Origin of the sequence: Rhodopila sp., from assembly GCF_965276935.1 — a bacterium.
Lineage (GTDB): Bacteria > Pseudomonadota > Alphaproteobacteria > Acetobacterales > Acetobacteraceae > Rhodopila.
This window is the reverse complement of sequence record NZ_CBDIBS010000002.1, coordinates 625,408-851,753: the sequence shown is the minus strand read 5'-3', so window position 1 is coordinate 851,753 and position 226,346 is coordinate 625,408. Positions and strand designations below refer to the sequence as shown.

The 226,346-nt window shown below is 65.4% G+C and carries 210 protein-coding genes, 1 tRNA gene and 1 pseudogene (2 of these 212 only partly in view); 103 read left to right on the top strand and 109 right to left on the bottom strand.

The features are described from left to right. Together ACQY4S_RS06955 and ACQY4S_RS06950 are read left to right on the top strand one after the other, a co-directional pair. Positions 1–237, top strand: the end of a protein-coding gene (locus ACQY4S_RS06955) for a TetR/AcrR family transcriptional regulator (RefSeq protein WP_428484457.1). Its footprint begins 396 nt before the window's first position; 237 of the gene's 633 nt are visible here — the last part of the coding sequence; the start codon falls outside the window, past its left edge; its stop codon occupies positions 235–237. 104 nt (positions 238–341) lie between these two features. Continuing rightward, entirely contained in the window at positions 342–2,063 is a 1,722-nt protein-coding gene (locus ACQY4S_RS06950) for an N-acyl-D-amino-acid deacylase family protein (RefSeq protein WP_428484456.1), read from the top strand. Positions 2,064–2,164: 101 nt separating this feature from the next. Here the strand turns inward: ACQY4S_RS06950 and ACQY4S_RS06945 are convergent, their stop codons facing one another. From ACQY4S_RS06945 to ACQY4S_RS06925, 5 genes are all read right to left on the bottom strand, one after another. Continuing rightward, complete coding sequence (locus ACQY4S_RS06945; RefSeq protein ID WP_428484455.1) at positions 2,165–3,010, bottom strand: endonuclease/exonuclease/phosphatase family protein; 846 nt, start codon at positions 3,008–3,010, stop codon at positions 2,165–2,167. Positions 3,011–3,220: 210 nt separating this feature from the next. Next, positions 3,221–5,158 (bottom strand): AI-2E family transporter, encoded by a 1,938-nt coding sequence (locus ACQY4S_RS06940; RefSeq protein WP_428484454.1) that lies wholly within the window; start codon positions 5,156–5,158, stop codon positions 3,221–3,223. Between the two features lie 57 nt (positions 5,159–5,215). Then, positions 5,216–6,121 (bottom strand): hypothetical protein, encoded by a 906-nt coding sequence (locus tag ACQY4S_RS06935; protein WP_428484453.1) that lies wholly within the window; start codon positions 6,119–6,121, stop codon positions 5,216–5,218. 3 nt (positions 6,122–6,124) lie between these two features. Next, positions 6,125–7,132: an aldo/keto reductase gene (locus ACQY4S_RS06930; RefSeq protein WP_428484452.1), complete on the bottom strand. Its 1,008-nt coding sequence runs from the start codon at positions 7,130–7,132 to the stop codon at positions 6,125–6,127. Between the two features lie 620 nt (positions 7,133–7,752). Continuing rightward, the gene (locus tag ACQY4S_RS06925) at positions 7,753–7,962 is read right to left on the bottom strand and encodes a DUF2283 domain-containing protein (RefSeq protein ID WP_428484451.1); all 210 of its coding nucleotides are present in this window, start codon (positions 7,960–7,962) and stop codon (positions 7,753–7,755) included. A 490-nt stretch (positions 7,963–8,452) separates the two neighbouring features. On the opposite strand from ACQY4S_RS06925, the gene ACQY4S_RS06920 reads away from it, so the two are divergent. Then, positions 8,453–8,989, top strand: coding sequence for a hypothetical protein (locus ACQY4S_RS06920; RefSeq protein ID WP_428484450.1), 537 nt, complete (start codon positions 8,453–8,455; stop codon positions 8,987–8,989). Positions 8,990–9,042: 53 nt separating this feature from the next. Here ACQY4S_RS06920 and ACQY4S_RS06915 read toward each other — a convergent pair whose 3' ends face one another. From ACQY4S_RS06915 to ACQY4S_RS06905, 3 genes are read right to left on the bottom strand one after another with little or no spacing between them, the layout of a single operon-like run. Beyond that, positions 9,043–9,522 (bottom strand): aromatic-ring-hydroxylating dioxygenase subunit beta, encoded by a 480-nt coding sequence (locus tag ACQY4S_RS06915; RefSeq protein WP_428484449.1) that lies wholly within the window; start codon positions 9,520–9,522, stop codon positions 9,043–9,045. 1 nt (position 9,523) lies between these two features. Further along, entirely contained in the window at positions 9,524–10,759 is a 1,236-nt protein-coding gene (locus ACQY4S_RS06910) for an aromatic ring-hydroxylating oxygenase subunit alpha (RefSeq protein ID WP_428484448.1), read from the bottom strand. Between the two features lie 38 nt (positions 10,760–10,797). Continuing rightward, positions 10,798–11,547, bottom strand: coding sequence for an SDR family NAD(P)-dependent oxidoreductase (locus ACQY4S_RS06905; protein WP_428484447.1), 750 nt, complete (start codon positions 11,545–11,547; stop codon positions 10,798–10,800). A gap of 83 nt (positions 11,548–11,630) precedes the next feature. Here ACQY4S_RS06905 and ACQY4S_RS06900 point away from each other — a divergent pair, with 83 nt between their 5' ends. After that, a complete protein-coding gene (locus ACQY4S_RS06900; RefSeq protein WP_428484446.1) occupies positions 11,631–12,683 on the top strand; it encodes a hydroxyacid dehydrogenase in 1,053 nt (350 codons plus the stop codon). A 28-nt stretch (positions 12,684–12,711) separates the two neighbouring features. On the opposite strand, the gene ACQY4S_RS06895 is transcribed toward ACQY4S_RS06900, so the two are convergent. Continuing rightward, positions 12,712–13,476, bottom strand: coding sequence for a competence/damage-inducible protein A (locus tag ACQY4S_RS06895; RefSeq protein ID WP_428484445.1), 765 nt, complete (start codon positions 13,474–13,476; stop codon positions 12,712–12,714). Positions 13,477–13,487: 11 nt separating this feature from the next. Further along, complete coding sequence (locus ACQY4S_RS06890) at positions 13,488–14,687, bottom strand: bifunctional GNAT family N-acetyltransferase/(deoxy)nucleoside triphosphate pyrophosphohydrolase (RefSeq protein WP_428484444.1); 1,200 nt, start codon at positions 14,685–14,687, stop codon at positions 13,488–13,490. A gap of 83 nt (positions 14,688–14,770) precedes the next feature. On the opposite strand from ACQY4S_RS06890, the gene ACQY4S_RS06885 reads away from it, so the two are divergent. Beyond that, complete coding sequence (locus ACQY4S_RS06885; RefSeq protein WP_428484443.1) at positions 14,771–15,595, top strand: LLM class F420-dependent oxidoreductase; 825 nt, start codon at positions 14,771–14,773, stop codon at positions 15,593–15,595. A 202-nt stretch (positions 15,596–15,797) separates the two neighbouring features. Here the strand turns inward: ACQY4S_RS06885 and ACQY4S_RS06880 are convergent. From ACQY4S_RS06880 to ACQY4S_RS06865, 4 genes are all read right to left on the bottom strand, one after another. Beyond that, positions 15,798–16,867 (bottom strand): IS630 family transposase gene (locus tag ACQY4S_RS06880; protein WP_428484442.1). Its coding sequence is split into 2 segments (ribosomal slippage): positions 15,798–16,381 and positions 16,381–16,867, totalling 1,071 coding nucleotides; the frame shifts between segments, so codons are not numbered across the junction. Positions 16,868–17,126: 259 nt separating this feature from the next. Beyond that, a complete protein-coding gene (locus ACQY4S_RS06875) occupies positions 17,127–17,459 on the bottom strand; it encodes a hypothetical protein (RefSeq protein WP_428484441.1) in 333 nt (110 codons plus the stop codon). A gap of 451 nt (positions 17,460–17,910) precedes the next feature. Next, complete coding sequence (locus ACQY4S_RS06870; RefSeq protein ID WP_428484440.1) at positions 17,911–18,450, bottom strand: hypothetical protein; 540 nt, start codon at positions 18,448–18,450, stop codon at positions 17,911–17,913. Beyond that, positions 18,447–19,454, bottom strand: a complete 1,008-nt coding sequence (locus ACQY4S_RS06865; protein ID WP_428484439.1) for a hypothetical protein — start codon at positions 19,452–19,454, stop codon at positions 18,447–18,449. Before ACQY4S_RS06865 ends, ACQY4S_RS06870 begins: the two co-directional genes overlap by 4 nt. Before the next feature lie 530 nt (positions 19,455–19,984). Here ACQY4S_RS06865 and ACQY4S_RS06860 point away from each other — a divergent pair. From ACQY4S_RS06860 to ACQY4S_RS06815, 10 genes are all read left to right on the top strand, one after another. Continuing rightward, on the top strand, positions 19,985–21,175 hold the full coding sequence (locus ACQY4S_RS06860; protein ID WP_428484438.1) for an OpgC family protein: 1,191 nt from the start codon (positions 19,985–19,987) through the stop codon (positions 21,173–21,175). Continuing rightward, a complete protein-coding gene (locus ACQY4S_RS06855) occupies positions 21,172–21,975 on the top strand; it encodes a hypothetical protein (RefSeq protein ID WP_428484437.1) in 804 nt (267 codons plus the stop codon). The genes ACQY4S_RS06860 and ACQY4S_RS06855 overlap by 4 nt, the downstream gene beginning before the upstream one ends. 100 nt (positions 21,976–22,075) lie before the next feature. Beyond that, on the top strand, positions 22,076–23,272 hold the full coding sequence (locus tag ACQY4S_RS06850) for a CaiB/BaiF CoA transferase family protein (protein ID WP_428484436.1): 1,197 nt from the start codon (positions 22,076–22,078) through the stop codon (positions 23,270–23,272). A 276-nt stretch (positions 23,273–23,548) separates the two neighbouring features. Beyond that, complete coding sequence (locus ACQY4S_RS06845; protein WP_428484435.1) at positions 23,549–24,220, top strand: hypothetical protein; 672 nt, start codon at positions 23,549–23,551, stop codon at positions 24,218–24,220. Positions 24,221–24,231: 11 nt separating this feature from the next. Further along, the gene (locus ACQY4S_RS06840; protein ID WP_428484434.1) at positions 24,232–24,627 is read left to right on the top strand and encodes a lipocalin-like domain-containing protein; all 396 of its coding nucleotides are present in this window, start codon (positions 24,232–24,234) and stop codon (positions 24,625–24,627) included. Positions 24,628–24,670: 43 nt separating this feature from the next. Further along, on the top strand, positions 24,671–25,222 hold the full coding sequence (locus tag ACQY4S_RS06835; protein WP_428484433.1) for a Uma2 family endonuclease: 552 nt from the start codon (positions 24,671–24,673) through the stop codon (positions 25,220–25,222). Between the two features lie 66 nt (positions 25,223–25,288). Continuing rightward, positions 25,289–26,614, top strand: coding sequence for a dihydroorotase (locus ACQY4S_RS06830; protein ID WP_428484432.1), 1,326 nt, complete (start codon positions 25,289–25,291; stop codon positions 26,612–26,614). Continuing rightward, positions 26,611–28,017 (top strand): FAD-dependent oxidoreductase, encoded by a 1,407-nt coding sequence (locus ACQY4S_RS06825; RefSeq protein ID WP_428484431.1) that lies wholly within the window; start codon positions 26,611–26,613, stop codon positions 28,015–28,017. Before ACQY4S_RS06830 ends, ACQY4S_RS06825 begins: the two co-directional genes overlap by 4 nt. Positions 28,018–28,096: 79 nt before the next feature. Then, positions 28,097–29,134 carry an amidohydrolase family protein gene (locus tag ACQY4S_RS06820; RefSeq protein ID WP_428484430.1) on the top strand — a complete coding sequence of 346 codons (1,038 nt, stop codon included), beginning with the start codon at positions 28,097–28,099 and terminating at the stop codon, positions 29,132–29,134. Between the two features lie 20 nt (positions 29,135–29,154). Then, entirely contained in the window at positions 29,155–30,021 is an 867-nt protein-coding gene (locus ACQY4S_RS06815; protein WP_428484429.1) for an MBL fold metallo-hydrolase, read from the top strand. 94 nt (positions 30,022–30,115) lie between these two features. Here ACQY4S_RS06815 and ACQY4S_RS06810 read toward each other — a convergent pair whose 3' ends face one another. After that, on the bottom strand, positions 30,116–30,955 hold the full coding sequence (locus ACQY4S_RS06810) for a transporter substrate-binding domain-containing protein (RefSeq protein WP_428484428.1): 840 nt from the start codon (positions 30,953–30,955) through the stop codon (positions 30,116–30,118). A 221-nt stretch (positions 30,956–31,176) separates the two neighbouring features. Here ACQY4S_RS06810 and ACQY4S_RS06805 point away from each other — a divergent pair, with 221 nt between their 5' ends. Together ACQY4S_RS06805 and queF are read left to right on the top strand one after the other, a co-directional pair. Further along, entirely contained in the window at positions 31,177–31,866 is a 690-nt protein-coding gene (locus ACQY4S_RS06805; RefSeq protein WP_428484427.1) for an SDR family NAD(P)-dependent oxidoreductase, read from the top strand. Positions 31,867–31,989: 123 nt separating this feature from the next. Further along, positions 31,990–32,451 carry a preQ(1) synthase gene (gene queF / locus ACQY4S_RS06800; RefSeq protein ID WP_428484426.1) on the top strand — a complete coding sequence of 154 codons (462 nt, stop codon included), beginning with the start codon at positions 31,990–31,992 and terminating at the stop codon, positions 32,449–32,451. Positions 32,452–32,577: 126 nt separating this feature from the next. Here the strand turns inward: queF and ACQY4S_RS06795 are convergent, their stop codons facing one another. The 3 genes from ACQY4S_RS06795 to ACQY4S_RS06785 form a co-directional block, all read right to left on the bottom strand. After that, a complete protein-coding gene (locus ACQY4S_RS06795) occupies positions 32,578–33,213 on the bottom strand; it encodes a nucleoside 2-deoxyribosyltransferase (RefSeq protein WP_428484425.1) in 636 nt (211 codons plus the stop codon). Then, the gene (locus tag ACQY4S_RS06790; protein ID WP_428484424.1) at positions 33,210–34,406 is read right to left on the bottom strand and encodes an LLM class flavin-dependent oxidoreductase; all 1,197 of its coding nucleotides are present in this window, start codon (positions 34,404–34,406) and stop codon (positions 33,210–33,212) included. Before ACQY4S_RS06790 ends, ACQY4S_RS06795 begins: the two co-directional genes overlap by 4 nt. Before the next feature lie 198 nt (positions 34,407–34,604). Beyond that, positions 34,605–35,120, bottom strand: coding sequence for a Uma2 family endonuclease (locus ACQY4S_RS06785; RefSeq protein WP_428484423.1), 516 nt, complete (start codon positions 35,118–35,120; stop codon positions 34,605–34,607). 95 nt (positions 35,121–35,215) lie between these two features. On the opposite strand from ACQY4S_RS06785, the gene ACQY4S_RS06780 reads away from it, so the two are divergent. The 3 genes from ACQY4S_RS06780 to ACQY4S_RS06770 are packed head-to-tail and all read left to right on the top strand — an operon-like array spanning position 35,216 to position 38,412. Beyond that, complete coding sequence (locus tag ACQY4S_RS06780; protein ID WP_428484422.1) at positions 35,216–36,139, top strand: phytanoyl-CoA dioxygenase family protein; 924 nt, start codon at positions 35,216–35,218, stop codon at positions 36,137–36,139. Next, a complete protein-coding gene (locus ACQY4S_RS06775) occupies positions 36,136–37,599 on the top strand; it encodes a serine hydrolase domain-containing protein (RefSeq protein ID WP_428484421.1) in 1,464 nt (487 codons plus the stop codon). The genes ACQY4S_RS06780 and ACQY4S_RS06775 overlap by 4 nt, the downstream gene beginning before the upstream one ends. A 24-nt stretch (positions 37,600–37,623) precedes the next feature. Beyond that, positions 37,624–38,412 carry an HpcH/HpaI aldolase family protein gene (locus ACQY4S_RS06770; protein WP_428484420.1) on the top strand — a complete coding sequence of 263 codons (789 nt, stop codon included), beginning with the start codon at positions 37,624–37,626 and terminating at the stop codon, positions 38,410–38,412. A 134-nt stretch (positions 38,413–38,546) separates the two neighbouring features. On the opposite strand, the gene ACQY4S_RS06765 is transcribed toward ACQY4S_RS06770, so the two are convergent. From ACQY4S_RS06765 to ACQY4S_RS06750, 4 genes are all read right to left on the bottom strand, one after another. Next, on the bottom strand, positions 38,547–38,843 hold the full coding sequence (locus ACQY4S_RS06765; protein ID WP_428484419.1) for a BrnA antitoxin family protein: 297 nt from the start codon (positions 38,841–38,843) through the stop codon (positions 38,547–38,549). Continuing rightward, entirely contained in the window at positions 38,824–39,111 is a 288-nt protein-coding gene (locus tag ACQY4S_RS06760; protein WP_428484418.1) for a BrnT family toxin, read from the bottom strand. The genes ACQY4S_RS06765 and ACQY4S_RS06760 overlap by 20 nt, the downstream gene beginning before the upstream one ends. A gap of 53 nt (positions 39,112–39,164) precedes the next feature. After that, a complete protein-coding gene (locus ACQY4S_RS06755; protein ID WP_428484417.1) occupies positions 39,165–40,322 on the bottom strand; it encodes a DUF2336 domain-containing protein in 1,158 nt (385 codons plus the stop codon). A gap of 178 nt (positions 40,323–40,500) precedes the next feature. Further along, positions 40,501–42,498: a protein-disulfide reductase DsbD family protein gene (locus tag ACQY4S_RS06750; RefSeq protein ID WP_428484416.1), complete on the bottom strand. Its 1,998-nt coding sequence runs from the start codon at positions 42,496–42,498 to the stop codon at positions 40,501–40,503. A 148-nt stretch (positions 42,499–42,646) separates the two neighbouring features. Between ACQY4S_RS06750 and ACQY4S_RS06745 the strand changes: the two genes are divergently transcribed. The 3 genes from ACQY4S_RS06745 to ACQY4S_RS06735 all read left to right on the top strand — a co-directional run bounded on the left by ACQY4S_RS06745 (position 42,647) and on the right by ACQY4S_RS06735 (position 46,394). Further along, positions 42,647–43,876: a CaiB/BaiF CoA transferase family protein gene (locus ACQY4S_RS06745; RefSeq protein ID WP_428484415.1), complete on the top strand. Its 1,230-nt coding sequence runs from the start codon at positions 42,647–42,649 to the stop codon at positions 43,874–43,876. A gap of 17 nt (positions 43,877–43,893) precedes the next feature. Further along, the gene (locus tag ACQY4S_RS06740; protein WP_428484414.1) at positions 43,894–45,546 is read left to right on the top strand and encodes a thiamine pyrophosphate-binding protein; all 1,653 of its coding nucleotides are present in this window, start codon (positions 43,894–43,896) and stop codon (positions 45,544–45,546) included. Positions 45,547–45,905: 359 nt separating this feature from the next. Further along, positions 45,906–46,394 carry a hypothetical protein gene (locus ACQY4S_RS06735; RefSeq protein WP_428484413.1) on the top strand — a complete coding sequence of 163 codons (489 nt, stop codon included), beginning with the start codon at positions 45,906–45,908 and terminating at the stop codon, positions 46,392–46,394. Positions 46,395–46,512: 118 nt separating this feature from the next. On the opposite strand, the gene ACQY4S_RS06730 is transcribed toward ACQY4S_RS06735, so the two are convergent. Continuing rightward, positions 46,513–48,054: a DHA2 family efflux MFS transporter permease subunit gene (locus tag ACQY4S_RS06730; RefSeq protein WP_428484412.1), complete on the bottom strand. Its 1,542-nt coding sequence runs from the start codon at positions 48,052–48,054 to the stop codon at positions 46,513–46,515. An 11-nt stretch (positions 48,055–48,065) separates the two neighbouring features. Continuing rightward, positions 48,066–49,157: an HlyD family secretion protein gene (locus ACQY4S_RS06725; RefSeq protein WP_428484411.1), complete on the bottom strand. Its 1,092-nt coding sequence runs from the start codon at positions 49,155–49,157 to the stop codon at positions 48,066–48,068. A 728-nt stretch (positions 49,158–49,885) separates the two neighbouring features. Between ACQY4S_RS06725 and ACQY4S_RS06720 the strand changes: the two genes are divergently transcribed. Beyond that, positions 49,886–50,536, top strand: coding sequence for a hypothetical protein (locus ACQY4S_RS06720; protein WP_428484410.1), 651 nt, complete (start codon positions 49,886–49,888; stop codon positions 50,534–50,536). Next, positions 50,536–52,428 (top strand): glycoside hydrolase family 66 protein, encoded by a 1,893-nt coding sequence (locus ACQY4S_RS06715; protein ID WP_428484409.1) that lies wholly within the window; start codon positions 50,536–50,538, stop codon positions 52,426–52,428. Before ACQY4S_RS06720 ends, ACQY4S_RS06715 begins: the two co-directional genes overlap by 1 nt. An 89-nt stretch (positions 52,429–52,517) precedes the next feature. Here the strand turns inward: ACQY4S_RS06715 and ACQY4S_RS06710 are convergent, their stop codons facing one another. Further along, the gene (locus ACQY4S_RS06710) at positions 52,518–54,380 is read right to left on the bottom strand and encodes a capsule biosynthesis protein (RefSeq protein WP_428484408.1); all 1,863 of its coding nucleotides are present in this window, start codon (positions 54,378–54,380) and stop codon (positions 52,518–52,520) included. A 285-nt stretch (positions 54,381–54,665) separates the two neighbouring features. Here ACQY4S_RS06710 and ACQY4S_RS06705 point away from each other — a divergent pair, with 285 nt between their 5' ends. The 6 genes from ACQY4S_RS06705 (at position 54,666) to ACQY4S_RS06680 (ending at position 67,143) form a co-directional block, all read left to right on the top strand. After that, complete coding sequence (locus ACQY4S_RS06705; protein WP_428484407.1) at positions 54,666–62,003, top strand: type I polyketide synthase; 7,338 nt, start codon at positions 54,666–54,668, stop codon at positions 62,001–62,003. Continuing rightward, positions 62,000–63,364 (top strand): aminotransferase class I/II-fold pyridoxal phosphate-dependent enzyme, encoded by a 1,365-nt coding sequence (locus tag ACQY4S_RS06700; protein WP_428484406.1) that lies wholly within the window; start codon positions 62,000–62,002, stop codon positions 63,362–63,364. The genes ACQY4S_RS06705 and ACQY4S_RS06700 overlap by 4 nt, the downstream gene beginning before the upstream one ends. Before the next feature lie 29 nt (positions 63,365–63,393). Continuing rightward, entirely contained in the window at positions 63,394–64,374 is a 981-nt protein-coding gene (locus ACQY4S_RS06695) for a phytanoyl-CoA dioxygenase family protein (RefSeq protein ID WP_428484405.1), read from the top strand. 243 nt (positions 64,375–64,617) lie between these two features. Further along, positions 64,618–66,300, top strand: a complete 1,683-nt coding sequence (locus ACQY4S_RS06690) for a GmrSD restriction endonuclease domain-containing protein (protein WP_428484404.1) — start codon at positions 64,618–64,620, stop codon at positions 66,298–66,300. Between the two features lie 208 nt (positions 66,301–66,508). Next, the gene (locus ACQY4S_RS06685; RefSeq protein ID WP_428484403.1) at positions 66,509–66,862 is read left to right on the top strand and encodes a type II toxin-antitoxin system RelE/ParE family toxin; all 354 of its coding nucleotides are present in this window, start codon (positions 66,509–66,511) and stop codon (positions 66,860–66,862) included. After that, entirely contained in the window at positions 66,859–67,143 is a 285-nt protein-coding gene (locus ACQY4S_RS06680; protein WP_428484402.1) for a helix-turn-helix domain-containing protein, read from the top strand. Before ACQY4S_RS06685 ends, ACQY4S_RS06680 begins: the two co-directional genes overlap by 4 nt. A gap of 195 nt (positions 67,144–67,338) precedes the next feature. Here ACQY4S_RS06680 and ACQY4S_RS06675 read toward each other — a convergent pair whose 3' ends face one another. From ACQY4S_RS06675 to ACQY4S_RS06625, 11 genes are all read right to left on the bottom strand, one after another. Next, entirely contained in the window at positions 67,339–68,913 is a 1,575-nt protein-coding gene (locus tag ACQY4S_RS06675) for an MDR family MFS transporter (RefSeq protein ID WP_428484401.1), read from the bottom strand. A 28-nt stretch (positions 68,914–68,941) separates the two neighbouring features. Then, on the bottom strand, positions 68,942–70,111 hold the full coding sequence (locus tag ACQY4S_RS06670; RefSeq protein ID WP_428484400.1) for an HlyD family secretion protein: 1,170 nt from the start codon (positions 70,109–70,111) through the stop codon (positions 68,942–68,944). Positions 70,112–70,416: 305 nt separating this feature from the next. Next, on the bottom strand, positions 70,417–71,916 hold the full coding sequence (gene glpK, locus ACQY4S_RS06665) for a glycerol kinase GlpK (RefSeq protein ID WP_428484399.1): 1,500 nt from the start codon (positions 71,914–71,916) through the stop codon (positions 70,417–70,419). Between the two features lie 119 nt (positions 71,917–72,035). After that, positions 72,036–73,577: a glycerol-3-phosphate dehydrogenase gene (glpD, locus tag ACQY4S_RS06660; RefSeq protein WP_428484650.1), complete on the bottom strand. Its 1,542-nt coding sequence runs from the start codon at positions 73,575–73,577 to the stop codon at positions 72,036–72,038. Positions 73,578–73,837: 260 nt separating this feature from the next. Next, positions 73,838–74,980 (bottom strand): molecular chaperone DnaJ, encoded by a 1,143-nt coding sequence (gene dnaJ / locus ACQY4S_RS06655; RefSeq protein ID WP_428484398.1) that lies wholly within the window; start codon positions 74,978–74,980, stop codon positions 73,838–73,840. Positions 74,981–75,095: 115 nt separating this feature from the next. Further along, positions 75,096–77,021, bottom strand: coding sequence for a molecular chaperone DnaK (gene dnaK, locus ACQY4S_RS06650; RefSeq protein ID WP_428484397.1), 1,926 nt, complete (start codon positions 77,019–77,021; stop codon positions 75,096–75,098). Between the two features lie 182 nt (positions 77,022–77,203). Further along, positions 77,204–77,791, bottom strand: a complete 588-nt coding sequence (locus ACQY4S_RS06645) for a nucleotide exchange factor GrpE (protein ID WP_428484396.1) — start codon at positions 77,789–77,791, stop codon at positions 77,204–77,206. 119 nt (positions 77,792–77,910) lie between these two features. Next, entirely contained in the window at positions 77,911–79,020 is a 1,110-nt protein-coding gene (gene hrcA / locus ACQY4S_RS06640) for a heat-inducible transcriptional repressor HrcA (RefSeq protein ID WP_428484649.1), read from the bottom strand. A 241-nt stretch (positions 79,021–79,261) separates the two neighbouring features. Further along, complete coding sequence (locus ACQY4S_RS06635) at positions 79,262–80,464, bottom strand: aldose epimerase family protein (protein ID WP_428484395.1); 1,203 nt, start codon at positions 80,462–80,464, stop codon at positions 79,262–79,264. A gap of 276 nt (positions 80,465–80,740) precedes the next feature. After that, entirely contained in the window at positions 80,741–81,847 is a 1,107-nt protein-coding gene (locus ACQY4S_RS06630) for an amidohydrolase family protein (protein WP_428484394.1), read from the bottom strand. Positions 81,848–82,075: 228 nt separating this feature from the next. Beyond that, positions 82,076–83,146, bottom strand: a complete 1,071-nt coding sequence (locus ACQY4S_RS06625; RefSeq protein ID WP_428484393.1) for an amidohydrolase family protein — start codon at positions 83,144–83,146, stop codon at positions 82,076–82,078. 183 nt (positions 83,147–83,329) lie between these two features. Here ACQY4S_RS06625 and rph point away from each other — a divergent pair, with 183 nt between their 5' ends. From rph to ACQY4S_RS06565, 12 genes are all read left to right on the top strand, one after another. Further along, positions 83,330–84,046 (top strand): ribonuclease PH, encoded by a 717-nt coding sequence (gene rph, locus ACQY4S_RS06620; protein WP_428484648.1) that lies wholly within the window; start codon positions 83,330–83,332, stop codon positions 84,044–84,046. Further along, positions 84,043–84,645: a non-canonical purine NTP pyrophosphatase gene (locus ACQY4S_RS06615; protein ID WP_428484647.1), complete on the top strand. Its 603-nt coding sequence runs from the start codon at positions 84,043–84,045 to the stop codon at positions 84,643–84,645. The genes rph and ACQY4S_RS06615 overlap by 4 nt, the downstream gene beginning before the upstream one ends. A 141-nt stretch (positions 84,646–84,786) precedes the next feature. Beyond that, positions 84,787–85,293, top strand: coding sequence for a phosphonopyruvate decarboxylase (locus ACQY4S_RS06610; RefSeq protein ID WP_428484392.1), 507 nt, complete (start codon positions 84,787–84,789; stop codon positions 85,291–85,293). Positions 85,294–85,304: 11 nt separating this feature from the next. Then, a complete protein-coding gene (locus ACQY4S_RS06605; RefSeq protein WP_428484391.1) occupies positions 85,305–85,916 on the top strand; it encodes a thiamine pyrophosphate-dependent enzyme in 612 nt (203 codons plus the stop codon). Further along, positions 85,909–86,679, top strand: coding sequence for a uracil-DNA glycosylase (locus ACQY4S_RS06600; RefSeq protein ID WP_428484390.1), 771 nt, complete (start codon positions 85,909–85,911; stop codon positions 86,677–86,679). Before ACQY4S_RS06605 ends, ACQY4S_RS06600 begins: the two co-directional genes overlap by 8 nt. Before the next feature lie 131 nt (positions 86,680–86,810). Then, a complete protein-coding gene (locus tag ACQY4S_RS06595; protein ID WP_428484389.1) occupies positions 86,811–88,700 on the top strand; it encodes a lytic transglycosylase domain-containing protein in 1,890 nt (629 codons plus the stop codon). A 203-nt stretch (positions 88,701–88,903) separates the two neighbouring features. After that, positions 88,904–89,452, top strand: coding sequence for a molybdenum cofactor biosynthesis protein B (gene moaB, locus ACQY4S_RS06590; protein ID WP_428484388.1), 549 nt, complete (start codon positions 88,904–88,906; stop codon positions 89,450–89,452). 60 nt (positions 89,453–89,512) lie between these two features. Next, positions 89,513–89,860 carry a DUF2946 family protein gene (locus ACQY4S_RS06585; protein WP_428484387.1) on the top strand — a complete coding sequence of 116 codons (348 nt, stop codon included), beginning with the start codon at positions 89,513–89,515 and terminating at the stop codon, positions 89,858–89,860. Positions 89,861–89,914: 54 nt separating this feature from the next. Further along, positions 89,915–90,871, top strand: coding sequence for a hypothetical protein (locus ACQY4S_RS06580; RefSeq protein WP_428484386.1), 957 nt, complete (start codon positions 89,915–89,917; stop codon positions 90,869–90,871). After that, positions 90,868–91,221 carry a copper resistance CopC family protein gene (locus tag ACQY4S_RS06575; RefSeq protein WP_428484385.1) on the top strand — a complete coding sequence of 118 codons (354 nt, stop codon included), beginning with the start codon at positions 90,868–90,870 and terminating at the stop codon, positions 91,219–91,221. Before ACQY4S_RS06580 ends, ACQY4S_RS06575 begins: the two co-directional genes overlap by 4 nt. A gap of 17 nt (positions 91,222–91,238) precedes the next feature. Beyond that, the gene (locus ACQY4S_RS06570; RefSeq protein ID WP_428484384.1) at positions 91,239–93,194 is read left to right on the top strand and encodes a CopD family protein; all 1,956 of its coding nucleotides are present in this window, start codon (positions 91,239–91,241) and stop codon (positions 93,192–93,194) included. Next, positions 93,178–93,834, top strand: coding sequence for an SCO family protein (locus ACQY4S_RS06565; RefSeq protein WP_428484383.1), 657 nt, complete (start codon positions 93,178–93,180; stop codon positions 93,832–93,834). Before ACQY4S_RS06570 ends, ACQY4S_RS06565 begins: the two co-directional genes overlap by 17 nt. 130 nt (positions 93,835–93,964) lie before the next feature. Here the strand turns inward: ACQY4S_RS06565 and ACQY4S_RS06560 are convergent, their stop codons facing one another. From ACQY4S_RS06560 to gorA, 14 genes are all read right to left on the bottom strand, one after another. Continuing rightward, positions 93,965–94,552 (bottom strand): hypothetical protein, encoded by a 588-nt coding sequence (locus ACQY4S_RS06560; RefSeq protein ID WP_428484382.1) that lies wholly within the window; start codon positions 94,550–94,552, stop codon positions 93,965–93,967. Positions 94,553–95,424: 872 nt separating this feature from the next. Further along, positions 95,425–95,628, bottom strand: a complete 204-nt coding sequence (locus ACQY4S_RS06555) for a cold-shock protein (protein ID WP_428484381.1) — start codon at positions 95,626–95,628, stop codon at positions 95,425–95,427. A gap of 69 nt (positions 95,629–95,697) precedes the next feature. Beyond that, on the bottom strand, positions 95,698–95,901 hold the full coding sequence (locus ACQY4S_RS06550) for a cold-shock protein (protein WP_428484380.1): 204 nt from the start codon (positions 95,899–95,901) through the stop codon (positions 95,698–95,700). A gap of 183 nt (positions 95,902–96,084) precedes the next feature. Continuing rightward, on the bottom strand, positions 96,085–97,047 hold the full coding sequence (locus ACQY4S_RS06545; RefSeq protein ID WP_428484379.1) for a glycosyltransferase family 2 protein: 963 nt from the start codon (positions 97,045–97,047) through the stop codon (positions 96,085–96,087). A gap of 431 nt (positions 97,048–97,478) precedes the next feature. After that, a complete protein-coding gene (grxD, locus tag ACQY4S_RS06540) occupies positions 97,479–97,817 on the bottom strand; it encodes a Grx4 family monothiol glutaredoxin (protein WP_428484378.1) in 339 nt (112 codons plus the stop codon). A gap of 19 nt (positions 97,818–97,836) precedes the next feature. Next, the gene (locus ACQY4S_RS06535) at positions 97,837–98,070 is read right to left on the bottom strand and encodes a BolA family protein (RefSeq protein WP_428484377.1); all 234 of its coding nucleotides are present in this window, start codon (positions 98,068–98,070) and stop codon (positions 97,837–97,839) included. Positions 98,071–98,084: 14 nt separating this feature from the next. Beyond that, the gene (gene purL, locus ACQY4S_RS06530; RefSeq protein ID WP_428484376.1) at positions 98,085–100,283 is read right to left on the bottom strand and encodes a phosphoribosylformylglycinamidine synthase subunit PurL; all 2,199 of its coding nucleotides are present in this window, start codon (positions 100,281–100,283) and stop codon (positions 98,085–98,087) included. A gap of 11 nt (positions 100,284–100,294) precedes the next feature. Continuing rightward, positions 100,295–100,978, bottom strand: coding sequence for a phosphoribosylformylglycinamidine synthase subunit PurQ (purQ, locus tag ACQY4S_RS06525; RefSeq protein WP_428484375.1), 684 nt, complete (start codon positions 100,976–100,978; stop codon positions 100,295–100,297). Positions 100,979–101,043: 65 nt separating this feature from the next. Next, positions 101,044–101,424, bottom strand: coding sequence for a type II toxin-antitoxin system VapC family toxin (locus ACQY4S_RS06520; RefSeq protein ID WP_428484374.1), 381 nt, complete (start codon positions 101,422–101,424; stop codon positions 101,044–101,046). After that, complete coding sequence (locus ACQY4S_RS06515; protein WP_428484373.1) at positions 101,424–101,642, bottom strand: AbrB/MazE/SpoVT family DNA-binding domain-containing protein; 219 nt, start codon at positions 101,640–101,642, stop codon at positions 101,424–101,426. Before ACQY4S_RS06515 ends, ACQY4S_RS06520 begins: the two co-directional genes overlap by 1 nt. A 237-nt stretch (positions 101,643–101,879) precedes the next feature. After that, complete coding sequence (gene purS / locus ACQY4S_RS06510) at positions 101,880–102,122, bottom strand: phosphoribosylformylglycinamidine synthase subunit PurS (protein ID WP_428484372.1); 243 nt, start codon at positions 102,120–102,122, stop codon at positions 101,880–101,882. Beyond that, the gene (gene purC, locus ACQY4S_RS06505) at positions 102,119–102,883 is read right to left on the bottom strand and encodes a phosphoribosylaminoimidazolesuccinocarboxamide synthase (protein ID WP_428484371.1); all 765 of its coding nucleotides are present in this window, start codon (positions 102,881–102,883) and stop codon (positions 102,119–102,121) included. The genes purS and purC overlap by 4 nt, the downstream gene beginning before the upstream one ends. 128 nt (positions 102,884–103,011) lie before the next feature. Then, on the bottom strand, positions 103,012–103,725 hold the full coding sequence (locus tag ACQY4S_RS06500; RefSeq protein WP_428484370.1) for an NRDE family protein: 714 nt from the start codon (positions 103,723–103,725) through the stop codon (positions 103,012–103,014). 128 nt (positions 103,726–103,853) lie between these two features. Further along, positions 103,854–105,236, bottom strand: coding sequence for a glutathione-disulfide reductase (gene gorA, locus ACQY4S_RS06495; protein ID WP_428484369.1), 1,383 nt, complete (start codon positions 105,234–105,236; stop codon positions 103,854–103,856). Positions 105,237–105,409: 173 nt separating this feature from the next. Between gorA and ACQY4S_RS06490 the strand changes: the two genes are divergently transcribed. Beyond that, entirely contained in the window at positions 105,410–106,702 is a 1,293-nt protein-coding gene (locus ACQY4S_RS06490; protein WP_428484368.1) for an MFS transporter, read from the top strand. 48 nt (positions 106,703–106,750) lie between these two features. Here the strand turns inward: ACQY4S_RS06490 and ACQY4S_RS06485 are convergent, their stop codons facing one another. The 4 genes from ACQY4S_RS06485 to ACQY4S_RS06470 all read right to left on the bottom strand — a co-directional run bounded on the left by ACQY4S_RS06485 (position 106,751) and on the right by ACQY4S_RS06470 (position 112,315). After that, positions 106,751–108,154, bottom strand: a complete 1,404-nt coding sequence (locus tag ACQY4S_RS06485; protein WP_428484367.1) for a tetratricopeptide repeat protein — start codon at positions 108,152–108,154, stop codon at positions 106,751–106,753. A 2-nt stretch (positions 108,155–108,156) separates the two neighbouring features. Further along, entirely contained in the window at positions 108,157–108,612 is a 456-nt protein-coding gene (locus tag ACQY4S_RS06480; protein WP_428484366.1) for a GNAT family N-acetyltransferase, read from the bottom strand. An 818-nt stretch (positions 108,613–109,430) separates the two neighbouring features. Then, entirely contained in the window at positions 109,431–110,909 is a 1,479-nt protein-coding gene (locus ACQY4S_RS06475; RefSeq protein WP_428484365.1) for an NAD-dependent succinate-semialdehyde dehydrogenase, read from the bottom strand. Positions 110,910–110,983: 74 nt separating this feature from the next. Further along, positions 110,984–112,315 (bottom strand): NAD(P)/FAD-dependent oxidoreductase, encoded by a 1,332-nt coding sequence (locus tag ACQY4S_RS06470; RefSeq protein ID WP_428484364.1) that lies wholly within the window; start codon positions 112,313–112,315, stop codon positions 110,984–110,986. Between the two features lie 86 nt (positions 112,316–112,401). Here ACQY4S_RS06470 and ACQY4S_RS06465 point away from each other — a divergent pair, with 86 nt between their 5' ends. From ACQY4S_RS06465 to ACQY4S_RS06455, 3 genes and pseudogenes are all read left to right on the top strand, one after another. Next, the gene (locus tag ACQY4S_RS06465) at positions 112,402–113,436 is read left to right on the top strand and encodes an amino acid ABC transporter substrate-binding protein (RefSeq protein WP_428484363.1); all 1,035 of its coding nucleotides are present in this window, start codon (positions 112,402–112,404) and stop codon (positions 113,434–113,436) included. A gap of 176 nt (positions 113,437–113,612) precedes the next feature. Next, positions 113,613–114,119 (top strand): annotated as a pseudogene (locus tag ACQY4S_RS06460) (lysozyme inhibitor LprI family protein); the annotation flags it as partial. An 18-nt stretch (positions 114,120–114,137) separates the two neighbouring features. After that, complete coding sequence (locus ACQY4S_RS06455; protein ID WP_428484658.1) at positions 114,138–117,563, top strand: hypothetical protein; 3,426 nt, start codon at positions 114,138–114,140, stop codon at positions 117,561–117,563. A 145-nt stretch (positions 117,564–117,708) separates the two neighbouring features. Here the strand turns inward: ACQY4S_RS06455 and ACQY4S_RS06450 are convergent, their stop codons facing one another. After that, the gene (locus ACQY4S_RS06450) at positions 117,709–118,299 is read right to left on the bottom strand and encodes a YjbE family putative metal transport protein (RefSeq protein ID WP_428484362.1); all 591 of its coding nucleotides are present in this window, start codon (positions 118,297–118,299) and stop codon (positions 117,709–117,711) included. Positions 118,300–118,351: 52 nt separating this feature from the next. Here ACQY4S_RS06450 and purB point away from each other — a divergent pair, with 52 nt between their 5' ends. From purB to ACQY4S_RS06435, 3 genes are all read left to right on the top strand, one after another. Further along, positions 118,352–119,683, top strand: coding sequence for an adenylosuccinate lyase (gene purB, locus ACQY4S_RS06445; protein ID WP_428484361.1), 1,332 nt, complete (start codon positions 118,352–118,354; stop codon positions 119,681–119,683). Between the two features lie 162 nt (positions 119,684–119,845). After that, on the top strand, positions 119,846–120,598 hold the full coding sequence (locus tag ACQY4S_RS06440) for a creatininase family protein (RefSeq protein ID WP_428484360.1): 753 nt from the start codon (positions 119,846–119,848) through the stop codon (positions 120,596–120,598). A 296-nt stretch (positions 120,599–120,894) separates the two neighbouring features. After that, positions 120,895–121,953, top strand: coding sequence for an isocitrate/isopropylmalate dehydrogenase family protein (locus ACQY4S_RS06435; RefSeq protein WP_428484359.1), 1,059 nt, complete (start codon positions 120,895–120,897; stop codon positions 121,951–121,953). Between the two features lie 120 nt (positions 121,954–122,073). Here the strand turns inward: ACQY4S_RS06435 and ACQY4S_RS06430 are convergent, their stop codons facing one another. The 9 genes from ACQY4S_RS06430 to ACQY4S_RS06390 form a co-directional block, all read right to left on the bottom strand. Then, positions 122,074–122,928: an isocitrate lyase/PEP mutase family protein gene (locus ACQY4S_RS06430; protein WP_428484358.1), complete on the bottom strand. Its 855-nt coding sequence runs from the start codon at positions 122,926–122,928 to the stop codon at positions 122,074–122,076. Between the two features lie 114 nt (positions 122,929–123,042). After that, positions 123,043–123,645, bottom strand: a complete 603-nt coding sequence (gene hpf, locus ACQY4S_RS06425) for a ribosome hibernation-promoting factor, HPF/YfiA family (protein ID WP_428484357.1) — start codon at positions 123,643–123,645, stop codon at positions 123,043–123,045. Positions 123,646–123,772: 127 nt separating this feature from the next. Beyond that, the gene (gene rpoN / locus ACQY4S_RS06420; protein ID WP_428484356.1) at positions 123,773–125,275 is read right to left on the bottom strand and encodes an RNA polymerase factor sigma-54; all 1,503 of its coding nucleotides are present in this window, start codon (positions 125,273–125,275) and stop codon (positions 123,773–123,775) included. A 121-nt stretch (positions 125,276–125,396) separates the two neighbouring features. Continuing rightward, entirely contained in the window at positions 125,397–126,173 is a 777-nt protein-coding gene (lptB, locus tag ACQY4S_RS06415; RefSeq protein ID WP_428484355.1) for an LPS export ABC transporter ATP-binding protein, read from the bottom strand. Then, positions 126,170–127,168, bottom strand: coding sequence for an LptA/OstA family protein (locus tag ACQY4S_RS06410; protein ID WP_428484354.1), 999 nt, complete (start codon positions 127,166–127,168; stop codon positions 126,170–126,172). The genes lptB and ACQY4S_RS06410 overlap by 4 nt, the downstream gene beginning before the upstream one ends. Next, positions 127,165–127,854 (bottom strand): LPS export ABC transporter periplasmic protein LptC, encoded by a 690-nt coding sequence (gene lptC, locus ACQY4S_RS06405; RefSeq protein WP_428484353.1) that lies wholly within the window; start codon positions 127,852–127,854, stop codon positions 127,165–127,167. Before lptC ends, ACQY4S_RS06410 begins: the two co-directional genes overlap by 4 nt. After that, positions 127,851–128,834 (bottom strand): KpsF/GutQ family sugar-phosphate isomerase, encoded by a 984-nt coding sequence (locus tag ACQY4S_RS06400; RefSeq protein WP_428484646.1) that lies wholly within the window; start codon positions 128,832–128,834, stop codon positions 127,851–127,853. Before ACQY4S_RS06400 ends, lptC begins: the two co-directional genes overlap by 4 nt. Positions 128,835–129,239: 405 nt before the next feature. Beyond that, positions 129,240–129,881, bottom strand: a complete 642-nt coding sequence (locus ACQY4S_RS06395; RefSeq protein WP_428484352.1) for a ribonuclease D — start codon at positions 129,879–129,881, stop codon at positions 129,240–129,242. 38 nt (positions 129,882–129,919) lie between these two features. Further along, positions 129,920–130,006, bottom strand: a tRNA-Leu gene (locus ACQY4S_RS06390). A gap of 314 nt (positions 130,007–130,320) precedes the next feature. On the opposite strand from ACQY4S_RS06390, the gene ACQY4S_RS06385 reads away from it, so the two are divergent. The 3 genes from ACQY4S_RS06385 (at position 130,321) to ACQY4S_RS06375 (ending at position 132,774) form a co-directional block, all read left to right on the top strand. Further along, positions 130,321–130,740, top strand: coding sequence for a hypothetical protein (locus ACQY4S_RS06385; protein ID WP_428484351.1), 420 nt, complete (start codon positions 130,321–130,323; stop codon positions 130,738–130,740). 12 nt (positions 130,741–130,752) lie between these two features. Beyond that, the gene (locus tag ACQY4S_RS06380; protein ID WP_428484350.1) at positions 130,753–131,397 is read left to right on the top strand and encodes a hypothetical protein; all 645 of its coding nucleotides are present in this window, start codon (positions 130,753–130,755) and stop codon (positions 131,395–131,397) included. A gap of 414 nt (positions 131,398–131,811) precedes the next feature. Continuing rightward, a complete protein-coding gene (locus ACQY4S_RS06375) occupies positions 131,812–132,774 on the top strand; it encodes a complex I NDUFA9 subunit family protein (RefSeq protein ID WP_428484349.1) in 963 nt (320 codons plus the stop codon). A gap of 186 nt (positions 132,775–132,960) precedes the next feature. Here ACQY4S_RS06375 and ACQY4S_RS06370 read toward each other — a convergent pair whose 3' ends face one another. Genes ACQY4S_RS06370 through ACQY4S_RS06360 form a run of 3 tightly spaced genes read right to left on the bottom strand, consistent with a single transcriptional unit; the run spans position 132,961 to position 135,557 of the window. Beyond that, complete coding sequence (locus tag ACQY4S_RS06370; protein ID WP_428484645.1) at positions 132,961–134,247, bottom strand: ATP-binding protein; 1,287 nt, start codon at positions 134,245–134,247, stop codon at positions 132,961–132,963. Positions 134,248–134,296: 49 nt separating this feature from the next. Further along, positions 134,297–134,998 carry a response regulator gene (locus ACQY4S_RS06365; RefSeq protein WP_428484348.1) on the bottom strand — a complete coding sequence of 234 codons (702 nt, stop codon included), beginning with the start codon at positions 134,996–134,998 and terminating at the stop codon, positions 134,297–134,299. A 4-nt stretch (positions 134,999–135,002) separates the two neighbouring features. Continuing rightward, positions 135,003–135,557, bottom strand: coding sequence for a MarR family winged helix-turn-helix transcriptional regulator (locus tag ACQY4S_RS06360; RefSeq protein WP_428484347.1), 555 nt, complete (start codon positions 135,555–135,557; stop codon positions 135,003–135,005). A gap of 537 nt (positions 135,558–136,094) precedes the next feature. Between ACQY4S_RS06360 and ACQY4S_RS06355 the strand changes: the two genes are divergently transcribed. Genes ACQY4S_RS06355 through ACQY4S_RS06345 form a run of 3 tightly spaced genes read left to right on the top strand, consistent with a single transcriptional unit; the run spans position 136,095 to position 137,881 of the window. Beyond that, complete coding sequence (locus ACQY4S_RS06355; RefSeq protein WP_428484346.1) at positions 136,095–136,280, top strand: hypothetical protein; 186 nt, start codon at positions 136,095–136,097, stop codon at positions 136,278–136,280. Further along, positions 136,277–136,573, top strand: coding sequence for a hypothetical protein (locus ACQY4S_RS06350; RefSeq protein ID WP_428484345.1), 297 nt, complete (start codon positions 136,277–136,279; stop codon positions 136,571–136,573). Before ACQY4S_RS06355 ends, ACQY4S_RS06350 begins: the two co-directional genes overlap by 4 nt. 21 nt (positions 136,574–136,594) lie before the next feature. Continuing rightward, the gene (locus tag ACQY4S_RS06345) at positions 136,595–137,881 is read left to right on the top strand and encodes a flavin monoamine oxidase family protein (protein ID WP_428484344.1); all 1,287 of its coding nucleotides are present in this window, start codon (positions 136,595–136,597) and stop codon (positions 137,879–137,881) included. A 139-nt stretch (positions 137,882–138,020) separates the two neighbouring features. On the opposite strand, the gene ACQY4S_RS06340 is transcribed toward ACQY4S_RS06345, so the two are convergent. Continuing rightward, positions 138,021–138,794: a HugZ family protein gene (locus tag ACQY4S_RS06340; RefSeq protein WP_428484343.1), complete on the bottom strand. Its 774-nt coding sequence runs from the start codon at positions 138,792–138,794 to the stop codon at positions 138,021–138,023. Between the two features lie 110 nt (positions 138,795–138,904). Between ACQY4S_RS06340 and ACQY4S_RS06335 the strand changes: the two genes are divergently transcribed. The 3 genes from ACQY4S_RS06335 to ACQY4S_RS06325 all read left to right on the top strand — a co-directional run bounded on the left by ACQY4S_RS06335 (position 138,905) and on the right by ACQY4S_RS06325 (position 141,844). Beyond that, on the top strand, positions 138,905–139,606 hold the full coding sequence (locus ACQY4S_RS06335; RefSeq protein ID WP_428484342.1) for a response regulator transcription factor: 702 nt from the start codon (positions 138,905–138,907) through the stop codon (positions 139,604–139,606). Then, on the top strand, positions 139,607–141,283 hold the full coding sequence (locus tag ACQY4S_RS06330; RefSeq protein ID WP_428484341.1) for a stimulus-sensing domain-containing protein: 1,677 nt from the start codon (positions 139,607–139,609) through the stop codon (positions 141,281–141,283). Positions 141,284–141,403: 120 nt separating this feature from the next. Further along, positions 141,404–141,844: a DUF6197 family protein gene (locus ACQY4S_RS06325; protein WP_428484340.1), complete on the top strand. Its 441-nt coding sequence runs from the start codon at positions 141,404–141,406 to the stop codon at positions 141,842–141,844. Positions 141,845–142,011: 167 nt separating this feature from the next. On the opposite strand, the gene zwf is transcribed toward ACQY4S_RS06325, so the two are convergent. Then, positions 142,012–143,511, bottom strand: a complete 1,500-nt coding sequence (zwf, locus tag ACQY4S_RS06320; RefSeq protein ID WP_428484339.1) for a glucose-6-phosphate dehydrogenase — start codon at positions 143,509–143,511, stop codon at positions 142,012–142,014. A 147-nt stretch (positions 143,512–143,658) separates the two neighbouring features. Continuing rightward, positions 143,659–144,450 (bottom strand): enoyl-CoA hydratase-related protein, encoded by a 792-nt coding sequence (locus tag ACQY4S_RS06315; protein WP_428484338.1) that lies wholly within the window; start codon positions 144,448–144,450, stop codon positions 143,659–143,661. A gap of 447 nt (positions 144,451–144,897) precedes the next feature. On the opposite strand from ACQY4S_RS06315, the gene ACQY4S_RS06310 reads away from it, so the two are divergent. The 3 genes from ACQY4S_RS06310 to ACQY4S_RS06300 all read left to right on the top strand — a co-directional run bounded on the left by ACQY4S_RS06310 (position 144,898) and on the right by ACQY4S_RS06300 (position 146,939). Beyond that, on the top strand, positions 144,898–145,185 hold the full coding sequence (locus ACQY4S_RS06310; protein WP_428484337.1) for a type II toxin-antitoxin system Phd/YefM family antitoxin: 288 nt from the start codon (positions 144,898–144,900) through the stop codon (positions 145,183–145,185). Further along, entirely contained in the window at positions 145,169–145,492 is a 324-nt protein-coding gene (locus ACQY4S_RS06305) for a type II toxin-antitoxin system RelE/ParE family toxin (protein ID WP_428484336.1), read from the top strand. The genes ACQY4S_RS06310 and ACQY4S_RS06305 overlap by 17 nt, the downstream gene beginning before the upstream one ends. Positions 145,493–145,898: 406 nt before the next feature. Continuing rightward, entirely contained in the window at positions 145,899–146,939 is a 1,041-nt protein-coding gene (locus ACQY4S_RS06300; RefSeq protein WP_428484335.1) for an SDR family oxidoreductase, read from the top strand. A 41-nt stretch (positions 146,940–146,980) separates the two neighbouring features. Here the strand turns inward: ACQY4S_RS06300 and ptsP are convergent, their stop codons facing one another. The 5 genes from ptsP to ACQY4S_RS06275 form a co-directional block, all read right to left on the bottom strand. Further along, positions 146,981–148,840 (bottom strand): phosphoenolpyruvate--protein phosphotransferase, encoded by a 1,860-nt coding sequence (ptsP, locus tag ACQY4S_RS06295; RefSeq protein ID WP_428484334.1) that lies wholly within the window; start codon positions 148,838–148,840, stop codon positions 146,981–146,983. Next, positions 148,827–149,141 (bottom strand): HPr family phosphocarrier protein, encoded by a 315-nt coding sequence (locus tag ACQY4S_RS06290; protein ID WP_428484333.1) that lies wholly within the window; start codon positions 149,139–149,141, stop codon positions 148,827–148,829. Before ACQY4S_RS06290 ends, ptsP begins: the two co-directional genes overlap by 14 nt. Then, positions 149,138–149,569 carry a PTS sugar transporter subunit IIA gene (locus tag ACQY4S_RS06285; RefSeq protein WP_428484332.1) on the bottom strand — a complete coding sequence of 144 codons (432 nt, stop codon included), beginning with the start codon at positions 149,567–149,569 and terminating at the stop codon, positions 149,138–149,140. The genes ACQY4S_RS06290 and ACQY4S_RS06285 overlap by 4 nt, the downstream gene beginning before the upstream one ends. A gap of 75 nt (positions 149,570–149,644) precedes the next feature. After that, a complete protein-coding gene (rapZ, locus tag ACQY4S_RS06280) occupies positions 149,645–150,652 on the bottom strand; it encodes an RNase adapter RapZ (protein WP_428484331.1) in 1,008 nt (335 codons plus the stop codon). Next, on the bottom strand, positions 150,649–151,095 hold the full coding sequence (locus ACQY4S_RS06275) for an HPr kinase/phosphorylase (RefSeq protein WP_428484644.1): 447 nt from the start codon (positions 151,093–151,095) through the stop codon (positions 150,649–150,651). Before ACQY4S_RS06275 ends, rapZ begins: the two co-directional genes overlap by 4 nt. An 82-nt stretch (positions 151,096–151,177) precedes the next feature. Here ACQY4S_RS06275 and ACQY4S_RS06270 point away from each other — a divergent pair, with 82 nt between their 5' ends. Further along, complete coding sequence (locus ACQY4S_RS06270) at positions 151,178–152,125, top strand: threonine/serine dehydratase (protein ID WP_428484330.1); 948 nt, start codon at positions 151,178–151,180, stop codon at positions 152,123–152,125. 332 nt (positions 152,126–152,457) lie between these two features. Here the strand turns inward: ACQY4S_RS06270 and acnA are convergent, their stop codons facing one another. Continuing rightward, positions 152,458–155,151, bottom strand: coding sequence for an aconitate hydratase AcnA (gene acnA, locus ACQY4S_RS06265; protein WP_428484329.1), 2,694 nt, complete (start codon positions 155,149–155,151; stop codon positions 152,458–152,460). Positions 155,152–155,315: 164 nt separating this feature from the next. Between acnA and ccmA the strand changes: the two genes are divergently transcribed. Then, positions 155,316–155,909: a heme ABC exporter ATP-binding protein CcmA gene (ccmA, locus tag ACQY4S_RS06260; RefSeq protein WP_428484328.1), complete on the top strand. Its 594-nt coding sequence runs from the start codon at positions 155,316–155,318 to the stop codon at positions 155,907–155,909. Further along, positions 155,909–156,574, top strand: a complete 666-nt coding sequence (gene ccmB, locus ACQY4S_RS06255; protein ID WP_428484327.1) for a heme exporter protein CcmB — start codon at positions 155,909–155,911, stop codon at positions 156,572–156,574. Before ccmA ends, ccmB begins: the two co-directional genes overlap by 1 nt. A gap of 699 nt (positions 156,575–157,273) precedes the next feature. Here the strand turns inward: ccmB and ACQY4S_RS06250 are convergent. Then, complete coding sequence (locus ACQY4S_RS06250; RefSeq protein ID WP_428484326.1) at positions 157,274–158,002, bottom strand: maleate cis-trans isomerase family protein; 729 nt, start codon at positions 158,000–158,002, stop codon at positions 157,274–157,276. Between the two features lie 32 nt (positions 158,003–158,034). On the opposite strand from ACQY4S_RS06250, the gene ACQY4S_RS06245 reads away from it, so the two are divergent. Further along, positions 158,035–158,358, top strand: coding sequence for a hypothetical protein (locus tag ACQY4S_RS06245; protein WP_428484325.1), 324 nt, complete (start codon positions 158,035–158,037; stop codon positions 158,356–158,358). Positions 158,359–158,611: 253 nt separating this feature from the next. Here the strand turns inward: ACQY4S_RS06245 and ACQY4S_RS06240 are convergent, their stop codons facing one another. Next, positions 158,612–159,430: a cell envelope integrity EipB family protein gene (locus ACQY4S_RS06240; protein WP_428484324.1), complete on the bottom strand. Its 819-nt coding sequence runs from the start codon at positions 159,428–159,430 to the stop codon at positions 158,612–158,614. Positions 159,431–159,512: 82 nt separating this feature from the next. After that, a complete protein-coding gene (aspS, locus tag ACQY4S_RS06235; RefSeq protein ID WP_428484323.1) occupies positions 159,513–161,306 on the bottom strand; it encodes an aspartate--tRNA ligase in 1,794 nt (597 codons plus the stop codon). 246 nt (positions 161,307–161,552) lie between these two features. Here aspS and ACQY4S_RS06230 point away from each other — a divergent pair, with 246 nt between their 5' ends. The 4 genes from ACQY4S_RS06230 to ACQY4S_RS06215 all read left to right on the top strand — a co-directional run bounded on the left by ACQY4S_RS06230 (position 161,553) and on the right by ACQY4S_RS06215 (position 165,877). Continuing rightward, positions 161,553–164,066: a helicase-related protein gene (locus tag ACQY4S_RS06230; protein ID WP_428484322.1), complete on the top strand. Its 2,514-nt coding sequence runs from the start codon at positions 161,553–161,555 to the stop codon at positions 164,064–164,066. 149 nt (positions 164,067–164,215) lie between these two features. After that, positions 164,216–164,548 carry an RNA-binding S4 domain-containing protein gene (locus ACQY4S_RS06225; protein WP_428484321.1) on the top strand — a complete coding sequence of 111 codons (333 nt, stop codon included), beginning with the start codon at positions 164,216–164,218 and terminating at the stop codon, positions 164,546–164,548. A gap of 40 nt (positions 164,549–164,588) precedes the next feature. After that, entirely contained in the window at positions 164,589–164,921 is a 333-nt protein-coding gene (gene fdxA / locus ACQY4S_RS06220; RefSeq protein WP_428484320.1) for a ferredoxin FdxA, read from the top strand. Positions 164,922–165,295: 374 nt separating this feature from the next. Then, a complete protein-coding gene (locus ACQY4S_RS06215; protein WP_428484319.1) occupies positions 165,296–165,877 on the top strand; it encodes a CarD family transcriptional regulator in 582 nt (193 codons plus the stop codon). A gap of 142 nt (positions 165,878–166,019) precedes the next feature. Here ACQY4S_RS06215 and ACQY4S_RS06210 read toward each other — a convergent pair whose 3' ends face one another. The 6 genes from ACQY4S_RS06210 to ACQY4S_RS06185 form a co-directional block, all read right to left on the bottom strand. After that, a complete protein-coding gene (locus ACQY4S_RS06210) occupies positions 166,020–166,913 on the bottom strand; it encodes a CheR family methyltransferase (protein ID WP_428484318.1) in 894 nt (297 codons plus the stop codon). Then, a complete protein-coding gene (locus ACQY4S_RS06205; protein WP_428484317.1) occupies positions 166,910–168,001 on the bottom strand; it encodes a protein-glutamate methylesterase/protein-glutamine glutaminase in 1,092 nt (363 codons plus the stop codon). Before ACQY4S_RS06205 ends, ACQY4S_RS06210 begins: the two co-directional genes overlap by 4 nt. Next, positions 167,998–168,366 carry a response regulator gene (locus ACQY4S_RS06200; protein ID WP_428484316.1) on the bottom strand — a complete coding sequence of 123 codons (369 nt, stop codon included), beginning with the start codon at positions 168,364–168,366 and terminating at the stop codon, positions 167,998–168,000. The genes ACQY4S_RS06205 and ACQY4S_RS06200 overlap by 4 nt, the downstream gene beginning before the upstream one ends. A 4-nt stretch (positions 168,367–168,370) precedes the next feature. Then, positions 168,371–168,850: a chemotaxis protein CheW gene (locus ACQY4S_RS06195; protein ID WP_428484315.1), complete on the bottom strand. Its 480-nt coding sequence runs from the start codon at positions 168,848–168,850 to the stop codon at positions 168,371–168,373. An 18-nt stretch (positions 168,851–168,868) separates the two neighbouring features. Further along, positions 168,869–171,523, bottom strand: coding sequence for a chemotaxis protein CheW (locus tag ACQY4S_RS06190; protein ID WP_428484314.1), 2,655 nt, complete (start codon positions 171,521–171,523; stop codon positions 168,869–168,871). A 112-nt stretch (positions 171,524–171,635) separates the two neighbouring features. After that, positions 171,636–172,124: a histidine phosphotransferase family protein gene (locus tag ACQY4S_RS06185; protein WP_428484643.1), complete on the bottom strand. Its 489-nt coding sequence runs from the start codon at positions 172,122–172,124 to the stop codon at positions 171,636–171,638. A gap of 327 nt (positions 172,125–172,451) precedes the next feature. Here ACQY4S_RS06185 and moaA point away from each other — a divergent pair, with 327 nt between their 5' ends. The 4 genes from moaA (at position 172,452) to ACQY4S_RS06165 (ending at position 176,370) form a co-directional block, all read left to right on the top strand. Further along, the gene (gene moaA, locus ACQY4S_RS06180; protein WP_428484313.1) at positions 172,452–173,438 is read left to right on the top strand and encodes a GTP 3',8-cyclase MoaA; all 987 of its coding nucleotides are present in this window, start codon (positions 172,452–172,454) and stop codon (positions 173,436–173,438) included. Between the two features lie 261 nt (positions 173,439–173,699). Beyond that, positions 173,700–174,494: a sensor histidine kinase gene (locus ACQY4S_RS06175; protein WP_428484312.1), complete on the top strand. Its 795-nt coding sequence runs from the start codon at positions 173,700–173,702 to the stop codon at positions 174,492–174,494. Continuing rightward, positions 174,491–175,990: an RAD55 family ATPase gene (locus ACQY4S_RS06170; RefSeq protein ID WP_428484311.1), complete on the top strand. Its 1,500-nt coding sequence runs from the start codon at positions 174,491–174,493 to the stop codon at positions 175,988–175,990. The genes ACQY4S_RS06175 and ACQY4S_RS06170 overlap by 4 nt, the downstream gene beginning before the upstream one ends. 2 nt (positions 175,991–175,992) lie before the next feature. Continuing rightward, complete coding sequence (locus ACQY4S_RS06165; protein ID WP_428484310.1) at positions 175,993–176,370, top strand: response regulator; 378 nt, start codon at positions 175,993–175,995, stop codon at positions 176,368–176,370. A gap of 221 nt (positions 176,371–176,591) precedes the next feature. Here the strand turns inward: ACQY4S_RS06165 and ACQY4S_RS06160 are convergent, their stop codons facing one another. Then, entirely contained in the window at positions 176,592–177,113 is a 522-nt protein-coding gene (locus ACQY4S_RS06160) for a chemotaxis protein CheB (protein WP_428484642.1), read from the bottom strand. On the opposite strand from ACQY4S_RS06160, the gene ACQY4S_RS06155 reads away from it, so the two are divergent. Then, entirely contained in the window at positions 177,072–177,272 is a 201-nt protein-coding gene (locus ACQY4S_RS06155) for a hypothetical protein (RefSeq protein ID WP_428484657.1), read from the top strand. The two genes, ACQY4S_RS06160 and ACQY4S_RS06155, sit on opposite strands and share 42 nt — an antisense overlap. Before the next feature lie 372 nt (positions 177,273–177,644). Here ACQY4S_RS06155 and ACQY4S_RS06150 read toward each other — a convergent pair whose 3' ends face one another. The 3 genes from ACQY4S_RS06150 to ACQY4S_RS06140 all read right to left on the bottom strand — a co-directional run bounded on the left by ACQY4S_RS06150 (position 177,645) and on the right by ACQY4S_RS06140 (position 179,092). After that, the gene (locus tag ACQY4S_RS06150; RefSeq protein WP_428484641.1) at positions 177,645–178,445 is read right to left on the bottom strand and encodes a methyltransferase domain-containing protein; all 801 of its coding nucleotides are present in this window, start codon (positions 178,443–178,445) and stop codon (positions 177,645–177,647) included. Positions 178,446–178,511: 66 nt separating this feature from the next. Further along, positions 178,512–178,838, bottom strand: coding sequence for a type II toxin-antitoxin system PemK/MazF family toxin (locus tag ACQY4S_RS06145; RefSeq protein WP_428484309.1), 327 nt, complete (start codon positions 178,836–178,838; stop codon positions 178,512–178,514). After that, positions 178,835–179,092, bottom strand: a complete 258-nt coding sequence (locus ACQY4S_RS06140; protein WP_428484308.1) for an AbrB/MazE/SpoVT family DNA-binding domain-containing protein — start codon at positions 179,090–179,092, stop codon at positions 178,835–178,837. Before ACQY4S_RS06140 ends, ACQY4S_RS06145 begins: the two co-directional genes overlap by 4 nt. Positions 179,093–179,346: 254 nt before the next feature. On the opposite strand from ACQY4S_RS06140, the gene ACQY4S_RS06135 reads away from it, so the two are divergent. The 4 genes from ACQY4S_RS06135 (at position 179,347) to ACQY4S_RS06120 (ending at position 183,911) form a co-directional block, all read left to right on the top strand. Then, positions 179,347–180,951, top strand: a complete 1,605-nt coding sequence (locus ACQY4S_RS06135; protein ID WP_428484307.1) for a rhodanese-like domain-containing protein — start codon at positions 179,347–179,349, stop codon at positions 180,949–180,951. A 22-nt stretch (positions 180,952–180,973) separates the two neighbouring features. Next, complete coding sequence (locus ACQY4S_RS06130; RefSeq protein ID WP_428484306.1) at positions 180,974–181,696, top strand: double zinc ribbon domain-containing protein; 723 nt, start codon at positions 180,974–180,976, stop codon at positions 181,694–181,696. A gap of 23 nt (positions 181,697–181,719) precedes the next feature. After that, positions 181,720–183,180, top strand: coding sequence for a protein adenylyltransferase SelO (locus tag ACQY4S_RS06125; protein ID WP_428484305.1), 1,461 nt, complete (start codon positions 181,720–181,722; stop codon positions 183,178–183,180). Positions 183,181–183,338: 158 nt separating this feature from the next. Beyond that, positions 183,339–183,911, top strand: a complete 573-nt coding sequence (locus tag ACQY4S_RS06120) for an SWIM zinc finger family protein (protein WP_428484304.1) — start codon at positions 183,339–183,341, stop codon at positions 183,909–183,911. A gap of 8 nt (positions 183,912–183,919) precedes the next feature. On the opposite strand, the gene ACQY4S_RS06115 is transcribed toward ACQY4S_RS06120, so the two are convergent. Further along, positions 183,920–184,246: a hypothetical protein gene (locus tag ACQY4S_RS06115; RefSeq protein WP_428484303.1), complete on the bottom strand. Its 327-nt coding sequence runs from the start codon at positions 184,244–184,246 to the stop codon at positions 183,920–183,922. 191 nt (positions 184,247–184,437) lie between these two features. After that, a complete protein-coding gene (locus ACQY4S_RS06110; protein ID WP_428484302.1) occupies positions 184,438–185,565 on the bottom strand; it encodes a CaiB/BaiF CoA transferase family protein in 1,128 nt (375 codons plus the stop codon). Between the two features lie 213 nt (positions 185,566–185,778). Here ACQY4S_RS06110 and ACQY4S_RS06105 point away from each other — a divergent pair, with 213 nt between their 5' ends. The 3 genes from ACQY4S_RS06105 to ACQY4S_RS06095 are packed head-to-tail and all read left to right on the top strand — an operon-like array spanning position 185,779 to position 188,436. Next, the gene (locus tag ACQY4S_RS06105; RefSeq protein ID WP_428484301.1) at positions 185,779–186,552 is read left to right on the top strand and encodes an alpha/beta fold hydrolase; all 774 of its coding nucleotides are present in this window, start codon (positions 185,779–185,781) and stop codon (positions 186,550–186,552) included. A 13-nt stretch (positions 186,553–186,565) separates the two neighbouring features. Next, entirely contained in the window at positions 186,566–187,759 is a 1,194-nt protein-coding gene (locus tag ACQY4S_RS06100; protein ID WP_428484300.1) for an LLM class flavin-dependent oxidoreductase, read from the top strand. Beyond that, entirely contained in the window at positions 187,756–188,436 is a 681-nt protein-coding gene (locus tag ACQY4S_RS06095) for a leucine-rich repeat domain-containing protein (protein WP_428484299.1), read from the top strand. Before ACQY4S_RS06100 ends, ACQY4S_RS06095 begins: the two co-directional genes overlap by 4 nt. Before the next feature lie 60 nt (positions 188,437–188,496). On the opposite strand, the gene rpsD is transcribed toward ACQY4S_RS06095, so the two are convergent. After that, positions 188,497–189,111 carry a 30S ribosomal protein S4 gene (gene rpsD, locus ACQY4S_RS06090; RefSeq protein WP_428484298.1) on the bottom strand — a complete coding sequence of 205 codons (615 nt, stop codon included), beginning with the start codon at positions 189,109–189,111 and terminating at the stop codon, positions 188,497–188,499. 170 nt (positions 189,112–189,281) lie between these two features. On the opposite strand from rpsD, the gene ACQY4S_RS06085 reads away from it, so the two are divergent. After that, positions 189,282–189,482, top strand: a complete 201-nt coding sequence (locus tag ACQY4S_RS06085) for a hypothetical protein (protein ID WP_428484297.1) — start codon at positions 189,282–189,284, stop codon at positions 189,480–189,482. Between the two features lie 430 nt (positions 189,483–189,912). Here the strand turns inward: ACQY4S_RS06085 and ACQY4S_RS06080 are convergent, their stop codons facing one another. Next, positions 189,913–190,518: a chalcone isomerase family protein gene (locus ACQY4S_RS06080; protein ID WP_428484296.1), complete on the bottom strand. Its 606-nt coding sequence runs from the start codon at positions 190,516–190,518 to the stop codon at positions 189,913–189,915. A 99-nt stretch (positions 190,519–190,617) separates the two neighbouring features. Between ACQY4S_RS06080 and ACQY4S_RS06075 the strand changes: the two genes are divergently transcribed. After that, positions 190,618–191,007 (top strand): hypothetical protein, encoded by a 390-nt coding sequence (locus ACQY4S_RS06075; RefSeq protein WP_428484295.1) that lies wholly within the window; start codon positions 190,618–190,620, stop codon positions 191,005–191,007. A 7-nt stretch (positions 191,008–191,014) separates the two neighbouring features. Here the strand turns inward: ACQY4S_RS06075 and ACQY4S_RS06070 are convergent, their stop codons facing one another. Together ACQY4S_RS06070 and ACQY4S_RS06065 are read right to left on the bottom strand one after the other, a co-directional pair. Then, positions 191,015–191,224, bottom strand: a complete 210-nt coding sequence (locus ACQY4S_RS06070; RefSeq protein ID WP_428484294.1) for a hypothetical protein — start codon at positions 191,222–191,224, stop codon at positions 191,015–191,017. A 303-nt stretch (positions 191,225–191,527) separates the two neighbouring features. After that, a complete protein-coding gene (locus ACQY4S_RS06065) occupies positions 191,528–192,295 on the bottom strand; it encodes a glucose 1-dehydrogenase (protein ID WP_428484293.1) in 768 nt (255 codons plus the stop codon). Here ACQY4S_RS06065 and ACQY4S_RS06060 point away from each other — a divergent pair. Further along, positions 192,294–192,758 (top strand): hypothetical protein, encoded by a 465-nt coding sequence (locus tag ACQY4S_RS06060; RefSeq protein ID WP_428484292.1) that lies wholly within the window; start codon positions 192,294–192,296, stop codon positions 192,756–192,758. The two genes, ACQY4S_RS06065 and ACQY4S_RS06060, sit on opposite strands and share 2 nt — an antisense overlap. Before the next feature lie 9 nt (positions 192,759–192,767). Here ACQY4S_RS06060 and ACQY4S_RS06055 read toward each other — a convergent pair whose 3' ends face one another. The 5 genes from ACQY4S_RS06055 to ACQY4S_RS06035 all read right to left on the bottom strand — a co-directional run bounded on the left by ACQY4S_RS06055 (position 192,768) and on the right by ACQY4S_RS06035 (position 199,683). Beyond that, complete coding sequence (locus tag ACQY4S_RS06055; RefSeq protein WP_428484291.1) at positions 192,768–194,651, bottom strand: ABC transporter ATP-binding protein; 1,884 nt, start codon at positions 194,649–194,651, stop codon at positions 192,768–192,770. A 90-nt stretch (positions 194,652–194,741) separates the two neighbouring features. Further along, the gene (locus ACQY4S_RS06050; protein WP_428484290.1) at positions 194,742–195,020 is read right to left on the bottom strand and encodes a hypothetical protein; all 279 of its coding nucleotides are present in this window, start codon (positions 195,018–195,020) and stop codon (positions 194,742–194,744) included. 84 nt (positions 195,021–195,104) lie between these two features. Further along, a complete protein-coding gene (locus ACQY4S_RS06045; RefSeq protein ID WP_428484289.1) occupies positions 195,105–198,575 on the bottom strand; it encodes a chromosome segregation SMC family protein in 3,471 nt (1,156 codons plus the stop codon). 17 nt (positions 198,576–198,592) lie between these two features. Further along, positions 198,593–199,186: a thioredoxin domain-containing protein gene (locus tag ACQY4S_RS06040; protein WP_428484288.1), complete on the bottom strand. Its 594-nt coding sequence runs from the start codon at positions 199,184–199,186 to the stop codon at positions 198,593–198,595. A 23-nt stretch (positions 199,187–199,209) separates the two neighbouring features. Then, positions 199,210–199,683, bottom strand: a complete 474-nt coding sequence (locus ACQY4S_RS06035; protein ID WP_428484287.1) for a DciA family protein — start codon at positions 199,681–199,683, stop codon at positions 199,210–199,212. A 91-nt stretch (positions 199,684–199,774) separates the two neighbouring features. On the opposite strand from ACQY4S_RS06035, the gene mutY reads away from it, so the two are divergent. Both mutY and ACQY4S_RS06025 read left to right on the top strand, forming a co-directional pair. Beyond that, complete coding sequence (mutY, locus tag ACQY4S_RS06030) at positions 199,775–200,848, top strand: A/G-specific adenine glycosylase (protein ID WP_428484640.1); 1,074 nt, start codon at positions 199,775–199,777, stop codon at positions 200,846–200,848. 30 nt (positions 200,849–200,878) lie between these two features. Next, positions 200,879–201,988: an S-(hydroxymethyl)glutathione dehydrogenase/class III alcohol dehydrogenase gene (locus ACQY4S_RS06025; protein ID WP_428484286.1), complete on the top strand. Its 1,110-nt coding sequence runs from the start codon at positions 200,879–200,881 to the stop codon at positions 201,986–201,988. A 74-nt stretch (positions 201,989–202,062) separates the two neighbouring features. Here ACQY4S_RS06025 and ACQY4S_RS06020 read toward each other — a convergent pair whose 3' ends face one another. Further along, positions 202,063–202,764 (bottom strand): pirin family protein, encoded by a 702-nt coding sequence (locus ACQY4S_RS06020; protein WP_428484285.1) that lies wholly within the window; start codon positions 202,762–202,764, stop codon positions 202,063–202,065. Between the two features lie 394 nt (positions 202,765–203,158). Here ACQY4S_RS06020 and ACQY4S_RS06015 point away from each other — a divergent pair, with 394 nt between their 5' ends. Next, the gene (locus ACQY4S_RS06015; RefSeq protein ID WP_428484284.1) at positions 203,159–203,284 is read left to right on the top strand and encodes a hypothetical protein; all 126 of its coding nucleotides are present in this window, start codon (positions 203,159–203,161) and stop codon (positions 203,282–203,284) included. Between the two features lie 52 nt (positions 203,285–203,336). On the opposite strand, the gene ACQY4S_RS06010 is transcribed toward ACQY4S_RS06015, so the two are convergent. The 4 genes from ACQY4S_RS06010 to ACQY4S_RS05995 form a co-directional block, all read right to left on the bottom strand. After that, on the bottom strand, positions 203,337–203,660 hold the full coding sequence (locus ACQY4S_RS06010; RefSeq protein WP_428484283.1) for a hypothetical protein: 324 nt from the start codon (positions 203,658–203,660) through the stop codon (positions 203,337–203,339). 39 nt (positions 203,661–203,699) lie between these two features. Beyond that, a complete protein-coding gene (locus tag ACQY4S_RS06005; RefSeq protein ID WP_428484282.1) occupies positions 203,700–205,556 on the bottom strand; it encodes a chloride channel protein in 1,857 nt (618 codons plus the stop codon). Between the two features lie 613 nt (positions 205,557–206,169). Continuing rightward, positions 206,170–207,216 (bottom strand): C-terminal binding protein, encoded by a 1,047-nt coding sequence (locus tag ACQY4S_RS06000; RefSeq protein ID WP_428484281.1) that lies wholly within the window; start codon positions 207,214–207,216, stop codon positions 206,170–206,172. Positions 207,217–207,237: 21 nt separating this feature from the next. After that, positions 207,238–208,413, bottom strand: a complete 1,176-nt coding sequence (locus ACQY4S_RS05995; protein WP_428484280.1) for a mandelate racemase/muconate lactonizing enzyme family protein — start codon at positions 208,411–208,413, stop codon at positions 207,238–207,240. Between the two features lie 155 nt (positions 208,414–208,568). On the opposite strand from ACQY4S_RS05995, the gene ACQY4S_RS05990 reads away from it, so the two are divergent. The 7 genes from ACQY4S_RS05990 (at position 208,569) to ACQY4S_RS05960 (ending at position 214,747) form a co-directional block, all read left to right on the top strand. After that, on the top strand, positions 208,569–209,117 hold the full coding sequence (locus tag ACQY4S_RS05990; protein WP_428484279.1) for a response regulator transcription factor: 549 nt from the start codon (positions 208,569–208,571) through the stop codon (positions 209,115–209,117). 57 nt (positions 209,118–209,174) lie between these two features. Beyond that, positions 209,175–209,435 (top strand): helix-turn-helix domain-containing protein, encoded by a 261-nt coding sequence (locus ACQY4S_RS05985; protein WP_428484278.1) that lies wholly within the window; start codon positions 209,175–209,177, stop codon positions 209,433–209,435. Positions 209,436–209,684: 249 nt separating this feature from the next. Beyond that, complete coding sequence (locus ACQY4S_RS05980; protein ID WP_428484277.1) at positions 209,685–210,266, top strand: hypothetical protein; 582 nt, start codon at positions 209,685–209,687, stop codon at positions 210,264–210,266. 132 nt (positions 210,267–210,398) lie between these two features. Beyond that, positions 210,399–211,499, top strand: coding sequence for a hypothetical protein (locus ACQY4S_RS05975; RefSeq protein ID WP_428484276.1), 1,101 nt, complete (start codon positions 210,399–210,401; stop codon positions 211,497–211,499). A gap of 8 nt (positions 211,500–211,507) precedes the next feature. Next, a complete protein-coding gene (locus tag ACQY4S_RS05970) occupies positions 211,508–211,816 on the top strand; it encodes a hypothetical protein (protein ID WP_428484275.1) in 309 nt (102 codons plus the stop codon). Further along, entirely contained in the window at positions 211,813–214,020 is a 2,208-nt protein-coding gene (locus ACQY4S_RS05965; protein ID WP_428484274.1) for a primosomal protein N', read from the top strand. Before ACQY4S_RS05970 ends, ACQY4S_RS05965 begins: the two co-directional genes overlap by 4 nt. Positions 214,021–214,174: 154 nt before the next feature. After that, positions 214,175–214,747 carry a Uma2 family endonuclease gene (locus ACQY4S_RS05960; RefSeq protein WP_428484273.1) on the top strand — a complete coding sequence of 191 codons (573 nt, stop codon included), beginning with the start codon at positions 214,175–214,177 and terminating at the stop codon, positions 214,745–214,747. 249 nt (positions 214,748–214,996) lie between these two features. Here ACQY4S_RS05960 and ACQY4S_RS05955 read toward each other — a convergent pair whose 3' ends face one another. After that, positions 214,997–215,407 carry a GFA family protein gene (locus tag ACQY4S_RS05955; protein ID WP_428484272.1) on the bottom strand — a complete coding sequence of 137 codons (411 nt, stop codon included), beginning with the start codon at positions 215,405–215,407 and terminating at the stop codon, positions 214,997–214,999. A gap of 246 nt (positions 215,408–215,653) precedes the next feature. Here ACQY4S_RS05955 and ACQY4S_RS05950 point away from each other — a divergent pair, with 246 nt between their 5' ends. From ACQY4S_RS05950 to ACQY4S_RS05935, 4 genes are all read left to right on the top strand, one after another. Beyond that, positions 215,654–215,890, top strand: coding sequence for a hypothetical protein (locus ACQY4S_RS05950; protein WP_428484271.1), 237 nt, complete (start codon positions 215,654–215,656; stop codon positions 215,888–215,890). A gap of 253 nt (positions 215,891–216,143) precedes the next feature. Then, a complete protein-coding gene (locus tag ACQY4S_RS05945) occupies positions 216,144–217,028 on the top strand; it encodes an NAD(P)H-binding protein (protein ID WP_428484270.1) in 885 nt (294 codons plus the stop codon). A gap of 328 nt (positions 217,029–217,356) precedes the next feature. Continuing rightward, complete coding sequence (locus ACQY4S_RS05940) at positions 217,357–218,337, top strand: hypothetical protein (protein WP_428484269.1); 981 nt, start codon at positions 217,357–217,359, stop codon at positions 218,335–218,337. Positions 218,338–218,642: 305 nt separating this feature from the next. After that, a complete protein-coding gene (locus tag ACQY4S_RS05935) occupies positions 218,643–219,986 on the top strand; it encodes a class-II fumarase/aspartase family protein (RefSeq protein ID WP_428484268.1) in 1,344 nt (447 codons plus the stop codon). 13 nt (positions 219,987–219,999) lie between these two features. Here the strand turns inward: ACQY4S_RS05935 and ACQY4S_RS05930 are convergent, their stop codons facing one another. Beyond that, on the bottom strand, positions 220,000–220,884 hold the full coding sequence (locus ACQY4S_RS05930; RefSeq protein WP_428484267.1) for a 2-dehydro-3-deoxygalactonokinase: 885 nt from the start codon (positions 220,882–220,884) through the stop codon (positions 220,000–220,002). A 190-nt stretch (positions 220,885–221,074) separates the two neighbouring features. Here ACQY4S_RS05930 and pgeF point away from each other — a divergent pair, with 190 nt between their 5' ends. Both pgeF and ACQY4S_RS05920 read left to right on the top strand, forming a co-directional pair. Beyond that, positions 221,075–221,848, top strand: coding sequence for a peptidoglycan editing factor PgeF (gene pgeF / locus ACQY4S_RS05925; protein WP_428484266.1), 774 nt, complete (start codon positions 221,075–221,077; stop codon positions 221,846–221,848). Positions 221,849–221,917: 69 nt separating this feature from the next. Continuing rightward, complete coding sequence (locus ACQY4S_RS05920; RefSeq protein ID WP_428484265.1) at positions 221,918–222,817, top strand: hypothetical protein; 900 nt, start codon at positions 221,918–221,920, stop codon at positions 222,815–222,817. Positions 222,818–223,053: 236 nt separating this feature from the next. On the opposite strand, the gene ACQY4S_RS05915 is transcribed toward ACQY4S_RS05920, so the two are convergent. Continuing rightward, positions 223,054–223,446, bottom strand: a complete 393-nt coding sequence (locus tag ACQY4S_RS05915) for a hypothetical protein (protein ID WP_428484264.1) — start codon at positions 223,444–223,446, stop codon at positions 223,054–223,056. 284 nt (positions 223,447–223,730) lie between these two features. Then, a complete protein-coding gene (recG, locus tag ACQY4S_RS05910; protein WP_428484263.1) occupies positions 223,731–225,788 on the bottom strand; it encodes an ATP-dependent DNA helicase RecG in 2,058 nt (685 codons plus the stop codon). 43 nt (positions 225,789–225,831) lie between these two features. Here recG and ACQY4S_RS05905 point away from each other — a divergent pair, with 43 nt between their 5' ends. Together ACQY4S_RS05905 and mfd are read left to right on the top strand one after the other, a co-directional pair. After that, positions 225,832–226,104, top strand: a complete 273-nt coding sequence (locus ACQY4S_RS05905; protein WP_428484262.1) for a succinate dehydrogenase assembly factor 2 — start codon at positions 225,832–225,834, stop codon at positions 226,102–226,104. Next, positions 226,101–226,346, top strand: partial view of a transcription-repair coupling factor gene (mfd, locus tag ACQY4S_RS05900; RefSeq protein ID WP_428484261.1) — the 5' end (the start) only. The gene runs 3,216 nt beyond the window's last position; only the first 246 of its 3,462 coding nucleotides appear in the window; its start codon is at positions 226,101–226,103; its stop codon lies off the right edge, out of view. The genes ACQY4S_RS05905 and mfd overlap by 4 nt, the downstream gene beginning before the upstream one ends.

The following is a 226,346-nucleotide window of genomic DNA, read 5'->3' as shown; positions in this document are numbered from 1 at the left end:
GAACGGCAGGGCATCGGGCGCGGCAAGGGCGCGCTGGAACGCTGGCTGGCCGCTGAGGCGGCGCTCGGGACGTTCAGGATCGATGACCCGGAGAACGCCGCCGGTACGCTGTTCTTCGCCGCGGCCGGCGATTTCCTGTTCGGCTTGCTGTTGCGAACCCGGCCCCGGCCAAGTGCCGAGGATGTCGCGGCCCAGGTGGAGCGGGCGGTCACGACCTTCTGTCAACAGGTCGTATAAGGCGACGCGACTGAGGGTCCGGATGGCGGTCTCGGCCGGCGCGGCTTGAAACCTTCCCGCCGCGGCGCAATGCTGCGTCGTAGCGGCAAGAAGGACAATAAATCATGCACGACATCGTCATCCGAGGCGGCACCATTGTCGACGGCACGGGCGCCAAAAGCTACGCCGGCGACGTCGCCATCGATGGCGATCGCATCGCGCAGGTCGGCGGCAAGGCTGGTCCCGGCAAGCGGGAGATCGACGCGGACGGCCAGTTGATCACCCCAGGCTGGGTCGACATCCACACCCACTACGACGGCCAGGCCACTTGGGACCCGATCCTGGCGCCATCCTCCTGGCACGGCGCCACCACCATCCTGATGGGCAACTGCGGCGTCGGCTTTGCCCCGGTCCGCAAGGCCGATCACGACTGCCTGATCGACCTGATGGAGGGGGTGGAGGACATCCCCGGCATCGCCCTGGCCGAGGGCCTCGCCTGGGACTGGGAGAGCTTTCCCGACTACCTGAACGCGCTGGACCGCTTCCCGCGCACCATCGACGTCGCCGCCCAGGTGCCGCACCACCCGCTGCGCGTCTACGTCATGGGCGACCGCGCGGTGCGCCGTGAAATCGCCACCGCCACCGACATCGCGGCGATGGCCCGCCTGACCGAGGAAGCCCTGCGCGCCGGCGCCTTCGGCTTCACCACCTCCCGCACCGAGCAGCACAAGACCACCCGGGGCGAACTGGTGCCCGGCCGCTTCGCCGAAAACCAGGAGCTGTTCGGCATCGGTTCGGCACTCGGCCGCACCGGCAGCGGCGCCTTCGGCATGTTGAGCGACTTCGACGACGAAGCCGCCGAGTTCGAATGGATGAGCACGCTGTCCAAGTCCACCGGCCGGCCGCTGTGGTTCCTGCTGACCGACCGGTCCTATGATCCGGACCGCTACCACCGGCTGATGAACGGCGTGCGCAAGGCGCGTGCCGGCGGTGCGGCGGTGACCGCGCAGGTGGCGGGGCGGCCGGTCGGCATCATCCTGGGACTGACCACCTCGCTGAACCCGTTCGCCGCGCGCCCGGCCTTCGCGGCGCTGACCGCGCTGTCCGTGCGCGACCGGCTGGCCCGGCTGCGCGATCCGGCGGTGCGGGCGCAGATCCTGTCGCAGGCGGCGTCGGAGGACCTGCTCGCCATCCTGCCGCCGCTGCAACGCCCGATCGCGACCCGCTGGGACCGGCAATACGTACTGGGCGATCCGCCGGATTACGAACCGGACCAAAGCCGCAGCATCGCCGCGATGGCGGCCAGGACGAACCTGACGCCGGACGAATTCTGCTACGACTACCTGACCGGCGAGAACGGCGACCGCATGCTGTTCTATCCCGTCACCAACTACGTCCACGGCGACCACGGCGTGGTGCACGACATGATCGCCGATCCGGACACCATCCTGGGCCTGGGCGACGGCGGCGCGCATTGCGGCCTGATCTGCGACAGCAGTCTGCCGTCGTACATGCTGACCCACTGGGTGCGCGACCGTCATCGCGGCCCCCGCTTCCCGCTGGAGTTCATCGTCAAGCGCCTGACCAGCGAAACCGCTGACTTCTTCGGCTTTCACGACCGCGGCCGTCTGGCAGTCGGCAAGAAGGCCGATGTCAACGTGGTGGACATGGGCACGCTGCGGCTGCACCACCCGGAACTGCGGCACGACCTGCCGGCCGGCGGCAAGCGCCTGGTGCAGCGGGTGGATGGCTATACCGCGACGATCGTTGCCGGGATGCCGATCTTTGAGCGGGGGGAGGAGACGGGGGCGCGGCCGGGGAAGCTGGTGCGGGCGGGTGGGGGGTAAGGAGCTGCCGATGCAAAGGTGAAAATTGTGGTGTTCACGGAAAACCCACGCTTGCTGCCGGCAAAACGGTCTCGCGTGACTCCTGAAGCCTCTTCCCAAGCCTAGTTCGGCACTGACAACTCGACCGAAACCGGGCAGTGATCCGACAGCCTGTCCTTCCACGCCCGCTCGGTCTCCCGATACACCAATACCTTCAGCGTCGCCGGCTGCATCCAGTCAGCGGCGGCACCCCCGGCCAGGATGTGGTCGATGAACGACTCGCTGCCCCAGCATGGCGAACTGTGCCCCTCGGTCGCTCGCACCAGCGGCGCCGCCTCCCGCAATGCGGCCACGAACGTGTCGCGCCCGTCCATCCAGCGGTTGAAATCACCCAACACGATGAACGCCTCGCCGGCGTCCTTCCGTGCCTCGATCCACGCTTCCAACGGCGCCACCTGCTCCTTCAGCTCCCTGCACGCTCGGCTTCTCGCCCGTGCCAGCGGCACATCGCGGCAGCCCTTCTTCAAATGCACCGCCAGCACCCGCAGATCGCCCGAGGCCAGATGCAACGTGATGTCGGCGCCGCTGCGCAGATGCTTCTCCGCCAGCGCGGTGACATCGGGATTGACATCGTAACGCAATCCGCGCCGCACCACGATGCCGACCCTCTGGACAACGTGATCCCTGGTCATGTGGATGGAATAAAGCGCACGCGGAAACACCTTTGCCGCCGCGCCGCTGCCATCGACCTCCTCGATCGCCACCAGGTCAGCCTTGAGTTCCTGGGCATACGCGGCCAGGCGCGCGAAATCCGCATCCGTGCGCGGTGTCACGTCCGCCGGCAGCTCCGGATCGCCCGCCGCGCGGGTGGTCAGCCAATCCAGGTTCCAGGTGGCGATCTTCAGTTCCGAGGCCCCTGCCTGGAGGGGCAGGAACATGACCAGCATGACCAGCAGTTGTTTCATCATGATCGAATTCGCAGCCGCTGACGTTTCATTTTCGAATGTGACACGACCGCTGTCCGAACGATAGCGTTTTGTAAGCAGGCCAACTTTGGAAAGTAAACGTCCGTCCCTGACCGTTCAGAGCATCAGAACACCGTGGCGTTCAATCAGTCCGCCAGTCGTGTCGGCAGTCATGCCACCGGCCGGCAAGACATAAAGTCGCTTCTCCAGCCATCAAGCCGCCACCGCCGACGCCTCCGCCCGAGCTGCCTCAAGGCACGCCTCCACGGCCTCGCGCAGCGAACTGGTGTAGATATCGGCCCCCACCGCCGTCCGGAGCCGGTCATCCGCCAGGATCGCCTGCTCCTCCGGCCATAGCCCGACAAGCAGCCGAACCGTCGGAAGCCGCTGTCGAAGCCGGCGCAGCAGGTATCGCAGGTGCGAAGGTGTCCCCGCCAGCTCGAGATAACATAGGCACACCATCGCCACGCCGTCGCCATCCAAGGTGGCGATCCTTGTCCGGGAAACGGCTTCGTGCGGCAGAACCCTGGCCTTCAGGCCGTTCTTGTGCAGCAACTGCGCCAGCAGGCTGGCTGCCATCTCGTCCAATGGTCCACGCCCGGCTATGCACAAGACCGGCGCCCGGCCCTGCCAGGAATCCGGCAGCGCATCCTCGGACAACTTTCCCGGCGCCGGATGTTTTGGGATGTCCTGCTCGCCGCGGGACGGCGATGTCGCCGCGGCCTCGGCCGCATCCTTGCCTCTCGGCTCGTCATCGTCATGCTCATCCAGATCGTCGATCAGGCTCTGGATGGAATGCTTGATCCGGTCGAGCTGGGCCTCGGTCAGCACGCCGCGCGCGGAGTCATTGGCGGCGAGCTGCAAGCCCTTCAGCGCCACCTCGTCGTAATACGACGACAATGGACGGTCGCGCAGCAAGACCTCCGCCTGATCGCGCGCCTCATCCGGATCGCCGGCCAACATGCGCTGATAGAAGCTCTCCACCGGCGTCAGGGCAGGACGGTCGCCCAGGATGACCTCCAGGAACTCCAGCCGTTCCACGTGACGTCCCAGCACCACTAGGCACAGGGTCAGCGGGGTCGATAGGATCAGGCCGATCGGACCCCACAGCCAGGTCCAGAAGGTGGCAGACACCACCACGGAAAACGGCGACAGGCCGGTGCTGTGACCATAAAGCATGGGTTCCACGACCTGACCCATGATCGCCTCGGTCATCAGGAAAAGCCCGGCGGTCCAAAGCACCATCGACCAGCCAGGGTCGACCGCCGCGGCCAGCGCCAGCGGAAGGATCGCCGCCAGCGGCGCCCCAATATAAGGGACAAAACGCAGCAGCATGCCGAGCACGCCCCACAGCAACGGCGACGGCACGCCGATCAGCAGCAAGCCGGTGCCGATGATCACGCCGAACGCCGCGTTGATGCCGAGCTGGGTCAGGAAATAGCGTGACAGCCGCCGCGCCGCGTCGTTCATGGCAACCGTGGTGCGGTGCAGGTCGGATGAGCCGAACAGCCGGATCAGCCGGTCGCGCAGGTCTTCCCGCTGCAGCAGCACGAAGATCGCGACGATCAGCACGATGGCAGTTGTCGACAGCGGCGCGACGACCGGCCCGATCACCCGCTCGGCGATCTCGATCGGCGTCGCGTCCGGCTGACGCACCTCCACCTGCATGGGCTTCTGACCGGCGCCCCCCGCCGGTGTGCCGCCTTGCGGCGGCCGAGGCACGTCGGTCTGTCCAAGCGGCTGTCCCAGGCGACGCATGACGAGGTTCATCCGGGTCAGCGCAAAACTCTGGACCGTGTCGACTTTCGACTGGATCGTCGTCGCGTAGCGCGGCACGTCCTGCACCAGTCCCGCGAGTTGCGTGCCGATCAGGCCGCCCACCGCGATGATGATGCCCAGGGCGAGCACCACGGCGATCAGGACAGAGGGCACACGCCCCAGGTGGATGCGCCGCAGCAGGTGCACCACCGGTGCCAGCAGGAACGACAGCAACACGGCCAGGGTGATCGGGATCAGGACGGTGCGGCCAAGATACAGCCCGGCCACGACGACCACACACACCGCCAAGGTCAGCAGTCCGCTCAGGCCCGGTGTTTCCGCCGCCGGCACCGTGGCGGGCCGCCGGTCGGTGATCGTTACCTTGTCGGACATCGGCTCCGCCTCATGCATGAACAAACGGTCAACGCCATAGCTGGTATTTCGTTTGGATCACATTGGCAACAGGATTCCGCCCAGGATCGTTCTGGCGGCCTGGCCCGCGGACAGCGATGTGGCGTTGATCACCGCCAGGCGGAAGCCGCCCGGCGGCATCGCGTGATGCGCCGGCGCCTTTTCCTCATGGAACGTGATCTGCACGCTGGAAACGCCGTCAAGGGCACGGATGCGGTCGACGACATCGGCCGGCGGATGGCGGTAGCGCGCGCCATGCGGGCCGAACAGCACGACACTGTAACCGTCGCGGCGATCGATGTCCGCGTAATGCCAATCACCGGTGGCATAAAGCCGCACGACCGCCTGCACCCAGCCTGGCCCATACAGATCGGGCCACTGGTCGGCGAAGCGCAGATGCGCCTCGATGATGCGGCCGCCAATGGTCTCCAGGTTCACCATGCCAGTATAGCCGGCCAGGTGCTTGGCCGCCCAGGCGCCGCACCAGCTCTCGATGTCCGGCATCGGCTTGGTATGGATATGCCAGTAGTCGAACGTGCCACCCGGTCCGGCCACGCCGGTGGTGTGGCGCCACCAGCGCGGCTGGCCACCGATCAAGGCGACGTCGCTGCTGACATGCGCGCCGGTCAGCAGGGTGCACCAGAAATGCCCGGCGGTCTGGGCGGCCTTGTAGTCCGCGGCCGAGGCGATCGTCCGGCTGCCGACCCCCATGCCGCGCAGGTTGGTGATCGGCTTGGAAAACACCGGAAACCGCGGCGGCATGACACCGTGCGGCGCCGCCTCCAGCCCCTGCGACAGCGCCACCGCCAGCTTGTCGTAGATCCAGCGGTGCGCCGGATAAAGCCGCCACGCGTCCGGATCGTCGGTCGGAATGATCACGTTGTCCGGGCAGGGGATGTTCTCGAAGTACTGCAGCCGCCAGGGATCTTCCTCGTGGATCGGCATCCGCTATCCCGGCACCGGCGCGTTCGGGTGCAACAGGTTTTCGTTGCGCAGGTCCGACCGCAGGCCGGCGGGGATCTTCATTGTGAACAGCGGCAGGTTCTGGTTGAACTCCGCCGCCGTCCGAGGCCCCGGTATGACCGCGGCGACCACCGGATGGGCGAGCGGGAACTGCAACGCCGCGGCCGGCAGCGGCACCTTGTGCGCCGCGCACACCGCGGCGATCTTGTTCACGCGCGCCACCACCTCCGGCGGCGCGGCGGCATAGTTCCAGGTGTCGCGCCCCGCCAGGATGCCGGAGTTCAACGGGCCGCCGACCACGATCGAGGTGCCGCGTGACTGGCACAGCGGGATCAGCTCGTCCAGCGGCGCCTGCTCCAGCAGCGTATAGCGGCCGGCCAGCAGGAAGGCGTCCCAGTCGCCGAAGCCCAACGCGTCGATCAGTACCTGGGATTCGTTAACGCCGATGCCGATGGCGCCGACAACGCCGGTGCGACGCAGTTCGTCCAGCGCCTTGTAGCCGCTGTCGCGCAGGATCTTCAGGTGGTGGCGGTTGAGTTCATCGCCATGCTGGTAGGCGCCGATGTCATGCACATACAGGATGTCGATCCGCGCCAAACCCAGGCGCTGGTAGCTGTCCTCGACCGATCGCATGATGCCGTCATGGGAGTAATCGTAAACCACCTCGAACGGCATCGGCGACAGGCGGCCGTCGGCGGAGGGCGCGGTGCTGGTCCTTGGCCGCAGCAACCGGCCGGCCTTGGTGGACAGCACCCAGGCATCCCGGTCCTGCTCGCGCAGCGCATCGCCAACCCGGTGTTCGGCGGCGCCGACGCCGTAAAAAGGTGCTGTATCGAAATAACGCACGCTTGCGTCCCAGGCGGCGGTGACCATGGCCTCGCCTTCTGCCCGGGTCACCGGGATGCGGCTGCCGCCCATCGTGGCGGTGCCGAGGCCCAGAGTGGTGACATGCAGCTTGGTGCGGCCGATCTGACGCTTTTCCCATTCGGGCATGGCTTGGAACCTCCTATTTCTAATCGGCAGATTTGATCCTGCTGTTAAGGGATGGGCGTGGTCAAAGTTTGTTTGAAGATCCGGCAGCGGGTGATCGCACATGGTCCTTGGCTTTAGTCCATCGAACTTGATGATAGCCGCCGAGGTGGCGGCAATGGCGGAAGGCAATCAAGCGGACACGGAGGTGCACGAAGTGCCCACGGAGTTGCACGGAGGGAAGATGTCCATGGGTCACGCCCGATGCGACGAGCGACGTGTCCACGCGCACAGCGCGATGATTTCGTGGACTGCACCCAAGAATGGCACCTCATCTTCTCCGTGAAACTCCGTGCGCACTTCGTGCAACTCCGTGTCCGCTTGCTTTCATATCCGCCGCACCAGCCTGGCAGCTTGCCCCGCGGCCCTGGCAGATGTGAAGCGAGGGGATATTGGCGTGCCGGTGGGCTTCAAACAATCAAGATGCGGAAGCCGAGCCGTATGGGTATGAGCCTGGCACATGAGCAACGCAACGGCGCATAAACAGCCAAGTTATTCCTTGAAGTCGGCTTACATGCCGTGATGTCGATCGCGTACGCCTTCTTGCGGAAGCGGAACAGGCGCAATGCCGAAAGCGGTTCCGACTATCCTGCCGCGTCTGGCACGCGCGTGCCATATGATCCGGCGCCCCGGACAGCAACGCTAAGTACTTCAAGATGAACCAGTTGGCCGTCGGCATCGAGATCAAGCATGACATCGGGCGCTACCTCCGTTGTCTGGGCAATTTCCACGTTGTCCGAGACGAAGCGTGCCTCAAACGCGTTCACTTCCGGGTCGTAGCTGGTCCGCATCATCGCTTTGCGCTCCTGTCGAAGAAGGCTGCCACAACCAGAATATCGGGTCCGTCAGCCCAATGCATAACCCGTAACACGCGACTGCCAAATTGAGCGATCGCGTTTATCGAGGTGGTCAGAGTCCGGTGTCATCCAGTCCGGTGTCAGCACAGTTGCCTCAATCCAGCAACGACCAAACGTTTTTTTGCTCTCCGCTTTTCAGTGTGGATCGAAAGCTTGGGCATAGCAGTCCAGGTGTTCGTCGCCTCGGCGCTTCATGCTTCCACGCGGCTACTTTGTGTTGTCGTATTCCTTTCGCAGGTCTTGCCAGAAATCCCACATGAGACTTGATCTGGTCACCGCCGGCGGCGTGATGACGGCAGCAAGCGGGAGAGCAGACGCCATCAGGGTATGAATACGGTCTGCCATCATACGGTCCGTTGCACTTGCAATTCTAGTCGCCTAGATCAACACTATCAGCCATCGTCAACCGCGGGAGACCGTTCGGATCATGCCTCACCACGCGCGGCGTCTTATCGTCTTCCTCACCCCGCTGCTCCTGCTCGCGGCCTGCGGATCTGACCAGCAGCATACTGCTCGGCTTCTCAACCGGCGGATGCAGGCGCGTCTGGCGGACGACATCGCGGCCGGCCGAGCCGCGGTGCAGCCACGGCCGGACGGGACGCGGATCACGTTTCTCGATGCCTCGTCGGCGCCAGGCGGCCCTGCCGTATCCGATCCCCACGAAGGCAGTCTGCGTGCCAGCATGGTCGAGGGCCTGCTAGACCCGACCCTGATGCGTGTCGCGGTGACGGACACCTCCACGCTGCCGGACGATCAGCGGGCTGCACGGATCAAGAACCTGACCGATTTCTTCCAGACCTATGGGCTCGGCCAGATGCTTCTGCCCAACCCGCCGCAGCGCCCGATGCCGTTGGGAGCGGCCACGCCAATGCCGCCGGGCCTGACGGTTACCATCGCTTTGCAGTGCCCGCGACGGCCCGGCATCGGCTACGGCAGCGGCGCGCGGGAGCCTGCCTGCGATTAGACGGCCTCCTGCCGCGGGTGGTGAAAGTTGCGCCGGCAGCCTCACGCGGCATCCTATAGCGGGATTGCCAGCAGCGTATCGAACCGCTGGCTGTCGCACACCACGATGCGTTCGACGTACCGCCATGCCCCGCTGACATCCCGCCGCAGCCGATCGAAGTAAACGCCGGCCGCGAACACGCTCATCTGGCCGTCGCGCATGGTGCGAATGACGACAAACGACGTCTCCGCCGACAGCATGCCGTCCGCCCCAACCGAGATCAGCGGCATGCCCAGAATGTGCCGATAGCGCTGCCGTTCGTAGATGTTGGCCTGTCGCAGCGCGGCGATGCGGTCCACCAGCATCGCCCGCGAATCGGCATGGATCAGGCCGGCCTGATAGCCTGCCGCGTGATTGTCCGCTGTGGTAACTTTGTATAGGCATGTGTCCAGAAAGAACTCTGGCCACGCCTCCAGCCGATCGGCATCGACCGCCGCCGCGCAGGCGGCGTTCAGCGCGGCGATCTCGAACAGCAGGCTGGGGTCTGTCATCATTCTACAGGCCCATCCCCGCGCGCCACGCCTTCCAGAAGCCGCGCACCGAGGCCTCCGTCGCCCGTGTTTCGGACCCCTCGGCGGTGGCGCCGCCCATTTCGACGACGGACGCTTCCTGGTTCGCGGCGGCGATGCCGCGCTGCACGAAGCCGCCGACCGCGCCGTCCTCCATCGAGACGAAGCCGGCCGGTCCCGCAAGGTTGGCCTGCTTACACCGCATAGAACGTAACTTGGACGTATCATCAGCGAACCCGAGGTAGGTCCAGTGCAGATCCATGCTGTCGACGCCGCGGGGAACGATCTGCCGGACCGCCAGTGCGTTATGGATCTGCTGCAGGATGAAGCCCGGAAAAATCGACAGGATCTGCAAGGTGATGTTGTCGCCGAACTCGGCCTGCGATTGCATGAAGGACGGGTCCTGAAGCTGGAAGCCCTGGTTGTCGGCCCGCATCCCAGCGTAGCTGTCATCCGGCCCCTGTGCCGCCGCCAGCGTGGTGCTGGCATGCGCGACGCCGTTGTCGCTGACCATCACGCCACCACCCTGGCTCAGTCGCGTGATGCGGAACGTGGTGAAGAACGTGTGCAGCAGACTGGCATGATAGGTGTCGCGCACGTTCTCCATGTACAGCTTCCAGTTGCAGGGCAGTTGCTGCGTGAAGCGGCCGACCACCTCAACTTTCTTGTGCAGCACGCGCCGCAACCGAGCCAGGACGTCCGGTCCGATATAGGCTTCCAGGTCCGGTGCGTTGGGCGCTAGGGTGCCGAACACCAGGCCGCACAAAACCGCTGTGCGCAGCTTGCGCGGCCCGTGCGCTTGCATGTCGAAATCGTCCGGCATGCCGCCGCGGCCGTTGACGCCACGGCGGAAGGCGACCGACGTCAGGTTGCCGCGCAGGTCGTAGCGCCAGGCATGGTAGACACACTGGAAGTCCTTGACGCTGCCGCCGTTCTCCAGACAGATCAGCGCGCCGCGATGGGCGCACCGGTTCTCGAAAGCAACGATATCGCCGCCCTCGGCGCGGGCGACCACGATGGGCATCGCACCCATCATCGTGGTGCGGTAGTCGCCGGCCTCGGGCACCTCGACCTCCAGGCACAGATAATGCCATACCGGACCTTCGAACAGCCGTGTCTGTTCGTCGCGCGCAATGTCCGGATCGCGGTAGACCCAGTAGGGCACGCGGGTCAGGCCGGGCGGCCAGGCAGCAGTTGGCGAATCGCGAACAGGCTGGTCCATGGAAATCTCCCCAGGCCGAGTTTCTTGTAGTCCTGCACTTATAGCATCACCGTCCCGCCATCCACCGCGATGGTCTGCCCGGTGACGAACTTGCTGCCATCGCCGACCAGCCAGGCGATCGTGCCGACCAAATCGGCCGGCTCCAGCGTACGCTGGATCGACTGGTTGGCGCGGATGACTTCCAGCCCCCGATCCAGCTTGTCGCCGAGGAACTCCGTCGTCCCCTCGGTCATCACGGCACTCGGCGCCACCGCGTTCACGCGGATGAAGTCGCGCCCCAGCTCCCGCGCCAGTCCCCTGGTCAAGCCGATCACCGCCGCCTTTGAAGTCGTGTAGTGCAGCGCGAACGGCATCCCATAGGTCGCCGCCAGGGAGGCGATGTTGACAATCGACCCGCCACCCGACTGCCGCATCCCCGGCACCACGGCCTTGCAGCCGTTCCAGATGCCCTTGACGTTCACCGCCATGGCTGCGTCCCAGTCGGTCTCCGGGATCTGGTTGAACCGCCCGCCGCGCAATGAGCCATACAGCGCGGCGTTGTTCACCAGCGCATCGATCCGGCCAAACCGCCGCATCGCCAGCGCGGCCATCGCCTCGCAGGAGGCCACGTCCGCCACGTCCAACGTCACGCTGATCGCATCATTTCCGGCCGCCGCCACCGCGGCCGAACAATCCGCGATATCGCCGGCCACGACATGCGCGCCGGCCTGGCCCAGGCTGGCCGCATAGGCGAGACCCAGACCGCGCGCGGCACCGGTAATCAGCACGACTTTTCCGGCGACGCTCATGCACGTTCTCCCGTTCAGGTTTGCCCGCCGGTGCGACAGTGGGCACATTGCCGGTACACTAACTGTCAAGCGAAAGGCCAACAATGGCGCCGAATACCAAGCGGGTGTTCTACGTGAACAATGTCGCCGCCCCGGTCTACCTCGACATCCTGGGCAGACGCCCAGACATCCAGGTGGACCGGCTGGAGAACGACACACCCGACGCGGCCGCCGAACCGGTTCTGGCGCAGGCGCATGCCTATCAGATCGGCTCCTCCCGCCAAGAGTTGGCAATGAAGTTGCAAGGCCATGCGCCGCTGCTGAAACGTTGCCCGAATCTGCTGGTGCTGTCCACCAACGGCGCCGGGTTCGACACCGTCAGCCTGGCCGATGCCACCGCGGCCGGTGTCATCGTGGTCAACCAGGCCGGCGGCAACAAGGAGGGGGTCGCCGAACATGTCATGGCGATGATGCTGACATTGTCCAAGCGCATCGTCATGTCCGACCACGTCATGCGGAGCGGCGCCGCTTACCAGCGTCGGGACTTCATGGGCGACGACGTGCAAGGCCGCGCTATCGGGATCATTGGCCTTGGCCATGTCGGCAGCCGCGTGGCCGAGCTTTGCAGGGGTCTGTTCCAGATGCGGGTGCTGGCGTTCGATCCCTATCTGACCGTCGACCAGATCGCTGCGAAAGGCGCCGAAAAAGTCACGCTCGACGAACTGCTCGCCCACGCCGACTATGTCTCCGTCAACTGCCCGCATACCGCCGAGAGCCGCGGCATGATGGGCGCGGCGCAGTTTTCCAAGATGCAGCCGCATGGGTATTTCATCACGACCGCCCGAGGCGGCATTCATGACGAGGCGGCGCTGGCCGCGGCCCTGGCCGCCAGGCAAATCGCCGGCGCTGGCCTGGATGTCTGGGAAGACGAGCCGCCGCCGTCGGATCATCCGCTGCTGAGGTTCGACAATGTCGTGGTCAGCCCGCATAGCGCCGGGGTTACCCGCCAGTCGCGCCACAACATCGCCCGCATCGCCGCGGAACAGATGCTGGACATTCTGGACGGCAAGCCGCCGCCGAGGCTACTGAACCCGGAGGCCTGGCCGCTCTACCGCCAGAGATTTGCACGGATTCTTGGCTTTCGGCCGGAGGAATAGGGCAAATATCGCTTCAGGTTCATCGCCCTCAAACCCCCGGTGGTTCCCCCGGAACCGGCACCTTGCCGAAGCCGATGATCAACGCCGTCACCTCCGCGATCGCCGCCTCTGCTGCGGCCGCGTCGGGTCCCTTGGCGACCAGCGCAACGCCGTTCCCACCGGCCCGGTAGAACGGGTAGCTGCCCAGGTCGAGGTCCGGGTAGCGCTGCTGCACGGCACCCAGCCCATCGGCGATAACGCCCTCCGGCAGGCCCACCACATGCACCGCGCGAGACTCGATCCTTGCTCCGCCCTGCAACCGGGGCGCCAGCCATTCGAACATCGACTGCATGACGCGCGGCACGCCGGCCATGACGTAGACGTTCTGCATCTGGAACCCAGGTGCCACCGAGATAGAGTTCTCGATCAGTTCGGCACCCCGCGGCATCGTTGCCATCCGCTGGCGGGCGCTGTTGAACTCGCCGGGCTTGTAACTGGCCTGCATCCGCGGCCAGGCGACCGGATGATGCTCCCACGGCACGCCGAAGGCGGCGGCAATGCATTCGCTGGTGATGTCGTCATGCGTCGGGCCAATGCCGCCGGTGGTAAAGACGTAGTCAAACTTCGCGCGGACCTCGTTCACCGTGCCGATGATGGTCTCGGGCACATCCGGGATCACCCGAACCTCCCGCAGCGGGATCCCCAGGTTCCCGAGACCCGTTGCGAGGAACTGGATATTGGCGTCGCGGGTGCGGCCGGACAGCACCTCGTTGCCGATCACCAGCAGGCAGGCGGTGGGATTGTTCGCGGCCATGGACGGCTTCCCTACAGAAAATCGCGCAACAGGGGTATCAGCGGCTTGTCGGCCGGCGGCATTTCGTACTCGGTCAGCTTCGCCGCCCGCACCCAGGCCAGGGTCTGGTTTTCCCGCGGCCTCGGGATGCCCTTCCAGCGGCGGCAGACGAACAGCGGCATCAGCAGATGGAACCCTTCATAGGTGTGCGACGCGAAGGCGAAGGGTGCCAGACAGGCAGCCGTCACGTCGATGCCGATCTCTTCCTTCAGTTCGCGGATCAGCCCCGCCTCGGGCGTTTCGCCGGGATTGAGCTTGCCGCCGGGAAATTCCCAAAGGCCGGCCATCTTCTTGCCCTCTGGCCGACGCGCCAGAAGCACCCGTCCATCGAGGTCCACCAACGCGCAGGCGGCGACCAGCAGCAGTGGCTTGGCCCCTGGGTCGGCGCCTGGGTCGGCCGCCGATCCGGCGTCCTTGGGCACCTCCGTCCAGCCAAAGATGTCGTTGCGCGTCGCCTGGAACACCAGCACCTGGTGATCCTGGTCCGAGATCTTCGACCGCCGCGTCGCGGTGCCTGTCTGGCTGAAGCCGATGCGGCGGAGCACGATGCAAGACGCGTCGTTGGCCTCCGCCACCTCCGCCACGATCCGGTCCAACGTCAGGTTGGCAAAGGCCCAGCGGGTCAGCCGGGTCGCCGCCTCGGTGGCGACGCCATGCTTCCAGTAGGCGCGTCCCACCCAGTAGCCCAGCCGGCCGGCGCGGTTCGGCTGGTCCAGGGTCAGGCCGACGACGCCGACCAGGGTCTCCCGCTCGCCATCGTGCCCGGTGATCGCCAGGTGATAGGCGGAACCTTCGGCCAGCCGCCGGATCGTCGAGGCGATCCAGTCATCGGCCAGTTCGCGCGGATAGGGATAGGGCAACTCAGCCAGGGTGCGCGTCACCTCCCAGTCGTTGATCAGCCGGTGCAGCGCTTCGGCGTCGTTGGCATGAAGCGGGCGCAGGGTCAGGCGCTCGGTCGTCAGCGGCGTGAACGCCTCAGGCGGCGCGGGATCATGCGGCGCGGGATCAGGCGGCGCGGAAGCTTGTGATGCAGCCTGCGCTATCGCCGAGGCCGGGGTCTTGGCCGACCGGCGTGGCTTGCGTTTTGGCTTGGCTTGCGTGGTGGCGGGAATTGGATTGACCTTATCAGCTAACCGTTGCCCAAGGTGGCGCAGACCGCTCGGCTCACGCAAGAGCCGAAGGCGCGCGGGTGGACGACGCGAGGCCGACGCGTCAGCTTGATCACATCAGCCAGAAACCGCCGGAGGAACCCATCATGCAGCTTGGTATCCATCTGCCGCACATCGGCCGCAAGGCCGGGCCGGACAGCATCCGCCGCGCCGCCATCCAGGCGGAGGAACTCGGCTTTGACGATGTCTGGGTGAGCGAGCACATCATCGTCCCGAAGGATGCCGGCTACCCGCCGTCGGCGAATTTCTGGGACCCGGTGCTGACCCTGACCTGGGCGGCCGCGGTGACGACCCGGGTCCGCCTGGGCACCTCGGTCCTGGTGTTGCCGCTGCGCCATCCGCTGCCGCTGGCGAAGGAACTCGCGACGCTGCAGAACCTGTCGAACGGCCGGCTGATCCTGGGCGCCGGCGTCGGCTGGCTGGAGGCCGAGTTCGATGCGCTTGGCGTGCCGTTCAAGCAACGCGGCCGGCGGATGGACGAGGGTATCGCCATGATGCGCGCGGTCTGGACGCAGGACCCGGTCAACTTCGAGGCGCAATGGATTCCGGCGACGATCAGGGACATGCGGGCGCAGCCGCAACCTGTTCAGCCGATTCCGATCTGGATCGGCGGCGGCTCCGATGCCGCTATCCAGCGCGCGCTGCGGCTGGACGGCTGGCACGGCACCCGGACACCGCCGGAGCAGGCGGCGGCGTTGGTGAAGCGCCTGCGGGCGGAGCGTCCGGGGCCGGACTTCGTCATCTCGCTGCGGGTGACCTGCAACCAGCACAACGTCGCGTTGATGCGCGACGCGCTGGCCGTCTATCAGGATGCGGGCGTGCAGCATGTCATGGCCGCGCCGGAAGACCGGGATATCGACAGCTATCTGGCGACTGCCGAGGCCTTCCGCCGCTGTGGACAGGGGTTGTAAGGCCGGCGGCGACGCAACAGTGGCGACGCGCGCGGCCATGAGGTCGTGACGCAGGCCGTGTGCGGAAGCAGGATGTCATACCGCTGCCCGGAAGTGTTGACTCCCGGTAGATTCCCAGGTGGGGCCTGAAACCTCGCGTTCTTCGCCACGCAGACCTGGACAGGGGTCAAGACTTACGCGCGTTGGTGTTATACCAAACGACTCATGAGGTGACCGTTTTTGCCCAGTCCCGTGTGGCGATTGATCGGATACGCTCTGGTGCGGCGATGAGTTTGTTCCAAGCCACGCAGCATGCGTCGATGATCGCTTCAGAGGTTGCGTAGACGCGGTTGCTGAGGTCGTTCTGTCGCAGGAATTCCCAGACGTTCTCGGCGGGGTTCAACTCCGGCGAGTAGGGCGGCAGGTGCAACAGCCCGATATTCTCGGGCACCTTCAAGCGGTCGCCCGTCTGGTGCCATCCGGCGCCGTCCAGCGTCAGCACGGCGAACGCACCTTCGGCGACCTGGGTGCTGATTTCCTGCAGGTGCAGGTTTATCGCGTGGACGTTGGCGTGCGGCAGCACGAGCCCAGCCCCGACGCCCCGCGCCGGGCAGACCGCGCCGAACAGGTAGGCCCAGTGGTAACGCTGATCCCGCGGTGCTGTGGGGCGGCTGCCGCGTTCCGCCCAGATGCGGGTCAGGCTGCCTTGTTGACCAACGCGGGCTTCGTCCTGCCACCAAAGCTCGATCGGCTTGCCGTGCGCGGCCGGCGGAATGGCAGCCGCGACCAGTTCGGCAAAGTTTTTTTATGCGCCTGCTGCGCTTCGGCATCCGCCTTGGGATGACGCGGCCGAACCGAGATGTGGCTGAACCCCAATGCCGACAGAATCCGCCCGACGCTGCGCTCATCCATCAGGACAAAGAAGCGCGCCAGGATCCGCTCCCGCAGGTCGCACAACCGCCAACGCACGACGCCATCTTCAGCAACAGTCGGCTTTTTGCCAACCCAGATCGCCAGTTGCGCCGTCTCCTCGACAGACAGTTTCGCCGCCGCCCCGCCGCCATGCGGACGGTCTGATAGACCCGCAATGCCGTGCTCGTTATAGCGGATTACCCAGTCGCGCAGCGTCTGCCGGTCCATCCCGCAGGTGTTCGCGGCATCCGTCCGGTTATGACCTTCCAGCACCAGCGCCAGCGCCAGAAGTCGCCGCGCCACCGGCGCCTCGGTTGTGCGGCCAGCCTGCCAGCGCAGTGCGCCGGCATCGTGCTCCCGTCGCGTGATCTGTATCGTCATGGCTGTTCCACCCGTCATCAAGCTGGACCAAACCACCACGACGCCCCGAGCCGGCGGAAATCACGTACGAGTCAGCTCATTTGTCGGTTGGTATTATTCGGGCAAACGAAGGTGCCGCCCGTCCCTGCGTGACTTGTGCGGCGTTTTTGTTGCGTCGTGGCGGTGTCCTGACGATGCGCGGGGGCGCCCGTTGGAGTAGGCGACCGGAGCAGTCGGGGCCATGATGGGTCAGATGTATCGGTTGAAAGATCGGCTGGTGTTACGTCGTCTTGTCCGCCGGCTGACCGCCCGGACGCTGTGTTCCGGAGACGAACGGCGCCATCGCGGGCGGCAGGGTCGGCATTGCCGTGCTGGCCAATAGGTCGGCGCGGCGCAGCGCGGGCATGGCGAGCGTGCCGCCGCCGAGGGCAAGCGCGGTGGCGGTCAGCGCCTCGATGCGCAGCAGTTCCAGGCGGCGTTGCGCCGGGGCAAGGCGGGCGAGGTTGGCGCGGCATTCCTCGGCCACCTCGGTCATCGCCTTGGCCCACAGCCGGTTGTGGGCGTGGCTGGTGGGCGGCGCCGCCGATCGGAGGATTGCGGCCGCGTGCGGCACGGGCGCCTTCGGGGCGGGCGTGGCAGGCGACTGGCCAGGGCCAAAGGGGCGGCGATCCGCGCGTTGCGGGGCGGCTGGCGGCAAAGCCGTGGATAGCGGGCGACCGAGCACGCAAGGGAGGGCTTTGCCCGCGATGACGGGAGGGCGGGTGGGTACCGGATAAGCGGCTGTCATCTGAGCGGCCGCCGGCATCGCTCCACAGTGCCGGGACGATGCCTCCGGCGCCGCTGCGGTGGGTGCCGGTTTGGCCGGCCTTTGTCTGGCAGGGGCTGGTTCAGCATGAGTTGGTTCGGCAGGGGTTGGTTGGTCCGGCCCGGCATCGGCAGGCGCCGGATCGCGCGGCAGCGCTTCGTTCGTCGCCGGTTCGCCTGACCCTGGTTCGCTTGGCCCCAGCGGAACGGCGATCGGTTCAGCCGGTGCCGCGGCGGCGCGTGCGGCGGCGGCTGGCGCATCAGACGGTGCGGCCGTGGCCTGGCGCAGCATCGCCTGGGCAGCGTCCAGCGCGGCCAGCACCGCCGCCTCGTCGACCGCCTCGCGCGGGTCGGCCGCCGCCGCCGTCGTGGCGCCCCGCCGCCAGCGCCTCGGTCATCCGCTGGGCCGAGCGGTTCAGCGCGTTGGCGTTGCCGCGCAGCTTCAGCTTCATCGTCAGCGAGACAGCTGGCGCCGCCGACAGCCGCAGCGCATCCAGTTCGGCCAGCGCGTAGCCGAGCATTCGGGTGAGCGTCAGCAGCGCCGCCGCGTCGGGACCGGGCGCGCCGCCGCCGGCGATGGCGGCGTGCGCGGCGGCGTGCGCCAGTGCGGTGTCGCCGCCGCCGGCTAGCAGCAGCGGCACCAGGAAGCCGGGCAGCAACGCCCGCAGCGGGTCGCCTGGCGGAGTGGGCGGCGGCGCGGACGGTGGGGCGGACGGCGGCAGCGGCGGGGCGGGCGGACCGGCCGGCGGGCCTGCCGCGGGCTGGCGTCCAGCGGAAGGGCATCCAGGGGCAGCGCTCACAGGATCAGGTCGCCGGGGCGGATGTGGCGGATCGGCGGATACTGGCGCAGGCCGCGGCGCAGGTTCTCCTGGCACTCGCGGCGGTAGGCCAGGCCGAGGCGGCGGGCCATGTAGGCCTCCTGCTGCGGCGTCGGGTGCTCGGGCATGATCATGCCGCCGCCGGGCAGGATGCCGTCGGTGTGTTCGATGTCGAGGCCCTCGTTCTCGACGGCGATGCGGTCGGCCTCGCGCAGTTCGTTGGCGAGGGCGATGGCGCGCGGGCTCCAGACCACGGCGGGGGCGGGGTCGGCGGCGTGGGCAGCGGAGGGGTGGGGATCGGCGGCGTGGGTGGTGGCCTGAGCATCGGCCGCCTGCGTGGTGGTGCCCTGAGTGGTGGTGCCCTGAGTGGTGGTGCCTTGGCGGATGCGCGCCTCCCAGGCCTGCATCACCGCGCTGGCGTCCGCGGGCGGCCAGGCGCGGCCGGGCGGGCGGCCGGGCGGGACGGTGAGCGGCTTGGCCTGGCGGCGCTCCAGCGCGCGCAGCAGGCTGTCGAAGCTGCGCGCGGCGGTGGCGGCGGCGGCGGTGTGGCGGGTGCTGTCGCCGCACGGGCGGTGGTGGTTCATGCCGAGGCGCCAGCCGGCGGCGGCGGCGTGCCAGGCGGCGACGGCCTGCACGCCGAGCATCAGCTCGATCTCGTCGCGCGGGTGCAGCGCGGCGAGTGCGAGCAGGCCAGCGTGCATGCGCCGGTGCGCCCAGGCCTGCGGTTCGGCCGGATCGAGCGGCAGGGCGCGCATCAGCACGCGGACCGCTTCATTGACGAAGGCCGGGTTGATCGGGCCGTCGAGGGCGAAGATCGCCTGGGGGTCGTCGGCTGGCGGTGGCAGGGTGTCGGGTGATGCGGTGGGGTTGGAAGCGACGAACGTGCTGGCGGCGGGGTTGGAAGCGACGAACGTGCTGGCGGCGAGGGTGCTGGCGGCGAGGGTGTGGGCGGCGGGCGTGTTGGCGGCTGGGATGGGGCGGGGCATATCCGGTTTATGTTCGTGCTTTGTTCTAAATGTTGCGGGAGGTGGGACGCCGCCCGCGCGAGTGCAAGGGGTAGCGTCAGTTTTATGTCCGGATGGGGATTGGCTTCCTATACTGCAGAACAATCGCCCAGCAGAAGTCGGAAGATTAAGAGTTCGGGACCGGACCATCCCTTGGATCCAGTCGCTCCACCTTCAACCCGTCATGAAGCGGCTCGTCCGGACCATCCTTGCATCAATGGCTGGGGGCGGATGGGCGGGACAACCCTGCCTCGCACGCGCGGTCGCCTGGCCGCGAGAAGTGGCGCAACCTGATCGGAAACCGCTCCAAGTCGAGCACTGCCGAAGCCTTTCCTCCGGCGGACAATGCCCGAAGTCGGTTTTTGCAATAATACCTGCCGCAGTGCGGCAGCGGAAGCAGTTGCCTTCTTGATGCCACATCAGCCTTCACGTTAACGTGATATTAAGAAATGTGTCCATCCCATGCCGGCAGCTATGCGCTGGCCCACATTGGCTCGGAGAGGAGCCGGCGCATGACCCTGATACGCCGATCCGGCAGCCGTGATCTGCGGGTCGATTTCTTCCGTGGCCTGGCGCTGTGGTGGATTTACACCGACCACATTCCCGGAGATATCCTGGCGAATTTCAGCCTTCGCAACTTCGCCATGTGCGATGCGACGGAGGTGTTCGTGCTGCTTGCCGGCTACGGCGCGGGGCTGTCCTATGGGATGCGGCTGCGCACGCAGGGGTATATTTCGTCCGCGGCGGACGTGCTGAAGCGCGCCTGGACGCTTTATATCGCCCACATCTTCCTGTTCATGCTGTTCAGCGCCCAGGTGACCTATTCCGCCACGACGTTGAACCGCATCGGCTACCTGGCGGAAACCCGCCTGGACGTGCTGGGGGACGATCCCTACCGCAGCATCCTGCAAGCGTTGTTGCTGCGGTTCCAGCCGAGCCTGCTGAATATCCTGCCGCTTTATGTCGTGTTAATGGTTTTCTTCGCCGCGACGATCTGGCTGTTGCGCTGGCCGAGGATTCTGTTCGCCCTCTCCTTCGCGGTCTACATGCTGGTGCGGGTTACGCACCTGAACTTCGCCGCCTGGACGGAGCAGGGCTGGTTCTTCGACCCGCTTGCCTGGCAGTTCCTGTTCGTCATCGGCGTGCTGCTGGCCTGCGCGCCGATGAAGATGCCCTGGCGCCCCCGGTTGGTCGATGCCGCGGCCTGTGTCGTGCTCGCGGCGGGGATGGCGGTCAACCTGGTGGTTGATCCTCACCCGCATCTGATGGATTGGTTCTCGTCCTCAGTGTTTCGGTATCTGATGATCGACGACAAGACCGGCTTGCATCCGTTCCGGCTGGTCTCGATCCTGGCGCTGACCTGGCTGTGTGTGCGGCTGATCCGCTTCGACCAGCCGTGGCTGCGCAGCCGCTGGGCCGCGCCTTTCGTCCTGGTTGGGCAGAACTCGTTGCCGGTGTTCTGCTCCGGCATCGTGATCGGCTTCCTTGCCCGCCTGGGCCTGGAGTATGACGATGGCGTCATGATGCAGGTTGCCGTCAACCTGTTTGGTGCCATCGGCATGGTCGCGGTCGGCGCCCTGGCGGCGTGGTATCGGACGAAGGGAAAGCCGCAGCCGCAGGGGATGGCCGCGGGGCAGGCACGCGGCGCACCGACCGCCCCCGAAACGCTATTGCCGGTGCATGCGCAGCCTGATACCGGATGAACATGCAACGGCTGTCGCATGTTTTCCTGCTTGTTTTCCTGTTGGCGGCGGTTTCGGGGGCGTGTTGGGCCGAAGCGCCGGAGGTGGCGGATGCGGCTGTCGCCTGTGACCTGCCGCCGGAGCTGACGACGCCGGACGTCGCGTTTCCTCGGGTCGCGGCCGCGCTGTCGGCAAGGCATGGGGTCGAGATATTGGCACTTGGGTCCGGATCGACGGTGGGGGACACTAGCGGCAAGGGTGGGCCGGCGTTTGTTTATAGTCGTCCGGCCGCATCGTTTCCCTACCACATGCTGGAAGCGCTTGAAGCCTCGCGCCCCGATGCGCGGTTTCATCTGACGGTGACGGGTGGCCGCAACATGACGGCCGAGGCGATGCTGGAGGTCTTGCAGCAGGAAGTGGCGGCGCACCATTATGATCTGCTGGTCTGGCAGACCGGCACGGTGGAAGCGGTGCGTGGCCTGCGGCCGGAGACGATGCGCGACGTGCTGGAGGACGGGATCGAGGCCGCGGCCAAGGCCGGCGCCGATGTCACCGTGGTTGATCCTCAGTTCAGCCGCTTCCTGCGCGCCAACACCGATCTGAGCCCATACCAAACGACGTTGCAGCAGACCGCGATGATGAACGGCGCGGCGTTGTTCCATCGCTTCGACCTGACGCAAGGCTGGTCCAGTTCCGGCGCGATCGACCTGGAGCGCGCCAGCCGCTCGGAGCGGGATCATACCATCACGCTGCTGAACATCTGCCTGGGGCGGGCGCTGGCGAAGTTCGTGCTGACGGGGGCAGCCGGGGCCGCGCACTGACCGGCCTTGCCGATTGCGTGCGGGGTAGCCTATCCGGCCAACCCGCCGGTAACATGGACCTGTCACAAAGGATGCGGGAAACCAGAGGATGGGGGAAACCATGGACTACAGTTCGGCCTTCGCCGGCATGAAGGTCATTGATCTCAGCGGCGGCGTTGCCGGCCCATCCTGCGCGATGATGCTGGCGCAACACGGCGCCGACGTGATCAAGGTGGAAACCCCGCACAATGGCGGCGACTGGTCGCGCATCCTGGGCCGCACCTACGAAGACCATTCGGCGTTTTCCCTTTATGGCACGCTGGGCAAGCGCAGCCTGGCGCTGGACCTGAAGACGCCGGAGGGCAAGGCGATCCTCTGGCGCCTGGTGCGCGGCGCCGATGTCTTCATCGAGGGCTTCCGGCCTGGCACCATCCAGCGCTATGGCTTCGGCTATGACGCGGTCAGCGCCAAGGAGCCGGGGATCATCTACTACTCGATCTCCGGCTTCGGCCAGACCGGTCCGCTGGCGGCTCGCCCGGCGATGGACCCGGTGCTGCAGGCGTTCACCGGCATCGTCACCGAGAACAGGGGCGAGCACGACAACCACCCGCACCGGATCGCGATATCGCTGATCGACATGTTCTCCGGCCTGCTGGGGTTCCAGGCGATCGCGACGTCGCTGTATGTGCGGCGGGAGCAGGCGGTGAAACAGGGCCGATTCATCGAACTCAGCCTGATGCAGGGGGGTGCGATGCTGTCGATCATCCGCCTGATCGCGCACCATCTTGAGCGTGGCACGACGACGCGGACCAGCATGCCGAACGGCGTGTTCAACACCGCCGACGGGCAGATCAATGTCACCATGGTGCGCGCGACCGACTGGCGGCCGTTCTGCGAGGCGATCGAGCAGGCGCAGTTGCTGGAGGACCCGCGTTTCGCCACCCATGCCGCCCGAGGCACCAACCTGGACGAGCTGTACGGCGTGCTGCGTCCGATGTTGGCCGCGCGCTCCACGGCTTGGCTGTCGGAGCGGCTGACCGCGAAGGGCATTATGAACGGTCGGGTCAACAGCTACGAGGAGTTCCTGATGGAAGAGCAGGTGGCCGCCACCGGGATCATGGCGTGGCTGGCCCAGCCGGGCGTGTCCGAGAAGGTGCCAATGCCGAACATACCGGGCCTGCCGCCGTTCGAGAGCGGCACGAAGCGGGCGCACGCGCCGCGGCTGGGGGAGCATACGCGGGACGTGCTGACCGAGCATGGCTACTCGGCGGCGGAGATCGAGGCGCTGGTGGAGCGCAAGGTGGTGGGGGTGGGTTAGGCACGCTGGTCGGCGCCAGGCTTTTCGTCGCCGCTATTCGCGGCAGCGCGGAGGCACCAAGTGAGGCACCAAGTCATGATGCCTCAGCTATCATCTGTTGTTGGACGATGCGTGGGGTTCTCCCGGTCCTGGCTTGCCTGGTCTGACCGGGCCGTTCGACCCCAACACGCGTCTGACCTTGTCGACCGTACCCAGACGGGCGGTATACTCGACGCGATGTCGCATCACGACCGGCCGCAGACGGAAACCGTAGTGATCGAACCGGAGAAAGCAATCATGCCAAAGACCAGAGGCACCGGTCTTCTGATGGCCTGGACCGACGTTGATCCGGCGCGGGAAGATGCGTTCAATCGGTGGTACGACGAGGAACACATCGGCCGGCTGCTGGCGGTGCCGGGATTCCTCAGCGCCGGACGCTATCGCGCGCTGCGCGGCGGCCCGAGATACCTGGCGATGTATGAGCTGGAGGACCACAATGTGCTTCACTCCGCCGCGTTTCTCGACACCGTCCGCTACCAGCCTTCGGTCCGGCGGCTGGCGGCCTCCGGCAGCACCGCCGGACGGAATTTCCTGCTGAACTGTTACCGGCAGATCTTTCCGGCGAAGACAGATCCGGCGGACAGCCCAAGCGAATTGCCACGTTACCTGCAGATGGGCCGCATCGATGTCATGGCGTCGATGGAAGAAGAGTTCAACGACTGGTACAACACCGTCTACATCCCCGACTTCCTGCGCGTGCCCGGCGTGCTTCGGGCCCGCCGCTTCGTCGCGGTCGAGGCGCAACCGAAATATCTGACCGTGTACGAGTTCGAGAACGCAGGCGTGCCTGATTCGGCGGCGTGGGATGCCGCGCGCGGTTCCAATCCATGGAGCCGGCGGGTGCGCGCGGGGATGCGGCTCGACGACGGCTCGCCGGCGGTGTTTGAACGCATTTTTCCAACGTTGTGAAGGTGCATTGAATGATGACTTCGGTCACTGGAACCTGGCGCCTGGTGCGGGCGGTTTCACACGACGCGAACGGCAACGAATTGCCCGCGCCGTATGGCGGCCATGCCATGGGCCGCGTCGTTCTGGCCGCGGACGGACGGATGATGGCGGTGCTGTGCGACGGGCGGCGGACGATCCCCGACGGCGGCACGCGAGACTACAACAGTTACTGCGGCAACTATACGTTCGAGGACGGGCAGTTGATCACCAGGGTCGATGCCGCCTCCGACGCTGGCCGGATCGGCTCGGATCAGGTGCGCGACGTGCGGTTCGAAGGTGAGCTGATGATCTTGCGCCCGCCGCCGCGGGCCTATGGCGGCCTGGTGGAGCAGCGTGAGCTGTATTGGGAGAAGATCGCGGACATCTGATCGCGATCTGGATGACCGGCATGGGCTGTGGTAGATCTTAGCCATGGACACCGTGCTGACCGATACCTGGACAACCGACCGCTTCCTTGTCTGGGAAGACAAGCAAGAGGGTAAGCATGAGTTCAACGGCCGGGACGTCATCCCGATGACCGGTGGCAGCATCGCGCATCAGGACATCGTCTTCAACTTACGCACGGCCCTGGTTGCAATGATCGGTGGACGGCCACTGAAAGCCCTGCATGAAATGCGCATTCGCATGGGCGCGGTGATCCGCTATGCCGATGTCGTGGTGTGTGCGACGCCGCTTGATCAGGCCACCCGTACATTGACCGACGCATTGGCGATCTTCGAAGTCCTATCCGAAGATACCGCCACCACGGACCGGGTGGACAAGCTAATCGACTATGCCGCCCTGCCGTCGCTGCGCTGCTATGTGCTTCTGGAGCAAACGGTGGTCGGCGCCACGGTGTTCCAGCGCGAGCCTGGCGGCGCCTGGATCGCCACCGCCCATACCGCGGGAACACTTACGCTGCCGGGTGTGGACATCATTCTGCCGTTGCCCGACCTATATCGCGGACTGACGTTCACGGGTTAGATACCGGCCGGGTAACCGGAGCCGCACAAGTCGCAAGAACGGTACTGCAGCGGAAGAGGACCATCGATGGCTGTCCATTACGACCTGCTAATTCGCAATGGCACCTGCATGCTGGCGTGGGGCGCGGAAGATATCGACGTGGGCGTGCGTGATGGAAAGATCATCGCGCTTGGCGTCGGCGCGGATGCCACCGCCGACCAGACGATCGACGCCAGCGGCCTGCACGTCCTTCCCGGACTGATCGATCCGCACGTGCATCTGCGCGATCCCGGCGACAAGGCGGTCGAGACCATCCCCACCGGCACCAGGGCCGCGATCCTGGGCGGGCTGACAACGGTGTTCGACATGCCGAACACCAGCCCGTCCATCACCGACGGGAACCGCCTGGCGTGGAAGCAGGACTACGCCGAGGCGGTGGCCTGGTGCGACATGGGTCTGTATGTCGGCGGCACGAAGACCAACATCCCGGCGCTGGCCGAACTGGAACGTGGGCGCGGTGTCTGCGGGGTGAAGATCTTCGCCGGCAGCTCCACCGGCGACCTGATGATCGAGGACGACGAGCACCTGGAAATGGCGATGCGCTCCGGCCGTCGGCGCATCGCGTTCCATTCCGAGGACGAATACCGGCTGCAGGCCCGCAAGCCGCTGTTCAAGTCTGGCGATCCCTATGCCAACCACATGGTCTGGCGTGACGAGGAATGCGCTTTCCTCGGCACCCGCCGGCTGATGGCGCTGGCGCGCAAGACCGGGCGGCCGGCGCATATCCTGCACGTCTCGACGGCGCAGGAGTTCGATTACCTGAAGGATTTCCGGGATGTCGCCACGTGCGAGGTGCTGGTCAACCACCTGACTCAGGTCGCCCCTGACTGCTACGAGCGGCTGGCGGGCTTCGGCGTGATGAACCCGCCGATCCGTGGCCAGGCGCACATGGATGCGGCGTGGCGGGCGGTGAACGATGGCATCGTGGACACCATCGGCTCCGACCATGCGCCGCATTCGGCGGAGAAGAAGCGGCTGCCGTGGCCGGAGTGCGCCGCCGGGCTGACCGGCGTGCAGACATTGGTGCCGATCATGCTGGACCATGTGAACGCGGGCCGGCTGTCGCTGGCGCGGATGGTCGATCTGCTGTGCGCGGGACCGGCGCGGGTCTATGGCGTGGTTGGCAAGGGGCGGCTGGCGGCAGGCTACGACGCCGACTTCACCCTGGTGGATCTAAAGCGCCGGCGGCGGATCGAGGAATCCTGGATCGTCTCGCCCTGCGGCTGGACCCCGTTCGCCGGCATGAACGTGACCGGCTGGCCGATCGCCACCATCATCCGCGGCCAGATGGTCATGCGGGATGATGAGGTGCTGGGCACGCCATCCGGCAGACTGGTGACGTTCGTCGGTTGAACCCGGATCTGGTGCCCGATCTGGCGCCCGTCGATCTGGCGATCATTGGCGCCGGTCCCGCCGGTATCGCGGCGGCGGTGGAAGCCGCGGAGCATGGCCTGTCGGTCCTGCTGCTGGATGAGAACGCCGCACCCGGCGGCCGGATCTGGCAGGGGCTGGAGGCGCGCGGGGCGGCCGACGTCGATGAGGCGGCGGCCTTGATGTTGATGCGGCGCCTGCGCGCCAGCCCGGTGGACCGGCGCTGGAACGCGGCAGTCTGGGCGATGGAACCGGGGGCGATCGAACCGGATGGGCAGGTGTTCTGGAGCGAACCCGGGATCGGGTCCAGGGCCACCCGAACCGCGACGGCGCGCAAGATTCTGCTGGCAACCGGCACGACGGAGCGCCCGCTGCCCATCCCGGGCTGGACCTTGCCGGGGGTGATGACGATCGGCGCGGCGCAGATCGCCCTGAAGACGGGTGGGCTGCGGCCGTCCGGGCGGACCTGGCTGGCCGGGCAGGGGCCTTTGCTGCTGCTCTATGCGGTGCAGGCGCTGGAGGCGGGGGGCGCGATCGCCGGTGTCATTGATCTGTCGGACGGGCTTTCGCCCATTCGCGCCCTGCGTCATACGAGCCTGGCCGTATTAGCGGACATCCGTAAGGGTTTGGCATGGCGGCGCCGGCTCTCCGAGGTGCGCTGGATCGCCGCGGCCGAACTGCGGGCGGAGGGCGAGACGGCGCTGCGTGCGGTATCGTTTCGCACTGTGCGCGGCTGGCAACGGCAGGACGCCGATCTGCTACTGTTGCATGACGGCGTCATCCCGTCGGTGCAGATGAGCCGAGCGGTCGGCTGTGCCCATGCCTGGAGCGAGGTGCAACGAAGCTGGCGTCCGGTCGCGGACGCCTGGGGGCAGACATCGGTGCGGCATGTGCTGGTCGCGGGTGATGGCGCTGGTATCGGCGGTGCCGCGGCGGCAGTGCTGTCAGGCCGGATCGCGGCGCTGGGCGCGGCATGCGCGCTGGGCCGGCTGGATCCGATGCGGCGCGATGCCGTCGCCGCGCCGTTGCGTGCGCGGCATCGGCGGCTTCTCGCGGGGCGGCCGTTGCTGGATCGCCTGTTCGCCCCCGTGCCGATGCGGCTGGATGACACGACGCTGGTATGCCGTTGCGAGGAAGTCTCGGCCGGCGACGTGCGGCAGGCGGCGCGTGCCGGCTGCGGCGGGATGAACCAGCTCAAGGCCTATACCCGCTGCGGCATGGGGCCGTGCCAGGGCCGGATGTGCGGACCGGTGGCGATCGAGGTGCTGGCGGCGGCGCATGGCGTTCCGGTGGCGGCCATTGAGCCGCTGCGGACCCGGTTTCCGACCAAGCCGGTCAGCCTGGCCGACCTGGTTTCGTTGCGGGCGGAACAGGACACCGGTTAGCCGATGGGACTTGCCGATGGGACTTGGCAGAAGGTGTCCGGAGGGAAACAATGCGCCGAACAATCGGGGGAACGCCAGCATGAGCACGACAACCCAAACCAGTTCCTACCTGCCGGTGCGCGACGACTGGCTGGCGCGCCGGACCGAGGCGATCCTGGAGCCTGAGCTGCCGATCGTCGATCCGCACCACCATTTGTGGGAGCGGCCAGACTGGGTCTACATGCTGGACGACCTGCTGGCCGACACCAACAGCGGGCACAACATCGTCGCCACGGTGTTCGTGCAATGCCGCTCCATGCACCGCGCCGGCGGACCCGAGGCGTTCCGCCCGGTCGGCGAGACCGAGTTCGTCAACGGCGTCGCCGCGATGAGCGCCTCGGGCGGCTATGGTCCGACGATGATCTGCGCCGGCATCGTGGGGCATGTCGACCTGCGGCTTGGCGCCGGGGCGCGGGATGTGCTGGAGGCGCACATCCGCGCTGGCGGCGGGCGGTTCCGCGGCATCCGCCACATCACCGCGTACGATCCCGACCCGGCGCTGATGAACCCGGCCTATGCGCCGCCGCCCGGGCTGATGTCCGACCCGGCGTTCCGCGAGGGTTTCGCAACGTTAGCGCCGCTGAACCTGTCGTTCGATGCGTGGCTGTACCATCCTCAGATCGGCGAGCTGACGGCGCTGGCGCAGGCGTTTCCCGGCACCATGATCTGCCTGAACCATGTTGGCGGGCCGCTGGCGATCGGCGCCTACGAAGGGCGGCGGGACGCAGTGTTCACCGACTGGTCGAAATCGATCCGCACACTCGCCGCCTGCCCAAATGTCGTGGTCAAGCTCGGCGGCCTGGCGATGCGCATCAACGGCTGGGATTTTCACACCAGAGCCGATCCGCCGTCGTCGGAGGATCTGGCGGCAGCATGGAAACCTTATGTCGAGACCTGCATCGAGGCGTTCGGTGCGGCGCGCTGCATGTTCGAGAGCAACTTTCCGGTGGACAAGGGCTCCTACGCCTATGCGCCGTTCTGGAACGCTTGCAAGATCCTGGCACGAGGCGCCAGCGCGGCGGAGAAGACCGACCTGTTCAGTGGCACCGCCGCTCGTTTCTATCGCCTGGACCTTTGACGGAGCTTATGATGAGACAGTTGAAAATCGGCGACGTCACGATCACCAGCATCATCGAGCGTGACGGTCCCTGGCGCAAACCCGCCGACATGTTCCCGGCGTACGATCCGGCGGTCGGTGCCAAGCATCTGGAGACGCTGGATCCCGAGGTGTTCGATCCGGCCACCGGCATGATGAACATCACCTACCAGACATTCGTGGTGCGCACGCCGCACCACACGATCCTGGTCGATACCTGCACCGGCGAAAACAAGGGCTACCCCGCGCCGATGGATTTCCCCAAGCGACGCTGGCTGGATGAGTTCGCCGCGGCGGGACTGTCATTCGAGGCGATCGACTACGTGTTCTGCACCCACCTGCACATCGACCATTGCGGCTGGAACACGGTGCTGCGGGATGGGCGCTGGGTGCCGACCTTCCCGAACGCCAAGTACGTGTTCCACAGGCGCGAATACGCGGCGTGGGAACAGGCGACGAAGGAGGAAAAGCAGCCGCCGGGCGATGTCTGGCGCTTCAACTGCGAGCCGATCATGGTGGCCGGGCAGGGGCTGCTGGTGGATGATGATTATTCGCTGGACGATACGGTGTGGCTGACGCCGACACCGGGGCACTCGCCGTGCCATTGCTGCGTCAACATCAGCTCCGGCGGCCAGCGGGCGGTGGTGACGGGCGATCTGATGCACCATGCGCTGCAGTGTCGCGAGCCTGCCTGGTCGACGATCTTCGACTGGGATGCCAAGCAAGCGGCGGCCTCGCGGCGGCGGTTCCTGGGCGATGTCGCCGGGACCGGCACCTTGATCCTGCCGATCCATTTTCCCAACCCGACGACGGGGCTGGTGGAAGCGATGGGGGAGGGGTTCGATTACAGGTACGTGCGAGATGCCTGACCGGACTCCGACGGCCGTCCGCCGCAAGATGCGACGAAGCGCGGGGGGCGGGACCCCGGACGATTATTGCCCCGTCATCCGGCGCCGCATGGCTTCATGACGGCAGGATGTCAGGTATCGTGTCCGGCGTGTCCATCGTGGCGCCGAACCATTTCCGCTGAAGTTTCGCAAGCGTGCCATCCTGTTTCATCGCCAGAAGATGAGTGTTGAAGAAATCTCGCATCGCCACGTCCTGCTTGCGGAAGGCCATGCCGAACCACGCAACGATGTCGGAGACACCGGATATCATCTTGAACTGACCCGGCGCATCGCGCATCACCACCATCATGGTGGAGCGCGAGTTCACCACCGCATCAATCCGTTTGTTGATCAGGTCCTGATACGCTTCCGGATTATGTTCATACTGCTTCACGTCGGCGTAGCCCGGTTTGCCCGCGGCCTTCAGCTTGGCCTCGAAGACCTTGATGATGCCGGCCGCGGCGCTGCCAAGGGTCACCCCAATGATCTTGCCGGACAGATCGTCGGCAACCTTGATCCGCTGTTCATCCGCTCGCAGCAGGATCACGTTGCTGGCGTCGGCGTATGGCATGGTGAACAGGACCTTCTCCGCACGCTCCTTGGTGATGGTCATGCCGGAGATGATGCAGTCGAACTTTCCGGCGTACAGCGCCGGAATGATCCCGCTCCATTGCGTGTCGATGAAGCGCGACTTGACGCCGATCGTCGCCATGATGAGGTCGGCGATCTCGGGATCGTAGCCGATGATCTGGCCGTCCTTGAAGAACTCGTAGGGGACATAGGCGGCTTCGGTGCCGACCGTCAGGATGCCGCGCTTCTTCACCTCGTCCAGCGTGTCGGCATAGGCGGAATGGATGTTCGTCATGCCGAGAAGGCTGGTGACTCCGGCACCGGTCAGAGCGGCACGTCGCAGCATGAGGCGACTCCTTGGTTCATTGTTCCTGGCGAGGGATCACGCAACCGCCGTGCCACCGGTTGGTCGTGACGGCATAATCTGTCGCGAGGCTTGGTGCCGATGCCTATGTAGATCGTGGGCATCCCGTATAGGCGCCGCGGAAATTCGCGGCTGGCCGAGGTTGCCCTGACGCACGCTGGTGTGCCAGTGTTTGTCAAAGAGCATAGCAGGGAGAAAGCGACATGCAGGTCGCCGTTATCACGGGCAGCAACGGCCTGATCGGACAGGCCACATGCCGCAAGCTGGCGCAGTCCGGCTTTCTGGCGGTCGGCGTCGACATCGGCGCGGAGAGCAAGGGCAACTGGCCGTATTACCAGTGCGACCTGACCGAGCTGGATCGGATGGCCAGCACGCTGGCGGCGATCGAGACGGATCACGGCCTGATCCGCGTGCTTTACAACAACGCCGGCGTCTTCCATCCGGAAACCGACTGGCTGGACGTGCCGCCCGAGCAGTATGACGACACGATGGCGGCAAATGTGCGGGTGCCGTTCTTCGCATCTCAATGGATGGCGAAACGCCTGATCGCCGCCGGTCAGGGCGGATCGATTGTCACCACCGCATCCATCGCCGGGCTGAACGGCAGCATGGTTGCGGAATATGGCGCCTCCAAGGCCGCTGTCATCAACATGACCAAGAGCCTGGGCCGCCGCCTCGGCCAGCATGGCATTCGGGTGAACGCGATCGCGCCCGGCTTGATCAAGACCGCGATGGGCGCGCGGGTGCCGGAGGTTTCGAAGCAGCGAGCACTGAGCAGTGCGCTGGGCCGAGCGGGCGAGCCGGAGGAAATCGCCGCTGTCGTGGACTTCCTGGTCAGCGACGCGGCCAGCTTCGTGACCTGCACGACGATCGAGGTCAGTGGCGGCGCGTGATTCTGTCATGGTTGTGGCGTCGCAGGGCTGCAGCTTTGACGATCCGCCTGACTTATCCACGTTGAAAAACCGTGGAGTCTCCCACACCTCGCATTTGACTGCACAGCCCAGGATGCCGCCTTCATGGCCTACGAAACGCCGTCGCTTACCTACCTCGGTCTCTCCACGCCTCCGCCGGCTACGCCCGGCGAAGCCGTGCTTGATCGGGTACCAAGTCCGCCTAGCGAAGCACCTTACATCGTGCGCTTCTCGGCGCCGGAATTTACCTCCCTCTGCGCAGTCACAGGGCAGCCGGACTTCGCGCACCTTGTCATCGATTACGCACCTGGTTCTTGGTTGCTCGAATCAAAGTCGCTTAAGTTTTTCCTGGCATCATTCCGTAATCACAGTGCTTTTCATGAAGAATGCACGATCGGCATTGGCAAGCGGCTGGTGATGGTCCTTGAACCCATTTTCTTGCGGATTGGCGGATACTGGTATCCGCGTGGCGGTATTCCAATTGACGTATTCTGGAGCTTCGGCAAGTTGCCCGAAGGCATCTGGCTTCCTGATCAGGGCATCAACCCGTACCGTGGACGTGGCTAGGCCGGTGATGGAAGTGACCGGTTTGATGGACAGTCTCGGGCCTGGATCGTCAGATGGCTGTCGCAGGCAACCAGGTGTCCAGGCGCACTCTTCCAGCGTCGCCTGGCGCACGATGACCTCTAGCGGTCAGTTCCGATCCAACCGAAGCTGTTGCGCGAGCGACGCCAGCGCGGCGCGGAACGCGACTTCCCAATCGGGATCAGCCGACACCGTACCGCCCGCCAGTTCGATCCCGACATGAACCATCGCGTTTTGCACGCAGCCCTCCGAATGCACCAAGATCCCATCCGGATCACGCAGCATGCCGGAAGTACCGCCGGTCGAACTGGCCGCGGCCGTCACCAGTGCTTCACCGTAGGTGGTCTGGAAGAAATCCGCGACCTTGGCTGAATATGAGCGCGGATCACGGGTCCAGCCGGAGATCGGCTTTCCACGGGCCTTCATGTAGCCGATCTCGAACGCGGTGCCGGCGTCCATCTCCGGCCCACGCCGGATGCCGTCGAGACAGAACACGGCAGCCTCCAGCGTGTCCATCAAGGCAATGTCGGCACGCACGATATGCGCCAGCAGGGCCTTGCCGAGCGGCATGGTTTCCAGGCCGATCTGGTTGTCGAGCGGAGCGACGCCAACCAGACCGAATTCGCGGCAGAGCATCTTCATGTGGTCGAAGACAACAAGCGGATCAGGGGCGAAAACCATCGGACCCGCGAGATAAACCCTCGGGTATTCGTGCGGGCCCGATCCCGACGGACGATCAGTCACTTCGCGAATGCCGGTTCCTTCACCTCGATCCGGGACCCCTTGAACGCCGGCATTACGTCCTTGGCAAAACGTTCCAGTTGCTCCAGCGCCAGCGCCCTGGGCACGCCCACCGACAGGCTGACGGAGATCCGGTCGAGGCCAGGATACGCCTTTTCCAGCGCCTTCAGGTGTTCGATGATCTCGTCCGGCGAGCCGGTCAGGAAGCCGCCGGCTTTCACCGCGTCCTCGATCCGTGGCAGCTTCGCCGTCGGCGCCCGCAGCGGGTCCCGCATGATCTCGATCTGCTCCTCCGTCATTGCTCGGCTTAGCCGCAATTCACCAAACATCTTCATGTTCTCTTCGTAATACTTGGCGGCGTCGCGGATGCACTGTTCCTTGTTGTCGCCGATGTAGAAATGAAAGCCGAAGCAAAGCCGCTCGCCCAGATCGATGTGCCGCCCGAGCTTGGCATGTTCTTGTTGCCATTTCCGGACGACACTGTGCATCGCGCCACCCTCGGCCGAACCACCGCCGACCATGCCCTGGATGCCGTGCCTGGCCATGAAGGCCAGCGCGCGCTCTGATCCGCCCTGGATCGGTTGCCAGCATTCCACCGGCAGGCGTGCCGGCCGCGGCACCAGCGTCAGGTCCTTCAGGGTGTAGCCGCGATACGGGACCTCGGGCGGCAGGGTGTAGTGCTTGCCCTGGTGGCTGAACCTGTCGTTGTTGAACGCCTTGAAGATGATATCGACCTGTTCCTCGAACAGTTCGCGATTGGCGTCCTGGTCGATCAGCGGGGCGCCGAAGGTTTCGACCTCACGGGTGTGGTAGCCGCGGCCGACGCCGAACACGACGCGGCCGTTCGACAGGATGTCCGCCATCGCGTAATCCTCGGCCAGGCGCAGCGGGTGCCACATCGGTGCGATATTGAAGCCGCAGCCGATCTTCATCGTCTGGGTGACGTGCGTCAGGTGCAATGCCATCAGCAGCACGTTGGGGATGCATTCCGTGCCTTCGCGCTGGAAGTGGTGCTCCGCCATCCAGAAGGTGGAGAAGCCAAGCCGGTCCATGAGCTGAGCCATCGACTGCGCCTTGCCGAGGGCGGTGGACAGATGGCTGTTGTCGTACAGCCGGTCGTTGACCGGTGTGCCGCCGTAGCCGATGTTGTCCAGGTCCACATGGCCGGCGTACAGGCTGTCGAATTTGGTGATCATGGCCGGTTCCCCCGTTTATCGGAGGATAGTACGCCTGGCGGCGGGGTTGGCAAGGCCGAGTGGCTTGACGGAGCGGGTTGCGCGGCGGAGCACCACTCTTGTTTCAGTGGCCTGCTTGTCCCCTACGTCCGCCGCGTGATGCAACGCGCTTCGGGGCAGGACGCTAGATCGGGAACGTCAGGCTGCGGTAGAGGTTCGTCAACGGCAGATCGATATCCAGGCCCGGCAGGACCAGAACGCCGCCGGTATGCGCGCTGGCGACCCAGGCGCCGCCTGGCTCCGCTGAAACAGCGTCGCGGCAACGGCGGTCTGTTCCAGCAGGACGTAACAGCGCAGCGCCGGGAGTGCCGCATAGTTCAGCGGTTTTACCACACGGTCAGTGGTAGCCGTATCGTCCGACAGCACTTCGAAAAGCGCTACCGCGTCGATCAGGGTGCGGGTCGTCTGCGCGAGCGGGGTGGCGCATACCGCGACATCGGGATAGCGGACACCGGCCCCGGCGCGGATGCGCATTTCAGGCAGCGCCGTCAGCGGCCGGTCGCCAAGGACACCAGCCAGAACCACGCAGAGGTTGAACACGATGCGCTGGTGCGCAACGGTGCCGCCGGTCATCGGGACGACATTCCGCCCGTCGAACCCATGCTTTCCCTCCTGCTTGTCTTCCCAGGCAAGGAAGCGATCGGTCGTCCATGCTTCAGCCAGAATGGCATCCATCAGGCCGTCATAGCAGAGCCGATCCCGCACCTCCAGCGGTCCGCCTCGACCACCCGGAAACAGGCTGCTAGGCTGCCAGCAACAGGAGGAACGCCATGCTCAGCAAGGCCCAGATCGAGGCATACAACGAAGTCGGCGCGATCGTCGTGCCCGACGTCCTGACCGCGAACGAGGTTCGCACCCTCAGCGAGGTGACGAACGGCTTTGTCGAGCGCGCCCGCGGCCTGACCGGCCACACCGACATCCTTGATCTCGAGGACAGCCATACCGCGGACAACCCGCGCGTCCGCCGCATCAAGGCCGCGCACCTGCACGATCCGGCCTATGCCGCGCTGACTCGGCACCCGAAGATCATTGCCGTGCTGCAAGACCTCTGGGGTGCGGATATCCGCTTCGACACCGCCAAGCTGAACATGAAATGCGCCGGTTTCGGCGCGCCGGTGGAGTGGCACCAGGACTGGGCCTTCTATCCCCACACGAATGATGCCCTCGCCGCCGTGGGCGTCATGTTCGACGACATGGCGATGGAGAACGGACCGCTGATGATCATCCCCGGCAGCCACCGGGGGCCGACCTTCGACCACCATGCCGACGGCGTATTTTGCGGCGCGATGGACCCGTCCCGCAACGACGTCGACTACACCAAAGCCGTCCCGCTGACCGGCGCGGCGGGATCGATCACCGTGCACCACGTCCGCGCCGTGCACGGCTCCGCCCCCAACGTCTCCGACCGCGACCGCCGGCTGCTGCTGTTCCAGTTCCGCGCCGCCGACGCCTGGCCGATCCTCGGCTTCCCCGGCGGCATCGAGGCTTTCGATGCGCTGATGGTCGCCGGCCGGCCGAGCGAGCCGAGGCTGGCGGCCGCGCCGGTGCGGCTGCCACTGCCGCCCGCCACGCTGCAAGGATCGCTGTATGAGAATCAGAAGGGCATGAAGACCCGCTTCTTCGCCTCGTCAGCTCCTGTGGGGTCGGATCGCGTGGGGCAGGTTTCCGCGCGGGAACCGGAGCTTGCGCGGTGACCCAGCCGCCGCCGGTGGAACTGATCTTCGACCAGACGCCGCATCCATTCGGCAACGGACCGGTCGATCCCGTGGTGTATGATGCCTCGATCGCGGCGCTGCGTCAGCGGACGGTGAACTTCGCCGCCAAGCGCTATGCCGACATGATGTTTGTCAGCGGCCTGGACCGTGCCACCGCCGACCGGCATTTCCGCCTGCGAGCCGCTCCGTCGCCGGCTGGTCTGGACGCGAGGCCGGCCGGCCTTGATATCCAGGCGGAAGCCCAGGCAGCCTTTGCGGCAGGGCACATCGTGATCGACGCGGATATGACGGAGCGGCGCGCAACAGTGCGCTGGAGCGATGCGTCGTTCAGCCGTCCGGTCATCGGCAATGCCGTCGCGCGTGCTGGCTACGGCGGCATCCTGCTTGGGCCGCACACTGCCCCGGCGTTCACGCCAAACCCGATCGCGCGACGGTTTCCCGACGCCGGCGCGTCCTGGCCGCGGGGTGACGCGGTGGAGCGGCCCGCATCGCCGCCGGCCGCTCTGGCCGGGGCGTTGGACGCTTTCTTCGCCAGTTCGCCTGGCGCCTACGGCGTGCTGGTGGCCGGCCCGGATCGCGTGCTGGCGGAGCGGTACAGCGCCTTCGGTCACCCGGAGCGGGCGACGCCAAGCTGGTCGATGACCAAGGCGATCACCTGCACGGTGCTCGGCCGGATGATCCATGACGGCTGGCTGGGATCGATGCACGATCCGGCACCGGCGCCGCTGTGGTCCGATCCGCGCGGCATCCATCGCCTGATCACGCTGGATCATCTGGTGCGCATGCGCTCCGGCCTCGGCTTCCCGGTGCGGCACGAGGATGGCCAAGTGACCATCGGGTTCGAGAATAGCGCCGTTTATCAGGACGCCGGCGATGCGTACGAGGCGGCGCAGCGATCCATCGTCGCCACTGTGCCCGGCGCGGTGTTCCGCTATGTCAATAGCGGCATGAACGTGCTGGGGTCGGTCATCCGCAACCAGATCGAGCGCCACGGCCTGCCGTATCACCAGACGGCGTACGGGCTGCTGGTGGATCGTCTGGGGATGCGCAGTTATCAGCACTCGGCCGATTTGGCGGGCAACCTGATTGCCTCGGGCGCCGGGTTCGCCACCCTGCGCGACTATGCCAGGCTTGGCGTTCTGTATCTGAACGACGGGGTCTGGAACAACGAGCGGATACTGCCGCCAGGCTGGGTCGATTACGCGTTGACCGCCACCCATACCGGCACCAGCTACGCCGCCTGCTTCCGCACCAACGCCGACCGGCTGTTTCCCGACCTGCCGTTGGATACGGCCTGGGCGTCCGGTGCGTCGGACCAGCGGATTTTCATCCTGCGACGTCACCGGCTGACCGTCGCGGTGTCGAACGAGACTGATCACAAGATGGACCTGTCAGCGCTCAATCGCCTGGTCGCGACCGCGGTCGACTGCTTCGCCTGATCCCTTGGAACAAGGAACCGTGCCATGACCATTGTCCGCAATGTCGCGCGTGAGAAGCTGGAACAGGGGCACCTGTCCCTCGGCGTCGGCATCCGCATGACCCGTACGGTGGAAGTCGCCAAGGCGATGGCCGTCGCCGGGTTTGACTGGCTGTTCCTGGACATGGAGCATGGCGTGATGTCGCTGGAAGCCTGCGCGCAGATCGCCGTGGCGGCGCTGGATGCCGGCATCGCGCCGATCGCCCGAGTGCCGAACGGGCAGTATGCCATCGCCACCCGCGCGCTGGACAACGGCGCGCTGGGCATTGTCATGCCGCATGTCGATACCGCCGCCGAGGCGCGGGAGGTGGTGGAGAAACTGAAATACCCGCCGATCGGCCACCGCTCGGTCGGCGGGTGGGGACCGCATTACCAGCTTGGCAAGCTGACCACCGGCGATGCGGTGAAGGCGCTGAACGCAGCCAACCTGACAGTGGTGATGCTGGAAACGCCGACCGCGATCGCCAACGCCGACGAGATCGCGGCCGTCCCTGGCGTCGATGTCCTGCTGATCGGGTCGAATGATCTGTGCGCGGAAATGGGCATCCCCGGCGACTTTGGCAACGATCGCCTGGCCGACGCCTACGGCAAGATGATTGCCGCCTGTGGGAGGCATGACAAGTTTCCCGGCATGGCGGGCATCTACAACGAGGCGATCATGCCGCGTTACATCGAGATGGGCGCGCGTTTCATCCTGTCCGGACAGGATGGGTCATTCATGATGGCCGGCGCGCAATCCCGCACGGGATTCCTGCGCAAGGCATTGGGAAAGTAACGGCGGGGAGGTCATCGTCCGTCAGTTCCACCGTCCGCTGCACCGCTTTTGGGTTGGCTACATGGTCTGAAAGCGGTCCCGCTCCTTCGCACGATTCACGCTTTGAACCTCCGCTTAGCGTGATCGTGCTCCGGTCATTTCGCCATGCTGGGCATATGCTCGCGCAGCACCTGGTTCATCAGCGCCTGCCATCCGGGCCCGTTGCCCCGGTAGGCGTCCAGCACATCGACATCAAGCCGCAGCGTCTGGTTGACCTTCTTGTCCGCCTTCGCCGGCCGCCCGCGGCCGCGCTTTACCGTTTCGGCGGCGGCGGGGCCAAAGATCTCCTCGAACACCTCCAGTGCAGGACGCGCATCACGGATTTCATCTTGCGTCCATTCAGGGTTCGCATCATCGGGCCGGGAAGCCCGGTCATCGTCTTGCTTCGTCATACCACCGTACCTCCTTCTCGTTCGCCCGGCGCAGGCTAATCACATGCACGGCGTCATTCCGATATGTCACCACGGCCATGTGCAGGCGTGCGCCAAGAAAACCCATCACGCGCATCCGCCGTTCACCGTAGTCGCGGCGGATATCTTCCCGTGCAACCGCCGTTTCCCATTCGAGATCGGCGACAAGGTCGAACGGCAGGCCGCGTTCTGCGATGTTCCTGGCATTCTTGACCGGGTCGAACGTGATCCGCATTATCGTGTAAGCCATTGCTTGGAGTGGGTCAAGGATAAAAGCTGTAGCAAGAAATACGGCGTCAGCGCCTATCCCGTCAATTCAGCAAGCTGTCCTGACTGGTTTTCTCCCGCCGGTGTCGGCGCATGCACCAATATGTCGCCCAGCTTGTCGATCAGGTAGTCGGCGTCCGAAGGATCGACGGTATCCACCAGGGTCAATACCCGGCTGATCACGCGCGCGCGGAAACGCTCCAGGTCGCGGGCGTTCCCATCGAACCCGGTCTCGGCGACCACATCGACCGCGGCACGCACGGCGGCGAACAACGACTGTGGCAGCGTCGCCTTCCGATACAGCGCGTCCAGGCCCCGCCGGCTCGGCTCATGGATCAGCACCTGCGCGTTGGCGAGCGGAATGTCGCCTCTGACCGCCATCGACGCCTCAAAGAAGGCGATGTCCCCGGTGCACAGCGCGCGCAGCATCAGGGACGGCGTCAATCGCCCGTTGTGGTGCATCTGCGTCACCATCCGCTGCAGGTCTTCCTCGGAAGAACCCAGGCTGAGATGGATGATCGCATGCTCGCGGGAGGCCAGGACGATGTCGGCCGCCGCCGCCGGCGACAAGGCGTGCACCTTGACCAGATGCGCCTGCAATTCGGTCGATACCAGGCTGACCAGCCGTTCGGAGACAGTGATCGGCAGGCTGTGGCGCATTACCATCGCCTGCTTGACCGGATCGCTTTCGGCGAATCGGGTGACCGCGTGGTTCAGGCTGTCCTCGTCGATGTTCGCTGTCTTGTTCGCCATCAGCGCCACCACCGCCGGCTCCCCGGCATGGGTGATCAGGGCGCCGGACACCGTCTCGGTCAGGTTGGGGCGGCTGGCGATCGTCACCTGCTTGGGCGACGAGCCGTGCCGGACGATCTCGATCAGGTCGTCATCCGTCAGCACCAGGTTGTCGGCCAGCAGGGGCAGGGCGACGGCATCGATGTCGGCCGCCAGCTTCACGGCCACATCGTGCGGCAGATTGCGTGAATGGCGCAGGCCAAGCGAGAGGGCGGCACGGACCTCGGTTGCCAGGTCGCGCGCCAGCAGGCGCACGATGTCTTGCGCCAGCGTAACCTCCCGCGGCGCCAGGCTGACGCCCGAGAGGTTGACCGCGACCTTGTCGGCGATCTCGGCGCGCAGGGCGGGAGAGGGTTCGGACAGCAGCCGGATGACGTCCTGCTGCGTGAGGGAGGCAACCATTCAGCACCTCAGGTTGATTCTGATCGACCCAATCTGCCGAGGACTGATAAACAATGGGTTAACCGAAGCGGCTTTCCTGGACCATTGGCAAGCTGGTTGTCCGCCTGACACTGGTCTGGCCGTTTGCTTGATCGCAGGGGTCATGCGCCTTGAACCTGCCGCTCGACGCGATCACGCTTTAAGAGGTCCGCAGCAAGCGCAGCACCGTGTTCTCTGTCAGGATCTGCGGCAGCACCTCCGGCTGGCCGCCGCCGGCCGGGAAGAACACATAAAGCGGCACGCCGTCGCGTCCATTCTGTCGCAGGAAAGCGGTGATCGCCGGGTCCTGGCGGGTCCAGTCCCCCTTCAGGTAGGCCACGTCGCCGGCGGCGAAGGCCTGTTCTACGGGGCCGGTCGAGATCGCCACCCGCTCGTTCACCAGGCAGGTTACGCACCAGGCCGCCGTCATGTTGACAAACACTGGCCGCCCCTGCGCCCGCAGCTCCGCCAACCGGGACGGCGTGAAGCGCTCACCCGCGCCGGCGACCGGCGCCGAGCCCTCCGGCGCCATCGGTCCGAGCCCATTCAAGCCGAGGGCCGCCGTCAGCACCGCCGCGGCGGCAGTCACCTGGGCGATGCGGCGCATCCGCAACGAACCGGTCTGGCTCGCCCCGAACAGCCACGCCGCGAAGCCAACCAGCACCGCCCCGGCCGCCGTGACCAGGACGCCGGTCGAGCCGGCCTCCTGACTGATGACCCATAGCAGCCAGGCGGCGGCGCCATACATCGGGAAGGCCAGCGCCTGCTTCAGCACCTCCATCCATGGCCCTGGCCGCGGCACCAGCCGTGCCACGCCAGGGAGAGTGGCAAGCGCGACATAAGGTATCGCCAGCCCGAGCCCCATCACCACGAACACGAGGACGGTGACCGCCGGCGGCGCGGCCAGCCCGGCGGCGACCGCCACCCCCATGAACGGCGCGGTGCACGGCGTGGCGACCAGCACCGCCAGCAGGCCGGTAAAGAAGCTGCCCAGATGACCCTGATGGCGCGCCAGGCCGCTGCCGGCGCCGGCCAGCCTTCCGCCAATCTGGAACACACCCGACAGGTTCAGCCCGACCGCCAGCAGCAGCCATGCCATCGCCGCCACGAACAGCGGCGAGGAAAACTGAAAGCCCCATCCGGCCGCCGAACCAGCCCGGCGGGCGATCAGCAGCGCGACGGCGAGCGCAATGAAGGTGACCAGGACCCCAGCCGTGTAGGAAACCGTGTGGTTGCGGTTGCCGTGAACACCGCGGGCCAGCGCCACCGCCTTCATTGCCAGGATCGGGAACACGCATGGCATCAGGTTCAGGATCAGCCCGCCGAACAACGCGAAGGCCAACACCTGGGGCAAGGGCGGCAGTGCCGGCGCGGGCGCCGGTCCGGGCGCCGCCTGGATCAGCACGTCCGCCTGCATTCCGGCGCGGTCGCGCACAGACAGCACGCCGCCAAGACCTTTTGCCGCATCAAAGCCGCCAGCCGGCTTCAGTGCCAGGGTGAAGCCGCCCTGGCGCACCGACAACGGCTGCGCCGCATCGTCCTGGATCCGGTTCGGCTGGTCCGGAATGAACCAGGCGTCGGTCACGGTTGCCTGGGTCAGCTCCGGCCCCTGCACGAACAGCGTGCCGTCCGGTGCGATCCGTGCCGCCCACGGCGAGGCGCGCGGCACCGCCCGGTCATGCGCCCGGAACAGCGGCGCCTGAGCCGAGGGCCTGGGCGCGCCGATCGGCAGGTTGAGCGAGAAATCGCCTTCCTCCGGCACGCAGATATCCTTGCACACCAGCCACTGCGCATGCGCCCGGATCACGCCGGTGGTGGAGGTCAGCGTGACCGGAAGCAGCACCTCGCCGATGTAGGCGTAGGTCATCACCGGCCCTTCCTGGACGCGGCGCGGTGTTGGCCAGTCGATCGGCGAGGCCGTCGCGTTCTGGATGGTCAGGTCCGGCGCCACGCCGGCGTCGCCGGGATTTTTCCAATAGGTGTGCCAGCCATCCGCCAGGCGCAGACGCAGCGCAACGCGGAACGGCGCATTCGGCTGGATCGCATCGGTTTCGGTAACCAGCGTGGCGATCGCGCGCGGACTGGTGACCGGCGCGCTTTCCAGCGCCATCGCGGGCGCTGCGACCAGCACGAACAACACCGCCAGAAGCCACCTCATACGCCCTCCGCCTGCCGGGAACCGTGCAGATATGCACCCGACGAACGCGGTGTGCCAGCCAAGGGACTTACCTTCGCGGATTTTTCGCTCTAGCGTTGCGCCAGGTCAGCGGGGCAACCGCAGTGGGGCAACCGAGGGGAAAACGCGCATGGCGTCCAACAGCTTTGGTGGCGACTGCCTGTCCGGCATCCGCGTCCTGGACATGACGCAGTTCGAGGCCGGCCCCTCCTGCACCGAAACCCTGGCCTGGCTGGGCGCCGAAGTGGTGAAGGTGGAAAATCCCAAGGGCGGCGATCCGGGCCGGTCGCTGGGCGGCAAGCCGGATGTGGACGACCCGTATTTCCTGGAGTTCAACGCCAACAAGAAATCCGTCAGCGTCAACCTGAAGGACCCGCGCGGCCTGCGGCTGGTCAAGGACATGGCGGCGAAGGCCGACGTGATGGTGGAGAACTTTGCCCCCGGCGCGATCGAGCGGCTTGGTCTCGGCGCCGATGTGGTCCGCGCGCTGAACCCGGCGATCGTCTATTGTCAGGTCAAGGGTTTTGGCGAGGGCAGCCCGTATGAGAAGAACCTCGCCTTTGACATGATCGCGCAAGCCTGCGGTGGCCCCATGAGCATTACCGGTGAACTGGATGGCCGGCCGCTGAAGCCTGGGCCATCGCTGGGCGACACCGGGACCGGCATGCTGCTGGCGATCTCGATCCTGGGCGCGTTGTTCCGCCGCGCCAGCACCGGGCAGGGGGACCACCTGCAGGTGGCGATGCAGGATGCCATGCTGCACTACATGCGGATCGCCTTCGCCATGCAGGCACGCACCGGGCGCGCCGCGCCGCGTGCCGCCGACAGCAGCGTGTCCGGCGGCAATCCGCCGATGGGCACCTATCCCAGCCAAGGCGGCGGGCCGAACGATTTCGTCTATGTCTATACCTCCCGCGCCAACCCCGAGCACTGGCGCCGTCTGCTGGCGGTGATCGGGCGCGAGGACCTGGTGGACGACCCACGCTACGCCACCCCCGCCGCGCGCGCCGAACGCAAGCAGGAAGTGGACGCGATGGTCGCCGACTGGACCCGCCAGCACAGCAAGCACGCGGCGATGGAGATCATCGGCGCCGCCGGCATCCCCGCCGGCGCGGTGCTGGACACGATGGAGCTGCACACCGACCCGACGTTCGAGGCCCGCGGCATCATGCAAACCATCGACCACCCGGTTGTCGGACCGTTCAAGATGGTTGGCTGGCCGGTCCGCTTCTCCGGCAGGCCGCCGCCGGTGCGGCCGGCCCCCTTGCTGGGGGTGAACAACGACGAGGTGCTGGCCAACTGGCTGGGACTGGCGGCGGACCAGGTCAGCGCGCTGCGGTCCGACAAGATCATCGGTTAAATCGAGGGAGACAAGAAATGGCGGAACTCACCGGCTCGGAAATCATTGCCCGCTGCCTGGAGAAGGAAGGGATCAAGGATCTTTTCTACATCATGGGTGGCCCGATGCTGCTGGCCGAGGCCACCTGCATCAAGGAAGGCATCCGCATGATCGATGTCCGCCATGAACAGGCGGCGGCGTTCATGTGCCAGGCCTACAGCCGGCTGAAACAGGTGCCGTCGGCCTGCATGGCGGCCTCCGGTCCCGGCGTTACCAACCTGATCACCGGCATGGCCAACGCGCTGGTCGATTGCTGCCCGGTGGTGGCGCTGGGCGGGTCCAGCCCGCTGTCGCAGTTCGGCCGGCAGGTGTTCCAGGAGATCGATCAGGTCGAGCTGATGCGCGGCTGCTGCAAGCACGTCGACCGGCTGGTCAACCTGAAGCGCATCCCGCAGCAGATCAACTTCGCCTTCCAGAAGGCGATGAGCGGCAAGCCGGGTCCGGTGTATCTCGATTGCCCCGGCGACATGCTGTACCAGAAGATCGACGAGAACCTGGTGGACTGGAGCTTTGCCGGCCGGCCGATGCTGGACAGCCGCCCGATGGGCGACCCGCGTCAGGTCGACGCGCTGATCGGCGCGCTGGCCGAGGCGCGGAACCCGCTGATCGTGTCAGGATCGGGGGTGATCTGGTCGCGCGCCTGGGCGGAGATGCAGGCGTTCGTGGAGGCCGCCGGCATCCCGTTCTACACCACGCCGCAGGGCCGCGGCGTGGTGCCGGACGACCATCCCTATTCCTATCTGGCGATGCGATCGGGCGCGTTCCGCGACGCCGACCTGATCATCGTGCTGGGCACGCGGATGAACTACATCATTGGTCATGCCAGCCCGCCTCGGTTCGGGCCGGCGGCGAAGATCGCCCGTATCGATATCGATCCGGCCGAGATCGGCGCCGCCGCCCGCTATGTCGACATCCCCATCGTCGGCGACTGCAAGGCGGTGCTGGGCCAGTTGCTCGCCGGCATCAAGGGCCGGGTAAATCCGGACAGCTACAGCGGCTGGCGCAAGCAACTGGCGGATGGCGAGGTGGCGAAACGCTCCGCCGCCGGCGCCAACAAGCTGCAGGAAGACGGCGACATCCACCCGGTCCGCATGCTGGAAGCGGTGCGCGACTTCGCCAGGCGCGACGCCATCCTGTGCGTCGACGGGCAGGAGACGCTGAACTTCGGCCGGCTGACCATGTCGACCTTCGCGCCGGGACATCGGTTGAACTCCGGGCCGTTCGGCACGATGGGTGTCGGTCTGCCATTCGGCGTCGGCGCCAAGGTTGCCTGTCCGGACAAGCAGGTGATCGTGGTGCATGGCGACGGCTCGATGGGGCTGAACGCGATGGAACTGGATACCGCGATCCGCCACAAGATCCCGATCCTAGTGGTGATCAGCCTGAACGGCGGCTGGACCGGCGATCCGAAGCGGGAAAAGCCCGGCCGCGATCTGGGCTACACGCGCTACGACAAGATCTGCGAGGCGTTGGGCGGCTACGGCGAATACATCACCCAGGTGGAAGACATCGCCCCGGCGCTGGAACGGGCTCAGCGGAAGGTTGACGAGGGGATGGTCGCCCTGGTCAACGTGCGCACCGATTACCGGGCCCGATTCTCCGGGGTGGCGTTCTCGGATTACTCAACCTGATCCGGTGGCCGGTCTCTCCACCTCATGGCGCGCTCTAAGCCATGAGGAAGGGAGACGGATCGACAGGAGGTGTCGCCGCTGGCGGCGTTTCTACAGGGTGATGGTTCGGCTGGTCCGGGTCATCTGCTCAGGTGCCGTTCTGCTGGCCATGAACACGGTTGCCGGCCGCTTCTTCATGGCGCCGGCAATCCCGCGCACCTGACCGTACCCTCATGGCCGGCACCTTCCGCGCGTTCAGCTTGCACGCCAGGCCTTGACCAGGGGCATGATATCATCCGAGTTATAAAGACGTAGCGATTCGGTGCGCGAAATCGTCACGACTCCAGCGGTGGCGCGATAGCTTGGCGGATCGCAGGCTGATGAAGCCCTGGATGCAGGAGACGGTGCGGATGGCCTTTAAAGGTAAGCCACCCGGCAATGGCGCCGGGGATATCTCGAAACAAACCGAGGCGCTGCGTCCGCCCCTGCTGTTGACCCCGAAAGAGGCGGCGGAGGCTCGCCAGATGCGGCGGGCGGGCCTGTCGCCGGAAGCGATTTCGGCGGCGATGGAAAAGCCGCTCGACGAAATCGAGAAGGTCCTGGTGCAGATGCGGATGCCACGACCGGAAACCACGCGCGGAACCTTGAACGTGACCCTGGCGGCGCACCGCCTGATCATGCGGGAGCGTCAGGGAGATGAGCCGATCTGGACGACGGTCGACCGGCTGCTGGATGAACTGCTACGCCTGCGGGCGACGCAGGCGGCACAGTTTCCGGTGGAGCCGGCAACCAGTCGCCGGGGCGGGCGTCGCAGCGTTGGCGATCTGTCCCTGCCATTGCTCGCGGGGCTTGAGCAACAGCCCAATTAAAGCGCGATTGGTTTAGGTTGACCCAGAAGTCGCGCTTTAACCCTTTGTTTGATCGCGTGATTCACGCCTTCTGACTAAGTCAGCCTCAGGCGATCACGCGCTAAAGGCCGGACGCCGGTCAATCCATGATCGCCGCGTGACCCGGCTCCGCGCCCACCGCACCTTTTTTCGGTCCACGCATCAACGGCAGCAGCAACAGCATCGGCAACGCCGTCAGCATCATCAGCTTCCAGTCGTTGTTATAGGCGACGATCTCGGCCTGGTGGGTCAGCATCCCGTTCAGCACCTGAGCGCCGTGCGGGGTTGTCGGCATCAGGCTGGCGGCGGCCCCCTGGAACGCCCGGTTCATCGGCGTAATGTAGCCGGCCAGCACCGAGTGCTCGATCTGCCCGTTCCGCGTCACCAGCGCGCTGGTGACGGAAATCCCGATGGCACTGCCGACATTGCGCAACAGGCTCAGCAGCGCGGTGCCTTCGGTCCGCAGCGCCGGCGCCAACGTCGCGAAGGCGATGACCTGCAAGGGCACGAACACGAAACCCAATCCCGCCCCTTGCACCATCGTGTTGGTGATGACCGTCATGTCGGAGACCGCCGGGGTCCATCCGGTCATGCGATACAGGCTCCAGGCCAGCACGACGATCCCAAGCGCCATCAGCGCGCGCGGGTCGACCTTGTTCGACAGCCGCCCGGAAATCATCATTGCCGCCATCGTGCCGATGCCGCGCGGCGCCATGGCCAACCCCGCTGTCTCCACCGGATAGTTCGCCAGATCCTGCAACCATGGCGCCAGCAGGGCCGACACCGCGAACAGCACCAGGCCCACCGCAAACATCACCAGCAGCCCGGCTGACAGGTTGCGATCCCTAAACACGCTGGCGGTGATGAACGGCTTCTTTTCCGCCGTAAGCATGTGGACAATGAACAGATAGAACCCGAGACCGGCCATCACCGCCTCGATGATGATCTCGGTCGAGCCGAACCAGTCCTGCGTTTCGCCGCGGTCCAGCATCAACTGCAATCCGGCGATTCCCATCGCGAACACGCCGAAGCCGAACCAGTCGAACTTCATGCCCGACCCAGGCTCGGTCCTCGGCAGGCACAGCGCCATGCCGACGGTCGCCGCGACGCCGAATGGCAGGTTGACGAAGAAGACCCAGCGCCAGTTGTAGATTTCGGTCAGATAGCCGCCCAGCGTCGGTCCCAGGATCGGCCCCACCATCACGCCCATGCCCCAGATGGCCATGGCCGAACCGCGCTTTTCCGGTGGATAGATGTTCAGCATGGTGGACTGGGACAGCGGCACCAGCGCCGCGCCGAATACGCCCTGCAGCAGGCGGAAGCCGACCATCTCGGGCAACGATCCGGCGACGCCACACAGCATCGAGGCGGTGGTGAAGCCGATCATCGAGACCAGGTACACCCACTTCAGCCCAAACCGCGCCGATAGCCACCCCACCGGGGCGGTCATGATCGCCGCCGCGGTGATATAGGATGTCAACACCCAGGTGATCTGGTCGGAACTGGCCGACAGGCTGCCCTGCATGTATGGCAGCGCCACGTTGGCGATCGTCGAATCCAGCGATTGCATCAAGGTCGCCATCATCGCGCAGACCGTGATGATCCCGCGATATGGCACCACCTGCTCTTGCTGACCAGACATCGGATGAAGTCCTAGAACAGATCGGACAGGGTTCTGACGTGCCCGGTATCGACGTCGATCTCGGCGCTCATGCCGGCGCGCAGCATCGGGTCACCGGGCTTCATGTCGACCCGCACCCGGACCGGGATCCGCTGCACCACCTTCACCCAGTTGCCTGACGAATTTTCCGCCGGCAGCAAGGAGAAATTCTGATCGGTTGCCGGCGCGATATCCTGCACGGTGCCGTCCCAGGTGCGCCCCGGATAGAGGTCGAAGCTGACGTCGACGTGGTCGCCTTTCCTGGCGTAGGTCAACTGGGTCTCCTTCGGCTGCGCCTCCACCCAGACATGGTCGGTGGAAACCAGACCGAACGCGGCCGAGCTGGCGCCCAGGTACATGCCGATCTGCAGCTTGTTGACCTGGGTGACGATGCCATCATAGGGCGCCCGCACGACGGAATGGTTACGCTCCCGCTGTGCCTCGTTCAGGCGCGACAGGGCCTGCTTGTAGGCGGGCGTGTCCTCGACCTTGATGTCGGGGTTGCCGGCCAGTTTCGCCAACTGGGCGCGCGCCTGGCTTTGCGCGGCGTTCACTGCCTGCTGATCGGCCGCCAGCTTGAAGCGCGCGTCGTCGGTCGCCTGTTGCGTCACGGCATGCATCGCCACCAGCGAGGCCAGCCGGTTGTAGGTGGACTGATCCGAATTCACCTGCTGCTGCTTGGCCGCGGTGTCGCGTAGCGCCGCCTGATAGTCCGCCTTCATCGATTCGATGTTCAGCCGGACCTGCGCCAGATCCGCCTGCGCATTGTCCAAGGCGATCTGGAACTTCAGCGGGTCGAGCCGGAACAGCACCTGACTTTTGGTGACCGCCTCGCCCTCGTGCACCGGAATGGCCGCGACGACGCCGGACACGTCAGTGGACAACGTCATGCTGTCCGCCTGAACATAGGCGTCGTCGGTGTCGGTCCAGCGGCCGCTGGACAGCCAGAAGCCCGCACCGCCGGCAACAACCGCCAGAACGCCACCGGCCATCAGGCTCCAGCGGATGATCGTCTTGCGGGATCGCCCGCGTGCTTTTGGGCGGACGGCGATGTCGCCCTGATAGGCGGAAGCAGCCTGAGACATGAATGAAGCCTTGCGGGTTAGACCGTATGGGAAGCTGATCGTAAGCTAGCTTCTTAGTCTGACTTCGCAAGGCAAACCGTCATGCGCAACCGACGCGGCTTGGATGCGGAAAGGGCAAGGCTGCTTACGCAACCGGGCTGCGGGCGTGGCACGACAAGGCATTGCCCAGCGCCCTCGTTGAGGCTGTTGTGGCATGACACATGTCACCACCGGAGAACTTGACAGGAACCACCTCGGGTTTAACAGGCTTTGACACTGGCCATGCTCGTTATAGGAAACAAAACTTGACTGGATGACCCAAGTTCGTATATATTCCTTTGCAGGATTGCAGTTATTGGCATCTGGTGTCCTGGGCCAGAAGTTAGCCATCGTGGACGAAGTTCGGACGCCGGCCACTGATTGTTTGTTTCCAGTGGTCTGCTCATTTCCTCCGTCTGTCATGAGACATGACCAACTTCGGGGGCAGGATACCGGCTAGCACGCCCTCGCAAGCGGTTTCCGCGACGAACCTGGGCTGGGTTCTCGTGCGTGAGCTCCAGGCGGTGCGTAGCGTCGCGGAAATGGTGAGCATTGTCCGCCATATCTCCTCGATCCCGGTCATCAGGGTCTGGGTCCGATTTAGACCACCGACCCGTTGGCGACCGACCCGTTGGCAACCACGGCGGCGCGATCTTTCCAGTCAATCATCCATCAGACACCACGTCATTGGAGTAGCGATGCGTCAAATCATGAAATCAGTTTTCTGCCTGATCCTGCTAACTTCGGCTGCTGCCGCGCAGTCATCGGGCAACGTTCAGACAAACCTGACGTTGAATGGCGGAATACTGAACGGAACCGTCGCGACCGGCGCGGTGGCAAGTGCGGGAGGAACCACGCAGCTTCTCTCGGCATGGCTGACATCGTTCATCCCGACAGGCGGCGCCGCGGCCGACCTGGGTCCCGCCTACGGCCCCATCCTTGGCGTGTGGCCTAATCTATACTTCGCGCCGTCGCCGGCTTTCAGCGGAACGCCGACGGTGTCTGGCGCCGCAATGGCGCAGATGCAGTTCACCAGGGGTGGATCGCAGTCCACCTTCATCGGGGCGGCTGCCACGAGCATCGGCATTTTATCGTCGGAGAACCTGCCGATCGTGTTCGCGAACAACGGCTACCAGCCGCGTATCTATGTCGATCCCGTCTATGGCAACGTCGGGATCGGGACGATGACGCCTGGCTCCAGGCTGGACGTTGCCTCGCAGTCAATCCTGATTGAGCAGAGATACACGCCGGCTACATCCTCCTCCTCCTGCACAACCGGAATGATCTCATGGGACTTCAACTACGTCTATGTGTGCGTTACCGCGAATACCTGGAAGCGTACCGCGCTGGGTTCGTTCTGATGAAGCGCCTTGCCATCGCTTTTCTGACGCTGCTGGCCAGCGCGTCGGCGCAAGCGTCGCCTTCCCTGACCGGCCCGCTGATCAACGCCGTCACGACCGATGCGCAGAGCTACACCGCCGGGCAGGTCGCCCACGTCATCGCCACCCTGGTCAACAACACCGGGAGCGTGTTCAGCGGAAACCTGGCGGGCGTCATGAGCGGACGTGGGCGCGTGGTCGGGGCGACATCGACCAGTTCCGTCACCGCCTTGGCGATTGGCGCGGCGCAGACCGTTGACCTTGCGTTCCAGATACCGGCCGGCGTCAACGACCATGGCTACCTGGTGAGCCTGACGGCAACGAGTGGCGCCACGACGGTGGACATGGCAGGCGCCGCGTTGGAGGCGTCGGCGGACTGGGCGACGTACCCCCGCGAATGTTTCGTGACGAACTTCACCGCCGGAACCAGCACGCAGGCCCTTGTCGCGGGGCTGAACGCCTGGCACTGCAACGTGCTTCAGTTCTACGATGACAACTTCAAGCATCATCTGCCCTACAGCCCGAATCTAGCTTGGCCGAACCTTTCGAACACGATGATCAGCCGAACGGTCCTCGAGTCCTATATTGGTGCCGCTCATGCCAAGCGGATGGCGGTTTTCAACTATACCTTGTGGAATGGCGCCTATCCCAACTTCTCCACTGACGGCACCGGTCCTTCGCTGTCATGGGGCATGTTCGCGACGAACTGCGCGCCGTCGTGCACGCTGGCGAACATGGCTGGTACGCCGTCGAACGGCGGATCGGGAGGCTTGTTTCCAGCCGGTTGGGCAGCGCCATGGCTGGCGGAGATGGATCCGACCAACGCCGCCTGGATCAGCTACTTTGAAACGGTGAATGCCCCGTTCATCCGCAACCTCGGCTATGATGGCTTGCAGATCGACACCTTGGGTGATCCCGGCAAAGTCTACAACGCGAGCGGCAACGTCATCAACATGACGACGGCGCTGAGCGGATTTCAGAACGCGGTCCGCTCCGCCCTGAACACGCGCGGCGTCATCAACAATGTCTCAGGCTGGGATGAGGCCGATGTCGCGACGAATGCGCAGCAGGATTTCTACTACCGCGAGACCCACCCGGAGTTTGGCGACACGCCGTACTATCCGTCCATCAACGGTCTGACCGCCACGGTCCGCAGCTTTACGAACAAGGGCATAGACCTTCCGATCTACATGGACGACACCTATTCCAATACGGCGAGCTGCATCTCTGGGGGTGGGTCGACGCCCTGCTATTTCAATCTGCCGGGCCTGCTTTACATCGATGCGACGATATTCGCCGCCGGCGCCTACCATGTCTACCTGGCGGACGGCGACCGGTTCATCTCCAACATCTATGTTCCTGGTGCTCAGCTTCTGATGTCTCCGGCCGCCATGCAGTCGGAATATGACTACCAGACATTCGGCGTCGCGATGGAAAAGCTGCTGCGCAGCGCGGTGTCGGATGCAACCCAGCCGGCGGCGATCACGTCCGGGGCAACCGGAGGCAGCACAGGTGCGGCGGGGCAGGTCTATCTGCTTCCGAAGATCCGTCCTGGGCTGCAAATCCTCCATCTGCTGAACTATTCCCAGTTGCCCAGCAACGGCATTCAGGACACCAACGCGAACCAGCCGGCGCCAACACGGCTGGGCGCCATCGGCATCAAGATGTATTATAGCGGCACGCTGACGGGCAGCAATCTGCTGTGGTTCGCCAGTCCCGACGTGAACCACGGGACGCCGCAGTCGCTGTCCTATGCCAAAGGCAGCGATGCAACCGGGACGTACATCACCTTCACGGCGCCGAGCCTGCTGTATTGGGACATGGTCTGGCTTGAGCTGGATGGACTGTCCACGAGTGATTATACGATGCCGTAGCGGCGGCTTCGGGAGGTTTGTCCTGCTCTGGCGTGGCCGGCTGAAAAACGGCTGGGCTTTCGCCCGGAAGCGGCATGCCGACCGTCGGACTATCGGACCAGTCGCGCGCGCATCCGCCCCTGCAGCCGGCGCAGTCGCATCAGTCCGGTTTCGCGCCAGATCGACCGGCTTGCAAGCCGGTCGAGCAGCACTTCCATCGGGCAAGGCAATTCGGTCACCGGATCGAGGTAGCGGGGATACAGCAGCAGCACGCCGGCGCTCAATTCCTCGAGGCTAAGCTGCCGGTCGCGCCGCGGCAGAGGTGCCAGGTCCTCGGTCAGGCCCCAGCCGGCGTAGAAAGGCTGGGCGTGCACCACCACCCGCCGTCCGCGCAGCAGCGCCTCGAAGCCGGCCAGCGAGGTGAGCGTGTGCACCTCGTCGACCGCCGCGATCAGCGCCGCCATCGGCACGCCGCGCACGACAATGTCGGCATGGCGACGCACGATTGTGTCGGGGATCGCGCCCGCGCGGTGGCCGGCATCGACATCGGGATGCGGCTTGTAGATCACCAGAGCATCAGGATTGGCGGCGCGGACGCGAGCCAGGAGATCCTCGTTGCCGGCCACCCCGGCGCCGCCCAGGCGCACCGAAAGATCGTCGGCCACCTGGCCTGGCACCAGCACGCGCCGCCGTCCATCCGCCGGCGGCAGCGCCACCGCGGCGCCGCCGGCGCCGTACTTGGTAATCCCCTCGCGCACCAGCCGGTCCATCAACCGCCGAGCGCGGGCCAGCAGTGCCGGCTCGAAGCGGGTCTCGCGCAACAGCGTCTCGAGATCACTCGGCTGGGACGGATCGTAGTAGATGCCGCTGGCGTCCGCGATCACCGAGCAGGGCGGCAGGAAGCCACTGCCAAGGCCGAGGGAACGCACGAAGCCGTCCTCGACCCGCAGCAGGGTTCGGCCCTCGGCCGCCGCGGCCTGCTGGAGGCCCGGTGGAATTCGAGACGACCAGACCGCCACCGCCCGCCCCTTCGCGGCGCGCATCGCCGCGGCGGCACCCTGGCGATGCGGCGGCGCGTGCTCACCGGTGTGGAAGAACGCGGCGATGCGGCGGCGCTTCCAGAACGACATGCCCGAACAGGCGCCGATCGCGCGGTTGGCGCGTGTCACCCGCCGCCACTCGGCCACGATATCGAGCGCGTCGGCGCAGCCGATCTGCCGGCCGGTGAACGGATCGGCATAGCGCGTGCCCAGCAACAGGACGGCGGCGGCGACGTCCGCGGGACCATGGTTCGCCGCCAAACCGGGGGCGTGACAGTGCACCGGCACCCCCGCCAGCCGCGCCAGCACGGCCAGTTCGTCGTGTCCCGAAGCCGCGTGCATCGCCACGGCGGCGGCCAGCAACGGCCAAGGGTCGAACGCGCCGGCCAGTACCGCGCAACCCTGCCGCCGCGCGGTTTCGGCAAGCCCATGATCCGGCCGCGGCAGCAGCAAGATGACGCGGGCGGCGTCGCCGCTATCCAGTGCCGCCCGCAACATACGCGCGGCGAGCGCCCGGTCGGGCCCCGCTTGAACCAGCACGCGCCCATGACGCAGCAGCGATTGATCCGGCGGCTCGGCCCAGAACGTGCCACCGGTTTCCTCGCGCACCAGCCGGGCCGCCAGCGCTTCCGCCTCGATCAAGGTCTGGTCGGCAAGCGATCGGGCAAGGGCGTCTTCCAGCCAGCCTGGCTGGGCTGTCCCATTCCGCCAGATCGTCGTCACCGTGCCACTGAGCCAGGGCACGCGCTTGTGGAAATGTGGTGTCCGCAGCAACCCAGATGCGAGCACGAGGACATGCCCCGAGCGGCGCGACAGCCATTGGGCGCGTGATGTTCGTGAACTTTCCAGAGAATAGGCTGGCGGGTCGACAGCCGCGAGTTCCGGAAACAGCACGCGAAGACTGGCTGCCTCGGCATTGCGTGCTTGGCTCACCGGTTCATCCCGCAGGCCGCTGATCTGATGCAAACAATTTCACAACCGATCGTATCGTGGAATCACCGGGTTTTGATGCGACTTCATATCTCAGAACAAAATATACCCAGGTTAACTGTTGGGAGCCAATCCGCCATTTTGCATTCATTACCATAGTGCAGTAGAATAGGCTTGCCTTCGCTTTGACTGGCTTGGCGTTGATGAGTAGATGGGTCATGGTATCTAGATGGACCATAGTATAAGGAGCCACCATCTGGGGCGGCCTGGAGTTTGAGGGAATACAACTTGGAGAGACGGCTCCTGACCGAACAAGACAGTTTTTTTGATGGTTCTCACGACAAGATCGCGATCATCGGAGCCGCCTGCCGCCTTCCTGGCGCACCCGACCTGCGGCGCTTTGAGGAACTTCTGTTCTCCGGCCGTGACGCGGTCACCGAGATTCCCGACGAACGTTGGGCAAAGCCGCAGTACTTCCATCCCGAGCCTGGACAACGTGGCAAGGCCTATACCTTCGCGGCGGGGGTCATTGACCAGATCTACGGCTTCGATGCGGGTTTCTTCGGGATTGCCCCGCGTGAGGCCGTACAGGTCGATCCGCAGCAGCGGCTGCTGCTGGAGCTGGCGCATGAGGCCATCGAGGATGCCGGCCTGAACGGTGCCGCCCTCGCCGGCACGCCGGTTGGGGTCTACGTCGGCGGCTCTTCCTGGGATCACCTGAACCTTCATATCGGCGATCCTTCGGCTGTCGACGCCTACAGCATGACCGGGGCGACGCTTTGCTCGCTGTCCAACCGGCTGTCCTACATCTTCGATCTCCGCGGTCCGAGCATGACGGTGGATACCGCCTGCTCGTCCTCGCTGGTGGCGCTGCATTTGGCCTGCGAGGCGATCCGCGAGGGGCGGGTATCGGCGGCGCTGGTCGGTGGCGTGAACCTGCTGCTGGCGCCGCACAGCTATGTTGGCTTTTGTCGCGCCTCCATGCTGTCGCGGCGCGGCCGCTGCCACGCGTTCGACGCACGGGCGGACGGTTATGTCCGGGCCGAAGGCGGCGGCGTCGTGGTGCTCAAGCCGCTGCGCGCGGCGCTGGCGGCGGGCGATCGGATCCGTGCGGTGGTGCGCGCCACCGGGGTGAACTCCGACGGCCGCACCACCGGCTTTTCGCTGCCCAACAAGGATGCCCAGGAAACCCTGTTGCGCGAGACCTACGGTCGGTTCGGCATTGTCGCCGACGAACTCGACTATCTGGAGGCGCACGGCACGGGCACGCCGGTGGGCGACCCGATCGAGGCCGGCGCGATCGGCCGGGTGCTGGGCCAGGCACGCTCGACGGCGCTGCCGATCGGCTCGGTCAAGACCAACATCGGGCACCTCGAGGCCGGCAGCGGCATGGCTGGTCTGCTCAAGGCGCTGCTGGTGCTGCAGAACCGGGTGATCCCGCGATCACTGCATTGCGAGACGCCCAATCCGGCGATCTCGTTCGAGGCCCTCAACCTCGCTCTGGTGCCGGAGGCGCGGTCGTTGCGGGCCAACGGTCACCTGCCCGCCGTCGGCATCAACTCGTTTGGATTTGGCGGCACCAACGCGCATGCCGTGCTGGGCACCGCGCCGCTGGTCGAGCCGCCGGCCGCGCCGGCCTCGGCGGCCGTGCCGCCGCTGCTGCTGTCGGCCCGCTCGCAGGCGGCGCTGCGCGCGCTGGTCGCGGCGTGGCGGGGGCGACTGAACGGGGTTGATCCAAACGAAGGTGCCGCCCTGCTGCGGGCCGCGGCGAGGCGGCGCGAGCACCACGGCCTGCGGTTCGGCGTGCTTGCCGACTCGCCTGGCGGCATGGTCGATACGCTTGACCGTTATCTCGATGGCGCCGACGGCCTGCCGGTGGCGAGCGGCACCGCGACCAGCGGCGACATCGCCTTCGTGTTCTCCGGCAATGGCAGCCAGTGGATCGGCATGGGGCTGGAGGCGATGCGCGGCAACGCCGCCTTCCGCGCCGGCATGGCCAAAGTGGACGCGGCGCTGCGTCCGTTGCTCGGCTGGTCGGTGCAGGAGCGGCTGGGCGCGCCCGATCTGGCCTTGCACGACACCGAAGTCGCGCAGCCTTTGCTGTTCGCCGTCGAGGTGGCGGCGGTGGAGGCGCTGCGGGCGGTGGGCATCCATCCGGCTGCCTGCATGGGCCACAGCGTCGGCGAGGTCGCGGCCGCCTGGGCGAGCGGTTGCCTCACTCTGGCCGAAGCGGCCCAGGTCATTCATTGTCGCAGCCACCGCCAGCAGGTGACCCATGGCGACGGCACGATGGCGGTGCTCGGGTTGCCGATCGCGGCGGCGACCGAAGCGGCGGTCCGTTTCGGACTTGAAGTCGCTGCCGAGAACGCCTCATCCAGCGTCACCGTTGCCGGTCCCGCCGATGCGATCACGGCCCTCGCCGAGGAAGCCAAACGCCGCGGCTGGGGGTTTACCCGGCTCGACCTCGCCTATGCCTTCCACAGCGCGGCGATGGAGCCGATCCGTGATCCGCTGCTCGCCGATCTGGCTGGGCTGGCCCCGCACGCGGCAGCGATCCCGTTTGTCTCCACGGTCACCGGGGCGGTGACCGACGGCACCGCGCTGGATGCCGACTATTGGTGGGACAATGTTCGCCGCCCGGTGCGTTTCGCCGCGGCGGCGCGCAGCCTGATCGCCGGCGGCACCCGCCTGTTCCTGGAAATCGGCCCACAACCGGTCCTGCAATCCTATCTGCACGATGCGCTGCGCGCCGCCGCGACACCCGGCGTGGTGCTGGCGGCGATGGCGCGCCGTTCTCCGCTGGCCGACCCGTTCGCATTCGCGGCGCTACGCTGCCATGTCGCTGGCTATGACATCAGTCGCACCGCCGCCTTCGATGGGCCGGTCGCGACCGAGGAACTGCCGGCCTATCCTTGGCAGCGCGAGAGCTTCCGCCTGGAGCGCACGGAGGAGGCGACCGACCTGATTGGCGCCCCCATCGACCATCCGCTGCTTGGCATCCGCACGGGCGCGGTCGCCGAGGAGTGGCTGTCGCATCTCGACACCGCCACCCAACCTTGGCTTGCCGACCACGTGGTTGGCGGCGCGCCGGTGCTGCCGGCCGCCGGCATGATCGGCATGATGCTGGCTGCCGCGCGGATCCGTCATCCGGGAACGGCGCCGCTCGAAATTCTCGATCTCGAGATCGACCGCGCGCTTCCTCTTCTGCCTGGCCAGACACGGGCCGTGCGTACGCGCATCGTGGCGGATGAAAGACAGGTATCCGTGGCCTCACGGACGCGCCTGCAGGGTGAGGCCTGGATGGTACACGCCACCGGCCGCATTGGCGCGGCGGCGACCGGCGGTGTGTTGCGCGACTGGCCAAAGCCGGAGATGTCGCGCGAGATAATTCCCGCCGCCGCGCTGTATCGCCTGGCCGCTGACCTTGGTCTTGAATACGGGCCGGCGTTTCGCACGGTCGCCGAGGTTGCGGTGCTCGGCGAGACCGAGGCCCTGGTGCGGCTGGCGCCTGTGCTGGCGCAAGCCGGTCCGCTCGATGCGACCTTGCTGGACGGTGCGCTGCAGGGGCTGCTTGTGCTCGCCGCGCGCCGCATCGATCCGGCGAGAGGGCAGGGCATGATGCCCTGGCGCTTCGGCAAGGTGCGGCTGCTGGGCGCCGGGATGCCGGTGCAGGCGCGACTGCGGATTACCCAGGCGGGGCCGCGCTCGGTCGCCGCCGATATCCTGCTGCTTGATGCGGACGGCGCACCGTTGGCCGAGTTGCTGGAGTGCTGGTTTGTCGCCGTGGCACTTAGGGTCCCAGCCGATCCGGCGCAGCGCTGCCTGTGCGTCGATATCCTGGATGGACCCGATCCGGCCGCCCCGCCGCTGGATGCGACACTGATCGACGTGGCATTGGACGCTGGCTCTCGGGCAGATGGCGACCCTGTCGCGGCGGCGCTGGCCGAGGCCTATGTCGCCGCCCGTGCCGATGCCGCGCTGCGGGCGTTGGCGGCGGAGCGTGATGCTCAGGACGCGGCGCCGCTTCGGGTCCAGGACGCGGCGCCCCTTCGGGCGCGGATGCTGGACTGGTTGCGGCAGGATGGCATCGCCGATGCCGAAGGCACGCTGGCGCCAAGCGCCGATCTTCCGCCGGCGGACGAGTTGCTGCGCTCGCTGCTGTTCGATGTTCCGACCGCCGGGGCGGATGCAGCACTGCTCGCCGCCGCCGGCGAAGCGCTTGAGCCGGTGCTGCGGACAGGCGCCGCTCGCCCAAAACCGCCGGCCGCGCTGCTCGACCAGTTCCTGCATCACGGGCCGGCGGGAAGGCTCGCGCTCGAAAGCCTGGCCGAGGCGGCCGTCGCCGTGGCCCGAGCGTGGCCCGCCGGCCGGAGCCTGTCCATACTGGAACTGGGTTCCGGCGGCAGCACGGTGACGCGGATGCTGGCGCGTCGGCTAAAGGCTGTCCGCCCAGGGCTGCGCTATGTTGCCGCCACCATCGGAACGCTGCAGGCCGGGCTTGCCACGATCGACGGCGTCACGCCGCAGGTCTGGAACCCTGAGGTGGTGGAGCCGCGCGGCTTCGACCTCGTGCTCAGTCTGCACGGCCTGACGCGGCTTGGTTTCGGCACGGCCGAGCTGGCTGCCTTGCGGGACCGGCTGGCGCCGGGCGCCCTGCTGCTGGCAATAGAGCCGCTGCCCAACCGCGTCTGGGACCTGATCGGCATTCCGGGTAACGACGAGACACCGGTTGCGCCCCATCCGGCCGAGGTCTGGACCGAGATGCTGGCAGTGGCCGGCTTCGACGCCAGGTCGAGTGCGCTGGCGGCCTCGGTGTGGCCATCCGTGCTGCTGGCGGCCCAGTCGATCGCCGTTCGCCCTGCGCCGTCGCCGCTTCCCGGTCGGCTGCTGCTTGCTGCTGCCTCCGCCGATGCGCTGGCTGATGCGCTGGCCGCGACGCTCCGTCGCCAGGGTGCCGGCGTGGCCGAGGTCGCGCTGGACGAATTGCACCGTCCTGGAACGGTTCCCGCGATGCTCGCCGGCGCCGCAGGCCTGATCCTGTTGTTGCCCGACCCCGCCGATGCCGCGGACTGGCTCGGCCGCGTCGCCGGGTTGGTCGAGCCGCTGGTAACTGCCGCAGTGCCGCTGACCCTGGTGAGCCGCGGCAAGGCGCGGGGCGAAGTGTTCGCCGCCGCCCTGGGTGGACTGCGCCGCGTGGTAGCCAACGAGGCGGCTGGGCTGCGCGTTCGATCAATTCGCCTTTCGCGCGAGCTTGCGTCGGAAACCGCCGCCGCCAGGCTTGCGGCGGAGCTGCTTTCTCCGGATGCGGAGGACGAGATTGCCTGGAGCACGACTGGCCGCCAGATCGTCCGGTTTCGCCCAGGACTGCCGGTTCCGCCGCCGGCCGCCGGTGGGGCGAGCGCGCTGAGCGTGGAGCGGCCCGGCCTGCTCGGCACGCTGCGCTGGAAGCCGTCCGTTGGTGCCGCGGTGGGCGCCGATGAAGTCGCGATCTCCGTTCGCGCAGCCGGGCTCAATTTTCGCGATGTGATGTGGGCGATGGGTCTGTTGCCGGACGAGGCGCTGCTGCACGGGTTCGCCGGACCGACGCTGGGTCTGGAATGCGCGGGTGTGGTGGTCGGGCTTGGTCGCGATGTCACTGATCTTGCCCTCGGCGATGCGGTCATGGCCTTCGCGCCGGCATCCTTAGGCACCGAGACGGTGACGCGGCGGCATGCGGTCGCGCGACTGCCGGGCGGAATGGATTTCGCTGCCGGGGCCACGATCCCGGTTGCCTTCTTCACCGTCGCCTATGCGCTGGGGGAACTCGCCCGGCTCGAGGCGGGCGAGCGGGTGCTGATCCATGGCGGGGCCGGCGGCGTCGGACTTGCCGCGATCCAGTATGCCCGGCATCGTGGAGCCGAGGTTTTCGCGACCGCCGGCTCCGAGTCAAAGCGGGCGCTATTGCGTCAACTGGGCGTGGAGCACGTGCTCAACAGCCGCGACCTTGGCTTCGCTGACGCCATCCTGAGCCTGACCGGCGGCGAGGGTGTCGACGTGGTGCTGAACTCCTTGAGCGGCGAGGCGATGGAGCGCAGCCTCGGTCTGCTGCGCCCGTTCGGCCGTTTTCTCGAACTTGGCAAGCGCGACTTCTATCGCAACACCCCGATGGGCATCCGGCCGCTGCGCCATAACGCGTCGTATTTCGCAATCGATGCGGACCAGTTGCCGCTGAGCCGCCCAGCCCTCGCCCGCCGCCTGTTGGGTGAGATCGTCGGATTGTTGGAGACTGGCGCGCTGCGGCCGCTGCCGTACCGGAGCTTCGGCTTTGATGAAGCGGTGGATGCGTTCCGGCTGATGCAGTCATCTGGCCATGTCGGCAAGATCGTGTTGGAACCCGCGCAAGCACCGGCCGCCGCCGTGCCGGATTTCATCGTCTGCCCGGATGCCACTTACCTGGTGACCGGCGGCCTCGCGGGCTTCGGTCTTGCGACGGCGCGCTGGCTTGCCCGGCGCGGCGCCCGCCACCTGGCATTGCTGGGCCGCCGAGGCGAGGCAACGCCAGGCGCGGCCGAGGCCTTGGACGCGTTCGCGGCGGCCGGTGTCGAAGCTCGCGCGTTCGCCTGTGACGTCGCCGACGAAGCGGCGCTGGCCGCCACGCTGGAGACGCTGCGGACCGAAATGCCGGCGCTGCATGGGGTGGTACATGCGGCGATGGTGATGGACGATGCGTTCATCCCGGCGCTGGACGCGGCACGCTTCGCCGCCGTGCTGGCACCGAAGGCGAGGGGCGCCGAGGCGCTCGACCGGCTGACCCGCGACGATCCGATCGAACTGTTCCTGCTGTTCTCCTCGGTAACGACGGCACTCGGCAATCCCGGTCAGGCCAGCTACGTGGCTGCCAACGCGGCGCTTGAGGCGGTGGCCGAGCGGCGCCACGCGGCCGGACTGCCGGCGCTGGCGGTTGGTTGGGGGCCGATTGGTGATGCTGGCTATCTGACCCGCAGTCACGAGGTGAGCGAGGCCCTGGCACGTCGCCTGGGCACGGCGCATCTGCGCGCCGATGAGGCGCTGGACGCGCTGCCGGCGATGCTGGCGGCAAGGGTGCCGGTGCTGTATTATGCTGATTTCGCCGGCGCTCGCCGCAAGCAGTTGCCGCTGCTGGGTTCGCCACTGTTCGAGTTGCTGCCGCTTGCGGATGGCGTGGGAGAGGAGGAGCGTGCGGGCGATCTGCGAACTTTGGTTGCCGGACGCCCGCTGGATGAGGCGCGACGCGTGGTGGCGGAGGCGCTGGCCGAAGAAATCGCGTCCATCCTGCAGTTGCCGGTGGCTCAGGTCGATGCGTCCCGCCGGCTGGCGGATTATGGCATGGACAGCCTGATGGCGGTCGAACTGCGAACCGCCGTGGAGACGCGCTTCGGCGTCAACCTTCCGCTGTTCTCGCTCTCGGAAGGCGTAACGCTTGCCGGGATGGCGGCAAGGCTCGTCGACCCATTGTTCGGCAACGCGAACGCTGATCCCGCGCCTAGCGTTGCCTCCGCCGCGCTGGCGCTGGCGAGGGTGCGCTACGAGAACGTTGCTGAATCCGACGAAACCGTTCCGGTGCTGACAACCGAAGTTCCGACCGAGCTGATCTCGGTGAGCGCTTGAGCGGGCTGTTCGGCCTGTCGGATTCGGTAAAGACCCAGCTTCTGACCCGACTGGCGACCCGCCGCGCGCCTGACCCGTCGACGGCGGCGGAAGCTCCGGCCGAAGGGAGGACTGCGCCTGCGCTCGGCCATGCGCCAGTGATTGCCGAGCTCAACCTGCTGCAACGAGCGGCCGAAAAACTTGGGCTGGAGACGCCGTATTTTCGCGAGCATGCCGGTATTGCCGGGGCAACGACCCGGATTGGCAATCGCGAGTACGACAACTTCGCCTCCTACAACTACCTGGATCTGAACGGCGATCCTCGCGTGACCGAGGCGGCCAAGGCGGCAATCGACCGTTATGGCACCTCGGTTTCAGCGAGCCGGCTGGTGTCGGGCGAGCGGCCGCTGCACCGGGCGCTGGAAACCGAACTTGCCGCGATCTACGGCGCCGAGGATTGCCTCACGTTTGTCAGCGGGCATGCCACCAATGTCACGGTGCTTGGCCATCTGGTCGACCGTGAGGACGTGATCCTGCACGACGCGCTCAGTCACAACAGCATTGTTCAAGGGGCGCTGCTGGCGGGTGCCCGCCGCATCGCGTTTCCGCACAACGACCTCGACGAGCTGGAGCGGCTGCTGGCGGCGGCACGGCCACGCGCCAGGCGGGCGCTGCTGGTCGTCGAGGGGCATTACAGCATGGACGGCGATGTGCCCGACCTCGCCCGTCTGGTGACGATTGCACGACGCTGGCGGGCTTCGCTGATGGTTGACGAGGCTCATTCCCTCGGCGTGCTTGGGCGACACGGCCTTGGCATCGCCGAACATGCCGAAGTCGATCCGGGCCAGGTCGATGTCTGGATGGGTACGCTCAGCAAGACGCTGTGCGGCAGCGGCGGTTATATCGCGGGATCCAGGGCGCTGATCGACTACCTGCGCCATTCCGTACCGGGCTTTGTCTACTCGGTGGGCCTGTCGCCGCCGGTCGCGGCAGCGGCGCTCGCCGCACTGCGGCTGATGCGCGAGGAACCGTGGCGGGTCGAGCGGCTGCAGGCCAATGGACGCTGCTTTCTTGAAGCGGCGCGGGCGGCGGGGCTGGCGACAGGCAATTCAATCGGCGCGGCGATCGTGCCGGTCATGGTCGGCAGCTCGATCCGTGCGGCAAGGCTCGCCCAGGCGCTGTTCAAGGCCGGGGTGAACGTGCAGCCGATCATTTATCCCGCGGTGCCCGAGCAGGGCGCTCGCCTGCGCTTTTTCGTCTCCAGCCGGCACGACGAAGCGGTGTTGCGGCGCGTGGCCGCGGCCACCGCCGCCGAACTGCGGCAGGTCGCGCACGAGAAGCTCGATCTCGCCGCGCTTGCCGCTATGCTGGCACGCGATTGATCGCGGCAGCTTCGCCCACGGAGGGACGCATGCTCGCTCGTCTCAAGCACGCCACCACTGTCCCGCTTTGGACCGCCGAACTGTTGACGGGGGCAAAGTCGTTCGAGGGCAACGGCGTTATCGGCAGTCAGTGGCTCAATCAGCGTGGCTTGCATGTCGGCCGGGTGCGGCTCGCGCACCGCCTGGCGGAGGCGCGGCGCGTCCGGCTTGCCGCGGCGGTGCGGCCGGAGGATCGGATGGCGTTCGACCGCGACGGTTATGTGGTGCGGCGCGACTTCCTGCCCACCGCGACGTTTGATGCGTTGCTGGCGGAGCTGCGTGGCTATCCGGCGAAGCTGCGCGAGCGCTTCGAGGGCGACAGCATCCTGCGCAAGACGACGGTGACGCCAGACGTCCTGCGCGCGCTGCCGGCGCTTGCAAGCCTGCTCGCGACGCCGGACTGGGACGCCTTGATCCGATACGTCGGCGGGCGGGACGCGGCGCCTGTGGTGCATCTGCAGAGCATTCTTCAGCACGCCCAGACAGGGCCGCGCGACCCGCAGACGTATCCCCATGCGGACACGTTCCATCCGACCGTCAAGGCCTGGTTCTATTTGACCGATGTCGCCGAAGACGCCGGTCCGCTGACCTATGTGCCAGGCTCGCACCGCCTGACCCCGTCCCGGCTCGCGTGGGAACAACGCATGAGCCTGCGGGCTCGGCAGGCCGAGGATGAGGACACGCGGCAGGGTTCGTTCCGCATCGAGGCGGCGGATCTCGGAGAACTCGGGCTGCCGATGCCGCGGCCGCTGGCGGTGCCGGCAAACACGCTGATTGTCGCTGACACGTTCGGCTTCCACGCCCGCGGCCGCAGCCTGCGTCCGTCGCTGCGCGTGGAGGTCTGGGCGTTTGGGCGTCGCAATCCGTTCCTGCCCTGGACGCGGCTCGATCCCCTGGTGAGCGCGGTGGGGCTGCCACGGGTGGCGGACTGGCGGCTGCGGACGGGGACGCTGTTCGACCCGGCGGGCTGAGCATTGCGGCCGGACGCCCACGGTCTCGCTTTCTCGTTTTCTTCAATGATCGTCGCCGACAGGCACCCGATCCGCTCCTTTTAGCCGGGTGGCAGGACTTTAAAAGCCGCACGGGTGGAGTTGGGCCGTAGATCGGCGATCTTCTCATTTTGTGGCACCGATTATATTAGAAATACAAATTAATTTCGGTATTGTCAGACGAGCACCCGATGTGCTGCCAGCCACCTCTGACGGAGAACTCCCTTGGCTTATTCCGTTCTTAAAGCTCGTGAGATGGTGGATCACGCCATGAATCACTCATGGAGCGTCCCTGAGTTCCAGCGGGGCTTCGTGTGGAAGGCGACCCAGGTGCGCGACCTCGCTGAATCGCTTTGGCTCGATTACCCGATCGGCAATGTGCTGATCTGGGACTCGAGTTCGCAGAAAAATCCTGTTTCCGGGAAGAACATCTCGGACGGTAGTGCCCCGTCCAAGTGGTTGGTTGATGGTCAGCAACGAACGACGGCGCTGTGCATTCTCTTCGGTTGCAAGCCCTATTGGTGGTTGGCCGGCGATCAATGGAACAGCATGGTGAAAAGCTACGACATTCGCTTCGATATCGACGCGAAGAAGGAGCCGTATTTCTGGACTGCCAACGCGGCTATCCGGAAGGTCCGCACGAACCGCTACGTTCCGATCCGCAAATTGCTCGCTCTCGATAGCAACAAGGAGGCTGACGAGCAAAAACTCCGGGCATTCGCCAAGGAGATCAAAGCCGATGGTCTCTGCGATGGCATGGACGCCATGGAGGTCTATACGCGCCTCGACCGGGTTCGAAAAATTCGGGATCGTGAGATCGTCGCGATCAGCGTCAATCATGACCTGGAAGACGTGGTGGAGATTTTTGCACGCCTCAACAGCAGGGGAACGCGGGTCAAGGAGGCGGACATCTATCTTGGGATCGTCGCGGCCCGAACATCGGGCTGGGTGCGTGAAGAGTTCATGCCGTTCCTCGACAAGCTGGAGCAGCAGGGGTTTGGTCTTACGCCCAATCGCCTGTTTCAGGCGCTGACAGCAGTGGGTAACAAGAGCGTCCTCTTCCGCCAGGTTTCGGACAACTTCTGGAACAAGGAAAACATCGCGCCGGCCTGGGTAAAAACCAAACAGAGCTGGCACCACCTCGTCAAATGGCTTGAAGCGTATGGCATCGTGACAACTGATATTCTTCCATCCAATGCCATCTTTGTATCAGCCGCTGCGCTGTTCGACCGCTTCCCCTATGCAAGCCGGAAGCGAGCGTTCGAATGGATGCTTCAGGCGCAGCGCTACGGGCGATACAGCGGTTCAGCCTCGTCTTCGCTGGACGAGGATCTGAAGGAGATCGGAGAGGCCGCTGATGGGGATGAGGCAATCGACAGGATGCGTAAGCGCATCCGTGCCATCGAGGCATTTTCCTGTGACGAATTCCTGCGCGACTACTCCGATGCGCGGTTTGGTCGGCTTCTCCTCTACCTCTTAGCCTTCCGCAACAAGGCTGTGGATTGGGATAGGTCCGGAAATCGAATCGCCTTTCAAGGCAGTGAACTGGTGTCAGGGTTCAGCCCACAGTTCCACCACATCTTTCCGCGCGGCTTCCTTATAGACAAAGCGACGGGCGAGCCTCGTCCGGGGATTACGGCAGAGCAGGTTGAGGCACTGGCCAACATCGCGATCATCGGAGCCGGGGTAAACATCAGGATCAGCGACAAGGACCCACTTGCCTATTTCGAGAAATACGGCATCTGCGAGGACAAGCGCGGTCAGCAGTTCATCGAAGGACCGGTCGAGGCAATGCGTCGCGAGAACTTTCCGAAGTGGCTCAACGAGCGCGCCCAGACGCTGGCGGATGCAGCGAATACCTTTGTCTTGGAGCTGAGAGGTGTTGAAGCAGCGGCCAACGCTGCGTGATTGCCGGTCCAAGCGTCCGACTTTCTCGTTGTCTCGTTTTCTTACCTAAAGGATCGTCACCAGCAGCGAAAGACCCGCTCCTACCTGACGAAGGAGCGGCGCCTAGGGAGACCCTGTCCGGAGGGGCGTGAGTATCACTATAAAAGCTGACGAAAAGAGGCCTTGTCGAGATGTACTTTTTATAATACATTGGTGCTAGAATATATCAATGACGTGCGTGCGGCTGACAGAGATCCCGATGTTTTTCTATCACACGTCGGGCGATGTAGAGCCGGTGCTGGACTGGCTGCGGGGTCTATCGCCGGCGGACCGGCGGGAGATCGGCAGCGATCTCGCCACGGTGCAATTTGGATGGCCGATTGGGATGCTGCTCTGCCGTCCCTTGGGCAACGGCCTGTGGGAGGTCCGCAGCACCCTGCCGAGCCGGCGCATCGCGCGGTTGCTGTTTTTCGCCCATGAGGGGCGGCTCGGCGTGATGCATGGATTTATAAAGAAGACGCAGAAAACCCCGGCGGAGGATCTCAATCTGGGCCGCCGACGCATGAAGGAGATGCTGACATGACCGAAAAGAACCCTCACTGGGGCACAACCCTGAATGCGTTCCTGGACGCGGAAGGGATCCGCGAAGCGGCGAGAGCCGAGGCGGTGACGCGGGTGGTTGCCTGGCAGCTTGCTCAGGAAATGGAACGTCAGGGCATGACCAAGGCGACGCTGGCCGAAAAGATGCACACCAGCCGTGCTCAGGTAGACCGCATCCTGAAGGCGAAGGGCAACATTACGATCGAGACCCTGCAACGTGCCGCCACCCTCGTTGGCCGTGAGCTGCGGCTGGAACTGGTTTGAAAGAAAGCAGGGGATGCCACCCATCAAACGCTTCAACGAATGATGCCCGTGAGATCGGAAGCGGTGGAAATCCGTCCTCAACCACCATGCTGGCTCTTCGGGTAGCTTTGCCAAGCGCGCCAAACACGCCGGTCATCCTTGGTCCTAAGGATTGAACCAAAACCGTCAGTTCGGGTCGAGACCTCTACAGCTTGTTCAATGCGCCCCTGCTCCGCCACCGCTCGACTTGCGCATTGCCAGACATGTCGCCAATGCCAGCAGCAGCGCCGCCCCCATCAGGTAGAAGGCGTCGCTGTAGGCCAGGAAGTAGGACTGCAAGCGAATGGTCCGGCCGATCTGCACCACCGCCTCGTGCCAGGCCGTGCCGGGATCGCTGATCCCGTCAGCCAGGAAACGCGACTGTAATGACGCGATGCGCTGGCGGGTTGCCTCGTCCAGCAGCGACACGTTGCTGGTAATGATGCTGGAATGAAACTGCTCGCGCTTGGTCACGAAGGTTTCCAGCGCGGCGATCCCGATGGAGCCGCCGAGGTTGCGCATCATGTTGAACATGGCGGAGGCGGAGCCAGCATTCTCCCGCTCGATGCCGCCGGTCGCCAGGGCTGACAGCGGCGTCAGCAGCACGGACTGCCCGACGGCGCGCACCAGGTTCGGTATCAGGAGTTGGTCGGCAGCGTAATCGGTGTTGATGTCCAGGTTCATGAAGCAGCTCAATGCGAACAGCCCGAAGCCGATGGCGACCAGCAGCCGTGCGTCGATATGGCGCATCAGCAACGGCACGAAGGGGATCAGCACCAGTTGCGGCAGGCCGGTCCAGGCGAGCACCATGCCGACCTGCTCGGAATTGTATCCCTGCGTCTGCGACAGATACACCGGCAACAGATACACCGAGCCATACAGTGCCGTGCCCAGGAGCACGGCGGCCAGACTGCCCAGGCCAAAGTTCCGTCGCATCAGCAGGCGCAGATTGAGCAACGGGTTGCGCGAGGTCAGCTCGATCCAGAGAAACAGCGCCAGCGAAACAGCGGCGATGACCGACAGCCGGACGATGAACACCGAGCCGAACCAGTCGTCCTTGTTGCCTTCCTCCAGCACCGTCTGCAGGCAGGCCAGACCGATCGCCAATGTGGCGATACCGGGCCAGTCGCCGCGCCGCAGCAGGTCGAGCTTCATCGGCGCCGGCCGCAAGGATGGCCATAGCGTCGCCAGCATGATCACGCCTGGCACCAGGTTGACGTAGAAGATGTACTGCCAACCGTAGGTCTCGGTCAGGTAGCCGCCGATGGTTGGGCCGATCGCTGGGGCGAAGGTGGCGGAGACTGCAAACATCGCCAGACCGATGGGCTGCTTTGATCGCGGCAGCATTGTCAGCGTGATGGTGAACGCCATCGGGATCAGCACGCCGCCGAAGAAGCCTTGCAGCGCCCGCAGCACGATCATCTGAGTCAGGTTTTGCGCGAAGGCGCAGGCAACCGACATCACCAGGAACATGATGGTGTTGCCCAGCAGATAGCGGCGCAGGGAGAACACTGGCGTCAGGAAAGCGGTGAGCGGGATCACCACGATCTCGGCTACCAGGTAGGCCGTCGAGATCCAGCCGCCGTCATCGATGCCGGCGCCGATCGCGCCCTGGATGTTGGGCAGGGAGGCGTTGGTGATCTGGATGTTCAGCACTGCGATGAAGGCGCCGATCACCGAGCCGGACACCGCCATCCAGGTCTTCAGATCAACCTTGGGCTCAATGTCGGCCAACGGGCGGGCACTGCTCATGACACGCTCCTTTGGCGCGGGTCGCGGTTCAATGAACCGAGCCGTCCTTGGTATTGATCGTTGGTTCGACCGACATGCCGGGTCGCAGCACGTCCGCTGGGGTGCCGTGGCCATCGTCGCCGCGATCCAGCACGATCTTCACCGGCAGGCGCTGGACAATCTTGGTAAAGTTGCCGGTGGCGTTGTCCGGCGGCAGCAGGGCGAACTGCAAGCCGGTCGCCGGGGCGACGCTGTCGACGTGGCCGCTGATGTGCGCGTTCGGGAAAGTATCGACGTAGACCTCGACCGGCTGGCCGGGCCGCACCCTGGTGAGTTGGGTCTCCTTGAAGTTGGCCACGAGGTAGACCGCGTCGAGCGGGACCACGGCCATCAGCAGCGTCCCCGCCTGGACATACTGGCCGACACGCAGCGAGCGGGCGCCGACCGTGCCATCGACCGGCGCGGTGATGTTGGTGTAGCCAAGGTTCAGCCGAGCCTGCTGTTCGGCGGCGCGATAGTGCTCAAGGTGCGCCTGGGCCTTGACCCGTGCGGCCTGAAGCACCTCGACCTGCTGTTTCGCCGCGGCGAAGGCGGCACGCGCCTGCTGTAGTCCCGCCGTCCGCTGGAGCATCAGGGACGCGGTCTGCTGAATGGATTGCGTCGTGACGGCACCTGTTCTGGACAGCAGGTTGTAACGGCTTTGGTCCTGTTGAGCGAACTGCAACGCCGCGTCAGCCGATGCGACCTGCTGGTTTGCCTGTTCGATAATGGAGGTCTGCAGGTTTAGCTGGGCGTCGATGGAGCGGATTTCCGCCTGCGCGGTGTCGCGGTCGGCGATCGCCTGGCGCAGTGCGGTCTGGAAATCGCTGTCATCGATGCGGGCCAGCACCTGACCGGCCTTGACCGGCTGGTTGTCGGTGACCAGCACCTGGCTGATATAGCCGCTGACGCGGGGCGCGATCAGGGTGTTGTCGGCCTCGACATAGGCATCGTCGGTGCTGACCATGAAACGGCCGGTGCGCCAGTATTCGGTGCCGTATTGTCCGGCGGCCGCCAGGCCCAGCACCGCGAGGGTTCCCAACGCGGCCCGCTTCAGCAGACCCTTGCGCCGCGAAGCGCCAGCAGCCGGAACTCCAAGACCCGGAACTCCAAGACCGGGAACTCCAAGACCGGGTGATCCGCCGTCTATGCTCCGCTCAACCGTCGCTGTCTGTTCCATGGCAATCACCTTGTCGGCCGTTACGCTGCACTGTGTAGCGGCTGGCGGGTTGATATGCGCCTGCTGACGCCCGAGCACTCGCTTGAAAATCAGATAAGCTTCATGCTGTAGCGGCGTAAATAAGCCGGCCTGTCAACGACCACGCGACCAATCCAAAGACATCCGAGGGGTAGCAATCCGGTCATTGGTCGCGTCTGGCGAACATGGCTGTGATGGCCGGCCTCGTCATGCGTTGCCATGCGGAGGTGTGTCCGTGGTGCAGCGCGGTTCGGGCGGACCCGCGTGCCGTGCGATCCGCGGATCCGTCAGGGCCGCAACAGGGTGCGCGCGATCGCGTCCCGCCAGCCACGATATTTTTCGTCGCGCCGAGGTGCCGGCATCGCTGGCTGGAAGCGTCGTTGCGCGGACCAGCTTGCCGCGAAGGTCTCGATGTCCGGGTACAGGCCGGCCGCCATCCCCGCCAGATACGCGGCGCCGACGGCGGTGCTTTCAAGGCAGGTCGGACGGTCCACCGGCGTGGCGAGAATGTCGGCGAGGAACTGCATGGTCCAGTCGCTCGCGCTCATGCCGCCATCAACGCGGATCACGGTATCGGTATCCGACCACTTGGCACCAAGGTCGGCCTGCATCGCATCCAGCAGGTCACGGGTCTGGTAGGCGACACATTCCAGCACCGCGCGTGCCAGTTCCTTCCGCGTGGTGCCTCGGGTCATGCCAGTCAGCAGCGCCCGCGCGTCGCTGTCCCAATGCGGCGCACCAAGGCCGACGAAAGCCGGCACCATGTAGACCTGCTGCGCCGGATCGGCTTCGGCCGCCAATGCGCCGGTCTCGGCGGCGGAGGCAATCAGGCCGAGCCCGTCGCGCAGCCACTGCACTGCCGCGCCGGCAACGAAGATCGATCCTTCCAGCGCGTAGGTGCGCTGGCCGTCGAACTGGTAGGCAATGGTGGTGATCAGGCGGTGGCGGCTGGTGATCGGCTGCTGGCCGGTGTTCAGCAGCGCGAAGCAGCCGGTGCCATAGGTGGATTTCACCATGCCAGGTCGAAAGCAGGCCTGTCCGATCAGCGCGGCGTGCTGGTCGCCGGCAATGCCGCGGATCGCGATCGGCGCGCCAAAGTGGGCGCCATGGGTTTCGCCAAAGCTGCCGGCGGTATCGCGCACCTCGGGCAGCATGGCGCGGGGAACCGAGAACAGTTTCAGCAGATCTTCGTCCCAGGCGCCGCGGTGGATGTCGAACAACAGCGTGCGGGAGGCATTGGTGGCATCCGTGGCATGCACCGCGCCGTCAGTCAGCCGCCACAGCAGGAAACTGTCCACCGTGCCGAACGCCAGATGCCCGGCCTGTGCCGCTTCGCGTGCGCCATTAACAGTGTCGAGCAGCCAGCCGATCTTGGTCGCGGAGAAATACGGATCGAGCCGCAGGCCGGTGCGTTCAGCAATCATCGCGCCGTATCCGGCTTGCTCCAGCCGTTCGCAGACATCGGCGGTGCGGCGGTCCTGCCAGACGATGGCGTTGTGGATCGCCTTGCCGGTGCGGCGATCCCAGATCACCACCGTCTCACGCTGATTGCTGATGCCGAGGGCGGCGATGTCGGCAGCATCCAGGCTGGACCTGGACAAGACCTGGCGCGCGGTGGCGAGGACGGACGCCCAGATGTCCTCGGGGTCATGCTCGACCCAGCCCGGCTTCGGGTAGAGCTGGTTGAATTCCTGCTGCGCGGCGGCGATTGGCGCGACGCTCGCATCAAAGACGATGCAGCGGGTCGATGTCGTGCCCTGGTCGATGACGAGGATGTGCCTGGCCATGGGGCTCTCCGTGGGAGGTTGGAAGGCCAGGGGCGCTGCCCCTGGACCCCGCTAAGGGCCGACGGCCCTTAGAACCGGTTAATGGGATACGACGCGCGGCTGCCGTTTGCGAGGTCTGGTCATTCCGCGGCCAATCCTTCCTGCCGCAACCCGCGCATCGCGTCATCAATGCTGGCGATCTCCGCCGCACACAGGCGTAGGCCGAGCTTGGTGCGCCGCCAGACGACGTCGGCGGCGGTGCGCGCCCATTCGGTGTCCATCAGGTAACGCAACTCCGCCTCGGTCAACCCGGCGCCGAAATCCCGGCCGAGGTCCGCGTAGCATGTCGCATTGCCAAGAAGCCGGCCGATTTCGGTGCCGTAGGCGCGGAACAGCCGCCGCAACGTGGCTTCCGGCACGAACGGGTAGCGCGTCCTGGCCGCAGTCAGCCGCGGTTCAAACTTATCAGCCGGAAAGTCACCGCCAGGCAATTTCTCTCGGCCAGTCCATCCGGCGGGTCGTTTGGACACCGCGGGCAGATGGGGATGCAGCAGGGCAAGCGCGGATTCCGCAAGGCGGCGATAGGTGGTGATCTTGCCGCCGAAGACCGACAGCAGCGCCGGCGCACCGGGTGGCGCGTCCAGCTTCAGCACATAATCCCGCGTTGCCTGCTGCGGCGCGGATGAGCCGTCGTCGAACAGCGCCCGCACACCGGAGTAGCTCCAGACGACCATGTCCCGAGTGACCGGCTCGCGCAGATATTCGGCGGTCGCACGGAGCAGGTAATCGATCTCGGTGTCGCCGGCCCGCGCATCGGACGGGTCCCCGGTGTAGTCCTTGTCCGTCGTGCCGATCAGCGTGAAGTCGCGTTCGTATGGGATGACGAAGAAGATGCGGCCATCGGCATTCTGGAAGATGTAGCAGGAGTCGTGGTCGTACAGCTTGTGGACAACAATATGGCTGCCCTGCACCAGACGGACGGCGGCTTGGATGTTGGCGCGGATCACCGATCTGGCGACCTCGGCCACCCACGGACCGGCGGCGTTGACCAGCGTCCGCGTCCGGATCGTCTGCCGCTGGCCGGTGGTTTCGTCCCGCAACGCAAGGTTCCACAGCCCGTCAGCACGCTCCGCGGCGACGCAGGCGGTGCGCGGCGCGACGACGGCGCCGCGGTTGGCGGCGTCGCGGGCGTTCAGCACGACCAGGCGGGAGTCCTCCACCCAGCAATCCGAGTACTCGAAGCCGCGGGTGAAGTCAGGTTTCAGCACCGCCCCGGCGGGATCGGAGCGCAGCCGCAGCGTCCGTGTCGGCGGCAGGCGCTTGCGGCCGCCGAGGTGGTCGTACAGGAACAGGCCAAACCGGAGCAGCCAGGCGGGCCGCAGCTTTCGGTGGTGCGGCAGGACAAAGCGCAGCGGCCAGATGATGTGGGGCGCGATGCCCCACAGCACCTCGCGTTCCATCAGCGCCTCGCGCACCAGCCGGAAATCGTAATGTTCCAGGTAGCGCAGGCCGCCGTGAATCAGCTTGGTGGAGGCGCTGGACGTGCCGGAGCCCAGATCGGCGCGGTCGCACAGGAAAACCCGCAGGCCGCGTCCAGCCGCGTCGCGGGCGATGCCGCAGCCGTTGATGCCGCCGCCGATGATGGCGAGGTCATAGTCGGACTTGCTGCCCGTCACGATCATCTCGCTGGTCTGTTTCCCCACCCTATGCGCGTTTCCTCAGTTGTTTGCGCGTTTGCCCATAAAACCGATCAAACGGAAAATGCCGCGATCGGTGCCGCTATACGATCGGCGTGGCGATGGATTCGAGGTACGGTTGCTGTCCGCGTGAACGGCGGTCGGCTGGCAGCAAACGACGACCTCGCCTGATGCGACCCAAGCCTGGCGGCCTTGGGATGGCTTGCCTCGAACCACCGCTTGTTGTCCCATCGGTACCGGCGATGTCAGCTCCGGCCACCTTCGAAGAACGCAGCCACCTTGGCGAAGAAGCCTTCATGGTCAGGGCTGCCCTTGCTGCCTGTCTGCATCTCGGCCTCGAAACCTTCCAGCAACTCGCGCTGGCGTGACGTCAGGTTTTGCGGTGTTTCAACGGCGACCTGGATGAACATGTCACCGCGGGCAGCGCTGCGCAGGACAGAGAAGCCCTTGCCACGCAGTCGGAACTGGTCGCCGGTCTGGGTGCCTGCCGGGATCTTCACCTTGGCCCGCGTGCCGTCGATCACCGGGACCTCGATCTCCGCGCCCAGGGCCGCCTGGGTCATGCGCAGCGGGACGCGCATCAGGATATTGGCCTGCTCACGCTGGAAGAATTCATGCGGTCGGATCGAGATGTGCACGTACAGATCGCCGTTCTGCGCGCCCTGGCCGCCGGCCTCGCCTTCACCCGACAAGCGAATACGCGTCCCGTCCTCCACGCCGGCGGGGATGGCAACCTGAATGCTGCGTTCCCGCTGCACGGTGCCGGCGCCCTGGCAGACCCGGCAAGGGTTGCGAATTACCCGGCCCTGACCGCCGCAGGTCGGGCAGGTGCGTTCGATCAGAAAGAAGCCCTGCTGCGCACGGACCTTCCCAGCGCCCTGGCAGGTCGGGCAGGTTTCCGCGGCACGGCCCTTGTCGGCCGATCCGGTGCCCTCGCAGGTTTCGCATTTGACGCGGGTCGGCACACGCAGCGTGACCTTGCTACCGGTAAAGGCCTCGGCCAGGTCGATCTCGACGCCCTGGCGCAGGTCAGTCCCGGTGCGCGTGCGCCCGCCACCCCGCCGGCCGCCCATACCGAACATCTGGTCGAAAATGTCGCCGAGGTCGCCGCCGGCGGAGAAGTCGAAGCCGCCCATGCCGGCGCCACCGCCACCACCGCCTTGCTCGAAGGCGGCATGGCCAAAGCGGTCATAGGCGCCGCGCTTCTGGTCGTCCTTCAGCACGTCGTAGGCCTCGCTGACCTCCTTGAACCGTGCCTCCGCCGGTTTGTCACCGGGGTTGCGGTCCGGGTGGTATTGCATGGCGAGCTTGCGGTAGGCCCTTTTAAGGTCGTCCGCACTCGCGTCCCTTGCCACTCCCAAGGTGGCGTAATAATCCTGCTTGGCCATCTCAGCCTTTCATACCGCGGGCACGCAGCGTCTGTCTTGTGGTGCCTCAAAACGCGTTGCGCCCGCCTTCGGTGGAAGGACGGGCGCAACCCTCATATCAGACAGCCCGTGTCTCTCAGGCGGACTTTTTCTTCTTTTCGTCGACTTCCTCAAATTCCGCGTCGACAACCTTGTCGTCAGCCGCGGCGGTGCCTGGGCCTTGATCGCCCGGCTCACCGCCACCGGCTTGCTGAGCGGCTTCGGCCTTGTACATCGCCTCGCCGATCTTCATCGCGGCCTGGCTGAGCCGTTCCGTCGCCTGCTTCAGCGCCTCGGTGTCGGTGCCTTCAAGCGCCGACTTCGCGGCGGCAAGCGCGGCTTCGGCCTCGCCCTTCTCCTGCGCGCCCAGCTTGTCGCCATGCTCCTTCAGGTTCTTCTCCACCTGATGCGACAGGCTTTCCGCGTGATTGCGAGCTTCCACCGTCTCACGCCGCTGCTTGTCGGCCTCGGCGTTGGCTTCGGCTTCCTTCACCATGCGCTTGATGTCGGCTTCGGACAGACCGCCGCTGGCCTGGATACGGATCTGCTGCTCCTTGCCGGTGGCCTTGTCCTTGGCGGAGACCGAGACGATGCCGTTGGCGTCGATGTCGAATGTCACCTCGATCTGCGGCACGCCGCGTGGCGCCGGCGGCAGGCCGGTCAGGTCGAAGTTGCCCAGCAGCTTGTTGTCCGACGCCATCTCGCGTTCGCCCTGGAACACCTTGATGGTGACGGCCTGCTGGTTATCGTCGGCGGTCGAGAAGGTCTGGCTCTTTTTCGTCGGGATCGTCGTGTTGCGATCGATCAGCCGGGTGAACACGCCGCCCAGCGTCTCGATCCCCAAGGACAATGGAGTCACGTCCAGCAGCAGCACGTCCTTGACGTCGCCCTTCAGCACGCCGCCCTGCACGGCGGCGCCGATGGCGACGACCTCGTCAGGATTGACGTTGCGCGCCGGGTCCTTGCCGAAGAAGGACTTCACCGCCTCGATGACCTTCGGCATGCGGGTCATGCCGCCGACCAGGATGACCTCCTGGATCTCGTTGGCGGTCACGCCGGCATCCTTCAGCGCGGCGCGGCAGGGCTGCATGGTGCGGCTGATCAGGTCGTCTACCAGTGATTCCAGCTTCGCCCGCGACAGCTTCATCACCAGATGCTTCGGCCCAGAGGCGTCCGCGGTGATGAACGGCAGGTTGATCTCGGTTTCCTTTGACGACGACAGCTCGATCTTCGCCTTTTCCGCGGCTTCCTTCAGGCGTTGCAGCGCGAGCTTGTCGCGGCGCAGGTCAATGCCCTGTTCCTTGCGAAACTCGTCGGCCAGATAGTCGATGACGCGCAGGTCGAAGTCCTCGCCGCCAAGGAAGGTGTCGCCGTTGGTCGACTTCACCTCGAACACGCCGTCGCCGATCTCCAGCACGGAGATGTCGAAGGTGCCGCCGCCAAGGTCGTAGACCGCAATGGTGCCGGCGGACTTCTTGTCCATGCCATAGGCAAGCGCGGCGGCCGTCGGCTCGTTGATGATGCGCAGCACGTCCAGGCCGGCGATGCGGCCGGCATCCTTGGTGGCCTGACGCTGGCTGTCGTTGAAGTAGGCCGGAACAGTGATGACCGCCTGGGCGACCGGCTCCCCGAGATAAGCCTCGGCGGTTTCCTTCATCTTGCCAAGAATGAACGCGCTGATCTGGCTGGGAGAATATTTCTCCCCGCGGCATTCGACGAACGCGTCGCCGTTGTCGCCGCGAGCGATGGCATAGGGAACCATGCCCTTGTCCTTGGCGACCAGCGGATCGTCATAGCGGCGGCCGATCAGGCGCTTGATGGCATAGAGCGTGTTGGTCGGATTGGTCACCGCCTGGCGCTTCGCCGACTGGCCGACCAGACGCTCACCGCTGTCGGTAAAGGCCACCATGCTGGGTGTGGTGCGTGCGCCCTCGGCGTTCTCGATAACGCGGACGTCCTTGCCTTCGAGGATTGCAACGCAGGAATTGGTGGTACCAAGATCGATACCAATGACTTTGCTCATTAAGTAGCTCCTTTCAGCGGACCGCCTCGGCCCGAAGCACCGATGCGAACCCTTAGTGAATGCATTTGATGTATGAGACGGACCCCGCCTGAGCAAGGGCCGGCGCGGGATTTTTCATACTGTTTTGTCACAAGTTGCCTGCTTTGTAACAAGTTGCCCGCTTTATAACAAGGTGCTGGGGATCAGCCTTGGCCGGAGCCGGTCAGTTCCGCCGTGGGTGCCTTGGCGACGACAACCATGGCCGGACGCAACAGCCGCCCGTTCAGGGTCCAGGCCGACGACCAGGCCTGCATCACCGTGCCTGGCGCATGCAGGTCGCTGTCCTGCTCCGCCATCGCCTGATGCAGGTTCGGGTCGAACGGCTGGCCTACCGGATCGTCCCGCTTGATCCCGTTCCGCTCCAACGTACCAATGAAGCTGCGTTCCACACCTTCCAGGCCCTCGCGGACCTTGATCAGGATGTCGGGCAGGCCTTCCTCGCCCTGCGGCAGGCTGGCGATGCCACGCCGCAGGTTTTCCGCCGCCTCCACCACGTCGGTGGCAAATTTCTGCACGGCGTATTGACGGGTGTCGTCCACGTCCTTGCGGGCGCGCGCGCGCACATTGGCGTTCTCCGCCTCGGCTCGCATCCATCGCTCTTTCATTTCGACAGCTTCGGCTTCCAGCGCGGTGATACGATCGGTGGCGATCTGCATCATCTGGTCCAGGGTCAGTTCCTGACCCAGATCCGGTGGTGCGGCATCCGGTTCGGCCGCGGGTTGTTCTTGCATGTGTTCCTGGGGTTGCTGATGTTCGACGCTCATGGCGGCCATCAGTTAGGGCGGCATCGGCGCCGGAACAAGCGGGAAGGTGAGGTAACTTGTCCCGCTGTCAGCCGAGCAAGCCGTGGTCAGCCCAGTAGTTGGCCGATGACGCGGGCGGTGTAATCCACCACCGGAATGATGCGGCCGTAATTGATGCGGGTCGGGCCGATCACACCGATGGCGCCGACGATCCGGCCGCCGTCGCTGCGCGCCGGTGCCACCACCATCGCGACGCCGGAGGTCGTGAATACGCCGCTTTCGGCGCCAATGAAGATGCGGACGCCATCGGATGTTTCCGCCAGTTCGAGTAGGCGCAGCATGGTCTCCTGCGCTTCCAGCCGTTCGAACAGCGACTGGATGGCGGTCAGGCGTTCAATCTGTGTGACATCGGACAGCAGGCGCGCCTGGCCGCGGACGATCAGGCTGCCGGAGCGGCCCTCGCCGGTCCAGGTCGCCAGGCCGGCCGCCACGACAAGGGTGGACAGCGCGTCAAGCTCGGTACGGTTGGCAGCGATTTCCTCGGCCACCACGCGGCGCAGTTCGGCCAGCGGGCGGCCGGACAGCCGAGCGTTGAGAAAATTGCTGGCCTGTTGCAACGCCGAGGGCGGCAGGCCGGGGGGCGTTTCGATCACCCGATTTTCCACATGCCCATCGCTGTTCACCAGCACCACCAGCGCTCGGCCTGAACCGAGCGGGACGAATTCGATGTGGCGGAGCGCGCCTTCGGATTTGGGGGCGAGGACCAATCCGGCCGCGGCGGACAGACCGGAGAGCATCGAACTGGCCTCCGCCAGGGTGTCTTCCAGGCTGCGGCCGGAGGCGCCGAGGGCGGCGGTGATGGACTCGCGCTCGTCTTCGGTCAGTTCACCGAAGTTCAGCAGGCCGTCGACGAACAGACGGAGGCCCTGGTCGGTCGGCAAGCGGCCGGCGGAGGTGTGCGGCGCGAACAGCAGCCCGGAGTCGGTCAGGTCGGCCATCACGTTGCGTATGGTCGCCGGTGACAGGCTCATTGGCAGGCGGCGCGCCAGGGTGCGGCTGCCGACCGGTTCGCCGGTCTGGACGTATTGCTCGACGATCTCTCGCAGGACGGCAGCGGATCGTGCGTCCAGGCCTGGCGGAAGCGGCGGCGTGGCGGCCCCGAACGCAGATGAGCGGCCGTGGAAGCGCGGAAAACGGCCTTGCGACGGAGCAGACATATTCATCAGTTGCACTCCAACCGAAGACCTTAACTCATCCGCCAGTAATGCGCAATGCTTTGTTAAAGTGCGGAAGTTGGCCGCGACCTACTGGCCTTCCCCCCAGCGGCCATTTTGCGGGCGCGGGTCGGTGAGCACCGTGTGGGAGATGTCCGACGATCATTTTGTCCGCTTTCAAGCGATGGCGCCAGCGTCGACAGATAGATCGGGCATGGCCTGTCGATGTCTATTTGATGGACAGCTATTTCCGCACGCCAAAGCGAAAGATCGTCGTGCTGTCGAAGACCTGCCCCGGCTTGAGTTCGGTCGTCGGGAAGTCCGGGTGGTTCGGGCTGTCGGGGAAGTGCTGGGTTTCCAGCGTGAAGGCGGCGTATTGGCCGTAGCGACCGCCGATGCCGGTATATGATCCATTGAAGAAGCCGGCGGTGTAAATCTGCACCCCAGGCTCGGTGGTCAGACAGTCCAGCGTGCGCCCGCTGCCCGGATCGAAGGCACGCACCGCCGGCTGCGGCCGCGCGGGGTCGCCGTGCTTGTTCAGCACCCAGTTCTGGTCGTAGCCATCCGCAATGGCGAGTTGCTCATTCTTGTCGTGTATATGCGCGCCGATCGCGGTCGGCTTGCGGAAGTCGAACGGAGTGCCGTTGACCGACGCGCGCTGTCCGAGGGGGATCTGGCTCCTGTCGAGCGGCAGGTACTGGTCCGCGTCCACGGTCAGGATCTGGCCGAGCACGCCGCCGGGCGACCCGGCCCCGGCCAGGTTGAAGTTCATGTGGTTCGTCAGATTGATCACCGTGTCCTGGTCGGTCATCGCCTCATAGTGGATGGCGAATACAGCGTCCTCCGACAGCGTGTAGGTAACGCTGACCCGCAGCGTGCCGGGATAGCCTTCCTCACCATCGATGCTGGTGTAGGTCAGCCGTGCGCGAACGCTTTGGCCGGAGGTCGCGTCCGGCTGCACGTTCCAGACCCGCTTGTCGAACCCTCTCTTGCCGCCGTGGATCGTGTTCGGCGGATCAGAGAGCGCGAGTTGATACTCATGGCCGTCCAGGCTGAAGCGGCCTCGGGCGATCCAGTTCGCATAGCGTCCGATAAGCGCGCCGAAATAGAGTTCATTTTCCGCGTTCTTGGTCTCGTAGTCGCGCAACGTCGGAAAGCCGAGCACGATGGGGGCGCGATGACCTTGCCGGTCCGGTGTCGTAAGGTCGGTGATGGCGCCGCCGTAGTTCATGAAGCTCACGCTCACGCCGCCGCGGGTGGCCATGGTGTATCGGGTGACCGGCTTGCCGTCCGCTGTCGTGCCGAACGGCGCGCTGGTCAGCGATGCGGCCTTGGCGGGCGCCGTCGCCAGGACTGACGCGAGGCACACGGCTACGCGGCTTCGCTGGCTAGCCTTCATTGTGGTCGCGTCCGCCGCCACCCCAGGCCGCGCCGCCTCTACCGTCATGCCCGGGCGACCGAGCCCGCGAGGGAGGCTTGATCCGGGCACCCGTGCATGGACCTAAGTTATTGCGTTTCAATAGCTTCAGCCGACGCGGGGGCCAAGTCAACCCTCCCTCGCGCGCTCGGTCGCCCGGCCATCACAATGTTAAGGCAGTGCCCAGCGGTCAATCCCGACGGTTGATATGAGAGGCGAGGTTCAGGGCGATCTGCATATCGCCCACCTCCGCCAGGCCTTGGCCGAGACGTGGGATGCGCCGCCCTGGCCCGGTTCGTCACGTCTTCAACGTTGATACAATGCCAGAGCATTATTCAGGAAGAAGCCGCGCTTCTTGTCCTCCGCCAGCGGCATCGGCAGCACCTGCGCCGGATCGTCGTAATCCCAGTGCGGGTAGTCCGTCGCGAACAGCAGCCGGTCCCAGCCAATCCAGTCGATCGCGTCCAGCACATGCGCCCGGTTCGCCGGTTCCTCCATCGGCTGCGTCGTCAACCAGACATGCTCGCGGATCGTCTCGCTCGGCAGCCGCTTCAGGTGCGGCGTCTCCTGCTTCAGCCGATGCCATAGCTTGTCCAGCCGCCAGGCCAGCGACGGCACCCAGGCGAAGCCCGCCTCGATCAGCACCAGCCGGAGGTTCGGCACGCGCTCGAACACGCCCTCAATCACCATCGAGGTCAGGAAGCTCTGGGACGACTGAGCGTGGCCGACCATGTCCTCGATATAATACGATGGCCAGCCGGCGCCGCTGACCGGAAAGCCACCGAAGCCGAAGGCGTGAACGCCAACCGGAAGGCCCGCGGCGGCGGCGGCCTGATAGATCTTCCAGTAGCGCTTCTGCCCCGGTGGCTCGCTGGTGCGGCTCAACATCAGCACCTGCACGAAGCGCGGATCGCCGGCGTAGCGCTCGATTTCCTGGACCGCCGCCTCGGCGTCCTCATACGGCACGACGATGGAGCCTTTCAGCCGAGGCTCCGGCGCCAGCCACTCCGCGATCAGCCACTCGTTCATCGCGTGGCAGACGGCGGCGCCGAGGTCGCGGTTCTGGAAGCTCTGGCCGTTGTCGCCGGTGGCGTTCAACACGCCCAGCACGCAGTTGTTGGTGTCCAGCAACTGCTGCCGCAGGAAGGGCAGGGAGGTGCCCGGTCTGCCGCCCGGCGGCCAAGCGTCGCGGCGGGATGCGTTGGGCTGCCCCTTGGGGTATGCCGGTCCGGCCTGGTAGGCCTGGCGCGGGCGAGACCCGAACATCCGCAAATGCTCGATCCAGCGTTGCTCGAGATAAGGATGCAGCGCCTTGTCGTGGCCGCGCTGCGGATGGATGTCGCAATCCGCCGTCGCCAGCTTCGACTGGTTGGCCGCCCGCGGCAGCGGCTTGGAGGCAACCTGGATATTCATCGTGCCGTCTCCGTCAAGCGAAGGTCAACGTATTGCCTGATGTCGTCAGTAGCCTGCTGATCCCCTACATCCGCCGCAAGGCGTGACGAGCTTTCGGGGCAGGACACCAGGATCATGCGCCTGGCCGGACCGGAACGCCAGCATAGCTCTCCAGGTTCGCGGGTCTTGCGGTGGTTGGCGCCAAGCCGGAAGGCCCGGACGAACATGGGTCCTCGGCCGGCTGGCGCGTCAGAGCGTGCTGATGTCCAGCCGTTTGTAGGTGTCACGCGGATTGTCGATCATGATCTTGCGAACCAGCGACGGCGACAATCCGGCCGGCAGGACATCGTCTCCGTCGAATTGCCAGTGTGGATAGTCGGTCGAGAACAGCAGCAGTTCATCCGAATCCATGTGTTGCATCAGCTTCTCGAGCATGGCTTCGTTTGGCGGCGCGTCGCAGGGCTGGATCGTCAGGCGCACATTCGACTTCACCACCTCGGTTGGCGAGCGGTCCAGCCACGGCACCTCCATCCGCAAGCCGCGCCAGAACTTGGTCAGCCGCCACAGGTGCGCCGGCAGCCAGGTGAAGCCGGATTCAAGCAGCACCACCTTCAGGTCCGGATATTTGGCGAACACGCCCTCGCAGATCAGTGACGACAACGCCTGCTGAAACCCCACCGCCTGGGCGGCATAGTCCTCGGTGTAGTAGGTTGGCCAGCCGATCGAGGTGACCGGCTGGCGATACGCGCTGCCGGCATGGATGCCGATAGTCAGGCCATGTTTCACCGCCGCGGCGTAGATCGGCCAGTAGTGCCGCTTGCCGAGCGGCATGTCGCCCATCACCAGCAACAGCACCTGGACGAAACGCCGGTCCGGCGCGACGCGCTCGATCTCCTCCACCGCCAGCTCGGGGCTTTGCGCCGGCACGACGATGGACGCGCGCAGCCGGGGCTCCTTGTCCAGCCACTCCGCCGTCATCCAGTCGTTCACCGCGCGGGCGAAACCGGCGCCCATGTCCTCGCTGAACAGCAACTGCACGCCATACAGGCAGTTGGCGATGGCGATGCTGGTGCGGAACGGATCCAGGGCATGCCGGCGCAGCAGGCCAAGGTCGGCGCCCGGTCTGATCCCCTCCACCCGCCAGTCGGGACGCGCGCTCAACGGTGAATTGGCGGGGTAGGCGATCGAGTTCAGCTCGTGCACGCCGCGCTGCACGACGATGTCGCGCCAATGGTCGGATAGGTAGGGGTAAAGCGCCTTCAGGTTCGGCACCGCCGGATGGATATCGCAGTCGATGCCGCCGCTCTCAATCGGACTCATGCTGTCGCCTTTGCCGGACACCTGTCACCCGGCGTTTGCCGGACGCCGTATCAACCGGCGATTGCCTGGACAGTCTCACGCCCATTCCAAAACGCCAAGCCGAGTGCGGAGGCCACCGAACACCGTTGCGAGCCGATCGGGACACTGTATGGTCCGCGCCGCATCGACCAGGGAACCACCACCATGCGCCCATCCGGCCGCGCGGCTGACATGCTCCGCGAAGTCTCCATCACCACCGGCTTTGCCCGCCATGCCGAGGGATCCTGCCTGATCCGCATGGGGGGCACCGAAGTGCTCTGCGCCGCCAGCGTCGAAACCCGCGTGCCGCCGTTTCTGCGCAACACCGGCCTGGGCTGGGTGACCGCCGAATACGGCATGCTGCCGCGCGCCACCCACACCCGCGGCGACCGCGAGGCCGCGCGCGGCAAGCAATCCGGCCGGACCCAGGAAATCCAGCGCCTGATCGGCCGCAGCCTGCGCGCCGTGGTGGACCGCGCCGCCATGGGCGAGATGTCGATCACGCTGGACTGCGACGTGCTGAACGCCGACGGCGGCACCCGCTGCGCCTCGATCACCGGCGCCTGGGTGGCGCTGTCGCTGGCATTCCGACATCTGGTGAAGATGAACGTGATCAAGACCATCCCGCTGACCGGTCAGGTCGCCGCGGTGTCCTGCGGCATCGCGGCGGGCACCTCGGTGCTGGATCTGGACTACGACGAGGATTCTGGCGCCGATGCCGATGCCAACTTCGTCCTGACCGGTACCGGCGGCATTGTCGAGATCCAGGGAACCGCCGAGAAGGCGCCGTTTTCCGAAGCCCAGTTCCTGGAGCTGATGGCGCTGGCCCGCAAGGGCACCGACGCGCTGTTCATCCTGCAACGCCAGGCGCTTGGTGACTGATGGCACGGAAGCTTGAGCGCGGCGCGAAACTTGTCCTGGCCAGCCACAATCCCGGCAAGCTGAGGGAGATCGAGGCGCTGCTGCGGCCGCTGGGGGTGGATGTCGTCTCCGCCGGGACCCTGGGTCTGCCTGAACCGGTCGAGGATGCGCCGGACTTCGCCGGCAACGCGCGCATCAAGGCATTGGCGGCGGCGACCGCGACCGGGCTGCCCGCCCTGTCCGACGATTCCGGGCTTTGCGTCGCGGCGCTGGACGGCGCGCCCGGCGTGCTGTCCGCCCGCTGGGCCGGACCATCAAAGGATTTCGCCCGCGCCATGGCGCTGGTGAACGAGCGGATCGGCGCGAACCCCGAGCGGCGCGCCTGGTTCATCGCGGCGCTCTGCCTCGCCTGGCCGGACCGGCACACCGAGACATTCGTTGGCCGCATCGACGGGCAGGTGATCTGGCCGCCCCAGGGCGACATGGGCTTCGGCTATGACCCGATGTTCGTGCCGGCCGGGGGAAAGCAGACGTTCGGGGAGATTGATCCGACAGAAAAACATGCCATCAGCCACCGCGCCCACGCCTTCGCTCAGGTGCTGGCCGCCTGCTTCGGCTGACGCGATGGCTTGAGCCGGCCGCCGCATGCTGTAACATCATGCGGATGAAACCCAGGCGATGTGTCGGCATGTGGATCGATGGCGTGGGCCGGGGCATGGACCGGGGCATGGGCCGACTGACTTAGCAAGGAAACCAGAACATTGCCAGAATGGCCGGACGCGCTGTACGATCTGCTGCGGCAGAATGGTGTCACCCAGTTCGCCTATGTGCCCGACGCCGGCCACAAGGTGCTGATCGATCGTTCCCTGGCCGATGCGGACGTTCACTCGGTGCCGCTGACGACCGAGGAGGAAGGTGTCGCCATGCTGGCCGGCGCCGACCTCGGCGGCCAGCGCGCGGTGCTGCTGATGCAGTCGTCCGGCGTCGGCAACTGCATCAACATGCTGTCGCTGACCCATGGCGGGCGCTTTCCATTCCTGACGCTGGTGTCCATGCGGGGTGAATACGGTGAAGGCAATCCCTGGCAGTTCGCCATGGGTCAGGCGGTGGAACCGGTGCTGCGGGCGATGGGTGTCATCGTGCTGCGGGCGGAAACGCCGGCCGAGGTGGTTCCGACCGTCACCGCCGCCATCACCATGACCTACCAGTCCGGCCAGCAGGTCGCGGTCCTGCTCACCCAGCGCCTGATCGGCGCGAAGAAATTCTGACGGAGCAGGTCATGGCGAAACTCAACAAGCTGCAGACCGCAACGCTGCCGGAAGCCGTGCTGGATCGGCGGCAGGCGGTGCCGGCGCTGATCGAGCGGCCGGACGAGTTCCTGATGGTCGCCGGCCTGGCCGGAACCGCCTGGGAATTGTCGGCCTTGACCAAGGACGGCCCCAACGTGTTCGGGCTGGGCGGCGCCATGGGTGCGGCGCCGATGATGGGCCTCGGGCTGGCGCTGGCGCAGCCGAAGCGGCGCATCCTGGTGGCGACCGGCGATGGCGAACTACTGATGAATGTCGGCGCGCTGGCCACCATCGCGCTGCAGAATCCGCCGAACCTGACGATCATCTGCGTGGACAACGGCCACTACGGCGAAACCGGCAACCAGGAAAGCCATACCGGTCTTGGCGTTCGCCTGGACGTGATCGCCGCCGGCGCGGGCTTTCCAGTCGTGCACGTGATCAACACCGAAGCCGACCTGGCGGAAGGCCACCGCCTGCTGCGCGAAGGCGGTGGCCTGACTTTCATCCTGCTGCGCGTCAAGCAAGGCCCGACCAACCAGTACAAGAAGAACCTCGTCCCGCACCTGGAACGCGATCGGTTCCGGGCCGCCTTGCTTGGATGACGCCGTCGCCTTGTTGCGCCTCCAGATGGAGTGGGGGGCGGACGAGGCGCTTGACCCGGAACCGCTCGATCGGCTGCGCCCGCTCCAGCCGGCGACGCCGGCACCGATCCGCCCAGCGGTGGCTGTCCCGGCGGCGGATCAGCCGCGCGCCACGCCGGCGGTCCGGGCGGCGGCCGTCGCGGCCGAGGCCGCCACGTTGGAGGCCCTGCGGGAGGCGATCGCCGGCTTCGATGGCTGCGCCCTGCGGGACACCGCCAGCCACCTGGTGTTCGGCGAGGGCGATCCCGCCAGCACGACCCTGATCGTGGGCGAAGCGCCGGGACGGGAAGAAGACCGCGGCGGCCATCCATTCGCCGGCCCCGACGGCCTCCTGCTCGACCAGATGCTCGCCAGCATCGGGCTGGACCGAGGTCGCCTGATGCTGACGCCGCTGCTGCCCTGGCGACCGCCCGGCGGCCGGCCGCCCAACGCGAACGAAGTAGCGATCTGCCTGCCGTTTCTCCACCGGTTGATCACGCTGCAAAGCCCGCGGCGGCTGGTGCTGTTCGGTGGCTCAGCCGCGCGTGCTTTGCTTCCCGCGACGCTCGCACGGCGCCGAACCGTGCCGGCATGGCTCGACTGCGGCATGCAAGGCGTGCACCAGCCCCTGCCGGTGCTGAACCTGCCGTCGCTGGCCGAGATGCAGAAGACACCCGCCCTGCGGCGGAGCGCCTGGGCCGGACTGCGCCTGCTGCGGCGCGCGATCGACCACGACAGTCCATAGATGTAATCGCGGATGTGTCGCCCGGGCGAGACGACGCCCAGGGCACAAGCCTGATGAATTCATCTCATTATCAGAACGTCGTCTCTTCCGGGTGGGTTGCTTCTCGTGCCGTTAGAGGCTAGCGAACTATTATGCGAGAGATCGGTCACACGCTCTCCCGCCTTTCCCAGGTTCGGGCACTGCTTATCGGGGCCGCGATCATCGTGGGGTCGTTCGCGGCCGGCGCGCACGGACAGGAGTCCGGATCAGGGAAGGGTTTGGGGGAACCGACACCAGATGGCCTGCCCGCCGACGAGGCGGCTCCGCCCGTAACACAGGTGTTTCGTGATGGCACACCAGCGCTCAATCCAGGCGTCGCGCTGCCGCGGCCGCTGAGCCCAGGCGACGCCGCGGTTTATTGGCGGATTTTCGCGCTTCAGGAAAAGAGCGACAGTCCCGAGGCGGCACGTGCAACGGCCAACCTGCGTAATCCGCTGCTGCTGGGTGCCGTGCTGGCCGATCGATTCCTCGGACGTTACCACCGCTCCACCACCGCCGAATTGCTCGATTGGCTGGACCACTATCGCGACCAGCCGGACGCACCGGCGATCCGCGCGCTGCTGCTGACAAAGCTCCCGCAGGGAACGCCGCCGCCAGCAGTACCGGACGTGCCGTCATTGCCGCGATCTGCCGCGCTGGCGCCGGCATTGGACGAGACCGATACGCCGCGCAACGCCATGCCGCCCGCCGCCGCCCTCGATCGTCAGGTCGTCGAACGCGCTCAGCATGGGCAAGGCAATCAGGTGCTGCGGTTCATCGCTTCCATCCGCACGGTCTCTCCGGCCTGCCGCGCTCGGCTTCGCGCGGAGGTCGCACAGGTGCTGTTCACCCGCAATGAAGACGCGGATGCACTGCGCATCATTGAAGATTCGCTTGGGACAACCGCCCCAGGTGATCAGAACAGCCTTACCTTTTATATTGGCGGCCTGGCAGCCTGGCGCCTGGGTAACATCGAGCAGGCCAGGCGCCTGTTTGAAAGTGGCAGCTCCGCCGAGATCTCGTCGCCGCGGCTTCGGGCCGCGACCGAATTCTGGGCCTCTCGCGCCAATCAGCGATTGCATCGGGCGGTCGCGACCGTGAAGTGGCTACGGCGCGCGGCGGACGAGCGGACCACGTTTCATGGGATATTGGCGCGCCGGATGCTGCGGATGCAGATTGGCCTGGTTCCCGACGGGCAACTGCTGACCGAGGCGGACGTCGATGCGGTGGCCGCGACGCCGCAAGGGGAACAGGCGTTCGCGCTGCTGCAGGTCGACCAGTTGCGCCGAGCCGAGTCGGAGTTGCGCGCGCTCTGGCCGCAAATCCAGGCGAACGCGCTGTTCGGGCGGTCGGTGCTGCTGGTGGCCTCCGCCGCCGGTCTGAACGATTTTGCCGCGCAACTGGCGGACAGGCTGCAGGCGGCGGAAGGGCACCGTTTCGACGCTCTGCGCTTCCCGATCCCGCGTTTGCGACCGGCCCATGGTTTCCGTGTCGATCCCGCATTGGTCTATGCCATGACCCGCACCGAATCCCATTTCGATTCCGCTGCGATTTCGCCGATGGGCGCACTTGGCCTGATGCAGATCATGCCGGCCACCGCACGGTATATCGCCGCCGATCTCGGGTCCGCCGATGAGCGTCTTCACAATCCCTCGCTCAATCTGGAAATCGGCCAACGCTATGTCTGCTACCTCGCGCGCCTGGACGGCATCGATGACGACCTGATCCGCCTGCTGGCCAGCTACAACAGCGGTCCCGGCAACTTCCTCCGCTGGAGCGGGGATATCAGGGACAACGGCGATCCGCTGCTGTTCATCGAGGCCATTCCGTCGCCAGAGACGCGCGCCTTCGTGCCGGATGTGCTCGCCGCCGCCTGGATCTACGCCGCCGAACTGCACCGGCCCGCGCCCAGCCTGGACAGCCTGGCGGCCGGCGACTTTCCTCGCTTCACGCCGATGCCGGAACCGGGCAGGATGACCAATGTCGCGCTGAGCCTGAAGTAGCGCCGACAGTTCAAACCATGATCGTTTAAGTTTGCGTCCCTGTGAGTCTCCGATCATGGTCTGGCGACTTGCTTGATCGCGTGACTCACGCCTGCTGACGGATCAGCCTCAGGCGATCACGCTAATGCTTTGCTTGATCGCGTGATTCACGCCTTCTGACGGATCAGCCTCAGGCGATCACGCTAATGCCGGAGTCACCATTCATGGCCCGAATTGACGAAACCCGCCGCTTCATCCCAGTCAACATCGCCGTGTTGACGGTTTCCGACACCCGCACCGCGGCCAACGATACGTCCGGCGACACGCTGGTTGAACGTATCACGCGTGCCGGCCATCGCGTCGCCGCCCGCGCGATCGAGCGGGACGAGACCGCCGCGATCGAGCGCCTGCTGCGCGGCTGGATCGCCGATCCCGGCATCGACGTCGTCATCACCACTGGCGGCACCGGCATCACCGGCCGCGATGTCACGCCGGAAGCCTTCGAGCACGTCATGGAGAAGCGCATCGAGGGTTTCGGCGAGCTGTTCCGCATGCTGAGCTACCAGAAGATCGGCACCTCCACGATGCAGTCCCGCGCCATCGGCGGCGTGGCCGGCGGCACTTACCTGTTTGCCTTGCCCGGCAGCACCGGGGCGGTGAAGGACGGCTGGGACGACATTCTTGTTTCGCAACTCGATAACCGGCATCGGCCGTGCAATCTGGTGGAATTGATGCCGCGGCTGCAGGAACACCTGAAACCGGCGGCCGAATAGGGTTTTCGCCAGATCGAATATCCGGCTAAACGACATGTAATGTTGCCTCGCGGGATCCCGATGCATGGGCTGTTGGCAGTGCTGCTGGCACTGATGGCGCAGCTTGGCATTGGCGCCAGCGTGCCGAGCAGCGATTTCATTGGTGGTTTCGCGGGCGTGATCTGTCACGGGACGGACGGCTCCAGCGGCACGCCTGCTACCCCAACGAAGCATCCCGCCGACTGCCCGCTGTGCCCGCTGTGTGTGGCCTTGCACGCCCCATCGATGGTGGTTCTGTCTGCCGTTGTGGCGCCTGTGCCGCCTGCCGTGGTGGTGGTCGTACGAAGCGAGTTGCCACCACCCTCGACCGCGCCGCCATCCGCGCGGCGGCCACCGAGCCAGTCCCGCGCCCCGCCCATCGTCTCCTGAGCATCGTTCGCCGCCCCGGCTCGGGGCGAGACATGTCCGCTTCAGGAGATTTTCATGCGATCAGTTCACGCCGTAGCAGCGCTCGCCGTCGGCACGCTGCTGCTGTCCCACCAGGCCAACGCCCATGGATTCGCCGGCGACCACATGTTCATCAGCACCTTGTTGATTGATGATCCCAATGTCGCCGATGAGGCGAGCTTGCCAACCTTCAGCTACCTGCCGCAGCCGACCGACAGCGGTGCGGCGCCAGCGTTGCACACCTTGGCATTCGAATTTGACAAGCGCATCACCGAGAACTTCGGCTTTGCGTTGAACGACGGCTACAACTGGCTGAGCCAGCCCGGTGCGAAGACCGCGAACGGCTGGCAAAATCTTGTCGTCACGCTGAAATACAAGGCCTATGTCAACGATGAGCATGAATTCCTTGTCTCGGTCGGCGTGCAGCGGCTGCTGGCGCGGACCGGCGCAAGCGGGGACAACGGCACGTTGCTCGGCAACAATCCCAGCAGTTCCACCATACCGACGTTATATTTCGGCAAGGGTTTCGGTGACATCCCGGTGGGCTGGATCCGCCCCTTCGCCCTGACCGGAGAGCTTGGTTACCAGATTGCCGATAAGAAGCTGAAGGTCGATCCCGACACCTACGACCCGGTCAACAACGGCATTTCCAACTCCTGGACGGGCGGGCTGTCGCTGCAATACAGCATTCGTTACCTGTCGTCGCAGGTAAAGGATTACGGCCTGCCCGACTTCGTCAACAAGTTGACGCCGGTCGTCGAGCTTGCTTGGTCATCGCCCGCGAGCAAGCCGACGGAGTTCGGCACACAGTACCTATGGGGCGTCGGCCTGAACTACACCGCCACGAGCTATGCCGTGGGGCTTGAGGCGCTGGTCCCCGGCAACCGGCAGACCGGGTCTCACCTGGGGGTGATCGCCCAGTTCCACCTGTATTTCGACGACCTGCTGCCGCGCAGCCTGGGCACACCCATTGTCGATTGGTTCAGATCATGACCCGGGCCTTTCTGCTGGCCGCCACTGCCTGCCTGATCAGTCAAGCGGCGTTCGCGCATGCCTTCCTGGACCGTGCCTCCCCTGCCGTGGGGTCGGAAGTTGCCGGATCACCGCCAGCATTGGACTTGACTTATACCGAACCGGTAGAGCCGCTGTTCAGCACGATACAGGTTACCGATGCATCTGGCGGGCGGGTTGATCAGGGCACGCCGAAACCCCTGGACGGTGGCCACGTGCTGTCCGTTGCACTGAAGCCGCTCTTGCCCGGCGTCTACACCGTGGAATGGCATGTGACCTCCGTTGATACCCACAAGACGGAGGGACATTTCACCTTCACGGTGAAGCGCTGAATGCCGGCGGGGGAATAATGGACCCGGCGACGCTTCTGGCGCTGCTGCGTGGTCTGCACCTGGCGTCGACGTTGTCGCTGCTGGGCGTGATTGGCTTTATCGCCTGGGTTCTGCCGGCGGCCAAGGACGAGGGCAGAGGCATGTGGGCGCCGCTGATCCGTTTGTGGTGGGTCAGCGGTGCCGCCGCGCTGGTGACGGGTGCGGCATGGTTCATTCTGCAATCCGTCGCGATCGCCGGCGCCGCCAGTCTGGTGGAACTTGCCGCCGCGCTGCCCGTGGTGGGCGAACATACGCGCTACGGCCAGACGATGCTGGTGCGGGCTGGTCTGCTGCTGGCGGCGACGCTGCTGGCCAGTCGATCGCGCTTCCGGCTCTACCTGGCGTTGGTGCTGAGCATCGTCGCGCTGGGATTGCAGGGCTTCATCGGCCACGCCGGCGCCATGAGTGGGCGAGTTGGTGACGGCATCATGGCATCTGAATCACTGCACCTCGCCGCCGCCGGTCTGTGGCTGGGCGCGCTGGTTCCGCTTGGTCTCAGCCTTGGGCGGCTGCCACCGTCCGCGGGTGCGGCGGTCTGCGAGCGCTTTTCACCGATCGGCCTGGCCTGCGTGCTGGTGCTGGCCGGCACCGGCCTGGCGCAGGGCAGCGAGCTGATCGGCAGCATTCCGGCCCTGTTCGGCACCCATTACGGCCGGATCGCGCTGCTGAAGATCGGCCTGTTCATCGTCGCGCTGGCTTTGGCGGCGCTCAACCGCATATGGCTGACGGACCGCCTGACCGGCGGCCATGGAGAGGAAGCCGAGCTGGCCGTGGCGCAGCAGCCATTCCACATGATGAGCTGGTGGAATGCGCGAACGTGGCTGCGTCTGTCTGTGATCATCGAGACCCTGATCGGGTTGGCGATCATTCTGGCGGCTGCCTTCATGGCGTCCGCCTCGCCGGCGTCGCATGAACAGCCGATCTGGCCGTTCTCCTGGCGGTTCAGCCTGGTCACGGTGAACGAGGATGCCGACGCCCGGCGGGAGGTGATCGTCAGCCTTGGGTTGATCGGCGTGGCCGTCCTGCTGCTGGTCGCGGCTTTTATTTGGGGCCGCTTCAAGCTTCTGGCACTAGCGGTATTGGCAGGAACAGTCGCCGTCCGTGCATCGTCGTTCACGCTGCTGACGGTCGAGGCGTATCCGACCAGCTTTCAGACATCGCCCACGGACTTCTCCGCCAGCTCCATTGTCCGCGGGCAGGCACTGTACGCGCGGGACTGCGTGTCCTGTCATGGGGTGGCGGGGAAGGGGAACGGGCCGGCTGCTTCGGGGTTGCGGATCAAGCCGGCTGATCTGACGATGCCGCATCTGTGGGAGCACTCGGACGGGGCGTTGTTCTGGTGGGTGACGCATGGGATCGATGATCCCGAAGGTGGGCTTGCGATGCCGGGGTTTGCCATGCTGTCGGCAGCCGACCGATGGGCGCTGATCGATTATGTCCGGGCGCATAATGCCGGTGTGGCGATGCAGCTTGGCGCGGCGGCCGAGGTTCCCGTTGCCGCCCCGGCGCTACCGGTGCGATGCACCGGCATCAAGGCCTCGCGCACCACCGACCTGCGGGGCCATGTTGTGCATGTCGTGACCGACGGCACCGAGATGGACCAGCGACCAATCCCGCCCCAGCTTGGGATCTCTGTCATCCCGCTGGACCTGCGGCTGAACGACGGCGAGACGACTCCGCCGCCGCCGCAAGGCGCCTGTGTCGTGGCAACGCGCGCTGCCTGGCAAGCCTATGCGATCCTGGCAAACCTGCCGCCGGACAAGCTGTCAGGCAGCGAATTCCTGATTGGTCCCGATGGTTGGCTGCGCGCCGAACGCGGACCCGACAAGCCGAACGGTTGGCACACGCGGGACGACCTGATCGCCACCGTGCGCGGCATCTGCGCCCGCCCCCTTCATCAGACGAACAGAGGTGAACATGAACACCACCACTAGACCCGTTCCCCCGCCGGACCCGCCGCCACGCATCCCGCCGGGTACCGCGCCACCCAATCGCATCCTCTATGCCACAATGGGCATCGTGCTTGCGGTGTTGCTGATTGGCGCCGGCGGCTTCCTGTGGTTGAGCGGTGGCCGAGGCACCAACCTGGGCCGTATCGGCGGTCCGTTCACGCTGGAGGACGGCAACGGCAAGCCCATCACCGCTCGCGATTTCCACGGCAACTACATGCTGATCTATTTCGGCTATACATTCTGTCCCGACGTCTGTCCCACCACCCTGAATGCCGTCGCCGCCGCGATGGACAAGCTTGGGCCGGCGGCGAGCCATGTCCGACCGCTGTTCATCACGGTTGATCCTAGGCGGGACACCCCGTCGGTGGTTAAGCAGTATGCCGCCGCCTTCGGTCCCAGCATCACCGGCCTGACCGGGACGCCCGCGGAAATCGCCCAGGTCGCCAAGGAATACCGGGTCTATTACGCCGAACATCGTACTGGTCCGGGTCCCGAGGACTATTCGATGGATCACAGCTCCGTGCTGTATCTGATGGGCCCAGACGGAAACTTCATCGCGCCGGTGCGGGCCGATCAGAGCGGGGATGAAATCGCCGCGGACCTGAAGAAGTTGATGGGTTGATCCTGCCTTGTGGTCACGGCGAGAACCGCCGACGTACGCCTCGGTTTTGCCGTCGCACCTGGGATAGGCGGATGGCCGCCGCGCCACACATGAATTCGGGGATTGCCTGTTCAGCGACCACGGCCGACATCTACCAACGGCGGTGGTGCCACCCGCCATAGCCAAAGCCGCCGCCAATGACCACCGAAGGTCCAAAAAACCCTGGTCCGTAGCCGTATCCAGGGCCGTAACCGTAGGCCGGCCCGTAGCCATAGCCATAACCGCCATACGGATAGCCGGCCGCGTAACCGGTTGGCGCCGACTGCACACTGTTCCCCTTCGAGTACATGCACTGTGTATACGCCGTGTCGTACCGTGCCTGCACGTTGCCGCCCACTACCTGGGCATTGCCTGTGCCAACCGAGCTACCGGCCAGCAGGCCCGTCGCGCCACCAGTCGCCGCACCCGCGCCAGGTGCCCCGGCGGCGGCGCCGATCGCGGCACCCAGGCCGGCGCCCAGCACGGTGCCGGCCGCCGCGCTACCAACCCCGGCGTTGTTGGCTGCCTGTGTGGCGTTGACGCCCCCCGTCTGCTGTGAGGCGAAACCGCGGCATGTCGCGTCATCCTGCTGGAATGCCCCAAACGACTTCCCCTGCGGCGGCAGGGCCATGACGGTCGGCCCCTGTGGCGCCACCGCGCAGGCACTGACGGCAAGGACCGAGACCAGAGCGAGAGTCATTGGCGCGAAAGTCGTTGGCGCGAGAGCGGTTGTTGCGCGACGCATGATGCGGTTCCCAGCACTGACAGTCGGAATTAGGACGATATTGCTATCGGATACTTAGGTGCAATTCGGTATCCGGCATGTAACATAGTGTGTACATGACCACAAATCTGTTTCGCCGCCGGACCACGATCCGGTATTTGAACAGCGTCAGGCCGATTTTGCCAACCGCCCGCGATCAGCGCCGCCCGCTTGTGCTACGCCGCTGTCGTGTAGGCGCAGCCCACGATACGGCGCCGGCATCCTTGCTGGGGTTGCGCGTGTCCGCCCAATCTGCACGAATCGCTTGATCGGTGACCACGGGAACAGGACGCACCGGGTCAGGATGATCCGAGACGCCTTCGCGCCCGGCGGCGGCTCCGCGCTACCATCAGCGCCTGTCGGCAGATTTGCGGGGAAACCGGCGGCTTCGCCGACGACGCGCAAGGGTATCGATCAGCGCTCTTCACGCGGCAGTTCGAAAGCCATGTCCAACTTGCTCAATGCTGCGCCGTGGTCCGTCATCGCGGCATTCTTGCCGTAGCGACGACAATGATGACAGGAATCAATTGGAAGATGGTGTTCGTGCCTGATCCGGGCAGAACGCCGGTGCATGCGAGTTGAAGCGGCCAGGAAGCTCGCTTTTATTGCAAGAAATGCATCGTAATGACGCGAAGCAGCTTCAAATTGCTTGCGGGCTTATAGCGTGATCGCCTGAGGCCGACGTAGTCAGAAGACGTGAATCACGCGATCAAACAATAAGTTAAAGCACGACTTCTGGATCAGCCTAAACCAATCGCGCTTTAATGCAGATCGACCTGAGGCCAATCATCGCTTAGGCCGGCGGTGCATCAGGCCAGCTTCAAATTTGTCGCGGCGGCCTTGCCGCGCTCCATGGCAACCTCGTAACTGACCTTCTGGCCGTCGTTAAGGCCTTTGAGGCCGGCGGCCTGAACCGCCGTGATATGCACGAATACATCCTTGCCGCCATCCTGCGGCATGATAAAGCCAAATCCCTTGGTTGCATTGAACCATTTAACCGTTCCAACGGCCATGGCTGTTTCTCCCTCAGATAGCCGGCCGATTGCATCAACAACCGGCCGTTCGGTAGCCCTCGCCGATCGCTAGACCGGCTTGAGATTGGTCGCGGAAGCCTTGCCACGCTCCATCGCAACATCGAAGGAAACTTTCTGCCCCTCATCCAAGCCGCGAAGACCGGCGGCCTGAACCGCGGTGATGTGGACGAACACATCCTTGCCGCCATCTTGCGGCATGATGAAACCATATCCTTTTGTGGTATTGAACCACTTGACCGTACCTGTAGCCATCTGCGTCGTTCTCCGTCCTGGCGCCGCGCAAAAGCGCGCGATGCTTAGACAACCGGGTCTTTGGACATCCTGAGGCACCCGAGCGTGGAAGCGCAGCAAGGCACGCCAAATACGATTGCACGTCATAGTTGACACATAAACCGTGATGACTGTCAATCACGCTGCCAGCCGGTGACACGTTGTTTATCCTTGAATCGTGAACCCGCTGATGAGTCTTTGATCAGCTTCCGTCGAACCCTGTATGCGGTACGGCCGGAATGGCCCCAGGCCCAGCCAGGACAACCCGAGCAGGCAGAGCCGCTTGAAACTTGGCGCCGAACGCAACGACCTGATGAGCCAGGTGCGTCCCTCGCTGGGCCGCAGGTGGCGTACCAACTCCCGCCCGACGACCCAGGCATTTTCCGCTTCCGTTCGGGATCGCAGCCTGGTCAGGCGGGCCTGCCCAATCCGGGCGGCAATGCCCTCGTTGCCGAATACCGCGTCCATGCTGGCGAGGAAGCGTCCCCAATCGAAGGCCATGGTCATGTAGGCGCTACCGGCTCGCTGCCGGACGAACAGCAGGGGTTCACGAGACTTGACGGACACAAACTCACCCAAGAGTGCAAGGCGGGTCCAGTATTCCCAGTCCTCACCGTAAGACAGCGCGGTATTAAACCCGCCGCAGGCGTCGATCGCCTGCCGCCGGATCAGCAAGTGGCCGCCGTTGGCGAACAGGTTCCGGACAAGAAGGGACCGCAGCAGCAAGCCAGACGGCGGAGGGTTGTAGCAGCGGAACGAACCGTCAGCGTTTGTCCTGGCGTAGCCGGAAACCGCCGCCACCGCGCAGCGCGCATTCTTCAGCGTATCCGACAAGATCGCCAGCGCATCCGGGGCGAGCCAGTCATCCGCATCCAGGAACAGGATCGCCTCGGCGTTCAGGTGCGCCAGACCCCGGTTGCGTGCCGCCGAGACACCGGCGTTGGCCTGACGGATCAGGTGGATGCGAGGGTCGGGAAAGCTGGCGACGACATCCGCGGTGGCGTCCGTGGAGCCGTCATCCACAACCACCAGGGACCAGTCCTGAAATGCTTGGTTCAGGACCGATCGAATGGCGTCGCCCAACCATGCGGCGACATTGAAGGCCGGGATGACAAGACCGACGTGCATGGAGACCTCACCGCGGTGAGCCAATCTTTCTCATGCTCATGGTGAAGAACTGATTAACGCAGGGGAGCAATCACCGATCAGACCGCTCCGTTTTGAACCCGTCATGGCCGGGACAAGCCCAGCCATGAAGAATTGGTGCAACGTGGTCGGAAACTGCTCAAAGGAATTGGACCTGTCATTCGCCAGCAACGTGTCAAATCCGGCATCTTGCCGCTGTCGTCGCTTACATCAGGCAGATTGGGCGGGTCAGCAAGAACCCTGGCATGGCCGGCCTTCGCAACTTAGGTCGACCATGACCGATTTTGAAAACGATGCCTCGACTAACGCATTCGCGCCGGATGGAAGCCGAGGCATGACAACCCTGGAAATGTCATGCGCCGCTTCCATTCAATGCCGATCAAACGGATCCGGCCGACATCAGGCTACGGCCCCTACGCCTGCGCCTTCATCTCCACACCCTGCTCCTTCAGCAGCGTCTCCAGTTCGCCGGACTGGTACATCTCGGTCACGATGTCGCAGCCGCCGACGAACTCACCCTTCACATAAAGCTGCGGGACGGTCGGCCACTGGGAGAACTGCTTGACGCCTTCACGCAGCTCCATGTCCTCCAGCACGTTGGCGGATTGGAAGGGGGCGCCGATGTGGGTCAGGATCTGGATCACCCGCGCTGAAAACCCGCATTGCGGGAACATCGGGGTGCCCTTCATGTAGAGCATTACCGGGTTGGTCTCGATGTCGTTCTGGATACGCTGAGAGATGGGGTCGGCCATGCTGTAAAACTCCTTGATATTATTCAGGGACGGATGTCTGCAACGCAAGGGCATGCAGTTCGCCGCCCATGCGGCCTTGCAAGGCAGCGTAGACGATCTTGTGCTGCCGGACCCGATTCATGCCGCGAAACTGTTCACTGACGACGGTGGCGGCGTAGTGATCGCCATCCCCGGCCAAGTCTTCCACCACCACCCGCGCATCCGGCAGCGCCGCCTTGATCAAGGCTTCGATCTCGTTCGCCACCATCGCCATTCGGTCAGATCCTTCTAGCTTTCCGCTGCTTCCATGAAGGCGGGAAAAAAGCGTTCGTGTGCCGATCGCAACGCTGCGACAGATATTGTGCCGCCATCCGGCAGAGTCAAATCCTGACCGCCGGAGGTGCCCAGGCGCACCGCTTGGATACCGGCGGCCTCGGCGATGCGGGTAAACCCGGCATGGTCCGGCACCGCGACGATGTAGCGGGCCTGGTCCTCGCCGAACCAGAACGCATGGCCGGGGATGTCGCGTGGATGGGTCAGAAGTCTGGCGCCGACACCGCCCGCGATGGCCATCTCGGCAATGGCGACCAGGACACCACCGTCGGAGACGTCGTGGCAGGCCCGAATGGTGCGGTTCAGGATGTGGCCGCGAACAAAGTCGCCGTTGGTCCGCTCTGTCGTCAGATCCACCGGCGGCGGCGCACCATCTTGCCGGCCGGCGATCTCCCGCAGCCAGAGGGATTGGCCGAGCCAGCCGACGGTGGCACCGATCAGGACGATGTCGAGCCAGGGCGGCAGGGCGAGGCCGACCGCCAGGGCCGCATCGTCCAGCACGCCCAGGCCGCCGATCGCCGGCGTCGGCAGGATCGCCTGACCCTCGGTTTCGTTGTACAGGCTGACGTTGCCGGAGACGACCGGGAAGTCGAGTGCCTCGCAAGCCGCCGCCATGCCGCGGATGGCGGCGGCGAACTGGCCCATGATCTCCGGCTTCTCGGGATTGCCGAAATTCATGTTGTCGGTGATGGCCAACGGACGGGCGCCGACAGCGGTCAGGTTGCGCCAGGCCTCCGCCACCGCCTGAGCGCCGCCGGTTTCCGGATCAGCCAGACAATACCGCGGCGTGCAATCCGTCGTCAGCGCCAGCGCTCGGCTCAGGCCCTCCAGCTTCACCACCGCCGCGTCGGCCGCACCCGGCCGCTTGACCGTCTGGCCGCCGACCGTGCTGTCGTACTGGTCCCAGACCCAGGCGCGGGAGCACAGGTCGGGGCAGCCCACCAGTTTCTCCAGCGCCCGGGTCAGGCCGTAGCGATCCTCGACGCGGACCGGGTTGAGCTTTTCCTTCTTCGGCGTGTCGACGGTCGCGCGGGTATAGAGCGGCGCCTGGTCGTTCAGCGGCGCCAGCGGGATGTCGGCTTCCACCTGCCCATGATGGCGGACGGTGATCCGGCCGGTGTTGCTGAGTTTGCCGATGACGGCGAAATCAAGGTCCCACTTGGCGAAGATATCCCGGGCGAGTTGTTCCCGATCCGGCCGGAGCACCATCAGCATGCGCTCCTGGCTTTCCGACAGCATGAATTCGTAGGCGGTCATGCCGGTCTCGCGGGCTGGCACCTGGTCGAGGTCGAGGTCAATGCCCACGCCACCCTTGCCGGCCATCTCGACGGCGCTGCTGGTCAGGCCGGCGGCGCCCATGTCCTGAATGGCGATGATGGCGTCGGTGCCCATCAGTTCAAGGCAGGCTTCGATCAGCAGCTTTTCAGTAAATGGATCGCCCACCTGAACGGTAGGCCGCTTTTCCTCCGAGTCGGCGGCAAACGCGGCGGAGGCCATGGTGGCGCCATGGATGCCGTCGCGGCCGGTTTTCGAGCCGACATAGACCACTGGATTGCCGACGCCGGCGGCGGCGGACAGGAAGATGCGGTCCTTGTGAGCGATGCCGACGGTCATGGCGTTGACCAGCGGGTTGCCGTCGTACGACGGATGAAAGTTGATTTCGCCGCCGACGGTGGGCACGCCGACGCAGTTGCCGTAGCCGCCGATGCCGCGGATCACGCCGTCGACAATCCGTCGCGTGCGGGGGTTGTCGGGGCTGCCGAAGCGCAGCGCATTCAGGTTGGCGATCGGGCGAGCGCCCATGGTGAACACGTCGCGCAGGATGCCGCCGACTCCGGTGGCCGCCCCCTGGTAAGGCTCGATGAAACTGGGGTGGTTGTGGCTCTCCATCTTGAACACCGCGGCCAGCCCGTCGCCAATGTCGACCACGCCGGCGTTCTCCCCCGGACCTTGGATGACCCAGGGCGCCTTGCTGGGGAGTTGCTTCAGCCAAACGCGGGAGGATTTGTAGGAGCAGTGCTCCGACCACATGACGCTGAAGATGCCAAGTTCGGTCAGGCTTGGGGTGCGGCCCATGATCGCCAGCACGCGGCCATATTCCTCGGTGCTGAGGCCGAAGCCACGGGCAAGCGTTTCATTCACATCTGTCTGCATGCGGCGAACGTCTACGCCGCGGCGAGCGCATCGAACAGCGGTTTGCCGTCGGCGCCCCCCATCAGCGGGTCGACCAGGTCTTCCGGATGCGGCATCAGACCGAGAACGCGCAGGTTCGGGCTGAGGATGCCGGCGATGGCTCGGGCGCTGCCGTTGCGGTTGACGTCCGGTGTGATGGCGCCGGCCTTGGTCGCATAGCGGAAGGCCACCAGGTGTTGGGCTTCCAGCCGATCCAGCGTCGCGTCATCGGCAAAGTAGTTGCCGTCGCCGTGCGCCATGACGGCGCGGAAGGTCTGGCCGGTCTGATACTGGTTGGTGAAGGTGGTGTCGGACCGCTCGACCCGCAGATGGCAGTCCATCGACAGGAAGCGCAGGCTGGCGTTGCGCAGCAGCGCGCCGGGCAGGATGCCGGCCTCCGTCAGGACCTGGAAGCCGTTGCAGACACCCAGGATATAACCGCCGCGTGCGGCATGGTCGTGCACCGCTCGCATGATGGGGGAATGGGCGGCCATGGCGCCGCAGCGAAGGTAGTCGCCGAAGCTGAAGCCGCCTGGAATGACAACCAGGTCGAGCCCGGACAGGTCGGTGTCCTTGTGCCAGACCATCTGTGGTTTGGTGCCGAAGGATTTCTCCAGCGCGATGGCCATGTCGCGCTCCCGGTTGATGCCGGGAAAAATGATAATGCCGGCTTTCATGGGACCCGGTGGTGCGTTGTGAGGGAGGTCATTAGCGTTGTTTGGCAATTGGGACAATCAACAGGTCATGCGGTTGGCTTCTGGAGGTAGCGGATGCCGTCAAGGTTTTCGAAGTGCCGGTCGCAGGTCAGGAGGTCGCCGTCATAGGCTCTTGCGGTTGCGTATATGATGGCGTCCGCGGTAGCCAGTTGATGTTCGGCGCCGAGTTCCGCGGCGTAGAGCGCGATGGCGGTGGTCAGATCGATGACGACACAGGTCGTGGTGAACGCAATGAGCTGGTCGGCTATATCCGGACGGGATTCCCGGCGCGCCCATTTGGCCAGTTCCAGTTGAACGATGGTTGGCACAAGCCATTCGCCTGGTTGTGGTAATTCGTTATCGAGCGTCTCGCCGAGTTGCGAGCCTTCGAGCCATTCAATCCAGGCTGAAGTGTCGACGACTCGCATCAATATCGGTCATTCCGGTCCCGGTGGTTTTCGGTATTGGCCCCTCGCATTGATCCGGCGAGGTCTTCCTGTCGCGGGACCGGGACAAGCATGACGCCACCATCTTTCGGAATGAATGCGAATTTTTGGCCCGGCTGCCACTTTCGTAAAGAGCGGATGGATGTCGGAATTGAAATCTGGAACTTGCTGGACAGGGTCGCAACATCTGAAGGCGGCATGACACAATCTCCATCGATCACGTATCGGTAAGAAATTAACATGGCGGCTGATACGTGGGAAGGTTACTCGCCAACAACATGGGTTCCGCTATTCGGTCTTCCGCTAATCGCGGCGGCATGCGGATGCCTCCTGACCAATATACGCCGCTAAATCAGCAGTGACCGTGGCGCCGCCAGATTTTGCCAAAATCAGCAACGGTTTCGATCAGGTTGAACCACGCTGGGACAGCGGGCGGCCTATCCCTCGACCACCACTCGGAAGCTCTCGATCACCGTGTTCGCCAGCAGCTTGCGCGCCATCTCCTCCGCCACCGCATGGGCCCGGGCCGGGTCGGTTTCCGTCAGTTCGATTTCGAGAATCTTGCCGGCGCGCACATCGGACACGCCAGCAAATCCCAGCACACCCAGCGCATGGGCGATTGCCTTGCCCTGCGGATCGAGCACGCCGGCCTTCAGCATCACGGTCACGGTCGCCTTCACTGCATCAGCTCCGGCCCCTTGAGGTCGCGCATGCCGGCTTCCGGCAGGATGCCGAGGCGGCGCGCGACCTCCTGATAGCCTTCCTCGACCTTTCCCAGGTCGCGGCGAAAGCGGTCCTTGTCCATCTTCTCGTTGGTCTTGCTGTCCCACAGCCGGCAGTTGTCGGGGCTGATCTCGTCAGCGAGGATGATGCGCATCTCGTCGTTTTCCCAAAGCCGGCCAAACTCCAGCTTGAAATCGACCAGGGTGATGCCGACGCCCAGCAGCAGCCCAGAGAGGAAATCGTTGATCCGCAGGGTCAACGCGACAATGTCGTCCAGATCGGCGGTGTTGGCCCAGCCAAAGCAGGTGATGTGCTCTTCCGAGACCATCGGGTCGTGCAGCGCGTCATTCTTATAATAGTATTCGATGATCGAACGCGGCAGCCGGGTGCCTTCCGCGATGCCAAGCCGGGTGGCCAGGCTGCCGGCGGCGACATTGCGCACCACCACCTCCAGCGGGATGATCTCGACTTCGCGGATAAGCTGTTCGCGCATGTTCAGCCGGCGGACGAAATGCGTCGGCACGCCGATGTCCTGCAGGCGCAGCATCAGGTACTCGCTGATGCGGTTGTTCAGCACGCCCTTGCCGGTGATGATGCCTTTCTTGGCGCCGTTCCCGGCGGTTGCGTCGTCCTTGAAATATTGCACGAGCGTTCCCGGTTCGGGCCCCTCGAACAGGATCTTGGCTTTGCCCTCATAGAGCTGTCGGCGGCGGGCCATCGCGGAATCCCTTTGGTGGTCACCGCATCATGCGGAGGCGCGTGGATGTTATCAGGCGCCGCGTGAGAATCGTTCGCGCGGCGCCGGCGGGTATAGCAGCGGTACCGTCTCGACAAAAGGCCGCGCTGTCACGGCGGCTGGACAGGCTCGAAATCGGCCTGATGCGGTGGGCCGGCGGCGAACAGCCAGACCGGGGAACCCTGCCCGGGAATGGCCACGAACGATGAGGAGGCCGTTCCGAAGCCGCCACGCGGCACGACGTTGATCTGCTCGCCCGCATGGCCGGCGCGGTCGGACAGAATCGCACGCCAGCCCCGCCAATCGTCCGGCCCGTCTGGTTCGGCGGCCTGGAGCCGGGGCAGGTGGCGCGCGACACGGGGGCTTCCAAGGTCGTTGGGGTCGTAGGCAGTGATCATCGACACTCCCTCCGGCAGCGCTTCGACATCAGGCTTTCCGTGCCCCAGCCCGCGTACGAAGACAGCACCGGAACGGTCGGCCACGACCATGTTGAAGCCGCGCCACTCGCCGGCATCCAGCTCACCGATCGCGGCGGCGGCATCTCGTGCGGACGCATGCGTCAGCGCCAGCAACGGCAGCTCACCCCGGCTTCGCTTGCCGAACACGGGGCCTAGCGTGCCGGCGCGGTTGAGGATGGCGGCAACCACACCATGGCGGTTGATCGCCATCCAGGTGCCGCCCGCCGTCCGGTCGCGGCCGCCGACCACGCCCGGCCAATAGATCGCGGGCGGGTCCCAGGACCGGTTCAGCCGCTCATCGCGGTTGGCCGCCAGCAGCACGGGGTAGGGATGGCCGCGGCGGACCAGGACGACGACGGTACACACAGGCTTGCAACATGCCCTGCCCAAGGCAGGATGCCTATCCCTTCCGTGCGCCGCGCCACGCCTCGGTGCGCCGGAGAACACCGGCGTCGATTGACGTCACCGGAATCGCGTCAGATCACGATGCGTACCTACTCCGCCGCCTTGGCCAGATCCGTCGTTCGGGTCCGGGTCCGCAGCGTGACGAATTCCTCGGCGGCGGTGGGATGAATGCCGATTGTACGATCGAAGTCGGCCTTCGTCGCGCCCATCACCACGGCGATGGCAAGGCCCTGGACGATCTCCGGCGCGTCCTCGCCCAACATGTGGACGCCGACGACCTTCTGGCTGTCCTTGTCGACGACCAGCTTCATCATCGACTTGCGTTTCCGGCCCGACAGGTTGTGCCGCATCGGCGTGAACTGCGTAAGGTAGATGTCGACGGCTCCCAGCACGGACGCCTGCTCCTCCGACAGGCCCACCGTGGCGATCGGCGGCGAGGTGAACACCGCCGATGGCACGTTCCACAGCGACACCATGCGCGGATTGCCGCCGAACAGGGTGTCGGCGAGGGCATGGCCCTCGGCGGTTGCCACCGGCGTCAGGTTCACCCGGTCGGTCACGTCGCCCATGGCGTAGACATGGGGCTGCGTGGTGCGCAGGTTCTCGTCCACCCGGACCGCGCACTTGGCATTCAGTTCCACGCCGATCCTCTCCAGGCCCAATCCGGCCGTGTTGGCGCGGCGCCCGGTGGCGAAGAACACGAGGTCCGCTTCAATCGTCTGGGCGTCGCCGCCCTGGGCACCGCCAAAGGTCAGGATGCGGCGGTCACCGGCTGCTTCGACTTTCCTCGGCAGGTTGCCAGGATGCAGGACAATACCCTGGGCCCGCAGTGCCTCCACCTCCGCTTCACGCAGGTCGTGGTCGAACCCGCGCAGCGGCAACGGCTGGCGATAGATCAGATGCACCTCCGCCCCCAGGGCACGGAAGATGCCGGCGAACTCCACCGCAATGTAGCCGGAGCCGACGATCGCGATCCGGCGCGGCATGGTCTTCAGGTAGAACGCGTCGTCCGAGACAATCCCCAGCTCCGCCCCGGGAATCGGCGGACGCTCCGGCAAGCCGCCGGTGGCGATGACGATGGTCTTGGCGGTGATCCGCCGGTCGCCCACCTGCACCGTGTGCGGATCAATGAACACCGCCCGCCCGTCAAACACCGTGGCGCCGGCACCGGCCAGCAGCTTGCGGTAGATGCCTTCCAGCCGGGTGATCTCCCGGTCCTTGGCGGCGATCAGCTTCGACCAGTCGTGTGGCCCTTTCTGGATGGTCCAGCCGAAGCCGGCGGCATCCTCCGCCCAGCCGCCGTATTCGCCGGCCTGCACCAGCAGCTTCTTCGGCACGCAGCCGATGTTGACGCAGGTGCCGCCCCAGAAGCGCTCTTCCGCGATGCCGACTCGGGCACCATGACCGGCGGAAATGCGCGCGCAGCGCACTCCGGCCGAACCACCGCCGATGACGAACAGGTCGAAATCCATGCGAGCACCCCCTGACGGTGGCGGCCAATGTGCGAGCTTGTGAACAGCGGCGCAAGCCTTTCGCCTATCGCATGGCAGGATGGCGTTTGACGCGCGGCTGGCTTCGTGCAGACTCCCCGCTAGTGCGGCGCTGCTCGGTGCCGCGCATCATAAAAAATCCCTGGGAGCTTCGCATGTCCTGGACCAACGGATCATCGGCTGCGCTGCCGTGGTGGAAGGAACCTACCAAGGATAACTGGTTTGCCTTCATTGCCGCCTGGCTCGGCTGGACGCTGGACGCGTTCGACTTCACCGTCTTTCTGTTCCTGCTGGTGCCGATCGCCAAGGAGTTCAACGCCGACCTGACGCTGGTCGTGCTGGTCGGCTCGCTGACCATGTGGATGCGTTTCGGCGGTGCCATGGCCGCTGGCTGGCTGGCGGATCGCTTTGGCCGGCGCGCGCCGCTGATGATTTCGATCCTGTGGTACTCCATCTGCAACTTCATCGCGGGTTTCTCGCCGACCTTCCTGTTCCTGCTGGTGTTCCGCACCCTGCTGGGCATTGGCATGGGCGCGGAGTGGCCGGCTGGTGCGGCGCTGGCCACGGAAAGCTGGCCGGCCCGTTCGCGCGGCCTGATGGCCAGCGTGCTGCAAGGCTCCTGGGCGCTGGGGTATCTGGTCGCCGCCGTGCTGTATGCGACCAGCTTCGACGTGATCGGCTGGCGCGGCATGCTGTGGGTCGGCGTGCTGCCCGCGCTGGCCGTCGTCTGGATCCGCGTCTACGTGAAGGAACCGGACGTCTGGATCGAGAACCAGAAGCAGCAGAAGGCGAGCAAGGCCGAGGTCAAGGTCCCGCTGGCCGCCATCTTCCGCAAGGGCCTGCGGCTGAACACCCTGTCCGCCTGCTGGTGGATGATCAGTGCATTCAGCGTGTACTATTCGATCTTTGGCCTGTTCGCGACCTACCTGACGCGAGAGCTACACCTGTCAGCCGCCGCGGTCGGCTGGCCGCTGGCGTTTTCCAACGGGCTGACCTTCCTGGCAAGCTTCCTGTGGGGCAGCCTGGCGGACAGCATCGGCCGGCGCTGGGCAGCGATCATTCCAGCGGTGATCGGCGCCGCCATTGCGCCAATCTACCTGCTGACAACCGACTACACCATGCTGGCCGTCGCGTTCTCCATCCAGGGCTTCTTCGCCGGCGCGATCTACGGCATCAACCCAAGCTACCTGAACGAACGTTTTCCAACCGAGGTCCGCGCCACCGCGGCGGGGTTCTGCTACCATGTCGGCGCGATCGCCGGAGGGTTCGTCCCGCCGGTGCTGACCTGGTTCGCCATCCAGCACCACATGGGGTTTGCCATCCCGATGCTGGTCGGCACCGTCGGCGGTCTGTGCAGTTTTGTCGTGGCGCTGTTCTTCGGACCGGAAACGAAGGGCATGGTGATGACGGCTGAGCTGGCAATCGCGCCGAGCGTGCAGCTTCACTGAAGAATGGGTCGTGGTTCGGGTGGTTCCGGCCACGACCCCCGCCGGACGTTATCTGGCAGCAGGAAACGTGTCGTGTCCGTCCGCGCGGCGCGTGGTTGCATCCTGCCGAACCCGTTGCATCAGCATCCGCCCGGCGGCTTGCCGCGCGGCGGCGATCGCCGGGCGGCGGTAGTCCCACATCGGATCGGGGTCAGGCGGAAGGATCACCATTGTCGCGTTTGCCTCGAACAGCAGCAGTGAACCATTAGGGGCAAGGGCAAAATCCACGCCGGCGTAATCAAGGCCAAGCTGCACGGCGACTTCGGCGAGTGCCGCCATCACGCGTTCACCGAGCACACCCGCCATGTCATCAAGGAAACGTTGCTCTTCCCGCCGATGAGCCGCATTGTTGGCCATCGCGGCGGTGAAGTAATGCACCTTCCAATCAGCCGAGATCGCCAGATGCAGCGGATAGCAGACCCCGTCGATCAACATCACGCGGTATTTGCGGGCCAACCGGTCGTGTCCACGGGCATCGAGATATTCGATCGCCAGCAGCGTATCGCCGGGCATGGCATCGGCTGCCTGCGCCAGTTCATCCCGCGTCGCGACAGGGACGAAGTGCTGGCCGGTGTGGAAGCCAGGCGCGCGCAGCAGCAGCGGGAAGCATAAACCATTCGCGGTGCGCGTGGCGGAGCGGGACATCGACGTGACGACAGGGGTGACAACGCCGGGCACGCTACCCAGCCGCCCGGCGTTTGCCGCTCGGCCGGTTGCCCGGATGCATGCGGGCGGATTGATCACTGGCGCCGTGCGGCCGGCGAGCAGCACTTCGGCGCGTTCAAGGGCAAGGCCGCACAGATCGGCGTCGCCGATCGCGTTCACCACCAGCGCATGCGGCGGCAAGGGTCGGGCGGGGTCATGAAAATCCGCGTAGACCGCTGTCACCGCGAAAACCGTGTCGTCGATCCATTGCCGCGTCGGCATGTTGCCGCCGCGCGCCGAGACCAGCAGCAGAAGCGGCACCCCAGCTCCGCTGCCGCGATATCGCGGCATGACGATCGCGTGCCCGGCGAAGCCTTTTTGCCAATGCGTGTCCGCCGCAGGGTCGCCGAGGTTGGTCAGGATGCGCGCGAGCCCTTGATGCGCTTCCGGAAAATCAGGGTCCACGTCAAGCGCCGCCTGGTAATGCACCCGGGCGGTGTCGATGTCGCCATCCTCCAGCAGGAGATCGGCGAGACCGACATGCGCGATCGGCTTTCCTGGATGGTGTCGTACGGCCTGGGCATACGCGGTGCGCGCCGCCGACCGATGACCGGTGGCAGCGGCGAGCGCACCCAGTTCAGAGAGCGCCGCGAAGCTGGTCGGATCAAGCCGCAGCATCTCGAGGCAGGCCTGCTTCGCCGCCTCATCCCGGGCCTGCGCCGCATGGTGGCGAGCGCGTTCCAGCGCCTGCCGGCCAGCGTCATGCATGGTCATTTGATGGCCGAGAAGATCTTCTGGAGGTACAGGCGTTTGTGGCCCGGCGGGAAATTGTTCAGCTCCCCGAACAGCGTGAACCCAAGTTTCTGATAGAAATCGGGAGCCTGAAAGCTGAAGGCATCGACATGAGCGCCAAGGCAGCCACGCTGGCGTGCCTCCTGCTCGGCCGAGGCCATCAGCGCTGTCCCAACGCCGCGGCCGCGCAACGGTTCGGGGACCACCAGCATCTCGATATGCAGCCACCGAAACTGGGTGTTGCCCCATAAGCCGCCGGCTACTGAACCGGCATCATCGTGAATTGGAATGGTCAGCAGACGGGGTGCGGCCGGTCCGATCAATGGTTCGGAGCATGCATCCAGCGCGTGGTAGATGGCATCGAATGTACCGCGGGCAGGGGTGTCTGACGAGACAAGCCAATCGGGAAGGGGGGTGAGGCTTGCGGTGCCCACGATGAGCGGTCCCTGCTTGCGGTGCGGCGGGTCCAGATTATCGGGAGTGGGTTAACAAGATGTTAAGCGTGATCGCCTGGGGCCGCCCAGCCGGAAGGCGTGAACCACGCGATCTTTCGAAACCGCCTTCGTGAGGTTCGGCGAAAACATTCGCGCCGATAAGGTAGACGATCCGGCGACCTACTGGGCGGAATTGACCGTCATCCGGCAGGATCTCGAACACCAGATGGCTGCAACCGCGCGACATCGCCGCGAAGCTGAACGATGCCACATCCGCCGGCAGGCTTGTGTTGATTGGCCAGCCTGACATGTTTGAGTTCAGGGCGGCCTCCTTGCCCCCAGCCAATCGTGGCATTTCCAGCGACGATCGCAACAGGATTGCTACAGCCGCCGCACGGTTCCCAAGGCCGTGCCCTCGACTGGTTCGCGTTTGATCTTGCCTCCGGTTCGATTGGTGATCCAGCGCTTTCAGGGCGTAGAGATAGCACGGCCATGAATGAGTTTCTGGGCTTTTTTGATGTTGCCCATCTGCTCCGTGTGCGCATGGACCGGCTCGCGCCAGACCGGCGATCGACTAACAGTCAGTTCACCCCGCGCTCATTGCCGCCCGGCGCAAGACAATAATCCGCCTGACGACAATGAACCAATGGGCAACAACGCGTAGGCGCAACATCTCTCTGTTTGCGCCGGTGTCACATGCCTGACGTTGCTAATATCTGATCGCAGAGAAGCGTGAGACGCGTAGCGGCCACGTTTCAGCACATGAATCAGATACTTTAGGCCAATAGCGACGTATCGAGCTTCTCTGATGCGCGGTACTAGGTTCCAATCCCGCCGATCGCCAGATACTTGATCTCCAGGTAATCCTCGATGCCGTATTTGGACCCCTCGCGACCCAACCCCGAGGACTTCATTCCGCCGAACGGTGCCTCCGCCGTCGAGATGATCCCCTCGTTGATCCCGATGATGCCGTATTCCAGCGCCTCTCCCACCCGGAAGATCCGGCCGATGTCGCGCGCGTAGAAGTAGGCCGCCAGGCCAAACTCGGTATCGTTTGCCAATTGGATCGCCTGCTCTTCGGTCTTGAACCGGAACAGCGGCGCCACCGGTCCGAATGTCTCCTCGCGGAAGATCAGCGCGTCGTGCGGCACGTTTGCCAGCACCGTCGGTTCATAGAAGTTGCCGCCAAGCCGGTGCTTCTTGCCGCCGGTGACCACCGAGGCGCCGAGGGACATGGCGTTCGCCACGTGCTCCTCCACCTTTGCCAGCGCGTCGGCGTTGATCAGAGGCCCCTGGCTGACGCCTGGCTCCATGCCGTTGCCGACCTTCATCGCCTCCACCGCCGTCTTCAGCTTGGCGGAGAAGGCATCGTAGACGCCGTCCTGTACAAGAATGCGATTGGCGCAGACGCAGGTCTGCCCGGTGTTGCGGAACTTGCTGCCCATGGCGCCCACCACGGCGGCGTCCAGATCGGCGTCATCAAACACGATGAACGGCGCGTTGCCGCCCAGCTCCATGCTGGTCTTCTTGATCGTCGGCGCGCACTGGGCAAGCAGCCTGGCGCCGACCTCGGTCGAGCCGGTGAACGACAGTTTCCGCACCAGCGGATTCGACGTCAGTTCCCCACCCATCGCGGACGAGCCGCCCGTCAAGACGTTGCACACCCCCGCCGGCATGCCGGCCCGCTCCGCCAGCACCGCCAACGCCAGCGCCGAGAACGGGGTCTGGCTTGCTGGACGGAGCACCCCGGTGCAGCCGGCGGCCCAGCCGGGGCCGGCCTTGCGGGTGATCATCGCCGCGGGAAAGTTCCACGGTGTGATCGTGGCGAACACGCCGATCGGCTCCTTCAGCACCAGGATGCGGCGACCCTTGGCGTTCTGCGGGATCGTGTCGCCGTAGATGCGCTTCGCCTCATCGGCGAACCAGTCGATGAAGCTTGCGGCATAGACGATCTCGCCCTTGCTTTCGGCCAGCGGCTTGCCCTGTTCGGCGGTCATGATCACCGCCAGATCGTCGGCGTTGGCCAGCATCAGGTCCGACAGCTTGCGCAGGATCGCGCCGCGTTCCTTCGCCAGCATCGCCCGCCAGCCGGGGTAGGCCCGATTGGCGGCCTCAATCGCCCGGCGGGTTTCGGCGACACCCATCGAGGGAACTTCGCCCACGGCTTCGCCGGTGGCAGGGTTTTTCACCACGATGGTCTGGCCGGAGTCCGCCTCCACCCACTTGCCATCAAGGTAGTTCGCTTGACGGAACAGCATCGGATCTTTCAGCGGCAGCGGCGAAACTGGGTTCAGCATGATTAGGTCCTCCGGTCTTCTCTTTCACTAGAGTATAGTCAGCCGAACCCTGGTCTGTCAGGGGTGGCAGGCGATTACGCCGCCTTTGCCAGCCCTGGTTCGGCCGCCCGTCCGCCGAAGCGTTCGAAGCGGAACGGCGCCGGATCGACCACCGGCGTTGCCCCGGTGACAAGCTCCGACATCAAGCGCCCCGCCCCCGGCCCGATGCCGAAGCCGTGGCCGGAAAAGCCGCTCATGAGGAAGAACCCCGGCACCGCTTGCACCGGCGCGATCACCGGCACCGCGTCCGGCGTCGTGTCGATCAAGCCGCCCCAGCTTTGCGCCACGCGCACCGGCGCGAAGGCCGGGAAGGCGCGGATCAGGTTGCGGCGGCTTTCCTCCACGATCGCCGGGTTGGGCGCGGGATCCAGCACCCGCGTCGCCTCGAACGGGCTGGCCTGGTCCAGCGCCCAGCTTCGCGGGATGCGCAGTTCCTCGCGGAAACGCCCGAACGGGCGGATGCGATATTCCTGCTTCGTGCGGATCATCGCGGACAGGAACCGAGGCAGCAGCCTGAAGCTGTCGGGCACGATGTGCGCTTCATACTTGTTGCGGCGAGCCACCGTGTAGCCGCCGTCGCGGCGCTTGCGGAAGGCGAAGTCCGGACCGGCGACGGCGAGTTCCGGCGGCCCGTTCAACGGCGCGGTCCGCATCACCGAGCCGAGGATCTTCAACTGCGGAAAATCCACCCCCATGTTGCCGCAGAACAGCCGTGACCAGGCGCCCCCAGCCAGCACCGCCGCGTCGCAGGCGATCGTGCCATGTTCGGTGACGACGCCGCTCAGGCGGCCGGCGGTGGTTTCGAAACCGCGGGCGGCGCAGTTGGTGACGACCGACGCACCCAGCCGGCGGGCCGCCTGTGCCATCAGCGGCACGGCAAGTTGTGGCTCCGCCCGTCCGTCGTTCGGGGTATAAAGCGCGCCAGCCCAGCGGCGGCTTGATCCGGGCAGCACGGCATCGACCTCGTCCGGTCCCAGGATGCGGCTTTGCACCTGCCACTGGCGCGCATTTTCAAGCCAGGCTTCATAGGCGGCGACCTCCGCCGGGGTCTGGCACAGATAGCAGGCTCCGGCGCGGGTGAAGCCGACATCGGCGCCGACGCGCTGCGCCATCCGGTCCCACAGGCGCAGGCTTTCGAGCGCCAGGGGGACCTCATTCTGGTCGCGCCCCTGGGTACGGCAGAAGCCCCAGTTGCGGGAGGATTGCTCACCGGCCAACCGGCCCTTTTCAACCAGGGCGACCGAGACGCCTTTTTCCGCCAGAGCGAGCAGCGTGCTGACGCCGGCGATGCCGCCGCCGATGATGACGACATCGGCGCGCGGCGGCGGGTTCGCATCCGTTTCGACCACGATCAGCTCGGGCGCCATGCAAGGGTCCTTTGTTCTGGCCCGCCGCCGGTTGCCGCGGCGCGCCTGGGGAATAGTATGGCGATGAAGCCAATGGGGAAACACCGATGCGTCGTGCGGCATCCGTCCACGCTTTGATTATCGCTCTGCTCGCGCTGCTTGCCAGTGGCTCTTTCGGGTTCGCCCAGGGCAGCGGTTCGCCGACGCTGGACGCGGTCCGCGCGCGCGGGCAGTTGCTGTGCGGCACCGGCGGCGAAATCCCCGGCTTCTCGATGCTGGACAGCACCGGTGTCATGCGCGGGCTGGATGCGGATTATTGCCGAGCGGTGGCGGCGGCCACGCTGGGGGACGCGAACAAGGTGAAATGGGTGGCGCTGACGGCGCAGACCCGTTTCACCGCGCTGCAATCCGGCGAAGTCGATGTCCTGGTGCGCAACACCGGCTGGTCGCTGACGCGGGAGACCAGCCTGGGGCTGGAGTTCGCCGGGGTGAATTTCTGGGACGGCACCAGCATCATCGTCAAGACCGCGTCCGGCGTGAAATCCGTCAAGCAGTTGGGTGGCGCCAGCATCTGCGTGCTGCCGGGGACGACCACGGAACTCGATCTGGCGGATTGGGCGCGGGCGACGAGCATTACCTACACACCGGTGCTGATCGGCAGCCTGAGCGAAATCCGCCAGGCGTTCCTGTCCGGCCGTTGCGACGCCTATACCAGCGACAGCTCGCAGCTCGCCGGATTTCGGTTCATGCAGGGCGCCCGCGCGGGCGAACTGACCATCCTGCCGGAGCCGATCGGCGTGGGCCCCAGCGGGGCGATGGTGCGAAAGGGCGACGACAAGTGGTTCGACATCGTGCGCTGGACGCATTTCGCCACCGTGGTCGCCGAATCGCTGGGCGTGAACAGCCACAATGTCGATAGCTTCAAGGACACCAAGGTTCCCGACATCCGGCGGCTGTTGGGGATGGAGAGCAATCTCGGGCGCTCAATGAGCCTGGATGACGGCTGGGCCGCGAACATCATCCGGCAGGTCGGCAACTATGGCGAGCTGTGGGAGCGCGACATCACGCCGTTGGGGCTCGATCGTGGCCGCAATGCGTTGTGGACCAAGGGCGGGCTGCAGTTCGCGCCGCAGCTTCGGTAGGGATTTGCGCCTGTTAATCTCCAGACTGGTGCGGACAATCTGCTGCGCTCGCGTATTTGTGGATGGACGCAGCCCGCGGCAATCGCACGATAGCACGAGGATGTGTATGAACTGATACGTGTACGCATTGAAAAGTGCTCGTCAGTTCGATCAGACAACGGTGGTCGAGGTCTTTCATGATGCTGCCACATGCTTGCGATGCTAACAGCTCCACGAGCAGCACGGGCCTTCGCGTTTGGGCAGCCACTCTGGCAATTCTCCTTCTGCCGACCGGCGCTTCCGCCCAACTCGATCAGTTGCGCGGATTTCTCCAAAACCTGCCGCCCCTGAATGGGCGTCCATTACCGGGCTACGCGCCGCCCGCACAGCAGACTTACCCCGCCTCGCCGCCTGCGCGACACGACGCGCCTTCCCCGTCTGCGCCCCAGGTCGGCCGACCGTTGGCCGCAGGAGAACCGAAGACTGCACCCGCCGCGACACGGTTAGCGAGCAAGACGCCAAGCTTCGATTGCAGACGCGCTTCGATCGCAGCCGAACAAGCGATCTGCCACGACGCACAGCTAGCCGCGCTCGACCGAGACATCAACCGTGCGTACCTGCAAGCGCGTGCCACGGCCACGCCCGAAGCGGCGACTGCCCTGTTACAAGATCAACGCTCCTGGACCGTGCGACGCAACACATGCGGTGCCGATGTTCCCTGCTTGCGTCAAGCGCTGACGACGCATCTGGACGAGTTGGAGCACGGCAGCCCAGCGACATTGACCGGCACGAACACTGTTGAAGTCCCGGCCGGGCGCCCCCGCTCCGATGCCGACCGCATACTTGATCCGGCGGCGCTCACCAACGCCCAAACTGGCATTCGGAACTGGAAGCTCCCGACCGCTCAGGGGCTTCCGGTTCTCGACATACCAACGCCGCCAACCCTAGCAACCGAATTCCCGGCCTGGCCGCGCGCGGTCGCAGCGATGGGCGTCGCGGTTTTGCCTGATCCCACAAAGGACGTTTCCGATCGGCGTGCAACCGAACTGGCCTGCTTGCTGCTTGATCGTACGACCACAGCCTCGCTCTACGGCCAGAGCCCACTGTTCAACGAGCACGATGTCTGTCAATCGCTTTGGGGCACGCCCCAATTGGCCGTGGAGGCGCTGATCAGCACGGGCGCATCGGCGTGGCGTGCCAAGGCACTCCCGGATCTGCTGCGGTCGGCCCCGCGTCCGCCCTTCGCACTGTTGCTGCGGCTGGAGGCCACACTCGATGAGTATGATCGCGCCAGCCATTCATACGCAGTCCATACGCCGTTCTCGGTTGACGGAACTTCGCAGGTCCTCGGCACCTCACTCGATTTGCACTTGCCGACCCGCTGGCCCGTTTCAGAACAGGACGCGATCGCCTTCGAGACGCGACGGGGAAAACGGCGTCCCCTGACGGTTTATCTCGGGGTGCCGGCAGTGATCACTAACGTGGTCAATCTGCAAACCTCGGCCCCTGTCAATCCAGCCACCGGGCTGCCCCAGGGCGCCGTGTGGACGATCCAATCCGCTGCCGCGACGATCTATGATGATCCAAAGCTGGAGCATGTCCTTCAGCAGGCCCTGGCCCGTCAGGATACGACCGCCGCGGCTGCTTTCCCCCCTGAGAATCCGGTGACAAGTGCAGCGGCCGATGCCACTGCCCTGACCAATGCTCGCGATGCCGCCCGGAGATGGGATTTGCGGACAGTTGACGGCATGCTGCTTCTCCAAATGAATGCGGACATCCTCCAGTTCAGCGTTTTTCAACAGGATGGCAGCGGCGACCTCTCTCGTGCGCAGCGCGATAGTATGTCCCGTGCCTTGATCGCAGCAGGTCTTGCGGCTGACCCTGGAGAGCTAGCATCGATCCCTGACCCTTCAATGCGCCTGATCGGTTGCGAGTTGCTCTCTCCGCAACGTCGACAGGTTTTGTTCGGGCAAGGCTGCCAGAACCCCGGCAGCATCGCTGCGCCGGGACAGGAGTTTGCGCTGCGCGACGCGGTTGCGACGTTTCGCAACGTTGATCTGCCGTCGATACTGGCGCAGGCGCCGCACTTGCCGCTCGCGCTTCTGGTGCAATCGAAGGTGCGCTTCGATCCCTGGGACCCGATCCGCCTTGGCTTCAAGGTTGCGGCGCCAAATCGAGGTTCACCGAACTTGTTCGGCACGTCCTTGCCGTTCGCCTATCCACAGTTCTGGCCAGCAACGGAGGCCGAAGCACGTCACTTTGTCGCGGAGCGGCCACTCAAGCGGTCGATCGGCGGTCCCATGGCCGATTATAGCGCCGTGCTGTCCGTTCCAGTCACGCTGACCGGCTTACGACAACTGGCCGCTTATCCGCGGACCTGGGCACAATCCGAGGTAAGTGGGTTATGGAATGACCGTGCCTGGCGGATGACGGCCGCCGACGCAACCCTCTACGATGACTCGAGCCAAAGCCAGGTTCTTTACCGCTACGGCCCGACGCTCCTGTTTCCAACGGCCATTGAAGGCACCAAGCTCGCGGAAGCACCCCGCCCGGCCGGGGCTGTGGCCATCAACAGCGAAACACCGGTTCTGCTCGCGGAGCGAATGGGCAGTTCCGCTATACCGCGACCGGACTGGGCGACCTTGGCGCGGAATCGTCTAAGCGCCGAATCCTACTTTCGCAACGACCCGGGATGGGCGCAGAAGGACTCCTGGGGTGTGTTCTTCACAGGCGGTCTTGGCCAGTTCGGCACTGACCTGCCTGCGGCCGAGGTGGAACAGTATCGCGAGTGGACCGTAAAACGTGCTGCCGCGATGCCGGACACATTAGAATTGCGGCAGGACACATCTTTCAGCAGTTTGCCGCGGCAAATACACGTGCTGGACCGTCAAACCGGAAGCAGCTGGCTCGGTTCTCAGCCGGAAAACTACGGGCACTGGGCAAAAGCGTTGGCCGATCGCGGCATTTCCGCGGAGCAATTGCTGCCCGTCACGCTCAGCTATCCCGTGGCACCCGCCGGGGCGGCGACTGCGGGACGACAGACTCAAAGCGGCCAGTCACTGGCGGTTCTCCTGGCGGTTCCGCGGCCATGGCGCGACTATGTGCTCGATGCGCCTGCGATCATGCCGTCGGGCGAACAAGCTGGCCAGCCCAACCCCACCCTTCCGACACTCGGCGCCAATGTCCGGGTTGTCGGATTTGAGGAGATCGCGCTTGAGCCGGCGACATCAGCGCATGCGCTTCTTGTGAAGCTACAGCCGGTGGAAGCTACTTTGCGTTCTTCCGGAAAACTTCTCGCGTCAACTTCGTTTCCCGAAGTGCCGTGGCCACCGGCGATCGCCCCGGCTGAACCGGTTACTCCGGCGGTCAGCTCGCCACTGGCAACATCGCGGCCGGCTGTCGGCGGTGTTACGGTAACACCGCCGGTGCGGCGGGCCGGCCCGGACCCGGAGCAGCGCCTATCCGCCGGACCTTATGGTCCGGACATTCTCGGCATTCGGATCGGCATGCCCCTTGCCGATGCGGAGGCGCTTGTCCGCGGGCATATGAATGTGACACGCGTGCTTGAGACGGCTCCGCCTCCTGCTGGCTCCGCACCGGAACTGCATGGCAAATTGTTCGTCGCGAGCGACCGGGCAACGTCCTACTTCAGCGAGGAGATCGCGCTCTACGATTCGCCGTCCCCGCAACCCGACAAAGTTATCGCGGTAACACGCACGCTCTATGTCGGTGACGGTGTGTCAGACCGCATACTCCGCGGGCTGACTGACAAATATGGGCAACCAGATGTCCAGCTTTCTTCGCCAGGAGCGCCGGCCTGGGGCGACGGCGATCGCCTGCCATGCCTTGCCGGCGGACCTGGGCGCAACCTGGACTGGATCGAGAATGGGCAGGCGCTGCCACATCGGCCGGATGCCAGCGTGCAGCAGAACATAGTCCCTCGTCCGCCGGGCGGAAACGAACCACGCGAGCGCTACGACTCCTGCGGGCCGACGATTACGTCGTCCGTAGCAGGGTCGGAGTCAATGGCCGACGGCCGCCCCTTGCAGCGGTTTACCACCCGGCTCTTCGACCCGGCGCTGCTCGCCCGCCTGAAGGCGCGCTGGATGGCCGCACCTCTAACTGGCGGGGCCGAAATCAAGTACTAGAATAAATTGCGCGGCGGGCCCTTCCGGACAAACGCCGGGAACGCTTGCAGCGCGTGGCACTGCATCACGCTGGAGATCTGCGTGCCGAAGACCTTTGTGAATAACGGTTTCCGTTGCGCGGCTCGTGGTTCCGCACGCCGCTAAATTAAAGCCTTCCCACCACCTGATGCCCGCCGTGCCAGATCATCGTCAGCGCGACATACAGCACGATGATCAGCCCGATCCAGGCGATCCAGCGCTGCCGCTCCAACAGCCTGGCGATCAGGTCGGCGGCCAGGCCCATCAGCGCCACGGACAGCAACAGACCGGCGGCCAGCACCCAGGTGCTGCCATGCGCCGCGCCGGCGACCGCCAGCACGTTGTCGAGGCTCATGGACAGGTCCGCCAGAATGATCTGCAGCATCGCCTGCCGCAGGGTCTTCACCTGACGGGCGCCGGCGGCGCGGCGTGAATGCCGCAGTTCGCGGTACATCCGCCAGCAGACCCACAGCAGCAGGACGCCGCCGGCCAGCAACAGGCCGATAATCGCCAGAAGCCGCAGCGCCACCGCGCCCAAAGCGATGCGGATCACCGTGGCGCCGCCGATCCCCAGCAGGATCGCCAGCCGCTTCCGCTGTGCCGGCAGTCCCGCCACCGCCATCCCGACCACGACGGCATTGTCCCCCGCCAGCGCCACGTCGATCATCACGACCTGGGCCAGTGCGGCCAGGTCCGTCGTCCAGTCCATGCTTGCCATCCGCGATACGCCGGTCTAGCTGGCGCTTTCACCGGCACCGGACAAGACAGCGATGCTCCCGCGATACGCCCGTCCCGAGATGACCGCCATCTGGGCACCCGAGAACCGCTACCGCATCTGGTTCGAGGTCGAGGCGCTGGCCGCCGAAGGCATGGCCCGCATCGGCGCGATCCCGGAGTCCGCCGCGCGGACCATCCGGGAAAAAGGCGCCCCAAAACTTGCCGCGATGAATGCCGCCGACATCGAGCGGATCGACGCGATCGAGCGGGAGACCCGCCACGACGTGATCGCTTTCCTGACCTGGCTGGCCGAGGCGATCGGCCCGGACAGCCGCTTCGTGCACCAGGGCATGACCAGCTCCGACGTGCTGGACACCTGCCTGTCGGTGCAGTTGACGCAGGCGGCGGACCTGCTGCTGGCCGACATCGATGCCGTGCTGGCCGCGCTGAAGGCCCGCGCACTGGAACACAAATACACCCTGACCATCGGTCGCAGTCACGGCATCCATGCCGAACCTACCACCTTCGGCCTGAAACTGGCCGGCCACTACGCCGAATTTGCCCGCGACCGGGACCGCCTGATCGCGGCGCGGACGGAGGTCGCGGTTACCGCCATCAGCGGCGCCGTCGGCACCTTCGCGCACCTGGACCCCAGCGTCGAGGCGTTCGTGGCCGAGGCGCTGGGGCTGCGCGTGGAGCCGGTCTCCACCCAGATCATCCCCCGCGACCGCCATGCCGCGTTCTTCTGCACCCTGGGCATCATCGCCAGCGGCATCGAGCGGCTGGCCACCGAAGTCCGCCACCTGCAACGCTCCGAGGTGCGGGAGGCGGAGGAATTCTTCCATCCCGGCCAAAAGGGGTCCTCAGCGATGCCGCACAAGCGCAACCCGGTGCTCAGTGAGAACCTGTGCGGCCTGGCGCGCATCGTCCGCGCCACCGTGGTGCCGGCGTTGGAGAACGTGACGCTGTGGCATGAACGCGATATCAGCCATTCCTCGGTCGAGCGTGCCATCGGACCGGATGCCACGGTGACGCTGGATTTCGCGCTGATGCGGCTGGCGGGCATGACGCAGAAGCTGCTGGTGTATCCAGATCGGATGCTGGCGAACCTGGAAAGCCTGGGTGGCGTGGTGCACTCGGGGGAGGTGCTGCTGGCCCTGACCAAGGCGGGGATCTCGCGGGAGGACGCCTATCGGATCGTGCAAGGCTGCGCGATGGCGACGTGGACTCGCTTGGGCACGTTGGACGGACGCTCGTTCCGGGCCAACCTGGACGCCGATCCTGATGTGGCGGCGCGGGTGCGCCCCGCGGAATTGGACGCAGCAATGGACCCGGCGCTGCACCTGCGGTCGGTGGATCGGATCTTTGAACGGGTGTTTGGTTAATCGTGCGATCGAATGAGCATTTCCCGCTTACGGCAAACTGCTATCCGCCGCATCGTGCGTGACGGCTGGTCGAGAGACTGGAAACGGCCCATGATCATCGGCGGCCAGGACGGCGCGGCGCATGCGGCGTGACGCGAGCCGCTAAGCATCCAGGAGACTCCCATGCTGCTGCAACACCAGACCTGGCAGGAAATCGAGACCTATCTGACCCGGTCCAAAGGCATCATCCTGCCGATCGGCTCGACCGAGCAGCACGGCCCGAACGGCCTGATCGGCACCGATGCGATCTGCGCCGAGGTCATCGCCCGCGGCGTCGGCGAAGCCGCTGATGCCCTGGTCGGCCCGACGATCGGCGTTGGCATCGCCGTGCACCACATGGGCTTCGCGGGATCGATGACCGTACGGCCCTCGACCCTGATCGCGATCATGCACGACTATGTGCTGTCGCTCGCCAGGCATGGCTTCCGCCGGTTCTTCTTCATCAATGGACACGGCGGCAACATCGCCACTTGCCAGGCGGCGTTCGCCGAGATCTACGCCGAGTTCGAAGGCGCCGTGGGCCTTCGCCGGGACGATGAACTGCGCTGCCGGCTGGCCAACTGGTGGGACGGCAAGGCGATGTCGGTGTTGTCGAAGGAGGTGTTCGGCGATGACGAAGGCAGTCACGCCACCGCCAGCGAGGTCGCGCTCACGCAGTTCGCCCTGCCGGAGACCATCAAGCAGGCCCAGATGGACCCGCCCCGGGCGCCATCCGGGCGGTTCCACGGGCCGGCGGATTACCGGCGGCGCTTTCCCGATGGCCGGATCGGATCCAATCCAAGCCTCGCGACGCCAGAGAAGGGCAAGCGGTTCTACGAGACATCCGTGCCCGAACTGGTGAAGAGCTATACGAGCTTTGTAGGTGAAAACGCGTAAGCAGGCCTGCTCCATCGACTCGGGACGGGCGGCCGAGCCGCCGCGGCGAAGTTCTTAACGCGCCGGCCTGGCCCAGCACGTGGAACAGGGGCATCCAGCACGTGGCACAGCGGGCATGCGGAAACAGCGATGTTTCCGTGCCACCGCCTCAAGCGCGCCGGTCCCCTGGCCGGCTGTAAGGCATTTCCGCCAGATCAGGGCCACACAGCTCGCTTCCCCGTATCAACACCGCGTCCGACATCTGTATGATGCGGCTACACGCCCCGCTGCCATCGCACCGAAAAGACCAGAATGCCATGAGCCTTCAAGCCACGCCGACCCACGGCAGCAACAAGATCCCCGCCACCTTGATCCCAGGCGACGGCATCGGCCCCGAGATCGTTGACGCCGTCATCCAGGTGCTGAACGCCCTCGGTGCACCGTTCGACTGGGATCTGCAACAAGGCGGCATGGCCGGCATCGCCGCCGGTGGCGATCCCCTGCCGCAAGCCACACTGGACAGCATCCGCCGCAACAAGCTGGCGTTGAAAGGCCCGCTGACCACTCCGGTCGGCGGCGGCTTCCGCTCGGTCAATGTCCGCCTGCGGGAGGAATTTCACCTGTATGCCAACCTGCGGCCTGCCCACACCCTGGTCCCCGGCGGCCGCTTCGACAACATCGACCTGATCCTGGTGCGCGAGAACCTGGAAGGCCTGTATGTCGCGTTCGAGCACTACATTCCGATCGGCGACGACCCGCACGCCGTGGCGATCTCATCCGGCGTCAACACCCGTGATGGCTCCCGCCGCATCGTCCGCTATGCCTTCGAGCATGCCTTGAAGCTGGGCCGCAAGAAAGTCACCCTGGTACACAAGGCCAATGTGCTGAAAGCGCTGACCGGGGTTTTCCTGGAGTCCGGCCAGCAGATCGCCAAGGAGTATGAAGGCCGGATCGCGTGCGACGAGCGGATCGTCGACGCCTGCGCCATGCAGCTTGTGCTGAACCCCTGGCAGTTCGACGTGATCGTCACCACCAACCTGTTCGGCGACATCCTGTCGGACCTGATCGCCGGCCTCGTGGGCGGCCTGGGCGCGGCGCCGGGCGCCAATATCGGCGACCAGGCCGCGATCTTCGAGGCGGTGCACGGGTCGGCGCCGGACATCGCCGGCAAGGGCATCGCCAATCCAACAGCACTGCTGCTCGCCGCCGGCCTGATGCTGGATCATGTCGGTCTGACCACCCATGCGAGGCATCTGCGCCAGGCGATCGATACGGTGCTGAACCAGGACAACACCCGCACTAGCGACCTGGGTGGCACCGCCTCCACCGGCGACTTTGCCCGGGCCATCGTGCAGCGGATCAGTTCAGTCGGCTAAAGCACGATTGGTTTAGGTTGACCCAGAAGTCAGGCTTTAATTTGTTGTTTGATCGCGTGATTCATGCCTTCCGACTAAGTCGGCATCAGGCGATCACGCTGTAGGCAACCGGTTCCTTGCTCAGGCCAGACGCGCGTCAGAGGCCAGATATTCGGCTGAGCGCAGCGCCGTCGCCAACTCGGACGCGCTCGCCAGGGCCGCGCGCTGTCCGGTCTTCAGGCCAGCCAACGCGGTACGGACCGCCAGCACCGTCGCCGCCAGCATCTCCTGCGGGTAGATCACCAGCTTGATCCCGATGCGTGCCAGTTCATCATCCGCCGGCTTGAAGTGCTTGCCGGCCGGATTGGTCACCGCGACCGCCGGCCTGCCCTGACAGGCCTCGACCGAAGCCCGCATTTCCGCTTCCGACATCGGCGAATCCAGAAACAGGATATCCGCTCCCTCGGCGACAAAATCCTGAATCCTTGCCAACGCCTCCTCGAACCCGCGGGAGCCGCTTGCATCGGTCCGCGCCAGCAGCAGCACGCCTTCCGCCTTGGCTGCCTCCACCGCCGCTCGGCAGCGTTGGCGGGCCTCGGCACGGTCGACGACCAGCTTGGCACCCTTATGGCCGAGCGGCCGGGGCCACGCCTTGTCCTCGATCAGCACCGCCGCGACGCCGGCCCGGGCGTAGCCGTGGATCGTCTTCTGCACGCTGATCGCATTGCCGTAGCCGGTATCCCCGTCGCCCAGCCAAAGCACCTTCGGCGCGGCGGTGATGATCGTCTCGACCGCATCCCGCATTTCCGGAAACGACAGCAAGTCCATGTCCGGCATCGCCAGCCGCATGGCTGAAATCGACGACCCCGAGGCGAACCCGATCCTGAATCCCGCCTCCTCGACCAAACGGGCGCCCAGGCCGTCGCCACAGCCGGGAACCACCTGCAGACCAGGCTGGTCCAGTAACGCTTTCATCGCGGCGGCTTGCGGACGCATGTGTTTTCCCCTCTGCCACGCCGGACTAAAGCGCGATTGGTTTCGGTTGATCCAGAAGTCGCGCTTTAACTCGTTGTCTGATCACGCGATTCTCGCCTTCCGACTGGGTCAGCCTCAGGCGATCACGCTCTGAGGTCCGGGATCAATCCATCCGATATGTCCATCAGCTCGGCGGTAGACCACGTTCAGCACCCCGGATGCGCTGTTGCGGAACATCATCACCACCTGGTCGGCCAAGTCCATCCGCATCACCGCCTCGCCTACCGACAGGGTCGTGATCTCTGTCTGGGTCTCCGCGATCACGGTGGCGTAAGCTTCCGCGAGATTACGGCCTTCCGCTTCGGCGACATCCGCGTTGACGCCATGCTCCTTCAGGATGAACTGCCTTGCGGCCTCGGGATTGGCGCGATGCGCCAGGTCACGGGCATGACCGTTTACCCGGCGGCGATATCGCCGCAGCCGCTTGGCGATATGCTCCGCCGCGTCGTCGAACGCGGCATTGGCTTCCGCCGCCTCGCCTTCGCCACGCAGTTGCAGTCCGCGGCCGGCATGCACATTGATATCGCAGGCAAAAAAACTTCGCGCTCGGCTGAACGTGACGTGGGCCTCCAGCGCATGATCGAAGTATTTTCCCGCAATCGTCTCCAACTGCGTGGAAACGCGCGTGCGCAGTGCGTCCGACAGATCGACTTGCTTGCCGGAAACCGTGATCTGCATGCTTCTCTCCCAAGCGGTTCAGCGGGCGGCGCGGGAGGGTTTCAGCAGTGCGTCCCCATGCGTCGGCCGCGCGCTCGCGATTTGGGCACGTGCGCCCCGGTAATGTCCACTGCGGATTATTACGCGCTTAGGCCGGCACGGCTTTCTCCCGCCGCCGCTGGACGGAATTCGGGATGCGCAGCGCCTCCCGGTACTTGGCGACCGTTCTGCGGGCGATATCAACACCTTCACGCCGCAGAATGGTAACGATCGCATCGTCGGAAAGGATATCCGCCGCCGGTTCCAGGTCGATCAGGCCGCGGATGCGATGCCGCACCGCCTCCGCGCTGTGCGCATCCCCGCCATCCGTTCCCTGGATGGCGGTGGTGAAGAAATACTTGAGTTCATAAGTCCCGCGCGGAGTCGCGATATACTTGTTCGCGGTAACCCGGCTGACGGTGCTTTCATGCAATTCGACCGCTTCGGCGATGTCACGCAGGATCAGCGGCCGCAGGAACGCCACGCCAAGCCGCAGGAATCCGTCCTGCTGGCGGATGATTTCCGCCGCCACCTTCAAAATCGTCTGGGCACGCTGCTGCAAGGACCGCACCAGCCAGTTGGCGTTGGCCAGCCGTTCCGTCAGGAACACCTTGTCGTTCTTGCGCGCGCGCGGCGCGACCTTGGCATAGAACCGCTCGTTGACCAGCACGCGGGGCATTGTCTCGGGGTTCAGCTCGATGATCCAGCTTGCATCCGGCAACTGGTGCATCAGCAGATCCGGCACCACCATCGGTGCCGGAGCGGTGTCATAGGTCGCGGCCGGCTTCGGATCCAGCGCGCGGATCTCGGCCATCATCTCCATCAGGTCTTCCGCATCGACACCACACAGCGCCATCAGCCGGCGGTTGTCACGCTTCGCCATCAGCTCCAGGTTATCCAGCAGCGTCTGCATCGCCGGGTCGAGCCGGTTCCGCTCAGCGAGCTGGACCGCCAGGCATTCTCGCAGGTCACGGGCGAACAGGCCGACCGGATCGAACCGCATCAGCCGCGCCCGCACCGCCTCGACCCGCTGCAGCGGCAGGCCCATCGCCGCGGCAATCGCCGCCGGATCGGCGGTCAGCCGTCCGGCGGGGCACAGCAACGCGATCAGGTGCGCGCCAATCATGCGCTCCACCGGGTCGTCGATGCTCAGCCGCAACTGCTCGCCGAGATGCTCTCGCAGCGGCGGCACCCGGTCGGCGAAATCGTCAATCCCGCGGTCGTCGCCTTCAAAGCTGTGGCTGCCGCCGCCGCCGTTCATCTGGCCAACCAGCGCCACGCCATCCCCAGGACCGCCCGGATCATATGTCTCCGCATGATCGGCATCCAGCGGCGAGGCAGCATCGGCCGGCAGGTTATCCGCCCGGGCCGCATCGGCGGTATCCTGCGGCGCGGACTGCCGCGGCTCGATCTGGTCCACCGCCGCCCGCTCACCCAACGGCCGGTCTGTCGTCTCGTCCCGCTCCAGCAGCGGGTTGCGTTCCAGTTCCTCCTCGACGAAGGAGGCGACTTCGATGTTAGAGAACTGCAACAGTTTGATGGCCTGACGCAACTGTGGCGTCATGACCAGTGTCTGGCTCTGGCGTAGGTCGAGACGGGGAGCAATCGCCATGCCAAGTCGAATATCGACGCTTGTCAGGCGGGTCAATCATTTTGGAGGTTCAGAGCGAATTAAGATGCAAAATTCATGCTACCGCGTGCCAGCAGGCTTGTGCTGACACCAATGCCGGGACTCAGAGACTGAATTTCTCGCCTAGATACACTCTTCTCACGTCCTCGTGAGCCACAACCTCGTGTGGCGCCCCCTCCATCAGCACCCGTCCGTCATGCATGATGTAGGCACGATCGATGATATCCAGCGTCTCGCGGACATTGTGGTCAGTGATCAGCACGCCGATGCCGCGATCCTTCAGGTGCTTCACCAGGTCGCGGATCTCTCCGACGGCGATCGGATCAATACCGGCCAACGGCTCGTCCAGCAGGATGTATGATGGCTGGGTGGCCAGCGCACGGGCAATCTCCACCCGGCGGCGCTCGCCGCCCGATAGCGCCAGGGCAGGCGTGCGGCGCAGGTGGCTGATGCCGAATTCGGCCAGCAGCTCGTCCAGCATCATGTCGCGGGTAGCCGTGTCCGGCTCCACCACCTCAAGCGCCGCCATGATGTTCTGCTCGACGTTCAGGCCGCGGAACACGCTGGCTTCCTGCGGCAGATAGCCGATGCCCAGGCGGGCGCGCCGATACATCGGCAGCCTGGTGATGTCGGCCCCATCCAGGCTGATCGCCCCGGTATCAGGCCTTACCAAGCCGACAATCATGTAAAAGGTCGTGGTCTTGCCGGCGCCATTCGGGCCCAGCAATCCCACCGCCTCGCCTCGGCGCAGCGTAATGGACACGTTGCGCACGACGGGCCGGCTCTTGTAGGTCTTGCCCACAGCGGTCGCGGTCAGCCCACCGCCACCACGCACGACCTTCAGTTCCGGCACGATGCGGGCATGACGCATGACGTTCATGGCTTCCGTCCGGCCGGAGCCGTCGGCCCCGGCTTGCCATTCGGTTTGGCTGTCGGATCGCTCGCCAGGGATTTGCTGCTCTGGTCGTTCGGCAGGACAAGCCCGTGTACGCGGCCGGCGTTCGAGGCGATCAGCTTGGCGATGCCGGTCTTCATGTTGACGTCGGCCTCGGCGCCGTTCAACTGGTTCTGGCCCCTGGTGATCTGGACATTGCCGCCAAGGCGCGCCATCCCGCTATCCGGCACGTAGACGCCTCGATCGCCGGTCACGGTATCGGTTGTGGTGCGGACAGAGACGTGGCCGAAAGCCTCCACCCGCTCCAGCTTGCCGGAAGCGGCCAACGGGTCGTCCGTCGTCTTCACCGCCGCTTGGTTCACCGCCGCCTGGGTTCCTCCGGTGGCCGGCACCGCCGCCTGCGTGTAGGCAACCAGCGTATCGGCCGCGACCCGTCTGGCATCGTTGGTGACCACGACGGCATCGCCGCGCGCCACCGCCATGTGCTTCTGCGGCCAGTACTCCAGGTCGTCCCGCGCGGTTATCACATCGTTCGGCGTGGTCAGCTTCAGGTGCCGGCCGGTCATCACCATGACCGCCTGATCCAGGTCATAGGTCGCCTTGTCGCCCAGCGCCTCATCGGTCTGCGTAAAGATCCGCACGTGCCCCTCGGCTTGCAGACGATAGATCTCGTTGCCCGCGGTCGAGGCGTCGGAATCAAGGCTGACTGCCGGCTGCGACACTGGTTGCGCGCCAGCGGCAGGCTTCTTGCGATACCAGGCAATAAGTTGGTCCCCGGTGACGGTGACGTTGCCGCGGACCGCGACGGCGTCGCCGCGGGCGATCACCTGCTGATCCACCTGGCGCCACTCGATCCCGTCGCGCGCGGTGATGTCGATCGGGCCGCCTCGGGTAAGGTCAAGCTGTTGAGCATGAGCTTGTGTCCCGGTCATCGACAGGCCAAGCAGCAACGCGGCGGCAAAGCCGTGCGCGGGGTTCAATGATTGGTTCCGTTCAGCACGACATGTGCCGGACCAGTGAACTCGATGGCAGTACCTTTATCCAGGATCGTGAAGCCCCGCGCGTCCAGCACGCCGAACGGACCTTCGACATGCACCGGGTCGGAGCCCGCGGCGGCACCTGCCTTCAGGTCGATCGACGCGGCGGCGGTATGCATCGTCGTGCCGTCGTCGCGGTAAAGCGTGACGTCGTGCACCAGATCAAGCTGGTTCAGATGCTGCACGTAGGTGCCTGCCTGTGCTGACAGCATCAGCCAGGTGCCGTTCTCCAGCGTGATGTCACCCTTCGGCGTGGTCAGCGCCACCCGCTCGGCGTCAGCCTGACGCGCCGTCGCCGCGGTGATGGTGTAGGGCCGGCGTTTTTCGTCCACACCGTTGTAGCGGGCATCAAGCAGACGGCCGCCATCCAGCTTGCCGGACAGATGTCCGATGGAAAAGCGCGTCTTCCCGGTCGCCACGTCAAGCTCCGGCCATAATGCGATCGATGCCAGCAGGCCGAGCGCCGTGAGCGGCAAGAGCCACTTCGTCAAGGTGATCACAAGCCGCCGGCGGGCGATCCGGTTGGGCGTCGGGATGTGCCGTGCGCGGCCGGTTTCCGACGGGATCAGATAGGCGCCGGTGTGGCGCTCCGGCGCTGTCTCGGCGCGCGTCATCAGGCGCGCGCTCATGCCAGGCCGGCCCGCAGCAGATCGTGCACGTGCAGGATGCCCAGCGGGCGGACCGCCGCATCGACCACGAACAGCGTGGTGACCGGTCGCTCATGCGCATTCATCACATGCAGCGCTTCCACCGCGAGCGCATCAGGGCCGATCGTGCGGGGCAGCAGTGTCATGATATCCCCCACCTGGCGGGACAACAGGTCAGGCCCCATCGCGCGCCGCAGATCACCATCGGTGATGATGCCGAGAAGCACGCCGTCGGCGCCGGTCACGCCAAGACAGCCGAAGCGCTTTTCCGTCATCAGCACCAGCGCGGCGGACATCGGCATGGCGGGTTCGGCCAGCGGCATCGCCTCTCCGGCATGCATCAGCTCCCGCACACGGCGAAGCCTTGCACCGAGGCGCCCGCCTGGGTGGATCTGACGGAAGTCGGCGGCGGTGAAGCCACGGCGCGTCAGCAACGCGACCGCGATCGCGTCGCCGAGCGCGAGCTGCATGGTGCTCGAGGTGGTCGGCGCCAGGCCCATCGGGCAGGCCTCGGCGGCCCTGGGCAGGATCAGCGCGACATCGGCGGCGCGCGCCAACGCCGAGTCGGGCCGGGCGGTGATCGCCACCAGCGGCAGGGCGAAGCGGCGGGCATGCGCGACCAGATCAGCCAGTTCCGTGGTCTCGCCGGAATTGGACAGCGCCAGCACTGCGTCGCCGGCCACGATCATGCCCAGATCCCCGTGCGAGGCCTCGGCTGGGTGCACGAACAGGGCAGGGGTCCCGGTGGAGGCGAGCGTGGCGGCGATCTTGCGGCCGATATGGCCGGATTTGCCCATGCCGGAGACCACCAGCCGTCCAGTCGCGGTCGCCAGACGCCCGATCGCCTGGCCGAACGGCGCGCCAAGGCTGGCGGCCAGCGACAACAGGCCGGCTGCCTCGGTGTTCAGAACATCGCGGGCCACCCGCAGATCGGCGGCAACCCGGAAGTTCTGCCCGGACACATCTGGTAGCGGCTGGACGACACGTTGGCTCAAGATCGATTCTTCTTCGGAATTGCCAGCCAAAGTCTATGGGCCGGTGCGGGCTTGAAGGTCAACCACGTGACCTTATCGAAGCGTTACAGCAAACCATGTCCCGGCGGGTTAACAGGCTGAACTCATAGGTAAAGGTCGAGGGTTGCCGCGCTCAACATTTAAAACGTTAAATATGGCGCATCATACCGTGGTCACTGCCCGGTCTGCCATGCCAACAGCAGGCTTGACCGTTGTCGCAGGGCGACCAATAGCGGAGGGCATCCGTCGTGAACCTCTGCCCGGTGTGCGTTCGGCGTGCCGCCGGATCGGCATCCGTGGCTTTCAAGTCGACATGCGAAGGTGACATGTAAAAGGCGGCCAGCCTCGGTAGGGTCATGCCTGGTGGGCGAAAATGTCCGGCTGCTCATAGCCCAGCAGATCCAGCCGGCCACGGGTCGGCAGGAACCCGAAGCAGGCTTCGGCGATCTCCAGCCGGTTCTCCCGGATCAGCAGCGTTTCCAGCTTTGCCCACAAGGCATGCAGGTACAGCACGTCCGATGCGGCGTAGGCGAGTTGCTCCGAGGTCAGCTCCACGGCGCCCCAGTCGGAACTTTGCTGCTGCTTGGACAGCTCCACACCCAGCAGTTCCTTGCACAGGTCCTTCAGCCCGTGCCGCTCGGTGAAGGTTCGGATCAGCTTCGCCGCGATCTTGGTGCATTTTACCGGACTGACGGTGATATCCAGGCTGTGCTGCAGGACAGCCACGTCGAACCGCGCGAAGTGCATCAGCTTGACCACCGTCGGATCGGCCATCAGCCGCTTCAGGTTAGGGCAGTCGAAGCCACGGCCGCCCAGGTGAGACGGCACCAGTTGCACCATATGGGCATGCCCGTCGCCGCCGGACAACTGCACCAGACACAGCCGGTCGCGATGGGGATTGAGACCCATCGTCTCGGTATCCACCGCCACCACCGGCCCCAGCGTCACGACGTCCGGAAGGTCATCCCGGTGCAGGTGGAGGGTGGCATTCGGCATGAACTGGGTAATGCTCAAATAGGTGTTGCCAAAAAACCTGGTGCCCAGGAGAAGACTCGAACTTCCACGACCTTACGGCCACAGGTACCTGAAACCTGCGCGTCTACCAATTCCGCCACCTGGGCGATGATGGGGGCTATCGAGCGCCGAAGCGCGTCGATAGGGCGCGCGATTTAGCCCCCGTCCGATCCGGCGTCAACAACTCGCATGGGGTTCGGGGCGGATTTCTTGCCGCCAGCCTGCTGGCCCCGGGTAGGTCATGGGCCGAAACCATCATCTTCGCGGGTGCTGGCAATGACCTGCCGGAGGTCGTTCCGCATCGCTGGCAACCGAACGACGGTTGCCGTCGTTAGAGCGGACGAAAGCGGGACGCCATGCATCCGATCCTGGAACGGCCTCAGGCACACGCGGCGACAGTTGATCGGGCGAACCTTGGTCCATGCGCGTGAACAGTTCTCACGTCAGCGTGAACGAAGCAGCCTCTTGCTTTCGGTCCAAAAGCAACCTTCAGGAGACCAGAATGAAACCTTTAGTTCTCGGGATCGCCGCCGCGGCGATGCTGACCAGCGGAGCCTGCCTCGCACAGGGCTCCCAGGGAAGTGCGGCGGGGAACGCGGCGGCGTCGGGGAATGACAATCAGGCCGTAGCCACGACCAACGCCAATGCATCCCGGCCGGCCAGCGGATCCAACAGCTTCACCATGGCGCAGGCCAAGACCCGCATCGAGAAGCAAGGCTTCTCGAACGTCAACGACCTCAGCAAGGACAGCAACGGCGTGTGGCACGGCAAGGCGCAAAAGAGCGGCGCTGAAACGGGCGTGTGGCTGGATTACAAGGGCAACGTCGGCGAAACGCATTAAGGAGCAAGCACAATGGCACAACGTACCATCGCTCATATGTATGATGACTATCAAGACGCGCAGACAGTGGTAACCAACCTGGAGGCGGCCGGCATCCCACATGGCGACATCAGCCTGGTTGCGAACGCCGAGGCGCGCGGCCGTTCGGCCGGGACATCCGATACGCATACCGGCACAGCCGGTGGGACGGGTGCCGTCCTCGGCACCGCGGTCGGTGGCGGCGTCGGCCTGCTGGCAGGGATTGGCGCCCTGGCAATTCCAGGCGTTGGTCCAGTCGTTGCCGCTGGCTGGCTGATCGCGACCCTGACCGGGGCCGGCATCGGCGCCGCCTCCGGCGGACTGGTGGGCGCCCTTACCGGTGCCGGCGTCAGCTCGGATGAGGCCAATGTCTACGCCCAGGGCGTGAAGGGCGGTGGCTCGCTAGTCACCGTTCGGGTCAACGACACCGATGCCACGCGTGTTGAAGAGGTCATGGGACGTCAGGGACCCGTGGACTGGCAACAGCGGCGGGCTTCCTATGGCTCGGACTGGAGCGGCTTCAACCCGGCCGCCGCCGGTTCGGCGGGCGATTACTCGGCGGACGCCGAACGGGAAGTTCCTGGGCCTGGCGCGGACGGCAGCTATGTCCCTGGAACGGATCCTGGCCGCCGGCTTTAGCGCGTGATCGCCTGAGGCTGACCCAGTCAGAAGGCGTTAATCATGCGATCAACAACGAGTTAAAGCGCGATTTCTAGGTCAACCTAAACCAGTCGCGTTTTAAGTTCTGGTGGACGGAGCCTCCGGTGCATGAGCATCGGAGGCTCGATGTTCATGGTCTGGCGTTCGGCAAGGATTGATCGCCAGCACCACCGCCTGGGGCATCAACAGCCTTTCAATGACGACCCGCCGACCCGCCTGCCGCGTCATGGCGGCTTGAGACGGGCTGGTTTGCGTCCTATCAGGCCAGTGCGTTAAAGCGCGATTGGTTTAGGTTGACCTACGAATCGCGCTTTAACGCATTGTTTGATCGCGTGATTCACGCCTTCTGACTGGGTCAGCCTCAGGCGATCACGCTCTAAAGGGCAGGTAATCATGGCGACACGCAAGGTTGCGACGGTGTTCGGCGGATCGGGCTTCATCGGCCGCTACGTGGTCAAGCGGCTGGCCCATCTTGGTTATGTCGTGCGCGTCGCGGTGCGTGATCCGGAAGCCGCGCTGTTCCTCAAGCCAATGGGCGCCGTCGGTCAGATCGTCCCGCTGTTCGCCTCGGTGGCGCGGGAGGCGACGGTGCATCGCGCAGTCGAGGCAGCCGACGTCGTCGTCAATCTGGTCGGGATACTGGCGGAAGGCAAAGCCGCGAGCTTCCAGGCAATCCATACCCAAGGGGCTGAACGCATCGCCGTGCAGTCCGCCGCCTGCGGCGTGAACCGCCTTGTGCACATTTCGGCCATTGGGGCGGATCCAGCCAGCACCAGCCGGTATGGCGCCAGCAAGGGCCTGGCCGAAGCGGCTGTCCGTGCTGCCTTTCCCGCCGCCACCATCCTGCGGCCGTCCCTGGTGTTCGGCCCCGAGGACCAGTTCTTCAACCGGTTCGGCCAGATGTCGCGGATCATGCCGGTCATGCCGGTGATCTCCGGGAACACGAAAATGCAGCCGGTGTACGTTGGTGACGTGGCGGATGCGGTTGTCGCCGGACTGACCCTTCCGGCAGCCGCCGGGAAGCTGTATGAGCTTGGTGGCCCGCAGGTGTACACCTTCCGGGAGATCCTGGCCTTCATTCTGAAGCAGACCCGACGAGACCGGCCGCTGCTGGACATCCCCATGGGTGTTGCCCGGATGCAGGCCGCAGTGATGCAGTATCTGCCGAACAAGCCGCTGACGCCGGATCAGCTCGTGATGCTGTCGCACGACAACGTGGTGGCTCCTGGCGCACCTGGCCTGGCAGACCTGGGGATCGTGGCGACACCGGTGGAACTGATCGTACCGACCTATCTCAGTCGTTTTCAGCCAGGCGGCGGCCGACGTCCCGTGGTGCCTCTGCCGGAACGTAGCTGAGTCGGCCTTGACCGTTTGGCTTCTCCCATGCGCAAGACAGCGCTCGTAGGTGCTGCTTGCAGGGCGGCTCGGGCAGTTTCCTGCTGTCTGGCTTTCGTAGTAACAGCATGCTTGTCGCGCCGTAGCGGACGCGCGTGGTGCGTGCGTGGCACGCGACAGGGGTGACGGGTGTCCACAGGCGAGCGTTCATACCGGCAGACGGATGCGCGCGCGCAGGCCGCCCAGCGGGCTTTCCTCCAGCACGATTTCGCCGCCATGCGCGCGCACGATGTCTCGCGCGATGGTCAGCCCGAGGCCGGTCCCACCGGTGGAATTGCTCTCGAACGGGCGAAACACGCTTTCGCGTCGATCGGCTGGAATTCCAGGCCCGTCATCATCGACGGTGACCAGCACCGAGCGTCCCTGCGCCACCGCCGCCAACGCCACATGACGGGCATGGCGGCGGGCGTTGTCCACTAGGTTGGTGACCGCCCGCCGCACCGCATCGGAGCGCAGCTTCACGGTCAGGCCCGCCGGCACGTCCAGCGCCAGCAGGGCTCCGGCTCGCCTCGCACCGGCCGCGATTTCGTCCAGCAGTGCGGATAGATTGACCGGTTGCGCCTGCTCGGTTCGCTCGCCCCTGGCGAAAGCCAGGTAGCCGGCGATCATCCGGTCCATCTCTTCCACGTCGGCGGTCATCTCGGCCACGTCCTGCCGCAACTCCTCGGTCCGCGGCAGCATCGCCAAGGCGAGGCGCAGCCGGGTCAGCGGCGTGCGCAGGTCGTGCGAGACGCCGGCCAGCATCTCGATCCGCTGCGCCAGGAAGCGACGGATACGTTCCTGCATGCGGTTGAAGGCGACGGCCGCCTGACGGACCTCGGCCGCACCCTCCGGGCGGATCGGCGGCACGTCCCGTCCCATGCCGAACGCCTCAGCCGAACGGGCGAGGCGGCGGATCGCGCGCACCTGATTGCGCATGAACAGCGCCGCGATGATGAACAGGAACAGCGCCGACCCGACCAGCCAGCCGACGAACAGGAACAAGGTGCCGGTGGCCAGGCGCTTCCTTGGCGCCTTCACATCCAGCACGCCGTCGGGAAGCTGCAAGCGGATCAGCACGGACTGGCGGTCGAAGGTCCAGTCCAAGGTATAGGGCACCTGGAACTTTTCCTCGAGCGCCGCCGCCAGGTCGTCATCCATCGGGCCCAGCACGTCCTCCCGCCTCTGCGGTTCCAGCACGGCGCCTGGTTCCAGCGTCATGCCCAGGACGAACTGCTCGCGCGCCATCTGCAACGCCCATTCGCGATCAGCCGGCGAATGGAACTTGCGCATCAGATCGACGGTGTAGGCGATCTCTCCGGCGATGGCGCCGGACAACCGCCGCGAGACGAGATTGAGATGGCTGCCGTAGAAGATCTGCAGGGCGACCGCCTGCACCAGCACCAGCGGCACCAGCATGATCAGCAATGTCCGCCCCAGCAGGGACTGCGGCATCAGCCGCTTTATGGTGCGGCCGAATGGCAGCCGGATGCGGGTGCGCAAGTCAGGCGCCCGGCTTCAGGATGTAGCCGCGGCCGCGCACGGTGTGCAGGAACCGCGGCTCCCGCGGATCGGCCTCGATCTTGCGGCGCAGCCGGACCACCTGCACATCGACGGCGCGTTCGCCCGAGTCGTCCATGCCCAGCGCCTCGGCGATCTCCTCCCGCGACAAGACCTCGTTCGGCTTGCGTGCGAGTGCGGTCAGCAGCGCCGCTTCGCCTCCGGTCAGGCGGATCGGACCATTCGCGTCGCGCAGTTCCCCGCGTTCGATGTCAAATTCGGCGATGCCGATCCGCAGCGGTCCGGATGGTGCTTCGATCGGCGGCGGAGGCGGCGCGCGGCGCAGCAGCGCCCGGATGCGCAGCACCAGCTCGCGTGGTTCGAACGGTTTTCCCAGATAGTCGTCGGCACCGGCCTCGAACCCGGCGATCCTGTCCTCTGGCGCGCCGCGCGCGGTCAGCAGCAGCACGGGCAGGTCGGGCGCCGAACCGGACCGCAGTGACTGGACCAGATCCAGGCCGCTTTCGCCTGGCATCATCACGTCCAGCACCATCAGGTCCGGGTTGATCGCACGCAGTTTCGCACGGGCATCAACGGCATCCGCCGCGGCGGTGACGCGAAAGCCCTCGCTGGCGAGATAGCGGGCCAGCCGTTCCCGCAGGCGGGGATCGTCCTCGACAACCAGGATGTGCCAGTCTTCCGCCATCGCATCACGCGTCCTCGGCCGATCCGGTTCCATCCAAGTAGGCGCGGGCGCCCTTGTCCATCATGGCGCGCAGCACCGCGCGAAATCCTTCGACCGCCTGCGGGCCGGCTTGACGATAGGCCTCGCTGACCACCGCGCACTGGCAGGCGAACAGTCGGCGTTCCAGCATCTGGCCCTTGTCGGTCAGGGTCAGCAGGCGCAGCCGGCGGTCCTCGAAGCCGGGCGCCTGGCTGACATAGCCTTGATCCAGCAGCAGGTTCAGCACGCGCGCCAGGGACTGCTTGGTGATGCGCAGGATCGCCAGCAGGGCGGAGACCGTCAGCCCAGGGTTGCGGCCGATGAAATGCAACGTCCGATGATGCGCTCGCCCCAGCCCCAGCTCCTCGAGGACCTTGTCCGCGACGTCGGTGAAATCGCGGTAGGCGAAGAACAGCAGGTCCTGCGCCAGCCGCATCTCGGCTTCGCCCAGGTCGAGCGGCGGCGTCGGCGGCGGCAGCTTCGGCGGCGCCACGAAGCGGTCGCGCTTCGATTCAGACCGGCCGGGCCGAGCTCTCAGCATGGCTGATGTTGAGCCGGATGATGAATGAAGTAAGGCAGGAACATTGCCCTATCAGCAATTTGCACCTTGGGCTTGCCCATTGCACGCAAGAAAAGTATGCAGGTGCCTTCCATGACGTTAGTTCCTTTCGACGACTGTGACGGCTGGATTTGACTCGATGGCGCCCTGATCCCCTGGCTTGATGCCAGACCGCATGTTTTATCGCATGGGCTGCACTATGCCAGTGCTGTGTTGGAAGGCGAACACGCCTATGCGGGCACCATTTTCCGGCTGCGCGATCATACCAGGCGCCTGATCAACGCCGGCCGCATCCTGGGCTTTGAGATTTCCTATACCTAAGCTCAGATCAATGCCGCCTGCGTCGTCAGGCCGCAGGCCAGCGGGCTGACTGACAGCCATGTCCGATCGCCTGGCGTGGCCCGGAACCGCGCGCGGTCTTGGCCGCGGCAGCCGCACGCACCTGTCGATCGCCGCCTGGCCCTGACCCAGCTACTTCGCCGGCGTGAAGATGCCCGATGCGGAAACAGGTCATCCGCCTTGACAGGCGGCGTAGAAGCGGCGTCGGCGGAAACCGCGCCGAACGCGGCGAAGGCATCCGGACTGTACACGATCGGCTCGATGGCCAGGATGCAGGCGGAGCAGGAGGTTCATGCCGACGCGCTGATGCTGGACTGGCGGGGGCTGGCGGCGGAGACCATCAGGCCAATATCTTCCTCGTCATGAAAGGCTCACTGCATATACCGACTCCTGACGGGTTCCTGGACCCGATCACACGGCGCAGCGTGATCAGCCTGGCGCGCCGCAATCGGATGACGGCGCTCGAGCGGCGGCTCGAACCGGATGAATTCAGCGGAGCGACCGAAGCCTTTGTTGCCCGCACGGCGGCCGAGGTCACCGCCGCGCGGGAAATTGGGTCATATCGGCTTGCCCCGGCCGCGATCACCGAGACGTTGATGAAGGATTACAACCGCCTTGTGTTTCAACCGCCCCAGGGAATCACCCGCGTCACCGCATGACCGCGTTACAGGAGAGGCTGCTTGACCGACACCGACGTGGTGATCATCGGCGCCGGTGTGGCTGGTCTCGGCGCCGCGACGGCGTTGCGTGCGCGCGGCTGCCGGGCTGTCGTGCTGGAGGCTTCCGATCGGGGCGGCGGGCGCGCCTGGACCGCCTATCCGCCGCAACTCGGCGGCGTGTGGTTCGACATGGGCGCGATCTGGCTGCATGCCGCGGAGCATAATCCACTCGTGCCGATCGCCAACGCGGCCGGGGATTGCCTGCTGCGCTCCGACCAGATCCGCCAGGAGCGGACGTTCATGCAAGGCCGGCTGGCGACGGCGGCGGAACTGGCGGAGTACGCCGATGCCTGGCCGCGTTTCGAGGCGGCGGCAGATCAGATCCTGGCGGCCGAGGGCGATGCCCCGCTGGCGGCGGTGGCGCGGCGGCTGCCGAACGATCCCTGGGCCGCGACGATCGAGGCGTGGGAGGGACCGGTGATCTGCGCCGCCGATGCCGGCACGTTCAGCACGCTGGACTGGCGGCGCAACGCGCTGAACGGCAGCAACCTGGTACCCGACGGCGGCATCGGCGCTTTCGTGCGGCGCCGGCTGACCGACGGCCTGGATATCCGGCTGCAAACAGCGGTACGGATGGTGCGTTGGGGCGGGCCTGGTGGACAGGTGACGGTCGAAACCGATCGCGGCGCGCTGACCGCCGGCGCCTGCATCGTCACGGTGTCAACCGGTGTGCTGGCCTCCGGCACGGTGCGGTTCGATCCACCGCTGCCAGCCCGGGTAACCGAGGCGGTGGCCAGCCTGCCAATGGGTCTGGCAATGAAGGTCGCCCTGCGCGCCGCCGGACCGGACCGTCTGGACCTGCCGTCGCATTGCTCGGTTGACCGGATCCTGCCGCGATCCGGCGATCCTCTGATGCCATTCCAGTGCTGGCCGTTCGGACGCGACTACGTGCAGGGCTGGATTGGCGGGTCGGTGGCCTGGGAACTGGCGCGCCAGGGCGAGGCAGCCGCCGTTGACTTTGCCCTCGGCTACCTGCGTGCGCTGTTCGGCGGCCGGGTCGACCGGCTGTTCGCCGGCGGCGCCAGCCTGGTGACCCGCTGGGACAGCGATCCGTGGGTTCGCGGGGCTTATTGCTACGCGACGCCGGGTGCGGCACTGGCGCGCGATGCGCTGGCCGAACCGGTGGCGGACGGGCACCTGATGTTCGCGGGGGAAGCTTGCCATGTCGGCTTCGGCGGGACGCTGGCCGGCGCCTGGATCAGCGGGCAGAAGGCCGCGCAGGCAGCAGCGGAGACGATGCAGGCGTAACAGCAAAAGATCGCGGGCAGCGTCCGCAGCGGCAACATCGGTTCTCGTATCAGTATGCCAGACGATCATCTCGTATGAGCGCTTTCCGAGGATGACTGGCAGCCAATTTCGGAAACGAAGCCGAGGGCAAGGTCTCCGGTCACACGGATGTCCGCCCACCCCGCGCCGCCCGGGCCAGACGGATCAGCTCCCGCCGCACATCCCCCGCATCCCGCACCGGAGCCGACCAGGCAACCCGCAGCACCGTCTCCCCCTGTGCCAGATCAAAGCCGTCAACATCCGCGGTGACCATCCGCCAATCCCCGGTCGAGCCGGCAAGCAGGCCCATCGCGTCCGCATGGTCGCCGTTGCAGTGCGCAACGATCTCCGCTTCCGCCGCGGCGATCGCCGCAACCGCATCCGCATCCGGCATCAGCGCCGCCGCGCCCAGCCGATGTGCCCGGGCGAAGCCGCCGACGAACAGACCTGCCACCGGCTTCACCCGCCATGTCGAGAAATCGCCAAAATCGGCATACAAGCTTGCATAGGGATGCACCGCGAGGAAACGCGCCTTCAGCGCCGTATCCTCCACCCGCTCCGCCAACCCGGTTACCGTCAGTCGCGGTGCGGTCTGTGGATTGGCGGTTTCCGCCGTTCCCGCCATCAGCACGGAGCAGCGTGGATCGGCCATCAGGTGCCGCGTATGCTCTGACAGGCTGGAGAGCAGCAGCAGAATCGACAGGTCCGGCATGCAGGCCGGCGTTACCAGGGAAGCGAACGGCTGCCCCTTCGCCGTCGTTGCCAGCGTCCCGACGCGCGCGCCGCGCAGCAGACAGCGGGCCAACCTTACCGGGTCATAAGCCGCAGCCTTGTTCCCCTCACCCTCGTTCCCCCCACCCTCGTTCCCCGCAGCCTCGCTTCCCGTAGATGCCATGATCCGTTCACTCCTCGTCGGCAATGCGCCACAATCGTCCGCGACACTCATCCGCCATACTCATCCACTGTGATACATTGGCCGCCGCTCGAAGCCACAAGGAACACCCGATGAAGCAGACCATCGCCCTGGTCGACGACGACCGTAACATCTTGACGAGCGTCTCGATGACCCTGGAGCAGGAAGGCTTCACCGTTCGCACCTTCACCGACGGCGAAAGCGCGCTGCAAGGACTGACCGCCCGTCCGGTCGACTTGGCTGTGCTGGACATCAAGATGCCCCGCATGGACGGCATGGAACTGCTGCAACGGCTGCGCCAGCGCAGCTCGATGCCGGTGATCTTTCTCACCTCGAAGGACGAGGAGGTTGACGAACTGATGGGCCTGCGGCTTGGCGCCGACGACTACATCACCAAGCCGTTCAGCCAGCGCCTGCTGATCGAGCGCATCCGCGCCTTGCTGCGCCGGAATGAGGCCGGCAAGGCGGAAGGCTCCGGCACCGCGCCGGGTGGTGTGATGACACGCGGCGACCTGATCCTGGACGAGACCAAGCATCAGTGCGTCTGGCGCGGCCACGACATTCAATTGACCGTTACCGAGTTCCTGCTGGTAAAGGCGCTCGCCGCCCGCCCCGGCATGGTGAAAAGCCGCGACCAGCTTATCGACGCCGCTTATGGGGAAAACATCTACGTCGACGACCGCACCATCGACAGCCACGTGAAGCGGATACGCAAGAAGTTCCGCATCGGCGACGAGGAATTCACCCATATTGAAACGCTCTATGGTATTGGCTACCGCTACAAGGAGCAGTGATTGCCCGACGGCGGAATCCTCTCTGGGTTAAGTCGAGCGGCCACCCGCACGCCGCGGTTCCGCCAGCGCTGGGTGTCGCCGCTGCTGCGGCGCATCCTGCTGGTCAACGCCCTGCCGCTGGCACTGCTGGTGGTTGCGCTGATGTATCTCGACCAGTACCAGAACGGATTGCTGGAAGCGCAGGTCACGGCACTGCGTGAGCAGGCACGCGTCTTCGCGGGCGCGCTGGGCGAAAGTGCGGTGCGCACCACCGACCCCGACAATCCCCGTCTGGTCCCCGAGGTCGCCAGATCCCTGCTGCGCCGCCTGACCGAACCGACGCCCGATGCTCAGGCTCGTTTATACGCCCCCGACGGTACCATCCTGGCTGATTCGCGGCTGCGGCCTGGGCCCGACGGCACGATCACCACCGAACCGCTGCCGCCCGCAGCGGACCATGGCCCGGTGCTCGGCATGATCGGCCGGATCTATGACGCGGTCCTGTCGCTGCTGCCGCATCAGGCGCCGTCCACGCTGGTCGATGTCACCGCATCCGCCGGCGGTCCCGAATGGCAGCCGGATGTGAAGCAGGAACTCCGGCTGAACAGTTCCGGAGACAGCAACCAGACGCCACCTTACATCCGCCGCACCCGGGACAATCATCTGCTGGTGACGGTTGCCGTCCCGGTGGAGCGCGACAAGCACACCGTCGGGATCATTTCCCTGACGCGGGACGCGCAGGAGGTCGATGAAAGCCTGTTCACCGTACGCATGTCGATCCTGGCGCTGTTCGGCATGGCGCTGGCACTGACCGTCCTGCTGTCGTGGTACATGTCCCTGACCATCGCCCGCCCGATCCTGCGCCTGGCGGAAGCGGCGGCCGACATGCGGGAAGGCCGCGGCCGATCCGGCAGCGTGCCGCCGGCGCTGCTGGCGCGGCGCGATGAGGTCGGAATGCTGGCCTCGGCCTTGGCGGACTCCGCCGCCGCGCTGTGGGAGCGGATGGATGCCATCGAACGCTTCGCCGCCGACGTGGCGCACGAGATCAAGAACCCGCTGTCGTCGATCCGCAGCGCGATCGAGACCCTGCGCCGGATTGATGATCCAGGGCGGCAGCGCCAGTTGCTGACCATCATTGCCCAGGACGTGGTGCGGCTGGACCGGCTGATCAGCGACGTCAGCGATGCGTCGCGACTGGACGCCGAACTGTCGCGGGTGACCGCCGAACCGGTGGACGTGGTGCCAATCCTGCGCACCTTGCAGGAGCTGAATGAAGCCACGCGCGACGCGGACACCGATCCGAAGCTGGATGTCGTCGCACCGCCTAACGGGATGGCTGTCTGGGCGGTGGAGGACCGGCTGGTGCAGGTGCTGCGCAACCTGATCGGCAACGCCCACTCATTCAGCCCGCCGCGCGGGCGGATCGTCGTGCGCGTGCGGGAAGCCGGCGGGATGGCGGAGCTTTGCGTCGAGGATGAAGGACCCGGCATCCCCAATGCCAATCTGGAACATATCTTCGACCGGTTCTACTCCGAAAGGCCGAAGAGCGAGAGCTTTGGGCACCACTCCGGCCTGGGCCTCTCGATCAGCCGCCAGATCGTCGAGGCGCTGGGGGGGCAGATCTCGGCTGAAAACCGGCGCGACGCCGCTGGCCGGGTGCAGGGGGCGCGCTTTATCGTCCGCTTGCCGACGGTTTGATCGTTTGCAAGAATTTTTTCGGTCAAGCCCTGTTCGTATTACCAAATTATCGTGCGCTCTAAACACGCGGGCGGAAATCGTGTTTAAATCTTCACTCGTCTTTAACCATGGGAGGCACCCATGCCGTTTGATGGCCTTGGCTACCTGACGACCCAAGCGAAGCCTTCGATCTGGATGCGCCTATCACACTTCGCGCTGGGCATCCCGCCCGTCGCGAAATCTGTTCCTGCCCATATGTTCCAGCCAATTCCGGCAACGCAGCCCGATGCGGCGACCATACAGGTGCTGACAATCGGTCGAGCGTTGATCGAGGACAGGAAAGACTGGGTTCAACGCCGTTACGAAACCCGTGACGGACGCCGTTGTGCTGTCGGCGCCTTGCGCGGTGCGGCTCGTCTGCTCAACGTGCATGGACCGCAGACCGGAGCCAACACGCTGCTACTTTCGGTCGCCATGAGCCGCGGGTTCAACGATATCGAAAGCATGAACGACAACTCGACTCACCGGCAGGTGCTTTCAGCGTTCGACGAAGCGATCAGCCGGGCATCGCCGTCGGTGTAGAGCGTGATCGCCTGAGGCTGACCCAGTCAGAAGGCATGAATCACGCGATCAGACAATGAGTTAAAGCGCGATTCGTGGGTCAACCTAAACCAATCGCGCTTTAAGCCAGCCGAATTTGGCAGAACTCCGGCTGACCCGCGGGTTGGCCGGGTTTCCTCGTAACCCGTCTATCGCCCTTTGCTCGGCCCTACCGGCCGCCAAGCCCGCCCATCGCGTTCCAGCAGCGCGTTCGCCGCTTCCGGTCCATCGCTGCCTGAGGCGTAGTTCGGGAAGCCTTCGGCCTCGTTCCTCGACCAGGCATCCAGCACCGGCTGCACCACCCGCCAGGTTTCCTCGACCATGTCGGCGCGATTGAAAAGCGTCTGGTCACCCGTCATCACGTCGTAGATCAACGTTTCGTAGCCAATGTTCGGCTCACGCGCGAACCAGTCATCGTAACGGAAAGCCATCCGCACGGCCGCCAGGTCGACGACGGCACCCGGTCGCTTCACCTCGAACTGCAGGGCTATGCCTTCATCCGGCTGGATGTCCAGCAGCAGCCAGTTCGGCGGCAAGGCGGCGACGTTGGTGTCCTCGAACGGCGCGTAGGGTGCCGGCTTGAACCGGATGGCGATTTCCGAGAAGCGATGGGACATGTGCTTGCCGGTGCGCAGATAGAAGGGCACGCCCGCCCATCGCCAGTTATCAATCGACAGCCGCATGGCAACATAGGTCTCGGTGCTGGACGCCGGATCGACATCCCTCTCGTCGCGATACGCCACGGCGCCATCCGGACCGGCACCGTATTGACCGCGCACCACATCTTTCGGGTCCACCGTATGCAGTGCGGAGAAGACATCCGTCTTGCGGTTGCGCACCGCCTGTGCGTCAAAACCGGCGGGCGGTTCCATCGCCACCATGGCGAGAAGCTGAAACACATGGTTGGGCACCATGTCGCGCAGCGCGCCGGTCTTTTCATAAAACCGGCCTCGGGTTTCCACACCGACCGTCTCCGCCACGGTGATCTGCACATGGTCGATCCGGTCGCGGTTCCAAAGCGGCTCGAACATGCCATTGGCAAAGCGCAGCGCCATGATGTTCTGCACCGTCTCCTTGCCAAGGAAGTGGTCGATCCGGAAGATCTGGTGCTCCGCGGCACAGCGCAGGATGGCCTGGTTCAGCTCTCGCGCCGAGGCTTCATCGTGGCCGAACGGCTTTTCGATCACCACGCGCCGCCACCGGGTTGGCTTCCCGTCATGATCAAGCTGTTCGTCGAACAGGCCGGCCTTGCCGACATGGGTCACCACCGGGCCGAAGAAGCGATCGGCGACAGCAAGATAGAACAGGCAGTTGCCGCCGGTGTCTTTCTCTAGACCGCCAAGATGCGACTTCAACGTTTCATAAAGCCCCGCGTCTATCAGGTCGCCGCGGACATAGGAAATGTTCCGCGTCAGCCGGCCCCAGATGTCGTCATCGACTTTATCAATCTTGCTTTCGCTGCCCACCTTGCCGACGAAACTCTCCATCATCTTGTGCAGGCTGTCGCGCCACGCGTCCACTGTGACGTCGGCCAGATCGACACCGATCAGGGCGAACCGCTCCGGTAACAGGTGAGTGGTGGCGAGGTTGTACAGCGCCGGCACCAGCAGCCGCTTCGTCAGGTCTCCCCCGGCGCCAAAGATGATCATGGCGCACGGACCTGGCGGTTTGGGCGACCGCCGGGGTGGCGCCGTAAGAACCTGGCCGGTCGTGTGGGGCATTTTCGGGTCTGTCATGTCAGTCAGATGAGAGTCAGCCGCCCCTGATGGGATCACAAAGATGCGAGATGATTACGTTCAAGGCACATACCAGGCCGGTTTGCGCTTCTCCCGAAATGCGGTGGTGCCTTCATGGCCCTCAACCGAGTGGCGCTGGGTCCAGCCCTCATGCGACAGCATCGCCACCTGCCGTTCGTCCAGCAACAGGCCGTTGGCGCCGAGGAAACTGCGTTTCGTCATGGCGATCGCGGTTGGGCCTCCCAGGAACACCGCATCGATAACAGTCGCCAGCTTCGCTTCCATCGCGTCGTCTGAGACGACCTCGTGGATCAGGCCGATTCGTTCAGCCTCATGGGCATTGAAGCGTTCTCCGGTCAGGGCGTAACGCCGCGTGTGCCGCAGGCCGATGGCGTTGACCATGTGGGTGGAGATCGGCGTCGGAGCGACACCGACACGGATTTCGGTAATGCCGAACTGGGAGTCCGGCGTGGCGAAGGCGACATCGGCGCAGCAGACGATGCCGACACCGCCACCGAAGCAGGCACCATGGACCAGGGCGATGGTCGGCTTGGGGAACTCGTTCAGAAGTTGCATCGCACGCGTGGTTGCGATTGAGGCGGCATGGTTTTCCGCCGGCGGATAATCGGCGACCTCGCCAAGCCAGCGTATGTCGGCACCGGCCTGGAAGTGCTTGCCGGCGCCCCGGATCACCAGGCAGCGGACGGCGGGATCGGCGGCGAGACGCCGCAGGCCGTCAATCAAGGCGTCCAGCATCTCGGCGTTGTAGGCGTTCCCAACCTCCGGCCGGTTGAGCGTGACGGTTGCTACCCCACGCGGATCGACGGACAGCAGGACCACGGGCTGGGTCATTGGCGTCTCCACTTTGGCCGTTGCCGGGATCGCTCGCAGCGAGAGATTGCCGAACCGCGTATGGTTGGCAAGGGCCAGGCCGGCGTGGCGAACGGCATGAATGCCGGCCAATTGCACCAGGCGCCTGCCTCCGCCGCGATCGACCAAAGGCCGGCGCCTTGGCCTCCACCTCTGCCATGCAGCGCTTCTAGGTAGAGTTTGCGAAGGGTTGAGTCGCGCATTGAGTTTCCACGTTCGGGGTCAGGCCGCGGTTATGCGGAGACAAGTCGGTCGCTCCTGTCACTCCGCTCATATTGGCCACTGTTCATGCAATTGTAGCAGGTATTACGTTGCACGTTGCACATGAAGTTGGCAGTCGGACCGTATTCCTACGGGGGGGAAATGCCTTGCTAAATCCACCTCTCATCACAATACCTTATTAAGTAATCTCTACACGGGCGCGTTCTTATGGACGTCACCAAAGATATCCAGCCAATGACCGCCTTCCGCAACCATTCAGCGGAAATTATGCAGCACCTTAAGGACACCAAGCGACCAATGATCCTGACGGTGAACGGCAAAGCGGCGGCGGTGGTGCAGGACGCCGAAGCCTACCAGCACCTTCTTGACCTTGCCGCCGATGTCAGAGCGGCCGAAGCCATCCGGCAGGGACTTGAGGACTTGCGGAACGGGCGCACCCGCCCCGCGCGCGGGATATTCGATGAAATCCGCGCGGAGCATGGCATATCGCGTTGACCTGACGGAGCGAGCTGCCCGGAACCTCCGACGCATCTACCTGACCATCAGCGCCGACGACAGCGCCCAGGCCCGCGCCTGGTTCAATGAGCAGGCCGTCCTAAGCCTTGATGAGCACTCGGCCAGAGGAACGCCCATCCCCAAAAACGCCGACCTGCGCCACCTGCTTTACGGCCGCAAGCGGCACCGCTACCGGATTATCCATGCGGTCGACGAGCGCAACAGCATCGTCACTGTGCTGCACATCCGCCATGGCGCGCGCGACGCCTTCCAGAAAGATGAAACGGACAACGACGCTGTTCCATGAGCCTTGGTCTGTGGAGAAATGGCGGCGGCAAATCAGGCTCGATCGCCGGATACTATCGCCCCAATATTATCGCGCCGTGGGGAGCGTGCAGCGCTGCGGCGAATGACGCATGTACAAGGCAGCAACGCCTTCACGCACGTTTGCGGCATCCGGCAACCAGACGACAGCGATGGCCGTTGGCGCACATCTGATCCTGGTCCTGAAGGAGCGCGCGCCGCATGCTCATGTGTATAGACAAACTTCAAGCCGCAATCCAGCGGCTAAACAAGCCCTGCGCGGATGCGGCTTGTCCAACGGCGGGCGGAATCAGCGGCCTGGCCAGCGACAACGATGCCTTCCCGTTGGCTTCCGGGACGCAGAAAGTGCCAAATTCCACAATGTGTTCTTATAGATCATTACGGTGACCATGGCCCAGTCAGAAAGCTTTACCCCCGCGTTGACAGCAGCCGGCGATCGGACGCGCAAGACCGTCGTGATAACCGGTGCCGGGTCCGGGATTGGCCTCGCCGCGGCGCTGCGCTTCGCGCAACACGGCTGGCAGATCGGTTTGATCGGTCGCGGCGAAGCGGCGTTGCGCGATGCGAAGAGCGAAGTGGAAATGGCCGGCGGTATCGGACACGTCGCCATGGCCGATGTGTCCGACTCCGCGGCACTGGAACTGGCCGCGACCGAGATCGAAACGGCGTTCGGCCCCATCGACGTCTGGATCAACAACGCCGGCATCGGCTTCTACGGCAAGTTCACGGATGTGCCGGAAGAGGCGTTCCGTCGCGTCATCGATGTCAACGTCATGGGAACCGTCAACGGAACCCGCATCGCGCTGAGCCGGATGAAGCCGCGCAACCGCGGAACCATCGTGCAGATCCTCTCCGCGGTCTCCTATCGCGGCATAGCGCTGCAGTCCGCCTACTCGACGTCAAAATATGGCCTGCGTGGCTTCACCGAAGCGGTACGCTCCGAACTGATCAACGAGCGGTCGGCGGTTCAGATCACCATGGTCCATCCTCCCGCGGTGAACACGCCGTTCTACAGCCACGCCGGCTCGGTGATGGACAAGGCGCCGCGTCCGCCGCCGCCGGTCTATCAGCCGGAGCTGCTTGGGGAAGCGATCTACCTTGCCGCCACCTCCAGGCGGCGTGAGTGGCGTGTCACCGGATCGACCGTCGGCTTCGCTGTCGGCAATACGATCGCGCCGGACCTGCTCGACCACCTGGTCGGACTGGTCGGTGTCGCGGCGCAAAAAACCACGCGTGCAGCGGTTGTGTCCGCCCGTGACCCAAACACATTCACGGCGTCCACCAAGCCGTCGGGCACGCACGGACCTTTTGACCGCGAGTCGCTCGCATCCAGCATCCAATGGACGATCAGCAAAAGCCCCGCCGCCATGCGGTTCGGGTTCGGCCTGTTGGCAATGGGTGTGTTCTATGCGGCACGCGGCCGGCGATAGGCTGGACGTTGCCAGGTTCGGCCGATCCACCTGCTCGCCGGTCACTCCACGTTGCGGCCAAACCCGTCCACCATCGCCTTTATCCGTTCCGGATCGGCCTGCTCCATCAATCGCCTGGAAAACCGGACGCAGGCGGCGATCTCAACCGCTCGTACAGCCTGCTTCACCCGAGGCACCGCCGACGCGTTCATGCTTAACGACCGCACGCCAAGCCCCAGCAGCAGCGGCGTCAGCCGAGGGTTCGCCGCCAGCTCTCCACAGACCGAAACCGGCATCCGCATGCGCAATGCCGCTTCGACGGCGAATTGCACCAGCCGCAGCACCGCCGGATGGATCGGGTCGTACAGCTCCGCGACATCCACCTCCGCCCGATCCACGGCCAGGGTGTAGGCGGTCAGGTCGTTGGTGCCGATGGCGAAGAAGTCCGCTTCCAGTGCCAGCGCGTCGGCGGACAGGGCGGCACCCGGCGTCTCGATCATGATCCCCAGCGGCGGCAGTTTCTCCGGAATTCGCTCACCGCGCCGGCGCAGCCTGCGGGCAACTCGCTCGTAGAGCTCACGCGCCGCCCGCACCTCCCTGACATTCGTCACCATTGGCAGGAGCACCCGCACCGGCCCGGCGGAGGACGCCCGCAGAATCGCGGAAAGCTGCGTTTCCAGCAGTTCCGGCCGCCGCAGCAGCAGCCGGATGCCGCGAAGTCCCAAAGCCGGATTGGCATCGGCGATTTCCGGCACGATCCCGGCGGCGGACAGTGCCTCGATCTCCTTCTCCCCGCCCCAGTCCAGCACACGGATGCAGACCGGATCGCCATGCATCGCCTCGACAATACCGCGATAGCTTTCGGCCTGCGTATCCTCGTCCGGCACCGTTTCCCGGTTCATGAACATGAACTCGGTTCGCAACAGGCCGATGCCCACCGCACCGGACTGAACGATCAGCGGAAGCTCGATCGGCAGCTCCAGATTGGCTTGCAGCTCCACCACCTCGCCGTCCTGGGTCTGTGCCGGCAGGCGGCGCAGCCGGGCGTATTTCTGCCGCTCACGCGCGAAGGCCGTTACCCCGCGCCGGGCTGCCGCCGTTGCCAGCGGCGAGGGGTTCAGCGTCACCATGCCGGAAATGCCGTCCACCACCGCCACGTCACCGAGCTGGATCGCATGCGCCAGTCCAGCCGCACCCAGCACGGCGGGCACGCCAAGAGCCCGCAGCATCACCGCGGTATGACCGTCCGCACCGCCCTCCTCGGTGGCAACCCCAGCCAGCCGTGACGGGTCCAGCAGCGCCGCATCCGCCGGCCGCAACGATTCGCTGACCAGGATGGCGCCCGCTGGCAGCCCCGCGAAGCTGCGGAATGGCGCCCGTGTCAGATTCCGCACCAGCCGCCGAGCGATTTCCTTGATTTCGTCGGCTCGGCGTTGCAAGCCGGCAAGGTCCTCCGCTGACAGGCCGGGTTCCGCCTGCGCCATGATGGCGTCGCCGATCGCCTCGGCTTCGGTCATCACGGCGGTCTCGGCGGACAGCAACGTCTCCTCGATTCGCCGCCGGACGCCGCGCACCAGGCGAGACGGACCGAGCATGCGGATGTACGCCTCGATCAGCGGCGCGATCTCGGCCTGGCTTTCTTCCGGCAGCACCGCCAGCCGAACCCGCAGTTTCGCCAGTTGCTTGCGGGACTGAATGATGGCGGCTTCCAGCCGGGCGCCCTCCGCGGCGATGTCGGTCGCCGGGATCTTGTGATGGGTGATCTTGGCTTCGGGCTCGGTCGTGCCGAACACCGGCCCTATGGCGATGCCGGCGGATACCGCAATCCCGGCGAACCGGCGCTCCGGTCGTGCTTCGGCGGAAGCGAGGGCAAGGTGGGCCAGTCGCTTGTGCTGCGGCGGCGGTGGATCAATCCGGTTCATCGAAGCCGGCTTCGACCAGGGCTGCCAGAGCGTCCAGCGCCTCCCTGGCATCCCAGCCCTCGGCCTGCAGCTCGATTTCCGAGCCGTGGCCGGCACCCAGCATCATCAGGCCCATGATCGAGCGAGCCGAGACGGTCTGACCGTCGCGCAGCACATCAACGGACGCACCGAAGCGCTCCGCCATGGTGACGAAGCGGGCGGCGGCGCGGGCATGCAGGCCGCGCTTGTTGCAGATGATGACAATGCGGGAAAGCACCGCGGAGCCGGACGGCAGCGGCTCGACCGGCACCTGGCCGGTCATCCGCAGGTTCCGCCGGACCCGTTCACCTTGCAGCCGTGCAGGACATGGGATGCGGCGGCGATGTACTTGCGTCCGGCTTCCTCGGCATAATTCACCGCATCGGCCAACGGCTGCTTTGATCTGACCTTGGCCAGCTTGACCAACATCGGCAGGTTTACCCCGGCGATGACCTCCACCCCCTTGCGCTCCATCATGGAGATGGCGAGGTTGCAGGGCGTGCCGCCGAACATATCCGTCAGCAAGACGACGCCGTCGCCGGTGTCGCAGCGGCCGATACAGGCTTCGATCTCGGCGCGGCGGTTTTCCATGTCGTCTTCCGGCCCGACGCAGACGGTATCGACGTTTCGCTGCGCGCCGACAACATGTTCCATGGCGGACCGCAATTCCTCCGCGAGTCGCCCATGCGTAACCAGGACCATACCGATCATAAGCGAACCAGAATATCCTGGAACGCTGCCGGACCAGGTTGTCCGCGATCTTCACATGTTACCATTGTGTTGCCTTCAGGCCTCCTGCGGATAAGCCGTCAAGGTCCGCGCCTCTTTGTCTAAGTCCGATTCCTCATGCAGCGCAACCGGGCGCTCCGTCAGGAAGCCGCCCTGCATGCCTTCCCGGGCAAGTTCCCGATGCGTGACATGCAGCCGCCAATGCCTAGTATCGTCCGGGCTGTTCAGCGCCGCCGGAACATAATTCGTGAGATGATTCGCCAGTTTTTCAATCAGATGGACGGACCTGTGGCGACCACCTGTACACCCAATCGTGATAGTTGCATATTTTTTTCCTTCCTGCACAAATCGAGGCAACACAAAGTCGACGAACTCCGTGAGCCGGGTAAAATAATTTGCGAAATCCGGGTCGGCCTCCACATAGGCGGCAACTGCTTCATCAAGGCCTGTGCCTGAGCGCAATATGGGATCGTAGTGCGGGTTGCGCAAAAAGCGTGCATCGAATACCAGATCCGCTTCTGGCGGCAGGCCCCTGGGATAGGCAAACGAGATCAGCGACACCACCATCCGGCTTTGCTCGTTGCCCGTCCCGGCGCCGAAGTGCTGCTCGATCAGTCGTCGCAGCCCGGCCAGCGGCAGGTCGGAGGTATCCACTACAAGGTCTGCATGCTGCCGTAAGTCGGCTGTCAGGACCTGTTCCGCGGCAATGCCGTCCAACACCCGCCCCTGCGGCACCAGAGGGTGGCGCCGCCGGGTCTCGGTGAAACGACGCAGCAAGGTGGCCTCATCCGCCCAGGTGTAGACCAGTTCCACCCGCAGGGCCGGGTTGGCGCGCAACCGGCCGATGGCTTCCAGCACCATGGTCGCGTCGAAGCCGCGGGTGCGGGCATCGATCCCCACCGCCAGCTTATGATCGCCGCGCGCCACCATGTCCTCCAGCATCTGAAGCGGCGGATTGTCCACCGCTTCGTAGCCGACATCCTCGAGCGCGCGCAGCACCGAAGCCTTGCCGCCGCCGGAAAGTCCAGACACGATCACCACAGCCAAGGATGCGGTGTCGCTCATGCGGCGAACGCGCCGGCCACCTGTGTCACCAGGCCGAGTGCACAATCAAGCGCCAGCGCCACCCGTTCCGGCGCGGACGGCGCGGCCGCATCGATCCGCACCACAGGGCATCCAAGCAGCGGATGGATCTGTGGTTCCGGCATCCGCTCATTCAGCGGACCAAGGCTGCGCGGACCAAGCTCGACAATCAACGCCAGGTGCGCTGTCGCACGGTATGGGAGACGCACGATGCCAAGCCCTCTCGCCTCCAGCAGCCCCGCCAGTTCGGCTGAGCACGAAACCATGTTGTCCCGTATGTTCACCTGATCGTCAGCTACCAGATCGAAACCGCGCGCGATCAGCCGAAGCGCGAGATCGGATTTACCGGATCCTGATGGACCGACCATCAGTACAGCCTCACCGTTCCTGGACACGCAGCTTCCGTGCATGCGCCGCTGGCTCATCATCGCGCGCACCTTGGGCGCAGCGCGGGGAAAAAGGAAGCGGCTTGTCGGAGAATGCGGCCCATGTCAGCGTGAGGCGACAATGATTGATCGGAATGCCATCGCGGCGGCTTCTGTGCGCATAGCCGGATATGTCCGCCATACGCCAGTCCTGCGGATAACCGGCGCCGATCTCGGCCTTCAGGACCGAGGCAGCGTGCCGGTGGCGCTGAAACTGGAGCTGCTGCAGCACGCCGGCAGCTTCAAGCCGCGTGGAGCGTTCAACCGATTGCTGTCAACCAAGATCTCCGCCGCCGGCGTGATCGCGGCATCCGGCGGCAACCATGGCGCAGCCGTCGCCTATGCCGCGCGATGTCTTGAGCTGCGGGCGGAGATCTTCGTTCCGACGACCACGCCCGCCGCCAAGGTGGCCCGCATCGCCAGCTACGGCGCCCGCGTGATCCAGCAGGGCAAGACCTATGCCGAGGCCCTATTGGCCTGTCGGCAGCGCCAGGCGGAGACCGGGGCGCTGGATATTCATGCCTACGATCATGTCGATGTACTAGCCGGACAGGGTACCGCCGGGCAGGAGTTCGAGCGGGACGCGCCTGATCTGACGCATGTCCTGATCGCCACCGGTGGCGGCGGCTTGATCGGCGGCATCGCCGCCTGGTACGCCGGCAGCGCCGCCGTGGTCAGCGTCGAGCCCGAAGGTTGTCCAACACTGCACGACGCGTTGTGCGCAGGGCATCCGGTGGATGCGCCGGTCGGCGGCGTGGCCGCGGACAGCCTGGGTGCCAGGCGAGTCGGAACCACGATGTTCCCGATCGCCGCCCGCTTTGTCGCCCAGTCGGTGCTGGTGCCGGACGCGGCAATCCTGACGACGCAAAGGTTGCTTTGGGAGCGATTTCGGCTGATCGCCGAACCGGGCGGCGCGACCGCGACAGCCGCCCTGTTGTCCGGTCGTTTCCAGCCGCCCAATGGGGCTCGGGTCGGCATATTGATCTGCGGCGCCAATACTGACCCCGCCAGCATCGCCGGCATCGGGTAAGGCAGTCCAGACGCAGGCGTGACACGCTTATCGCATCATGGCGTGCGGCGGCTTGCCATCGGCATCGTTGCCAAGGGCTCGCGCACCATGTCCCGAAGGCAGCCAGACAGTTCGGCGCCATCAACGATTCATTCATACCTGCCCGACAAAATGAAAAAGCCGACGGGGATCATCCCGTCGGCTTAACACCTGGAGGCAGGGATGCTGAACCATCCTGACTTCCTGTTGCTCATGTTGGTGATCGTGATCATAAAAGTCAAGATCATCATCAAAAAGCGATAGGGGAATGGGCCGGTCCATTCGCGGGCCGGTCCACCCTAGGTGATCCCGCCTCAGGCGGCCTTGGCCATCCCCCGCAGCACGTACTGCAGAATCCCGCCGTGCTGGTAATACGCCACCTCGTCCACCGTATCGATCCGGCAGATCACCGGCACCGTGTCCACCGTCCCGCTCGCCCGGTGGATGACCAGCGACAGTTCCATCCGCGGCGTGATGCTGTCGAGCCCTGTTATGTCGACAAGCTCATCGCCGGTGATGCCCAGCGAGGTCCGGTTCATGCCCGGCTTGAACACCAGCGGCAGCACGCCCATGCCCACCAGGTTGGACCGATGGATCCGCTCGAAGCTTTCCACGATCACCGCCTTGACCCCCAGCAGCATGGTTCCCTTGGCCGCCCAGTCGCGCGATGATCCAGTGCCGTACTCCTTGCCGCCGAAGATCACCAGCGGCACGCCTTCCGCCTTGTACTTCATCGCCGCGTCGTAGATCGGCAGCATCTCCCCGGACGGCAGATGCTTGGTCATGCCGCCCTCGACGTTGCTCAGCATCTCGTTCCGAATGCGGATATTCGCGAACGTGCCCCGCATCATGATTTCGTGGTTGCCGCGGCGGGCGCCGTAGCTGTTGAAATCCTTCTGCTGCACCTGCCGCTCCAGCAGGTAGTCGCCGGCCGGCGAGGTCTTCCGGATCGATCCGGCCGGGCTGATATGATCCGTGGTGATGCTGTCGCCCAGTTCCGCCAGGATCCTTGCACCGGTGATGTCACCGACCGGCTTCGGCTCCATGGTGATGCCGTCGAAGTAGGGCGGATTCTTCACGTAGGTGGAGCCGTCGGACCAGCGGTAGGTGGCGTTGTCGCCATCGACCTCGATCGCCTGCCACTGCTTCGGCCCCTTGAACACCTCGCCGTAGCGCGACAGGAACTGCTCGCGCGACAGGCTGGTAGCGATCAGGTCGGCGATCTCCTTGTTGGTCGGCCAGACGTCCTTCAGGTACACCGGCTGTCCGTCCGTCCCGGTGCCCAGCGGCACGGTAGTGATGTCCTCCGTCACCTTCCCCAGCAGCGCGTAGGCGACCACCAGCGGCGGCGACGCCAGGTAATTCGCCCGCACATTGGCATGCACGCGGCCTTCGAAGTTGCGATTGCCGGAGATCACCGCCGCGCCGACCAGCTTGTGGTCCTCAATCGCATCGACGATCGCATCGTCCAGCGGACCGGAGTTGCCGATGCAGGTGGTGCAGCCATAGCCGACAGTCTGAAAGCCAAGCGCGTCCAGATCGGCGGTCAGCCCGGCCTTGTCCAGATAATCGGTCACCACCTGGGAACCCGGCGCCAGCGATGTCTTCACCCAGGGCTTCGGCTTCAGCCCCTTTGCCCGCGCCTTGCGGGCCACCAGCCCGGCCGCCACCAGCACGGATGGATTGGACGTGTTGGTGCACGACGTGATCGCCGCGATCACCACGTCACCATGGGTGATGTCGAAATTCCTCCCCTCGACCTTGATAGATTTGCCGACGTCATTGGCCGGCACGCCCAGGCTGCTTGTCAGGTCGGCCTTGAACGATGCGGCGACATCCTTCAGCAGCACCCGGTCCTGCGGCCGCTTCGGTCCCGCCATGCTGGGCAGCACCGCACCAAGATCAAGCTCCAGCGTATCGGTGAAGATCGGATCAGGCTTGCCGGGCTCGTGGAACATGCCCTGCACCTTCAAATACGCTTCGACCAGCGCGATACGATGGGTGTCGCGGCCGGACAGGCGCAGATAGTCCAGCGCGACCTTGTCGACCGGAAAGAAGCCGCAGGTGGCACCGTATTCCGGCGCCATGTTGCCGATGGTGGCGCGGTCCGGCAGGCCGAGATCGTCCAGGCCCGGCCCAAAGAACTCGACGAACTTCCCAACCACGCCCTTGCGCCGCAACATCTGCGTCACGGTCAGCACGAGGTCCGTCGCCGTGGCGCCCTCCGGCATCTTGCCGGTCAGGCGGAAGCCGATCACGTCGGGGATCAGCATGGCGATCGGCTGACCCAGCATGGCGGCTTCGGCCTCGATGCCGCCGACGCCCCAGCCGAGGATGCCCAGGCCGTTCACCATCGTGGTATGGCTGTCGGTGCCATAGAGTGTATCGGGATAGGCGTAGGTCGTGCCGGCTCTGCTGGACGTCCAGACGCACTGGCCGAGGTACTCCAGGTTCACCTGATGGCAGATGCCGGTGCCGGGCGGCACGACACGGAAATTATCGAACGCGTCCTGGCCCCACCGCAGGAACTTGTAGCGCTCGCCATTCCGCTCGAACTCGACCTCGACGTTCTCTTGCAGTGCGTTAGCGGTAGCGGAGACATCGACCATCACCGAATGGTCGATCACCAGGTCAACCGGGATCAGCGGGTTTACCTTCTGCGGGTCACCGCCCAGGCGGGTGATGCCGTCGCGCATCGCGGCCAGATCGACCACACCGGGCACGCCGGTGAAGTCCTGCATCAGGATGCGCGCCGGCTTGAATGGGACTTCGGCGGTGGAACCGGCTTTTTCCAGCCAGCCGACGATCGCCTTGGCATCATCGACCTTGTAGCTACGTCCGTCCTCGAACCGCAGCACGTTTTCCAGCAGAACCTTCAGGCTGACCGGCAGGCGGGACATGTCGCCCAGGGTCTTCGCCGCCTCCGGCAGGGAGAAATACACATACGCCTTGCCGTCCACCATCAGCGTGCTGCGCGTCTTGAGGGTGTCCTGACCAACTGTTGTCATTCGTGTCTATCGTCCCGGATCGCGGGACGCCTTCCCATTGTCGCGGCGGGGGTGGAGTGCGCGCCGCGAATGAAATACTTTCCGTGGTTCGGCTTTAACCACACCGGCCGGTGATCGTCCACCGGCCCTAATCTGGCGCAAATGCCTTGACTCGAGGGATTGATGTGTTGACCGCGGAGGCTCTGGCGGTTTTCCGCGGCGAACGACTGGTATTCCGCGACCTGGAATTCAGCGTCCCGGCGGGGGGTGCCCTGGTACTGGCCGGCGCCAACGGCTCGGGAAAGTCGACCCTGCTGCGGCTGCTGGCGGGACTGGTGCGGCCGGTCGCCGGCCGGCTGCTGTGGCGGGGTGAAGACGCCTTGGCGGACCTTGCTGAACACGGCCGCCGGATTGCCTATGTCGGACATCTGGATGCGGTGAAGCCTGGGCTGACGGTGTCGGAAAATCTGCGCCTGGCTGCCCGCATGGCGGGGCGTCCGGTGGGCGGCGCGTTGGCGGCGCTGGCGTTGCAGCCGTTGGCCGACCTGCCGGCACGCATGCTGTCGGCAGGGCAGAAGCGCCGCCTGGCATTGTCGCGGCTGGTGCTGTCGGATGCACCGCTGTGGCTGCTGGATGAGCCGACGCTGGGGCTGGATACCGCGTCCATCGAGCGGTTCGGGGCGCTGCTCGCGGCGCATCGAGCCGGCGGCGGCATGGTGGTGGCCGCCACCCATGTGCCTCTGCCGCTGCCTGACGCGGCCAGCTTCCGGCTGGGCTGATGCGCGCTTTCCTGGCTGTGCTGGCGCGCGACTTGCGCCTGTCTGTCCGACACGGTGCGGACACCACGGCCGCACTGCTGTTCTTTCTGGTGACGGCGTCGCTGTTCCCCCTGGCGATCGGCCCAGCGCCGGAAACGCTGGGGCGAATCGCGCCCGGCATCGTCTGGGTCTGCGCTCTGCTGGCCGCACTGTTGCCGCTGGACCGGCTGTTCGGCGCGGATCAGGAGGATGGGTCGCTCGACCTGCTGCTGCTGTCCGGCCTGCCGGCCTTTGCCATTGCCGGCGCCAAGGCGGTGGCGCACTGGCTGGCCACCGGCGTACCCTTGTTATTGGCCGCCGGTCCGGTGGCGGTCATGCTGCGCATACCAGACGCCTCACTTCCCGTCCTGCTGCTCGGCCTGCTGCTGGGCAGCCCGCTGCTGTCGCTGTTCGGCACGATGGGGGCGGCGATCGTGTTGGGCGCCCGACGCAGTGGCGTCCTGCTGCCGCTGCTGATCCTGCCGCTGGTCACCCCAGTGCTGATCTTCGGGGTCGGCGCCGCCGACGCGGTGTCCACCGGCCTGTCGCCCCGGCCGCATCTGTTGCTGCTGGCGGCGATGCTGGCAGCGGCGGTGCCGCTCTGCCCGATCGCCGCCGGAGCGGCGCTGCGCGCGGCGGTGGAGTAGGGTGAATCCTACGTCAGGCATCAGCATCGGGACTGCCTGCGGTGCAAGCATCCACTTCACGTCCGGACGCCACCATCAATGGCGACAATCGACGGTCCACAGCCCTGGCGCCACCGGTTCTGCCAACGCGAGACGCTGTCCGGCGGAGGCTCAGGCGCCGCCGATCGCGCGCGTGATGACGCCCGTTCCCGAGCAGTATTCGCATTCCTGTGCTGCCGCTTTTCCGGAACCATTGCAGCGCGGGCAAACATCGTCCCCGGAGCCTGGCGTGCCAGGCGGCACTTCATCCCCTGGTCAGGCCATCTTCTTTGCAATCGGGTCTTGCGACGGATCTGTTGCCATTGACCATTCCTCACCCTGGTCCTGAGCGAACGTCGTGTCGTCGTGGCGGTTGCGCCTGGCCAGGACGGGATGGAACGCAATGCCGCGCCGACGCCACCAGCCGATTACAGCTTGCCATTCGGGGCTGCGAGCCTTGACAAGGATCACGGACCAATCACGGCTGTGTGGCAGGCATCGTGGCGCAGTTCCGGCATCACGCCGAACTCGTTACGGACTGTCGCAATCAACGCTGGTTGATCAAGAGAATTCAGACCCTTAGGCTCTTAACCTCATATCAGGGTTCAAAAGCGCGGCATGGCGCGTCGCGCTGCTTCGACAGGTCAGACGGCATAGGCAAGTTCGGGACGACCAGCGGATTCAGCCCACGACGTCAAAGATCTTTCCCCATCCGCTGATCCGCGCCGGATTGACCCCCGCCAGCCGCAGGCTTTTCCAGACGGCTGTGGCGATGGTGTCGTAGATCGGAATCCCGATCTCCTGCTCCAGTGTTGCTACCAGCGGTGCCGATCGTAGATTTGTGCAGATGATCCCGATCGCATCCGGCTTGTGCACGGCAACCGCGCGGACCATCGCGATCAGCATCTCGTCCGCCACCTGGGAAAACGCGAAGTTGTCCTGAATGCCCAAACCTGGTTCGGCTACACACTCATACCCCAGTTTCGCGTAGTTGGCGATGAGCCGGTCCTGGACCGGTGCGATATAGGGCGTCACCAACCCGAACCGCTTGACCTGGGTGGCAGCCAGGATCTCGTTCAGCGCCAGCATCGACGTGCCGGCCCGGATGCCGGTCGCCGCCGTGATCCGCTGGCACAGGCGTTCATCCGCCTCGAAGCCCAGCCAGCCGGCCGAGGTTCCATTCCAGGCGATCACGTCCATCTTGGCATCCGCCAGAAGCTCCGCCGCGGCCAGGATCGCGCTATCGTCGAATTGCGCCAGAGCCGTCTCGGTCAGCGCGATCTCGGTCACCCGGAACCGGGCGTAGTGCATCGACACGTCATCCAGCGCCGCCACCATCGATGTTGTCACTGGCTCCAGCGTCGTGTTGGAGGACGGCGTGAGCATACCCAGGCGGACAGGTGCGTTCATGACAACCTTTCTTATAACGCCAGGAACCAGCCATGATGGCAAACCTTGATCCGCCTGACGCGTTGCATTGGAGACAGGCATCCTGCCTGAAGAGAACCGAGACCATGACGACGAAACAGCAGCACGGAGAACGCGACCAGGCGCAGGACCGGGCCGTGGAAGACACTTTCCCGGCCAGCGATCCGCCCGCGAACTCCGGCATTACTGGCGCGGAAGTACCTGCCGAGCCGTCTGACGAACGTGATGTTGAAGCTCAGCCGACCGGCACGCCCACCTCTGACCGTCACGCCACCGAAACCGCTCATCATTGGGAACCGGAGGTCAAACCGACCGACAAGGGTGGCAAGGACACGTGAAGGCACGGAACTTTCCAGCCGAAGCTGTCCTCATGTGCACCGGCTGGCAGAATCCGTGACAGGGTCTGTCCCAGCGACTGGTTTCCCGCATGATACCAAATCGATGCGATATGGGCCGGAGGTTTACCCGGCCATCCGCCCCAACAATCCGCATTGCCATCGGATCTTGTAACAAGCGAACTATGCCTATGGGACGACAACCAACGCATGAGAGGCGGGAGAATATCTACGGCCGCTCGGGGCAATCCCGCCCCTAGCAATGCCGGGGCTGCGGTGTGAACTCGCTCATTTTTGCATTCATGACAAAATCGCCGAAGTCCATTTGCATGTCGTCGGCAACCCCATTCTCCCAATACCGCATTCCCACCTCATAGCTTGGCGTCATCGTGTTGGGCTGGTGGTCGAAGAACGACAGGTGGACACGGGTGCTGGGAAGTCCCGAAAGCACCGGCCATTTGGTGGCGAAGGGCGGATTCCAGTTCAGGATAACAATAAAGCTATCCTCCACGCCGTTTTCGTCGGTGCCATCGAACAGCGGCAAGGCCAGGAACCGCTTCCTGTCGCGCGCCGCCGCGATAATTGCTGACGTATGCATCATCGGGAACAGCGTGCCGGCGGGCAGCGTGCTGATGCTGTCATGCGGGCTGGTGTAGTGCGCTTCGCCCGAGCCGCCCGTGCGTTGCAGGGAAGCTTCCCCATCGGTCTGGCTGGTGACCGCTTCATCCGTCATCTGCCGCACATGATAGCGAAACTTCAGGCCGCTTTTGGCCTCCCAGGTGGCATAATCCGAGGACATCTCGATGTCCTGGCCATCCGCATTGGTAATGGTCATGCGTAGCCGCTGCCGTACCGCCCACCCATCGCAGGCATCGGTGACCTCGTATCCCATCGTGCCGTGGGCCGCGATCACGTCGCCGCCTTTGGCCGAACCCAGGGTCAGCGTATAAAGCGCGCGATGTGCCAGCAGCCCGGTCGACGCCGGAGGCGGCACCGGTGCACTCGCGGCGCCGGCCGGCTGGGCTACGACATTGGCGGTCAGAAGCAGCGCGGCAAGCGCAGCGGGGAAACGCATTGAGAACTCCGCAAGACAATCCCACCAGGATAAGATGACCGCCGGGATCGCGCTACCGCTGATGCTTGCGCAAATCGCGGCCTCAGCCACCCGTGACCCGCGTCTTTGGCGGCAGATCGAGCCTGAGCGACAATTCCTTGAGCCGGGCAGGCGTGATTTCGGCGGGTGCGCCCATGAGAAGGTCCTCGCCCTGCTGATTGAGCGGGAAGGGGATGACCTCCCGGATATTTGGCTCGTCGGCCAGCAGCATGACCATCCGGTCGATGCCGGGCGCCGACCCGCCATGCGGCGGAGCGCCATAGCGGAAGGCGTTCAACATGCCGCCGAAGCGGGCTTCCACGTCCGCCGCTGCATAGCCGGCAATCTCGAAGGCGCGGATCATGATGTCCGGGCGGTGGTTGCGGATCGCGCCAGAGGATAGCTCGATCCCGTTGCAGACAATATCGTACTGGTAGGCCTTGATGGTCAGCGGGTCCTGGGTGTTCAGCGCCGCCAGCTCGCCCTGCGGCATGCTGAACGGGTTGTGGCTGAAGTCGATCTGGCCGGTTTCCTCGTTCAGTTCGTACATCGGGAAGTCGGTCACCCAGCAGAAGCGGAAGGCGTTGGTCTCGAGCAGCCCAAGTTCGTCGGCCAGCCGGGTCCGGACAGTGCCGGCGAATTTCGCGGCGGTGTCCTTCTTGCCGCCGACGAAGAACACGGCGTCGCCTGGCTTGGCGCCGCTGGCAATACGGATCGCCTCGGCCCGGTCGGCTTCCAGGTTGCGCGCGATTGGGCCTTTTGGACCGTCAGGGTCGTAGACGATGTAGCCCAGCCCGCCCTGGCCCTCGTTCTTGGCCCAGTCGTTCAGCTTGTCGAAGAAGCTGCGCGGCTGGCTGCCGGCGCCGGGCGCGGGGATGGCACGCACGGTGCCGCCGGACGCGGCGATACGGGCGAACAGGCCGAAACCCGAACCGGCGTAATGTTCGGTCACGTCGGCAATCCGGATCGGGTTGCGCAGGTCGGGCTTGTCGGAGCCGAATTGCAGCATCGCGGTGTCATAGGGGATGCGTGGAAAAGGCGGGCTGGTCACGATCCGGCCGTCCGAGAACTCCTGGAACACGCCGGCGATCACCGGCTCGATCGTGGCGAACACGTCTTCCTGGGTGACGTAGCTCATCTCGAAATCGAGCTGGTAGAACTCTCCGGGGGAACGGTCGGCACGCGAGGCCTCGTCACGGAAGCACGGCGCGATCTGAAAATACCGGTCGAACCCGGCGACCATCAGCAACTGCTTGAACTGCTGCGGCGCCTGTGGCAGCGCATAGAACTTCCCCGGGTGCATGCGCGCCGGCACCAGGAAGTCACGGGCGCCTTCGGGGGAGGACGCGGTCAGGATCGGTGTCTGGTATTCCAGGAATCCCGCCGCGATCATGCGCTGGCGGACCGAGGTGATCACCCGCGACCGGAGCACCATGTTCTTGTGCAGCTTCTCCCGCCGCAGGTCGATGAAACGGTATCTCAGGCGGATATCTTCCGGAAAGCGTTCCTCCCCGGCGACCTGCATCGGCAGGACTTCGGCGGCCGATTGCACCACCAGGTCAGCGACGCGCAGCTCGATCTCCCCGGTCGGCAGCCTTGGGTTGATGGTGCCGGTCTCCCGCATCACCACCTGGCCGGTAACGGTGATCACGCTTTCCGGCCGGACCCGGTCGGCGGCGTCGAAGGCGGCGGAGCCGGCGGCGAAGACGCACTGGGTGATGCCGTAATGGTCGCGCAGGTCGATGAACAGCAGGCCGCCATGGTCGCGCTTGGAATGTACCCAGCCCGACAGGCGGACCTGCTGGCCGGCATCGGCGGCCCGCAAGGCGCCGCATGTATGACTACGATAGGCGTGCATCGTCTGGTGTCCCGGCAACCGTATCAACGCCGGCACACAAGCCCGGCTGCGTTCTTCAAGTCAAGCGGCGTGCGTGATCAGCAGGAAGGCAGGGCTCTGCCCAGACCCGCTAAGGACTGATGCCCCTGAAACCCGCCATTTGAATGGTTCCAAGGGGCGTCGTCCCTTGGCGGGGTTCGGGGCAGCGCCCCGGCCTTGCTTAATTCCCCGCTTGCATTCCACGCCGCAACATCCAAACATCCACACATGCTCGGCTCCGACTCTGGCTTCACCGCTCGCGTCAAGGCTGTCCTCGGCCCGACGAACACCGGCAAGACGCATCTCGCCATCGAGCGGTTGCTGGCCCACGCATCCGGCGTCATCGGCTTTCCGCTGCGCCTGTTGGCCCGTGAGAACTACGACCGCATGGTGGCCCGAAAGGGCGCCCGATATGTCGCGCTGATCACCGGCGAGGAAAAGATCATCCCGCCGGAAGCCCGCTGGTTCTCCTGCACGGTCGAGGCCATGCCGCTCGACCGCGCCACCGAGTTCGTCGCGGTGGACGAGATCCAGCTCTGTGCCGACCCCGATCGCGGCCACGTCTTCACCGACCGCCTGCTGCATGCCCGAGGCATGGTGGAGACGATGTTCCTGGGCAGCGAGACGATCCGCCCGCTGCTGCAACGCCTGGTGCCGAACGCCCAGGTGGACACCAGACCCCGGTTGTCGCAACTGACCTATGCTGGGCCGGCCAAGCTGGTCCGCCTGCCGCCGCGCACCGCCGTGGTCGCCTTCAGTGCCGCCGAGGTCTACGCCATCGCCGAATTGATCAGGCGGCGGAAGGGCGGCTGCGCCGTGGTGATGGGACGGTTGTCGCCGCGCACCCGCAACGCCCAGGTGGCGCTGTATCAGGACCGTGAGGTCGATTTCCTCGTGGCCACCGACGCCATCGGCATGGGCCTGAACATGAACGTCGATCATGTCGCGTTCGCCGGGTTGGGCAAATTCGACGGCCACCGGCCGCGCCGGCTGACCGCGTCCGAGGTCGGACAGATCGCCGGACGGGCGGGCCGTGGGATGAAGGACGGCACCTTCGGCACCACGACGCAGTGCCCGCCATTGTCGGATGAACTCGTCCGCGCGGTGGAGGCGCATCAGTTCGAGGCGTTGGACACGCTGTGCTGGCGCAACAGTGAGCTGGATTTTTCCGGCGTCGAGGCGCTGCTGGACAGTCTGACGCCGCCGCCGCCGCGCCAGGGCTTGGTGCGAGGCAACGACTCGTCGGATCTGGAGACGCTGCTGGCGCTGTCGCGTGATCCGGACGTCCGCCGGCTGGCACACGGAAGAAATCGCATGCGGCTGCTGTGGGATGCCTGCCAGATCCCGGATTTCCGCAAGCTGGCGGATGATACCCATACCCGTCTGTGCGCCCGCGTGTTCGACCACGTCGCGCGGGAGACCGAGGTGCCGACCGATTGGCTCGCCAGCCAGATCGGCGCGCTGGACCGGGCGGAGGGCGATATCGACACGCTGATGCAGCGCCTGTCGGGTGTCCGGGTCTGGTCCTACATCGCCGCCCGCTCGGACTGGGTGAAGGACACGCTGCACTGGCAGGCGTGCGCGCGACAGGTCGAGGACAAGCTGTCGGACGCGTTGCATGAGCGTCTGATCAGCCGCTTTGTCGATCGCCGCGCCGCACACCTGATGCGCCGGCTGGACGGCAGTGACGGGGAGGACCTGCTCTCTGCTGTCACCACGCGGGGCGACGTAGTGGTAGAGGGTCATTCGGTCGGCCACGTGGCGGGCTTTGGCTTCGTTCCCGATCCGGCGGCGGTTGGCGACGAGAAGAAGCTGGTGCTGCGCGCGGCCCGGCGAGCATTGCGGGCGGAAATGCCGCGCCGTGTCGGCGCCGTGGAAACAGCGGCGGATGCCGGTTTCGCCTTGACCCGCGACCACCTTGTCACCTGGACCGACGTTCCCATCGCACGCCTGATGCGCGGCACGACTCCGCTGCGGCCCAAGGTGCAGGTGCTGGACAGCGAATTTCTCGACGGTGCCGAGAGGGAACGGGTCAGGCGCCGGCTGCAAACCTGGCTGGATGGGCAGATCAGCGCCGACCTGGCGCCGTTGTTCGCGGCCGAGACGGCCGTACAATCAGCCCCTGCGCTGCGCGGACCGCTGCATCGACTGACGCAAGCCCTTGGTTTGATCCCTGGTCTTGACGAGGAAACCCTGGCGCCGGCAGTGCGAGCCGCATTGCGCGCCTTGGGCGTGCGATCAGGCCGCTTCGCCTTGTTCATGCCGGCGCTGATGAAGCCGCGCGCGGCGGCCATGCGGGCGCGTCTGTGGGCACTTTGCAGCGGCATCGCGACACCGGAGCTGCCCGATGCCGCCCTGGTTTCGGTTCCGGCGCAGCAGACGGCCTGGCCGGCGGGGTTTGCCGCCGCCGTTGGCTGGGTGGAGGCCGGACCGATCCTGCTGCGCCTGGATGTCGCGGAAAAGATCGCCGGCGAGCTGGGGTTTCGGTTGCGTCGCGGCCCCTCGGCGCTGCCCTCCGGCCTGGCTTCCCGCTTCGCCGTCAAGGCTGACCTGCTGCCGGCAGTGCTGCGCCAGCTTGGCTTTCGCGTCCTGCCGGCGGCCGGGCTTGAACCGGATCAGCACGGGCCGCCGGCGCCGGCAATGCTGCTGCCGCCGCGGCGGCGGCGCGCCGTGGTCGAGGCGCCGCGGCCCCTGGTGCGGGCCAGTGGTCCGTTTGCTGCCCTGGCGGCACTGCGGCGGTAGCGTGGGAGAAGAACAGCCAGGCCAGGGCGCTGCCCTGGACCCGCAAAGGGCCGACGGCCCTTTGAACCCGTCCATAAGATGCCGTGGGAGGAGACGACTGGGGCAGTTGCGGCGTCCCGCGCTTGCTTCCCGCCATCCGGGTTACCACCATGGCTGACCAGGAGGACCGCGACTGGCAGCGGCTGGACAAATGGCTCTGGTGCGCCCGCTTCATGCGCGCCCGCGCCGATTGCACCAGCCTGGCGGCGCAAGGCCGCATCCGCATCAACCGCCAGCCCACTATCAAGCCGCATGCCAAGTTGCGAATTGGCGATGTGCTGACCATCCCGGTGCATGGCTCAGTGCGGGTGGTGCGCGTTCAATGCCTCGCCCTGCGGCGTGGACCGGCGGCAGAGGCGAAATGCCTCTATGCTGATATCACGGAACGGCCAGCAACACCTTGCGCCGAAGCGGAATCCTCGGCATATCGCGGCATCCAATGATCGGCCCTGGGCCGGGTTCTCCTCCATTCAGGGGTTGCGCATGACCTACGTGGTCACCGAAAACTGTATTCGCTGCAAGTACATGGACTGTGTCGAGGTCTGCCCGGTCGACTGTTTTTACGTCGGCGCCAACATGCTGGTGATCCACCCGGACGAATGCATCGACTGCGGCGTCTGCGAGCCGGAATGCCCGGCCGAGGCAATCGTGCCCGACAGCGATGACAAGGCGACGGATTGGGTGGAACAGAACCGCACCTATGCGGTGCTCTGGCCGAACATCACCCGTAAAGGGACCCAGCCGGATGACGCGGATGAGTGGAAGGACAAGCCTGGAAAGGCTGGAATCTTCGACCCTGAACCTGGCAAGCCGTAACCGCGGCTCCGCGCTCCTCGAACACCTCCTGACGCGGCGACCATGTTATGCTATCGTCTCATGCACAGGCTGGATATTCCCGTGTCGTGCGGGGATGCCGGAGGGCGAGGTTTAGGCGGTGAACCCAGCCGCCGGGGCATAATTTTGCTGGACGCAAAGTCGGTTTTTGCCGGGGTGCCGAGGGAAAAGCCGTTACGATCGGCTGTGGGTGTCGGTCGGGAACGTCCATCGGAGTGACGCCCATCGATCGGACGAAAGCTCGATGTATGGGAACCGACCAATTAACCAAGACAACGGATGAGCAGCAGGCAGTGGAAGAAGTTTCGAACCAGGTGGCTGAGCAACAGGTGAGCGCACCGCCAGAGCAATCGCCAATGGAACAGCGTTCGGATCAGCAGCGTGCCCCGGAGGTCGATCGGCGGCCGCCGCACAACGGTCCAAACCTGACGCCACGCGCGATCGCGAAGGCGGAGGTGTTCGTCGAAGGCGACCATGTCGTCTATCCGACGCATGGCGTCGGCAAGGTGGAGCGCATCGCCATCGAGGAGATCGCCGGCCACCGGCTGGAACTGATCCACATCACCTTCGAGGAAAACCGCATGACCCTGCGGGTGCCGGTCGCCAAGGCCCGCACCGCCGGGTTGCGCAAGCTGGCCACCCGCAAGCTGTTCGATGAGGCACTGGCCGTGCTGAAGGGCAAGGCCCGGATCAAGCGCACCATGTGGTCGCGGCGAGCCCAGGAATATGAAGCCAAGATCAATTCCGGCGACCCGCTGGCGATCGCCGAGGTCGTGCGTGACCTGCATCGCAACGCCGGTCAGCCGGACCAGAGCTTTTCCGAACGCCAGATCTATGAGGCCGCGATGGACCGGCTGGCCGCTGAACTCGCTGCACTGGACCAGACCGACAAGCCGACGGCGATCATCAAACTGATCGATTTTCTGAAGACGACCTGAATGCGGCCAGCCGTTTCGATGCCAGCTTGTCTGGCGAATCGGCTTCGCGCGTGATCGCCTGAGACTGACCAGGCGGAAAGCGTGGATCACGTGACTGACTGGTCCGCCTCAGGCGATCACGCGCTGTTTCCAGCGCCGCCGGCTAGACCAGCGCCGCTTTCGCGACAGCAGCGGCCGGCGGCCGGTAGGCGACCGGGGCTGGCGTGGTGGTCGCCCCAACCAGCCCGTATACGCCGCGTTCCGCCGGCAGCGGTGCGAACCGCGGCGTGATGCCCATCACCGTCTCGGCGCCGCCGAGGTAGAGCAGACCGTCCGGCAGCATCAAGCCGGCGATGCCGTCCAGGACCCGCGATTTGGTCGGCTGATCAAAGTAGATCAGCACGTTGCGGCAGAACACGACATCAAAGCGGCCCAGCCCGCGCAGGTCGCTCAGCAGGTTGTACTCCTTGAACTGAGCCATCGCGCGAATCGGGTCCGACAGACGCCAACTGGCATCTTCCTTCTTGAAGTAGCGCATCAGCATCTGCACCGGCAGGCCGCGCTGCACCTCGAACTGCGTGTAGAGCCCGTCGCGCGCGCGCGCGAGCTGGTCGCGGGCGATATCCGTGCCGATGATCTCGATCTTGCGGTTGCCGAGTTGCGCGCGCGATTCCGCAATGATCATCGCCAGCGAGTACGCCTCCTGACCCGAGGAGGCGGCAGCCGACCAGATGCGGATTGTGCTGCCGGGCGGCCGGGCGGCGATCAGGCGCGGCAGGGCTTGGCTACGGAAGTGCTGGAACGGCTTGTCGTCACGGAAGAAGAAACTTTCGTTGGTCGTCATGGCTTCGACCACATCGCGGGCGAGCGCATCAACGCCCGCTCCGCGCAGCCGGTCGGCCAATCTGTTCAGGTCGGCCAGCTTCTCCCGCTTCAGGATGGCGGTGAGCCGTGTCTCCAGCAGATAGACCTTGTCCTTGCCAATGATCAGGCCCGACGCCGTCTTGAGCAATCCGGCGAACGTATCGAACGAAGTGGGTGTCAGGCTCTCGGTCATGCCCGGGCTCCTTTCAGCATGTCCAGAAGCTTGAGTGGGATTTTCGGCAACGGCAGCACGGCGTGGCACAGGCCGGCCTGTGCCACGGCACCGGGCATGCCCCAGACGACACTGCTGGCTTCATCCTGGCCGATGGCGCAGCCGCCCGCCTCGACCACCCGCCGGGTGCCTTCCAGCCCATCATGGCCCATGCCGGTCAGCATCGCCACCAGCACGCGGCCTTCGCAGGCCGCCGTGGCGCTGCGCAGCATCGGATCAACGGCGGGGCGGCAGAAATTCTCCGGCGGATCGGAGCTCAGCCGAACCCGCAGGCCGGATCGGCCACCATCGACCAGCAGATGCCGGTCGCCGGGGGCAAGGTAGATGCGGCCGGCAACCAGGATTTCTCCGTCGCGGGCCTCGGTGCAGGCCATGCAGCCCAGCCGGGTGATGTGTTCCGCCAGGATCGGGGTGAAGGTCGCCGGCATGTGCTGGGTTATCACCACCGGAACACCGAGCGTCCGCCCCAGGCCTTGGACGACGGTGAACAGCGCCTGTGGGCCGCCAGTCGAGCTGCCGATCGCGAGCAGGCGCGGGGCGGCCAACGGTGCCGGCCGCAACGTGATGCCGGGACGCGGACGATTCGCCTGTGCCGCCGGCCGCCGCTGGCGCGCCAGGCCCTTGACCTTCTCCAGCAGCTCCCGGCTGAAGCCGTCATCGCCCGTGGTGCCGATGGTGGACGGTTTCGGTAGATAGTCCGCCGCACCCAGACGCAGCGCGCGCAGGGCGATACCAGCCCCGCGGGTGGTCAGCGTGGAGGCCATGATGATCCGCACGCCCGGATCGGCGCGCAACAGCAGCGGCAGCGCGGCGATGCCATCAAGGATCGGCATCTCGATGTCCAGCACCACCACATCGACCGGCGTCCGGCCGATCTCCTCGACCGCCGCCCGCCCGTTGGCGACCTTCGCCACGACCTGGATCGCCGGATCGGCTTCCAAAATACGGGCGATGGCCGCACGGATCACCAGCGAGTCATCGCAGATCATCACGCGTGCCGCCGTGGCACCCGGCGGTTCGGCGGGGCGGATCCGGCTGAGCGCGGTCAAAGCAGACCAACCTGTCCAAATTTGCCGATCAGGATTTCCTCGTCGAACGGCTTCATGATGTATTCCTGGGCGCCTGCCGTGATCGCCTGCTCGATATGGTTCAGGTCGTTCTCGGTGGTGCAGAACACCACCGGCGGTTTGTCCGGACCGAACTCCGCACGCAGGTGGCGCAGGAACGAGATCCCGTCCAGCACCGGCATGTTCCAGTCCAGCAGCACGCAGTCGGGCATCGTCTGCCGGCAGGTATCCAGGGCCTGCTGGCCATCGGCGGCCTCGGTCACATCGAAGCCGTTGGCTTCCAGGATGCGGCGGGCGACCTTGCGGACGACGCGGCTGTCGTCCACCACCAGGCAGGTCCGCGACATTGCCTTACGCCTCCCCTGACAGGGCGATCAGCCTGCCGATGTCCAGTACGACCAGAAGACGTCCCTGCAGGCGATAGATGCCGGTGCTGAACGTCGCCCAGTGCTTTTCCAATGTTGGCGGGTTGCGCTCGAACGTGCTGGCCTTCAGGCTCATGACCTCGGAGACCTGATCGACCAGCAGCGCATACAGCTCGCCGCCCTGATCGGCGACGACGGACATCTTCTTCTGGCCAGGTGGTGCCGGCGGCAGGCCCAGGCGGCGGCGCAGGTCGATGGCGGTGACGATGCGCCCGCGCAGGTTCAGGCTGCCGGCGATCTGCGGCGGGGCCAGCGGGATCCGCGTGATCGGCTGCTCGCCCAGGATGTCGCGTACCGCCAGGACCGGCACGCCGCAGATCTGATCCGCCACCGTCAGCGTGACGAGAACCTGTTCGTCGTCGGCCAGGCTTCCGGCCACGGCGTTCTCTAGTACATCAGTCGACATGTCGGTTCCTTTGCGGGCTCAGGCGGCGACCGTTTCGGCCAGGCTGGCGCGAAGGCTGGCGACCAGCGCCTCGCGCTCGAACTTCGCGACATAGTCGGTGAAGCCGGCCTGTCGCCCGGCCTGCGCGTGCTGCGGGTCGGAATGCGAGGTCATGGCGATCATCGGCAGATCCGCCCAGGCACCGCCGCTGCGCACCACCCGGGCGAACTGCAGCCCGTCCATGTTCGGCATCTCGATGTCGGAGACGATGGCATCGAAGCGGACGCCGTTTTCACGCAAACGCAGGGCCTCGGCCGCGCTGCCGACGGCGGTGACCAGCAGGCCCGCGGCATTCAGGGTGGGCACCATCAACTGGCGGAAGAAGTCGCTGTCATCGACCAGCAGCACGTGGCGCTGGCCCTGCGCCGCGGTCTGCCGGGGGGCGCCGCGGAACCAGTCCTCCCAGGCCTGCATCAGCCAGTAGCCGGTATCCAGCACATCGGTCGCCTGGCCGCCGATCACTGCGGTTCCCAGCAGCCCCGGCCGAGCGGCGGCGAGTTCGATATCGAGGCGGTCTTCCACCACATCGACGATCTCGTCGACCATCAGCCCCATGCTGCGTTCGCCGTCGGCGAACACCAGCAGCGGCTGGGTCGGCTTTTCCAGGTCGCTGCCGCCGCTGATCGAGATCAGCGGCATCAGCTTGCCGCGATACTGGGTGACCGGCAGGCCGCAGGAGATCTCGATCTTCGCGCGCGGAATATCCTCCAGGCGGGCGACCAGCCCCAGCGGCACCGCCATGCGTTGCAAGCCGCCGGCGTGGAACAGCAGCATGGCGGTCTTTTCGCTGGAGCTTCTTGTATCGATCCGGCTCGATTGCTCCAGCCGGCTTTCGCCGCCGGCGCCGACACCGGTGCGGCGGGCGATCCCGTTGGGATCAAGGATCATGATCACTGAGCCGTCGCCGAGGATGGTGTTGCCGCTGAACATGGTGACGTGGCGCAGGATCGGGGCAACCGGCTTGACGACGATCTCCTCGGTGTCGAACACACGGTCGACGATGATGCCCATCATGTGCGCGCCGACCTGCGCCACCACGACGTCGGCGCCACCGTCGGTGGGTTGCTTCGCGCCCAGTTCAAGCAGCTCCGTCAGGCTGACCAGCGGCAGCAGGCGGTTGCGCAGGCGCAGCACCGGGGTGTCGTTGATCCGCTCGATGACGCTTTCGCCAGAGGTGCTTTCGCGTCGCTCGGAACCAAGCTGCGCGCGGACCAGCTCCACCACGCTGATCTGCGGAATGGCGAACCGCTCGTTGCAGGCTTCCACGATCAGCGCCGAGACGATGGCCAGGGTCAGCGGGATCTTGATGGTGAACATCGTGCCCTTGCCGACGGTACTTTTCAGGTCAACGGTGCCGCCGATCTTCTCGATGTTGGTCTTCACCACATCCATCCCGACGCCGCGGCCGGACACCGCCGAGATCGTCGCGGCGGTGGAAAAGCCCGGATTGAAGATGAAGCGCTGGATCTGCTCCTCGCTCATCGCCGCCAATTCGGCTTCGGTGGCCAGGTTGTTGGCCAGCACCTTGGCGCGGATGCGGTCCACCGCGAGGCCGCGGCCGTCGTCGGACATTTCCAGGATGATGTGGCCGCCTTCATGGAACGCGTTCAGCACGATCCGCCCGGTCTCCGGCTTGCCGGCGGCGCGCCGTTCGGCCGGGGTTTCCAGGCCGTGGTCGCCGCTGTTGCGGATCATGTGGGTCAGCGGATCCTTGATCAGTTCCAGGATCTGCCGGTCAAGCTCGGTTTCCGCGCCGATCATGGTCAGCTCGATCTTCTTGCCCATGTCCTGCGACAGGTCGCGAACCAGGCGGGGCAGCTTGTTCCAGGCGTTGCCGATCGGCTGCATGCGGGTCTTCATCACGCCTTCCTGCAGCTCCGACGTGATGTGCGACAGGCGTTGCAGCGGCACGGTGAAGGCGCTGTTGTCCTGGTTGCGCGCCAGTTGCAGAAGCTGGTTGCGGGTCAGCACCAGTTCGCTGACCAGCGTCATCAGGTCTTCCAGCACGTCGACCGTCACGCGAATCGTCTGCGCGGCCGCGGCCGGCGCGGCGGCAGGTTCCGACACCGCCTTGGCGGCGACCGGTTCAAGCGCCGCCTTGGCGGCGACGGCTTCGGGCGCCGGCGGGGCGGCGACAGGCGTGGGCGGCGGTGCGCTTGGCTGGACCAACGGCGGTGCGGCCACCGGTTTGGGGGGCGGTGCGGCCTCGGGTATCGGCACTGCTTCGGGTAGGGCAGGGGCCTTCGCGGCCGCCGGCTGGCCGGTCGCCACCGCGTCCAACGCGGCGATCAGCGGTGCGTCGTCACCCGCCGTCTCCGTGCCGGTTTCCGACAGGCCAGCAACGATCGCCTTGATCCGGTCGATCGCCGCCAGCACGACGGTGACGATGGCCGGCGTCACCGTCAGGGTCTTGTCGCGCAGCCGGCCCAGGATGTTTTCAGCCGCGTGGGCAACCCGCTCCAGCCGCGGCAGGCCCAGGAAGCCACAGGTCCCCTTGATGGTGTGGACCATCCGGAAGATCAGCGACAGGGTGTCCGCATCGTCGGGCGTTCGTTCCAGCTTCACCAGAGCGGAATCCAGATCCGCCAGACTCTCGTTCGTCTCGGTCAGGAAGTCGGAAAGCAGGTCGTCCATGGCAGCCCCTTAAAAGCCCACTTGGGCAGGCCCGAGAGCCGGGCGCGAGGCATCCTTGGCAGCACTTCGCAAACAAAAGGTAAATGAGCCGGATTTTTTTATCCGCGCGCGATCAGCCGCCGCCCAGCCGAACAATTGACGCCGGCGTGTGGGCGGACGGCGTGTGGGCGGACGGCGTGTGGGCGGACGGCGTGTGGGCAGCGGGCGACATCAGCACCGACAGCCGCACACCGGCGGCATGCGCGAGCAGCGCCGTCAGCGGCATCTGCGCCGCCTTGCCGGCGCTTATTGCCGCGTGCGCGGCTGCCTCGTTCACCATGCAGACCGCCATTGCCGTGGGCCATGCCGCGGCGGGTCCGTCGATCCGCACGAACAGGTCGTCCGCCGATCCCGCCAGCATCACGGTTCCGCCGGCGGGCATGCTGTCGGCCGCCAGGAGCAGCAGGTTCAGCACGATACGTCCCCTGCAAGGCGGCAGGACGCAGGCATCGTCAAGACCGGAAAGATCAACGCTGACACAAGCGGGAAGGCCCGCCGCGAGAGACCGCAGGGCAGCCGAAGATAACGTCTGATCGTCAGGTCCCCAGGCGGCACGGAGCAATCTTGACCTGTGCGCCGCATGCGGCTCAGGGAGACCGTCAAGCGGTCCGGCGGGATCGCCAATGCCCCGGCACAAGCGCGCCGACGTCAGTTCGATCAGACGGAGGGTCTCGCTGGTGGCGGACAACGGTCTCTTCCCAGCACACGACGACGATGATCAGGATGGTCTCGCAAGCGGCTGAAGTCGAGCGTTTGCCAGTGGTCGCGCGGGGTTTTCACGCCGTGCGCGGCCTTGAACGGGGACCCGAGAGGGTGCAAGTCATGTGTCAACCTATCATTGGCAGGCCGATCGCGCACCTTCACGGCCTGAAGGAGACAACAGCCCATCATGATCGATCCGTTCGGCAGAGCGATTACCTATCTGCGGGTGTCGGTGACGGACCGCTGCGACCTGCGGTGTGTCTATTGCATGGCAGAGGACATGACCTTCCTGCCCAAGCGGGACCTGTTGACGCTGGAGGAACTTGACCGCCTCTGCGCCGCCTTCATTCGGCTTGGCACGACGAAAATCCGCATCACCGGCGGCGAGCCGCTGGTACGGCGCGACGTCATGCGGCTGTTCGGCGCGCTGGGCGGCAGGCTCGGCAGCGGGCTGAACGAGCTGACCGTCACCACCAACGGGTCGCAGTTGACCAAGCATGCGGAAACGCTGGTGGCGTCCGGCGTGAAGCGGATCAACGTATCGCTTGATACGCTTGATCCGGTGCGGTTCAACCAGATCACGCGATGGGGCAAGATCGAGCAGACGCTGGACGGCATCTTCGCCGCCAAGGCCGCCGGATTGGCGGTGAAGATCAACGCCGTGGCAATGAAAGGCGTCAATGAAGCCGAATTCGACGGCATGCTGGCGTGGTGCGGGGAGCATGGTTTCGACTTGTGCCTGATCGAGACCATGCCGATGGGCGACATCACCGGCGACCGCACCGACCAGTACCTGCCGCTGTCCATGGTGCGCGCCAGGCTGCGCAACACCTGGACGTTGCAGGACACCGACTACCGCACCGGCGGCCCGGCGCGCTATTTTGTGGTGAAGGAAACCGGTCGGCGGATCGGCTTCATCACGCCGATGACGCATAATTTCTGTGAAAGCTGCAACCGTGTGCGGCTGACCTGCACGGGCACGCTTTACATGTGCCTTGGACAGGAGGATGCGGCGGATTTCCGTCCAATGCTGCGGGCCGGGGCTAGCGACGATCAGCTTGAGGACGCGATCCGGGAGGCGATTTCCCGCAAGCCGAAAGGCCACGACTTCATTATCGACCGTCGCCACGACAAGCCGGCGGTAGCCCGGCACATGAGCGTGACGGGCGGATAGCGAGCGGCCGCCGTCCGTTCCGCTGGCGCGGATGGCAACCGGGATAAAGCCGGTGTCGCAACTAAGCGATGCATGGGGCAAACGGCAAGCAGCGAGAAACACCGCTGCGCCGCGTGCCGACCTCGCTTCAGCGGCTGATCTTTAATCCTGGAAGACACGGGATGCTCGGCGACTTACCTGGGTCATTATAATGAGCTTCAGTTGTATTGTCCCGGCCGCAATGGCACATTCCTCAACAACTAGATCAGGGGATCAACGCCTATGAGTTCGCCGGAGGCGCATCCACCGGAAGAGGCGTCCTTCAAGCCAACTCTTGAGGCGTTGCGGAAGCGGAATTCCGAGCTTGCCGAGGCGGTCGCTGCCCGGGATACCTTCATCGCCGTTGCCGCCCACGAGCTGCGCAACCCGATGACGCCGATGATCGGCCAGATCGACCTGCTGCTGTCGGGAGTCAGGGCTGGAAAATACGCTCCTGACCAGATCGAGCAGCGGCTTGAACGTATTCGTCAGGTAATGAGCCACTACATCAAGCGGGCCGCGATCCTGTTGAACGTGTCGCGGATCACCAGCGGCAGGCTGGCGCTTGAGCACGGCGCCTGCGACCTTGCCGCACTGGTGCGGACCGTTGTCGAGACGTATGCCGCGGCTGCCCTGCATGCCGGCAGTCCGATCGAGGTCGATGCGCCCGCAAGCCTCAGCGGAACCTGGGATCGTCTGGCGATGGAACAAATCGTCGATAATCTTGTGTCCAACGCCATCAAATATGGCGGTCGCGGACCGGTTCGCGTCTGCGCCGAGGCGCTTGGTGACACGATCAGCCTTCAAGTCCGCGATTTCGGCCCGGGCATTGCCATGAAGGACCGGTCCCGGATCTTTCAGCGGTTCGAGCGCGCGGTCGGCGCCGAGGAAAGCCGTAGCGGCTTTGGTATCGGGCTGTGGGTTGTGCGTCAGTTGATTGAAGCAATGAAGGGCACGATCACGGTGGACGATGCGCGTGGCGGAGGCTCCGTCTTCACCGTGATCCTGCCCCGACATGTGGAAGCGAACCGGCCATGAGCGGCAATGACAACAGCCTGCTTGACCGCATGCCAAGCGGCATTGCCGGCCTCGACGTGATTCTTGGCGGTGGCTTCCTCAAAGGCGGGCTTTATATCATCCAGGGGCCGCCCGGCACCGGCAAGACGACAATTGGCAACCAGGTCTGCTTCAACCACGTCGCCGATGATCGACGGGCGCTCTACGTCACCCTTCTTGCCGAATACCACGCTCGCATGATGCAGCATCTGCGCGTCATGACGTTCTTCGACCAGTCGAGGATCCCGGACCAGATCACCTCCCTGAACGGGCTGCGAGCGCTGCATGATGAGGGCCTCAAGGGTCTGCTGGCCCTGCTGCGTCGCGAAATCACGACGCGCGACGCCTCCCTGCTGGTGCTCGATGGCATCGTGTCGGTCCGGCGGGCGGCTGGTGACGAGCAGGCGTTCAATGAATTCGTTCATGAGTTGCAGGCCATCGCCATCGCGGCGAATTGCACCATGTTCATGCTGACCAGCGCGATGGGCATCAAGGTGACACCCGAGCACACCATGGTGGATGGCATCATAGAATTGTCGGACCATTTGACCGAGTGGTCGGCCGAAAGTTCGCTTCAGGTTGTCAAGTTCCGCGGCGGCCGTATCTTGCGGGGCCGGCACGCCTTCAAGATCACCAGCGACGGCGTCGTCGTTCATCCGCGCATCGAGGCGTTGCTGGCGCGCCCCTCACGGCCTGATCCGGATAACGCCGGAAGGCTGTCGAGCGGTATCGATCAACTCGACACCATGCTGGGCGGCGGCTTGCCAAGGTCCTCCACCACCATGGTCATGGGGCCGTCGGGCACCGGCAAGACGACCCTGGGCTTGCAGTTCCTGGCCCGGAGCAGTGCGGCCGAACCGGGCCTGCTGTTCGGTTTCTACGAGACCCCGGCCCGCATCGCCGCCAAGATCGCCGGCGTCTGCCGGCCCCTGCGGGGCCTGATCGACAGCGGTGCGGTGCAAGTGCAATGGCAGCCGCCGACGGACGACCTGCTCGATGCCCATGGCGAGACCCTGTTGCAGATGGTGCATCAGCGCAAGGTGCGGCGGCTGTTCATCGATGGCCTGGGCGCCTTGCAGGCGGCAGCCGGTGGCGGGTCTGGTCGGATCGGCAACTTCCTGACCGCGCTGATGAACGAAATGCGTGTGCTGGGCGTCACCACGCTGTTCACCATCGAGGTCCCCGACATCATGGGCCCATCAATCCGCACGCCGCTCGGCGATCTATCCAGCCTGGCCGAGAACCTGATCCTGCTTCGCTTTATCGAACTTCGCTCCCGGCTTTATCGGCTGGTCTCCATTCTCAAGGTCAGGGACAGCCAGTTCGACCCGACGTTGCACGAGTACACCACCAGCAGTGAAGGGCTGATGATCGAAGCGACATCCGACAGCGCGGAACAGATCCTGGTCGGCTACGCGCGCGGCGAGAAAAGCGAAGCCTCCGCCGGCAGGCAGCCGCGGGAAAGGCGTGGCAACTAGCGATGACCACCGTGCTCGTGGTCGAGGACGAGTTCGGCATCGCCGAACTGATCAGTTCGGTGCTTACCGACGAGGGTTATCGCGTGCTGCTCGCGGTGAATGGCAAGCAGGGGCTTGAGCTGCTGACCAGGGAACACCCTGACCTGGTGTTCACCGATTACATGATGCCGGTGATGGATGGGGCAGGTATGCTCCACCGCATGGCCGAGGATGCCTTGTTAAGCGACATTCCGGTCGTGGTGATGAGCTCGATCCCCGAGGCCACGGTGGCCGAACGCTGCACGGGCTACGCCGCCTTCATGCTCAAGCCGTTCAGGATCATCGACGTGGTGGCCTTGACCAAACGGCTGATCAGCAAGGATGGGGCTGCCTCGGATTGATACCAACCGGCGGAAGACGAAACACATCGGCGGCGGCGCTTTGTCATGCCGAGGTCGGGGTCAAAGGCGGCAACAGGCTCTGCTCGGTATCCATGCCGTTTCTTTGCACATACAAAAGCGTGGATGGTGGGCGACCGAGCAAGCGAGGGAGGGCTTCGCCCGCGACAGCGGTTGAGGCCGTCGCGCCCGGCATTCATGCCGGCGACCTTGCAGGTGCTGGCCTACGGCGCCGCGTTCGCCGACGAAACGCCATCAGAGATTGCTCCACTGATCGCCCCAGCGATTTCCTCGGCTGTTCCAATGAAGCTGATAGGACCATCGTAATCGATGGCGTTCTGCTGCATTCCCCGCGGCTTATGGCCCGGATCAAGCACCATTGTCAGCCCTTTGGCTGCATGGATGGCGGCGAGGCCGCGTGATCCATCGCTGAGTGCGCCGGACAGGACAATGCCGATCGTTCGCGCACCGGCATGCGTGGCCAGCGAGTTGAACAGCGTGTCGATCGTGCGGTTGCGTAACCGGTTGGCGGTACCCGGAACAAGATGCGCCAGATTGATGTCCACCAACGTCAGGTGCCTGTCTGGCTCTCCGATGTAGCAGACACCGGGCTGCATAACCTCGGCCTCCAAGGCGATCACGATCGGCATGTTGGAGCGGCAGGCGAGCACGTTGCGCAGGTTGCTGACGCGGTCGCTCGGCCGATGCAGGACGACCATGACGATCGCATCGAGCGACGCGGGCAAGGCACCCAGAAGATTTTGAATATCACCCAGACCCTCATTCCCCGAAGCGCCGACTGCGACGAGATAAGGCAACGACGTGATCATCTGGCGGTTATGGCGTTATTGGTTGATACCGTCTACCAAAATGGCGTGATCCGCCAGGGCAATCGGGTGAAGTAGACCGAAGACACGGGATGGCGCATCCCCGTTGTGTCATCACCGGGCTTGGCCCGGTGACCCGCGACTTTGGCTTGGTTTGGCACCGCAAGTCGTGGGTGGCCGGGCCAAGCCCCGGCGTTGACACAAGGCAATGCAGCGCGGCCAGGACGCCAGTTGAATGCCCATGGCGCAGAACTCTTCGCGTCACCCGGTCCACCCGATTGCCCTGCGTAATGCGGTCGCCACGGACGCCTTGCCGTCTGATAGTCAGGTCGGTGCGATTACGAGATTGAACCAGGAAGTCGCGACCCGGCTGACAGCACAGGTCCATTTTGCAGCCTCAACCGGCTTTGGGCCATAATTCACGCCTTCCGATCGGTCAGCCTCAGGCAATCATGTCGTCGCCGCTGTCGCGCCTGGTGCCCAGCCGGTCATCATCGCCATCCGCAAGGTCACCGCGACCCGCCCGTCCTGCGTCGGCAGGCGAGCCAGCGCGGCGGGAAACAGCGCGGGGCAGGGCATTGAACGGTTGCGCTCGCGCACGGCGTTCGCCTCGCCGGCCGCCCGCAGGTCGGTCAGCAGCGCGAACGGATCGGCGTACAGCAGCCGGACCTCCTCCAGGTCCGCCACCGGCAGCATGAAGCCAGCGCGTTGCAGCAGATGGGCGCAATCGCGCAACTCCGGAAACGGCGAGACGCGGGGGGAGACGCCGCCGGTCAGCTCATCTTCCGCCTCGGTCAGGGCCGAACGCAGTTCCGCCAGGGTTCCCAGAGCGGGAAGGCTAGCGAGCAGCAGTCCGTCGGGCCGCAGCGCCTGACGCAGTTGCAGCAGCGCGCCCGGCAGGTCGTTGACCCAGTGCAGCGACAGGCTGGCGACGATCAGATCGAAGCTGGCCGAGGCAAAGGGCAGCCATTCCTCATCCGCCGCGACGCAGGGGTTGCCGTTGGATGCGGCCATGGCGGCCGACAGGTCGCAGCTCACCACGCGCAGGCCACGGGCGCGCAGCAATGGGGCGACAATGCCGCGGCCACCGACATCCAGAGCATCGGTGAAGCTGCGCGTCGTGTCGTCCAGCCGGTCCAGCAGACGCTCCGCCGCGTCACGCAGCACATTCGCGACCTGGTCGATGGTCTTCACCGCACGGTCGCGATGCCGCCGTACCGCGGCACGATCGAATATGTCCATGGAGTCCATGGCCGGCATGTGCGTGCGTACGCCGCCGTTGCCAAGCCGTCGGCTGTCGTCTTTGACGGGACGGGCCTACTCGAAAATTGGCCGGATCCTCGCGAGAACATCTTCCAGGATCGCCGCCGGCAGCGTGTCGACCTTGTGCCCATCACGCGCTTGCAGATCGATCACACGAGGCTGGTCGCATCGCACCACCCCCGTCGTCCGTATACCAGAAATAGCTACGGCGAAGCCGATGCGGCGCGCGAAAGCGCCGCCGTTGGTGATCGGCAGGACAACCGGCAGCTTCGTGGCCTTGTTGAAGGCGGCAGGTGACACGACCAGGACCGGACGATGCCCACGCTGCTCACGCCCTGCCGTGGGATCAAGAGCCACCAGATAGATATCGCCCCGGTTCACAGCAGTTCACGGCCAACTGCCCCGGCATCGACCCACTCCCGCTCCTCGGCCGGATGCGGCTGGGAATAGTCGGATGCAGCCAGCAGTTCCGCGAGGCTGTAGCGCGGCCGAGGATTAGGATCGATAATCAGGCGGCCGTCGTCCACCGCGATGCCAACTGTCGCACCCGCATGCAGGTGCAGAAGATCAAGGATGGCGGGTGGCAGAGCCAGCATGACCGAGCCGCCGACTTTGCGCAGACTGGTTGTGTGCATCGTGAAACCTCGTGGTTAGTTATATCAAAATATAACGTAAAATGAGTGACGGCGCAAGGTTTGGCATTCGCCGCCGTTGCCAAGCCGTCGGCTGTCGTCTTATACCAACAGCCCTTGATGTTGACCCGCAGCCGGTCAACGGCCGTCGGTATCTGATTGATTTCGCGCGCGGCCGCCCCATCAACCCCGCGCGCCCACCAGCAGCCCGAAGCGCTGACCGGTGTTACCGTTCGCCACAACCGGAGGGACAGCCCATGAACCGCATCGATGCCCGGACACTGCACGACTGGATCACCGACGGCCAGGAACTGGCTTTGCTCGATGCGCGCGAGGATGGCGAGTTCGGCGCGTCCCACCTGTTCTGGACGGTCCCTTGTGGGCTGGCGCGCAGGGAGATCCGTGCCCGGGCGCTGCTGCCGCGTCTGACCACACGCATCTGCTGCGTCGATGACGGCCGCGGCCTCGCCGAGGATCTCGCCGGCTGGCTGGAAAGCATCGGAGCGTGTGATGTCGCCGTCCTGGATGGCGGCACGAAAGCCTGGGAAGCCGCAGGTTACGTCCTGTTCAGCGGCGTCAACGTGCCATCAAAGGCATTTGGCGAATGGGTGGAGCACCATTATGGCACCGAAAGCGTCGATGCACCCGACCTGAAAGCCTGGATCGACTCCGGCCAGAACATGGTGGTGCTGGACAGCCGGACGCAGGAGGAGTTCACCCGCATGTCGATCCCCACCGGCATCAGCGTGCCGGGTGGTGAACTGGCCTACCGCATCGGCGATATCGCGCCCGATCCGAACACCCTCGTGGTGGTCAACTGCGCCGGCCGCACGCGCAGCATCCTGGGCGCCGAGAGCCTGCGTCGCGCCGGCATCCCCAACAAGGTGGTCGCGCTGCGCAACGGCACGATGGGCTGGGAACTCGCCGGCCTGCGCTGCGAGCGCGGACGCACCGAGCGCTTCCAGCCGAACGAACCGAGGACCGCCGCGCTGGCGCTGCAGCGGGCGCGGGATTTCGCCGAACAGTCGGGCGTCGGCGTCATCGGGCCGCTGGAGTTGATCCGGTTCGAGGACGATCCGGACCGCTCCCTGTATGTCCTGGACGTGCGTGACCCGCAGGAGTTCCGCGCCGGCCACCGGCCGGGTAGCACCAATGCGCCCGGCGGGCAGCTTGTGCAGGCCACCGACACCTGGATCGGCGTGCGCAACGCCCGCATCGTGCTGGTGGACGACACCGGCGCGCGCGCCCTCATGGCCGCCGCCTGGCTGCGCCAGATGGGTCATCGTGACGTCTTCGTGGTGGAAGGCGGGCTGGAGGCGGTAAAGACCTCCGGCACCGAGCCGATCCCGGTGCCGGAGCTGGCCGCGGCGGTGGAGCGGATCGACGTGACCAGTCTGCAGCAGCTTCTGGACAGCGGCGACGGCACGGTGGTGCTCGACCTGGCCCGCAGCGTCGAGTTCCGCGCCGGTCACATCCCCGGCGCGCTGTGGGGCATTCGCACCCGTCTCGCCTCCCTGACTTCGCACCTGTCGGCGGCTCGGCATGTCGTGATCACCTCGCCGGATGGCATGCTGGCGCGACTGGCGGTGCCGGAGGTTGCCTCGCTGACCAAGGCCAGCGTGCGCGTGCTGGACGGCGGCACCCAGGCCTGGCAAGCCTTTGGCCGGCCGCTGGCGAAGGATCGCACCAACCCGCCGGATGCCGCCTGCATCGACTTTTCCCTGCGACCCTACGACCGTAACTCTGGTATCGAGGAAGCCATGAACGCGTATCTGACGTGGGAGATCGACCTGGTACACGAGATCAAGCGCGACGGAACGGTGGTCTTCGGCGTTCCGGGGGAGGCCCTCGCTGCGGCTTAAAATCCGGCTGCGCCAGGCCGGCGTGGCGGCGCTGGATGCACTGCTGCCACCGCGCTGCGTGGTCTGCGATACGCTGGTTGGAATCCACGGCCAACTTTGTGGCGCCTGCTTCGCCGGGGCCAGCTTCATCACCGCGCCGTTCTGCGCGCGTTGCGGCGTGCCGTTCGCGTCGGTCGATCAGGCGGGCATGGATGGACTTTGCACGGCTTGCAGGGACCATCCGCCGGTGTTCCGCCAGGCACGTGCGGCGTTGCGCTACAACGACATGGCGCGCCGGCTGATCCTGCCGTTCAAGCACGCCGACCGGGTGGAACTGGGACCGATCCTGGCGCCGCTGATGCTGCGTGCCGGCGGCGAACTGCTGGCCGCGGCCCAGATCCTGGTGCCGGTCCCGCTGCACCGCCGGCGGCTGTACCAACGCAAATACAACCAGGCGGCGGTGCTGGCGCAGGCGGTCGGCCGGCTGTCGCACCGCCCGGCACTGCTGAACGCGCTGGTCCGCACCCGCCCGACCGTCCCGCTGGACGACAAGACGGCGGCGGAGCGGGCGCGGGCGGTCGCGGGCTGCTTCGCGGTGCGTCCGTCGCGCCAGCCGCGGCTCGTGGGCCGCTCGGTGCTGCTGATTGATGATGTGATGACCTCCGGCGCGACCACCAGTGCCTGTGCGGCGGCATTGCTCGTGGCGGGGGCGGTGGTGGTCGACGTGCTGGTGGCGGCGCGGGTGCCCGATCCGCGGCTGGGGTAGTGTCGCCGTACGTGGCGCATTATATGCCACCCATGCACATCTCCTTCGACAACAGCTACGCCCGCCTGCCCGAACGCTTCTACGCCCGGGTCGAACCGACGCCGGTGGCGGCGCCGCGGCTGGTGCGGGTGAATGCGGCGCTGGCCCGCACCCTGGGGATCGACCCCGACGAACTCGCCGGTCCGGAGGGCGTGGCGGTGCTGGCGGGAAACCATGTGCCGCGGGGGGCGGCGCCGATGGCGCTGGCTTACGCGGGGCATCAGTTCGGGCATCTGGTGCCGCAACTCGGCGATGGGCGGGCGTGCCTGCTGGGCGAGGTCGTCGGGCGGGACGGGCTGCACCGCGACATCCAGCTCAAGGGGTCGGGGCCGACGCCGTTCTCCCGCCGCGGTGACGGCCGAGCGGCGCTGGGGCCGGTGCTGCGGGAGTACCTGGTCAGCGAGGCGATGGCCGCGTTGGGTGTCCCGACCACAAGGACCCTGGCCGCGGTCACCACCGGTGAGGCGGTGTGGCGGGAGACCAGGCTGCCCGGCGCGGTGCTGACCCGCGTCGCCGCCAGCCATATCCGCGTTGGCACGTTTCAGTATTTCGCGGCGCGCGGTGACATCGAGGGGGTGCGTCTGCTCGCCGATCATGCCATCGCGAGACATTACCCGGCGGCCACGGGGTCGTATCGGGCGTTCCTGGATGCCGTCGTCGCGGCTCAGGCGGAACTGGTGGCGCGCTGGCTGCTGATCGGCTTCATCCATGGCGTGATGAACACCGACAATTGCTCTATTGCCGGCGAAACGATCGATTACGGACCGTGCGCCTTCATGGATGCGTATGATCCGGCAACCGTGTTCAGTTCGATCGATCAGGCAGGTCGTTACGCCTATGGCAACCAGGGCCGCATCGCGCTGTGGAACCTGGCGCGCCTGGCCGAGACGTTGCTGCCGTTGCTTGACGGCGGCGAGGCGGCAGCGAAGGAGGCGCTGGCGGCCTTTCCGCGGCACTTCCAGAAGGCGTACTTCGATGGGCTGCGACGCAAGATCGGGTTGTCGGTCGAGCGGGACGGGGACGACAGCCTAGTGCAGGATCTGCTAAAGCTGATGATGGAGCACGGCGCGGACTTCACGCAGACCTTCCGCCGGCTGGGCGATGCGGTGGCGGGGCCGGCGGGTGATGCGGCGGTGCGTTCGCTATTCGGTGACGGTGGTGGATTCGAGGCGTGGGCCGAGCGCTGGCGGTCGCGGTTGACGCGGGAGGGCGACGGTCCGGCGGCGATCCGCGCCATCATGCGGGCGATGAACCCGGCGTTCATTCCGCGCAATCATCTGGTGGAGGCAGCCTTGGCCGCCGCGGTCGAGCGGGAGGATTTCGGACCGTTCGAGGAACTGCACGCGGTGCTGTCGCGGCCGTTCGAGGATGACCCGGCGCGGGATCGCTACAGCTTGCCGGCGCGGGAGGAGGAGCGGGTGCTGCAGACGTTCTGCGGGACATGAATCGGTCGGTCACCATCCCGCATTTGTCTTAGCCTAGTGCCTTGAAAGCTTGCCGAGGAATAACTGGTTCGGATTAAGTACGGTCGCCGCATTCCCTGATGGCGGGCGAAGGCCCGTCATGACGTCGAGAGCGCGGGGCGCTGCGCCAAACGACGCACTTGTTCATCCTCGCTGAAAAGGCTCAGTATCGTATGTCAAACAAGGGAAAACTTCAGGCCTTCCTGTCGCCACAACGCCTGCATGAATTGGCTGGCCCCAAAGTTTACGCGCGCGGTGAGGCATATTCCACCGGCGGTAATGTTCATCTGCATGAGCATACGCGTGATGAAGCCACTGCCGAAGTGATGGGATCACAGCCCTACCATGTCGAACTGAAATTGACGGCAAAAGGATTGAGCGCCGACTGCACCTGTCCAGCCATGTCGGATCACGGATTTTGCAAACATGCCGTTGCCCTTGGTCTTTATCTGATCAATGCGTCGCCGCCAACGGCCAGAGGACCATCAAAACGACAAGTCGAGCCTGATATTTTCACTGAAAAATACCCCAATATCACTGGCTGGATCAAGGATGGCTGGATCGAAATCGGGCGTGATGGCTACAGCACTTCCATTATACGAGTACTTGATCAAGGCGGACTGGTTTGGGAAGGTGGCACAAGACACAAATCCATGGATAAAGTTCTGCAAGAGGCCGAAGATGCCATCGCTGATTGGACACAAAATAATTAAGCAAAACCTTACTTGTTATCCCGTACAGCGCGAAAAGCAGATCTGTCACCATTGAAAAACCCAATGATGCCGTAGAGCGCTCCCTCTTTGATTTCACAGTGAATATCGCCATGGGCAGGGTCCATCTCGTCGTTGCCCTCCCACAGAGCATCTACGCGATCATTTGTTGTTGACCAGGCAAAAGAACCGCACACATAGCCAAATTGAAAATCTCCACGCGCCTTGTCGCCAAGCGTGACATGCCCGGAGACTTCTTCGTCAACGAAATCCTGATCCCACATTTCCATCCAAACGATTTTCCAGCGTCCTTTTAAGGGATTGGCCGCCGGCGTCATAAGACCTTCTCTTACCATGCGTTGACGCGTCAGATTGTAGTCTACCGTGGATTCTTACTGAGGAATGCAGCCAGGCTCCAGAGCCTTATCGACGAACTTATGCCAGGCGCTGGCGCCACGAACAGTCCACTGAACGCCGGAGTGGAAAAGCGAAGGGCGGCGGTGTATCGGTTACTGTTGATCAGCATGCCTTACGCGCCGAACTCGATCTTGATCGCCGCGGTCTGTTCTCCGATCCCTGGGACCGGTCCAAGCGCCAAAGTCTCATGAGAGCGGATCACCGCGGGCGCAATGATCTTCGCCACGCCGCCACCTGGCAACGTCACCGGGGTCCGCCGCAGCGCCGGGTGATGGCCAAGCGCCGCGAGGTCATTCACAAAGCCATAGGCTGTGTTGGACGCTCGGAGTTTAGCCGCCGCCTCGTCCCGCGTCAGTGCCGCGAAGGTCTGGCCGACCCGTTGGTCCACCACCGTTCGGTTGGCGACGCGGATGTTGTTGCTCTCGAAACCAGGTTGCTTCGGCAGATCGGGCGCATCAAGGAAGCCTGCGCAGAACGTCGCCCATTCCCGTTCGTTCTGAATCGAGATCAGAACCAGCGCGTGGTCCCTGGTCGCGAAAGCGCCGTATGGACAGATCGACGGATGCGCCAGGCCAAGGCGCTGCGGCGACTTTCCAGTGCCTTCATAATACAGCAGCGGCACGTTCATCCAGTCGGCGACCGCATCGAACAGGCTGACCTTGAGACCCTTGCCGTGGCCGGTGGTGCCGCGTTCGATCAGTGCCTCCAGCACACCGGTATAGGCGTTCATGCCGCAGCCGATATCCGCGATTGAGACACCGACGCGGCCCGGCCCGGCGGGATGCCCGGTCACCATCGCCAGCCCTGACTCGGCCTGCACCAACAGATCGTACGCCTTCATCGTCGCGTATTCACCGGTGTCGCCATAGCCGGAGATGTCCACCGTGATCAGGCGATTGTTCGCAGCGCGCAACGCCTCGGCGCCCAAGCCGGACCGTGCCGCGGCCCCAGGCGCCAGGTTCTGGATGAACACGTCGGCTCGGCCGACCAACCGGTGCAGCAGCGCCGCGTCCTCAGACTGCTTGATGTCGGCGACCAGGCTCTGTTTGCCGCGGTTGAGCCAGACGAAGTAGCTGGACGCGCCTTGCACCGCGCTGTCGTAGCCGCGGGCGAAATCGCCCTCCGCCCGCTCGATCTTGATGACCCGCGCGCCAGCGTCGGCCAGGCGCGCCGAACAGTAGGGCGCGGCGACGGCTTGTTCGAGCGAGACGACAAGCAGTCCCTCCAGCGGTCTGGCCATGGTGCGGGGTCCTTTGGCAGCGAAACAATGCCTGCCGAAAGGACCATCGTCCGGGCGGCGGACGCAACCCCGCCCATTGCCGAACGGCGGCGGCTGGGTAAACTTGCAACCAATTGGATTTCGCATGCGGCACCCCACCAGCCCGCATGCGTGCCAGTCGGCCCAAGGGGAGCCCAGCGGGCCACTGGTATAATGCGACAATGGAGGAACCGCGTGAGCCGTTTGATCAGCGTGGCCGGCGTCAAGCTGGAGGTCGAGGAGAAAGGCCAGGGGCGTCCGCTGCTGTTTCTGCATCCGGGGGAAGGGCTGCAAGCGAACCGGCCCTGGATCGACCTGCTGGCGCGGGACCACCGCGTCATCGCGCCGCACCATCCCGGCTTCGGCGGATCGGTGCTGCCGGACTGGATCGGCACGGTGGACGACTTGGCATACCTGTATCTGGATCTCGCCGCCGAACTGGATCTGGAAGACGCGGTGCTGGTGGGCGCCTGCTTCGGCGGCTGGGTGGCGGCGGAAATGGCGGTGCGCGACACTAGCCGCTTCGCCGGGCTGTTGCTGGCGGCGCCGCTGGGCATCAAGGTCGGCGGCGTGCTCGACCGCGACATCGCCGACATGCACGCGATCCCGCGCGCCGCGTTCATGCGCCTGGCCTGGGCTGATCCGTCGCGCGGCGAGATCGACTACACTCGACTGCCAGACACCGAACTGGCCGGCATCGCGCGTGGGCGGGAGGCGTTGGTGGTGTTCGGCTGGAAGCCCTACATGCACAACCCACGGCTGAAGCGCTGGCTGCACCGGATTGCCACGCCGACCCATCTGCTCTGGGGCGAGCAGGACGGCATCGTCTCGACCGCGTACGCCGAGGCGTGGAAGGCGGAAATTCCCGGTGCCAGCCTGGAGACGATCCCGGACGCCGGCCACTATCCGCATTGGGAACAACCCGAGGCGTTCGCCGCCCGGGTCCGTGGTTTCACCGAACGGCTTTGAAGGAGAGGACGCGATGCGCACCTGGTATTTCTCCGAGATGGCGTATCACCCGGCGTGGCGAAAGGGATTGGATCGGGGCTCCCTGCGGGTGAATTTCCCGAACGAGAACGTCGATCCGGCGGAAGCCGGCCAGTTGCTGAACCGCTATCTGGATGAATTCGCGCTGTGCGACGATGTCGGGCTGGACATCATGGTGAACGAGCACCACAGCACCGCCACCTGCATGACCGTCTCGGTGCCGATGGCGCTGGCGGTCATCGCGCGTGAAACCAAAAAGGCGCGGTTGCTGACACTGGGAAATCCGATCGCCAACCGGCCTGATCCGGTCCGTGTGGCGGAAGAGATGGCGTGGCTGGACTGCCTGTCCGGCGGCCGGCTGGAGATGGGGCTGGTGAAGGGTGCGCCATACGAGATCGCCCCCGCCAACGCCAACCCCGGCCGGCTGATGCGCCGCTACTGGGAGGCGCACGATCTTATCCTGAAGGCATTGACCACGCATGACGGCCCGTTCTCCTGGGAGGGCGAGTATTTCCAATATCGCGCTGTCAACATCTGGCCGCGGCCGGTGCAGCAGCCGCACCCGCCGGTGTGGATGACCGGCATGAGCGTGGCAACCGGCGTGCTGGCGGCGGAACACGGTCACGTGGTCGGCACGCTGCTGTCCGGCGGCCTGGCGAAGCCGATGTATGAGGCGTATCGCAAGCGCGCGCGGGAACTCGGCTGGGAGGCCGGCGCGGATCGTATGGCCTATGCCGCGATCATCGGCGTCGGTCAGACGCGGGAGGAAGGGCTGCGGCGCGCCGACATCATCGCCGACTATGTGCGGACATCCCCAGTGGTGGCGGAGCCGTTCACCAATCCGCCGGGCTACAACTCGATCGGTGCCAATGTAGCGATGCTGAAGGCGGGGCCTCGGGCGCATCGCATGATCACCGATCGCAACGGTGTATCAGTCGATCATCGCACCGCCACGGTGCAGCAGTTCATGGATACCGATACGGTCTTCGCCGGCACGCCGGACGACGTGTTCAACCAGTTGCAGGCGTTCAACACCCGCATGGGCGGCGTCGGCCATCTGCTGTTCTTCGGCCAGGGCGGCCATCTGTCGCATCAGGACGCCAAGGAGAATATCTCGCTGTTCGGCCGCGAGGTTGCACCGCGGTTGCGCGAGCTTGCCACGCCGGAACAGGCTGTCGCCGCGGAGTGACCAGCGAACTGCGGCTGGAACGGCGGCGGCTGGACGATCTGCCGCCGCTGGCGTCGTTGACCCACGTGGAACGGCTGTTCCTGACGGCAACGCCGATCCACGACCTGTCGCCGCTGCGCGGCCTGCATCGACTTCGCGTCCTGGGGTTGAAGCTCGCTCGCGCCGCGGACCTGACGCCGCTTGCGGACCTGACCGGGTTGCAAAGCCTGATCCTGTCGTTCACGCCGGTTGGCGACGTGACGCCGCTGGCGGGGCTGAACGGGCTGCGGAGCCTGTATCTGACAGGCTGTCCGGTGTCGGATATCGCCCCTCTGGCCGGGTTGACGGGGCTGCGGCGGCTGGACCTGGGCGGGACCTCAGTGTCCGATCTGGCACCGGTCGCGGCAATGACGGAGCTGGTCAGCCTGCAACTGTCCAGCACGCCGGTGATCGACCTGTCACCGCTGGCCGGCCTGACGCGGCTGCTTGTGCTGGAACTGGGCGATACGGCGGTGGCCGATCTTTCGCCGCTGGCGGCGCTGCGCGCGCTGCGGCGGCTGGATATCCGCGGCACTCACGTCGTTGACCTGCCCGTGCTGCCAGGGAGCAAGGTCTTGTGCAACAATCGTCCGGCGCCGGCTGCCGCGGCATCCGCGCATGGCCGGCTGGCGAAACGACCGCTTGAGGCAGGGCCTTGAGCGGAACCCGTGGCGCGACCCAAACGGCCGTTTATCGCCCCGCGGAAACGATATAACGGATCAACGCGAGTAGAACTCGACCACCAGGTTCGGTTCCATCTGCACCGGATACGGCACGTCCGACAGCTTGGGGGAGCGGGTGAAGCGGGCCTTCATCGCGCGGTGGTCGACTTCCAGATACTCCGGCACGTCGCGCTCGCTGCTTTGCGTCGCGTCCAATACGACGGCGAGCTGCTTGGATTTCTCCTTCACCTCGATCACGTCGTTGTCGCGCACCTGGTAGGACGGGATGTTGACCCGCTTGCCGTTGATCGTCAGATGGCCGTGGTTGACGAACTGCCTTGCCGCGAACGGTGTGACGGCGAACTTCAGGCGGTAGCAGACGGCGTCCAGCCGACGCTCCAGGATCTCGATCAGGTTCTCCGAGGTGTCGCCTTTCCGGCGCACGGCTTCCTCGTAGTATTTCCGAAATTGCTTCTCGCCGATGTTGCCGTAGTAGCCCTTCAGCTTCTGCTTCGCCATCAACTGGGTGCCGAAATCGGTCGGCTTCTTGCGTCGCTGGCCGTGCTGGCCGGGGCCGTATTCGCGCTTGGTGACGGGGGATTTCGGCCGGCCCCAAAGGTTGATGCCCAGCCGGCGGTTGATCTTGTACTTGCTCTCGGCGCGCTTGGTCATTGGCGCGTTGCCCTTTGCGTCCAGGTTGTTGCACCGGTAGGCCCATTACATAGGCAATGGGCGGGCGCGGACCATCAAGGTCCGTCCACGTTCCCGGCAGTAAAGAGCGGCGCGTATAAGCGCCGAACCGGCGGCTTGTCAAACATTCGCCGCCTGGGTAGGGACCGCGGATGATCTCTCGCGGCGATATTCTGTGGCTTGGTGTGGCGTCCGGCGTCATCGGGTCGCTGGTTGGCGGAATGATGCTGGGCATCGGCATGGACCTGATCGTCAACGGCCAGCCCCTCGGCTGGCTGCTGTTGCTGCCGGCCGCGCCGCTCTCCGCCCTGCCGGGTTGGCTGCTGGCGCGGAAACTCAGCCGGCAGCTTTGACAGGCCTGGGCATTGCCTTGTGGCAATCGCAGCCTGTTTTGCGGCGGCGATCACAGTCGAAGGTCGTGACATGATCAGCTTGCGGCTCGCGGCCTTGCATACGGTGCAACAGATCAACCGGCTGATAAAGGGGACTTGCGTAGCCTCCCAGGGCAATCGGGTGAAGTAGACTGAAGACACGGGATGGCGCATCTGCCGCTGTGTCATCACCGGGCTTGGCCCGGTGACCCACGACTTTGGCTTGGTTTGGCACCGCAAGCCGTGGGTAGCCGAGCCAAGCCCCGGCCATGACATAAGGCAATGCAACGCGGCCAGGACGCCCGTCGGGTGCCCATGGCGCAGAACTCTTCGCGTCACCCGGTTCACCCGATTGCCCTGCCTAGCCTCCGGTAGACAGTATCTGACGCCCGGTCCCGCGTGCGCGGCGAGGTCAGTCCCGAGCGCCGAGGAGCGCGCGTTTCAGCCGAACAGTCGGAGGCTTGGATCCAATAAAGCTGGCAAGCATGACCGTGGCGAAATGGGGATTGGAAATCAAACCCATACGTTGTCCATTGAACGTCACGTCGACGCTTTTCGAGGTAAACAGCATCACGGTCTTGTCGCCTTTGTGCAAATCCGGCACCGCCGCGAGAAATCGTTCGACGTCGCGCGGATCCAGTTGGCACGGCGGCTCGCAGGCATTCTTCAATCCGGATCGCCAGGAGTTTCGCGCTCTTTCAGCATCGACATCGCGAAGAAACTGAAACTCGAGCAGCTTGCGTTCGGGTGAGTGCAGGATCGCGTCGGCGTTATCGCTGCGATGTTCCAGATACAACCCGGCCACATAGATCGGAATGTCGAGAAAGGAGTAGGTGCGCAGGCCGATGCCGTTCAACCGCATGGGAATCCCGTCCACCACCCGCGTGTCCGGCAGCGTGACATCGTGCAGCTCCGCCGCGCATGCAACGGACAGCGGCAGCATGACCATCGCCGTCAGAATCAACTTACGAAACATGATTGAAAGTGTGACGACCAAGGTGCGAGTCTGGCGATTCATTATTTTGTCATCCGGGGTCGCCAGAACGACTAGCCCAAGGTTTTGTCCGGCACGCGTTCGTGCAATGCCGTCCATCCTATGCGCACGATCTCGTCGACATTGTCCCAACCAGGCTCGTGCGGCCGTTCGACGGATCTGGTCCGTGTCGATGGCGCCACGCATGGCAACCTGGTGCTGGCGCGCTTTGCGCCATCTTGTACTATGCACCGCATGACATCGTTCCGCGCCTGCTGGGTGGTTCCCGTGCTGTTGCTTGGCGTGAGCGGGTGTGCCTACGATCCGCCGGTCCAGGGCGAACACACGTCGGATCGGTATAAGGCTGATCTGCAAAAATGCCGCACATCCTCGACCGAAGCCGTGCGGCTGAAAAATGCCGGTACGCTGGAAAGCTGGATCATCTCCCCGGTCACCGGACCTCCGGCGGTTCGGGCCGCGATCCGGACATGCATGGCGAGCCAGGGATATGTGCTGCGGAAACCGCGAGATTGAAAGTCCGTCACTTCCTGTACTGGGCGCGGACCTGCCGATCGGTCGGCCTGCCTGGGCTGCTTCTCAGGTCACTGCGAAGTCCTTCGAGCGAAACAGAAAATTGCTGCAGAAAAACATTCTGCTTCTCCAGAAGAACGTTCTGCTCCTCGGCATGAACCCTGATCAATTCAAGTCGGTGCAACATTGCCTCGAAAAGGCCCCGTTCCTCGTTGCTCATGGCGTCCCCGTTGATAAATCATAATTGATGTTACTTCATACCATACGGGGATCATCGTGTGTAGCGGGATGCACGTGATACCGGATTTTATCCTCGATCTCGCGCATGTCCCATGATGAAAAACTGCTGTCGATATTTTCCTGCCAACGGAGCCAACGGAGCCAACGGAGCCAACGGAGCCAACGGAGCCAACGGAGCCAACGGCAATGGGAATGGTGTCATCCGTCCTGTCGGTGCGCGACCGGCGCGGGACAGGCCGAGGCCGACGCTCATGCTTGGCGGGATCAACCGCGTCCGCCGCCATCATGTCGCCGTCCAACCACCATCTACCTCATAGGCCGCGCCGGTGGTGAAGGCTGCCCGGTCGGAACACAGGAACACCACCATCTCGGCGATGTCCCGCGGCTCGCCGAAACGGCCGAGCGGGGTGCGGTCGATGATGGAGGCGCCGCGTTGCTGGCGGGTCGGGGCGGTCATGCGGGTGGTGATGAAGCCGGGGCAGACGGCGTTCACCCTGATGCCGTCCTGGGCGTACTCCATGGCCGCGGTTCTGGTCAGTCCGATCACCGCATGCTTGGCGGCGACATAGGCGGTGGAGCCGCGCAGGCCGACCAGACCGGCGATCGAGGCGGTGTTGACAACCGCGCCGCCACCCGCCGCCAGCATCGGCGGAATCTGATGCTTCATCGACAGCCAGACGCCTTTCAGGTTCACCTCGATCATCCGGTCGAACGAGGCTTCCGACCATTCATGCGTCCTCTGGCCGATCGCATCGACTTGAAATGGCGCGATGCCGGCGTTGTTGAACGCGCAGTCCAGCCGGCCATAGGCTGCAAGCGTCGCATCAACCCCTGCCGCGACATCGGCCGCTAGGGTGACGTCGCCGGACAGCGACAGGGCCTGGCCGCCCGCATCGTTGATCAGCCCGACTGTTTCCCGCGCCGCATTGGCCTCGTAATCCATCACGGCGACTCGCGCGCCTTCCCGCGCGAAAGCCAGAGCGGTCTCTCGCCCAATACCGTTGCCGCCGCCGGTCACCAGAGCGATCTTTCCGTCAAGCATGCCGGTCATGATGGTTTCCTCCGTTTCTTGTGTCGCCAGCATCCTGCACCGGGGGCGGATTATCAATTGCCGCCGGCATCACCACATGGCGCGGATGCACGAATCCAGACCGACGCCCTGGCGGACCGTCATTCTGGTCTGCCGCAAGTGCGGCAAGAAGCTGAAGGGCGGCTTCGGCCCGAACGGCAAGCACGGGCTGCGATCGGAGCTGCGCCAGGCACTGCGTGACGCCGGGCGGCGCGATGTCAAGATTATCGAGACCGGCTGCCTGGGCCTTTGTCCCAAGCAGGGTGTCACCGCGCTGAACGCGTCATGTCCAGGCACCATCCACGTGATTTCCGCCGGCACGCAGCCGGAGGCCGCGCTACGCACGTTGCGAGTGTCCTGCCCCCGAAGTTCGTCATATCTTATGACGGACGGAGGGGATGAGCAGGCCACTATCAGGAGTTCGCCCACGATGGCGAACTCCTGATACCGGCCACTAGACCCGATCGCCGATCAGGGCTTCATCAAAGCCGCCTGACTGCCGCCGCCACAGGCGTGCGTAGACCCCGTCCCGGCGCAGCAGTTCGGCGTGGGAGCCGCTTTCGACGATCCGCCCATGGTCGAGCACGATCAGCCGGTCCATGCGCGCGATGGTAGACAGCCGGTGCGCGATGGCGATGACCGTTCGGCCTTCCATCAGTTGGTCGAGTTGCTCCTGAATCGCCGCCTCGACCTCGGAATCCAGCGCCGAGGTCGCTTCGTCCAGGATCAGGATCGGCGCGTCCTTCAGGATGACCCGGGCGAGCGCGACGCGCTGGCGCTGGCCGCCGGACAGTTTCACGCCGCGCTCACCGACATGCGCATCATAGCCGCGGCGGCCGTTCCAGTCCTCCAGGCCCATGATGAAGTCGTGCGCCTCGGCTCGGCGGGCAGCGGCGACGATCGCCTCATCGGTGGCATCGCGGCGGCCGTAGCGGACGTTCTCCCGGATCGAGCGGTGCAGCAACGAGGTGTCCTGCGTCACCATGGCGATGTGCGCGCGCAGGCTTTCCTGTGTCACGTGGGCGATGTCCTGGCCGTCGATCAGGATGCGGCCGCTGGCGGGGTCGAAGAAGTGCAGCAGCAGGTTGACCAGCGTCGATTTGCCGGCGCCGGATGGGCCGATCAGCCCGACCCGCTCACCCGGTGCGATCGTCAGGTTGATGCCGTGCAGCACGCCTGGCGCGCGGGCGCCTTGCCGTCCTGGAATAAAGTCGCGGATGCGGCCGTAGTCGAAGTGCAGGTCCTCCAGACGAATTTCGCCGCCGGTGACGTGCAGATCCACCGCACCCGGTGGGTCCGGCATCTGCCGCGGCACGTCGATCGAACGCATGCCGTCCTGCACGGTGCCGATATTCTCGAAAATCCCGGTGATGCTGCGAGCAACCCAGCCGGCGATATTGGTCAGTTGCCAGGCCAGCGGGATGGCGGTCGCCACCGCGCCGACAGCAATGCGGCCGTCGGTCCATTGCCAGATCGCCACGCTGGCCGTGCCCACCACCAGCAGCGCGTTCATCATCGTCAGGGTGACGGTGTAGCCGGAGGTCATGCGGGTCTGGTCGCGGAAGGCGCTTGTATGGTCCACGATGGCTTCCTGGACGAAGGCGTCCTCATCAAGCGCGCGGGCGAACAGCTTGACCGTCAGGATGTTGGTGTAGCTGTCGACCACACGGCCGGTCAGGGTGGAGCGCATCTCCGACACGCGGCGGGACCTGTCGCGCAACCGGGGCACGAAATAGCGCAGCATGGCGGCGTAGCAGGCGAACCAGATCAGCATCGGGATCGCCAGCCGCCAATCCAGCCGTCCCAGCAGCAGCAGCGCGGAGGAGCCGTAGACGACGATGTACCAGGCGGCATCGAACGCCATCACCAGGCTTTCGCGCAGCGCCGGGCCGGCCTGCAGGACCCGGTTGGCGATCCGGCCGGCGAAGTCGTTCTGGAAGAACGTCCAGCTCTGCCGGACCACGTGCCAGTGGTTCTGCCAGCGGATCATGTTGGAAAAGCCGGGATTGACGATCTGGTTGACCAGGATCGTGTGCGCCAGGTTACCGAGGGGCCGCACGATCAGCAACACCGCCGCCATGCCCAGCAGTGCCAGCCCGTGGTCGTGCAGCAGCGTGGCTGGCGTGTTCTGCGATACCATGCCAACCACGCGGCCGATGAACGCCGGGATCATGGTGTCCAGCACGGCGATAAAGCCGCCAAAGACAAACAGGGCGGCCGTCAGGCCGCGGACCTGGCGGATGAAGTGCCAGTAGAAACGCGAGAGCCCGCCGACCGGGGGTTCGGCGGGCACACCCGAGGTAATGGGATCGAGCAGGCGCTCAAAGCGGCGGAACATGGTTATCAGCGGTGGACCCTCGAAGCCGGTCCGTCAATCACCGCTCCCGCGATCGTCAAGCAACGATTTGCAGAGGTGATCGCGCCGGCCTCAGCCCCAGTGTCCGCGAACCCAATACCGCCCTTCCCAGTGCGGCGGCACCCAGAACCGACGCGGCGCATAAGCGACTCGTGGCGGACCATAGCCAGGCGCCACCACAACCGGGGGCGGGTAGACCGGGGCGGGCGCCACGACGACGGGGGGGACAACGACGCCCACGCCATAGCCGCCACGCCACCACGCCTCGGCGTCATGCGGCATCGCCGCGACGCCGACAGCCGCCAGGCCGACCACCGCTGCCGCCATACCCAGACGCTTCGATACGGACATCGCAACCTCCTGATGCTGGTTGAAGCATGCCCGGAGAGATAGGTGGAAAATGTAACATGTCTGTTGCTGGATTGTTTAACAGCGTCACTCCGCCGCCATCCGCGGCGGATCGATCATACCGGCGGCGGCCACCAGATCGACCGACAGCAGGCGCGACACGCCCCGTTCCTGCATCGTCACGCCATACAGCCGATCCATGCGCGCCATCGTCAACGGGTGGTGCGTGACCACCAGGAACCGCGTCCCGGTCTCCCGCACCATATCCTCCAGCAGGGTGCAGAACCGCTCCACATTGGCGTCGTCCAGCGGCGCGTCGACCTCGTCCAACACGCAGACCGGCGCCGGGTTGCAGCGGAACACAGCGAAAATCAGCGAAAGCGCGGTCAGCGCCTGTTCGCCGCCCGACAGCAGCGACAGCGTCGCCAGTTTCTTGCCGGGCGGCTGCGCGTAGATCTCCAGCCCGGCCTCCAGCGGATCGTCGGAGCCGACCAGTGCCAGATGCGCCCGTCCGCCGCCGAACATGCGCGTGAAAAGCTGCTGGAAATTCCGGTCGATCTGCTGGAACACGGCGGCCAGGCGCTCGCGGCCCTCGCGGTTGAGGTGGCCGATCGATCCGCGCAGCTTGGCGATGGCCGCGGTCAGTTCCGCGCGTTCGGTTTCCAGGCCGCCGATCCGTGTCTCGACCGCCGTGGCTTCCTGGTCGGCGCGCAGGTTGACGGGACCCATCTCCTCGCGCTCCTTCAACTGGCGCTCCAGGCGTTTACGGGCGCGGTCCTCGTTGTCCTGCGACAGGTCGGCCGGCGGATCGGGCAGCGCGGGGTTGGCGCCGAGACGTTCCAGGATGCGTTCGGCGACCACGCCCCAGGCATGACTGGCCTGCTGCAAGCCGCCCTCGGTCCGCACCGCGTCTTCCCGCCTGCCGGCCAGCGCGGCTTCGGCGGCCCGCGCGGCACGGTCGGCTCCGGAGGCGTGGGTGAGTGTGACCGACAGCGTCTCGGCGGCCTGCCGATGGGCGGTTTCCGCCGCCCCAAGCGCGTCCAGCGCCTCGGTTCGGCGGAGGGCGATCTCGCTGGGGCGGGCTTCCAGCGCTTTCAGCGTGTCCGCCGCATCGGTCTGACGCGCCGCAAGATCGGTGACACGGCCGGCGGCATCCCGCGCCCGTTCGGACCAGCCGGCGCGTTCGGCGACGATGGTGCGGCGGCGGTTGACCCGGGCGGCATGGTCGCGCGCCAGCAAGTCGCGCTCGGAACGGGCGCAATTTTCGCGCGCACGTTCGATTAACAGGTTCGCCCGTGCGGCATTCACCGCATCGCGCAAGGCGGCGATGTCGGGCAGCGCGCTGTTGGCTTCCCGCGCCTGCGCCAGGGCAATCAGCGCCTCGTCGCGCTCCAACGTGGTCCTGGCGAGCTGGTCATCGGCAGCGGCCATTTTGGCGGTCGCGGTGGCGGCCTGTGCGCGCAGCGCGGCGAGGCCGGCGCGGCCGCGTTCGACAGCCTGCTCACGATCCCGCCGTGTGGCACGGGCTTGCTGTTCGGCGGCGGCGGCGGCGTGCGCGGTGGTCTCCGCCGCCGTTCGTGCCGTCCGGGCGGTGGCGGCGTCCTGCTCCGCGACCGTCAGCCTGGCGCGCAAGCCGGCCAGACGGTTGCGCTGTCGCAGGCGCACCGCGGCCTGGGTCGGGGTGCCGGCCTGGATGGTGTAGCCGTCCCAACGCCAGACCGCGCCGGAGCGGGACACCAGCGACTGGCCGGGCAGCAAGACGGTCTGATGATCCGTGCCGTCCTGCTCGGTTTCCACCACACCGATTTGCGACAGCGCCCGCGCCAGCGCCGGCGGCCCTTGCACGAACCTGGTCAGCGCCGTGGCGCGGGCGGGCAGGGCAGGGGCCGGATCGAACGGCGGAAGCTCCCGCCAGTGACGGGGGGCGCCTGGGTTCAGCGCGGAGGTCAGTTCCTCCCCCAGCACGGCGCCCAGCGCGGCTTCCAGCCCGTCCGCTACGGTCAGCTTATCCAGCATTGGCGGCCAGCGCTCGCTGTCCTTCACCGCCAGGATCTCTGACAGGGCCTGCGACTCCGCGGCAAGCCGAGCGCGCGATGAGTCGGCGGTGGTGTGGGCTTCGCGGGCAGCGGCGAGGGCGGCGGCGGCGGCGGAGCGCGCCTGTTCGGCCTGCTCCACGGCCTGCCTGGCGGCGGTGACGGCCGCTTCGGCCTGGGCGGCAGCCTCGGTCGCGCGTGCAATCGCGGCGGGATCGACCTGCTCGGCCGCGATACGGGCGCGGTCCTGGGACGCGGTCTGGAACTGGTCGTTCAGGCGTTTCGCACGCTGCTCTGCCTGCGCCAGAAGCTGCGCCGCGGCCTGGGCGCGAGCATTGGCTTCGGCCGCCGCTTCGGTTGCCCGGTTGGCCTCGGCTTCAGCGACCTGAACCGCGTCGGCGGCCGCGCCAGCGGCGGCTTCGGCGGCTTCGCTTCTGGCATCATGGCCCGCGTCGGCTTGCACCAGGCCGATTTCCTCCGCCGCCAGCCGCTGATCCGCCGCGGTGGCATCATGCCGCAATTGCTGGGCGTGCGTCAGATCCTGGTGGATCTGGCCAACCCGGCGCTGTGCCTCGGCCAGTTCGGCTCCGGCGCGCTGCGCCTCGGCGGCGATCTGCTCCTGCGCCACGCGGTGGCGTTCCAGACGGGTCCGGTGGTCGGCCTCCTGCTCGCGCAAGGGGGGCAGCGTGGCGGCCGCTTCGGTTGCCTGCGTCGTGGCGGCGGTTGCCGCTTCGGTCGCGGCGGCGACAGCCAGTTCCGCGTCATGCAGCGCGGCGGCGGCCGCGGCGCGGGCGTGCTCCACCCTGGCACGCTGCAGCGCCAGCAACTCCGACTCGGCGGTTCGGATGGCGACGGAGATGTTGCGGTAGCGGCTGGCCTGGCGCGCCTGCCGCTGCAGCCCGTTCAGTTGCAATTCAAGCTGGGCGCGCAGGTCTTCGGCGCGCGCCATGTTTGCCTCCGCTGCGCGCAGCTTCAGTTCGGCCTCGTGCCGGCGCGCGTGCAGGCCAGTGATGTTGGCGGCTTCCTCCAGCACCGCGCGGCGATCCTCCGGCTTGGCGCCGACCAATGCGCCGACCCGCCCCTGACTGACCATGGCGGACGCCCGAGCGCCGGAAGCCAGGTCGGCGAACAGGGTCTGCACGTCGCGGGCGCGGACCTCACGGCCGTTGATGCGATAGGCCGATCCGCTGCCGCGTTCGATCCGGCGAAGGATTTCCAGTTCCGGCTGCTCATGGAACGGCGGCGGCGCTCGGCCGGTGGTTTCATCCAGCACCAGCGTCACCTCGGCGATGTTCCGAGAGGCTCGCCCGGCGGTGCCGGCGAAGATGACATCCTCCATCTCGCCGCCGCGCAGGCTGCGGGCGCTGCTTTCGCCCATCGCCCAGCGCAGCGCCTCGATCACATTGGACTTGCCGCAGCCGTTGGGGCCGACGATGCCGGTTAGTCCGGGCATGATTTCCACGCTGGTGGGTTCGGCGAAGCTTTTGAACCCGGAGATGCGCAGGCGGCGGAAACTGACCGGCAAGTCGTACCCCTTTCTCCTTACGTCGGGATCAGCTTGCGGAAAACCTCGTAGCTCATTTCCCCGGCGTATTTTTGGTTGTCAATCACAAAGCTCGGAGTCGAGTCGATCTTCCATTTGTCCTGATCGGCCTGCTGCTGCTTCAGGATCCAGTTGCGCAGGCCGGTGTCGGACACCGCCTTGTCGAACGTCTGGCGCGACATGCCGGCCAGCGCGGCGGTCTTCCACAGCTCGTCGTTCGGGTTGGCGCCGCGGGCGAAGGCCCAGCGATCCTGCGTCGCGAACAGCGCGTCGATGAACGGGTCGTAGCGATCGACCGGCAGATACCGCGCCACCATCGAGGCCGTGAGTGCCACCTGGTCCAGCGGATAGTCGTGGTAGACCCAGCGGACGATGCCGGTGTCGATCAGTTTCGTCTTCACCTCCGGCATCGTGCCTTGCGCGAAGGCGGCGCAATGGGTGCAGGTCAGGGAGAAGTACTCGTTCACCGTGGTCTTGGCATCCGGCTTGCCGATCGAGCGTTCGGCCCTGGTCATGTCCACATCGGCGCGGGCCACCGCCGGCAGCGCGGCCGCGGGAACCAGGGATAGGAGAAGGCGGCGTGTTACGGGCATCAGAACCTCTGGATGTGGTCGCTTCATGACTTGCTGGCACGGCGGGTCGAAGTTCGGGCGCGGCCTAGCACGACGCGTCCCAGGGAGGCGAGGGCGGTGCGAAGCTCGCCTGCGGGAAGATCCGCCACCGCGGCCTCGGCCGCCGCGGTGGCTTCAGGCGGTGGCCGGGGCGTCAGCGGCGGCGGACGCGGCATGCCGGCCTGGGTGAAGCGAAGGGTGTGGACCGGCCGGCCGCCAAGATGGGTGTTGATCCGGTTCATCAGTTCGACGCCGACGTAGTGCAGGTCCATGGCGACCGCGCCGGCGCAGGCGATCGTCAAGGTGCCGCGGTCGAGCCGCCGGGGCGTGGTCATGGCGGCGACCTTCGGGCCGACGATGATCGGCCAGTCCGCCATGATCTGCGCCACGGCGGGGCTGTGACGGCGGTAGGTCGCGCGGGTCACGCCGGGGACCAGCGCGCCCAGGGGACGCGGCCCTTGTGGACGTGGCCCTTGCACGCGTGATCCCTGCGGCTGTGGCCCTTGCGGACGTGGCCCCTGGGGATGGGGGGCATGGACGATCCCGCGGCGGGTTGCCATATCTGTGTCTGTGTTGTCGTCGTCTGTGTTGTCGTCCGCCATTGCTCCCGCCGCTTCGCTGTTGCGATGGTATGACCGTCATCGCCGCCGCCTGCCATGGCGGGCGGAGTCGTCCGAAGTACCCGATCCCTACCGTGTCTGGCTGAGTGAGATCATGCTGCAGCAGACGACCGTCACGGCCGTCATACCCTACTACGAGAGGTTCGTAAGCCGGTTCCCGACGGTGCAGGCGCTGGCGGCAGCGTCACTGGACGAGGTTCTCTCCGCCTGGGCCGGCCTGGGCTATTACGCCAGGGCGCGCAACCTGCATGCATGTGCCCGGGCGGTGGCCGAGATGGGTGGGTTTCCGGCGGATCTGGAGGCGTTGCGCGCGCTGCCGGGGATTGGCGCCTACACCGCGGCGGCGATCGGCGCCATTGCATTCGGCATTCCGGCGGTGCCGGTGGACGGCAATGTGGAACGCGTTGCCGCACGGATCTTCGCCATCGAGCAGCCGATGCCGGCGGCCAGGACAGCGATCCGCCTGGCGGCGGAGCAGCTTGGCCAGGACCCGGCGGCGCGGGCCCGTCCCAGCGACTTCGCGCAGGCGCTGTTCGATCTGGGGGCGTCGATCTGCAGCCCGACCACACCCGCCTGTGGCGTCTGTCCCTGGCTCGCCGCCTGCCAGGCTCGCCGGCTCGGCATTGCCGCCGAACTGCCGCGCCGGTCGCCGAAGAAGCTTCGGCCGGTGCGGTATGGCGTGCATTTCTGGCTGACCGACGACAGCGGCGGCGTGCTGCTGCGCCGGCGTCCGGCCAAGGGGCTGCTGGGCGGCATGACTGAACTGCCTGGAACGGATTGGCGCGCCTTGCCCTGGACGCCGACCGAGGCGCTGGCCTTCGCGCCAGCCGCGGCGGATTGGCGTCCGGCCGGCCAGGTGCGTCACGGCTTCACCCATTTCGAGTTGATCCTCGACATTCTGGCCGCCCAGGTGCCCCGCATCGCCGGACAGGGATTCGTCCAGCCGCTGGCGGCGCTGGACGAAACCGCGCTGCCGTCGGTGATGCGCAAGTGCGTGCGCATTGCCGCTGGCGGGAAGCCTTGATACGTCCAATGTCCTGGAAGGAGAGCGAAGATGAAAGTGCGCGCCGCGGTGGCCCGGGAGGCCGGCAAGCCGCTCAGTCTGGAGACGATCGACCTGGACGGCCCGCGCGAAGGCGAGGTCCTGGTGGAGATCAAGGCGACCGGCATCTGCCATACCGATGAATATACCCTCTCCGGCGCTGATCCCGAGGGACTGTTCCCGGCGATCCTGGGCCACGAGGGTGCCGGCGTGGTGGTCGAGGTCGGCCGCAACGTGACCAGCCTGAAGCCGGGCGATCACGTGATCCCGCTGTACACGCCGGAGTGCCGGCAATGCGAATACTGCCTGTCGCGAAAGACTAATCTATGCGTGGCGATCCGTGCGACCCAGGGCAAGGGGGTCATGCCAGACGGCACCAGCCGGTTCTCGTCGGAAGGCGAGCCGGTGTTCCATTACATGGGCACCTCCACCTTCGCCAACTTCACCGTGCTGCCGGAGATCGCGCTGGCGAAGATCCGCCCCGACGCGCCGTTCGACAAGGTCTGCTACATCGGCTGCGGCGTCACCACCGGGATTGGCGCGGTGATGAACACGGCGAAGGTCGAGGCTGGCGCACGCGCCGTGGTGTTCGGCCTGGGCGGGATTGGGCTGAACGTCATCCAGGGCCTGCGCATGGTCGGCGCCGAGCAGATCGTCGGGGTCGATCTGAACGCCGCGCGCAAGCCGATGGCGGAGAAGTTCGGCATGACCGACTTCGTCAACCCGGCCGAGGTGCGGGGCGACCTGGTGCCGTACCTGGTGGACTTGACCAAGGGCGGCGCGGATTACACGTTCGAATGCATCGGCAACGTCAAGGTCATGCGCCAGGCGCTGGAATGCGCGCATCGCGGCTGGGGCAAGTCGATCATCATCGGCGTGGCGGGCGCGGGGCAGGAGATCGCGACACGGCCGTTCCAGTTGGTGACCGGCCGCACCTGGATGGGCACGGCGTTCGGCGGCGCGCGCGGACGCACCGATGTGCCCCGCATCGTCGACTGGTACATGGACGGCCGAATCAACATCGACGACCTGATCACCCATGTGCTGCCGTTCGACCAGATCAATCAGGGGTTTGAGCTGATGCGGCGCGGCGAGTCGATTCGGTCCGTGGTGGTCTTCTAGATCGGAACAACCGAGCGCCGGAGGTCCCCCCGCTCGGCGCACCGTGAAGGCATGCCCTTCGCGGTTGCCCGTCCTCAGGCCGCGACGTCGACCATCACCAGTTCGGTCGCATTGGTCGCCTTGATCGTCAGCGTGCTTTCCCCGGTGATCGCCACCCCGTCGCGTGGGCTGGCGGCGACGCCGTTGACGGTAATCGAGCCTGTCACCGACACCAGATAGGCGGCGCGTCCGGGCGCGAGCCGCAGTTCCGTTGTCTGGCCCTCGGCCAGCGTGCCGGCCAGCACCGCGGCATCGGCGTGCAGCGGCAGGGCATCCGACCCCGCATCCGCCGGCCGCCCGCTGGCGAGCACCGACAGGCCCCTGTCGTCGCGCGGAAAGCTGCGCGTGCCCCAGCCGGGTGCGACGCCGCGCTGGTCCGGCATGATCCAGATCTGGAACAGGCGGGTCGGCGTCTTCTCCATGTTGTATTCGGCGTGGGTGATCCCGGTGCCGGCGTGCATCACCTGCACGTCCCCGGCCTCCGTCCGGCCCTCGTTGCCCAGGTTGTCGCGGTGGGTGATGGCACCTTCGCGGATGTAGGTGACGATCTCCATGTCGCGATGCGGGTGCGGATCGAAGCCGGTGCCGGGTGCCACCTCGTCGTCGTTCCAGACGCGCAGGCGGCCGAGGCCCATGCGCTCGGGGTCGTGGTAGCCGCCGAAGCTGAAGTGGTGGTGGGCGTTCAACCACTCGTTGCGGAAGGTGCCCAGGCTGTCGAAGGGGCGAAGCTCGATCATGGGAGGAACCCTGTCTTGCTGTTGGCGGCGCATTTGGGATGCCGTTGAGCTTCCGACAAGGGTTACGGGGTAGCGGTCGCGGTCGCCACCGTAAAAGGACGATTCGGGCATCGGCTGCCGCCGGACCCTGGCCGTTGGTTGGCCGAGACCGCTGGAATGGCCGGTGGCAAGGCCGATGCGGTTTATCAGCGAGCAGTGGACGGGCCCAAGCCACCGCTACGTTGATCGAGCGAGATTGCTCAGAGAACTTTCCTAAGCCGCCAGGTTTTGACAATCCATGACGCTGTCACGGTCATGCGTATTGGTGCAGTAGCCAGCCCCTGTGTTCTCGCCGCCTAGAGCGTTTTCACCCAGGGTGGAAACGCTCTAGCTAACCATGGTTTGATGATTCCGCATGATGGCGACGGCGTTTCTGTCGTTCGCGGTGTCACGTCTGGTGTTTCGGCGGGCGCTGTATGGGGCGTTGGCGCGTTTTTTCCTGCAAGTGCAGAAGGGCACTAAGCGTGACGCCGCTGTGTGACCACGCGCCAGAAGCTGCTGACGCAACGAGCGGCGTTCCCCGACTGCGACGATCAGTCGTGGCCGGTGTCGCCGGACGGTAACATCCAGATCACGTAATGGCCGTGCTCGATTGGCACCAGAACAGACTTGTCGATGTCGTCAAGGAACGTTAACTCGTCAAACGTATCCTCGAGTTGATAGTCGGCGTAGACGTCTTCCCCTAAGGCGTAACGGTAATCGACCCCAAGCGTGTTTGGATTGACCCGGACCGCCAAGACCCGATACGGCGCCTCGCCAATCCTCGCCGGGCCGGACAACAGGATGAACGGGTCTTCAGGAGGGCCTGCTTCGAGGAGTTCGGAGGGCCACTCCGGTGCTGGAAGTTGGACAGGCATTGCATTGCGCTCCTTCGGCCTTCCCTTTACTTCGGTGACTTAGCGGGGATAGATCTGGACACTGCGGGCGACCGTGTCCGCCACATGCTCCTTCGTCACGACCCCCAGAACCCGTTCGGTTCCATCGTCGCGGCCCACCACGATCGCCATGGTGGCGTTTCGACCCCACATCGTCGTGATCACGTCGAAGGCGACTTCGGTCGCGCGCACGATGATGAACCTCGGCTGCACCAGATCGCCGAGCCGTATCTCGCTGGCCGTCAGATCCAGTGTCCGGCGCAGATCGGTGTTCACCCGCAGGCCGCCAATCACCGTTCCGCCGCGGGTCACAACGACATGGCGCAACCCGCCACCCTTCGCCGCCAGTTCCAGAAACCGCGCAAACGGGGTCGCCTCATCCAGCACCAGTACGTCGCGTTCCATGATGTCGGCCGCGCTACGGACCAGGAACATGTTTGCGTGCAGCGCCTTCGGGACCGGGTGGCCGCGGCGGGCCAGTTTCATGGTGTAGATGTTCTCGTCGGACAGCATCCGGCGCACACCCAGGGACATGGCGACCGCGAGAATCATCGGCAGGACGATGTCATAGTCCCGTGTCATTTCGAAGATCATCGTGACAGCGGTCATGGCCGCGCCGGTGCCGCCGCCGACCATTGCGCCCATGCCAACCATCGCGAAGGCCGGCAGGCTGACAGGGACGCCCGGCATCACGGTCTGCACGACCGAGGCGAAGGCCGCACCAAGTGCCGCGCCCATGAACAACGACGGCGAGAAAATCCCACCCGACGACCCGGATCCCAGGCTGATCGAAGTCGCCAGGAGTTTGGCGATGAACAAGATCGCCAGGAACCCGTAGCCCGTGATCTGGTTGCGCAGCACGGCCTGGATCGACGAATAGCCGACGCCCTCGACGTAGTAATGCCCCTTCGTCGTCCACAGCACATACATCAGGCCTCCAACGAGCAGCATGCCGATGGCATGACGGACGTACCGGCCGGGAATGAGGTCGAAGCCGTCTTCAAGCCAGTGCAGGCCCCGGACAAATCCCGCCGCGGCGACGCCGGTCAGGGCGCCTAGCGCGGCATAGAGCAACAAGATTGCCGCGGCTGAGACGTTGTTCGGCAACGCCGCCAGATTGGCCGGAACGATAAACGCCGGCTGTACCCCGAAGAACAGACGACCAATGAAGGTTGCCGTGCCAGTCGCGACCGCCACCGGCAGAAACGTGTTCACGCTGATTTCCGGTAGCATCAGTTCCGTCGCGAACAGCACGCCGCCGATTGGGGTATTGAACGTCGCCGCAATGCCGGCCCCTGCACCAGCCGCGACCAGGGTAATGCGCTGGCCGGCTTGCATCCGGATAACCTGACCAAGGGTAGAACCGAGCGCGGCACCGATTTGTATTATAGGTCCCTCACGCCCGACGGCGGCGCCGGTGCCGATCGCGATGGCTGAAGCGATCGATTTTACGACTGCCACGACCGGCCGGATGACCCCCTGCTGATAGTAGATCGCATCCATCACTTCGGGCACCCCGTGCCCCTTCGCCTCCGGCGCGAAATTAGAGACGATCCAGGTGACGGCCAGGCCGCCAATGACAGGCACCAGGATGATGGCGGGGCCCCAGGGATTGAAGGGGGTGAAAATGCTCGAATCGTATGCGAACGAGAATTGACCCAGGAAGAAGACGTTGTGGACCAACCCGATCAGCCCGCGAAAAACGACTGCGCCGAGGCCGGTGACGACCCCAACCAACAGCGCGAGCAGCGATAGCGGCAGAAGGCTGAGCCGCTTTGCAATTACCTCAGGCGTGGCAACCGGGGCCGATGGCGCCTTGGTCGCGGTTTCGACCGTCGGCCGTTGGCTGAGTTCCCCGGAAGGCGTGTCGTCGACCATTGTGGACCGCCCTTGCTGCATCCATCAGACGATAGTTCGTAACGCGTCGGGGTGGGCCAGATTGGCCAGGCGGCGGTTGAGAGTCCCAGAGCGAATGGACATTGTGGCATCTTCGCCGCCATGACGCGATACCCGACGTCCTGCCTCACGGCAGATGACATTTCGGTGCAGGCGCGGCGGCCGCCTGCAGCCCATGGGGATCCCGCGAAAGCACCGCGACGTCGCAGCCGTTCCGAGCAAACTGTGCTACTATCGCTCGGTCTACGCCGACACCGGCACCCGTAATCACGCGCACAAACGTATCCATTCCGAGACGCTGCGCAACTTGGCCCAGAGCAAACTTGTCTTTATTGCGGAGCCAAAATCCGGAGAGCGTGCTTGGCTCAAAACGCTGGATGGCGGCACAGCTTGGCGGTGCCGGCGGCCATACGCGGAGCGTCGCCAAGATCGCGGCTTCGCGCGCGAACGGCAAGCGTGACGGCCGACCCCGAAAAGTCGCCGCAGACCATAAGTATATAAGTAACTAAGGCAATTCATATGACGTTTTTCAGCGAAACAGAGGTAATGCGGCACTTGCTTGCAATGCGTGCCGCACCCATCAACACGAACCAGCCTAGCTGTTCGGCCCACGCTCCATCGAGATCGGCTGCCACCGCCGCAGCTTGCTGCTCATCAGCACCGCCGGATTGACACAGCTCATCGGCCACCGGCCATTCAGGATCAGCGCCAGCTCCCGCCCGACATGCAGCTTGCGCGCCGGATCGAACCGCGCGGAGGCAGATGCCGTGTGCGCGCTGAGTGTCACGTTCGGCATCCCCAGGATCGGATTGTTGTTCCCCGGCGGCTCAATCTCCAGCACGTCCAGCCCGGCATGGGCGATCCAGCCCTCCTGCAGCGCCTTGATCAGCGCCGACTCCTGCACCGTCGGGCCGCGTCCGGTGTTGATGAAGATCGCCGTCTTCTTCATCTGCCGGAAATGCTTTTCCATCAGCATCCCCTCCGCCTCCGGCGTCGCCGGCGCGTGCATCGAGATGAAGTCGGACTGGGTAAGAACCTCCTCCAGCGTGGCGGGGATCACGCCGTGCTCGACCATCAGCAGTTCCTGGATGAACGGGTCATAGGCGATCACCCGCAACCCGAACGGTTTGGCCCGTTTCGCCACCGCCCGCGCGACATGGCCGAACGCGATCAGCCCTAGCGTCTGCCCCATCATCCGAGGAATTTGCAGCAGCGCCGGCCGGCCTTCCCGCCAGCGGCCCTCGCGCACCATGCGGTCCTGCTCGATCACCCGGCGGAAGCTGGACAGCAGCAGCGCCATGGCGTGGTCGGCGACTTCCTCGATGAATGTATGCGGACAGTTGGTCACCGGCAGGCCGCGCGCCGTCGCGGCAACGACGTCCACACTGTCCACGCCGACGCTGCCCAGCGCGATGGCTCGGCATTGCTCCGGCAGCCCATCGATGATCTTCCTGGTGAACCGCATCCCCTTGCCATAGATCGCATCGGCGTCCTGGGCGAACCTGATGAACCCGTCCTCGTCGGTCGGGCCCTCGACGATCTCGGCGTCCATCCCGTCCAGCGGCTCCATCTCGTATTCGTAGCCGCCGCCGGCGGTGGTGAAGCTGGCCCCGGCCGGGGTCGCGATCTTGAATTTTGCCAACTGCTTTCTCCTTGAAACGTTTCAGTGTTGCGGCGGGCGGGCCCTGACGGCCTTCTCGTTCACGTCGATCCCCCAGCCGGGCCCGGAGGGCAGGATGAATTCGCCATCCTCGATGGTCGGAACAACCGTATAGAACTCGTCGCGCCACGGCGCGCTGTCGATGTCGAGTTCCATCACCCGGAAATTCGGCACGATGGCGCTGAAATGCGCGCTGATGGCGCTGCACAGATGCCCATAGAAGTTATGCGGCGCGACGTTGATCTCGTGCACGTCCGCCATGGCGGCGATCTTCGCCGATTCCACCAGTCCGTTCCAGATCACGTCGACGATCGCCACGTCGGTCGCGTAATGCTCCAGGAACGGCTTGAACTCGCGCCGTCCGTGCAGCGTCTCGCATGATGCGATGGGGCAAGGAGCGTGGCGCTTGATCTCCGCCAGGGCCGGCGCATCGTGCGTATCGATCTCCAGCCAGGTCAGGTTGAACGGCGCCACCGCCTCGGCGAGGCGCTTGAAGCCCTCGGTCTTGAAGTTGAAGTTGAGATCGAGGTGAATTCCCATCTCCGGCCCAACCGCCTCGCGGATGATGGCAAGCTGCTCGGCCAGGCCGGCGGTCAGCCGGTTGTCCCAGTTCAGTTCCGGCCAGCCGGTGGTGCGGCCGAAACCCGGACTGTAGGAAGCCAGCCGCCCGTCCACCACTGGCAGGATGTTGGTCTTCAACGCACGGAAGCCGCGGTCGCGGACCTCCCGCGCATGGCGGCCAAGGTCGTCGTAGGTATGCAGCGGCGGCACGCCCATCAGCGCGGCGCTGCGCACGCGATAGGTGCCGAAATGCGACCAGTAGACCGGAATGCGTTCCCGAAGCGGGCCGCCGAACAGGGCGTAGACCGGAACCCCATAGGCCTTGCCGGTCACGTCGAGCAGCGCGTTCTCGATGGCGGCGATCGCCTGCTGGTTCAGCCCGCCCCTGGACTGGCGGGTCAGCACGTGCAGGTGCTGCGTCACCTGCTCGAACCGCCGCGGATCGCGGCCGATCAGCGCCGGCGACAGCCCGCGGATCACGTCCGACAGACCGGTGCTGCCAAAGCTTTCGTTGAACTCGGACCAGCCGATGATGCCGTCGTCGGTGGTGACCTTCAGGAACGAGAACATGCGCCAGCCGGCATCGGCCTGAAGCGTGTCGATCTGGGTGATCTTCATGGTTTCCTCTCCCGCGACATGATGATCGCACTATCACGTCGCGGGGCAATTCCAAGCACGCCGGATGGATCGGGGCAAGTTTGCCAGCGGGCGCGTTAACCCGGCAGCGGAAGCGTTAACCCTCTGGCAACCTTTTCGCCGCACCTTGCGCCAGCATGTCAGCCCCTCCCACCATCATCATCGTCGAGCCCGACCCATTGATCCGCAACGTCCTGCGGGTGGAATTCTCCCAGTTGACCTTCGCTGTCCTGCTTCCGGCCAATGGCCCGGAAGCCGAGGATTTCGCCACGCGCACCGTTGCCAGTCTGGTCGTGCTGGATGCCGGTCTGTCACGCCTCAGCGGCTATGACGCCTGTGCCCGTATCCGCCGCCAGCCGGGCTACCGGGACACGCCGATCGTCTTGACGGCACGCGACCTCTCGCCGAAAATCCAGGCTGCCGCTGGCGCGGCCGGCGCGACCGCGACGCTGGGCAAGCCATACGCGTTCAACGATCTGCTGGACACCATCTCGCCGCATCTGCCGCCGGATAATCCGCTGCTGACCACGCGCCCCAAGGGCTTCGGCCTGTCGGAGACGGCGTGGGGCCGGCCGGCGACGCTGGAATGGAAGTTTGGCAGCGACTCCGGCTTGTCCCGGAACAAGGCGGTGATGACAATCGTCCGCAGCAAAACGGTCAGAATTCCCCTGATTCGCAGCACTTGACAATGATGTAGGCTACGTCAGTTTCCAAGCCGGTAGTGGATGACTGATGCTCGGAACATGATAACCGCTGGCCAGATGCGTGCCGCGCGCGCGCTGCTGGGGCTGGATCAGCGCGCCTTGGCGGAGCTGTCCGGCCTTTCTCTTCCCACCATTCAGCGCATGGAAGCCAGCTATGGCGTGATCCGTGGCAATGTGGACTCCCTGATGAAGCTGGTCGGCGCGCTGACCGGTGCGGGCATCGAGTTGATCGACGACGGCGCACCCAGTGCCACCGGCGGCCGCGGCGTGCGGCTGACCACGGCCTCGTCCGGCGAGTGACGATCGAGGCGATCGGCTGCGTCATCCTGGCACGGACTGTAGTCAGCGTCGCAGCCGCGCAAGTCCATGCTGGCCGGCTGCTCCCGCACCATGCCGACCTCCGGCGACCAACGCTTGCCTCGGGAAGTGCCGCGAAAAAATATGCCTGTCGCTTTGGGCATTTACCAATTGTTAACCATTTCGTCCTACCGATTCGAATACTGACTGTGACAAGGCCCCTCTCGATCGGCCATAGACGGAGAAAATCACGTGTCAATTTCGAGCGTTACCCATACCACTCCGGTTGCGAACAACACCCCGCTGACCAGCATCTCGGCCAACCCGCTTGCCGCCGATCTTTCCAGCCTGACCACATCCGTCCAACCCGGATCAGGCGGCAGCTCCAGCGCGACCGGCACGGCGGCGTTGTTCCAGCAACTGACCAGCGATCTTCAGGCATTCCTCGTGCAGATGCAGGGCAGCGGTGGTCTGACGTCAAGTCCGACGGCGGCACAGGGGTCGGCGACACCGGCCAGCGCCAGCGCGACCGATCCGACTTCCGGTTCCAGCACGACTTCCACGTCCAGCGCCAGCCAGACACAGCCGCACCATCACCACCACCATGAAATCGGCGGCGACGAAACTGGCGGCGGCAATCTGGAAACCGATGCGACCAATCTGCTGAACGACCTGACCGGCGAAACCAGTTCCAGCGGCAACGCTTCATCCGCCGGTTCATCGTCGGCGTCAGCGCCCTTCAGCAGCACGTCGACGAGCGGGTTCGCGGCCTATCAGGCGTATTCCAGCACCGGCGGCCAGACCGTGCAGCCGACCCAGCTTGGTCTTGCCTGATCCCGTGCACGGCGCGGATGCCCACGATAGCGCCGGCGGCCGCCGTCCATAGCTCGGTTCGCCCGGCATGACCGTAGGTGTCCGGCGCCGGCGCTTCGCCGCCACCAAGCCGTCAGCCTCGCGTCGGCGTCGATGCTGCAGGGCCTAACTGTCATCGGCGATCTGCTGCGTCCGGACGGACGTGGCAGTCCCGGTGGCGTCGACCGCCCGACGATCTGGTTGTTCAACGCGGTCAAGCGTCAGGTCGCGCTCGCCTGCGGCCTGCCGGTTTCCGTACTCAGCACGCGCCACCTGCCGGAACTGGCGGCGGCTCTGATGGCCGAACGTCCATTCGAGCACGCCGCCCTGCACTGGGCCGCCAGCTACCATCGCCTGGCGGACCATGCTTCGTTCAATCGCCACGTCCTGCCGCGCCTGCGCCAGCAGTTCTGCATCGGTTATGAACTGCCACCCGGCCTGATAGCGGTCCTTGACGCCGAAGCGATCCCCTACATCGACCTGCGCATCCACCCGGTGCGCTTCCTCGACGACCTGCTGTTCGCCGTGCGCGCTTCCGAACCTGAAACGCAAGCCGCCCTGCTGGACGTGGCGGTGGCGGAAGCCGAGGTCATCGCGACCGCCGGCCTGCGTGAGGCGATGTGCCAGATGATCACCGACTCGCCGCTTCCCGACGACACGCTTCTGGTGCTCGGCCAGCGGCCGATGGATGCGACGCAAATCGTCGCCGGCCGGTTCTTCGATGCGATGGACCACGTCGATCGGATCACCGCGATCTGCCATTCGCATCGCGCCATCCTGCTCAAGCCGCATCCGCAGGAGCAGGAGCATGGTCTGCTGGTGGTCGCGGCTGGTGTCGCCCGCAACCTCATCGGCGTAACCAGCGATAATCTGTATCGGCTGCTCTCGCTGCCGATGGTGACCGCCGTGCTGACGGTCAATTCCAGTGCGGCGCATGAAGCCGCCTACTTTGGCAAGCGGGATTACACGCTGGCGCCGCGGCCGGTCAGGCTGGCGTGGCGCGGCGATACGCTGGCCACCGATCAGCATGCGGCCATCGACGATCGTGTCCTGACGCCGGATTTCTGGCGCCTGGTGCTGGCGCCGCACACTTCGGTCAGCCGCTCGGATGGCGTCCGCCTGACGCCCAAGCCAAACCGGCTGCGCATCGCCCTGGATAGTTTCTGGAATTACCAGGAAATCGATACGGACCGAGTGCCCCCTCGCCCGCGGTGAGATCGGCCATGGCCTGGCTGGTCCGCCATGTCGTCGACGGCACGCGCGCCTTGGCTACGGCCTGGCCGTGGCCGGTGGCGGCGACCTCGGCGCCGACCGATCCGCGCATGGCCATCAAATTCGCGATGACCTGGATAAGCTTTCGCTCGGTCTTATCCGCCAGCGACCGTCGGTGGTGCCGCCGCCCAGCCTACACTGTTGGCGAACGCCGCTATGTCCACCACATCGGTGGTGGAGATGAGAACGTCATGCCAACACTCCGTTCCAAGGCTGCCCGGACAGTGGCGTACCGCCGCCATGCCGGCCGCATAGAATGATGTCGATCCAGCAGGCCGAGCTTCTGGAGCCGGATGCGCGACAGCGTCGGGTTCCGGTGCTGTTGCCGTACCCGTTTCCCGGGCCGTTCGACTATCGCGTTCCGGCGGACCTCGACCCACGGCCTGGCGACGTCGTTCTGGTTCCCCTGAACCGGCGCGAGGAAGTCGGCGTGGTCTGGGATGCGCCAGCGGAAACCGACGAAGTGCCGGCGCACAAGCTGAAGCCGGTGGTCGGCATCATCAACACGCCGCCGATCGGCGCATCGCTGCGCCGGTTCATCGACTGGATTGCCGCCTATACCGTGACTCCGCCTGGCGACGTGCTGGCGATGGCGCTGCGGGTCGTCGCCACGGGCGAGCGGCCGGTGATGGCTTATCGGCGCGCTGATCCGCCGCCGGCGGTCCGCCTGAATCCCTCACGTCAGCGTGTGCTGGATGTGCTGTCCCAGCGAGAGCCGCTGCCAGCGGCGGATTTGGCCAGGGAGGCAAAGGTCGGCATCGCGGTGCTGCGTGGCATGGCCAGTGCCGGCCTGCTGACGGTGGAAGCGGTGCCGCGTACCGTGCCGTTCCAGCCGCCTGATCCGGATCACCCCGGTTCGGCACTGTCCGATGAGCAAGCGACAGTCGCCGGCGCATTGCGGGATGCGGTGTCTGGCCGGCATTTCTCGGTCACCTTGCTGGACGGCGTCACCGGCTCGGGCAAGACCGAAGTCTATTTGGAAGCCGTTGCCGCCTGCTTGCGCGCCGGCCGCCAGGCGCTGGTCATGCTGCCGGAGATCGCCTTGTCGTCGCAGTGGATCGAGCGGTTCCAGCGTCGCTTTGGCGTCGCACCGGCGGTATGGCACTCCGACCTGGGGCCGCGCATCCGGAAAATCACCCGCAAGGCGGTGGCGGAGGGCAACGCACCGGTTATCGTCGGCGCCCGTTCGGCGTTGTTCCTGCCGTTCCCCGACCTCGGGCTGGTGGTGGTGGACGAGGAGCACGAGGCCGCCTTCAAGCAGCAGGACGGTGTCATCTACAACGCCCGCGACATGGCGATCGTGCGCGCTCGGCTGTCATCCTGCGCGGCGGTCCTGGTCTCCGCCACGCCCAGCCTGGAGACGGTGGCGAATGTCGAGGCCGGGCGCTATGCGCATCTGCGCCTGTCCAGCCGGCACGGCGGTGCCACTCTGCCGAAGGTGGAACTGGTCGATCTGCGGGAAGCGCCGCCGGAACGCGGGCGGTTCCTGGCACCGCCGGTGATCGAGGCGGTGCGGGCGACATTGGCGCGGGGGGAGCAGGCGATGCTGTTCCTCAATCGCCGCGGCTACGCGCCGTTGACCCTGTGCCGAGCCTGCGGGCACCGGATGCAGTGCCCGAACTGTTCGGCCTGGCTGGTGGAGCACCGCGTCCGGCATCAACTGCTGTGCCACCATTGCGGGCACACCATTCCGATCCCGCCGGACTGTCCGGCCTGCGGCGTGAAGGACAGCCTGACGCCAGTCGGCCCCGGCATCGAGCGCATCACCGAGGAAGCGGCGCTGGTCTTCCCCGAAGCGCGCCGGCTGATCATGGCGAGCGACACGATCAACGGCCCACATGCGGCCACCGAGGCGGCGCACGCGATCGAGGATCGGATGGTCGACCTGATCATCGGCACCCAGCTTGTGGCGAAGGGCTGGCATTTCCCGCATCTGACGTTCGTCGGTGTGGTCGACGCCGATCTGGGTCTGGCGGGGGGAGAGCTACGGGCATCGGAGCGGACGGTGCAGTTGCTGCACCAGGTGGCGGGCCGAGCCGGACGGGCGGAGGCGCCGGGACGGGTGATGCTGCAGACCTTCGTGCCGGAGCACTCGGTCATGCAGGCGCTGCTGCTGGGCGACCTCGATGCGTTCATGGCCAGCGAGGCGGACAGCCGGCGCGACGGCGAATGGCCGCCGTATGGACGCCTGGCGGCGCTGATCGTCAGTGCCGACACTGCTCTGATGGCGGATACGCTGGCGCGTGATCTGGGACGCGCGGCGCCGCGTGCCGAGGGGATCGCGGTGCTAGGTCCGGCGCCGGCGCCGATGGCGCTGCTGCGCGGACGCCACCGGCGGCGATTGCTGCTGAAGGTGCGGCGGGACGTCGCGGTGCAGCCGATCCTGCGACAATGGCTGGCGGCGGTGAAGGTGCCTCGGGGTGGGCGGGTGGATGTGGATGTGGACCCGATCTCGTTCTTGTAGATTTCTTTACATCGCCAAGCTCTGCTACCAGCGTCCGGACGGCATTTGTTAGCAAATAGCCGAAACGATGTGAACCGAAAGATTGGCTTGTGCGGACGCGGGTCTAGAAGTTCGCTTGGACCGATGACGCTCGCGAAACGAAGAAAGCGTTGCGATGGCAAGTGCAAGCGTACAGCCCAAGACGTTCGCCGAGTTCCTGCTGTGGGAACAGTCCCAGGAGCGGCGGAATGAATTTGTCGATGGCGTCGCCGTCATGATGGCGGGGGGAACCCGCGCGCACGACCGCATTCAGCGGAACCTGCTGGTCCGCGCCACCGAACGTCTGCAAGGGTCCGGATGTGAGCCGCTTGGGCCTGATGTGATTGTTGAAACGGCCGCCGGCACCGGCCGCTATCCCGATATGACGATCGACTGCGGCCCCTATGACGGGAACGCGCTGACGGCCGCCGCACCAACCGCGGTGTTCGAGATATGGTCGGAATCGACCCGCAAACCCGACCTGTTGATCAAACTGCGCGACTACGACGCGACAATAAGCATTCGCCATTACATCTTGATCGCGCAGACGGAATACATGGTGTTCGTCTATTCACGTGCCGAGGGTGGAGGAATTTCGTTGCGCCCATCTGAGCTGCGGCGACCCGAGGATGCAGTAGAACTGCCTGACCTTGGATTGGTGTTGACACTGGCGGAAATTTACCAGGGACTCGGTCTGAAGGGCGCCTGAAAACCGCTGATCCAATCAACGTCTCTCGTCATGACGATCGGGCCAGATGGCGCGGCGCCCCTACTTGACACCATGACCCTGCACATTAACACCACTGTCACGTGCCTTGGCGCCTACTCACGACCATGCCAAGCTTCACATCGAGGCGATCGTGACGGCAGCCGCCCCGGTGTAGTTTCGCGCTCGCGTGGCCTGTCGACGTAAGTGCTCAGAGCCGCATGCACTGTCTGCCATGGATGGACCGCGAACTTACGCCGTCGCCCGCTTGCCTGGACGCCGTTCCGGATAGACCGGCAAAGCATCACACGACGACAACCAACGCAGCTTGTTCGCGCCTTGCGTATGATCCTTTGGAGGCACGCTTTCGGGGTCATCCAGGCTGCAGATCGTCACATCGACTTCGTCCGGATGGTCCTCGTCCTCGAACGTCAACGCCGTTCCGCAATGACCGCAGAACCTCCGCACGACCTTCGCACTTGAGCGAAAGTTCGCCGGTGCAGCCGACACGAAGCGCAACGCTGATCGTGGCACGCTGAACCAGGCGACCGACGCGGCACCAACAATCCGCCGGCAGAAGGAGCAGTGGCAGATTGTCTCGTGAAACGGCTGCGCATCAGCTTCGTAGCGTATTCTTCCGCAGAAGCATCCACCTGCTAGCATGAGGTCCTCCTGTTTGAATGTCACCGGCAAGCACGACCGTAGCCGCGGCGGGAACTGGCATGCCGCATTGGAAAATGCTCAAGGATCGGATCGGCGATTTCAAGCCGCATCGATGGCAGCTGTCTGGCGCCGATGCCCTGTGGCATCCCGCGTAGAGACTTGCCGTAACTCTTATCAGGCGCCAAATGGCAGGATGATCTTCCGGCCGGCGTCTGCTGGGCTGCAAGGTGTGATCGAAGCCAAACCATGAATGAGGTGTCAAGGATCGAGATCGTCGTCGATGCGGCTACCGCCGCGGCCTTGTCCGACGCGCGGCGTCTTGAGACTGTCGGCCGCCTCGTTGATCGGCTGGTCCGGCCACGTGCTAATGATCCGTTGATTGCACTCGTCGAGCACTCGGCCGCCCAGGCACGCGAAATCGGTTTGACCGAGGCTGCGATCGAAGCCGAACTGACGGACTACAACGCGGAGCATCGGACCTGAGCATCTATGTGATCGATGCCAACAGGGTTGTCTCAGCCGCCTTGAAGCCGAATGGACGACCTCGGCGCGCCGTGGCAATCGTGCGGTGGAAGCGTATCATGGCCTTGTCGGATGCTGTGTATGGGGAAATCGCTTAAGTCCTCGCGACTGGGCCTGCGTCATGAGATGAGGGCGACGCTGCTCAACTGCTACCGGTTTTTTCCGACGCGCAGGCGATGGAATATCGGCATACACCACCTTGGAGAAACCTCGGATGATCGTCATCACCACGCCCACCGGACAGATCGGCCGCCACGTCGTCCGGCATTGCCTCGATCACGAAGAGCCCATTCGGGTGATCGCGCGCGATCCGTCCCACCTGCCGGGCGCGATCCGCGACCGCGTTCAGGTGGTGCGGGGCTCGCACGGCGACGCGTCCGTGGTGGACGAAGCACTGGCGGGCGCCGACGCGCTGTTCTGGCTCGTGCCGCCCGATCCGAAGACCAAGAGCGTGGAGGCGGCCTATCTCGACTTCACCCGCCCCGCCTGCGAGGCGATCAGGCGTCACGGTGTGGCGCGCGTCGTCGACGTCAAGGCGCTCGCTGGGGGCACGCGGTGGGCGGAGCACGCCGGTCTGGCGAGCGTATCGCAGCGCATGGACGAGCTGATCGCCGCGATGGGCGTCGCCCTTCGAAGTCTCGCCGCGCCCGCGTTCATGGACAACATGCTGATGCAGCGCCAGTCAATCCTGGAGAAGGGGACATTTTTCGGACCGATCGACGCTGATCGGTCGATGCCGCAGATCGCCACCCGCGACATCGGCGCTGTCGCCGCCCGGTTGCTGTCTGACCGATCCTGGAGCAACCAAGCCGACGTGCCCCTGCTCGGCCCCGAGGACTTGTCGTTCAATGACATGGCCGCGATCATGACCGAGGTGTTGGGTACGCCCATACGATACCAGCAAGTGCCGTTCAACGCCTTCGAGGCGCAGCTTGGCGATCGCGGCATGTCTGCTTCCTTCGTGCGGGGCTTTGTCGACATGATGAGGGCTAAGAACGAAGGCCTGGACAACGCCCAGCCGCGCACGGCGGATGCCACCACGCCAACGACGTTCCGGCAATGGTGTGAACAGGCGCTGACAACAGCCGCTGAAAAGTAACGCCGCGTCGCAATTGCGGTGATGCACATCCGAACGACTGCTTCGGAGCAGTAAGTGATATGATTTGAACGTCGCGCTTGAGTCGGTAGCCGGCAGAGCGATCGACCGACTCAATGTCGGCTGCGGTGCGATGTATCCCTGAAACCGCCAATCCGCTTTCGATTAATTCCGGCTGGTCGAGCCGCGGCTGTGAAAAACCGGTTTGGGGTCGGAACCGCCTGTCCCGCGCAGGATTTCCCCTCGGCGGACAGGGCTTGGGACTTATTTCTTGACTTCGGCTGCAACCAAAGGTAGAAAATCCTGGCATCAAATCCGGGACTACCTCGCCGTGACCCAACCCGCCTGCACCGTCCAAGCCGATGACCCGGCTGCACCGCCCCGGCGTGGCGGCAACCAGCCAGCCCGCAGCCTGATGGACATGGCAACCGGCTTCCTGGTTCCGCTGGTGATGGCCGGTGGCATTGACGATCCCGGCGCCGCACGCGCCCTCGCGACGGCAACCTTGATGTCCTACGGCCTCGACACCGAGGCTGATCTCATGAAGATCATGCAGATCGTCGGCTTCGGCCTGGGGGCGATGGACAATCTGCGCCTGTCCGCGGGCGACGCCACTTCACTGTCGATGAAGCAGCGGCTGCGCGGCTGCGCCAACGGCCTGAACCGCTCCGCGCAGCAGAACAATCAGGCGCTGGAGAAGGATCGTCACGCCCGCGGCGGCAGAATGTTCGGCGACTCGGATCCGATGACGATGCCGGAACAGGCTGGGACCGCTGCCTGGCCGCAGCCTGATGTCGTCGATCAGCCAGCGATGGAGGCCGAATACCAGGCTGCCATCGACGCGGCGCGACAGCAGATTGCCGCTGCCCGAGCCGGCATCGCCCAGCCGGAGAACGCGTCGGCAGCCCGCAGCCAAACTGCCGCGACCTGTCCAGCCTCATCCATCCAGCCGCAACCACCGGCAACCGAGACAGTCGCCGCCGAGGCCATCGCGGCCAAGGCCGCGGAACCCAGGCCAGCCGCGGCCACCACTGCCGGAAACCGGATGGACATCCAACCGGCCGCCTCGGCGAACACTCAGGCCGCCAGTGAAGTGCAGCGACGCCTGATGTGGGCCAGCGCGATGACCGACGTTGCGGCCGAGTTGCAGGCCGATCTTGCCGGCCAGACGCCGGCGGAGCGTGCCGACAACCAAAGCTGGATCGCCAGCCTGACCGGCGCCGCCGGCTCGCTGGCCGCACAGCCGCCGAGCGCCGGCACAGCATACAAGGCCGGCTTGTTGAGCAGCACCACATTGGGGCGTTCCACCTAGCCGCCGGTACTCGACGCGGGACGTCATTCTCCATCAAATGGCTGACGTCCGTTCAGTCGGAGCGAAGGTGCGCGGCACTTCAAGAGCCGTAGTGGCGGGTTGTAACATGACAGTCACGTTCGAGATGGAACCTGAGCGGCTGCATCGGTTTCAAGCAAGCCGTGCGGGCGCCTGATTACGTCGGGTGGCGGCGTCCGGTTTGCATTCAGGTGCATGGTCCTCACCAACCCGACAGACCGGATTGCCTCGATCAACCGATTCTGGCTTAACCACCCCACCATCACCGCCGGCCAGGAGCGCCAACCATGCCCGTCAACCCCGCCGACAGCCCGATCCTCGGCACGCTCTACGGCAGCGACGCGATGCGGGCGGTGTTCAATGAGACCGCCTACTTTCAGCGCATGCTCGATGTCGAGGCCGCGCTCGCCCGCGTCCAGGGCCGCCTGGGCATCATCCCCGCCGACGCGGCCGACGCGATCATCGCCGCCGCCCACGTCGAGAATCTTCGCACCGAAGATCTCGCGGCCAGCGCCCGCAACGTCGGCTATCCGGTTGTCGGCCTGGTCGCTGGCCTGTCGGAAGCCGCCGGCCCCGCTGGCGGCTGGACCCACTGGGGCGCCACGACGCAGGACATCATGGACACCGCCACGGTCCTGCAGGTGCGCGACGGGCTGGACCTGATCGAAGCCGAGCTTCGGGGCATCCTGACGGCGCTGGCTGGACAGGCGGACCGCTACCGCGACACGGTGATGGCCGGCCGCACCCATCTGCAGCAGGCGCTGCCGGTCACCTTCGGCCTGAAATGCGCCATCTGGGCGATGCCGTTCATCGCTCACCTCGAGCGTCTGAAGCAGCTCCGCGTCCGTGTCGAGGTGGTGGAGTTCGCCGGTGCCGCCGGCACCCTGGCTTCCCTGGACAGCAACGGGATCGCGGTGATGCAGGCGCTGGCCGCGGAGCTTAAGCTAGGTGCGCCGCTGGCTCCCTGGCACGTCTGCCGTGACGGACTGACTGAGGCGGTCGGCTTCCTCGGCCTGGTCTGCGGCAGCCTGGCCAAGATCGCCACCGACATCATCCTGCTGGCGCAGACCGAGGTGAATGAGGTCGCCGAACCCTATGTCACCGGCCGCGGCGCATCCTCCACCATGCCACAGAAGCGCAACCCGATCGCGTCCGAGTACATCCTGGCCGCCGCACGCGCCGCACAGGGCCTGGTGCCGGTGATGCTGGGGGCGATGGCGCAGGACCACGAGCGGGCAACCGGCCCGTGGCAGACCGAGGCGCTGGTCCTGCCGCAAGCCTTCGTGCTGACGCATGGCGCGCTGCTGCACACCCGCGCCATCGCCGAGGGCCTGGTCGTGAATGCCGCCCGGATGCGCGCCAACCTGGACATCACGCACGGACTGATCGTCTCCGAGGCCGTGATGATGGGCCTCGCCCCGGTGCTGGGCCGCAACGAGGCGCATCATGTGGTCAAGCACGCCTGCGATGTGGCGCTGGCCGAGGTCATTCCGCTGGCCGATGCGCTGGCACGCGACAAGGCCGTCTCGTCCCGCCTTGACCGCTCGGCGATCGAGCGGATGATCGACCCCGCCAACTACCTGGGCAGCGCCAAGGCGTTCATCGATCGCGTCGTGGCGGCGGCCGGATAAAGCCACGGATGTCTCACATCCAGCGCGCGTGGTCGGCGATGAGCGCCAGACCCCGTGCCGTCGCCTCGCCGTCATGGCGCTCCGCATAGCCGCCGCAGCCTGTGATCGCCCTGGCATAGAGCGCAGTCATGTCCGGCAGGCCGATGACCTGCACGACCGAATCCGATGCCTGGGCCACGGCCGAGCGGACTTCGTGCCCGATCAGGATGCCGGACAGGTACGCCGGCGCCTCGGCCTCCTTGAGCCGATCGGCCAGGGTCAGCGCACGAACGCCGAACAGATGGTGCAGCAGGCCGCCGGGTTCGGCTGACCGGGCGAGGCCCGCCTCGAACGGGACGCCGCCGGTCGGCCCGTCGCGCATCATGCGGCCCAGAATGGTATGGCCGCGCAGGGCAGCGAAGATTTCGCCGGTCATGTGGGTGGTAAAGCCGGTGATCCGGCCGTCCCGCACCCGCACCCACTTGGAGCGGGTACCTGGCACACAGGCGAGGCCGCCTGCCCGCAGCAGCGCCTGGACGCCGATGACCTGCGACTCTTCACCGCGCATCACCTCGGCGACGCCGGAGTCGTCCACGCCGGACAGCCCCGGCACGACTTTCACCTGCGCCCAGTCGAAGCCGATATCCACCAGGCCGGCGGCGAGTTCCGCGGGACCGGCGGGGCAGGGAACATAGGGGGCTTCTTTCCAGCCCTGACGGCCGCCGATCATGCCGGACAGCAGCACATGCGCCTCACCGGCTGCCAGCCATGGGCCAATCTCGTCGCGCAGCGTGTCACCAAAACGGCCATTCGGAACGTTCAGGACACCCCGCGGCACGCTGCGTCGGTCACGGATCGTGCCGTCCTTGGCGACCCGGAATGCACGGAAGCTGCTTCTACCCCAATCAACGCCGATCATCCCGCTGTTCCTCCCAGGTCTTGTTTGAGAGCGTGCCGCACGCACTCTATTGTTTGCGCCCGCGGTCGATGCCGAGCCTAACAAAAATGCGCCGCGGAGGGGTATGCGCAAGTAGGTTAACAACGTTGACCGGACCGCCGATCACCGCGCAAACCGCCTGCAACACCTCTGACTGGAGTCGCCCAACCTTATGGCGGAAGCGCTGAACGCGGACAAACTGACGGTGCCGCACGGTTTTTTCACCCGTCGCGGCGGTGTCTCGACCGGACCTTTCACGAGCCTGAATTGCAGCCTGTCAGGTCAGGACGACCCGGCGGCGGTACTGGAGAATCGCACGCGAGTCGCGCATGTGATCCAGGCGAAGCCGTCGCAACTGCTGGGCCTGAACCAGGTGCACGGCATCGGCGTCGTGACGGTGACCGAGCCATGGACGCCAGAGCAACGGCCCAAGGCGGACGCCATGGTCACCGCAAGGCCGGATATCGCGCTGGGTGTCGTGACCGCCGACTGTGCGCCGGTGCTGTTCGTCGATGCCGAACGGAACATCGTTGGCGCCGCCCATGCCGGCTGGCGCGGCGCGGTGGCAGGCATATTAGAGGCGACAGTCGCGGCCATGATGGCGTTGGGCAGTGTCTCAGGCCGCATTGCCGTCGCTATCGGCCCCTGCATCGCGCAGCCATCGTATGAGGTCGGACCCGACCTGCGCGATGCGGTCGTCGCGCGATGCCTTTCCGACGCGATGTTCTTCAGCCCCGGCGTGCGGTTCGGCCATTGGCAATTTGATCTTGCGGAATATTGCGCTGCTCGCCTGCGCGCCGCCGGGGTGAGCACGATCATGGTGACTGGATACGACACGCTGGCCGATGAGGCTCGTTTCTTCAGTCACCGCCGGCGGACGCTGGCGCAGCGTGGCGGAATCGCGGCTCCCATCGGTCACCAGATCTCGGTGATCCGGCCGGGGTGAACGACAGGTAATCCGGACCTAAGGTTTCTCCCCTATCGGTGCTGCCGCCTATCTGCTTGAAAGCGCAGAATGATCTTTCGACGCTCTGGCCTGTCGGTCCTGTTTGTCTGCCTCGCCCTGACTGCCTGCGGTGACCTGCCCGAGCCGTTCCTGGGCAACCCGGGTGCCACGGCCCGCCGCCTGGCCCAGCCGCTTACGCCGCTGCTCGCGGTGCCGCCGGGCACTGATACGCTGCTGCCGGATGCGGCCAGCCAGGATCTGGCTACCCGGATCGCGGTCGCGTTGCAGGCCACCGAGGTCCCGGCGCTGGTGCGTCAACCGCGAACCACGGACTGGCGCGTTGTCACCCGCGCTGAGCGGGATGGAGACACCGTGACTCCGATGTTCAGCGTGGAGGATCCGGGGGGAAAACAGGAGGGCAGCGCCCAAGGGGAGCCGGTTTCGCTGGAGGCATGGTCAACCGCCGGACCGGCCTTGTTGCAGCAGGTGGCGGCGGAGGCGGCACCGCGCATCGGCGCCGTGTTGACCAGCATTCAGGTGGCTCGTAACAAGGCCGATCCCAACAGTCTCTATAATCGGCCGGCTCGGGTCATGGTCGCGGAGGTCACCGGCGCGCCGGGTGATGGCAATCAGGCCCTGACGCAGCAGATGCGCGCGCGGTTGGCGGTACTTGGCCCCGTCGTGCTGACGACGCCGACCAATGCCGATTTCGTCGTGCTCGGGGAGGTGAAGGTCGTGCCGATCCCGAAGCGGCAGGAGCGGGTCGAAATCCAGTGGATCGTCAAGACCGGTTCCGGCGACGAGCGTGGCCGCGTTGTCCAGTTAAACGAGATCCCGGCAGGAACGCTGAACCACTTTTGGGGGGATGTCGCCGTTGTTGTCGCCACCGAGGCATCGAGCGGGGTCAACGATGTCATACTCCGCCAGTCCGGGCACGATCCGAACGAGAAAAAGCAATCATCCAGGTAGCAAGTCCACGATCCAAACGTCTAAAACGCAACGCTACTTCATGCCTGATCGCCGGATCATGTCTTGCGTGACCCGCATGCCTGTTTGGCCCAGCTTCCGGATTGGGCGGGTACCTGGTGAGCATGTGATCGAAGCGGCTCCTGTCGAACGCATGCTGTTGAAGGTGCAAGGTAATTTGCAAAAATTTCATCAGGACAGGTAGCCGGTAGGTTCGCGCCGGCACGATCTGATTGTCGTTATGACCGCGCGGATCTGCTTGAGATATCCTGCGATAGCACCTGTTCCACCGTCGTAAGCAAGCTGATCAGCGTGAATGGCTTCACCACAAAAGGACGCGGACGATCGACCAGCTTGTCGATGCGAGATCGGTCGCCCGACATCAAGATGACGGATGCGCCGACGCGGTCGGCTTCCGGAATCAGATTGTCATCCAACCCGCCCGGCAAGGTGCAGTCGAGCAGCATGAGGCGAATACCACCATCTCGCAGATGTGCCAGCGCCTCTGTCGCCGATCCGACAACAATCGCATGATAATCGTCGTCAAGGGCTGCTGCTATGACCTCTGAAACCAGAGGATCATCCTCGACCACCAGGATGTGGCGTTTGTCTATCATAACCGCGATTCGCATTCACCGCTGAACAGTAGCCCATCCCAGCCGACGCGGTCATGTTGGACGACACCGTGGAATGCGTAAGCCGTTGACAGGCCTTCAACCATGATTCGCTACATGGCCCTTTTCCAAGCACAGCGCATATGCCAATAAACCGTGACTCGCAAGCAAAAATTCCGTTAAATTCTCGTTTTCAGCAATGACGTCGCCGTTTCCAGGCGAAACAGGTTTCGCCTTCGGCATGTGGACCGATCACAGGCGCCAGATCCGCTTCGATGTATCTTGTTGACCGCTTTTGCTGGTTATCCGGCCGCCAGCGTGCGCATTGCCGCGGTTCGCTCGAACAGCCGCAACAGGACGCGAATGGCGTGACCCCGCTGCGTCTCCAGCCCAGGGTCCCGCGACAGCAGCACGGCCGCGTCCCGATGTGCCATGTGCAGCAGCGACTCGTGTTCAACCGCATCAGCCATCCGATAGCCCGGTAGTCCGGCCTGCCGGGTGCCCAACGCATCGCCGCCGCCGCGCAGGCGAAAATCCTCGTCGGCGATCAGGAAGCCGTCGTCGGTGTCGCGCAGCAGCGTGAGCCGGCGGCGGGCGGTCTCGTTGACCCAGTCCTCGTGCAGCAACAGGCAGAAGCTGGCATCGGCACCACGGCCGACCCGCCCGCGCAACTGGTGCAATTGCGCCAGGCCGAAGCGTTCGGCGTGCTCGATGACCATGACCGAGGCCTGCGGCACGTCGACGCCGACCTCCACCACCGTGGTCGCGACCAGCAGGCGGATGCTGCCGGCGGCGAAAGCGGCCAGGGCGGCATCGCGGACCTCCGGCGTCTGCTGGCCGTGCGCCAGCCCGACCCGGCCGTCGAAGCGAAGCTTCAGGTCGACGTAACGGTCTTGCGCGGCGGCGACGTCCAGGGCCTCGCTTTCCGCCACCAGGGGACAGACCCAGTAGACCTGCGCGCCCTCCTCCAGCTTGCGGGCGATGGCGTCCAGGATCGTCGGCATGCCGGCCAGCGCGTGCAGCGTGGTGCGGATCGGCTGGCGGCCGGGCGGCTTGTCGCGCAGGCGGCTGACATCCATCTCGCCCCACTGGGTCAGCAGCAGGGTGCGCGGGATCGGTGTCGCGGTCATGATCAGGACATCGGTCCGCTCGCCCTTGGCACCCAGGGTCAGGCGCTGGTTGACGCCGAAGCGATGCTGCTCATCGATCACCGCCAGTGCCAGGTCGTGGTATTCGACCGCGTCCTGGAACAACGCATGGGTGCCGACAACGATCTTGATGGTGCCGTCCTTCATGCCGCGCAGCAGGCGGGCGCGCTCGCGGCCCTTGATCGAGCCGGTCAGCAGCGCCACGGGCAGCGGGCACAGCCTTGTCAGGGTGCGATGGTGTTGCTTGGCCAGCACCTCGGTCGGCGCCATCAGCGCGGCCTGCTTGCCGGCCTCCACCGCGCGCAGCATCGCCAGCAGCGCCACCAGCGTCTTGCCGGAACCGACATCGCCTTGCAGCAGCCGCAACATGCGCCGACCCGAGGCCAGGTCGGCGTCGATCTCCGTCAGCGCCTGGATCTGCGATGCGGTCGGCGGCAACCCGAAACGCCGCAGCGCTTCGTCCCGCAGATGGGAGTCGCCGATCAAGGGCTGGCCGATGCGGCCGCGAACCCGGCCGCGCACCAGCGCCTGGGCAACCTGGCCGGCCAAAAGCTCGTCGTACGCCAACCGAGCCCGCATCCGGCGGTCGGGTTCACGCGCATCGGGCATCTGAACGGCACGGATCGCTGCGTGAAATGTCAGCCATTTTTCCCGCTTCAGCAGCGCCGCGTCGTGCCATTCGGGCAGCTCCGGCAGCGCCGCCAGGGCCTGGGCGATCCCGGATGCGACCTGGCGTGGCCATAAACCCGCCGTCAGTGGCCAGACAGGCTCAACGACGGGAATCCTTTCGGCCTGATCAATCGGCACCATATGCTCGGGATGCGGAATGGTCAGCCGTTTGTTGAAGACATCCAGCTTGCCGGACACCAGCAGCCTGGTGCCGGCGGGCATCTGGGTTTCCCGGGTGAATTTGAAGAACACCAGTTCGGCGATGCCGGTGTCGTCGCGGACGATGATCCGCCAGGGTTGGCGGGATGTCGCCGGCCGCTCATGCCGCACCACCTCCACCGCCAATGTGCCGACGGTGCCGGGTCTGGCGTCCTGGATGGTGGGGCGAGCACTGCGGTCGAGATACGACTCGGGCAGGTGGAACAGCAGGTCGATGACCCGGTCGCCGCCGGCGACGCGGGCGATCAACGCCGCCACGGCCGGTCCTACGCCGGCAAGACTGGTCAAAGGCGCGAACAGCGGCGCAAGCAGATCGGATGGCACGGGCTGACAGGTCCAGATAGCGCCGCTATATGACAGCACGCTGATGACTGAACCAGACCATGTCGCGCCGGATGTCAGACGCCGGCGCCTTTTGTTTCGTGCCACCCATCGAGGGACGTTCGAGAACGACCTGATGATCGGCGGATTTGTACGCGCGAACCTGAGCACATTCACCGATCTCGACATGGACGCCTTGGACGCCGTGCTGGAAATACCAGATGCGCCATTGGCCGACTGGCTCACCGGTCGCGTACCCATCCCGCCGGAGGACGAAACACCCATGCTGCGCCGCATCCGGAACGCCTTGATAAGATGACCGACCCGATCAAAGTCTGGGGCGCGCCGGAGGGGTGGGATGCCTTCCTGCTGGCGCAGCGCCGGCGCGAACATGCCGGCTCCATTCTGCATGTGGCGCGTGACGACACCCGCATGGCGCGGCTGGCCGAGGCCCTGGCCTTCATCATGCCGGAAGCCGAGATCCTGCGCTTTCCGGCCTGGGATTGCCTTCCCTATGACCGTGTGTCCCCGAATGCGGCGCTGGTATCGGAGCGGATCGCG

What these genes read in the sequence shown, in the direction of transcription:
- ACQY4S_RS06950 (WP_428484456.1), top strand. Translation starts at nt 342, where the DNA reads ATGCACGACATCGTCATCCGAGGCGGCACCATTGTCGACGGCACGGGC.
- ACQY4S_RS06945 (WP_428484455.1), bottom strand. Translation starts at nt 3,010, where the DNA reads ATGATGAAACAACTGCTGGTCATGCTGGTCATGTTCCTGCCCCTCCAG.
- ACQY4S_RS06940 (WP_428484454.1), bottom strand. Translation starts at nt 5,158, where the DNA reads ATGTCCGACAAGGTAACGATCACCGACCGGCGGCCCGCCACGGTGCCG.
- ACQY4S_RS06935 (WP_428484453.1), bottom strand. Translation starts at nt 6,121, where the DNA reads ATGCCGATCCACGAGGAAGATCCCTGGCGGCTGCAGTACTTCGAGAAC.
- ACQY4S_RS06930 (WP_428484452.1), bottom strand. Translation starts at nt 7,132, where the DNA reads ATGCCCGAATGGGAAAAGCGTCAGATCGGCCGCACCAAGCTGCATGTC.
- ACQY4S_RS06925 (WP_428484451.1), bottom strand. Translation starts at nt 7,962, where the DNA reads ATGATGCGGACCAGCTACGACCCGGAAGTGAACGCGTTTGAGGCACGC.
- ACQY4S_RS06920 (WP_428484450.1), top strand. Translation starts at nt 8,453, where the DNA reads ATGCCTCACCACGCGCGGCGTCTTATCGTCTTCCTCACCCCGCTGCTC.
- ACQY4S_RS06915 (WP_428484449.1), bottom strand. Translation starts at nt 9,522, where the DNA reads ATGATGACAGACCCCAGCCTGCTGTTCGAGATCGCCGCGCTGAACGCC.
- ACQY4S_RS06910 (WP_428484448.1), bottom strand. Translation starts at nt 10,759, where the DNA reads ATGGACCAGCCTGTTCGCGATTCGCCAACTGCTGCCTGGCCGCCCGGC.
- ACQY4S_RS06905 (WP_428484447.1), bottom strand. Translation starts at nt 11,547, where the DNA reads ATGAGCGTCGCCGGAAAAGTCGTGCTGATTACCGGTGCCGCGCGCGGT.
- ACQY4S_RS06900 (WP_428484446.1), top strand. Translation starts at nt 11,631, where the DNA reads ATGGCGCCGAATACCAAGCGGGTGTTCTACGTGAACAATGTCGCCGCC.
- ACQY4S_RS06895 (WP_428484445.1), bottom strand. Translation starts at nt 13,476, where the DNA reads ATGGCCGCGAACAATCCCACCGCCTGCCTGCTGGTGATCGGCAACGAG.
- ACQY4S_RS06885 (WP_428484443.1), top strand. Translation starts at nt 14,771, where the DNA reads ATGCAGCTTGGTATCCATCTGCCGCACATCGGCCGCAAGGCCGGGCCG.
- ACQY4S_RS06865 (WP_428484439.1), bottom strand. Translation starts at nt 19,454, where the DNA reads ATGCCCCGCCCCATCCCAGCCGCCAACACGCCCGCCGCCCACACCCTC.
- ACQY4S_RS06860 (WP_428484438.1), top strand. Translation starts at nt 19,985, where the DNA reads ATGACCCTGATACGCCGATCCGGCAGCCGTGATCTGCGGGTCGATTTC.
- ACQY4S_RS06855 (WP_428484437.1), top strand. Translation starts at nt 21,172, where the DNA reads ATGAACATGCAACGGCTGTCGCATGTTTTCCTGCTTGTTTTCCTGTTG.
- ACQY4S_RS06850 (WP_428484436.1), top strand. Translation starts at nt 22,076, where the DNA reads ATGGACTACAGTTCGGCCTTCGCCGGCATGAAGGTCATTGATCTCAGC.
- ACQY4S_RS06845 (WP_428484435.1), top strand. Translation starts at nt 23,549, where the DNA reads ATGCCAAAGACCAGAGGCACCGGTCTTCTGATGGCCTGGACCGACGTT.
- ACQY4S_RS06840 (WP_428484434.1), top strand. Translation starts at nt 24,232, where the DNA reads ATGATGACTTCGGTCACTGGAACCTGGCGCCTGGTGCGGGCGGTTTCA.
- ACQY4S_RS06835 (WP_428484433.1), top strand. Translation starts at nt 24,671, where the DNA reads ATGGACACCGTGCTGACCGATACCTGGACAACCGACCGCTTCCTTGTC.
- ACQY4S_RS06830 (WP_428484432.1), top strand. Translation starts at nt 25,289, where the DNA reads ATGGCTGTCCATTACGACCTGCTAATTCGCAATGGCACCTGCATGCTG.
- ACQY4S_RS06820 (WP_428484430.1), top strand. Translation starts at nt 28,097, where the DNA reads ATGAGCACGACAACCCAAACCAGTTCCTACCTGCCGGTGCGCGACGAC.
- ACQY4S_RS06810 (WP_428484428.1), bottom strand. Translation starts at nt 30,955, where the DNA reads ATGCTGCGACGTGCCGCTCTGACCGGTGCCGGAGTCACCAGCCTTCTC.
- ACQY4S_RS06805 (WP_428484427.1), top strand. Translation starts at nt 31,177, where the DNA reads ATGCAGGTCGCCGTTATCACGGGCAGCAACGGCCTGATCGGACAGGCC.
- queF (WP_428484426.1), top strand. Translation starts at nt 31,990, where the DNA reads ATGGCCTACGAAACGCCGTCGCTTACCTACCTCGGTCTCTCCACGCCT.
- ACQY4S_RS06790 (WP_428484424.1), bottom strand. Translation starts at nt 34,406, where the DNA reads ATGATCACCAAATTCGACAGCCTGTACGCCGGCCATGTGGACCTGGAC.
- ACQY4S_RS06785 (WP_428484423.1), bottom strand. Translation starts at nt 35,120, where the DNA reads ATGGATGCCATTCTGGCTGAAGCATGGACGACCGATCGCTTCCTTGCC.
- ACQY4S_RS06780 (WP_428484422.1), top strand. Translation starts at nt 35,216, where the DNA reads ATGCTCAGCAAGGCCCAGATCGAGGCATACAACGAAGTCGGCGCGATC.
- ACQY4S_RS06770 (WP_428484420.1), top strand. Translation starts at nt 37,624, where the DNA reads ATGACCATTGTCCGCAATGTCGCGCGTGAGAAGCTGGAACAGGGGCAC.
- ACQY4S_RS06765 (WP_428484419.1), bottom strand. Translation starts at nt 38,843, where the DNA reads ATGACGAAGCAAGACGATGACCGGGCTTCCCGGCCCGATGATGCGAAC.
- ACQY4S_RS06760 (WP_428484418.1), bottom strand. Translation starts at nt 39,111, where the DNA reads ATGGCTTACACGATAATGCGGATCACGTTCGACCCGGTCAAGAATGCC.
- ACQY4S_RS06755 (WP_428484417.1), bottom strand. Translation starts at nt 40,322, where the DNA reads ATGGTTGCCTCCCTCACGCAGCAGGACGTCATCCGGCTGCTGTCCGAA.
- ACQY4S_RS06750 (WP_428484416.1), bottom strand. Translation starts at nt 42,498, where the DNA reads ATGAGGTGGCTTCTGGCGGTGTTGTTCGTGCTGGTCGCAGCGCCCGCG.
- ACQY4S_RS06745 (WP_428484415.1), top strand. Translation starts at nt 42,647, where the DNA reads ATGGCGTCCAACAGCTTTGGTGGCGACTGCCTGTCCGGCATCCGCGTC.
- ACQY4S_RS06740 (WP_428484414.1), top strand. Translation starts at nt 43,894, where the DNA reads ATGGCGGAACTCACCGGCTCGGAAATCATTGCCCGCTGCCTGGAGAAG.
- ACQY4S_RS06735 (WP_428484413.1), top strand. Translation starts at nt 45,906, where the DNA reads ATGAAGCCCTGGATGCAGGAGACGGTGCGGATGGCCTTTAAAGGTAAG.
- ACQY4S_RS06730 (WP_428484412.1), bottom strand. Translation starts at nt 48,054, where the DNA reads ATGTCTGGTCAGCAAGAGCAGGTGGTGCCATATCGCGGGATCATCACG.
- ACQY4S_RS06725 (WP_428484411.1), bottom strand. Translation starts at nt 49,157, where the DNA reads ATGTCTCAGGCTGCTTCCGCCTATCAGGGCGACATCGCCGTCCGCCCA.
- ACQY4S_RS06720 (WP_428484410.1), top strand. Translation starts at nt 49,886, where the DNA reads ATGAAATCAGTTTTCTGCCTGATCCTGCTAACTTCGGCTGCTGCCGCG.
- ACQY4S_RS06715 (WP_428484409.1), top strand. Translation starts at nt 50,536, where the DNA reads ATGAAGCGCCTTGCCATCGCTTTTCTGACGCTGCTGGCCAGCGCGTCG.
- ACQY4S_RS06695 (WP_428484405.1), top strand. Translation starts at nt 63,394, where the DNA reads ATGCTCGCTCGTCTCAAGCACGCCACCACTGTCCCGCTTTGGACCGCC.
- ACQY4S_RS06685 (WP_428484403.1), top strand. Translation starts at nt 66,509, where the DNA reads ATGACGTGCGTGCGGCTGACAGAGATCCCGATGTTTTTCTATCACACG.
- ACQY4S_RS06680 (WP_428484402.1), top strand. Translation starts at nt 66,859, where the DNA reads ATGACCGAAAAGAACCCTCACTGGGGCACAACCCTGAATGCGTTCCTG.
- ACQY4S_RS06675 (WP_428484401.1), bottom strand. Translation starts at nt 68,913, where the DNA reads ATGAGCAGTGCCCGCCCGTTGGCCGACATTGAGCCCAAGGTTGATCTG.
- ACQY4S_RS06670 (WP_428484400.1), bottom strand. Translation starts at nt 70,111, where the DNA reads ATGGAACAGACAGCGACGGTTGAGCGGAGCATAGACGGCGGATCACCC.
- glpK (WP_428484399.1), bottom strand. Translation starts at nt 71,916, where the DNA reads ATGGCCAGGCACATCCTCGTCATCGACCAGGGCACGACATCGACCCGC.
- glpD (WP_428484650.1), bottom strand. Translation starts at nt 73,577, where the DNA reads ATGATCGTGACGGGCAGCAAGTCCGACTATGACCTCGCCATCATCGGC.
- dnaJ (WP_428484398.1), bottom strand. Translation starts at nt 74,980, where the DNA reads ATGGCCAAGCAGGATTATTACGCCACCTTGGGAGTGGCAAGGGACGCG.
- dnaK (WP_428484397.1), bottom strand. Translation starts at nt 77,021, where the DNA reads ATGAGCAAAGTCATTGGTATCGATCTTGGTACCACCAATTCCTGCGTT.
- ACQY4S_RS06645 (WP_428484396.1), bottom strand. Translation starts at nt 77,791, where the DNA reads ATGCAAGAACAACCCGCGGCCGAACCGGATGCCGCACCACCGGATCTG.
- hrcA (WP_428484649.1), bottom strand. Translation starts at nt 79,020, where the DNA reads ATGTCTGCTCCGTCGCAAGGCCGTTTTCCGCGCTTCCACGGCCGCTCA.
- ACQY4S_RS06635 (WP_428484395.1), bottom strand. Translation starts at nt 80,464, where the DNA reads ATGACGGTAGAGGCGGCGCGGCCTGGGGTGGCGGCGGACGCGACCACA.
- ACQY4S_RS06630 (WP_428484394.1), bottom strand. Translation starts at nt 81,847, where the DNA reads ATGAATATCCAGGTTGCCTCCAAGCCGCTGCCGCGGGCGGCCAACCAG.
- ACQY4S_RS06625 (WP_428484393.1), bottom strand. Translation starts at nt 83,146, where the DNA reads ATGAGTCCGATTGAGAGCGGCGGCATCGACTGCGATATCCATCCGGCG.
- rph (WP_428484648.1), top strand. Translation starts at nt 83,330, where the DNA reads ATGCGCCCATCCGGCCGCGCGGCTGACATGCTCCGCGAAGTCTCCATC.
- ACQY4S_RS06605 (WP_428484391.1), top strand. Translation starts at nt 85,305, where the DNA reads ATGGCGAAACTCAACAAGCTGCAGACCGCAACGCTGCCGGAAGCCGTG.
- ACQY4S_RS06595 (WP_428484389.1), top strand. Translation starts at nt 86,811, where the DNA reads ATGCGAGAGATCGGTCACACGCTCTCCCGCCTTTCCCAGGTTCGGGCA.
- moaB (WP_428484388.1), top strand. Translation starts at nt 88,904, where the DNA reads ATGGCCCGAATTGACGAAACCCGCCGCTTCATCCCAGTCAACATCGCC.
- ACQY4S_RS06585 (WP_428484387.1), top strand. Translation starts at nt 89,513, where the DNA reads ATGCATGGGCTGTTGGCAGTGCTGCTGGCACTGATGGCGCAGCTTGGC.
- ACQY4S_RS06580 (WP_428484386.1), top strand. Translation starts at nt 89,915, where the DNA reads ATGCGATCAGTTCACGCCGTAGCAGCGCTCGCCGTCGGCACGCTGCTG.
- ACQY4S_RS06575 (WP_428484385.1), top strand. Translation starts at nt 90,868, where the DNA reads ATGACCCGGGCCTTTCTGCTGGCCGCCACTGCCTGCCTGATCAGTCAA.
- ACQY4S_RS06570 (WP_428484384.1), top strand. Translation starts at nt 91,239, where the DNA reads ATGGACCCGGCGACGCTTCTGGCGCTGCTGCGTGGTCTGCACCTGGCG.
- ACQY4S_RS06565 (WP_428484383.1), top strand. Translation starts at nt 93,178, where the DNA reads ATGAACACCACCACTAGACCCGTTCCCCCGCCGGACCCGCCGCCACGC.
- ACQY4S_RS06560 (WP_428484382.1), bottom strand. Translation starts at nt 94,552, where the DNA reads ATGACTCTCGCTCTGGTCTCGGTCCTTGCCGTCAGTGCCTGCGCGGTG.
- ACQY4S_RS06555 (WP_428484381.1), bottom strand. Translation starts at nt 95,628, where the DNA reads ATGGCCGTTGGAACGGTTAAATGGTTCAATGCAACCAAGGGATTTGGC.
- ACQY4S_RS06550 (WP_428484380.1), bottom strand. Translation starts at nt 95,901, where the DNA reads ATGGCTACAGGTACGGTCAAGTGGTTCAATACCACAAAAGGATATGGT.
- ACQY4S_RS06545 (WP_428484379.1), bottom strand. Translation starts at nt 97,047, where the DNA reads ATGCACGTCGGTCTTGTCATCCCGGCCTTCAATGTCGCCGCATGGTTG.
- grxD (WP_428484378.1), bottom strand. Translation starts at nt 97,817, where the DNA reads ATGGCCGACCCCATCTCTCAGCGTATCCAGAACGACATCGAGACCAAC.
- ACQY4S_RS06535 (WP_428484377.1), bottom strand. Translation starts at nt 98,070, where the DNA reads ATGGCGATGGTGGCGAACGAGATCGAAGCCTTGATCAAGGCGGCGCTG.
- purL (WP_428484376.1), bottom strand. Translation starts at nt 100,283, where the DNA reads ATGCAGACAGATGTGAATGAAACGCTTGCCCGTGGCTTCGGCCTCAGC.
- purQ (WP_428484375.1), bottom strand. Translation starts at nt 100,978, where the DNA reads ATGAAAGCCGGCATTATCATTTTTCCCGGCATCAACCGGGAGCGCGAC.
- ACQY4S_RS06520 (WP_428484374.1), bottom strand. Translation starts at nt 101,424, where the DNA reads ATGCGAGTCGTCGACACTTCAGCCTGGATTGAATGGCTCGAAGGCTCG.
- ACQY4S_RS06515 (WP_428484373.1), bottom strand. Translation starts at nt 101,642, where the DNA reads ATGCCGCCTTCAGATGTTGCGACCCTGTCCAGCAAGTTCCAGATTTCA.
- purC (WP_428484371.1), bottom strand. Translation starts at nt 102,883, where the DNA reads ATGGCCCGCCGCCGACAGCTCTATGAGGGCAAAGCCAAGATCCTGTTC.
- gorA (WP_428484369.1), bottom strand. Translation starts at nt 105,236, where the DNA reads ATGGATTTCGACCTGTTCGTCATCGGCGGTGGTTCGGCCGGAGTGCGC.
- ACQY4S_RS06490 (WP_428484368.1), top strand. Translation starts at nt 105,410, where the DNA reads ATGTCCTGGACCAACGGATCATCGGCTGCGCTGCCGTGGTGGAAGGAA.
- ACQY4S_RS06485 (WP_428484367.1), bottom strand. Translation starts at nt 108,154, where the DNA reads ATGCATGACGCTGGCCGGCAGGCGCTGGAACGCGCTCGCCACCATGCG.
- ACQY4S_RS06475 (WP_428484365.1), bottom strand. Translation starts at nt 110,909, where the DNA reads ATGCTGAACCCAGTTTCGCCGCTGCCGCTGAAAGATCCGATGCTGTTC.
- ACQY4S_RS06470 (WP_428484364.1), bottom strand. Translation starts at nt 112,315, where the DNA reads ATGGCGCCCGAGCTGATCGTGGTCGAAACGGATGCGAACCCGCCGCCG.
- ACQY4S_RS06465 (WP_428484363.1), top strand. Translation starts at nt 112,402, where the DNA reads ATGCGTCGTGCGGCATCCGTCCACGCTTTGATTATCGCTCTGCTCGCG.
- ACQY4S_RS06450 (WP_428484362.1), bottom strand. Translation starts at nt 118,299, where the DNA reads ATGGCAAGCATGGACTGGACGACGGACCTGGCCGCACTGGCCCAGGTC.
- purB (WP_428484361.1), top strand. Translation starts at nt 118,352, where the DNA reads ATGCTCCCGCGATACGCCCGTCCCGAGATGACCGCCATCTGGGCACCC.
- ACQY4S_RS06440 (WP_428484360.1), top strand. Translation starts at nt 119,846, where the DNA reads ATGCTGCTGCAACACCAGACCTGGCAGGAAATCGAGACCTATCTGACC.
- ACQY4S_RS06435 (WP_428484359.1), top strand. Translation starts at nt 120,895, where the DNA reads ATGAGCCTTCAAGCCACGCCGACCCACGGCAGCAACAAGATCCCCGCC.
- ACQY4S_RS06430 (WP_428484358.1), bottom strand. Translation starts at nt 122,928, where the DNA reads ATGCGTCCGCAAGCCGCCGCGATGAAAGCGTTACTGGACCAGCCTGGT.
- hpf (WP_428484357.1), bottom strand. Translation starts at nt 123,645, where the DNA reads ATGCAGATCACGGTTTCCGGCAAGCAAGTCGATCTGTCGGACGCACTG.
- rpoN (WP_428484356.1), bottom strand. Translation starts at nt 125,275, where the DNA reads ATGGCGATTGCTCCCCGTCTCGACCTACGCCAGAGCCAGACACTGGTC.
- lptB (WP_428484355.1), bottom strand. Translation starts at nt 126,173, where the DNA reads ATGAACGTCATGCGTCATGCCCGCATCGTGCCGGAACTGAAGGTCGTG.
- lptC (WP_428484353.1), bottom strand. Translation starts at nt 127,854, where the DNA reads ATGAGCGCGCGCCTGATGACGCGCGCCGAGACAGCGCCGGAGCGCCAC.
- ACQY4S_RS06395 (WP_428484352.1), bottom strand. Translation starts at nt 129,881, where the DNA reads ATGCCGAATGCCACCCTCCACCTGCACCGGGATGACCTTCCGGACGTC.
- ACQY4S_RS06385 (WP_428484351.1), top strand. Translation starts at nt 130,321, where the DNA reads ATGCGCGTGAACAGTTCTCACGTCAGCGTGAACGAAGCAGCCTCTTGC.
- ACQY4S_RS06380 (WP_428484350.1), top strand. Translation starts at nt 130,753, where the DNA reads ATGGCACAACGTACCATCGCTCATATGTATGATGACTATCAAGACGCG.
- ACQY4S_RS06375 (WP_428484349.1), top strand. Translation starts at nt 131,812, where the DNA reads ATGGCGACACGCAAGGTTGCGACGGTGTTCGGCGGATCGGGCTTCATC.
- ACQY4S_RS06370 (WP_428484645.1), bottom strand. Translation starts at nt 134,247, where the DNA reads ATGCCGCAGTCCCTGCTGGGGCGGACATTGCTGATCATGCTGGTGCCG.
- ACQY4S_RS06365 (WP_428484348.1), bottom strand. Translation starts at nt 134,998, where the DNA reads ATGGCGGAAGACTGGCACATCCTGGTTGTCGAGGACGATCCCCGCCTG.
- ACQY4S_RS06360 (WP_428484347.1), bottom strand. Translation starts at nt 135,557, where the DNA reads ATGCTGAGAGCTCGGCCCGGCCGGTCTGAATCGAAGCGCGACCGCTTC.
- ACQY4S_RS06350 (WP_428484345.1), top strand. Translation starts at nt 136,277, where the DNA reads ATGAAAGGCTCACTGCATATACCGACTCCTGACGGGTTCCTGGACCCG.
- ACQY4S_RS06340 (WP_428484343.1), bottom strand. Translation starts at nt 138,794, where the DNA reads ATGGCATCTACGGGAAGCGAGGCTGCGGGGAACGAGGGTGGGGGGAAC.
- ACQY4S_RS06335 (WP_428484342.1), top strand. Translation starts at nt 138,905, where the DNA reads ATGAAGCAGACCATCGCCCTGGTCGACGACGACCGTAACATCTTGACG.
- ACQY4S_RS06325 (WP_428484340.1), top strand. Translation starts at nt 141,404, where the DNA reads ATGCCGTTTGATGGCCTTGGCTACCTGACGACCCAAGCGAAGCCTTCG.
- zwf (WP_428484339.1), bottom strand. Translation starts at nt 143,511, where the DNA reads ATGATCATCTTTGGCGCCGGGGGAGACCTGACGAAGCGGCTGCTGGTG.
- ACQY4S_RS06315 (WP_428484338.1), bottom strand. Translation starts at nt 144,450, where the DNA reads ATGACCCAGCCCGTGGTCCTGCTGTCCGTCGATCCGCGTGGGGTAGCA.
- ACQY4S_RS06310 (WP_428484337.1), top strand. Translation starts at nt 144,898, where the DNA reads ATGGACGTCACCAAAGATATCCAGCCAATGACCGCCTTCCGCAACCAT.
- ACQY4S_RS06305 (WP_428484336.1), top strand. Translation starts at nt 145,169, where the DNA reads ATGGCATATCGCGTTGACCTGACGGAGCGAGCTGCCCGGAACCTCCGA.
- ACQY4S_RS06300 (WP_428484335.1), top strand. Translation starts at nt 145,899, where the DNA reads ATGGCCCAGTCAGAAAGCTTTACCCCCGCGTTGACAGCAGCCGGCGAT.
- ptsP (WP_428484334.1), bottom strand. Translation starts at nt 148,840, where the DNA reads ATGAACCGGATTGATCCACCGCCGCCGCAGCACAAGCGACTGGCCCAC.
- ACQY4S_RS06290 (WP_428484333.1), bottom strand. Translation starts at nt 149,141, where the DNA reads ATGACCGGCCAGGTGCCGGTCGAGCCGCTGCCGTCCGGCTCCGCGGTG.
- ACQY4S_RS06285 (WP_428484332.1), bottom strand. Translation starts at nt 149,569, where the DNA reads ATGATCGGTATGGTCCTGGTTACGCATGGGCGACTCGCGGAGGAATTG.
- rapZ (WP_428484331.1), bottom strand. Translation starts at nt 150,652, where the DNA reads ATGAGCGACACCGCATCCTTGGCTGTGGTGATCGTGTCTGGACTTTCC.
- ACQY4S_RS06275 (WP_428484644.1), bottom strand. Translation starts at nt 151,095, where the DNA reads ATGAGCCAGCGGCGCATGCACGGAAGCTGCGTGTCCAGGAACGGTGAG.
- ACQY4S_RS06270 (WP_428484330.1), top strand. Translation starts at nt 151,178, where the DNA reads ATGATTGATCGGAATGCCATCGCGGCGGCTTCTGTGCGCATAGCCGGA.
- acnA (WP_428484329.1), bottom strand. Translation starts at nt 155,151, where the DNA reads ATGACAACAGTTGGTCAGGACACCCTCAAGACGCGCAGCACGCTGATG.
- ccmB (WP_428484327.1), top strand. Translation starts at nt 155,909, where the DNA reads ATGCGCGCTTTCCTGGCTGTGCTGGCGCGCGACTTGCGCCTGTCTGTC.
- ACQY4S_RS06250 (WP_428484326.1), bottom strand. Translation starts at nt 158,002, where the DNA reads ATGAACGCACCTGTCCGCCTGGGTATGCTCACGCCGTCCTCCAACACG.
- ACQY4S_RS06245 (WP_428484325.1), top strand. Translation starts at nt 158,035, where the DNA reads ATGATGGCAAACCTTGATCCGCCTGACGCGTTGCATTGGAGACAGGCA.
- ACQY4S_RS06240 (WP_428484324.1), bottom strand. Translation starts at nt 159,430, where the DNA reads ATGCGTTTCCCCGCTGCGCTTGCCGCGCTGCTTCTGACCGCCAATGTC.
- aspS (WP_428484323.1), bottom strand. Translation starts at nt 161,306, where the DNA reads ATGCACGCCTATCGTAGTCATACATGCGGCGCCTTGCGGGCCGCCGAT.
- ACQY4S_RS06230 (WP_428484322.1), top strand. Translation starts at nt 161,553, where the DNA reads ATGCTCGGCTCCGACTCTGGCTTCACCGCTCGCGTCAAGGCTGTCCTC.
- ACQY4S_RS06225 (WP_428484321.1), top strand. Translation starts at nt 164,216, where the DNA reads ATGGCTGACCAGGAGGACCGCGACTGGCAGCGGCTGGACAAATGGCTC.
- fdxA (WP_428484320.1), top strand. Translation starts at nt 164,589, where the DNA reads ATGACCTACGTGGTCACCGAAAACTGTATTCGCTGCAAGTACATGGAC.
- ACQY4S_RS06215 (WP_428484319.1), top strand. Translation starts at nt 165,296, where the DNA reads ATGGAACAGCGTTCGGATCAGCAGCGTGCCCCGGAGGTCGATCGGCGG.
- ACQY4S_RS06210 (WP_428484318.1), bottom strand. Translation starts at nt 166,913, where the DNA reads ATGACCGAGAGCCTGACACCCACTTCGTTCGATACGTTCGCCGGATTG.
- ACQY4S_RS06200 (WP_428484316.1), bottom strand. Translation starts at nt 168,366, where the DNA reads ATGTCGCGGACCTGCCTGGTGGTGGACGACAGCCGCGTCGTCCGCAAG.
- ACQY4S_RS06195 (WP_428484315.1), bottom strand. Translation starts at nt 168,850, where the DNA reads ATGTCGACTGATGTACTAGAGAACGCCGTGGCCGGAAGCCTGGCCGAC.
- ACQY4S_RS06190 (WP_428484314.1), bottom strand. Translation starts at nt 171,523, where the DNA reads ATGGACGACCTGCTTTCCGACTTCCTGACCGAGACGAACGAGAGTCTG.
- moaA (WP_428484313.1), top strand. Translation starts at nt 172,452, where the DNA reads ATGATCGATCCGTTCGGCAGAGCGATTACCTATCTGCGGGTGTCGGTG.
- ACQY4S_RS06175 (WP_428484312.1), top strand. Translation starts at nt 173,700, where the DNA reads ATGAGTTCGCCGGAGGCGCATCCACCGGAAGAGGCGTCCTTCAAGCCA.
- ACQY4S_RS06170 (WP_428484311.1), top strand. Translation starts at nt 174,491, where the DNA reads ATGAGCGGCAATGACAACAGCCTGCTTGACCGCATGCCAAGCGGCATT.
- ACQY4S_RS06165 (WP_428484310.1), top strand. Translation starts at nt 175,993, where the DNA reads ATGACCACCGTGCTCGTGGTCGAGGACGAGTTCGGCATCGCCGAACTG.
- ACQY4S_RS06155 (WP_428484657.1), top strand. Translation starts at nt 177,072, where the DNA reads ATGCAGGACGACCATGACGATCGCATCGAGCGACGCGGGCAAGGCACC.
- ACQY4S_RS06150 (WP_428484641.1), bottom strand. Translation starts at nt 178,445, where the DNA reads ATGGACTCCATGGACATATTCGATCGTGCCGCGGTACGGCGGCATCGC.
- ACQY4S_RS06140 (WP_428484308.1), bottom strand. Translation starts at nt 179,092, where the DNA reads ATGCACACAACCAGTCTGCGCAAAGTCGGCGGCTCGGTCATGCTGGCT.
- ACQY4S_RS06135 (WP_428484307.1), top strand. Translation starts at nt 179,347, where the DNA reads ATGAACCGCATCGATGCCCGGACACTGCACGACTGGATCACCGACGGC.
- ACQY4S_RS06125 (WP_428484305.1), top strand. Translation starts at nt 181,720, where the DNA reads ATGCCACCCATGCACATCTCCTTCGACAACAGCTACGCCCGCCTGCCC.
- ACQY4S_RS06115 (WP_428484303.1), bottom strand. Translation starts at nt 184,246, where the DNA reads ATGACGCCGGCGGCCAATCCCTTAAAAGGACGCTGGAAAATCGTTTGG.
- ACQY4S_RS06110 (WP_428484302.1), bottom strand. Translation starts at nt 185,565, where the DNA reads ATGGCCAGACCGCTGGAGGGACTGCTTGTCGTCTCGCTCGAACAAGCC.
- ACQY4S_RS06100 (WP_428484300.1), top strand. Translation starts at nt 186,566, where the DNA reads ATGCGCACCTGGTATTTCTCCGAGATGGCGTATCACCCGGCGTGGCGA.
- rpsD (WP_428484298.1), bottom strand. Translation starts at nt 189,111, where the DNA reads ATGACCAAGCGCGCCGAGAGCAAGTACAAGATCAACCGCCGGCTGGGC.
- ACQY4S_RS06085 (WP_428484297.1), top strand. Translation starts at nt 189,282, where the DNA reads ATGATCTCTCGCGGCGATATTCTGTGGCTTGGTGTGGCGTCCGGCGTC.
- ACQY4S_RS06080 (WP_428484296.1), bottom strand. Translation starts at nt 190,518, where the DNA reads ATGAATCGCCAGACTCGCACCTTGGTCGTCACACTTTCAATCATGTTT.
- ACQY4S_RS06070 (WP_428484294.1), bottom strand. Translation starts at nt 191,224, where the DNA reads ATGAGCAACGAGGAACGGGGCCTTTTCGAGGCAATGTTGCACCGACTT.
- ACQY4S_RS06060 (WP_428484292.1), top strand. Translation starts at nt 192,294, where the DNA reads ATGATGGTTTCCTCCGTTTCTTGTGTCGCCAGCATCCTGCACCGGGGG.
- ACQY4S_RS06065 (WP_428484293.1), bottom strand. Translation starts at nt 192,295, where the DNA reads ATGACCGGCATGCTTGACGGAAAGATCGCTCTGGTGACCGGCGGCGGC.
- ACQY4S_RS06055 (WP_428484291.1), bottom strand. Translation starts at nt 194,651, where the DNA reads ATGTTCCGCCGCTTTGAGCGCCTGCTCGATCCCATTACCTCGGGTGTG.
- ACQY4S_RS06050 (WP_428484290.1), bottom strand. Translation starts at nt 195,020, where the DNA reads ATGTCCGTATCGAAGCGTCTGGGTATGGCGGCAGCGGTGGTCGGCCTG.
- ACQY4S_RS06040 (WP_428484288.1), bottom strand. Translation starts at nt 199,186, where the DNA reads ATGCCCGTAACACGCCGCCTTCTCCTATCCCTGGTTCCCGCGGCCGCG.
- ACQY4S_RS06025 (WP_428484286.1), top strand. Translation starts at nt 200,879, where the DNA reads ATGAAAGTGCGCGCCGCGGTGGCCCGGGAGGCCGGCAAGCCGCTCAGT.
- ACQY4S_RS06020 (WP_428484285.1), bottom strand. Translation starts at nt 202,764, where the DNA reads ATGATCGAGCTTCGCCCCTTCGACAGCCTGGGCACCTTCCGCAACGAG.
- ACQY4S_RS06015 (WP_428484284.1), top strand. Translation starts at nt 203,159, where the DNA reads ATGATGGCGACGGCGTTTCTGTCGTTCGCGGTGTCACGTCTGGTGTTT.
- ACQY4S_RS06010 (WP_428484283.1), bottom strand. Translation starts at nt 203,660, where the DNA reads ATGCCTGTCCAACTTCCAGCACCGGAGTGGCCCTCCGAACTCCTCGAA.
- ACQY4S_RS06005 (WP_428484282.1), bottom strand. Translation starts at nt 205,556, where the DNA reads ATGGTCGACGACACGCCTTCCGGGGAACTCAGCCAACGGCCGACGGTC.
- ACQY4S_RS05995 (WP_428484280.1), bottom strand. Translation starts at nt 208,413, where the DNA reads ATGAAGATCACCCAGATCGACACGCTTCAGGCCGATGCCGGCTGGCGC.
- ACQY4S_RS05990 (WP_428484279.1), top strand. Translation starts at nt 208,569, where the DNA reads ATGTCAGCCCCTCCCACCATCATCATCGTCGAGCCCGACCCATTGATC.
- ACQY4S_RS05985 (WP_428484278.1), top strand. Translation starts at nt 209,175, where the DNA reads ATGATAACCGCTGGCCAGATGCGTGCCGCGCGCGCGCTGCTGGGGCTG.
- ACQY4S_RS05975 (WP_428484276.1), top strand. Translation starts at nt 210,399, where the DNA reads ATGCTGCAGGGCCTAACTGTCATCGGCGATCTGCTGCGTCCGGACGGA.
- ACQY4S_RS05970 (WP_428484275.1), top strand. Translation starts at nt 211,508, where the DNA reads ATGGCCTGGCTGGTCCGCCATGTCGTCGACGGCACGCGCGCCTTGGCT.
- ACQY4S_RS05965 (WP_428484274.1), top strand. Translation starts at nt 211,813, where the DNA reads ATGATGTCGATCCAGCAGGCCGAGCTTCTGGAGCCGGATGCGCGACAG.
- ACQY4S_RS05960 (WP_428484273.1), top strand. Translation starts at nt 214,175, where the DNA reads ATGGCAAGTGCAAGCGTACAGCCCAAGACGTTCGCCGAGTTCCTGCTG.
- ACQY4S_RS05955 (WP_428484272.1), bottom strand. Translation starts at nt 215,407, where the DNA reads ATGCTAGCAGGTGGATGCTTCTGCGGAAGAATACGCTACGAAGCTGAT.
- ACQY4S_RS05950 (WP_428484271.1), top strand. Translation starts at nt 215,654, where the DNA reads ATGAATGAGGTGTCAAGGATCGAGATCGTCGTCGATGCGGCTACCGCC.
- ACQY4S_RS05945 (WP_428484270.1), top strand. Translation starts at nt 216,144, where the DNA reads ATGATCGTCATCACCACGCCCACCGGACAGATCGGCCGCCACGTCGTC.
- ACQY4S_RS05935 (WP_428484268.1), top strand. Translation starts at nt 218,643, where the DNA reads ATGCCCGTCAACCCCGCCGACAGCCCGATCCTCGGCACGCTCTACGGC.
- ACQY4S_RS05930 (WP_428484267.1), bottom strand. Translation starts at nt 220,884, where the DNA reads ATGATCGGCGTTGATTGGGGTAGAAGCAGCTTCCGTGCATTCCGGGTC.
- pgeF (WP_428484266.1), top strand. Translation starts at nt 221,075, where the DNA reads ATGGCGGAAGCGCTGAACGCGGACAAACTGACGGTGCCGCACGGTTTT.
- ACQY4S_RS05920 (WP_428484265.1), top strand. Translation starts at nt 221,918, where the DNA reads ATGATCTTTCGACGCTCTGGCCTGTCGGTCCTGTTTGTCTGCCTCGCC.
- ACQY4S_RS05915 (WP_428484264.1), bottom strand. Translation starts at nt 223,446, where the DNA reads ATGCGAATCGCGGTTATGATAGACAAACGCCACATCCTGGTGGTCGAG.
- ACQY4S_RS05905 (WP_428484262.1), top strand. Translation starts at nt 225,832, where the DNA reads ATGACTGAACCAGACCATGTCGCGCCGGATGTCAGACGCCGGCGCCTT.